Here is a 230686-nt window from a genome sequence, read left to right on the forward strand (position 1 = left end):
AACGGGACGATCAGCCGTGCCGCCACGATGATCAACATCTCGCAGCCGGCGATGAGCAAGCTGATCGCCCATCTGGAGGCCGATACCGGCCTGAAGCTGTTCGACCGGGTGAAGGGCCGTCTGGCGCCGACCGAACACGCCATGCGTCTCTATGAAAAGATCGACCGCATCTTTGCGGGCGTCCGGCAGGTTGAGAATGCCGTTGACGCCATCCGCCGCGAGGAGCAGGGGCGCCTGTCCATCGGTGTGATGCCCGCACTGGCCGGTTCCTTCATCCAGCGCGCGACCATGGGGTTCCTGAAGGATCGACGGAACCTCTTCTGTTCCGTCCAGGCGCTCACCTCGCAATGGATCGTGGATTGGCTGGTGACGCGCAAGCTCGATGTCGGGCTGGTGGAACCCGGTCTCGACAATCCCTATGCGATGTTTGAACCGCTGATGGAACATCCGCTGGTCTGCATCATGCCGCGCGACCATCCCCTTTCGGCCAAAACCCTGATCGAGCCGCCGGATCTGCACGGGGTTCCCTTCGTGTCCGTCAATCCGGACAGTTCCTTCGGGCACAGGGTCAACACCATGTTCGAGACCTACAAGGTCCGGCCGCAGGTCGCCATGATCGCCAATGTGGCCTCGACCTTATGCGAATTCGTGGCGGCCGGCCTGGGCGTGTCGCTGGCTCATCCGCTGGTGGCAAGCGGGCTGGAGGACCGGTTGGCGGTGCGCCGGTTCGAACCCGAAATCCCCTTCCATTTCCAGCTTTGCCGCAGCATCGACAGCAGGAACGCCCATCTGGTGAATGCCTTCGTGCAGGAAGTGCGGATGACGGCCGAGTTCATCTCGGCATCCGTGCTTCGCCAGCCCTGAACGCATCGCCGGACATAACCTCCGGGAATACACTGCGCCGATAATCGACTTGGACGAATATTGGTGGGCGATATACCACTGGGTTGAATTGCCAGGGAATAACGGGACCCGGACCGTGACGGCCGGCGGCCCCGTGCCTGCCGCCCCCACATATTCTTTCAGGAGAGACAGATGATCCGGGAAACAGCCTGCACAGCCGCGATGGCGCGCATCGTGGCGGCCGAACTGTTCGAGATCGAGGTCGCCTTCAGCAGGCCCTACAACCTGTCCAAATCATACGGAACACTGGCCGGCACACGGGCGGTTCTGCTCAAGCTGACCGACGCCGATGGTCTGGTGGGCTGGGGGGAGGCAAACCCGATGCAGCCCTTCACGGCGGAATCGCCGCGGGAAGCCGGTAACGTCCTGCATGATCTGCTGTTGCCCGCCATTCTGCGTGAAGCCCGGCCGGAACCGGGGCGTATCGAAGCCATTCTGGACAATCTGCAGGCCGGGCACCTCTGCGCGAAGGGGGCCGTCAGCATGGCGCTGCTCGACCTTCTGGGCAGAAGGCTGCGGGTGCCGGTGGCAACCCTGCTGGGGGGTGCGGTCCATGCCTGCCTGCCCGTGCTGTGGCCTCTGGGTGCCGGCACCGCCGACGATGACATGGCCATCATCGATGACAAGCTTGCCCAGGGCTTCCATACCTTCATGCTGAAGATGGGCGTCGCACCCGTGCGGGAGGAGATCCATCGGGTCGCCACGCTGGAGGCGCGGTACGGCCATCGGGTGAAGCTGATTGCCGATGCCAACCAGGGCTGGACGCGCGACGAGGCGCTGGAATTCCTGACGGGGGTTGCAGGATCGAGCCTGACCTTTGTGGAACAGCCGGTTGCCAAGGACGATCTGGAGGGGCTGGCCATGGTGGCACGGGCCAGCACCCTGCCGATCTCGGCGGATGAGGCGCTGACCGGCCTGACCGAGGCGGCACGCCTGGCCGCCCTGGGCGCCGCCAACGTCTTCAGCATCAAGAGCAGCAAGAATGGCGGGCCGCTCCGGGCGCAGCGGATTGCCACGATCGCAGAGGCGTTCGGCATCCGCTGCTATATGAACTCCATGCTTGAATTCGGGATCACTCAGGCCGCATCGCTGCATCATGCCGTCACCATGACCAATCTGGTGGATGCCGGACACGCTTTCATGTCGACCCTGCGGCTGGCCGAGGACCCGACCGACTTCGCTGCCTTCGTGCGCAACGGCGTGGTGCATTTGCCCGACAGGCCCGGATTGGGCGTGGAAGTTGACGAAGCCCATGTGCGCCATCTGGCCCTTTCCATCCGTCAGGTGCGCTGAGGCGGGAGGGGAAGGGGCCGCCGGCCCCCCACCAGGCCGCAGGCGGACAGAGGCGTCGCGCTCTCAACACTGCCGCCAACAAAACGGTCAGGCCTTCGCTCCAACCCGCCCGGACGCTGCGCCATTGGCCGGGGTGGCCGGGTCCGGCGCCCGGATGGAAAGGTTCCCCCCGATGGCCAATGTGGCCAGATCGGTCGAGGCGTCGACAGGCCTGCCGGCTTGTCGCCGCTCCGAATAACGATCCACCAGCGGGTCGGCAAGGGGGCGTATCAGCACGGTGAAACGGACCAGTTCCTCCATGACATCGACGATCCGGTCGTAATAGGCTGAAGGCTTCATCCGCCCGGCCGCGTCAAATTCCTGGAAGGCTTTGGCGACGCTGGACTGGTTGGGGATGGTGACCATCCGCATCCAGCGGCCCAGGATGCGCAAGCTGTTCACGGCGTTGAAACTTTGCGAGCCGCCGGACACCTGCATCACGGCCAGGGTGCGGCCCTGTGTGGGCCGGATGCCGCCCATGGCCAGGGGCAGATGGTCGATCTGCGCCTTCATGATGCCGCTGATCTGGCCATGGCGTTCGGGGCTGCACCAGACCTGGCCTTCCGACCAGATGGAATGCTCGCGCAAAGCATGTACGGCCGGATGATCGTCGCCCTTCACCTGGTCGGGCAAAGGCAGGTCGGATGGATCGAAGATCCGCGTCTCCGCCCCGAAATACTCCAGCAGGCGGGCCGCTTCCTCCACCGCCAGACGGGAGAAGGAACGTTCGCGCAGGGAGCCATAGAGCAGCAGAATGCGCGGCTTGTGATCCAGAGGCCCCATGCCAAGCCCCGGCCGCTGGTTGGCATAGGCAGGATCGAGCGCCGGCAGATGGGTGGGGTCGGATAGCGGGCGTAGACGGTTCATATGGTTCACTCCTTGGCCGGTGCGGTGGCGGGATACCAGTGTCGGCCCAGCCATAGGGCCAACTGGACCATCAGGATCAGCACCGGCACCTCCACCAGCGGGCCGATGACGGCAGCGAAGGCGACGGGGGAGGCCAGTCCGAAAGCGGCGATGGCGACCGCGATGGCCAACTCGAAATTATTGCCCGCCGCCGTGAAGGCGACGGCGGTGGCGCGGGGATAATCCGCCGCGATCATCCGGCCCATGAAGAAGCTGACCAGGAACATGATAAGGAAATAGAGGGTCAGCGGCAGGGCGATGGACAGCGCGTCCAGCGGCAGCCGGATCACGTCGCCACCCTTCAGGCTGAACATCGCGACGATGGTGAAGAGCAGGGCTGCCAGCGTGAGGGGGGAGATGCGCGGCAGAAACCGGTTCTCGTACCAGTTCTCTCCCTTGGCGCGAACCAGGACCTTGCGGGTCAGGAAGCCGGCCAGGAAGGGGATGCCCAGATAGATCAGCACGGCCTCTGCAATGGTTCTGAAAGAGACATCGATGACGCTGCCTTCCAGACCCAGCAGGGGCGGCATAAAGCCCAGGAAGAACCAGGCATAGACACTGAAGAACAGGACCTGGAAGATGGAGTTGAAGGCGACCAGCCCCGCCACATACTGGTTGGAACCGCAGGCCAACTGGTTCCAGACCAGCACCATGGCGATGCAGCGCGCCAGCCCGATCAGGATCAGGCCTGTCATGTAATCCGGCTGGTCGGCCAGGAAAATGACGGCCAGGGCAAACATCAATACCGGCCCGATGATCCAGTTCTGGACCAGCGACAGGGCCAGGATGCGCTTGTCGGCGAAGACCTGAGGCAACTCCTCATACCTGACCTTGGCCAGTGGGGGATACATCATCAGGATCAGGCCGATGGCGATGGGAATATTTGTCGAGCCCACCGACAACCGGTCCAGTGCCGCCGGCAATCCCTCCAGCAGGCTGCCCGCCACCACGCCCAGGACCATGGCGGCGAAAATCCACAAGGTCAGGTAACGGTCGAGAAAGGAGAGGCGGCGGGCGGGTGCGGCTTGGCTCACGATGGTGGACCTTTATACCTGACGGAAGGGGATCAACGCAGCCGATTGCCGTCGGCATCCACGACAGCTTCGCCATCTTCCTTGGCAAAGGCCGATTTCTGCCCGTCGGGCAGGATATCCAGCACCTTCTCCGATGGCCTGCACAGGCGCACGCCCAGCGGCGTGACGACGATCGGCCGGTTGATCAGGATCGGGTGCGCCATCATGGCATCCAGCAGGGTGTCGTCGGACAAGGATGGGTCGCCCAGCCCCAGGTCGGCATAGGGCGTGCCTTTCTCGCGCAGCACCGCGCGTACCGGCACATTCATGCGGGCGATCAGATCGGCCAGGGCCTGACGCGGGGGCGGGGTTTTCAGATACTCGATCACCGTCGGTTCCACGCCGCTGTTGCGGATCATGGCCAGCGTGTTGCGCGACGTGCCGCAGTCGGGATTGTGATAGATGGTGATACCGGTCACGGCTTGCACTCCGCCATGATGCTGCGGGCAGAGTTGCGGGTGCGGAAAAGGAATATGGTGAAGGCGCGCACGGACATGATGTCTCCTTCCATGGGGCGTCGGCGGGTCATTCCCCGCAATCGCCCGTACAGGCCGGCATCTGGATGCCGCCACAGATTTCCGGCCGGCCCTGGCAGCAATCCTCCATCATGAAGGCGACCAGCTTGCGCGTCCCCGCATAGTCGGCAGCATAGAAAATCTGCCGCTGTACCCGCCAGGATCGCAGCAGACCCGCCCGTTCCAGGATGCCCAGATGGTGGGAAAGCGTGGAGGCGGGAACGCCGACCCGGTTGGCGATCTCGCTGGCATGCAGACCGTCGGGCCCCATTCGCACCAGCAGGCGGAAGATGGAGAGCCGGGTATCCTGGGCGAGGGCCGCAAAGGCTTCGATGGCATTTTTTGATTCCATAATTCTATAATCATAGAATTATGGGAATGTGTCAAGCGTTGCCATTGAGCGGCAATGTGGCTGGTTATGAGAGGGTGGGGGCGTCGGGTTCGGGCCAGGCGCGAAGGGCCTGATCGGCGACGGCTTCCAGCATTCGACGGCTGTATCCGGCCTTGGCCTGAACGGCCATGCCGTGCAGGATGGCAGTCAGGAACGCGGCAAGGGTTTCGGGATCGGCGGTATCCGGCAGGTCCCCTTCGGCCTTCGCCTGTTCAAACCGCTCTTGAATCCGGGCCTGGCCGGCGGCGCGGGCATCGATCAGGGCCTGGCGCACGGGCTCGGCCTCATCCGATCCGGCCAGCACGCCGTTGATGCCGAGGCAGCCGGTATTCTCCGCATAGCGGGTCGTGAGTTCGGCTGCCTGATAAAGGATATGCCGGGCCACTTCCCGCGCCGTGGGGAGCGCCAGCGCTTCGGGTATATAGTCCAGATAGCGCTGGTAATAGCGGTCCAGGGCACGGCGGAACATCGCTTCCTTGTTGCCGAACGCGGCATAAAGCGCGGGCCGTTCCACCCCGGCGGCCTTGGTCAGGTCGGCATAGGACGCGCCTTCATAGCCCATGCGCCAGAAAACGCACAGCACGGCGTCCAGCGCCTTTTCCACATCGAATTCCCGATGGCGTCCCATCAGCTTCGCTTGGTTCGTAATTTCATAATGATCATTAGTAAACCGCTTGACCTCATCCTGTCAAATATCATACAGATCGTTACCATAATGATCGTTATGAAATCGGGCTGCCGGCATGAGGCCGTGCGGGTCCGTCGATCGAAGGAGGTTTTCCATGCAGAAGACACTGACTGGCAAGGTCGCGCTCGTTACCGGCGGGTCGCGGGGGCTGGGTGCGGCCATTGCCGAGACGCTGGCCGACAACGGGGCCGATGTCGCATTCAGCTATGTGGCATCCGACGAGAAGGCGGCCCAGGTCGCCGACAAGCTGCGGGCAAAGGGTGTGCGTGCCCTGGCAGTCAAAAGCGATCAGGCGGACCTGGCATCGGCACAGACGCTGGTCGATGCCGTCATTGCCCGGTTCGGCAAGCTCGATATCCTGGTGAACAATGCGGCCATTGCGGTCCAGGGGCAGCGGGTGGATGATCCCGCTCTGGATATGGCGGGACTGGACCGGCAATGGCAGGTCAATGTGCTGGGCGCCGTGGCCACAACGCGGGCCGCGGCCCGGGCGCTTTCCGATGATGGGCGGATCATCTTCATCGGGTCCGGGCTGGGCGGCCGTGTGGCGTTTCCCGGGGTGGCGGATTATGCGGGCACCAAGGCGGCCATCGTCGGATATGCCCGGGGTGTGGCGCGGGACCTTGGCCCCCGGAACATCACTGTGAATGTCGTGCAGCCCGGTATCATGCCCACCGACATGGCAGCGGCCGTCGCCGACAATCTGCCCGACGCGATGATGGACCTCCATGCCATCCGCCGGATCGCCAATGTGCAGGAGGTGGCGGCGGCCGTCTGCTTCCTGGCCGGCCCGGACGCCGGTTATATCAGCGGCGGCATCCTGGACGTGTCCGGCGGATACCAGATCTGATCCCGACCCTTCATGCTGCGGGGGGTATCCCCTGCAGCATGAAGGGTCGGTGCTCTAGCTGTGGGCCAGGATCACATCCAGGAAATAGGCACCGTACCGTTCCAGCTTGCGCGCGCCGACGCCCTGCAGGCTGCCCATCTCGTCCAGTTCGGTCGGCCGCTCCCGGATCATCTCCATCAGCGTGGCGTCATGGAAGATCACATAAGGGGGCACACCCTGTTCACGTGCCAGTTCCAGGCGCAGGGCCTTCAGCGCGTGCCACAGCGTGTCGTCGGCGGGTGACAGGTCGGCGGTGGAGGTCCTGGGCCGGGGGCTGCCGCCGCGTGTGGCGGACCGGCCGCGCCCTTCCGATGCCGGGTCGCGGCGCAGGCGGACGGCTTCCTGCCCCTTCAGCACGGACGTGGCCGTTTCCGCCAGGATCAGCCCGCCATGTCCTTCCGGGTCGGCGCAGAGATAGCCGTTGGCCACCAATTGCCGGAAGGCCGAATGCCATTCCTGTTTGGACAGGTCCGATCCGCAGCCGAAGGTCTTCAGCTTGTCATGGCCGCGTTCGACCACCTTGTCGGTGCTTGTACCGCGCAGCACATCGACCAGATGCCCCACGCCGAACCGCTGTCCCGTGCGATAGACGGCTGACAGCGCCTTTTGCGCCACCACGGTGCCGTCATAGGTTTCCACGGGCTGGAAACAGGTGTCACACTTGCCGCAAGGCTTGGGATATTCCTCCCCGAAATAGGTGAGCAGCGTCTGGCGGCGGCAGCGGGCCGTCTCGCAGAAGCCCAGCAAGGCCTCCAGCTTCTGCCGCTCTGTCCGTTTGAAGGCCGGTGGGCTGTCGGAGCTTTCCACCATCATGCGCATCTGCACCACGTCGGCGAAGCCGTAGAGCATCAGCGCTTCGGCCGGCAGCCCGTCGCGGCCGGCGCGGCCGGTCTCCTGGTAATAGGCTTCCAGCGAGCGCGGCGGGTCCATATGCACGACGAAACGGACATTGGGCTTGTCGATGCCCATGCCGAAGGCCACGGTGGCGACCATCACCACGCCCTCGCCCTTGATGAACCGGTCCTGGTTGGCCTGTCGCGTGGCCGGGTCCAGCCCCGCATGGTAGGGCAGGGCATCGATCCCCTGATCGGCCAGATATTGCGCGATGGCATCCACCTTGCCGCGCGACAGGCAATAGACGATGCCCGCATCTTCCGGCCGGCGGCGCAGGAAATCCAGCAATTGCCGGCGCTCCTGGTCCTTGGGCACGATGCGGTAGGCGATGTTGGGGCGGTCGAAGCTGGCCAGGAACAGGCGGGCATCGGTCAGGCCAAGCCGGTTGGCGATATCCGTGCGGGTCTGGGCGTCCGCCGTGGCCGTCAGGGCCACGCGCGGCACATCGGGGAATTTCTCGTGCAGGATGGAAAGCTGAAGATATTCCGGCCGGAAATCATGGCCCCACTGGCTGACGCAATGCGCCTCGTCCAGCGCGAACAGCGCGATGCGCGACCGTTCCAGCAATTCCAGGAAGCGCGGCGTCACCAGCCGTTCGGGCGCGACATAGAGCAGGTCCATCTCGCCCCGCTCGCAGGCCCGCTCCACCTCCATGGCCTCGCGCCAGTCCAGCGTGGAATTGAGATAGGCGGCGCGGACGCCCAGCTGGCGCAGCGCATCCACCTGATCGCGCATCAGCGCGATGAGGGGGGAGACCACGATTCCCACGCCCGGCCGCACCAGCGACGGGATCTGGTAGCAGAGCGATTTGCCCCCGCCTGTCGGCATCAGCACCAGCGCATCGCCGCCCGACGCCACATGCTCCACGATGTCCGCCTGCATGCCGCGGAACAACGGGTAGCCCCAGACGCGCCGCAGCACGTCCTGTGCCGCCGCAAGCGGCGTCAGGGGGGAGGGCTGTGAGAGGGCGTCGGGCATGGGCTGATGCTTGGGGCGTTGCTACGGCTTGGGGTCATGATGGCATGACGACCACCATATGAGGGAACGGCATCAGGTGTACGGCAGGTGCCGCGGCAGGTCCAGCCCTTTGGGGACCTGCCTGCCGCACCCGCCGGCCGCATCAAAGCTCCAGCAACTGTTCGCGCGTGATCCAGAACACCTCGCCGAAGGACAGTTCCGTTTCCAGCCACAGGAAATCGGCATCGGGATAGGCCTCCTCCAGGGCCGCGCGGCCGGTGCCGATCTCAACCAGCAGGCCGCCGCCGGGATTCAGGTGCTTGGGCGCGTCCTTCAGGATGCGGTGGACGATATCCATCCCGTCCTCGCCCCCGCCGGCCAGGGCCATGGCCGGTTCCGCCCGGTATTCCGGCGGCAGGTGTTTCATGGCATCGGCATCGACATAGGGCGGGTTGGTCAGGATCAGGTCGTATTTCCTGTTCTTCAGCGGCTTGAACAGGTCGCCCTGGTGAAGCTTCACCCGGTCTTCCAGACCATGGTCGGTGACATTGATCCGGGCCACCTCCAGCGCATCGGGCGACAGGTCCACGGCATCGACCTGGGCCAGCGGGAAGATGCCGGCGGCCAGGATGGCCAGGCAGCCGGATCCGGTACACAGGTCCAGCACCTTTTCCACCTCGGTCACGTCATCGACCAGCGTGAAATCCTGTTCCCCGCCGAACAAATCCCCGAACAGCAATTCTCCGATGAAGGAACGCGGTACGATGACCCGGTCGTCCACATAAAAGGGCACGCCCTGGATATAGGTGCGCTTGGTCAGATAGGCGGCCGGCTTGCGGGTGATGACACGCTGGTGGATGATTTCCGCCAGGGCCAGGCGCTCGGCCGGGATCAGCCTGGCATCCAGATAGGGTTCGAGCTGGTCCACGGGCAGCTTCAGCGTTTCCAGCACGATGAAGGCCGCCTCGTCATAGGCAGTGACGGCGCCATGGCCATGCACGAGCCCGGCCCGGTTGAAGCGGCTGACGGCATAGCGCAGGAAATCGCGCACCGTGGACAGTTCCGCCGCCACGGTGCTGGTGGCGGGCAGGGACGGGTCGGTCATCTGGGCATTCACTCCGGCTGGAACGAAACGGGCTGGCAGGATGGCAGCGGCGGATTATCCGCGCAACCAGGACGAGATCAGTTGCCGGGAGATGCTGTCACGGGGCGGCAGGCGGAATTCGTCGCCCGGCGGCGGGTTCAGGATGTAATCCCGGCTGAACCACCGCACATCCTCCAGTTCCTCCTGGTCGGGACGCACGTCGAAGCCCGTCGCCCGTGCGTGGAACCCCAGCATCAGGGAGGCGGGGAAGGGCCAGGGCTGGCTGGAATGATAGCGGATGTCGGTGACGGGAACGCCCGCCTCCTCCATGCATTCACGTGCAACCGTCTCCTCCAGGCTTTCGCCCGGTTCCACGAATCCGGCCAGGGTTGAATACATGCCGGGCGGGAATCGGGACTGGCGTCCCAGCAGGCAGCGGTCGCCGCCATCATGCACCAGCATGATCACGGCCGGGTCGTGGCGCGGGAAATGCGATATGCCGCAGGCGGGGCTGGTGCAGCGGCGGCTGTGCCCTGCGTCCGCCGCCTCGGTCGGCGACCCGCAGGCGCCGCAGAATTGGTGGCGGCCATGCCACAGCAGCAGGGCGCGGATATAGGCATAGATCCCGCCCAGGTGCCGGTCGATGCGCATGCCCAGCGATCGCAATTCCACCAGCCGGCCCAGCCGCGCTATTTCTCCATGGCTGCCGGCATCCTCCAGCGGCGACAGATCGACGGCGAAATAGCTGAAACCATTGATATCGCCCAGGTAAAGCGGCGGCATGTCCAGATGCGCGGTCCACCATGTGGCATCGGCCGGCAGGAAGGCCGGCTGCGGCGCTTCGTCCGGCCCTGTCACCAGATGCTGGCCGCGCCACCATGGGATGATGCGGCTGGCCGGGGCCTGACGCAGGCGGTCGGCCAGCCACTGCGCGTCTTTGCGCCGGTGCGCGGAGCGGTCCAGGCCGCTGCCGGTGTAGAAGTTCGGTGTCATCATGGTTTTGGACCGTGACATGGCCGGCGCAGGCCCGCCAATGCGTTGGCGTCAGACCGGCCCCGGCGGAATCCCCCTTGTCTTTGGCGCCCGTCTCGCCGATATAGGCGTCGGGAGGTTGGCAACGGGCGAGTCCCTCGCCAACCCGGTCAGGTCCGGAAGGAAGCAGCCGTAACGAGTTTCGGCTCGGGTCGTTCGTCCAGCCTCCCACCTTCAAATTCCTTTGAATTCATGATGTTGGCCCCGGTTTTGCCGGATCGGGCGCTAAATCATTGGCGTCGGCCGCGACCGGGCACTAAAGTGCGGCCATTCCTCCGCGCCTTGGGATCAAGCCCCGTGACCGACGAGACGACAGCGACCAGCCATTCCGCCGCCGGCGCCGCCTACCGTGTGCTGGCGCGCAAGTACCGGCCGCAGAATTTCGATGAGCTGGTGGGGCAGGATGCGCTGGTCCGCACGCTGCGCAACGCCATCCAGTCGGGCCGCATCCATCAGGCCTATATGCTGACGGGCGTGCGCGGGGTGGGCAAGACCACGACGGCCCGCATCATCGCCCGTGCCCTGAACTGCATCGGGCCGGACGGGCAGGGTGGCCCGACCATCAGCCCCTGCGGGGTGTGCGAGATGTGCGTGTCCATTGCCGCCGACCGCAATGTCGACGTGATCGAGATGGACGCCGCCAGCAATACCGGCGTCGACAATGTGCGGGAGATTATCGAGGGCGTGCGTTATGCTCCGTCCTCGGCGCGCTACAAGCTCTACATCATCGACGAAGTCCACATGCTGTCGAAAAGCGCCTTCAACGCCTTGCTGAAGACGCTGGAGGAGCCGCCGCCGCATGTGAAGTTCGTCTTCGCCACGACCGAGATCCGCAAGGTGCCGGTGACGGTCCTGTCGCGCTGCCAGCAATTCGACCTGCGGCGGGTGGACCATCAGACACTGTCGGGTCATTTCACCCGCGTGGCCGACAGGGAAGGCGTGCCGGTGGAAGCCGACGCCATTGCCCAGATCGCGCGGGCGGCCGATGGGTCGGTGCGTGACGGGCTGTCGCTGCTGGACCAGGCCATCGCGCTGGGCGGGGGCACGGTCACCCTGGCTCAGGTACGTGACATGCTGGGCCTGGCCGACCGCACCCGTGTCATCGACCTGTTCGAAGCGACGCTGACAGGCAGGCCGGCGGATGCGCTGGATATCCTGACCGACCTGCATCGTTGCGGGGCCGATCCGATCGTCGTCGCCCAGGATCTGCTGGATTTCACGCATTTCCTGACGCGCGCGCGTGTCGTGCCCGGTACGGCCGACGATGTGTCGATACCGGAGGATGAGCGCACGCGCGGCGTGGCCCTGGCGCAGAGGCTTGGCATGCCGTCCCTGGCCCGGGCCTGGCAGATCCTGCTGAAGGGGCTGGGGGAGATCCAGCACGCACCCGTGCCCATGCAGGCGCTGGAAATGGTTCTGATCCGGCTTTCCTATGCGTCGGACCTGCCCAGCCCGTCCGATCTGATCCGCAAGATCAATGAGGCCGGCGGGGTGGAAGCCGCGGCCCGTGCCCTGCACGCGGCCGCTGCGTCGCCAGCCGGTGGCGGTGGTGGCGCTGGCGGTGGATTCTCGGCCGGTCCCGGCCCCGCTGTTCATGCGGGGCCGACCCACGGGGCGCCGATGGCCATGGTGGCCGGCGGCCGTGCCTATGCCGGTGGTCCGGCAGCGCTGCCGGCACCCGTACCGGCGGAAAAAATTGAAACGGTGCCGGAACCAACCAGTTTCCAGGCCGTTGCCGACCTGTTCCTGGACAAGCGGGAAGGGGTGCTGGCCGGCCTGTTGCGGGCATCGGTCCATCTGGTCCGTTTTGAAAGCGGAATGATCGAGCTGCGGTTGCAGCCCGCCTGTCCCCAGAATTTGCCGGGCAAGGTCGGGCAATTGCTGACCGAATGGACGGGCCGGCGCTGGGTGGTTACCGTTTCCGGTGCCCAGGGCGCGCCCACCATCGCGGAGCAGGAAAGGCAGGCCGAGCAGCGCCAGCGGGCGGAAGCGGCCGAGCATCCGCTGGTCAAGGCCGTGCTGGCGGCTTTTCCCGGCGCCCGGATTGACAGGATCATCGACCAGTCGCAGGTGGCCTTGCCCCCGCCGCCGCAGGCCGAACCGGAGATTCCCGAGGCGCTGGACGCTTTTGGGGGTGACGAGATGCCCGACAACCCTTATTTCGATGCCCCGCCGCCCCTGGATGAGGGCGATTATGAAGGAGACTTCTGAGCCATGAAGAATATCGGCCAGATGATGAAGCAGGCCCAGCAGATGCAGGCCAAGATGCAGGAAATGCAGGCCAAGCTGGCCGAGCATGAGGCCACGGGCGTGTCCGGAGCCGGCATGGTGCAGGTCCGGCTGAACGGCAAGGGCGAACTGCGCGGGATCAAGATCGACAAGGCCGCCGTCGATCCGGAGGATGTGGAGGTTCTGGAGGACCTGATCACGGCCGCCTTCAACGATGCCAAGGCGAAGGTGGAAGCCTATATGGCCGAGCAGACCAACTCGCTGATGGGCGGGCTGAAGCTGCCGCCCGGCTTCAAGATGCCGTTCTGATCCGTTCCGGAGGGGCAACGGCCTTTCCATGTTGGCGCCGCCCCAGGTTCTGCGGGGCGGCCTTTTGACCCTGAGTGCGCCCGTGTGGAGGGTTAAGATGCTGGAAATGCGGCCGGGATGCGAATGCTGTGACCGGGACCTGCCGGCCGACAGTCCGGATGCCCTGATCTGTTCCTTCGAATGCACGTTCTGCCGGACGTGTGTGGAGGATGTGCTGAAGGGCCGCTGCCCCAATTGTGGGGGTGGATTCGCCGCGCGCCCCCCGCGATCGCGGGAGAAATGGGCAAAGTATCCGCCCGGCGTGGACCGCGTCGTGAAGCCGGGCGGCTGCGCCGTGGGGTTCTGATCCCCCGTGCCCGCCGCCCGCGGCATGCCCCGTCCGGCGGGTCCCGTTTTGCGCTGGAACATTCGGCGAACATCTTGTAGCGTCGCCGCATGATCGGACCTGAAATCGACCGCCTGATCCAGTTGCTTGCCAAGCTGCCCGGTCTTGGGCCGCGGTCGGCACGCCGTGTCGCGCTGCACCTGATCAAGCGCCGGGACAGCCTGATGCTGCCATTGGGGGAGGCGGTGACGGCCGCAGCGGCGGGTATCCGCACCTGTTCGGTCTGCGGCAACCTGGACAGCCGCGATCCCTGCCATATCTGCGCCGACGGCACGCGCGACGGCGCGCTGCTGTGCGTGGTGGAGGATGTGGGCGACCTGTGGGCCCTGGAACGGACCGGCGCCTATCGCGGCCGCTATCACGTGCTGGGTGGTACCTTGTCGGCGCTGGACGGGGTCGGGCCGGACGATCTGTCCATCCCCGCCCTGCTGGACCGTGCGGCACGGCCGGAGGTGGGGGAGGTCATCCTGGCGCTCAACGCCACCGTTGGTGGCCAGACCACGGCGCATTACCTGTCCGACCGGCTGGCCGGCTGTGGTGTCCGCCTGTCGCGGCTGGCGCATGGCGTGCCGGTCGGGGGCGAACTGGATTATCTGGACGATGGCACGCTGACCGCGGCCCTGCGATCCCGGCGCAGCCTGTGACATCCACCGGCGGGCCCGCGGGTGGCCCGGCACCGGGCGTCGCCAACCGTCCGGCAGGGCGGAATCCATTCGCATGTTTGAACCGGGATTCCAGCGGAATGCTTACACCGCGCGCGGTATCCGGGTATGTCTGCATTAATATTGCCCAATCAATGGGCAGGTGAGACCGGTGTCACACCGGCTTGCGACTTCCCGTCTCCTTCGGGAAGGTCTTAACTGTTTCGTTATTTATCTGTTGCAACATCTGTTTGAACGGATAGGCTATGCCGCGTGGCTGAGCCTCGTGAAAAAGGCTTAACGCGATTGGTTGGGTTGGGGACCCATCCGGATGGGTGGGCCGGGGTCGAAAGGGAATTGTCAGTGCTCTATCACCTGTACGATCTGCATCATGCCGCCTTGACGCCCCTGCGCCTGATGGCGGAAGCCACGCAGCAGACTTTCCAGAATCCGTTTCTGCCGGCCTCCTATACCCAGGTGGGGCGCGCCGTGGCGGCTGGTGCCGAACTGATTGAGCGCACGACCCGCCGCTGGGGCAAACCTGATTTCGGCCTGCCCACGACGCGCATCAATGGCCGTGACGTGGCGGTGACGGAACGTGTCGTGGTGGAACGGCCGTTCGGCAATCTGGTGCGGTTCGAGCGGGCGGCGCCGACCGATGATCCCAAGCTGCTGCTGGTGGCGCCCATGTCGGGCCATTACGCCACGCTGTTGCGCGGCACGGTCCAGGCGCTGATGCCCAATCACGATGTCTATATCACCGATTGGCACGATGCCAAGCTGATCCCGCTGTCGCGCGGCCGCTTCGATCTGGAAGATTACATCGACTATGTGATGGACTTCATCCGCCATCTGGGGCCGAACACGCATGTCATGGCTGTGTGTCAGCCGGCCGTGCCGACGCTGGCCGCCGTGGCGCTGATGGCCCAGTTGGACGATCCGTGCCAGCCATCTTCCATGACCCTGATGGGCGGCCCGCTGGATACGGCGGCGGCCCCCACCGTGGTGACCAAGCTGGCCGAGGACAAGGATATCGGCTGGTTCGAGCGCAATGTCATCACGACGGTGCCGTTCTACTATCCCGGCGCGCTGCGCCAGGTCTATCCGGGCTTCGTGCAGTTGACGGGCTTCATGTCCATGAACCTGGACCGCCATGTGGGCGAGCATCTGAAGCTGTTCCGCCATCTGGTGCAGGGCGACGGCGACAGTGCGGAGGCGCATCGGAAATTCTATGACGAATATCTGTCTGTCATGGACCTGACGGCGGAATTCTATCTGCAGACCGTCAATCAGGTGTTCCAGGAGCGCGCGCTGCCCACGGGCCGGATGAAGTGGCGCGGCATGACGGTCGATCCGTCAGCCATCGAGAAGACGGCCCTGATGACGGTCGAAGGCGAGTTGGACGACATCTCGGCCCCCGGCCAGACCATCGCGGCCCATACCATGTGTTCCAGCATTCCCGCGGCGAAGAAGCACAACCATCTTCAGAAGTCCGTCGGCCATTATGGTATTTTCAACGGCCGCAAATGGCGCGAAGATATCGAGCCGCGTGTGCGCCGTTTCATCCTGGAGAATGACGCGGTGCGCGCCGGGCGGAAAACCACCGCCGCGGCCTGAGGGCAGGGGGAAACCACGATAAAGGCAGGGGGCGCCGTTCCGTTGGGCCGGCGCCCCTTTTCATTGGTGCGCCCCTTTTCATTGACCCGGGGGCCCTTGAATTTCACGGTCCCGGCTTTCCGGCCGGGCTGTCACGTCCCGCGCCGCTTGGCCCGGGCCGTCGGTTCGGCGATCAGCGGATCGTCGGGCCAGTAATGCCGTGGATAGCGCCCGGCCAGTTCCTTCTTCACCTCACGGTAGGAGCCGGACCAGAATCCGGCCAGGTCGCGCGTCACCTGCACGGGCCGGTGGGCCGGCGACAGCAGATGCAGCAGCACGGGAATGCGGCCGCCGCCCAGGCGTGGGGTTTCCGCCAGCCCGAACAGTTCCTGCAGGCGCACGGCCAGCACCGGCTCCTGCCCGCTGTAATCGATGGGGATGCGGTTGCCGGTGGGCACGGTCAGGTGGGTGGGGATTTCCGCATCCATGGCCTGGCGCTGGTTCCAGTCCAGGAGGCCTGTCACGGCGGAATGCAGGTCGATCCGGTCCAGGTGGGACCGGCGCGTGACGCCGGACAGATAGGGTCCCAGCCAGGTCTCCAGCCCGTCCAGCAGCGCTTCATCGCCGATATCGGGCCACCGTTCCGGCGCGGCACGGTGCAGGAAGGCGACGCGGCGGCGCCAGCCCTCCAGTTCCTTCGTCCAGGGCAGGCAGCCCAGCCCCATGGACCGGATACCTTCCAGCATGGCCGGCAGCACGAGGTCGGCCGGCGGGGTGGCCAGTGCCTCGTCCTTCAGCGACAGTTCGAACAGCCGCCGCCGGCGACGGGCCTGCACCATCTGTTCCCGATGATCCCAGGCGACCTCCGTCCGGATGCGGATATCGTCGGCGAAGGCTTCTTCCAGTGCCGGCTGGCTGACGGGGGCGGCCAGGAAGATGCGGGCGTCGCGCCCCTGGCCGTCCAGATCGGCCACGGCCAGCAGGTCGCAGGCGGCCAGCGCGTCGGTGGGGTCCAGCATGGCACCCCGCCCGCCTGACAGACGGAATTGCCCGGCCGCTCCCGGCCGGCGCTGGCCGATACGGTCCGGATAGGCCAGGGCCAGCAGCAGCCCGGCATCGTCGTGATCGACGGAGCCGGGCGGGCCGCCGGCCTGCCGCTCCAACTGCCGCGCCTGATCCAAAACCTGGTGCAGCGCGGAGCGCTCCACCTCGCCCCACCGCCCGCGTTCGTCCAGATGTTCCAGCCTGGTGCGCAGGTCGGCATCGCGCCGCCCGCCGCCGCGCAGGATGTCGCGTTCCCCGATCAGGGCGGCCACGCGGCAGGCCAGGCGTGTGCGGCCCAGCGCGCGGCCCCGCAGCACCAGATGCGCCAGCCGGGGATGCACGCCCAGCCCGGCCATGGCCTTGCCGTGCGCCGTGATGCGCAACCCGTCATCCAGCGCGCCCAGTTGCTGGAGCAGGCGCCGCGCCTGGGCCAGGGCCGGGGCCGGCGGGGCATCCAGCCACGCCAGCTCGTCCGCATCCACGATGCCCCATTGCGCCAGTTCCAGGGCCAGCGGCGCCAGATCGGCGCGGGTGATCTCTGCCGTGGTGAAGGGCAGCAGCGCGCGGTCCGACGCTTCCGACCACAGGCGGTAGCAGATGCCGGCCGACAGGCGCCCGGCGCGGCCCCGCCGCTGGTCCGCCGATGCGCGGGAAGCGCGCAACGTCTCCAGCCGGCCCATGCCGCTGCGCGGGTCGAAGCGCTGAAGGCGCGACAGGCCGCTATCCACGACGATGCGGATGCCTTCGATGGTCAGACTGGTCTCCGCGATCGATGTGGCCAGCACCAGCTTGCGCTGGCCGGCCGGCGCGGGGCGGATGGCCCTGTCCTGCGCTTCCAGCGTCATGTCGCCGTAAAGCGGGGTGACCAGGGTACCAGCGGGCAGCGGCCCGCCGGCCAGCAGCCGTTCCACCCGCCGGATCTCGCCGCTGCCCGGCAGGAAGGCCAGCAGGCTGCCTTCCTCTTCCACCAGGGCGCGGCGGATGGTGCGGGCCATATGTTCGTCCGGCCGGTCGGTCGGACCGGGCTCGGCCCAGCGCGTTTCCACCGGATAGGCGCGGCCCTGCGAGCTGATCAGCGGCGCGTCGCCCAGCAGGGCCGCCACGGGACCGCCATCCAGCGTGGCCGACATCACGACCAGCCGCAGGTCGTCACGCAGCAGGGCCCGCGATTGCAGACAGAAGGCCAGCGCCAGATCGGCATCCAGGCTGCGTTCGTGGAATTCGTCGAACAGCACGGCGGCCACCCCGTCCAGCGACGGATCGGATTGCAGACGGCGCAGGAAGAGGCCTTCCGTCACCACCTCGATCCGGGTTGCCGCCGACACGCGGCTGTCCAGCCGCACGCGGTAACCGACGGTCTGCCCGACCTCCTCCCCCAGCATCGCGGCCATGCGCCGGGCGGCCCCCCTTGCCGCCAGCCGGCGGGGTTCCAGCATGATGATGCTGCCACCCCCCCGCCAGGGCTGGTCCAGCAGGGCCAGCGGCACGCGCGTCGTCTTGCCGGCGCCGGGCGGGGCCTGCAGGACGGCGGTCGTGCCGGTGTCGAGCGCCGACAGCAGCGCCGGCAGGGCATCATCGATGGGAAGGGCGGGCAGATCGTGCATGCCGATGCTATAGCCGCTGCCGGGCGGGGAGGCCAGTGGCATGGCGCGGGCGGATGCCGCATCCTGCGGGTCGCCGGGCATGGCCGGCCGGCCGCGGGATGGCTATCGGCCTGTGGAGCCCTTTGCCCGCATGGCGGCAGGGCAGGCTGTGGTCTGATTGGCATCAATTCCCGCTGAGCGGGAGTTGATGGGGTTCTGAAATTTGCCCGCCGCCGCTCTGCCGCCTATCGTCCGGCGTGGCGGAACGGCGTTCCCGCCTGAGGCAGCGAGGGAGGATGGCGTGGGCAAGGTGAAGGCCGCGATCATCGGGTCGGGGAATATCGGCACCGACCTGATGATCAAGATGGTGAAATATCCCCGGAACATGGAACTGGCGGCCGTGGTGGGCATCGATGCCGCTTCCGAAGGGCTGGCCCTGGCGCGCGAGCGCGGCGTGGCAACGACGCATGAGGGGCTGGACGGGCTGCGGGCCATGCCCTGCTATCCCGACATCGACATCGTGTTCGACGCCACGTCGGCCTATGCGCACAAGCTGCATGACGCGGCCCTGCGCGCCGACGGCAAGAAGGTCATCGACCTGACGCCGGCCGCCATCGGCCCGTTCGTGGTGCCGCCGGTGAACCTGGATGCGCACCTGAACCAGGGCAACATGAACATGGTGACCTGCGGCGGCCAGGCGACCATCCCCATGGTCGCGGCCGTTTCCAGCGTGGCCAAGGTTCATTATGCCGAGATCATCGCGTCGGTCGCCTCCCGCTCTGCCGGTCCGGGCACGCGCGCCAATATCGATGAATTCACGCGCACGACCGCAAGCGCCATCGAGAAGGTGGGCGGTGCCACCCGCGGCAAGGCCATCATCATCCTGAATCCGGCCGAGCCGCCGATGATCATGCGCGACACCGTCTTCACCCTGTCCGAGGGTGCCGACGAGGATGCCATTCGCGCCGCCGTGCATGCCATGGTGGCCAAGGTGCAGGCCTATGTTCCGGGCTACCGCCTGAAGCAGGAGGTGCAGTTCGAGCGGTTCGGCGACAATAACCGCCTGAAGATCCCCGGCCAGGGTGAATTTACCGGCATCAAGACTTCCATCTTCCTGGAGGTGGAAGGGGCCGGCGATTATCTGGCGACATATTCCGGCAATCTCGACATCATGACGGCGGCGGCCAAGGCCACGGGCGATATGCTGGCCCAGCGCATCGCCGCCGGGAGGAACGCGGCATGACCGGCTTCAACCCCGCCAGCGACAAGCTTTATATCCAGGATGTGACGTTGCGTGACGGCATGCACGCCATCCGCCACATGTACGGGCTGGACCATGTGAAGGCCATCGCCAGCGCGCTGGACCGTGCCGGCGTGGACGCGATCGAGGTGGCGCACGGCGACGGCCTGTCCGGCGCCAGCTTCAACTATGGCTTCGGCGCCCATACGGACTGGGAATGGCTGGAGGCCGTGGCATCCGTCCTGTCCCGCGCCGTCCTGACCACGCTGATCCTGCCGGGCGTCGGCACCGCCGATGAACTGCGCCGTGCCTATGAACTGGGCGTGCGGTCGGTGCGGGTGGCCACGCATTGCACCGAAGCCGACGTCTCCAAGCAGCATATCGGCATTGCCCGCGATCTGGGCATGGACGTGTCCGGCTTCCTGATGATGAGCCACATGATCGAGCCGGAACGGCTGGCGGAGCAGGCCAGGCTGATGGAAAGCTATGGCGCGCAGTGCGTCTATGTCACCGACAGCGGCGGGGCGCTGGACATGGATGGCGTGCGCGACCGGCTGCGGGCCTATGATCGGGTGCTGAAGCCGGAGACGCAGCGCGGCATCCACGCCCATCACAACCTGTCGCTGGGCGTGGCCAATTCCATCGTGGCGGCCCAGGAAGGGGCCGTGCGCATCGATGCCAGCCTGACGGGCATGGGCGCAGGTGCCGGCAACGCCCCGCTGGAGGTGTTCATCGCGGCGGCCGACCGCAAGGGCTGGAACCATGGCTGCGACGTGAACGCCCTGATGGACGCGGCAGAGGATCTGGTGCGCCCCTTGCAGGATCGTCCCGTGCGCGTGGACCGGGAAACGCTGGCGCTGGGCTATGCCGGCGTCTATTCCAGCTTCCTGCGCCATGCGGAAAAGGCATCGCAGGAATATGGCATCGACACCCGTGCCATCCTGGTGGAACTGGGCCGCCGCAAGATGGTCGGCGGGCAGGAGGACATGATCGTCGATGTGGCGCTGGACCTGCTGAAGGCCGGCGCCGGCAAGGCCGCGTGATTGGGGAAGGAAACAGGGAATGTCTGAACGGGACGATCGGAAGGAAGTGGTGCTGGCCGACATGGCCGCCCGCCTGCGCAACGCCTATCGCCAGGGCCCCGTGGCGCCGCTGCGCCATGAATTGCCGGAAGCGGACCTGGATACGGCCTATCGCATCCAGTCGCTGAACACGGCGCATTGGCTGGAACAGGGTCGGCGGCTGGTCGGCCGCAAGATCGGCCTGACCTCCGTTGCGGTGCAGAAGCAGCTTGGCGTCGACCAGCCCGATTACGGCATGCTGTTCGATGACATGGCCATCCTGGACGGTGGCAGCGTGCCGGCCGGCACGCTGCTGCAGCCCCGGATCGAGGCGGAGGTGGCCTTCGTCCTGAAACAGCCGCTGGACCGTGAAAAGCTGCTGCTGCCCGATGTCGTGAAGGCCATCGACTTCGCCCTGCCGGCGCTGGAAATCGTCGACAGCCGTATCGCCGGCTGGGATATCGGCATCGTCGACACCATCGCCGACAACGCTTCTTCCGGTCTGTTCGTGCTGGGTACCACGCCCGTGCCGATCGACCGGTTCGACCTGCGCCTGTGCGGCATGGTCATGGAACGCAATGGCGACCCGGTTTCGCTGGGCGTTGGTGCGGCCTGCCTGGGCAACCCGCTGAACGCGCTGATCTGGCTGGCCGAGCGGATGGCCGCCGTCGGCTATCCGCTGGGACCGGGCGACGTGGTCCTGTCCGGTGCGCTGGGTGCCATGGTTCCGGCCAAGCCTGGCGAGCGGTACGAGGCGTCGATCGGTGGCCTGGGATCGGTCCGCGTCAGCTTTGCCGCGGATTGATGTGGATGTTGCATAACCGGTCACGTATCTGCGGGACCGGTTTTCCTGGTCGATCAGGGCAGGTGCAGCCGGATATCGTCCGCCGCGATATGCTGGAAGGGTGACCGGTAAAGGTCCGGTTCGGCCCGGACCATGGCTTCAAGCTGGTCGCGGGCGGCCAGCAGGGCCGCCGGCAGGGCCAGTTCCCCGGGGCGCAGCACGGGCCCGTTGGCCGTGATCGCGGCCAGCGCGATACCGTCGCCCGCCCGGATGGGCAATGCGGCCGCCTGGAAGCCGGGGGCCAGCGCGATGGGCTGTGCCACGAAGCCATCCGCCACGGCGGCGGCCAGCCGGCTTTCCAGCGCGTCCCAGCCATCCGCTGGAACCCGGTCCGGATAATGCGCCGTGACGAACCGCCGGTAACCCGCCCTTTCCTCTGCCGGCAGGCCGGCCAGGATGGCGGGTGCTGCCAGCCCGTCATGCAGCAGGACCGCCTCGCCCAGCCGGTCGCGGTGATAGATGTCGTTGCTGCCATAGGCCCCGCCGATGCGCAGTCCGAACCATCCCAGCCGCACGGACAGCGACACGGTTTCCCCGATCGCATGGGCCAGCGTGCGCAGCACGGGCCGGCTGGCCTTGTGCAGGTGGAACCGGTTGAACAGCGCCCGGTTCAGCAATTGCGGCATCTGGCCGACTTCATATCGCGGCGTGTTCTGGTAGCGGCTGAGATAGCCCGCTTCCTCCAGCGTCACCAGCGCGCGATAGACGGTGGAGGCGGGCAGCGCCATCAGACGGCTGATCTCTGTCACGCCCATCGGCTCCTCGGCCTCCGCCACGAAACGCAGCACCTCGAACACGTGGGAGGCCGATGAATTGATGACGGCACGGCTGGACGGGGCGGGCATCAATTGATCTCCACATGCGCCGCGTCTGCGGCATAGAGCCGGGTGCGGCTGCACAACTCGTCGATCAGGCGTCGCAGTTCGGGCAGCAGCCTTTGCAGTTCGCCTTCCATCCGCTCCACGGGGCCGCCGACCGACAGGACGCCGTGCAGCCGGTTTTCCGCATCCACGATGGGAAAGCCCATGGCCAGCATGGGCAGCGGCCCTTCCCGCCGGACCATGGCATAGCCCTGACGGCGGATGGCCCGGATATCGGCCCAAAGCTGTTCGGCCGTCATGGCCCGGTTGGACGGGGGGATGGTCAGCGGGCTGTGGCGGGCGATATATTCCTCTATCTCCCGGTCAGTGCAGGATGCCAGCATCACCCGGCCCGATGCGGGCACGTGCAGGGGGCGCAGGCCCCCGATCTCCATTCGCCATGTGCCGGGCCGCTTGGTTTCAATGCCGTCGATGAAGACGGCATAATCCAGGCCCCGCACCATCAGGCTGACCGTTTCCCCGGTCAGGGCGTGGATTTTCTGCACATAGGGGGCGCACAGGCTGCGGAAATCCGGTTCCAGCGCCGTGCGGCTTTGCAGTTCCAGCACGCGGAAGCCAAGCTGATAGCGCGCGCCAGAGGCGTCGCGCACCAGATAGCCCTGATCCACCAGCGTGGTCAGCGCCCGGTAGATCATGTTCTTGGTCATGCCGAGCAGTTGTGACAGTTCCGTCACGCCATAGCCGGGCGCATCGGCCGCAAAGCAGGAAAGGACCTGCAGGGTGCGGGCCGTGGCCTTGTTCTGGCCCCGGTCGGAAGGATCGGCATGTTGCGTCAATGAGGTTTCCTGTTGCCTGGCACCGGTAAGGCCCGACGGCATGGCCGGGCCTGTTTCGCGGCAGAGCCTATCCTACCGTGGTCCCGGCGCCAATATCCGCCCCGCCCGCTGCTGCCCCGCCCGCTGCTGCCCCGCCCGTTGCCGCGCGCGCGAAAAGCTGGAACACATTGCCTTCGGGGTCGGCACAGGTGACGGTGCGGCCATGGCCGCCCATGTTACGCCGGTCCAGGATGCGCCCGCCGGCCTGCTCCACCGCGGCGGCCACGGCGTCGGGGTCATCTGCCTCGAAGGTCACGGTGGCGCCCTTGTCGCCGGCCCCGGCCTCTGCCGGGCTGGCCAGCGCGAAATTGCCCCCGCCCAGGCCGAACTGCGTCCAGGCGTCCCCGTCGCGGAACTTCAGCACGGCCCCCAGCGCCTGGCCATAGAAGCCGGCCATCCGCTCCATATCATGGGCCACCACATAGATGTTCTGAATCCTGCGGATCGGCATGTCCACCCTGTCCTTCCTGCTTGGTCTATATCATGGAATGTGATCTGATATCCATAACATGAAGCGACAATGGGGAAAGGCGCGGGGTGCATGAGTTTTCCGGCGCCGCCATTCCACGAAATCGCCTGAATGGCCGGCCCCGGTCACGTACCATCGGGGTTCAGGTCGTGAGAAACGGGCACAGACCCGGAGCCGGGGGGACGTTGGACATGTTGGCATTGCGCAAGACGGAAGCGGGGCAGGGACTGGCCCTGGTCGATCTGCCGCCGCCGCCGGAACCGGGGCCGGGACAGGTGCGCATCCGTGTCGCCGCCACCGGCATCTGCGGCACGGACCTGGCCATCGATCGCTGGACGCCATCCTATGCCGGCTTCATGGCATCGGTGCTGCCCGTGACGCTGGGGCATGAGACGGTGGGCCACATCGTTTCGGTGGGGGATGGCGTCGACGCGGGACGGGTCGGCCGGACCGTCGTGGTCAATCCGGCCGTGGCCTGTGGTGCCTGCGGCCCCTGCCGGGCCGGCGACCCCGTCGGCTGTGCGGCGCGCCAGCCTGTCGGGTTGGTCCGCGACGGGGCCTTTGCGCCCTTCCTGCTGGCGCCGGCCGATTATTGCTATGACCTGCCCGATAATGTGCCCGTGGAACTGGGCGCGCTGGCCGAGCCGCTGTCGGTCGGGGCGCATGCGCTGTCGGTCGGCGGCTTCCGGCCGGGCATGCGCGTCGTCGTGCTGGGGCCCGGTCCCATCGGGCAGGGCGTGGCGGCACTGGCCCGTCATCTGGGCGCGGCACAGGTGGCCATCGTCGGCCAGGATGACGGGCCGCGCCTGGAGGTGCTGCGCGGGATGGGGTTCCAGCATTGCGTCGACCGGGCATGCGACGGCGCCGATGCGGAACTGGCCCGGCTGGCCGGTGACGGTTTCGATCTGGCCGTGGAGGCGGCGGGCGTGGGGGCGGCCATCGATCAGGGTCTGGCGCTTTTGCGGTCGCGCGGGGTGCTGGTGGCGGCCGGCATGCCGGAACGGCCGGCGACGGTCGACATCATGCGGCTGGTGAAATACCGGCTGGAAATCCGGGGTGCCTCCCGCATCCCGCCATCGGCCTGGGGGGTGGTGCTGTCGGCGCTGGCCGCGGCGCCGTCGGCCTTGGCCCCGCTGATCACCCACCGTTTTCCCCTGGCCCAGGCCGATGCGGCGCTGCGCCTGTGTCATGGCCGCACACCGTCGAAGGTGCTGCTGCTGCCCTGACGGGGCCTCGCCGGACCCGGCCTCCTCCCTTCCGCTGGATGAATGGACAGAAGATGCAGACCGACGGAACCGCCGCCGCGCGGGTGTCGCGCTATTCCTGGTATGTGCTGGGGATGCTCTATGCGGTCTATGTGATGAACATGGCCGACCGCCAGATCCTGGGCATCCTGGCGGAGGATGTGAAGCGCGACCTGGGGCTCAGCGACGGGCAGATGGGCCTGCTGGCCGGTCCGGCCATCGCCTTCTTCTATGCGGTGCTGGGCATTCCCATGGCCTATGTGGCCGACCGGATCAACCGTGTGCGCTTCCTGGGCGTCTGCCTGACGGTGTGGAGCGTGATGACGGCGCTGGGCGGCCGGGCGGGCAACCTGCTGGAACTGGCCATGACCCGCATCGGTGTTTCGGTGGCGGAGGCGGGGTCGACTCCGGCCTCCATCTCCCTGATCGGCGATTATTTTCCACCGGCCCGCCGGGCGACGGCCATGGCGATCCTGTCATCGGGTTCCACCCTGGGCATCCTGATCAGCTTCGCGCTGGGCGGCTGGCTGAACGAATGGCTGGGCTGGCGCGCCACCTTCCTGGCGGCCGGGGTGCCGGGCGTGCTGCTGGCCGTGATGCTTGTCCTGACGGTGCGGGAACCGGTGCGCGGCGCGCGGGACGCAGCCGGCGCCGCCCCACCGCCCTCGCTGTCCATGCTGCGCACCATGGGGCATCTCTGGCGCATTCCCCTGTTCCGGCAGACGGTGGTGGCCGCCATCTTCTGCAATTTCTGCGTCTTCGCGGTGCTGGCCTGGGCGCCGGCCTATGCGGTGCGCAGCTTCGGGCTGGGCAGCGCGGAGGTCGGCCGCGTCATCGGGCTGGGCATCGCCGGGCTGAGCGGGGCCAGCATGATCCTGTCCGGCCTGGGTACCGACCATTTCGGCCGCCGGGGCATCTGGGTGCCGCTGAAGGCCGTGGCCCTGCTGCTGGCGCTGTCGGGCGTCTGCTTCGGGCTGTCGCTGCTGGCCGATGATTTTGTCACCTTCGCCGCCCTGTTCATCCTGGGCTATGCGCTGCTGGTGACCAATGCGCCGCTGGTGCTGGCCGTTCTGCAGATGAAGGCGCCGGCCAATATGCGGGCCATGGCGACGGCGCTGATGCTGCTGGCGGTGGCGCTGGGGGCCAGCGTGCCGGCCCCCATGCTGGTGGGCTATGGCAGCGACCTGCTGCGTCCCCTGGTGGGGGCCGGCAGCCTGCGCCTGGCGCTGCTGCTGGTGCCGCTGGCGGCACTGGCCGGCGCCTGGCAGTTGCGCCGTGTGGCCCGGACGGCCCAGGCCGAGGCGGCGGCGATTGCCGGGGCCGGTCAGCCGGCCTTGGGGCGATAGCCGGTATCGATGGTGGCCCGCCCGCCCGCGATGCGGGAGACACAGGCGCACATCCTGTCGCCCCGCTGTTTTTCCGCGTCCGACAGGAAGACGTCGCGATGGTCGATATCGCCATCATGGTCCAGCACGTCGACCACGCACAGGCCGCATTCGCCCCGCCGGCAATCGGACAGGGCATGGATGCCGGCATCGGCCAGCGCATCCAGCATCGACCGGTCCGACGCCACCGTCACCGTCCGGTCATAGCCGGCGACGCGCACGCTGAACGGCACCTCCCCGAACCGCCCGGTATCGCCGAACACTTCATAGCGCAGCCGGCCGGGCGCCCGCCCGGCCGCCGCCCAGGCCTGGCGGGCCGCGTCCAGCATGGGCAGCGGGCCGCAGATGTAAAGCTCCCCTGCCGGCGGCAGGGCCGCGATCTCCCGTCCCAGATCGATCATCTGTCCCTGGTCCTGCGGGTAAAGCGACAGGCGGTCACCCAGGGCCGCGCGCAGCGGGGCCTGGAAAGGCATGGCATCCAGGCCCGGCCCGCCATAGGCCAGCCGCAGGTGCGCACCGCGGGCCGCCAGGGCCAGCGCCATGCCATAGATCGGCGTGATGCCGATGCCGCCGGCCAGCAGCAGATAATCCGGCGTCCGCCAGGACAGTTCGAACCGGTTCTCCGGCGTTGTGATGCGCACCGCGTCGCCGGTGGACAGGGTGAACATGAAGCGCGATCCGCCGCGGCTGTGGGGATGCAGCTTGACGGCCACGGCGACATGGCCCGGCGCGGCATCCGGCAGGCAGCTATAGGTTCGGATGGCGTGCCCGCCGGCAATCGCCACGCGGATGGCAATATGCGATCCGGGATCGAAGGCGGGCAGCGGGGTAGCGGCGGCGAATTCGATCCGCCGCACGCCCGTGGCGATATCCTCGGCGCGCGTGACGGTGGCGTCCAGCCAGACGGCTTCGTTCTTCATCCTGTTCCTCCAGAAGGGATTTGTCAGCCGCCGACCAGGGCCAGCGCCGGAAAGCGGTGGCGCGCTTCGCTGCCGCGTTCCATGACCTGTTCCAGGTTACGCCGGGCCAGCCGCGCATGTTCGCGGGCCACGGCTTCGGCCCGGGCGCCCTCGCGCAGGCCGATGGCCTCCACTATGGCGCGGTGCTGGGCCTGGGCCAGGGCCAGCGAATGGGGCACCACGGCCGCGCCCGGTTTCTCCAGAAAGGCGCTGGGCGAGGCGAATGGCAGGCGGGTGATGCGCTCGATCTCGCGTTCGATCGTCTCGCTGCCCGAAAGGCCGGACAGCAGGTCGTGGAACTGGGCGTTCAGCGCGACATAATCCTCCAGCGGCGGGTTGGCCGGGTCGGGCTGCATCAGCGCGTCGATGCCGTCCAGCACGCGGTTGATGGCCAGCATGCGCCGGGGCTCCACGCCGCGTTCGGCCGCCAGCCGTGCGGCCGTGCCTTCCAGCACGCCGCGCAGCTCGATGGCGTCGATGGCCTCGGCCAGGGTGAAGCGCCGGGGCATATGGCCGCCGGCCGGCACCCGTTCCAGCAGCCCTTCCTGTTCCAGCCGGGCCAGCGCGGCGCGGATGGGGGTGCGGGAGATGCCAAGCCGTTCGGCCAGCACCGGCTCCGACAGCCTTTCCCCCGGCGCCACGGCACCACACAGGATCAGGTCGCGGATACCGGCCAGGGCACGCACGGTCTGCGCGGCGTCCTTGTTGTAGCTCATGGCGCTGCCTTTCTCCGACCCTGGTCCCCGATGCTCCTATTCCGCCGCCAGGGCGGGGCGCTGCTCGCGTTCCATCATGCGATCGATCAGGCGGCGGGCCCACATCGATCCGGCATCGATATTCAGATTGTAGAAGACATGGCCGGGATTGGCATCGATGGCCTTCTGCTGGGCTTCCAGGATCTGCTCATCCTCGCGAAAGATGCGGGCAACCCCTTCGCGGATCTGGTGGGTGCGGGCCTGGTTGTGGATGTCGAAATTGCGGGAAAAGGCCCAGAAGTAATGGCAGGTGCCATTGCTTTCCGGTGTCAGGCAGTTGATGACGCGGCCATCCACCCCCTGGCTGCGGTCACCTTCCGGCGCGCCCGTGCCCGTGGGGGCGATGCCCACCTCGATGATGATGGTGGAAGGGGCCGTGAAATTGATGATCTGCCAGCGGTCCACATGGTCTTTGCGGCCAAGCTGGGCGGCCCAGAAGGGCGGCGCCTCGATATCGATCATCCAGCGGGTGATGGTGGCCGTATCGTCGGAATGCGTCGCGGTGAACGGTGCCTCCGCGACGGCCCGGTTGCCGATGGACCCGTTATGCACGAAGGTTTCATGCGTCAGGTCCATCAGGTTGTCCAGGACCAGCCGATAGTCGCACCGGACATGGATGACCTTGCCGTCGGCGGCCCAGGCCGGATCGTTGTTCCAATGGATATCGGGGATCAACGCCGGATCGGCCAGGGCTGGGTCGCCAGGCCATATCCACAGGAAGCGGTGACGTTCCACCAGCGGATAGGATTTCACGCAGGCGGACGGGTTGATGGTGTGTTGCGACGGCATGTATACACATCGGCCCGTATCATCATAGGTCAGGCCGTGATAGCCGCAGACCACTTGGTCGCCCTCCAGGCTGCCCAGCGACAGGGGTAGCAGGCGATGCCAGCACGAATCGGCCAGCGCCACGGGTGTTCCGTCCAGTTTTCGGTACAAAACGACGTGTTTCTCGCAGATGGTCCGGGCCATAAGGCTGCGCCCGACTTCCACGTCATAAGCGGCGACATACCAGGCGTTCAGGGGGAAGGTCCCACCCATCGTCACTCTCCCTATCGCTTTGTTTCTTGTCTTGGAAAGCTGTATACAGCTTGTCGGAGCGCGAGTCCACAGGCGTCATGCCGCCCCGGGGGGTGATCTGGTGATTGTTCGCAGTGCCGCCTGGGCGGCGCGTCTCAACCCGTATCGCCGTCGCTGTCGCCGGTGAAATGGAAACCGTCCAGCAGGGCCAGCAGCGCCACGCGGCCCGCCGGGCCCAGCGAGGATGTCAGTTCCTGCTCATAGGCGTCGTGGCGTGTCTGGATGGCGCGCATCTGTTCCTGCCCGTGGTCGGTCAGGTGCAGGCAATAGGACCGCCGGTCGGCGGGGGAGGGGGAGCGGACCAGCAGCCCGCGCCCTTCCAGCCCGTCCAGCAGCGGCACGAGGTTGGCACGCTTCAGCCCCAGCGCATCGCTGACCTGGGACTGGCTGAGGCCGGGATTGTCGCGGATCACGGTCATGATGGCGAACTGCGTCGGCCTGATGTCAAATTCCGACATGAACTGCGTGAACAGCGTGAAGGCTGCGATCTGCACCCGCCGCAACCGATAGCCGACTGATGATTGCAAGGCGGAAAGATCGATCCCGCCCCGTTCCTGTTCGTCCATGCCGCGCGCTCCGCCTGTTTTTCATCCGCAGGCGCAAACTATCGCCTTGTTCCCCGGACTTCGAGTATTTCGTTATGTCGCATTTCGTTATGTGAAGGATACCGTCAATCTGACGCGGCCTGTTGGCGCAGCAGGTGTTTTTGCACCTTGCCCGATCCGGTGCGCGGCAGACCGTCGGTGATCACCACGCGCTGCGGCCGTTTGTAGCGGGCGATACGGCCATCCAGATGGGCCATGATCTGCTGTTCCGTGACGACCTGACCCGCAGCCGGCACGATATAGGCCCAGCCCACCTCGCCCCAGCGCGGATCGGGCATGCCGATGACGGCCGCTTCCGCGATGGCGGGCAGTTCCAGGATGGCCGCCTCCACCTCCGCGGGATAGACGTTTTCCCCGCCGGAAATGAACATGTCCTTCTTGCGATCCACCAGATAGTAGAAACCGTCGCCGTCGCGCCGCGCGGCATCGCCGGTGCGCAGCCAGCCACCCTGCTCGGCCAGCGTCGGCAGTTCCGGCCGGTTCCAATAGCCGGGGGACAGGTTGGGGCCGCTGATCCACAACTCGCCGACCGCGCCGTCCGGTACATCCTGCCCGTCATCATCGACCAGCCGCAGCCGTAGGGTCGGGCCGGGCAGGCCGGCCGAGCCGGCCTTGGCCAGGATGCGCGCCCGGTCACCGACCGGCATGCCCAGCACGGTTCCCGCCTCGCTCATCCCATAGCCGTCGGCGATGGTGATCTGCTCCTCGCTGAAACGCCCGATCAGGGCGGCGGGCATGGGGGCGCCGCCTGTACACAGGGCCGTCATCCGGCGCAGCGGCGCGGGATCGTAACCGGGGTGCTGGCGCAGCGTCTGCGCCATTTGCGGCACGCACATGTAGTGGGTGATGCCCAGGGCCGGATCGGCCAGCCTCGCCATGGTCAGCGCGGGATCGAACCCGCGCGACAGCAGCAGCGTGCCCCCCTGGGTCAGCGGCGTGCGCACCATGGTGACCAGCCCGACGACATGGAACAGCGGCATGTCGCACAACAGCACGGATGCCGCCGTCACATGGTTCATCAGGCTGAAATTCACGGTCGTGAAGAACAGGTTGCTTTCCGTCAGCAAGGCGCCCTTCGGCCGCCCCGATGTGCCGGAAGTGTAAAGCAGCGTGCTGGGCCGGTCGGCAGGCTGGGCGGGCGGGCGGGTGTCTTGCATCGTCAGCCATGCCGCCTCCGCCGCTGCCAGCGGCAGCACCGCCGTGCGCTCCCGGCCGTCGGCGGCGGCCTTTGCCGTGTCCAGGAACTCTTCTTGTGCCAGCAGAAGCGCGGGGTCCGCATCGGCCACCTGGAAGGCCAGTTCCGGCACCGTCAGGCGCCAGTTCAGGGGAACGAAGATGGCGCCCGACCGTGCCGCCGCCAGATGCAGGATCGGCATGGCCGCGTCATTGCGGCCCAGTACGGCGATGCGCTGGCCCACAATGGCATTGCCCAGACGTCCGGCCAGCCAGGTGGCGCAGCGGTTCACCGCGCGGTCCAGCTCTGCATAGCTGTAGCGTCTGCCGCTGGTGAGGTCGGCCAGGGCGATCTTGTCCGGCTGTGCCCCGGCCTGGAAGGCCAGCGGGTCCGGGGCCGGCAGGAAGGGGAAGGGCGCGTTCATTCGCGTCGGGCTTTCCTCAAAAGACGGCGGATGGCGGCAGACTGTCCGGGAAGGGCAAGGGCGCAGCCGCCGCCCCGCCTGTCCTTCCCGGTGGTTCTGCGTGGGGGCGCCGGGGACCGCTCACCCCCTGTTATAGGCGCCCAGGCCGGGCTTGTACGTCTTGTCGTCGATGAATTGCCGGATGCCTTCCTTGCGCCCGTCATTGTCGTAGGAATTGGCCGCCTCCTGCGCGCGGACCAGATAATCCTCGGCATTGTCGTAGGTCATTTCCTTCACGCGGCGCACGGCATCCTTGGCAGCCTTCAGGGCCACCGGGTTCTTTTCCAGCAGCACCCTGGCGATCTCTGTCACGCGGGCTTGCAACCGGTCCAGGGGCACGGCCTCGTTCACCAGGCGCCATTCGGCAGCCTTGCGGCCATCGATCATCTCGCCCGTCAGCGCATGGTACATGGCATCGCGCAGGGGCAGCAGGTCGACGACCACCTTGGTGGCCCCGCCGCCCGGCAGGATGCCCCAGTTGATCTCCGACAGGCCGAACTTCGCCTCTTCCGCCGCGATGGCCAGATCACAGGAATAAAGCGGGCCGTAACCGCCGCCGAAGCACCAGCCATTGACCATGGCGATGGTCGGCTTCTGGTACCAGCGCAGGCGGCGCCACCAGCCATAGGCCTCGCGCTGGGCCTGGCGTGTGGCGCCCAGGCCCTTCTCCTCGGTTTCGCGGAAATATTCCTTCAGGTCCATGCCCGCGGACCAGGCGGACCCTTCCCCCGACAGGACCAGGACACCGACATCGTCGCGGAATTCCAGCTCGTCCAGAACCTCCATCATGCGGCGGTTCAGGGTCGGGCTCATGCAATTGCGCTTGTCCGGCCGGTTGAAGCGGACCCAGGCGATGCCATCGGCGACATCGAATGCAACGGTATCGGTCGTCATGTTCTTGTTCCTGAAAGAAAGGGTCAAATCGGGAAATGGCCGGGCTTTGTTTCCAGCGTGATCCAGCGCAGTTCGGTGAAGGCGTCGATGCCGGCCCTGCCGCCGAACCGGCCATAGCCGCTGTCCTTGACGCCGCCGAACGGCATCTGCGCCTCGTCATGCACGGTGGCACCGTTGACATGGCAGATGCCGGACTGGATGCGCCGGGCCAGGCGCAGGCCGCGGGCGGCATCGCGGGTGAAGATGGCCGATGACAGGCCGTATTCGGTGTCGTTGGCCGTGCGTATGGCCGCGTCCTCGCCATCGACGCGGACAATGGTGGTGACGGGGCCGAAGCTCTCCTCGCCATAGATCCGCATGTCGGGGGTGACATGGTCAAGGATGGCGGCGGACATCAACGTGCCGCGGGTGGGGGTGGGCTGGTACAATCTGGCGCCCTTGGCGACGGCATCATCGATCAGGGCCTGCACGCTGGTCACGGCCTGCGGATCGACGACCGATCCCAGCGGCGTCTTGCCTTCCCGCGGGTCGCCGGCCACCAGCGTGGCGGCCTTGGCCGCGAATTTCGCCACGAAATCGTCGGCAACCGTGCTGTCCACCACGATGCGCTCGGTGGACATGCATATCTGGCCGGAATTGAAGAAGGCGCCGAAGGATGCCGCCTTCACCGCCTCGTCCAGGTCGGCGTCGTCCAGCACGATGAAGGGCGCCTTGCCGCCCAGTTCCAGCAGCACGGGCTTCAGGTTGCGGCCGGCCCGCTCGGCGATGATGCGGCCGACGCGGGTGGAGCCGGTGAAATTGATGCGGCGCACGGCGGGATGGTCGATCAGGGCGCCGACGATGTTTCCTGCATCTTCCGGCGCGTTCGTCACGACATTGACCACCCCGGCCGGGAAGCCGGCATCGGCCAGCGCCGATCCGATCAGCGCGTGTGTGCGCGGGCACAGTTCCGATGCCTTCAGGATGACGGCATTGCCGCAGGCCAGCGCCGTGGCCACGGCCCGCACGCCCAGGATGACGGGCGCATTCCAGGGCGCGATGCCCAGAATGACGCCGACGGGCTGGCGGACCGCCATGGCGATGCAGCCCGGCTTGTCCGACGGGATCACCTCCCCGTTGATCTGTGTGGTCAGCGACGCGGCCTCGCGCAGCATGGAGGCGGCCAGTGTCACATTGAACCCGGCCCAGCCGGATGTGGCCCCCGTTTCCGCCGCCATGGCGGCGATGAAGTCCGGCATGCGCGCCACCAGCGCATCCGCCGCCTTCAGCAGCAGGGCGCGGCGGGCGTTGGGGCCGGTTTCCGACCATGACGGGAAGGCGGCTGCCGCGGCATCGGCGGCGTCGTTTGCATCGGCCACGCCGCCGGCTGCGGCGCGGCTGGCAACTTCACCCGTCAGCGGGTTGCGCCGTTCAAAGGTGCGGCCATCACCGGCCGCCCGTTCCGTTCCGCCGATGAACAGGGGGGCATCCAGATCAATGCTCATGCGCCATTTCCTCCCGGTTTGCTGCCTGTGACCGTTTATTAGTTATGAGATATAACATATTCCCGAACTCTGCAAGCGCTTCGATGCGCGGATGGCAGGTGTTGCGGGCAGATCGGCCCCGGCGCACCCGCGCGGGATTGTGCAGTTCTATGTTTCGCTTATGCGAAAGCATCGTGCCGACAGCCTGTTAGATCACCTCCGTAAACCGATGTCCAATTTAATGATTATGTTTTATAACAAGAATGTCTATCGTGCCATGAATTGCGTAAGCCCCGATGAACGGGGCGCAAGACGGGAGGTTATTCAATGGGCGCATCGGCCCGGCAAGTGCCGCGGGGCGGCATCACCTTGCTGCTTTGCTTTTTCATCGCCCTTCTGGAAGGGTTCGACATCCAGGCCATCGGCGTGGCAGCTCCTTATCTGCTGCCCCAATTGGGATTGACGCCCGGACAGGCCGGCGTGGTGTTCGGTGCCGGCATGGCCGGGCTGGTCTGCGGCGCGGTGACGGGTGGCTGGCTGGCCGACCGCATGGGCCGCAAGGGGCTGCTGATGGCCTGCGTCGCCATCTTCGGCCTCTTCACGCTGGCCACGGTGGTGGCGACCGGCCCGGTGACGCTTGGCTTCTACCGGTTCCTGGCGGGTGCAGGCATGGGGGCGGCGATGCCCAGCCTGGTGGCCGTCGCCCTGGAAATCGCCGCGCCCGAGCGCCGGACCCGCACCATCACCTTAATGTTCTCCGGGATGCCGGCGGGGGGTGCCCTGGCTGCCCTGTTCGCCGCCGGCCTATTGGAAAGTCATGGCTGGCAATCGATCTTCGTGGTCGGGGGCGTACTGCCGCTGCTGCTGCTGCCGGCCATGGCGCGCCTGATGCCCGACAGCCGGGCCCCCGCCGCTGCGGTGGGGGAGCGGCCGGGCGCCGCACAGGCCTTGTTCGGCGGTGGCCGGGCGTTGATCACGCTGCTGGGCTGGTTCACCTTCGGCTTGACGCTGCTGGTGCTCTATCTGCTGCTGAACTGGCTTCCCTCGCTGGTGGCGGCCAAGGGGCTGGGCGGCACGGGCGGGGCGGGTGCCGCCTTTGCCTTCAATGCCGGTTCGGTCGTCGGGGCCTGGGGCATCGGCATCCTGGTCGACCGGCTGGGGCCGCGCATTCCCATCATCGCCGCCTATCCCTGCCTGGCCCTGGCCATGTTCGGCCTGGCTGGTGCCGAAAGCCTGGGGCCGGTGCTGCTGCTGGCCGGATTGGCGGGTTTCTTCCTGCTGGGCGCGCAATATTCACTCTATGGCGTGATGCCGCTTTATTATCCCGTGTCGGTACGGGGTCTGGCCACGGGGGCGGCCATCGCCGTCGGCCGGCTGGGCTCGATCGGCGGGCCGCTGGTGGCCGGTCACCTGCTGGGGCAGGGCTGGGGGCCGGCCGGTGTGGCCATGGCGATGGTGCCCGTCGCCCTGTCGGCCGGGGTCGCGGCGGCCATCATGACCATCCGGGGGCGTTACACTGACGCACCGAACTGAGGCGCGCCGGGGCGGGCGGGGGAACAGGGGGGCGGCATTACCCCGCCGCCCCCTGCCGGAACCGGCCTGGGGAGCAGCCAACGCGGCTTGTGAAGAAGCGGTTGAAATAAGCGGGATCGCCAAAGCCCAGTGCAAAGGCCACCTCCGCCACGCCCAGGTCACTGTAGAGCAGGGTACGCTTTGCCTCCGCCAGCAGCCGGTCATGCAGAAGATCGATGGGCGGATGCCCCGTCACGGCCATGCAGGCCGCGCGCAGCCGGCCCGGTGTCACCCCCAGTTCGTCGGCAAAGCGGGCCACGCCCCAGCCTTCGCGATAATGCGCCTCGATCAGGTCACGATAGCGGGTGACCAGGGCGGTCCGTGGTCCCCGCGCGGCACCGCCGCCGCCGGCCGTCAGCCTGGCGATGCGCCAGGCATGGACCAGCAGCGCCGTCAGGGCGGCTTCCACCAGCAGCGACCGGCCGACGCCACCGCCGCCCATCTCCGCTTCCAGCAAAGCGGCCAGTCGCAGGCAATCGGCCCCGTCGCGCCCCAGTGGCACGCAGGATGGCCGCGTGAACAACGCCCCCAGACCCGGTTCCCGGCGCGCCAGCCCGCGCAGCATCGGCTCCACGAAGGTGACCACATGGCCCTGGCTGTCGGCATGCCAGATGAAGCCATGCACCTCCCCGGCGGGGATCAGCAGCAGGCAGGGGGCCGTGAACGCCTCCCGCTCCCCGCCGGCCAGCAACTCCCCCCCGCCCGTGGCGATGACGAACATGTGGTTCAGGTCGGCATGGGCATGCGGCCGGATCTGCCAGCCGCTGGGCTGGCTGCGGCGTTCCAGTGTTTCGGCATGGATGAAATGTTCATCCGTCTTCGCCTCCGCCTCTCCGTATAGGAAGAAGCGAGGCACGGGATTGCTGGCTTTCCGGCTCATGTCACGCAGGATGACAAGGGGGCGATGAAAAATCCAATTTTTTCACGGATGCGTCTCCTGTGCCAATGGTTCGCCCAGGCTATCATCATCCCAACAGCGAGAGTGTGCCCGGTTCAGAGGGACAGATCTGAACCACGCAGCACACGGGGAAACCAATATATTCCATGGGAGGAGTTTGGTGATGCGCACACAGGTCGCCATCATCGGTGCCGGACCCGCCGGATTGCTTCTGGCCCATCTTTTGTACAAGTCGGGCGTGGAATGCGTGATCCTGGAGCGGCGTGACCGTGCCTATGTCGAAAGCCGCATCCGTGCCGGCATCCTGGAACAGGTGACGGTCGATCTCCTGCGTCAGGTCGGCGTGGATGACCGCATGGACCGGGAAGGGCTGCCGCATGAAGGGTTCGCGCTGTCCACCGACGGCGACAATACCCGCATCGACATGAAGGCGCTGACCGGCAAATCCGTCATGGTCTATGGCCAGACGGAGGTGACCCGCGACCTGATCGATGCCGCCATCCGCCGCGACATCCCGCTTCTGTTCGAAGCGGAGAATGTCGCCCTCCACGACATCGCCAGCGCGCGGCCCCGCGTGACATTCCGGCATCAGGGCATGGACAAGGCCTTGGAATGCGACTTCATCGCCGGCTGCGACGGGTTCCACGGCGTGGCACGGGCCAGTATCCCGGCCGATGTCCTGCGCACCTTCGAACGGGTCTATCCGTTCGGCTGGCTGGGCGTTCTGGCCGATGTGCCGCCCTGCGATCATGAACTGATCTATGCCAGCCATGAACGCGGTTTCGCGCTGGCCTCCATGCGCTCGCCCAGCCGCTCACGCTATTATGTGCAGGTGGCGAATACCGAGAGGGTGGAAGATTGGTCGGATGACCGGTTCTGGGACGAGCTGTGCCTGCGCCTGGGCGGCGAGGTGGCCCCGCGCGTTACGCGCGGTCCGTCGATTGAAAAGTCCATCGCCCCCCTGCGCAGCTTCGTGGCCGAACCGATGCGCCATGGCAACCTGTTCCTGGCCGGCGACGCCGCCCATATCGTGCCGCCCACCGGGGCCAAGGGGCTTAACCTCGCCGCCACGGACGTTGCCTATCTGGCCGAGGGGCTGGCCGATCATTACCGGGGCAACAGCGCCGGGATCGTTGCCTATTCGGCCCGCGCCCTGGCCCGGGTCTGGAAAGCCGAACGCTTCTCCTGGTGGTTCACCAGCCTGATGCATCGTTTCCCGGAAACGGATGCCTTTGGCCGCCGCATGCAGATTGCCGAGCTTGGTTATCTCCGCGGCTCCCACGCGGCGCAGCAATCGCTGGCGGAAAATTATGTGGGCCTGCCGCTGCACTGATTGGCCCCGGCACCTCATCCGAAACAGGAACCTATAGAAATGGCTGGCAAGATTTATTCCGACGCCAGGTCGGCGCTGGACGGTCTGCTGTTTGACGGCATGACCATCATGTCGGGCGGCTTCGGCCTGTCCGGCAACCCGGAAAACCTGATCCCCGCCATCAAAGAGGCCGGCGTCAAGGGACTGACCATCATTTCCAATAATTGCGGTGCTGATGGTTTCGGCCTCTGGCAATTGCTGAATAATGGCCAGATCAAGAAGATGATCAGTTCTTATGTGGGAGAGAACAAGCTGTTCGAACAGCTTTACATCTCCGGCCAACTGGAACTGGAACTGAACCCGCAGGGCACGCTGGCCGAACGCATCCGCGCTGGTGGTGCCGGCATCCCCGCCTTCTACACCGCCACCGGTGTCGGCACTGTCGTGTCGGAAGGAAAGCCGGTGGAGGAGTTCGAGGGCAAGCGCTATGTGCGTGAGACCTGGCTGCGGTCCGACCTGTCCATCGTCAAGGCCTGGAAGGCTGATACGGAAGGCAACCTGCTCTATCGGAAGACGGCGCGCAACTTCAACCCGGTGATGGCGACCGCCGGCAAAGTGACTGTGGCGGAAGTGGAGGAGATCGTGCCCGTCGGCAGCTTCGATCCCGATCATGTCCATACGCCCGGCATCTATGTTGATCGCGTCATCCAGGGCGCGGCCTATGCCAAGCTGATCGAGAAGCGCACCACGCGGCCGCGTCCGGCCGCCAGCAATGAGGTCTGACCCATGCCCTGGACCCGCGATGAAATGGCCGCCCGCGCGGCGCGTGAGCTGCGCGACGGCTTCTATGTGAATTTGGGCATCGGCATCCCGACGCTGGTCGCCAACTATATCCCCGACGGCATGCAGGTGATCTTGCAATCGGAAAACGGCATGCTGGGCATCGGGCCTTTCCCGTTTGAGGGGGAAGAGGATGCCGACCTGATCAATGCCGGCAAGCAGACCATCACCGAACTGCCCACCTCTTCCTATTTCAGCAGCGCCGACAGTTTCGCCATGATCCGCGGCGGCCATATCGACCTGACGGTGCTGGGCGCCATGCAGGTGGCCGGCAATGGCGATCTGGCCAACTGGACCATTCCCGGCAAGATGGTGAAGGGCATGGGTGGCGCCATGGACCTTGTGGCTGGCGTCCGGAAGGTCGTCGTGGTCATGGAACATCAGGACAAGAATGGCGGCTCCAAGCTGCTGCCCGCATGCACCCTGCCGCTGACCGGTGCGGGTGTCGTGGACATGGTCATCACGGATCTCGGCGTCTTCACCATCGACAAGGATGGGGATGGCGGTATGGCCCTGATCGAACTGGCCCCCGGCATTACGGTGGAACAGATCACGGCGGCCACGGGTGCTGCCTTCCGGGTGGAGGTGGCAGCATGAGCCACGCCTATATCTGCGACGGCATCCGCAGCCCCATCGGCCGCTTCGGCGGCGCGCTTTCCCGCTTGCGGCCCGACGATATGGCGGCCCAGGTGATCTCCGCCCTTCTGGCCCGTCATCCCGGCCTGGACCCGGCTGTGATTGAGGAAGTGTTCCTCGGTTGTGCCAATCAGGCCGGCGAGGATAACCGCAATGTGGCCCGTATGGCGGCGTTGCTGTCGGGGTTACCCGTGTCGGTCCCCGGCACTACCATCAACCGTCTGTGCGCATCCGGCGCCGATGCCGTGGGCACGGCAGCGCGCGCCATCAATGCCGGCGCGCTTGATCTTGTCATCGCCGGCGGCGTGGAAAGCATGACCCGCGCCCCCCTGGTGATGGGCAAGGCCGAAAGCGCCTTCCAGCGCAGCGCCCAGATCGAGGATACGACCATCGGCTGGCGCTTCATCAACAAGGCGATGAAGGAACGTTACGGTACCGATAGCATGCCGGAAACGGCAGAGAATGTGGCCGTCGAACATGGGGTCAGCCGCACCGATCAGGACGCCTTCGCCCTGTCCAGCCAGCAACGGACCGCCAAGGCCCAGGCCGAGGGTTATTTCGAAGACGAAATCACCCCGGTGACCGTTCTGGACGCCAAGGGCAAGCCGACCATCGTCAGTGTGGATGAACATCCCCGCGCCGATACGACGGCGGAAGCGCTCGCTAAGTTGAAACCCGTGGTCCGGCCCGGCGGCAGCGTCACCGCCGGCAATGCCAGCGGCGTTAATGACGGGGCGGTGGCTTTGCTGATCGCCTCGGAAACCGCCGTCAAAACCCATGGCCTGACCCCGCGTGGCCGCATCCTGGGGATGGCGACGGCCGGCGTGGAACCGCGTGTCATGGGCGTCGGCCCGGTGCCGGCCTCACAGAAGCTGATGGACAAGCTGGGCCTGACCATCGGTGATTTCGACCTGATCGAGTTGAACGAGGCCTTTGCCGCGCAGGTGATCGCATCCTTGCGCACGCTGGGCGTCGACCCGATGGCCCCTCATGTCAACCCGCATGGCGGCGCCATCGCGCTGGGTCATCCGTTGGGGGCAAGCGGCGCGCGGCTGGCTCTGACGGCGCTGCGGGGGCTGGAAAAGACGGGCGGCAAGCGCGCCCTGGTCACCATGTGCATCGGCGTCGGCCAGGGGCTGGCGCTGGCGATTGAAAAAATCTGAGGGAGGAACGAGAAATGACACTGATCCTGCCCTATCAAAGGGAGGAGGAGGGCGCGCATCCGGCCCTGCTGTCCCCCGATTACAAATCCACGGTGAAGCGGTCGCCGCACCAGCCCTTGATCCGCATTCCGCAGACCCTGACGGAAGTGACGGGTCCTGCCGGCCGCTGGGACCGGCTGATGGGTCCCGCCCTGGCCGACCTGACCAAGGTTGGCAAGGGGGAGGCCATCGGCCAGCGCATCGTCGTATCCGGTCGCGTGCTGGACGAGGATGGACGGCCCGTACCCAACACGATTGTCGAGGTCTGGCAGGCCAATGCCGCCGGCCGCTACATCCACAAAAAAGACCAGTGGAACGCGCCGCTGGACCCGAATTTCACCGGGTCGGGCCGGGTCATTACCGATGATCAGGGGCGCTACCGTTTCCTGACCGTCAGCCCTGGTGCCTACCCCTGGGGCAATCATTACAATGCCTGGCGCCCGGCTCATATCCACTTCTCGCTGATGGGGCCTGCCTTCGCCACACGGCTGGTGACGCAGATGTATTTCCCCGGTGATCCGCTGATCCCGCTGGACCCCATCGCCAATGCCGTGCCCGCCCATGCCCTGTCGCGCATGATCAGCCGGTTCGATATCGAAACGACGCACGAAGCCTTCGCGCTGTCCTTCATTTTCGATATCGTGCTGCGCGGCCGCGATGCCACGCCGATGGAGGATTGATCCATGAGCGGACAAACACCCTGGCAGACCGTCGGCCCCTTCTTCCACTATGCCCTGCCCTGGAAGGGTGGCGCCGATCTGGTGGAAGGCAAGGGCGATGCCGGCGCGCGGATGGATTTGCTGCCCGACGGCCATTACACGCTGAACCCGAACGACCAGCCGCGCGGGGCCGCGAAGGGCGCGGTGGTGACCATCACCGGCACCCTGTTTGATGGTGACGGCGTGCCCATCCCCGACGGGTTTGTGGAACTGTGGCAGGCCAACGCCGCCGGCCGCTATGACAGCCCTGATGATACCCGCGCGGAGGTGGCGCTGGACCCGGATTTCATTGGTTTCGGCCGCGCCGCGACCGATGCGGATGGCATCTTCACCATCCGCACGGTGAAACCCGGCCGCGTCCCCGGTCCCGGTAACAGCCTTCAGGCGCCGCATATCGCCATTTCCGTCATGGCACGCGGCATCATCAAGCGCATGGTCAGCCGCATCTATTTCGCGGATGAGCCCAGCAACGCTGAAGACCCGATCCTGGACCTCGTTCCGCCTGCCCGTCGCGCCACCTTGCTGGCTGTCCCGGCGGGGGAGGGGCATTACCGGTTCGATATCCGCCTGCAGGGCGACGGGGAGACGGTGTTCTTCGACATTTGATGTTTCCTCCCCCCTCATCCCGGCGATAGCCGGGATCCAGGAGCCACCCGGCGAAACCCGGAATCCAGGAGCCACAGGCCCGACCTTTCGGCTGCTTTGTTCAGATGATGTTGCGGTCTGATCCTGGGGCCCCTGGCTCCCGGCTTTCGCCGGGATGACGGAAGGGAGTAAGCTGCGGCTCTTCCATCATATGGTTATCGCATGATCTCCACCCTGTTCACGCCTTTGTTCCAGACGCCCGCCATGGCTTCCCTGTTCGATGACCGGGCGGTGCTGGGCGCCATGTTGCGGGTGGAAGCGGCTTTGGCGTCGGCCCAATCCAGTATTGGCATGGTGCCGGCATCCGCCTTGGCCCCGATCCATGCCGCCTGCAATCCCGATCTCTATGATATCGCGGAACTGGGCCGGGCCACGGCGCTGGCAGGTAATCCGGCCATTCCGCTGGTCAAGGCGCTGACCGCCAAGGTGGCGGCGACCGATCCAGCCGCTGCGCGTCATGTGCATCGCGGCGCCACCAGCCAGGATATTATTGATACCGGCTTCGTCCTGCGCGCCCGCGACGCCGTGGCGCTGCTGCTGACCGATCTGGACCGCGCCATCCACGCCCTGGCCGACCTGTCCCGGCGCCATGCCACGACCCCCATGGCCGGTCGTACCCTGTGGCAGCAGGCTTTGCCCATCACGTTCGGGCTGAAGGCTGCCGGATGGCTGTCCATGCTGCTGCGTGTGCGTACCCGCCTGAGTGATGCCGGCACGGCGGTGTCAGTCCTGCAATTTGGTGGGGCGGCCGGCACGCTGGCCAGCCAGGGCGGGCAGGGGCTGGCTGTCGCCAGAGCACTGGCCATTGAACTGTCACTGCCCCTGCCTGACACGCCCTGGCACAGCCAGCGCGACCGGATCGCCGATCTGGGTGCAGCCCTGGGCCTGCTCACCGGCAGCCTTGGCAAGATCGCGCGCGACATCGCCCATCTGATGTCGTCGGAGGTGGCGGAGGTGTTCGAGCCGGCCGCCGCCGGCAAGGGCGGGTCCTCCGCCATGCCGCACAAGCGCAACCCCGTCGGCACCACCATTGCCTTATCGGCAGCCAACCGTGCCCCCGGCCTGGTCGCTACCCTGTTGACAGCCATGGTGCAGGAACAGGAGCGCGGCGTCGGCGGCTGGCATGCCGAATGGCCAGTACTGGCAGAGCTGTTCGCCCTGACATCCGGTGCCATGGCCCATATGGCGGAGACCCTGTCCGGCCTTGAACTGGACCCGGATGCCATGCGCGCCAATCTGAACCTGACCGACGGGTTGATGATGGCGGAAGCCGTGACCCAGGCCCTGGCCGAGGCATCGGGCCGCCATGATGCGGGGAAGATTGTGGAGGCGGCGTGCAAGCGCGCCGTCGTCGCCGGCCATGGCTTGCTGGAAGAACTGGTTGCCGATGCCGCTATCACCCCCCACCTGCCGCCTGAACGGCTGGCGGCGTTGATGCAGCCGGAAAGTTATCTCGGATCGGCTGGGGAATTCGTGTCCCGCGTGCTGAAAACCTATGAGCGGGAGATGATGTAATGGCCCAGTTCGTGACCCTGGCCGATGGTACCCGCCTGCATTGGCGCCTGGATGGGCCGGAGGGCGCGCCCATCCTGCTGCTGTCCAACTCGCTGGGAACCAATATGGAGATGTGGGCGCCGCAGATGCCCGCCTTGACCCAGCATTTCCGCGTCCTGCGCTATGATAGTCGTGGTCACGGTCTGTCCGATGCGCCCGCCGGTCCTTACAGCATCGATCTGCTGGGCCGCGATGCTGTCGGCCTGCTGGATGCGCTGGGGATTGAGAAGGTCCGCTTCGTCGGCCTGTCCAAGGGGGGCATGGTGGGGCAATGGCTGGGAGCCAACGCACCCGACCGGCTGTCGCATCTGGTCTTGTGCAACACGGCCGCCGAAATGGCCCCGGCCGAGCCGTGGAACGCCCGGATCGCCTTGGTAAGGGCGCAGGGCATGGGTGCCATCGTCAATGGTGTGGTGGAACGCTGGTTCACCGAGCCATTCCGCACTGCCCATCCGGAAGCCATTGCCCCCATCGCCGCCATGCTGCATGCCACACCGGTGGAGGGGTATACGGCCTGCTGTGCCGCCGTGCGCGACATGGACCAGCGGGCCTCTTTGCCGCGTATTCCGATGCCCACCCTGGTCATTGGCGGCCGCCAGGATCCTGCCACCCCGCTTGCCAGGAGCCATGAGTTGGCGAGCGCCATCCCTGGCGCCCGGCTGGTGGAACTGGACGCGGCGCATTTATCGAATGTGGAGCAGGCAGAGGCTTTCACCGAAGCCCTGCTGTCTTTCCTGAAGGATTGAGATCATGGATGAAGCCGAGCGCAAGGCATTGGGCTTCACAGCCCGCCGTTCCGTCCTGGGCGATGCACATGTCGACCGCGCCATCGCCAACACCACCGACTTCACGGCTGAATTCCAGGACCTCATCACCCGCTATGCTTGGGGGGAGATTTGGACGCGGCCCGGCATCGACCACACCACCCGCCGGCTGATGGTGCTGTCCACCATGATCGCGCTCAACCGGGAAGAGGAATTCATGATGCATGTCCGCGCCGCCGTGACCCATGGCGTGTCGCGCGACCTGATCAAGGAGGTGATCCTCCAGGCCGCCATCTATTGCGGCGTGCCGGCGGCCAACAGCGCGTTCCATGCGGCAGGCCGTGTCTTCGCCCAGATCGACGGGGCGGCGGACTGAAAGCCGGCCGCGCGGGGAAACCGGCTGGGACATTGGGCAGGGGGGTGGAACCTCGCCCATATCCGGTTGTTCCCCTATGCGTGGGACGGGGGATGTGGGCGTAACCGGGTCGATCGGGTTCATGGCGTGAACCAGGGCGGCCCGCTGCACCATGGTCCAGCCGATGGAGGCCGACATGAAAGTAAGCGAAGCCATGACGCGCGATGTCCGCATCGCCAACCCGACGGAAACGATCGAAGAAGCCGCCAAGATGATGGCGGACCTGGATGTCGGGTCCCTGCCCGTGGGTGACAACGACCAGCTGGTCGGCATGATCACCGATCGCGACATCGCGGTGCGCGCCGTGGCATCGGGCCGGGGTCCAAGGACCAAGGTCCGCGACGTGATGAGCCAGAACGTCAAATATTGCTTCGATGATGACGAGGTCGACGAGGTCTCGCGCAACATGGGTTATATCCAGGTCCGCCGCCTGCCTGTCATCAACCATGACAAGCGGCTGGTGGGTATCCTGTCGCTGGGCGATGTTGCCGTGAACGCGGCCAATTCGGCGGCCCAGGCACTGGGCGGCATCTCCCGTCCGGCCGGGGCGCACAGCCAGCGCGGCTGATGCCTGCCCAGCCTTGCCATGGACGGGGAAACCCGCCTTCAATCCGCAGGAGGATCGGATCAATGCCCAGACAATTGAACGAGGATCAGAAGCAGGTCGTCGGCCGCGTCATGACCAAGTACAAGCATGGCGCGATCGAGAAGGTCGGCGGCGGCCGGGTCAAAAGCCGCAAGCAGGCCATCGCAGTGGCGCTCAGCAAGGCGGACGCCAGCGGGAGCGCGGCGGGCAAGGCCCGCCGCAGCAATGCCACCGGGCCGACCAAGTCCGAGCTTTACGAAGAGGCCAGGCGGCGCGACATTCCCGGTCGTTCCCGCATGCGCAAATCGGAACTGATGCGCGTGCTTGGCCATTGATGCCCGGCCGTGACGCCTGACGGGGGAGGAAACGCGGCGGATCGCCGCCGCGTTTCCAGTCCTTCCGGGAAAAGGCTTTTGCTGTCGCTGGCCTGTCCGTCGATCTTCCCGTTACAAGCGCCATTGTAAAAGGTCCCGGTGCGTACACCTCACCGGGACATTAATGCGCTGTGGAGCGGGATGCGCCGGGTGGCTGGGCCAGGTTGCTGTCCGGGAATTGCCGATCCTCTCCCTGATCACGCATCACGCCGGGCATCACAGGCCGAAGACCCGCTTGGGGATGTGGGTGATGCGGCAGGCCAGATCGGCTTCCCCCGAAGCGACGATAAAATGGTTGCCGCCATCGGCGATGCCGGTGGTGAAGACGACATCGCGGATGTAAAGCTGATCTTCGATCGGCCGTGTCAGGTCCGCGTCGGGCTCCAACAGGGGTGCCTCGCCTTCCGCCAGGATACGGCTGGGATCGTCGCGGTCCATCAGTGTCCAATAGGTGCGGTAGATACCCACGATCTCCTTCGGTTCCACCCCGTGCCACAGGCTGAGCCAGCCGCGCTCGGTCAGGATGGGCGGCGCACCGCCCCCCATCCGCGCCGTCGTCACGGTGCCCGACCGCGGTCGGATGCCGGGGTGGCGATGGGGTTTCCAATGCCGCCCGTCGGGGGAGGTCGCCAGATTGATGGACGGCCCCGCGCGCCAGGGACTGCCGGGCGGATAGGCGAAATAGAGATCGCCCAGCGGCCTTGTCTGGGCCCAGTACCGGCCGCCGATCAACCCTTCGAAGATCAGCATGTCCTTGTTCTGGTGATCCAGCACGACATCCTCGAACACCCAGTCCAGCCCGTTGCTGGAACTGTAAAGCGTCGTGGAATGCCGCTCGGGACTGACCGAGCAGGTGGTCATCAGATACTGGCCGCCAACGCGGCTGATGCGGGCATCCTCCAGACCATAGCATTGGAAGCTGGCTTGCGGCGCGATGGCCTTGTCGTAATGGATGGCAATCCGCTCCAACCCGTCGGCGCTGAATTCCACGGGCAGCAGCCAGGAAAGGGAGGTGAGCGCCATGATGCGCCAGCCGCCGCCATGGATCAGGAACTTGCGCGGGTCGGCCGTGTCGGCCAGTTCCAGCGGCCAGGCATCCAGGACATAGCCTTCGCTGTCCGCGTCCCATCGGATCGCATGGACATGCCCGTCCCGGATGGGGTCCCGCAATGCCTCCGCCACCCGGACCATCAGCAGCAGGTTGCCGTTCGGCAGCCGGGTCATGCCGGGGTTGAACGCGCCCAGCACATAGGTTTCGGCCTCAAGCTGTCCGGCCATGGGTGACCGGGACAGGTCGATATCGTCGGGGGTCAGGACAAGCCGGTCAATCGCAAAGGACATGGGCCCGCTCCTACGCCTTCAGCCGGGGAACGATGGTCAGTTGCTGCACCACCACCCGGCTGGGCTGCGTCAGCAGATAGCGCACGCCGACCGCGATATCCTGTGCCCGCAGCAATTTCTCCTCGCGGATCAGTTCGTCCTGCTTTTCGGCCGGCAGTTCGGGATAATGGAAATCGGCACTGGTGAAGCCCGGCTCGACCAGGGAGACCTTCACCCCCTTGCTGCCCAGTTCCTTGGTCAGCGCTTCGGAAAAGGCGGCGATGCCGGCCTTCATGCCGGCATAGACCGTGGAACCCGGTGACGGCGCATGCGCGCTGGTCGATCCGATCAGCACGATATGGCCGTTGCCGCCCATCAGCCGGCAGGCGGTATGGGCGCTGGTGATATAGGCGGTGAAGTCGGTGGCGATGGCATAGCGCAAATCCTGCGCATCCATTTCCGTCAGCCCGTCGGCTGGCACGGCGGCGTTGATAACGGCGATGTCCAACCCGCCCAGATATTTATGTGCCGCGGCGAAGAACCGGTCGACGCCGCCCTGTTCGGCCAGGTCCAGCGCGATGCCGCTGCCTTCCCCCACCTCGCGGATGCGCTCCAGGGCGTCATGCAGATGCTCTGGCGTGCGGCCGCAGATGAAGACGCGGACCCCATAGCTTGCCAGCAGGATGGCGATGGCCCGGCCGATGCCGGTCGTGCCGCCCGTGATGATGGCCCGCTTGCCGGAAAGGGAGGGTTCGTCGGTATCGGCGTCGTGGAGGTCGGCCATCGTCCGTCCCGACGGTTCCCCGCTGCCGCGCGCGGCTTCCCCCGCCTTTTCGGTTGCGTGCAGATGCGCCTGACAGGGGCGGCCCAGGGTGATCAAGGGCGGACGGGTCCGCCGTGGCAGACCCTGTCGTCCGCCGCGCACACCGGGCGCGGCCAGGCAGGACATCATCAGGGCGGGGGAAAAGTTGCGGCCCTGACGACCGGAAAGCATTACCGTTTCGATGGTCATGGCGGTTTCCTGTGGCTGGTTCTTGAATGGAAACAGCCGCACGCCGCCAGGAGTTCCTGATTCTTACGGTCTTCTGCCCTTCGGACACCGGCCCTATGCCGGTGGTCTGGCCGCCTATTCCGCCTATCCATGTCGGATCGGCGGAAATGGCGGGATCGTCGGATCAGGTGCCGCCGACATGCAGAATGATATAGGCCAGCACCATGGCGCCGATGGCGCCCGCGATACCCAGCCCCAGCACCCAGCGCATGGGTTTCACTTCCACCGCCTGCCGTTCGGGGGGAACGGAAGTCATGATGGGGCCATTGTCCTTCATCTCCAGATGCTGTTCGGAAACCTGGGGTTCCTGCTTGTCGGGGTTGCGGGGGATCTCTGCCATTGTCCATCTCCTTGGTTTTTCCAGGTCGGCTGTTCCATGTCGGCCCCGGATCGGCATGTTCAGGGTGCCGACAGGGTACCGATCTGCCGCGCCGGCCTGTGACTTATGCCGGCTACCACCCTTGCGTCCTTTCATCCCGCCATTTCCTGGCGTTCAATGGGATAACGGGCATGTGGCCTTCAAGGTTCCCCAGAAGGCCGCCTGCAGGCGTTTCCAATGTGGAGCATTCGCTGCTCCCCTGTGTTTTGGTGCCCCCAACGCTGACCTATACGGCAGCAGCCGGGGACAAGGCCGCTGCAGCGGCCAAAGGGGGGACCCGAAGGGGGGACCATGTCTGCAACCGACAATATCGTTTGCCATCTGCCTTATCTCCGCCGTCATGCGCGCGCGGTGACGGGTGCCCAGGCGTCCGGCGACGCCTATGTCCTGGCCGTTCTGGATATTCTGGAAACGGATGATAGCTGGCTTTCCGCCACGTCCAGTGATCGTGTCGGGCTTTTCCGTCTGTTCAGCCGCTACCATGCGGCCGTTGGCGGTGACTGGCGTGTCCGGACGCCCGACCCCGCCCTTTGCCCGCGCCGCATGCGCGAAGTGCTGCTGCTGGTCGCGCTGGAGGGGTTCACCCTGGCGGAGGTGGCGGAAATCATGGAGACACCGGAGACGGAGGTGCGGAGCTTGCTGGCAGCGGCCGTCCGCGCTTTGATGGCTTTCGATGCCGCCGATGTGATGATCATGGAAAGCGAACCGTTGATCGCCATGAATATCGAACAGGTGGTTCTGGCCCTGGGGCATCGCGTGGTGGGCACGGCACGCACCGTGGCGGCGGCGGTTTCGATGTTCGACCGGCGCCGGCCCGACCTGATCCTGGCCGATATCCAACTCGCCGACGGCGGGTCCGGTCTGGAAGCCATGCATCAGATTCAGGCGCGGTGCCGCGTGCCTGTGATCTTCATTTCCACCTATCCGGAGGAAATGTTGACGGGTGAGCGTCCCGAGCCGGTCTTCCTCGTGGCGAAGCCCTTCGATGTTTCCATGGTCCGGGCGTTGATCGGCCAGGCACTTTTCTTCGCCGGCGGGCAATTGTCCCATATCTGATGCCGGATGCGCGCCAATCCGGCCCGAGGCCTATGATGCCGCGCCATTATCGTACCGGGAACCCGCCCCCTGTTTCTGGTGTTTCCTTCACAAGGGGGCAAAGCCGCCCTGAACAGGCGGCGACCGGTCCGGGCATGACCCCGGTGCTGCACCCCCGGACGGCATTCTAACCAATCACCGCTGAACCCACAGGAGCTGACCCATGGGCTTGTTCACGCGCGACATCAAGACGTTGGATGATCTTTTCGTGCATACCCTGCGCGACATCTACTATGCCGAAAACCAGATCGCCAAGGCGCTGCCGAAGATGATCGGCAAGGCCACCAGTCCCGAACTGAAGCAGGGGTTTGAAACCCATCTGCTGGAAACACGCGGCCAGATCCAGAGGCTGGAACAGGTCTTCAAGTTGCATGGCGTCGATGTGAAGGGCGTTGATTGCCCTGCCATCGATGGCATCATCGAGGAAAGCAACGAGATCGCAGGCGAAGTGGCGGACGAGGACGTGCTGGACGCCGCCCTTGCCGCCGCTGCGCAGGCGGTGGAGCATTACGAGATCACCCGGTACGGCACCCTGGTGGCCTGGGCCAACCGGCTGGGCCGGTCCGACTGCGCCGGCCTGCTGAAGCAGAACTTGGACGAGGAGGTGGCAACCGACCGCAAGCTGACGGAACTGGCCGAACGCATGCTCAACCCGCAGGCCGCCGTTAGCTGACCGGCTGATACCGGCGGCAAGGAATGACGCCCCATGGTTCGGAATTGTTTTCAAAATGGAAACTATGCTGGATCACGGCGCATGCAGGGGCGCATGCAGGCGCCATTGCGTAAAGCCGCCGCGACCACCAGGCGCCATGCCGAAGCGTGTCATGGCGAAGTGCCGTGACATGAAAGGGGCGGGATACCATTGGCATCCCGCCCCGTTTGCGTCTGCCGGCCGGTTTTTCAGCACCTCATGTCCGCATGGCGGCGAACAGTTCATCCAGGTCCAGCGTGGCAAAGCCGGTGATCGTGTCGGCGATGCCATAGGGCACGACCAGCCGCTTCCCATGGACCAGCGCGCCGCAGGTATAGACGACATTGGGCACATACCCCGCGCGTTCCGATTGCTCGGGCCGCAGCAGCGGTTCGGTCAGCCGGCCGATGACCTTGCTCGGGTCATCCTTGTGCAGCAGCACCGCGCCGATGGAATAGCGCCGCACGGGTCCCACGCCGTGGGTCAGCAGCAGCCACCCCTCGTCCGTTTCGATGGGCGGGCCGCAATTGCCGATCTGCACGAACTCCCACGGCTGGGCCGGGCGCATGATGGGGGTACCGTCCTCCCAGTTCTGCAGGTCGTCGGAATAGATCAGATACAGGTTCTCGTTGTCCTGGCGGCCGATCATGGCATAGCGGCCATTGACCCGCCGGGGGAACAGGGCCATGCCCTTGTTGCGCACGGCGGGCCCGCGCATGGGCATCATGCGGAACCGGTCGAAGGTGCTGGTCTCGATCAGCTCGGTACGGATCGAATGGCCGCTATAGGCGGTATAGGTCGCATAGTAGGTCTTGTGCCGCCCGTCGGTGAACTCCACGAAGCGCGCATCCTCGATGCCGTTGGCCTGGCTGTCGGTGACGGGGAAGATGACACGCTCGCTGATGTCATCCTCGGGCCGGAAGATGATTTCCACCTCGTCCCCGTCGGGCCCCGGCCGGCGGTTGGCGACACGCGGGATGGAGGCGAGCTGTGACTTCGGGTCCATGAGGATACGCCCGTCGGGGCAGATCACGCCCGTCAGGAAGGTGAGTGAAGAAATATGCCCTTCGCCCACGGCCCGCAGGCTCAGGATGAAGCGCAGGCCGCCCTCGATGATCCCCGACTGGTCGGGATGGCGCACGATGGACGGGTTGAACAGGGCAGAGGCCTCGAACGAATATTCATGCAGGAAATAGGCGCCCAGCAACTGGCGCTGGGCCGGCGTGAACGCCTCATGGTCGTCCAGCGCTTCCTCCATCTCGTCCGCCCGCTGCTCGAAAATCTCCAGAAGCTGCCGGTGCCGGCCACGGAAATTCTCCAGCACATCGGCAAGCTGGCTGACGGTGGTGTCCGGGTCCAGGGACAGGACGCGCTCGGTGATCCGGTTGGCGCGGGATTTGTCCTTGGAGTTGAGGTCGCGCGGCTCCGTCGCCGGCTTGAACGGGCGGACGACGACACGCGACGGGTCGGGCCGCAATTGCAGGGGTTGCCGGGTCAGGCTGGGAATGGTGGACAAGTGTGGGCTCCTTTCTCCGCAGCCGGCGCCGGCCGCGATGTCAGGTCTGACGTCGGGTGGGCGATTATCAGGCGCGCAGGGCCTGTACCGTCGGTGTCTGGGCAAGGCTGACGGTGCGGGCGGCCGACATGCGCCGCATGTCGGTAATGGCCAGCAGGTAGGACAGCACCAACTCCCCGCCGCGGTTCTCGTTCAGCCCGTCTGCGCACAGACCGTCGCGGCAGGCACCGATCTCGTCGGCCATGGGCATGCCCTGGTCGTTCTCGCCGTGGAACCAGGCGAAGGCGCGCGTGGCCTCCTGCCACCAGAACGGGTCTTTTTCAACCTGGAAGGCGGCGGCGCAGGCGGCGACCATGGCGGCGGCTTCCAGCGGTTGCTGGTCGAACAGGCGGGGCGGTACGCGCAGGTCGCCGAAGCTTTGCGATCCGACGGGGCGGAAGAAGCCCGAGGGTGCCGTCTGCACCTCGGCCAGCCAGCGCAGCGACCGCAGGCCGGCATCCGTCATCTCCTGGCTGCCCGTGGCGCGGCCCGCAAGGATCAGCGCCTGACTGAGCCGGGCATTGTCATAGGACAGCCCGTCCTCGAACCAGCACCAATCCTGGGTGGCGTTGCTCTTGAACAGGGTGACCAGCCTTGCGGCCAGCCGGTCGCGCATGCGCGCCGCATCACGGTCCCGCGGCTGGGCCGCGCAATAGCCATCCAGCCCCAGAAGCGTGAAGGTCTGGGCGCGGGTCGCCATGAAGCCATCCACCGTGGGTAGGGCCAGGCGGAACAGGTCGCGGGCCCAGGCCTGCCGATCCGGATCGGCATCACAGCGCGCGCATTCGCCCAGCGCCCACAATGTGCGCCCGTGGCTGTCCTGCGAGCCGCGCGCTTCCAGCCATTCGCGGTTGAACCCCATGAAATTGCGGAAATGCCGCGTGTCGGGGTTCCAGGCATGCTGGATGAAGGCGGTGAAGCGCGACACGGTGAGGTCCGGTACCTCCTCCTTCTCCCCCGCCAGTGCGCAGGCCAGAAGCAGCGCACGGGCATTGTCGTCCACGCAATAGCCGTGCGAACGGTCGGGCACGCCGCGTACCGCATGCTGGTACAGGCCCGTATCGTCACACATGCGCAGGAAATAATGCAGGTTGACGGCGGGCAGGGTGGGGAAGGGCAGGGAGGGCCGGCCGTGCGGCATGGCTTCGCGCGGGCGCTGTTCGCGCCGGACTTGCGCAAATAGCGCGGCATAGCGCTGGCCCACCCGGCTCCACACCATGTCGCGTCCGCATTCGAAGGCGCGGCGGCGCATGGCATTGCGGGCGTCATGGTCGGTCAGCAGGCCGGCGATGGCCTTGCCCATGGCTTGCGGATCGTTGAAGGGCACCAGCGCGCCCCGCCCGTCGGCCAGCAGCTCGCGCGCATGCCAATAGGGTGTGGAAACCACGGCCTTGCCCATGCCGAAGCTGAAGGCCAGCGTCCCCGATGTCATCTGCGCCGCATCCAGATAGGGCGTGACATAGACATCCGACATGGCGATGTGATCGACCAGTGTCGGATGATCGACAAAGCGGTTGGCGAACACGACGCGGTCGGCGACGCCCAGCCCCCGCGCCCGCTCCATCAACTGCTCGCGGTAGCGCTCGCCTTCGGTGCGCAACAGGTGGGGGTGGGTGGCGCCCAGGATCACATAGGTGGCATCGGGCTGGTGCGCCAGGATCGATGGCATGGCATCGATCACCGTCTCCAGCCCCTTGTTGGGTGAAAGCAGGCCGAAGGTCAGGATCACCGACTGGCCAACGAAGCCCAGCTTGCGCTTGAACCCGTCCGGTTCCTGGAAATCCGTGGCCGGGATGCCGTGGGGGATGACCGCGATCTTCTCGTCCGGGATGCTGTAGATGGTGCGCAGCAGACGGCGGCCCATTTCCGCCATGACCACGACGCGGCTGGAAATGTCCACCACCTGGGTCAGTACCCGTCGTTGCTGGTCGGACGGATCGGTCAGGACCGTGTGCAGCGTGGTGACGACGGGAATGCGCAGCCGTTTCAGCAGCAACAGCAGATGGGCACCCGCCTCGCCGCCGAAGATGCCGAATTCGTGCTGGACGCAGACCAGATCGAAATCGCCGCTGTTCAGCGCGTCGGCCGCCCGGACATAATCATCCACCATGGCCTCCCGGATCTCCAGGCGCACGATGTCGGGATAATCATATTCCTGCCCCCTGTCGGTCATGGCGACGATGCCGACCTCAAGGTCCGGCGATGCGGCGCGCAAGGCGTCGTGCAGGTCGGTCGTGAAGGTGGCGATACCGCAACGGCGGGGCAGCGCGTTGCCGATGATGGCGATACGGATGGGTTTGGGCATGGGACCGATCCTCGGGATGTTCGCCTTGGAAACACGTGGTTTCCGAATTGGTTCCACCCTGTGGCCAATGGCTTGCATGCCGCCTGTCCGGCCGCCACGACCGGGAAGGGGAAAATCCCCTAATGGATATATCCCAAATTTCCTGTACCCTACCCTTATGGATGATTCACGATTGCAACGAATGGCGGATAGGTGCAACTTTTCATCATAAAATCCTACGCCTGTCGTCTACTCATAGAATAGCAAAGGTGTGAAGCATGCGCTTTCATCGTGCCGGCATCCTGGCCATGGGGTTTTCCATCGCATTCCTGTCCGGATGTGCGACGGGGGGTGGCGGCGGTCAGGCCAATCTGACGCCTGAACAGCAGGTGCTACGCGACTACACCAAGGATTACACGATGCAGGGCGCCATTGTGGGTGCGCTGGGCGGGTGCGCCATAGGGTGGTTGGCCAGCGGCAAGGCTGAAGGTTGCGCGGCTGGCGGTGTGGCGGGGGGCATTGCCGGAGGTACGGCTGGGTATTTCCTGGCCCAGAACCAGACCGCTGCCGGTTATCAGGCTTCCGGTATCGCTCTGGAGCGGGAACGGGTGGACAATTCCGTGGCGGATGCGCAGGCGGCCGCCGCGGCAGCGGCGAGCATCGCCGACCGGGCGGAGGCGGAGTTGCAGGAACTGCACACCAACGTGGCCGCCGGCGTCACGGAAAAGGCCGTCCTGGAACGGCGCCTGACCCAGGCCCGCAAGGATCAGGACACGCTGGTCAAGGCTGTGAAGAAACTGGATGACCATATCAAATCGGCCCACGCCGCGCTGGAGAACCCGCAACTGGACGGCTCGTCCAAGGCCTATCTGTTCACGCGGTTGCAGGAGCTTGAGGTTGCCCGCGCCAAGATCAAGCAGGATGAGGAGCGGGTGGCCGCCCTGATCCTGTCCGTGCCGATGACCTGATGGTGAGGTAACCGGACAGCCCGGGCCGGGGCGGACCTGGGGGGGATCTGGTACGGCGGCGACCGCCGCCGCGCCGCACATGCGGCGTCGCCAAGCCCAAGGATGTGGGCGCCGGCGATTGAGGCCTGTGATCGGTTGCGATCAACCGGGACTTGGGTTCAGAGGGCTGGGGATAGGTCAGGGGGATGGGGATGCGTGGATCGATCCGGATTCTGGGCGGGGCCGTGATGGTAGCCGTGTTGGGCGGCTGCGCCACCTCGGCGGCTGATTGCGACCCCAGCCGTGTGCGTAATGTGCTGGATGCCGGCTCCTGCACGGCCTTTGGTGGCTTTGAGGCCAATCTCGCCCAGGCCCGGTCTGATCTGGAGGCGCGGCGCCAGGAATTGCTGGTGCAGGAACAATCGGCCGCCGCCGCCCAGGCCCGTCAGGCCCGCCTTTCCACCGATCTGGATGCCCGCCGCCGGGACCTGGAAAACCAGCAGCAGGATCTGGATCGCCTGCAACTCACCCTTACCGGGGTTGAAACGCACAATGACCGTGATCGGGCACGGGTGACCGCCATGCAGGAACAGTTGCGTCTGGCCCGCGCGGAACTGGCCCGCCTCAACGACCCGGCCCTGACACCCCAGGCCATCGCGGAGGAGGAGGCACGCCTGAATGCGCGCCGCGCCGCGCTGGACGAGGCATTGAGGCTGCAGACCGAACGGGTCCTGCAGGAGTGATCGGGGAGGCGGGGCAGGGGGATGGCATTGGTGCGGGAGGTGCGTGGGGTGGATGATCGGCGCGACCGGATGCTGTTGCTGGCGGCATGTGCGCTGTTGCTGGTGCTGGCCGTCACCATCGGCTGGCTGGCCTTGCGCGCCTGCGGGCTGAGCCTGCCATGGCCGGGCGGTGGCCTGTCCTTCTGCCCGGCCTCCGCAATGGTGGAGGGCGTCGGGGCGGACGACCCGCAGGCCGCGCACCTGGCGGCGCAGATGGCCGAACTGGCGGCTCTGGAACGCCAGCTCGCCCTGGCCCCGGCATGCCCGACGCCACCTGAGCCCACACCCGAACCGCCGGTCGAGGCCACGCCACCGGCACCACCGCCGCCACCCGTGCCGCAGCAGCGTGCGGCGGCGGCTCCCCCGCCACCGGCGCGGCCCGCCTGCGCCATGCCCAGCAGCGACCGGGTCGTGCTGGTGCTGGACGTTTCCAGGAGCATGGAGGTTTCCCACCGGGTGGACGCCGCCCAGGAACGCCGCATGCTGCAACTGGATGGTATCCCGCCCCTGCTGCGGGCCCTGATGGGGACGGAACGGGAATATCAGGCTCTGTCGGCGGCGATCGACGCCACACCGGGAGAGTCGCGGATCAGCGTGGCCCAGGGGGCGTTAACGGAACTGACCCGGCTGGCGGAACCGGATGTGACCTTCGATCTGGTCAGTTTCGCCACCTGCGGGGCGCCGGAACATCATGGCAGTTTCGTCACGGCAGAGCGCGACCGGTTGCGGCAGTCGATCGCCGGCGTGACGTTGAAGCCTGCGACGGCATTGAGCGGTGCCTTGGAGGCCCTGCCCATCATCGCGCCGCCGCTGCCGGGGGGTGGTCCCATCAATGTGGTGCTGGTGTCCGACGGGTATGACACGTGCGGCGGCGATGCCTGCGCCACGGCGCATGCGCTTGCGCAGCGCCGGCCCGACCTGAAGGTCAGCGTCGTGGCCGTCAGCCAGCAGATCGACGAATTGCGGTGCATCGCCGGGGCGACCGGCGGCCATTACGTGGCGCCCGCCGACCTGCCCCGCCTGGCGGCCGCCGTGCGGGCCGCGGCCGGCCAGGCACGGGCGGAGGATTGTGAATGATGCCGGCAGGCGGGATGTCGTTCAGTGAGGGGAAACAGGCATGACAGCCGATGATCGCCAGAATGCCGCGGGCGGCGGGGACGATGCGGCCAGGACCCTGCTGTTGGTGGAACGCCGGCGGACCTGGCTGGCGCCGCTGGTTGCCCTGATCCTTGCCCTTGTGGTCCTGTTGATCCTGTTGATCCCGGGGGTGCTGGTCTATCCCGATCCGGGTGTGGCGGCACGTCCGGGGCCCGTCATGTCGCCCGATGCGGTGGCGGAAAGCAACCGGGCGCTGGCCGACCGCATCGCGGAATTGCGACGGCTGCTGGATGCGCGCGTCTGCGTGGCGGGGGAGGGGGAATATCAGCTTCCCGATGGCTCCACGGCGCCGGCCACGCCACCGCCGGCCTTGTCGGCCGTGCCCGATCAGGTGACGCCGGAAGGCGAACCCTTCGATGGCAGCCTGCTGGACCTGCTGGACCGTTCCACGGTGCTGGTGCTGCAGGTGGGGCCGGATGACAACCTTCTGGGCAACGGCACGGGCATGTATGTGGCGGACGGGGCCGTGCTGACCAATCAGCATGTGGTCGCCGGCCCGCCGGGCAGCCGCCTGATCGTGGTCGGCCGCACGGGCGGGGTCTCCGAAGCGACCGTGCGCGGCACGACGCGCGGCTCCGAGGCGGGGGAGCCCGATTTCGCCCTGCTGGCCGTGGCGCAGCCGGATCCGCAGGCCCTTTCGCTTGGATTTGCGCCGCCTGTCAGCCGGCTGGCCGGGGTGGTGGCCGCCGGGTTCCCCGGCCTCGTGATGGAAAGCGACGAGGATTTCCGCCGTCTTCTGTCGGGCGATGCCTCCAACCCGCCGGCACCGGCCGTCACCGAAGGGGTCGTCACGGCGATCCAGCCGCGCGACGGTGCCAGCCTGATCCTGCATACGGCCCAGATCACGCCGGGCAACAGCGGTGGTCCGCTGGTGGATCGCTGCGGCCGGCTGGTCGGGGTGAACACCTTCATCCGCGCGCAGGAGGTGGGGCGCATGAACTATGCCTTGTCCGCCGGTGACGCCGCCGCCTTCCTGCGTGCCCAGGGCGTCACCCCGCGGGTGCTGGACAATGCCTGCACACCGGCGCCCGTGGCGGAACCGGCGGCCCCCGCACCGGAAGCGGTCCCCGGGCCGGGCACGGCGCCGCCCCCCGCTCCCGACGCTCCGGCCCAAGGCGAATAGCATCATGGAACGGCGGCTTCTGTGCGAAACGACTTTGCAGGGGTTGCGCCCCGCCGGCACCGGCGGTGGGCGGGTGATCGAGACCTGGGAGCAGCTTGACCAGTATCTGCGCCGCGATCTGGGTGACGATGCGGCCGATCTGCTGGCCGAACCGGTGATGGGCAGCAATACCCGCATAAGCTGGCTGGGCCCGGCCGATGCTCCCGCCGCGGCGTTCCGGTCACTGGATGAGACGGCGCGGGCCGATCTGCTGGCCCGGCTGCAGGAAACGGTGGCGCAGATACGCGACCGGGCCGACCGGCTGTCCGCCGCCGGAAGCGGGCCGGCCCACGCCTTGGGAGATGCGCTGGCCAAGGCCCTGAAGCTGCCGCCGCCGGTGGAGGATCAGCTTTTCAGCGTCGGTGGCCGGCCCGTGCTGGTCAATTGGGGTATCGAGCTGGAGGGCCCGCCGCCCGAGCGTGAGCCGCTGGCCGAATTCCTGCGGGCCATTCCCCCGCCGGTCGTTCCGCCCGCCGTTGAGGCACCGCCTGTCGAGCCTCCGCCGCCTCCGCCGCCGGTCGAGCCTGCGGCCATCGTGGAGGAACAGCCGGTTCCCCCCCCGGTACACGCCCTGCCGCCGCGCGAAACGGTTCCCGTGCTGGTCGTGCAAAGCATGGGGTGGGGCTGGCTGTGGCTGCTGTTGCTGCCGCTGCTGGCCCTGATCTTCTATCTGCTGCTGGCCGGTTGCGCCCTGCGGCCCTGGCTGCCGGGCTATTGCCCCGTGCCGGTGTCGGCCGCGACGCAGCAGGAGGATCTGCTGGCGGAGTTGGCGCAGTTGGAACAGCGTCTGGCGCAGGCCCCCCGTTGTGCGCCGGAGGAACCGGCCCTTCCGCCGCCCGCAGCGCCCCAGGACCCGGCCTCGCCGGCGCCCGCCCCCCCGTCGCAGGCCCAGGATGAGGAGTTCGACCGCCGGATGGAGGCGGCCGGTGCGACGGAAGGCGACCTGACCATCACCCTGATCTGGGACACCCCGTCGGACCTGGATCTTTATGTCGTCTGCCCCGACGGGACGGAAATCCATTTCCGCCGCAAGACGGCCTGCGGTGGGCAATTGGACGTGGATGCCAATGTCCGCGACCCCGTGCCCAACCCGGTGGAGAATGTCTATTTCGCCGACGGGGCGTGGCAGCCCGGAAACTATGCCGTGCGTGTGGCCAATGCCAAGCGGCGCGGGCGCAGCACGGACCAGTTCGAGGTCCGTGTGAAGAAGGGGGCGGACGTTCAGATCTACCAGGGCACCGTCAACGACCAGCAGGTCGTGGATGTCACCGTGGTGACGATGCCATGACCCGGAATGGCGCCATGACCGGAAGGATGAGGAGTGCTGGCATCGCATGCTGAAGGATCTTTTCCGCTGGCCCCGCGGCAGCGTCGTCACCCTGATGCCGAATTCCGGCATCCAGTTCCTGGATTTCGGGATGACGGCGGCCTTCGCGTCCGGCATCAGGATGAGCTTCCACGCCGAGACCGTGCCGGGGGAAAAGGACCCCGACGGCCGCCCGCGGGAGGTGCTGCACCGTGTCGAGTATGACGAGGAGAAGCAGCCCCTGATCCGCGACCCGCGTACCGGCAGGATGCTGGCCGTGGACGAGGAGACGGTGTTCACTGTGCGCGGAGAGCAGGCATTGGCGCAACTGGCCGGACAATGGTATCCGGCACCGGTGCTGCGTCTGCGCGATACGGGGGAATTCGCGGACGGGCCGTTCAACTGGGCCCGTCTGCACATCACCCGGCTGGCGGAACCGGACAGGGACGGCAACGCCTGGCGCATCACCCTGGCGCTGGACACGCTGCTGGCCGACCGGCCCGGCGACGGTCGCTATGTCATGCCCGAACCGCGCGATGCGGAGGGGATCACCCTGTTCGGGCTGGCGACGGGCATGGAGGATGTGAACCAGTTCCTGCGCCTGGACTGGGTGCGCGGCTGGCTGCATGAGGGGTTCCTGGCTGCGGAAAGCGCGCGGCGCAACGGCGCGCCGGTGACGATGGACGACCTGCCCAATCCGACCCTTTGCCTGGCCCAGCATATCACGGTGCTGGCGGCGCTGGGTGCCGGGTCGGAACCGGGGCAGCGGGCGGATCAGCCGCAGGGTCCGGTCGTCCCCCGCCTGCGGTTCCTGAATGAACGCCCCTATCATCGCGACCTGAAGCCGATCCCCGTGAACCTGGTGATCGATATCGGCAACAGCCGGACCTGTGGCATCCTGATCGAGGAGGGGCAGGATTCCGGACAGCGCCTGGACATCAGCCAGGCCTACCGGCTGGAACTGCGCGACCTGTCCAACCCGGCCCATGTCTATGCCGACCCGTTTGAAAGCCGTGTGGAATTCCATCCCACCCATTTCAATCTGGGGGCCTATTCGCGCATGTCCGGCCGGCCCATGCGCGATGCCTTCTGGTGGCCCACGCCCGTGCGCGTGGGGCCGGAGGCGGTCTGGCTGTCATCGCTGACCGATGGCACGCATGGGCGCAGCGGCCTGTCCAGCCCCAAGCGCTATCTCTGGGACCGGCAGGAGCGGCCGGCCCCCTGGGTGAACAACCCGGCGCGCGTGCCCGTGGGGGAACGGCCGCCCCCCATCAAGGGGCCGATCCCCAGCCGCCTGACCCAGCGCGGCACACTGGTGCGCAACAATGACGTGCCGGGCATGAAACCTTCCTATTCGCGCAGCACGCTTTACATGCTGATGCTGACGGAGCTGCTGGCCCATGCCCTGTCGCAGATCAACGCGCCGGCCACCCGCGCCAACCTGCCCCGCAGCGACGAACCGCGGGAACTGAGCCGCATCATCCTGACCATTCCGTCGGCCACGCCCGTGGCCGAGCAGCGCATCCTGAAACGGCTGGTGCGCTCGGGCGTCGACCTGCTGTGGCAGGTGATGGGCTGGGACCGGAACGAGCCATTGCACCGCCGGCCAACGGTGAAGCAGGATTGGGACGAGGCGACGGCCACCCATCTGGTCTATCTGTTCAACGAGATCACGCAGAAGCTGCAGACCGCGCCGCGCGATTTCTTTCGCCTGATGTCGCGTGGTGGCGGGGACCCGGCGCGGCCGACCCTGCGCGTGGCCAGCATGGACATGGGCGGCGGCACCACCGACCTGATGATCATCCAGCACGAGGTGACGGACAATGACCGCACCATCCTGCCACGCCAGCTTTTCCGGGAAGGGTTCCGGCTGGCGGGAGAGGATGTGCTGAAGCAGATCATCGAGGATGAGATCCTGCCCTGCCTGGCGCGTGAGCTGACGGCGGCGGGCATGGGCCAGCCGGCGCATTTCCTGGCGGGCCGCTTCTCTGGTGACCGGGAGGGGATGGCCCAGCAGGAGCGCACGCTGCGCGCCCTGTTCGTGGGTCAGGTGCTGCGCCCGGCTGCGTTGGCCCTTCTGGCCGCCTATGAGGCGCAGGGCGGTGCCAAGGCGGACGAGGCGCTGGCCATCCCGCTGATGGGCGTCGCGGGCGGCGGGTGCCGCGCGGCTGTGCGCGATTATCTGGAACTGCCGGCCCGGCGCGGCGGTGCCGGTGGCTTCAGCCTGGACCAGGTGGTGATCCGCACCCGCCGCGATCATCTGGAGGGGACCATCGCAGGCGTGGTACGGCCCATGCTGACCGACCTTTGCGACGTGGTGCGGGCCTTCGACTGCGACGTGCTGCTGCTGTCGGGGCGGCCGTCGCGGCTGCCGGTCATCCGCGACATCGTCATCGGTCAGGTGCCCGTGCCGCCGGGCCGCGTGATCGGCATGGACAGTTTTGATGTGGGGAACTGGTATCCCTTCCATTCGCCGGGCTTCCGGATCGAGGACCCGAAGACCACGGCGGCCGTGGGCGCCATGCTGTGCCAGGTGTGCGAGGGGCAGGTGGAGGGGCTGCTGGTCCGGGCCAGCGAGATCCGCATCCGTTCCACCGCCAACCATATCGGCGTGCTGGAACGCAACGACATGCTGCCCAACCACAGGCTGGCCTTCCGGGATATCGACCTGGATGGCGGCGGGCGCAAGCTCAGCGACCCGTTCAGCCTGACGCCGCCATCCTTCATCGGCTATCGCCAGCTTCCCCTGGAGCGCTGGAAGACCACACCGCTGGCCTTCCTGGACCTGAAGAACCCGCAACAGGCGACGGGCCTGCGCATGCCCCTCCAGGTGCGCCTGCGTGTGCAGGACGAAAATGGCGCGGACGATGTCACCGACAGCGAGGAATTCGTGATCGAGGAGGCGCGCGACGGCAACGGGCAGGTGGTCACCGACCAACTGCGGCTGACCCTGCAGACCCTGCGGGTCGAGCGTGACCAGGAGGCCGGCTATTGGCTCGACAGCGGGGTTCTGGCCCTGCATTGGCGGGATTGAGGGGGAAAGCGGAATGCCGCGTGAAGAAGACCAGCAGCTCGCCCTGACCTGTCACACTCTGGCCGGGGCCGCCAGGGACGCCCTGGAATGGTCCGCGGCCAGCGTCCGGCGCCTGGGGCCCCAGCGCGCAGGGCTCGACCGCAGCCTGAAACGCCACCTGATGGAGGCGGACCGCCTGGCCCGCGCGGCCGAACGCCCCATGTCCGCCGCCGTGTTCGGCGCCAGCCAGGCGGGCAAGTCCTTCCTGATCGGCAAGTTCATCACCCCACCCCACCGCACCGCCCTGGCCCTGTTCGGCAACGGGGCGGAGCAGGAAAAGCTGGACTTCCTGACCCAGGTGAACCCGCAGGGCGGCAAGGAGACCACGGGTCTGGTCACCCGCTTCTCCCTGCGGTCCGAAGAGGTGCCGGCAGGCTTCCCCGTCGTGCTGCGGCTGGTGCGCGAGGTGGATCTGGTCAAGATCCTGGTCAACAGCTTCGTGTTCGACCTGTCGGCCCTGTCCGACGATCCGGCCCTGCTGAGCCCCGCCGCGATGGAGGCGCACCTGGCGCGGCTGGAGGGGATGGCGGGCGATGTGGCGCTGCCCGGCTTCCGGTTCGAGGATGTGCTGGACCTGCAGGATTACCTGCGCGGCTTCACCCCCACCCATCCCCTCTTGCAGAACCGCGAACTGGCCGACGGTTACTGGTCGGCGCTGGAAGGGGTGCTGCCGCGCCTGTCGGCCGCGGCGCGGCTGGAGGCCTTGTCGCCCCTGTGGGGCCGGCTGCCGGAATTCGACGAGCTTTTCCGGGAATTGCGCGGTGCGCTGGAGCTGTTGGGCCATGCCACGACGGTCTATGCGCCCCTGTCGGCCATCCGCGACACCAGCGCCGGCATCCTGCATGTCGACCGTATCTATGAACTGGCGGAAGTGACGGGGGCGGGGGCCCGCATGGTGGCCATCTGCACCACGCCGGGCCGCACCGTGATGCTGCGCCAGCCTGTGATCACGGCGCTGACGGCGGAACTGCGCATCACTCTGGACCGGGCGCCCTGGCCGTTCCTGGACCATACCGACCTGCTGGATTTTCCCGGCGCCCGCTCACGCGAAGGGTCCACACCCGACCGCTGCCTGCGCCGAGCAGCCGATCGGCCGGGGCAGGAGAAGCCGCCGCGCGAACTCTGTTTCCTGCGCGGCAAGGTGGCGGTCCTGTTCGACAATTACGTCACGGAACTTGACCTCAACACGATGATGCTGTGCGTTCCCGACGGCAATCTGGAAATCCGCAAGCTGCCGGAACTGGTGGAAGGCTGGATTGCGCGGACCCATGGCGACACGCCGCAGAAACGGGCAGGCCAGCCGACCAGCCTGTTGCTGTGCATGACGAAGTGTGACCGGATCTTCGACTTGTCGGCCGGCGGCAATCTGGAACAGCAGATCGAGAACCGCTTCCGCACCAATTTCGATGAATTTCCCGGCTGGACGACGGAATGGCATCCGGGTCGGGCCTTCACCAACACCTTCCTGCTGCGCAATCCCAAGGCGCTGGAACAGCACGGGCAGTTCCGCTATGGCGGTGTGGCGGCGGCCGGCACCGTCCGCGACGAGGAAGGCTTCACCCCGGATTTCCAGGCGCGCATCCTGCCGGCCTTCCGGCGCGCGATGGGGGAAAGCCCGCTGGTGCGCCGGCATGTGGCCAGCCCCGCGGCAGCCGTTGACGCCCTGCTGGGCCTGAATGACGGCGGCACGACTGCCCTGGCCGAAGCGCTGGCACCCGTCTGCCAGCCCGATCTGAAGTACCGCCAGATCCGTCCGCAGGCCCACGCCCTGGCCAAGGCGCTGCTGGAACTGCTGGAAACCTGGTACGAGCGGGAGGATGTGGAGGAACGGGTGCGCCAGCGTCACGAGCGGGCCATGGGTGCGGTCCGCACCTTTGCCGCGGCGGGCCGGGCTGTCGGCCTGCTGGTGCATGAACTGGGGGTGGAGGAGGCGCCGCTGCGCCGGGCCTATATGGAATTCCTGCGCCGTGACCGGCTGGCCGACGCCGGCGAAGTGTCGCCGCCCCCGTCCGGCGGCGGGGATTTCGGCCTGGACCTGGCGGAACTGGGTCTGGCACCGCCGCCGCCTGCCGGCACCCGGGCCACGGCCCCCGCCATACGCTTCGGGGAGCGTGCCGTGGCCCGATGGCTGGAACGGCTGGCGGACAAGACGGAGGATATGGCCGTCAGCGTGCGCACGGGCCTGCCCGGGCCCGCACTTCAGACCTTCGCGGAGGAACTGGGCATCGCCGCCCGGCGGCTGGGCCTGATGGAAGCCATCGATCGCCATACCGAAAAGGTGACCGCTTATCGCCAGCCGCCGGGACCGACGGCGGCGGCCGTCGCCCTGGGCTCGGCCATGCTGATCAATGATTTCGTGGCCGATTGCGGCCGGTCGCTGCTGGCATCCACCACTGCCGACCCTGCGCTGGCGGCCGACGCGCAGGCTGCCTTCACCCGGCCGCCGCGGGTGGAACCGGGCGGCCGGCCCGACCTGCCGGAGGCGGAGGATGATCTGAGCCAGATGCGCCGCCGCTATGGCACGCAATGGGCCCGCGCCTTTCTGGCCCTGACGCGGGAGAATGCGGGTTCCGCCGGCGGGCAGGTGGTCGATATCGCCCAGAACGCCAAGCTGGGCCGTATCCTGTCCAGCCTGCGGGTCTGAGGTGATGGCATGGTGATCCCCCTTGAAATCCGCAACGACCGGAACCAGCCGGGCAGCGGCATTGCCGAACTGGTGGTGCCGCGCGCGGCCGGGCGCGCCACCGGCATCCTGCGGCTCATCATCATGCAGGCCGACGAGGAGGAACCGTTCCTGGGGCCCGCCGGCTGGCAGACTGGGTCCTTCGTCTGGCGGTCGGGCCATGCCTTTTCGCGGGATGGTGATCTGCTGGTGCCCATCGGGCCGCTGGTCACGGCACTGATCGAGGATTATACGCCCCTGCTGGTCCGCCTGCCCGACCTTGACCTGGAAGGCCAGTTGATGTGGAGCGGGGTCACGCCGCCGCCCAGCATGAAGGCGGGCCGGGCCGATCCGGGGGCCGATGCCGCCAGTTCCTTTCCCGGTGGCGTCCCGCCGCCGGCCATTATACCGGTTCCGGCTGCCCCGCCGCCACCGCCACCGGAACCGGAACCGCCACCGCCGCCACCGGAACCGCCAGAACCGGAGCCGCCACCGGAACCCGATCCCCCGGAACCCACCCCGGTGGAGCCCGTGGCGCCGGATGTGCCATCCGTACCGGCGGAGCCCGCGCCCGCTGAGCCGCCTGCCGGGGACACGCCCGACCCGTTGCCTCCGGGCGAGGAGAAGCCACCCGCGCGGCGGGGCCTGATCTGGGGTCTGGTCGCTCTGGCGCTGGTCGCCGGTCTGGGGCTGGCCTATTGGTTCACTGCCGGCGGGACGGATACGGATATCGACAGTGTCGATATTGTCGATCCGGTGATGCCGCCCGGTCTGGCCGAGCGGCATGCCGCCGCCGTAGCCGCCGCGGAGGCCGGCCGTTTTGATGAGGCCAGCACCCTTTTCCATGCGCTGGAGCGGGAGGGATACGGCCCGAGCCTGCGCTACATGGCGGAAGCGAAGGACAGCCTGGATTTCACCCCCGGCCTGTTCAACGCACCCAGCGACGTCGACGCACTTGTCTTGTACGAGCGGGCCTGTGTGGCGCGCGAGACGGGGGTGTCCGCCGTGCTGGATCGGCTGGAGGCCGCGCTGAGGGCCCGGGAAGAGCAGGGCGACGTCGTGGCGCGACAATTGCTCAACCTGCGCCTGCCGGCCGTCCGGCAAAGCTGTGAATGAACGGGGAGGATGGCCGATGTCCCGATACCTGCGCTCCTTGCTGATCCTGCTGTTCCTGGTCTGGCCGTCCGTGCCGCCGGCCATCGCCGCCTATCAGCCCCTGACCGTCGACGGGGTGCCGGGCCTGTTGCAGCGGGTGTTGACCCGGCCGGATGCCAGGCTGCTGCCGGCCGCGGGCGGGACGGGTGGCACCGTTCAGGCTGTCTTCAGCCATTTCTATGTGTTCGAACGGCGGGATGTGGGGGGGCAGGTCTGGCTGCAGGTCGGCCCGGATGCGCGCCGGGCGCCCACGGGCTGGATCGCGGAGGCGGCGACGGTGCCCTGGAAGCAGGCCGTGGTCCTGGCCTTCAACCAGACTGTCCGGCGCCCGCCCGCCCTGTTCTTCCAGGATCGCGCGTCGCTGGACCGGGTGCTGGGTGACACCGCCCGGGCCGAGCGGGTCGCCAACCTGCTGTCACAGGCCCGTTCGGGCCGCATCGATCCGGGCACGGGACTGGCGGCGATGGAGCCGCAGGACCGCGTTCCCGATTTCGCCAGCAGTTTCTACATGCTGCCGATCCTGGACTGGCAGAATGTCACCGTCCCCAACGCTCCGCCCAGCCGGCGCGACCGCAAGGTGCTGGAGGTGGCCACCCTGGTCATGCCGGCCGATCCGGCCGCACCGCGCACCCCCGATCCGGATGCGTTGCGCAATATGCGCTATGGCGTGGTGTTCGTCATCGACACGACCAAGTCGATGCAGCCCTATATCGACCGGACGCGCCAGATGGTGCGGACCATCGTCGGCCAGTTGCGCAATTCCCCGGCCGGAGATCGTATCAGTTTCGGCCTTGTGGGCTACCGCGACAGCCTGCGTGACCGGCCGGGGCTGGACTATGTCAGCAAGGTGTTCCATCCGCTGGAACGCACCTTCAACGCCGGTGCCTTCCAGTCGGCCATCGACGGGATGAAGGAGGCGGGCGTCAGTTCCGTGGGCTTTGCGGAGGATGGCATTGCCGGTGTCAATACGGCGCTGGCTATGCCGGGATGGGAGGATTTCGGCGCGCGCTTCATCGTGCTGATCACCGATGCCCCCGTCCGCGGGGCTGGTGACGATCGCAGCCAGACGGGAATGGAGCCCGACCATGTCGCTGCCAAGGCCGGGGCACAGGACCGGCTGACCGCCATCTTCACCATTCTGCTGAAAACGCCGGAGGGGCGGGATCATCATGGCCGGGCGGAGGCGCAGTTGGACAAGCTGGCCCGGTTCAATCCCACGGGCCGCAGCTATTTCCATCCCGTGGCCGAGGGCGATGTCGACCGGTTCGGGGCCGTGATCGACGGGATCGGCCGCGATGTGCTGGCCATCGGTGAACTGGCGGCGGGGGGGCGGACGGCACAGGCCGACAGCACCCGGCAGGGGGGGCAACCCGTGGTCGAAGCAGGATATGCCATGCAGCTTGCCTGGCTGGCCAATCAGCGGAACCAGACGGCGCCGGAGATCCAGCGCGGCTGGACGGCCGATTTCGACATGGCCGATCCGCAGGCGCGCGGTGCCTTCGACATGCATGTGCTGCTGACGCGCGCGCAGTTGAACGAGCTTTACCAGGCGCTGGGCGCCATCGAGAAGGCGGCCACTGCCCGGCTGGACGCGCCGGGCGGGCGCGACAGCTTCTTCACCCTGCTGCGTCAGGTTCTGGCCACGGCACAGAGCGATCCGGCCAGCCTGGACAGTCTGGCCGGTGGCCTGTCGGCGCGGCTGCCCGGCGATGGCGAGTTGACCAGCATGAAGGATTTGATCAAGGGGATCGTGACGGCCCTTCCCTATAACAGCGCTATCCTGCGCCATACGCCGGAAACGCTGAACGCGCTCAGCCCCACGCATATCCACGATATGCTGAACAACATCCGGGGCCTGCGCAGCCTTTACCGGGAGTTCTTCCGGGATGAAGGCCGCTGGATCAGCCTGAATGCCGGAGGGGGTATCGATGAGCGGGTCTATCCGCTGCCTCTGGAACTGCTGCCGTGATTGCAGGTGCGGTGCTGGAGGTTCGGGAACTGACCGCGCGCCGGGCGGATGCGGAACGTCGTTTTGAACTGCATGTGCCCTCGCTGTCGCTGTCGGCGGGGCAAAGAGTGGCCCTGGTGGCACCCAGCGGCAGCGGTAAGTCGACCCTGCTTGACACCATCGCGTGTGCCCGTGCCCCCGACCATGCCGTCCGCTTCACGCTTTCGGCGCCTGACGGGGCTGCGTCAGACAATGTGGTGCCGGGGGGAACGGCAGCGGAGGGGATGGCGACAGAGGGGATGGTCGACGTGCTGGCGGCCTGGCGCCGCCGGTCGGAAAGCGGGTTGGCGCGGATACGGGCCCGCCTGCTGGGTTATGTCCATCAGCGCGGCGGGCTGCTGGGTTTTCTGACGGTCGCGGAGAATATCGGCCTGTCCCTGCGGCTGGCCGGTATCCAGGACCCCGACCGGGCCGGTGTTCTGGCCGGCCAGTTGGGTATCGCCGACCTGCTGGACGCGCTGCCCGCTGCGCTGTCGGTGGGGCAGCGCCAGCGGGTGGCCATCGCCCGCGCCCTGGCCCACCGGCCGCCCCTGGTCCTGGCGGATGAGCCGACGGCGGCCCTGGACCCCGATCGGGCGCGTGATGTCATGGCGGCGCTCTGCGACATGGCAGACCGGCACGGCACGGCCCTGCTGGTGGCCAGCCATGACCGGCCGCTGTTGGAACGGTTCGGCTTCAGCCTGCTGACCATCCGGGCGCAGGTGCCGGCCGGCACCCGCCTGCGGGCCCTGGTCACGCCCTTGTCGGGGGAGGGCGCGGCGTGATCGGCCCCGGCCTCAGCCTGCGCGACATGGCCCATGACCGTATCGACCTGCTGACGCGCGTCTTCGCGCTGGCGGCCGTGCTGTTGCCCTTGCTCGTGCTGTACAGCCTGCGCCACGGCGTCATTGCCACCATGGTGCAGGACATGTCGGCCGACCCGCGCAACCGTCAGATCCAGCTGCGGGAGGTCGCATCGCTGGACCCGTCTTTCCTGGATGGGCTGCGGGCCGATCCGCGCGTGGAATTCGTGGTGGGCACGGCCTCTCCCATCGCGGGAACGCTGGATTTTGAACAGGCGGGGGATGGCATCGTGCCACGGGCCAGTGCGCTGGCCATGGCCAGCGGTCCCGGTGACCCGCTTCTGGGGGCATTCCCCCCGCCCGGACGGGGGGAAGTGGTGCTGACCCGGTCGCTGGCGGCACGGCTGGGTGTCCGGGCGGGCGACCGGATTGAACTGAACCTGTTGCGACAGCCGCGCGATGGCGGGACCGACCTGCTGGAACTGCCCCTGACGGTCGCCACCGTACTGGACCGGGCTGCCTGGGCGGAAGACGGGGCGCTGCTGGACCAGTCCCTGATGTGGGGCCTGGAGCATTGGCAGGATTTCAACGCCGTGCCGGCATTCGGCTGGCCGGGGCGGACGGACGGGCCGCCCTTCGTGCTGCGGAATTTCCGGCTTTATGCGCGCGACATGCCGGCCCTGCGCGGGCTTCTGGCCGATCTGGAGGATGGGGGCCTGCATGTGGCGGCCGACCGGCTGGGCGATTACGAGCGGGTTCTGGCGCTTGACCGGGCCCTGGGGCTGGTCTTCCTGGTGGTGGCGGGCAGCACGGCGGCCGGCCTGATGGTGTCATTGTCGGCCACCTTGTGGGCGGGCGTGTTGCGCAAGCGGCGGACCTTGAGCCTGCTGCGTCTGCACGGGCTGCCGGCCGGCCAGGCCATGCTGTTTCCCGTCATCCAGGCCACGGGCGTGGCGGTGATGGGCTGGGCCCTGGCCGTCATGCTCTATGGCCTGGTGTCGGTCCTGCTCAATCTGGCCTTGCGCGACCGGCTGGCGGCGGGGGGGCAGGCCAGCCTGCTGACCGTCTGGCATCTGCTGGCGGCGCTGGGCCTGACCCTGGCCTTGGCCCTGGCGGCATCCGCCCTGGCCGCCTGGCGCGTGACCCGCATCGAACCGGGGGAGGGATTGCATGATCCATAGGATTGGGGGCGCTGTCGCGGCGCTGCTGCTGTTGGGAATGACCCCGCCGCCGGCCGCCGGGGCCGGCTGGCCCGCCGACCATGCCGATCCGCGGCCGGCGGCGGGGGATGTGGCGCTGCCCATGCCCTGTGGTGGGCGCATGATTTTCCGCCGGGTGGAAACGTTCGGTCCGGCCCATTGGCTGGCCGACCAGAAGGTACGGCTGGGTACCGGTGATCCCGACCTGGGATTTCGCGAGGATCTGCGCTTCGATCATGTCGTGGGCGGGCTCAGCACGGGGGGCAAGCCCGATCGGCGTCATTTCCTGATGGGCAAGTACGAGGTATCGGCCGCGCAATATGCCGCCGTGATGGCCGGGTGCGACGCGCTGCCGGCGCAGGGCGGCCTGCCGAAGGATGATGCCGGCTGGTTCGATGCCGTCGATTTCACCCGCCGTTACAGCGAATGGCTGCTGGCCAACCACAAGGACAAGCTGCCCATGGAAGACGGGGCCCCTGGCTTCGTCCGCCTGCCGACGGAGGTGGAGTGGGAGTTCGCGGCCCGCGGTGGCAACCGGGTCCAGCCCGCGCAGGAGGTGGCCCGCACCTTCCCCATGGATGGCCCGTTGACCGATTATGTCGCCCATGCCGATCCGCGTTCCTGTGATGGCATGACCCAGTTCATCGGTTCGCTGAAGCCGAACCCGCTGGGTCTGCACGATATGCTGGGCAATGTCGGGGAAATCGTCATGGATGCCTATCGCTCAACCGCGCAGGGGCGCCTGCATGGCCAGGTGGGCGGCTTTGTCGTGCGGGGTGGTTCCTGCCTGACCTCGGCCAATGATGTCCGCACGGCCGAACGGCACGAGGAACCGTTCTTCGCGGCTGATACGGGCGGGGTCAGACGCCCGCCCTTCACGGGCTTTCGCGTGGTGGTGGGCATGCAGGTCGCCACCAGCCAGTCCCGCATCGAGGCCTTGAAGGCCGATGCCCGCCGCGGCGTCCAGGCCGCCGCACCCGTGGCGGTGGCCGATCTGCCGGCCGCGGCCCGTGCCCTGGCGGTCCAGGCGCCCACCCCGGCCATGGCCGACAGCCTGAACCGGCTGGCGTCCGAGATCGGGGCTGAAATGCGCCGCCGGACGGAGGTCGAGGCCGATGGTGCCCGCATGGCCGTGCGCAGCGCCGCCATGCTGATGCGCGGCTATCGTGACGAGATGGTGCAGGTCGAGAAGCTGGATGAGCAACTGAAGCTGCTGGGCGCAGAACTCCGGGCGCGGGGGGAAAAGACGCGGGACGCCTATCTCAACCGTGCCCGGATCACGGGCGAGGCCTATCTGTCACACTTGGTCAGCGCCACGGAAACCTTCGGTGCCGAGGCGCTGCGCCGGCAATTGCCGCAGGTGGAGGCGGCGCTGGACTTCCCCGGGGCGGAGGGGCTGCGGGCCATGACGCGCCGCTTTGTGCAGCATGCGCAGACCTATCAGCAGAAGCGGCCCACCGACCTCTCCCCCCTGCTGGCCGATTGCCGCCGGCCGCTGGAATAATAACAAATTGCGATGCGTTGTAACGCTTGCGCACGCATGTGCGCGCGCTGACGTCGCCGGATGGCGGTCACGCTTCTTGAACGTCAGTGCCTGGCGGGGCCTGCCCGTTCATTGATACACGGTCCAACTGACCAGGATTGCCCCCGGGTCCGGGTCCCAATCGGAATCCAGGGCGCTGATGAGGGTGTCCAGATCGGTCCGGGCCGGCAGGCGCTGTGTCCTGGGCATGCCCGTCCTGGCCAGCAGGCCCAGCACCAGCGACCGGCCGGCCGGCAGTGCAGCGAAACGCTCCGGACCGATGACGGTTGCGGTGCGCAGATCATAGACGGCATTTTCGCTCAGCTTCCGGACCTCGCCATTGTCCAGTATGACGAACATATAGACAAAAAAATGCCCCGCTATCGGTTGCGTGTTCTGCATCGTGACGTCAAGACTGCCGCCGGCCGACAGCACAGCTTTTGTCGTCAGCCCGTGATTGTCGGCCTCCATCCAGCGTGGCCGGATCAACCGCAGCAGCGTGCAGACCGATGATGAGAAGGATTGGACATTATCATCCAGCCACGTGCCGTTTGCTTCGCCCTTCAAGCGGTCCAGCAGGGCCTGCCAGCCGGCCCCATCATCACCGACAAGCCCGTCGATCGCCAGATTGTTGGGACCGACTTCCCGGACCCGCAAGGCCTCGCAATCGGTACCAGCCGACGCGGCAAGTAGCTGCCGCGCCTTATCGAGTGTCAATGGCGGGGCAGGCACCGGGGGGGGCGGCGGGGGAGGGGGAGTTTCATCAGAGGGGCGGCTGGGTGGGAAGAATTTATCTTCTATATCTTTATAAAAATAGATAAGGACGACGATGGAAATTAATAATAATAAAACAACAATAATATTAATTATACTTTGCCCATTATTATTGGATTTTTTTAGATTATTTATTAAATCTCGCGCGCTTTGAGGTCTACTATTTATATTATTATTAACCATCCAACGGACGTGATTGTTCCAGGGGGTCGGTAGATCGTCTGGGTTCAATGTGCTTGGCTCGCGGTCCCCCAGGATATAAGCGAGAATCTTCCCCAAGCTATACAGGTCAGAAGCCGGGCAATAGGTGTTGGGGTTGCCATGCTCCGGCGAACGAAAGCTCGCAGTGCCGACAACGCCGTGACGTGGGGCATGGTCTGGAAACAGAGCTATATCGAAATCGATCAGCCACGGATCCTTCGGGTTCCCGTTGCGCAGAATGATGTTCGCTGGGCTCACATCGCGGTGGTAAACGTCCTTGGCATGCAGGGCCCCCAGGGTTTTTGTCACCTGGAAGGTGAATGGATATATCCATTCTGCATAATTTCTCTTTGATTCATATTTATTAATATAATTTTCAAGTGTAATTCCTTCAATATACTCATAAATGTAATAATATATACTGCTGTATTGGCTGGTTGTTCCGTTCATGATTTTTGTTTTTATTTCTTTCAGAGAGTCAAATGATCTCTTATATTTTTCATCAATTTTCTTTATGATGTAAGTTTTTCTGTTTCCCCTTTTTGTTGCCTTATAAACGCCATCTCCCAGGCAATCGCTGATTTCGTAATCCTGGCCGATTGCGCTGTTCTGAACAATGTCCAATTCTGTACCTGTTTCCGGCGCCGTGCCGCCCGCCACATCTTTTATGGTTGGTGTATGGGAAGGACTTGTAGCCCCGATCTGATTATCGGCATCCGGTTTGTCGGTTCGTATCGCACACATGTTCCATTCCTGTAAAATCTGGAGAAACACTGGCCGCCTTGGCGAAAAGCACGGTGCCGGTTGCTGGTCGGATGCCGGTCTCTGGTCACCAGGGGCCGGCCGGCTCGTCAGGAGCCGCGTTGGCGTTTGACCGCCTGAATTTCAGTACGCCGGTGCCTGCCATCCTTCGGGTCGGAAATATGCGGAAGTGGCTCATCCCAGCTTTTCCCGGACCAGGATAGGTTCTCTGGAGCAGGCTTGTAGTTGGTTCTGAAGTTCCTCAGGACGGCGTCATGTACTGCCTTTGCTCGGTTCTCCGATAATGTGAGATTTCGTTGATAGATGCCTGTTCTGTTGGCGTGGCCTGTTATTTCATATAATATACCGGGATTTCCCGCGACGACCCCATATATGTTTGTAATTATCTTTTTGAAGTTTTCCGTGACTTGATATGAATTGTTATTAAATTCTATACCAAGCAAAACCTTGCCATTTTCTGGCGGGGTATGTCGTATCCGTTCCTGTACGGGCACGTTGTGTGCGTACATATAAAATTGTGCCCCACTTCTTGTTCCGCTGGCGATGGCCAGTGTGGAATGTTCCTCATCCACACAAGCAGGTGGCAACCATTCGCTTAATTCTTTCCAAATGACGCAGGCGTCATTTGCTAGCTCTTCTTCCGTATGTTGGAGGGAACTTGAGTTTCCTTGAGCGAAAGATGGATCGATTGTTAAGGAGATAATGATCGCTGATGCTCCGATTATCTTGATGATTTTCATTTCCTTCTCCTTCGTTCTAGGGATTTTATGATGAACTTCTATGCAATTATGTATCTGGTGTATCGAGTGCAATGTTCGTCATAGAAATTACTTGCGTGACATTTCCTGTGGCGATAAATGGAGCCCAATAATAAGGGTGTATATAATTGGGGAGTAAATCCTTATTATCTCCATTATTGTTTATCATGTGAAGCTGTGCGTCCCTCAGGGCTTTTGCCGGGGATTTATTTTCTTTTCCGATGATGGTCATCATCTGAAGAATCAGGTGTTTTGTGGACTGATCATTGACAGCCCAGGCGGAAACCACCAGGCCGCGGGCATTGGCATAGAAGAAGGCCCGCGCCAGACCGGACAGCGCCTCTTGTGATTCAACGCTTCCTGCTCCCCCGCTGTCACATGCGGAAAGGACGACAAGATCGGCGTTGAGGGTCATGTGCTCGATCTCGCTCATTGTCAACATGCCGCTGCGCGCGTCCGCGGGCTCCGGATCAGGGAGATCTGCAGGGCTGGCTCGCGAATACATGTGTGTTGTGGCTGTGGCAGAACGGCATGGCTGGCAAAATGGAGGATGCGATATCCGGCCATGTCACGGTTCATCAATGTCTGCCGCCGGAAGGAGGTGCCTGTAAGCGAACTGGACGCGGGCAGGTTCAGTCTCTTGCGAACTTCATCGATTTCCTCCGGTGCGTGAGGCAGCGGTCCCAGATTTCGGATCCATCTGGCTTCTTCCGCACAACGAAGCTGATCGGAATCGAGAAGACCATCAGATGACATCCCGGAAGCCGGAGGGGCGGCGCCATATGCGAGCATGTCGAATTGAAGGTCGGATGCCTGATCCGGTGTGGAGAAACCGATATAATATTTCTCCGAAGGCGTTACGTCAGTCGCCAGTTCCCGCAGAAGAACAAGACTTTTCAGGCTGCTGGCATGGGCGACGGCGACGGTATCGATCAGCCAGCGCGTTTGCCGCAACTGGTTCAACTCGCTTTTGGTTTCCGTGTCATTTTCCGTATGCCGGGATATGTCGCCGGTGACCAGGGCACTGAAGGGCAACCGGGCAAGCACATTGTCGGCGACGATGGTCATCGTCTCCACCCCCTGCACCCTCTGCATATCCTGACCGAACAATCCGACGTAAAGGGAGTGTGCCTTCGTCACCGGATAGGGTCGGATTTTCGAGCCCGGGGGCACCGCCACCGAGGCGATGATGTCGTCGACCCATTGCGTGGCCTGTTCCAGGGTCAGGTCGGTGCGCCAGGCCTCCATGGTGCGGTCGCTGTTGACGCGCATGCCATAGGTGTGCCGGTGGCCGACGAAGAAGGTCACGATCGCCTCGTCGGGCTGCATCTGGTTGAAAAGTCGCTCGGGCTGGATGATCCCCTGGGTCAGCAGCGCGGCGCGCGGCAGGTCGTTCAGTTCGGCCTTGATCCGTTCGATATCGGCCAGCAACTGTTGATTGCTGGTGTCAAGCTCGGCGATGCGCGGTTGAGAGGTATCCGGCATGCTCAATGCCAACCGGGCGTGTTCGTCCCGTTGTCGCAGAAGCCGCGCTTCCGCATCCTGCTGTTGCCGCCGCAGCCGGTTGGCGCGGCGGTTCTCCCAATCGCGCAATTCCCTTTCCGCCTGCACAAGAGTTGTGCCGCTACGGGCCTGCCGTAATGTCTGGATGAGGGCGCGTTGCTCGCGGATATGCTAAATTTCCTCCTCTTCGGAGATGGTATCGGTTGGGCGGTTTTCGGCGCGGGTGGCGGCGGCGGCGATGGAACGGGCCGTGGCGCCGTCCCCCAGCAGTTGCTGTAGCACCAGCATGCGCTGCCGGAGACCGGCGGCGTCCGTACCCGCCCGCCCGCTCTGTTCGTAAAGGGTCGCGATATAGGGCTCCAGCATGTCGATGGTGGCAAACTGTTCATGCTTCAGCAGCAGGTCCGCTCCCTTCTCGAAATGCTCAAGCGCATCATCGGTCTTGCCCCGCAGCTTGTAGGCCTTTCCCAGGCGCAGATGCGCCACGGCCAGCGGCCGCTCCTGCATGTTCAGCTTGTTCAGGATGCGGATGACCTGGTTGAGGTCTTCAATGGCGGCACCGATGTCGTCGGGAGACGGTTCGGGCTCGTCCAGGGCCAGATAGGTCATCGACCGTGTCCGCAGCATGAAGGCGACGATGGCCTGTTCCGATGGCGTCTTGTCCATGCCATTCAGCATTTCCAGCGTCTGGCGAGCCCGGATGGCAGCGTCCTTCGGATTGCCCGCGGTTGGTTGTGCCTGCGCCTGGGCCTTTGGCGGGGAAGGGGGGCAGTCCGTCGGCATCGCCCGCGACCGCGTCGTGTTTTCCAGCCGTTCCCGGTATTGCAGTTCCGCCTTCAGATACAGCAGGGTCTTCAGAACCTCGTCGAACTGGGCCGGCGTCAATGTGGCCTGGGTGGGGGAAAGGGTGACCTGCACGTTCAGGGCGTCATGCCGCCGCCCGGTGCGCGCCGCGTCGGCGTTGGCCCGCGGATCGGTCGGGTCGGCGTCCTGCCATTCCAGCCGGCTCCGCAGCCAGGTTTCCAGCTTTGCCAGGGTGGAATGGGCGCTTGCGAAACAATGCATGTTGGCATGGTGCATGGCCAGGTGAACGCCGTGCGCAATCGATGGCTGGCCCCGGAACAGCGCGTCTGCGTCCCTGAAATATCGCTCCGCCTCCGGCATGCGGCCCTGGTTGGACAGGATCAGCGCCAGGGGCAGCAGAATCTCCGTGGCGCCGGGGCTGTTGGCGCCATTGACCTGCTGATGGATTTCCAGGGCCCGGCGGAAGGCATCCTCGCTTTTCACATATTGCTCGGCCGCCGCGTATACGCGGCCGTCATCCATGTATCGTTCATAAAGGATACGGCTGTCCCCGCGGGTGGGGGTGGATTGGGGGGCGGTCGCCAGACGGCCCGAGGCGACGCCGATCGCCTGGAGAAGGGCCGGCTGCGCCGACCCCTGGCCGATGGCATAATACTGGCGCTCGCCGATGGTGACGGTCAGCGCGACATAACCCCAACTGGCATTGACCGGGCTGCAGTGCCAGATGCGGCCTTGCGTGCCGGCGGCGGGGAAGGGCAGGGGTTCTTCCGGTCCGCAATTCAGCACGCGCTCACGATAGCGGTTCCACCCCGCGGCCACGGCCTCGTTCGTGGCCGATGCCACGAAAATCTGGTTGGGGGCCCGGTCCAGCCGTCCGCAGGCGACGCTGATGGCCTGGTCGGCGGGGATCTCCGGCGGTGTTTCGCGGGTGGCCCGCGCTGAGCATTCCCGGCCATCGGTGTCCTTCCCGACGGGGGACCACACACCCTCCCGCGGGGCGGCCGGTGTGTTTCCCACCGCCGCGGGGGGCAGCAGCAGGGCCAGGGCCAGCAGGCCGGCATATCGCCACCGGGCGGGGGCCGGTGCGGAAGGCTTCGGTCGGCTCACCATAGGTCTTCGTTCCCCCGTCCCAGGGTCAGCGGCAACTGGCTGTCCAGGCTGACCGGTTGCTGGAAGTTGATGCTGTAGGTCTGTTGCGGCACCGATAGCGCCGGAATGGGAATGACGATGCAGGTCGGGCTGCCCACGGCGCAGCCGTTCAGCCGCATGTCGTTGCTGCGCGGAATGTCCTTGCGCACGATCTGGGCCGCCACCGGATCGCTGATGCCGTTGATGATGCCTGTCATATCCATGCGCCCGCCAAAGCCGGAGATGGTCAGTCCGCCCAGGTTGATGTCGGGCCGTGTGCTGCCCGGCACGCCCTGGACGCTGCCCGTGCCGATCCACCAGGTGACCGCCGTGTCGGCACCCGACATATGGCTGAAGGACAGGTCGCCGCCGTGGGCCAGTGTCGTATTCCCGCCCGTGCTGGCGCCCGCATTGGTGGTGTCCAGGCGCACGGTGCGGGCCAGCAGCCGGACCTGACCGGTAAAGGTCTGATCCCCGGCATCCGCGCCTGCGGCGTTGCCGGCCGTGCGGACGATGATGCCGGCATCGGGCGACTGCCCCAGAACGATATCGGGTGCCGCCACGGTCAATGACCGCAGCGCCTGCGATGCCGCATCGCCGCTGCCGGCCTGACCGATATCGCCGCCGAACGTCACGGTGACGCTGCCCGTCACGCTGAGGGCGGCCGGACCGGTGCCCTGACCCCCATTGGCCGCCATTGCCGACAGGATGGGGCCCGCGAAACGGATATGGCTGCCGCGCAGGGCGGTGTCGCGGGCCAGGCGGACATCGCCCCGGTAATCCTGCGTGCCCGTGGTTTCCACGAGGGCGGCTGCGATGATGGCCGTGCCGGCAACGTCCAGCCGGGACAGGCCGATATCGCCGCCCAGGCGGGTTGTGCCGCTGCTTTCCAGGAAAAGCGCGTGCGTGCCCGTCAGGGTGCCGTTGAAGTCGGTGCCGCCATTGCCGGTGCGGACCACGCTGTCCCCGGCCAGGACCGTCGCCCCCGTGGTGATCAGGCCGCTGGCCGTGTAGCGGCCGTTCAGGGTGATGCCCGGCCCCTGGGCGGCGGATCCGGTCAGTCGCATCATTCCGGTGGTGGCGGCATCGGCCAGGGTGATCCTGCCCGCCGTTGCCGTCAGGCTGCCCGATGTCAGGCTACCCTGCAGGGTCAGGTCCTCCGCGGCCATGGCGGTCAGCGCCGCCTGCCCGCCGGATAGCGGCCCCGTGGCCGTGATATTGACGGCATAAAGCTCGGTGTTTCCGGTCAGGCTGGCGGCTCCCAGTGTCAGGCTGCCGCCATCGGCCCGCACCAGCCCGGCCAGGGACAGGTCGCGCCCTTCCATGCGCAGGTCGGTGTTCCCGGCGAAGGTGAAACCGCTGGTGATGGACAGCGCCCCGCGATGGGCCAGCGCCACGCGGCCGCTGCCGCCACCCGCCAGCGAGAGCGCGAAACGGCCCGTGCTGGCGACCGTCCCGGCCTGGACGGCCCCGGTGAAAATGGCGCTGCCGCCGGCCTTGTCCAGGGACAGGGTCGCCACGGTTTCCAGGTTGCCGATGCTGTCGGCGCCGGTGCCGGACAGGCTCAGGTCATGGCCATTGCCCGTGATGGTGCCGGCCTGCGTGCCGCCGCTGGTCACCTCGGTGCCGCCCGACAGGCCGGCATCACCGATATCCAGCCGGTGGGATGCCGCGTCGATCCGGCCGGCCAGCGTCAACTGGCGCCCGGCCCATGACAGATCGGTATCGCTGCCCAGTCCAAGTCCCGCCGTGATGGCCAGCCTGCCGCCATGGCCCAGTACGGCGCTGCCCACCTGGCCACCGGCTGCCAGGGTCAGGTCGAAATCCCCTGCCGTGCGGAGCAGGTCGGTTTCAACCCTGCCCGCCGTCAGGACGCTCCCGTCACGCTTGTCCAGCACCAGGGTGGAAATCCCGGCCAGGGCCGATGTGGTGACCATGCCGTTGCCGGTGATCGCCAGTTCGTGCCCTCCGCCGGTGATGGAGCCCGCGTCGATCGCCGCACCGTCGCTGACCAGCGCCGTATCGCGCAGCAGGACGGCATCGCCCAGGGTCAGCGTCTGTGCGGCGCCCGCACCGATCGTGCCGCCAAGCGCCAGGCTGCGCCCCGCTCCGGCCAGAACCCCACCTTGGGTGAAGGTGAAACCGTCGGTGATGGCCAGTGATCCCGCATGGCCCAGCGTCACGCTTCCCACCGTGCCGCCGCCGCCGATGACAAGCGCGAAGGTACCGGCTGTCACCAGCCCGTCCAGCGCCGCCGGTCCGACCAGGGTGACGCTGCCATCCGCCTTGTCCAGGATCAGCGTTCCGATCCCCTCCAGCGCACCGGCCCTGTCGGTGCCCGATCCGGTCAGGCCCAGATCATGCCCGGCCCCCTGGACAAGGCCCATGCGGCTGCCGCTGCTGTTCAGCGTCGTATCGCCGGACAGCAGCGCATCGCCCAGGGTCAGTTCACCGCCGGCCGTGATGGTGCCGCCCAGCGTCAGGCTGCGGTCCGGTTGCGTCAGGTCGGCGGTCCCGGCGAAGGCAAAGCCGTCGGTGACGGCCAGACTGCCCGTATGGGACAATGCAAGGTCCCCCACGCTGCCACCACCCGCCAGCACCAGGGCCAACCGCCCGTCGCTGCGCAGCAGGCCCGCTTCCAGCGGACCGGCCAGGCGGACGCCGCCATCCACCTTGTCGATGGACAGGGTCCCGATCCCGGCCGCACCGGCCAGCGTGATGTCGCCGGCACCTGTCAGATCCAGGTTGAAGCCGTTGCCGGCTATCCCCCCGGTCTCCAGGTTGCCCCCGGCCTCCAGCGCTGTGCCGTCCGCCAGCGTCACGGCGCCCAGCCGCGTTTCCCGCCCGAAGACCAGCCGCCCGTTCACCGTCACGTCACCCGTTTCCAGGATGTCGTCGCCGCTGGTGCTGTAAAGGCCGGCATGCAGGAACCGCGTGCCCGTTCCGGTCAGCGCCAGCCTGTCCAGGCCCGTGCTGCCATTCAGGACCAGGGCGCCGCTGCCCGTGTCGATGGCCAGCGTGGCTCCGGGCGCGCCCGTGATGGCGGTGGCGAAGCCGGCAGTCCCGCCGCCGGTGCGGATGGCCGTGGTGCCGGTCACCAGGATGCCGGCATCGGGCGCGATGGATGACAGGGTGAAATCCCCGCCGCCATCTCCGCCATTGCCGGTATCATAAAGCCCCCCCGACAGGGTCACGGACCGGTCGCGATAGGTCTGGTTGCCGGCCGTGATGACGCTGCCGCCCAGGACCAGCGTGCCATGGTCGCCGTCGGGCATGCCGCCGCTGTCGGTTTCCAGCGCGGCCAGCGCCACCCGCCGGCCGATATCGGCATCGAACCGGGTCAGGCCCCGGCTGTTTACCGTCAGCCGCCGCAGCGGCGCGCCGGCCGCGGAATTCACCGTCTGCGCGAAGATGGCGCCGCCGCTGCCGGTTGTGACCAAGGTGTCGGCGCCCAGGATGGTCTGCCCGCCGGTGCCCAGGATGGCGAACAGGTTGCCGTTGCTACCCCCGGCATGGGTGGCGTACTGCCCGCCCGCCAGCAGGACGGACCGGTCACGGTAGAGCTGGGTTCCCGTCGTGAACACGCTGCCCAGCAGTTGCAGGGCGCCATTGTCCAGTGCCGGGTCCCGGCCACTGTCGGTTTCGATCGCCCCCAGGGCGGCGCGGCCGCCGACATCGCCGCGGAAGATGGTGGTACCCAGGCTGTTGACCGTCAGGGTGCGGAGGTTCTGGACGCCGTCGGAATCCACCCGGCCGGTGAAGGTGACATTGCGGCTGCCCGCCTCGATCCGGGTGGAGGCACCCAGGATGCTGTCGGCGAAGCTGGTATCCTGGCCCAGCGTCAGCACGCCGGCCAGGGTGACATTGCCGAAGATCAGCGGCGTGCCACCGGCCAGGGCATAGGTGCCCGTCTGCAAGGTGACCGTCCCTGTCCCGGTCAGGTTCAGTGCCGCCACCCCGGCCACGCCGCTCAAGACCAGCGGCCCCGCCCCCCGCGCGATGGTCAGCACGGGGGCCGTCCCCGGTGCCGGCACAGCGGCGGCCTGGATGCCGGTGGAAAGCTGGATGCCGGCGGCGGCCCGCAGCATGGCGTTGCCGGCCAGATCCACGCCGCTGCCGGCCAGGACCGCCTGGAAGGAGATGCCGCCCGTGGCACCCGTCGTCTCGTAAAGGCTGCCCGCCAGCCTGACCCGCCGGTCCCGATAGATCTGGCCGTCCGTCGTCACGACATTGCCGCGCAGCTCAAGCGTACCGTTGTTCTGGGTGCCGGTGCGTCCCCTGTCGGTCTCCAGAAAGGCCAGGGCCGCATTCTCTCCCACGCCGACATCGGCCTCGAACAGGGTGGCTCCCAGGCTGTTGACGGTCAGTGACCGGACGGGATCGGTGCTGGCCGCATCGGCCATCACGGTCCCGGTGAAGGTCACGTCATGGGTACCCGCCTGGATGATGACGGGACCGGCGATCAGGCTGTCGCCGAACCGGGTCGCCTGCCCCAGGGTGATGATCCCGTCCAGCGTCACGGCCCCCAGGTCCAGCGGTGGTTCGGCCGTGGTGGCATAGGTGCCCGTGTTCAGAAGCCGTGTGCCCGTCCCGTCGAGCATCAGCGCCGACGCACCGGATACGCCGTTCAGGGTCAGGGCGCCGGCGCCATGATCCAGGGTCAGGGCATGTCCGCCCCCCGTCACGGCGGCCAGGCTGATGCCGCCGGGCGCCGGGGTGGCGGGGTCGATACTGGTGGCCGTGCTGGTGATGATGACATCGGCTTCCAGCGTCACCCGGCTGGAAAGCGTGGCCAGGCCGCCTGTGGTGATATCGGCGCCCAGCCCGATCCCGCCCCCGATCCCGCCCGTGCCGGCGGTCAGAAGGATGTCGCCCGTGCTGTCGGACCCCAGTGCTGCGGCCACCTGGATGCGTCCTTCGGCATTGTATCCCGCCCATTGCGGATCATGGGCGGCGTGGAAATTCAGGGCCGCACCGCTGCTTTCCACCGTGGCGTTGATATTGATGCTGTCGCCGGCCTGGAAGGTCACGCTGCTGGTGGCCGGGTCGGCGAAGTCCAGGGTGGCATCGATGGTCAGATTGCGCGACGCCTGCAGGACGACATTGCCCGTCAGGTTGCTGACCAAGCTGGCGGTCAGGGTGGCGTTGGTATCCTCGTCGATGGCGGAAAAGGCCAGCGTGGCGTCCAGCACCAGGCCATTGTCCGGCCCGGCATCCGCAATGATCAGGTCGCGCGGGTCCAGCAGGATGGTGCCTGCCCTGCCGCCGGCCTGTGTCCCCACATCGACGCGCCCCTGGAACACCAGATGCTCGCGCCCCGACACCTCGACAAAGCCGCCATCGCCACCCGCGGCCCCGCGTGCGCTGATCGTGCCGCCGAACCGCGTCACCTCTTCCGACCAGACGACGATGTCACCGCCATCGCCCCGGGCCATGGCATCGGCGCGTATGGTGGCGCCGGGGTCGACATAGGTGCGCTTCGCCGCGGGGGTGGTGCCGTCGCCGCCCCGGACCTCTCCGCCGATACGCACCTGTCCGCCGCCGGCCCTTCCCGACACGTCGATGCGGGCCTCGGCCATCAGGCCGACCATGCCGCCATCGATCCGCACCTGTCCGCCCTGTTCCCCGTCCCTGGTGCCCGTCGCCGCCAGCCGGCCGTGCAACTCGGCCCGGCCGCCATCGCCCGCGTAAAGGATGATGCTGCCATCCCGCACATCAACGCTGTTGGCTTCCACCCCGCCGGTGACGCGGATGATGCTGTCCAGAATGCCGCCGGCCTGTGCGGCGGTCATCAGCACGGTGCCGCCGTCGGCGCTGATCAGGCCACCGGCCTCGATGCTTCCGCCCGCTGCACCTTCGGCCACCTCGAACGAAACCAGCCCGTCGCCCTGGAAATCCACGGCGAAGCGCCGGCCCGTGGCCAGTGCCACGGTGCCCAGTCTCGCCGCGATCACGCCGCTATTCTCCACCGCCGGCGCCATCAGGGCGGCCAGCCCGGCCTCGGCCACGGTGATGGTGCCGGCATTGCTGATCCGGGCCCCATCCACGGGGCTGGCCCGGTCGAAACGATAGCGGCCCTCCAGGAAGTCGCGGTTGGCGATGTCGGCGGTGGAGACGACCAGCGTGTTCACATCCACGCTGGACCCGGCCGCGAAGACCACGCCGTGCGGATTGATCAGGAACAGCTTGCCGTTGGCCGTGACATGGCCCGCGATATGCGACAGGTCGTTGCCCACCACGCGGTTCAGTACCACGGCATTGGCGCCGGGCTGATGGAATTGCGCACGCTCGCCGGCCGCCAGGTCGAACCGGTCCCAATGGATGATGGCGCTGTTGCTGTCCTGCTGGATGGTGGTGACCCCGGGGGCCGTGGCCGTGATGCTGGCCTGGCCGGCCACCACCTGGCCGCCCGTCGGGCCGGCCCCTGCCGGCATGGCCATTGCGGCCAGCGCGACACCGATCGCCGATCCCGCCCGCAGCCGCGCCGGCAGGCCGCCATAGGGCCGCCGGTGGCGCACCGGGCGGGGGCAGGGCACGCCGGCCATGGCGGTGATGTGGGTGTGCATCCGTCCTCTCCTGTTCTTGGCCGGTTGTCCGGTGCCTAGAATTTGCCGGTCAGCTTGATGGAGACCTTGTCCTTGCCCAGCCGTTCGCCGATGGCGGCTGTGGGGTTGCGGGACAGCCGCCGTGCATATTCGGTCTCCAGCTCCGCGAAACGGCCCAGGCGCAGGCGCATGCCGCCGCCCAGCGAATGCAGGTGGCGCCGTGGCGGGTCGCTGTCGGCGATGTTCCAGACCGTGCCGTAATCGTAAAAGCCGTAAAGCCCGGTGGAGGAGCCGGCCAATGACCAGTCCAGCGACCGGGTTGCGACCAGTTCCAGCGAACCGCCTGCCATATGGTCGCCCGTCAACTGTCCGTAATAATAGCCGCGGCCGATCTCCATGCCGCCCAGTTGCGCCTTCTGGCTGGGGGGCAGCACGTCGAACGCATATTGGCCCACCAGGCTGGCCACCAGGTCGAGATCGACCGTCCCCCAGCTTTCAAGTGCCTGCCGGCGGGTGATCCGGGCCGACAGCTTGTCCATCTCCGGCGTGCTTTGCGGCCGCGCCGTCAGGGCGGCGTTGCGGGGCGTGGCGCCGAAGATATGCAGGCCGCGATCGAAGGCGGCGGACAATTGCGTGGCACCGCGCCAGCCATCCAGATAGGAAAGATCGGCTGACAGGCGCAGCACGCGCAGATGGCTTTCGCTCAGCCGCTGGCTGGTGGCATCGGGCGGGTTCAGGTCGATATCGGCATTGTTCACGGTGACGCCGGCGGCCAGCGTCAGGTTCGTGCGCCGGCTGCGGATCACGGGATGCGACAGCGTGGCGCCAGCCACCAGCACCGTGCTTTCAAACCCGGCCTGGCCCAGTGTGCCGCCGGGGCGGGAGGGGCCATAGCCGCCATGCACGCGCAAAAGCGTGCCATCCAGCCCGACCGGCAGGGTGACGGCCAGTTGGCCGTAAAGCTGTTCCTGACCACCGGCGGAGAACAGGTAGGCTTCCACCCGCTCGCCCAGGGATGTCATGGCGTTCAGGGACAGGCCGGCTCCGATCTGCCACGGACCGACGAAGGATGATCCGCGATTATCGATATTGGCGATCCCGGAATAGGCCGTGCGGGCCACCTCCAGCGTCAGGCGCACCTGGCCGTTCCGCCGGCTGTCCGGGGCGGCGCTGAACCGGGCGCGCACCGCGATGCCGGGAAGATCCTGGATCAGCAGCAGCAGCCGTTCCACATCCTGCATCCTGACGCCCGTCCGGTCTTTCAGCCGCCCGGCCATGGCCAGGATGCGCCCGCCCACGGGCCCCGCATCGCCTGCAAGCTCGATATCGGTGATCACGCCTTGCACGACATCCATGTACACGGTTTCGCCATCCTCGCCCGGCGACAGCGTCTGGGGCCTAAGGATGACGCGGGTCAGGAAATAGCCATGCTTGCGGTACTCGGCGGCCAGCCTGTTCCGGATGGTGAACAGGGTGCTGACCGTGATGGTCTTTCCCTTGTATTCCTCGTAGATCTTCGCCAATTGCCCCGGAGCCAGGAGAGGCGTGTCAGCGGGCGCCGTGTCGGTCAGTTCAATGTCCCGCAGCCTGAATGCCGGGTCCTGCGGCGAGAGATAGGGCAGGTCCTCATCCACTTCCGGCCAGTTGAAGGCGGCGGCAGGCCCCTGGGGGCGGTTCTGCTGCATCAGGTTCTGCGGCAGTTCCGGCTGCGTTTGGGGGAGCCCTGGCGGCTCTTGTGTCTGGGCCGATGCTGTCACCGGCCACCCCAGCGCCAGCGCCAGCCCCGTCATGCCTGGCCCCGGCAGGCGCCCCCTGCGGTGATGGTGTTGGGCGTAAGGAAGGGTGCATCGATTTATATGCAGAAATCTTATCATGATTATCCACTTATCAATGATTTCCGATGCTTTCCGCCCATCGCAGTCAGCCGTTCCGGGTGGTTCCGGCCAGGGATATGCATTAGGGGATTTGCAATTGTGGAAGAAGATGGATATTTCTAAAATTCATTGTGCATAACGGAAAGAAATTCAATCCAAATTATTAATCAAAATGAAAGAATAATAGAGAATTCGATTATAATTATAATCACAAAATAAATTTCTGCTGGATTGGGTTAATTTTGCAATTACTCTTCGTTGAAGGCTCATGTAGAAATGTGCCATCACCGTGCTGTCCGGTAAGCCATGTCCCTGTAAGGGGGCGGGCGGCCGGTACCCTTCCGGCACGGTGTTCCATGACAAGCGACAGTTTCGGGGCTCCATGCTGCGGATCGATCACGATCAGGTGAAGGTGCTGGAGGCGGCGGCCTGGCCCGTTTGGGTTGATCGTCATGCGGAGCAACTGGCCGTGCTGTTGCCGGAGGTGGCGGCGCTTTATCCCGGACAAGCTTTCCGGGATATGGTGGACGGATTGCTGCGGCGGGCGGATCTGCACGGCATGGTCACCATGGGGGAGGCGGTGGCCTACCTCTATGCTGCGCTGACGCTGGGCATCGGCTTCGAGACGCGGTCGCAACTCGCCTGGGTGCCCGCTGCCCTGGCCGCGACGGGAGAGAGCCGCGCGGCCTTGCTTTGGAAAGGGGTGGAACAGGAAGCCGGACGGGCGGAGGCCAGGACATGAGGGTCGCGACCAAACCGTTTAAGGCCAGCGCCGTTGCCGCCGCCAACGCCGAGACCGCGCGGAAATACAAGCCCACCCCTAACCCCGGTGATCCCGAATACGGTGCTTTCCAGCAGGATTGGATGGACCGCTACGTCGCCGAAGGGGGGGGATATACAACGCCCACGGCCGAGGCACGGCAAGAACGGGTCCGCCAGGACCGTGCCGTGGCGGAACAGAATGCCGGCACGCGGGGGACAATGGCCGCCTGTCCGGTCGGACCGCAATTATCGGCCCACCCCTCTGCGCCACCGCCCGTGGCCGACGATAAATGCCCCTGCAAGCTGTCTTCCTTTGATGTCCGATGTGGACATGGCCGGGCGGCGCGGGACAACCTGTTGATGGTGGTCGCGGATAGCGTTGCCGGTGACAAGGTCAGCGTTGCTGCCCTGGCCGCCGGCGACTGCGGCGACCGTTTCCGCCTGCGCGTGGACGGTACGGACATCGACCGCCGCGAGCCGGGGACGGCGGAATTCAAGATACGCGCACCGGCCGCCGCCGGCATCCTTCCGCACAGACTGCACAAGGTTTCCCCCACCATCCGCATGGTCAGCGTCCAGACATGCGGCGGGGTGGGGCGGACGGTGAAGGTGGCGGCATATCCGTCGGGTCAGGTGAAGTTCTCCGTCGATCTGCAGAATCTGCTGGATCGTTTGAAAAAGCTGTCGAAGGGCCTTCCCGTCGGGGAGGCGTTCAAGGTCCGTACCTTCCGCGGGCGGCGCGAGAAGAACTGGAAAATCAGGGAGGGCAAGGAAATATCCCTTACCGCGCAATGGGAAGAGGATGAGGGCAGCCATCTCGCCTATTGCTCTTTGAAGATGACAGGGTCGCTGGCGCCATTTCTGGGTACCGATGCTTCATATCGGATTCTGGCAATTCCAACACCGCCACTGATCAACAAATATTTGAAGGCCGGCTTCTTTCTCAATATTGCCTTGGGGGTGGATATCGAAGCGAATGGTATTCGCACATATTGGCCTCATAACGGAAGATACGAATCGAAATCAATTTCAATAAGAGTGATTGGTTCCGGAAGCGTAGAGCCTGCAATAGAGCTTTTAGTATTAAGTAAAGATATATTAAGGGCAAGTTTTTCTGGAATATCGAGTATCGAAGTAAATGGCGGTGTTTATGCTTTGGATGGTGAGAATCCAAAAATTAAAACAAATTTCGTATTTTCTCCTTTAAGGATCAACGTAGAATTTAAGATGGCTTGGGGTTTGATTAATTATGAAAGGGAGTGGAATATATTCAATGAAATAAAAGATGAAATTAGCGAAATAAATCTATGGTGAATAATATTAATTGAAGAAAAAATGTGCAATTTTTGCGAATTATTTTAATCAAAATCAATAGAAAATAAATAATAATTCGAAAAATGGAGGTCGGATGTGACTATAATGGTCCAGCTTCATGTCGACAGTCACGCGGGCTCTGTGCCGGCCCGGCTGACGATTTGGGTGAATGGCTTTCTGCTGGTCAATGACCTGACGGGAGAGCGCAGCAGCAGTCGGTTGGAACCCTATATCCGTGCCGGCGAGAACCTGTTGGAGGTGGAGATCACCGGCGCTGTGGATGACCGCGTCACCGTGGCTGTGCAGATAGTCGATCCCGATAACGGAGACCCCGGCCGTTCGCTGGTCTCGATCACCCTTCCCGCCGCTGGGGAAAACCCTTTCAAGGCGTCGGAAAGGTTCGACCTGGCAGGTCCCTGGCCGATCTGGTTGTGGACGACGTTTCCCTCTGTGATGCGTCCGGATGATCCGGATATTCTGCTCAGCGCCCGTGCCGTTGTGGCCAGGCTGGCAACATTGCTGGCCAGGGGGCCGGATACCGAACTGCTCGATATGCTGCGCCTGAAGCATGATGAGATCGGGCTCGCCTTGGATATCGGTGGTCCGCACATGGATGCGGGCCTGCGGGACGGGCTGGCGGCATTGCGCCGGCAGGACGGGTTCCGGGTGGAAATGGCCCGTTCCGCACAGTTCCGCTTGTCATGGTCGTCTGATCTTCGCCTTGCCCGTGCCCTGCGGGCTGACGGTACGGATGCCATCAGGATCGGTGCAGCCGGGCGGATGGACGGGTTCGAGGTGACGCTGGGCTGTCCCGACGGCACCTGGCAGGTTGTCCGATGAGGCAGCGCCGGGTGATGATATGAGGCAACGCCGGGTGATGGTACTGGGCCTGCTGATCGCGAGCATCGCCATCCTCGTCGGTGTCTTTCTTCTGCACCGTTTCCACGAACAGGCCGGCTGGCAACAGGTGGATGGCCGGGTGCTGGAAAGCAGTTTGAAGATCATCCGGTCGTATCAAAGCAGCGGTGGTTCCCTTTCTTCCCCCGTTTGGACCTTCACCATCCGCTATCGCTATCAGGTGGATGGCCGCACCTATGTCGGTGACCGCTACAGCGACGATAGCCAGACTGCCGATGCCAAGGGTGGGAAACCGCCGCCGGCTGATCTGCTGGAACGGGTGGCCCGGCACCCGCCGGGTGCGCCGGTCACGGTGCATGTGGCCCCGGGCCGGCCCGACCGGGCCGTGCTGCGCCCGATGCCGCTGATCTGGCAGCCTCTGGCCTTTGGGCTGGGGCTGCTGGCCTTGTGCATCGCGTGGGGACTGCGCGGCCGGTTCAGGGGATGATGCAGGTCGTCTGGCCGGGATACGTGATGCTGATCACCCCCAGCCACAGGCAATGGCAGCGGCTTCGACTGTTCAGCGCGGGGATGTGGCCGATGCCGACCGTCGGGCTGCCGGGCGTCCAGGGTGTGGATGTCGCCGGCACGCAGCGCTGTGGGGTCAGTACGCCCTGGGCCGCCGCCGTCGCGGCGGCGACGGCGGGGTTGGCCAGGCTGATGCACAGGCCGAAGGGCGGGATGTTCACCCGGGGACGGTGGTCGGTGATGCATGCCGGTGGTGCGCCCCCTGTCAGGCCGCCCGCTCCGGGCTGGACCGTCAGCCGGGCGGGTGCCGTGCCGTGCGTGCAGGCCATGATGGCGCCGGATATCACCTGCAATGGCATGGGATACCTCCTGTCCGCGTCGCTTTCGGGCGCCCCCTTCTCATGTGCCGGCCGCCATCAGGTCGATGGCCGATCGCAGCGGGGGCGCGTCCGGCACGGGCATGAAGCGCAGCATCTGCCGGCCGCCTTCGGCCTCGGTCATCAGTGATCGCAGCGGCCCGAACAGGCGGGTGGCGTCGGTCGGGGAACAGGTGGGCAGGAAGGCCTGCAGCACGCGGGGATCATAGAAGCGAAACCGCATGATCCGCCCATCGGCCAGCGTCACCATCAGGAAGCGGCGGAAATGGCGGCGCAGCAGGGGCAGTGACGCATCGGCCTGCGCGAAGATGCACCAGGCCCGTCCCCAGCCGCCCGACAGCAACCAGTCGGTGAACCCGTCCCCCGGTTCCAGGGCCACCAGATGGGGTGCGGCGGCGGCCACCTCGGGGTGCAGCCGTTCCAGATAGAGGCAGGCGTGCCGCGTGCCATGCCGGTCCAGCCGTTCCGCCAGATCGGGACAGGCGGCGCCATCCACGACCGCGAAGGTGGCGGCGGTGCCGGCAAACAATCCGGCCTTCACCCGGTCCAGCATGTCCGGCCGCATCATGATGTCTCCCCGCAGGGTTCGCAGAAGGCGGCGGCATCCAGATGCGCCTGGCGCAATTGCCGGGCCACGGGATGTGTGCCCGCCGGCCCGGCTGACCTGGGTGCGTCCCTTGCGGCAGCGGGGGCCGGTTCCCGGCCGCGTCCGCCCTGTGGCGGCCTGCGGGGCGGTTCGGCCGTGCCCGGTGTCGCCCCGCGCCCCTGGCCGGGGGCACCCCCGCTGTTCACCCGGACCATGGGGCCGGAGATCGTGACCCCCTCCGGACCGACCGTGATGAAGGACCCGCCGGCCTTGATGGTCACCTGCGCACCGGCTTCCAGCACGATGCTGGTGCCGGCCTTCAGATGGATTTGCGTACCCGCTTCCAGCGCGGCAAGCTGGCCCACGCGCTGATGCTGGTCCTCCCCCACGATCAGGCTGGCCGAGCCGTCCACCTGCCGGAAGCCGTCCCCTTCCACGATATGATGATCGTCGCCGCCCACCCGGATGCGCTGCTGGCCCGACACACCCAGATGCCGGTCGCCGCCGATGCCGGCCACGTCGTCGCGGCGCACATGGCGTTCCATGTCGCGCTCGGCCCGCAGGAACAGCCGCTCCCGCCCGGCCTTGTCCTCGAACAGCAGTTCGTTGCAGCCCTCGTTTCCCTTGCTGGATCGGCTGCGGAACCCCGACATCGTGCCCTGGCTTTCCGGATCGAAGGGGGGCAGGGCGTCGCCATTATACACGCGGCCGGTGATGATGGGCCGGTTGGGGTCGCCATCCAGGAAATCGACGATCACCTCCTGCCCCACGCGCGGCAGGAACTGGGCGCCCCATTCCCCCCCGGCCCAGGACTGCGACACCCGGATCCAGCAGGATGTGCGCTCCCCGCTGCGGCCGCTGCGGTCCCAGTGGAAGCGCACCTTCACCCGGCCATACCGGTCGGCCCAGATCTCCTCCCCGGCCTTTCCCGTGACGATGGCTGTCTGCGGCCCGTGCATGCGGGGCCAGGGCGTCAGGCTGGCCGGCCGGAAGACCGTATCGGACGGAACGCAGCGGAACCGGCATTGATAGGCGGGCACGGGCGCATCCGCCGGCTCGCCCTGGTCGAACGCATCGGATCGCAGTTCGATGCCGGTCTCCACCACCAGATACTCGCGGTTCTGGTCGGGCCGGGGGTGGTGGGTCAGCGTGAACAGGGTGCCCGCGGCCAGTTCGCGGACAAGGGTGCGCCCGTCGCACAGCACCCGCTGCGCCGCCACGGCCTGCATCCGCCGCCGGGCGATGGTGTCGCCGGCTTCCGCCCGGCGTCCGCGTGGGCGGTAGGTCATGCCGCCGGGATAATCGAACCGCTCCAGGTCCGACAGCGGATGGCTGCCTTGCATGCTGCTGGCATGGCGCAATGCCTTGCCCGGCTGTTCGAAATCGAAATCGCCGACGGCATGGCGGCCGCCCTGCAGGCTGCGCGTCGATTGCCATTCGCTGACCGACCGGGCCAGATCGTCCGGCTCCTGCCGGAACCGCAGGGCGGGTCCGGGGTCCAGCGGGTCGTGGGCGGCGCTGCTGTCGCACAGGACCAGGATGTGGCGGCCATTGGCGTGCCGGAAACGGTAATGGATGCCTTCATGCTCCAGCAGGCGGCTGATGAAGGCGAAATCGCTTTCCTGATACTGGACGCAATATTCCCATGGGTCATAGCTGTCGGTCAGCCGCGTCTCGACCGCTGCGAACGGGTAGGGGGCCAGCACCTCCCGCACGATGTCGGGCACGCTCCTGTTCTCGAAGATGCGGCTGTCGCGCGTATGGTCCAGGCACCCGAACCAGGGCCGCAGCGTGGCCCGGATCAGGTTATAGCGCTGGTGGGTTCCGGCCTGGGCGATGTCGGTGACGATACCGTTGACATGGCGCTCCTCCCCGTCCTGGCGGCGGATGCGCACCGTCATGTCGGTGCCGGGCAGCCCCTCCAGGTCCAGGCGGGACTGCGTGGTCAGCAGTTCCAGCCTGTATTCGAACGGCCGGCTCAGCGCCTCGGTGCCCGACAGGCGGTACAGCAGCAGCGTATCTTCCGGCAGTGCTGTTGCCACGGCAAAGGCGCGATTGGCCTGCGTCGGTGTCATCCGGCCTCCGCCTTCCCGTCGTCACCGGGTCCGACGGCTTCCTGCCCGAAATCGTAAAGGAAGCCGGTTGCCGGATCGGCCGATACATGCACCCGTGTCACCGGCGGCCCGCCCGTGCCGGCTTTCAGGACCGCGTGGGCCACCGTGGGCAGGATGCTGCCGGTCAGGATGGCGTCGATCATGCGCCCGCCGCTGTCGGTCTCCACGCATTGTTCCAGCACATGCGCGATGGTGCGGTCGTCATAGGTGAAGGGCAGCCGGCGCGTTGCGGCCACGCGGCGGGCGATGCGGTCCAGTTGCAGGCCGATGATGGCGCGCAGCTGCGCGGACCCCAGCGGATAATAGGGCAGCACCACCATCCGGCCCAGCAGCGCATCGGGAAAGACGGCCAGCAGCGGTTCCCGCAGCGCGGCGGCAATATCCTCCGGCCGGGGCGGGGTGCCGTGCCGGCACAGTTCGCGTGTCATGCCGCTGCCGACATTGGATGTCAGCAGGAAAAGCGTGTTGCGGAAATCGATGCGCCGGCCCTCGCCATCCTCCATGGCGCCCTTGTCGAAGACCTGGAAGAAAATCTCATGCACGTCCGGGTGGGCCTTCTCCACCTCGTCCAGCAGCACGACGCTGTGCGGGCGGCGGCGGACGGCTTCGGTCAGCACCCCACCCTCGCCATAGCCGACATAGCCCGGCGGCGCGCCTTTCAGGGTGGAGACGGTGTGCGCCTCCTGGAATTCGCTCATGTTGATGGTGATCAGGTTCTGCTCACCGCCGTAAAGCAGGTCGGCCAGGGCCAGGGCGGTTTCGGTCTTGCCCACGCCGCTGGGACCGCAGAGCAGGAAGACGCCGACGGGCTTGCCGGGGTCGTCCAGCCCGGCCCTGGCGGTCTGCACCCGCTGCGCAATCCTTTCCAGCGCATGGTCCTGACCGATGACGCGCTCCGCCAGCCTGTCGGCCAGCGCCAGCACGGTTTCGGACTGGTCGCGCAGCATGCGGCCGACGGGGATGCCGGTCCAGTCGCCGACCACCTCGGCCACGGCCTGGGCGCCGACGGCCGGCACCAGCAGCGGCGTCTCGCCCTGGCGTGCCTCCAGCTCGGCCCGCATGGCCGCCAGGCTCTCCAGCAGGGGACCCCGGTCCGGGAACCCGTTTTCACCGCGCAGCCGGGCCTGCGCGGCCAGGATGGCCGTCACGCGCGCCTTCTCGTCCGCCCAGCGTTGGTCCAGCAGGGTCTGGCGTTCGCGCAGGACGGACAGTTCCTCCCCGATCCGCGCGATCCGCTCCGCCGCGTCCAGCCCGATATCATGCTCGGCCCTCCGCGTCGTCTGCTCGGTTTCCAGGGCCGCGATGGCCCGGCGGCAATCCTGCAGGGCGGCGGGCACGGCATGGTGGCCGATGGCGACGCGGGCCGCGGCCGTGTCCAGCACGCTGACCGCCTTGTCGGGCAATTGCCGCGCGGGGATGTAACGCTGGGACAGCGTCACGGCGGCTTCCACGGCCTCGTCCAGGATCTGGACGCCGTGATGGGCGGCCAGCGGGCCGGCCACGCCGCGCAACATGTCGATGGCCGTCGCCGCCGACGGTTCCGGGATCTCCACGACCTGGAAGCGGCGGGTCAGCGCCGGATCCTTCTCGAAATACCGCTTGTACTCGCTCCAGGTGGTGGCGGCGACGGTGCGCAGCGTGCCGCGGGCCAGGGCGGGTTTCAGCAGGTTGGCGGCATCGCCGGCCCCGACCAGTGTGTGCGCCTCATCGATGAACAGGATCACGGGGGTGGCGGCGGCTTGCACCTCGTCGATCACCTGGCGCAGCCGCTGCTCGAACTCCCCGCGCATGCCCGCACCTGCCTGCAGCAGCCCCAGGTCCAGGCTGCGCAATTCCACCTGGCGCAGGGCGGGCGGCACGTCTCCGGCCGCGATGCGCAGGGCCAGCCCCTCCACGACCGCCGTCTTGCCGACGCCGGCCTCCCCGGTCAGGATCGGATTGTTCTGCCGCCGGCGCATCAGGATGTCGATGATCAGGCGCACTTCCGCGTCGCGGCCCGTGACGGGGTCGATCCGCCCCTCCCGCGCCCGCGCCGTCAGGTCGGTCGAGAAGCGGTTCAGCGCGTCGCGGCGGCCCATCAGGGCGGGGGCCGGCCTCTCCGGTGCGTCCGGACCGGCATCGTCGGTTGCCACGGCCGGTCCGGCACCTTCCGCCCCCACCTCCAGGCTCAGCGCCTCAAACCCGATCCGGGTGAATTGCAAGGACATGTCCGCCAGCACGCGCGCCAGCCCTTCATCCTCCAGCATGCCGATCAGCAGATGGCGCATGTCCACCATGCCGGCCCCCTGCAGCAGCGAGGCGACAACCCATCCCCGCTCCACGGCCTGCCACAGGGACAAGGCGAAATCCTCCGCCGGATAGGGATCACGCGGCAGGCGTTCCAGCGCGGCGCAGATATCCTGGTGCAGCCTTTCCACCACAATGCCGGACCGCGCCATGATGGCGCGCAGGGCCGGGTCATCGGCCAGCAGGCATTGGTGGAACAGGTGGACCGGCTCCACCAGCGCGTGCCCCTTGATCTGGCAATATTCCACGGCCGCAGCCATGGCGGCGTAAAGCGGGGGCGACAGCTTGTTCAGGGTGTTGTCCCGGCGGCTGATGCTCATGGTCCGTTCCTTTGCCAGGGGGTGCCGCCGGCCGGTGCGCACAGGGTCAGGTCGCCGGCCGGACCGGGGTCGGCGCGCCCGCCGATCCAGCCGCACAGGCCCAGGCGCAGCCCGTCCCCGGCCCGGGGTTCCGGCACGGCGTCAGCGGCCAGCAGCAGCGTTATGTCAAACTCGATCTCCCCGCCGGCATGGACATGCAGCAGGGCGCGCAGCCGCTCCAGCGTCTCGCCGCCCGGCAGGAAGCGCTGATACTCGTCCAGCGCCATGGGCCCCAGTACCAGGCGGGCCCGGTATTGAACGTCGGGCACCCGGTCGCCCAGGACGGCACCGTCGCCCAGCCGCGTGCCGCCATCCTGGCCCAGCCGCCACTGCATGCCGGGCGGCAATGGCAGCCATGCGGGCGTGAAGGGGATGATTGCGGCCTCTATGCCGAACAGGCCGCTGATCATCGCTTCCAGTCCGGCAATGCCCCGCACGGCCGATTGGGCTGTGGCCGCGTGGTGGCGCAGTGCGTCGGCCAGCCAGGGATCGGTCCGGCCGGTGCCGCCGTCCGGGCCGGTCGCCGGGGCGGCGGGGTCGATCCCCACCAGCGCGCCGATCAGGCCCGCGAAATGGTCGCCTTCGCCCGTGGGCCGGTCCAGGCCCACCACGGGTTCCGCCGCTGCCCAGGCACGGTACAGCAGGGTCAGGACCCTGTGATGGAAGATGTCGGTGAAGCAGCGGAACCCGTCCGGTCCGTCCTGGCGGCTTTCCGTCGCCAGCACGGCTTCGGTGAAATGCAGCGGCAGGACGCCGTTGGGACCGAACAGTCCGGGCGCCGTGATGCGCAGGGCGGGGGGGCCGTCCTCCATCATGTCCAGCCCTTCGATCTGCGTGGGCTGGAAGGCCAGGGTGACGGCCTGGACCAGGCGGACCGGTTCTTCCTCCAGCCGGCCGCCGAAAATCCCCAGGCGCGGGGCGTCGGGCGCTGACGCCTCGGCATGGCGCAGGGCGGCGAACAGTTCATAGGACGGGGCCGCAATGGCCAGCGGATGGTCCGGCCCTATGGCTGGTCGCGGCGACCGGTCCTGATCGGCCATCGCTTGACCTCCCCGCGCTCTTCGTCGAGCACGACCGTCTGGGTGAAACAATTGGTGGAGACATAGCGGGCGAAGAACTCGTCCAGCACCATGCCCAGCAGGAAGCCGGTACCCTCCGCCATGGCGCGCCGCGTCATGCCCAGGCTGATCTCCAGCCCCCGCATGTGGCAGATGGGGCCGGGACCTGGATGGCGTGCCACGATCGGGCGGATGGCGACGGACCGCAGCAGGTCGATCTGGTCCGGTACGGCCGGGTCCGCACTGTCGGCATGCAGGTGCAGCAGGTCGCGCAGCCTGGCGGCGGCGGCGGCCGGGTCGCGGTCCAGCAGGGACAGCAGGTTCAGGGATACAAGCGACACCAGCCGCCAGGCGATGCCGCCTTCCGCGGTCAGCCGACGGGGCGGTGTCAGGCGTGTCAGGCAATGCACGGCCTCCACCGGGGCGGGTTCCTCCGGATGCAGGTCCAGCATGCCCTGGCCGCGTGCCAGCCGGCGCGGCAGGTCGCCATTGCAGCACAGGGCGGTGATGCCCAGGAAGCGCAGCGCGTGCGGGACCGGGGCATTGTCGCGATCGACCAGCGCGATCGTCACCTCCTGCCCGGCATGGGGCATGCCGGGCGTGGGATCGGCGGCATGGCGTGCCCGGCGGGACAGTGTGTAATAGGCGCGGCCCGCCGGATCAGTCCGCCCGCCCTGGCCCGCGAACAGGGGCTGGAAATCATGTGTGTGCTGGTTGCCTGCCCCATATCCCTTCACCGACAGCAGGGAATGGATCTCATGGTCGTGCGGGTTGTGCGGGTCGGCGATGATGTCGACCCCCGTCTGCCGGTTGCCGACCGGGATGGCGCCCAGGCGCCGCTCGAACAGGTTTACGGCCGGCGTGCAGAACAGGGCGAAATTGCTGGCCGAAACCTGGCCGGCATGCAGGTGGGGGTGCGCCCTGTCGAACAGGATCACGATCTCGAACCCCGCCGTGGCACAGTCGCGCAGCGCCGGGCGCAGCCCTTTCAGGCGGACGAACAGGAACCGTTCGGGCAGGGCGGCATATTCCTGCAAGAGGCGGGTGCCGTCGAAATTGCGGGCCAGCACGGGCAGCATCGCTTCTTCCGGCCTGTGGCCCATGCGCTCCAGCGCGTCAGGCGGCAGAAGCCGGCCGTGACCGCCATTACCGGCGGGCCGTACCAGGATGGTGGCGGTCCCGGCCAGAAGATGTTCGTGCAGGGCCGCCGTCACGCCGGGCGCTCCCGTCAGGAACAGCGGCAATGCGTGCAGTTCCAGCCTGTCGGCCGTGATCCCCTGCCGGCAGGTAAAGGACAGGCGCAGCGCCGCGCCCGCTGCACTGCCGGGCGGCAGGCCCAGCGCATGGGCGGCGGCGGGCGTTCCGGCATAATCGGCCCGGGCCAGGGTGATGGGAAACAGCGTCACGTCATGGGCGGTCCGGAACAGGCAATGCTTTTCCGGCCAGGCCTCGTTGACGCCCCGCAACAGCGACCCGCGGGGCAGGCTGTGCCCCTCCGGCAGGCCGGCATCCCCGCCGCGGGGCTGGAACTGCACGATGGTCATCGATGGGACGGGGGCCAGATAATTGGGGTTCACCGCTTCCAGCATGTGCCCCGCCAGGCGCGGGAAGCGTGCATCCAGTTCCTGCTGCACCCGTGCCGTCAGGAACGCCACCCCCTCCAGCAGCCGTTCCACATCGGGGTCGTGGCAATGCTGGGGTGTCAGGCCCAGGCCGCGTGCCATCTGGGGGAATTGCCGGGCGAACAGCACGGCCCCCTCCCGCAGGTGGCGCAATTCATCCTCGTAATATCGGCTGAGGCCGGCATAGATCATCGATGTCTCTGGTCCTGTGGTATGTTCCCCACGGTGCCGGCGGTGAAATCAACGATAGTGTTCAAGGTGACCTGCAGGCGGGCCGGCACCGCCTCCACGGTGCATTCCACGGTGAAGGCCATCTGCCCTGCCGGCTGGTCGTTCGCGGGCCCGTCGAACCGGACCCGGATGGTGCCCGGCACGATCCGCGGCTCGAACGTTTCCAGGGCGGCCTGCAGGGCGCCCTGCACGGCCAGGATGGTATTGTCGGTCACCGCCATGCCGGCAAAGGCGGGCAGCCCGTAGCCCAGGACGGAACCTGCGGCCATCGATCCGGCCGGCACCGTCCCTCCGGCCGTGGTTTGCAGCAGGATGGCAAGGTCTGCGACCAGTTCCTGCCGCCATGCCTCCAGCGACCTTGCCCGTGCGGGCCGGTCGCGGCCCGACAGCCGGTGGCGCAACGAGGGCTGGTAGCCGTTGGGCGTGTCCCGCCACATCGCGATACCCCCCCGTTGCCGGCTGTCAGAGCTTGCAGTTCTCGGCCAGGTTCCAGCCCGCTTCCTTGAAGGAATCCAGGGCGCCGGCGGCACCCTGCGGCGCATAGGACATCTTGACCGAGGAGAAGACCAGCTTGACTTCCTCCAGTGGGTTCTTCTCCGTCTCCATCAGCAGTTCGAAGCTCTGCACCATCACGTCGGACATCAGGAATTTCAGATATTCCTGCTGCGTGCCGCCCGTTGCCTTGCGCACGATCAGCGTCGCCTGGCTCATATAGGCGCCGGTGGCGCAATTGATGAAAAGCTGGTGGGAACTGGCATCGGTGACCTTCTTCAGCCAGAGGCCGGGGATGTTCACCTTGCCGCCGCTATAGCCATGCTTGAAGGTCAGATCCTGGAAGGTGGCGAACCGGAAGGCTTCCACCGCGATCTTGCCCTTGTAGGCCGCATCGCGCGCCTCACCGGGAACGCCATCGATATCAAGGAAAATGTCACCCGCCATCATTCACTCCTGTCGGTGGGGGGAGGGGGTTGCCGGCCCGGCTCAATCCCGCTTGGAGGGGACCAGCGAGGTCAGCCGCATGGAAACGGCCATTTCCTCGATCTGGAAATGCGGCCGGAGATTGAAGATCGTGTTGTAATAGCCCGGCCGCTCGGGATCGGCCGTGACCTCCACCCTGGCGTCGGCCAGCGGCTTTTCCGCGCGCAGCTTCTCACCCGCCGTCTTGGGGTCGCCCAGGACATAGTTCTTGATCCACTGGTTCAGCCAGCGCTGCACCTCGTCGGCCGTGCTGAACTGGTCGGACCCGATCTTACGGTAGACGATGCGCATCAGGTAATGCGCGAAGCGGCTGGTGGTGAAGATATAGGGCAGCCGGGTGCCCAGCCGTTCCTCCGCCGTCTTCCCCGGCGCCCCTTCATAGGCCACGGGCCGCCGCAGGTTAGGGGCGTCGAAGAAGGTGGCCTGATTGGAATTGCGCTCGTGTACCAGCGCTGTCAGCCCCTGGGCCGACAGGGCCGTCTCTTTGCGGACGGGCAGGGCAATTTCCGTGGGGCAGGTCGCATCAAGCTGGCCGTCGGCGGCTGTGAAAAGATGCTGCGGCAGCCCTGTCACCTGGCCGCCGGCCTCTGCCCCGCGGATGCGGCTGACCCAGCCATATTCTGTGAAGGCGCGATTGATGTTGACGCCCATGGCATAGGCCGAATTGGCCCAGCACAGATGCTCTGGCGCGTCATTATCCACGCTTTCCTTGAAGCTGACATAGCCCTCGGCTTCATTGGCACCCGGCTTGTAGGGTGCCCGGACCAGGAAGCGCGGCATGCACAGCGACAGGTACCGGGCGTCGTCTTCATTCCGCAATTCCCGCCAGGCCGCATATTCGACCCCGTCGAACAGCCGGTCGAGGTCCGATACGGTCGGATAATCGCGCCAATTGTCGATATTGCACAGGGCGGGCGCTGCTGCCGCGATGAAGGGTGCATGCGCCGCCGCTGCAATGCGGCCCAGCCGCTTCAGCGTGTCCACATCCTGTTGCTGGTGATCGAACTGGTAATCACCGATCAGGCAGGCGAACGGGTCGCCATTATGGCTGCCGATGGCATCGTCATAGATATGCGTGAAAAGGATGCTGCGGTCCCATTTATCTTCCGCCTTGCTCCTTTTCAGAACGGCCTGTATCTCAGATTTGGAGATATTCAGGACCTTGATCTTCTGAAGGCTGCTGGTGGCCGTGTTGTCGACCAGATATTGCAGGCCCCGCCAGGCGCGTTCCAGTTCCTGGAAGTCGGGATGATGCAGGATGGCGTCGATCTGTTCGGCCAGGATATTGTCCAGCCGGCCGATGATGGCCTGGATGGTCTCCTCCACATCCTCGCCGATCAGCGTGGTGTCGCGCAAGGCCTCGGCGGCCAGCAACCCGATGGCCTTGTCCACCTGGCTGGCGGCCCTGTCGTTGCGGGGCCGGAATTCCTTGCGCACCAGACGGCGGAAATGGCTGGATGGGCTATTGTCGTCCGCCGTTTGCGTGCCGGTGGTTTCCGGCTGCGGCTGGGCGTGCGTCTGTGCGCTCATCGGCCTGTTCCTTCCTGTGCCGGTCCGTCCTCATCACCGCCCGGCCCGGTGGTATCGGCGCTTTCCTGTGCCAGGGCGCGCATCAGGTCGGGGTCGCTCAACAGCTTTTCCAGCACCGCGATGGCGCGCGACCGGCCGCCGACGGTAGCCAGCAGGTCGTCCAGCGCCTGACGGGCATGGAACAGCCGGGCCAGGGGCGGCACATTGCGGGCGATGGCCGCCGGCTCGAAATCGGCCATGCGGGTGAAGGCCAGATCGACGCCCAGCTTGCCCTTGCCGTCGATCCGGTTGGGGACCGTGATGGAAACCGACGGCTTGTAGATATTGAACTGATCGTCGAACGTCTCGCTGTTGACGTTCCGGAATTCCCGCGCTTCCACATCGGGCAGGTGAGCGCGATGCTTGCCGGTCAGGTCGGACATCACGCCGGTCACAAAGGGGATTTCGACCTTGCGTGTGGCGCCGCCATCATCGACGTCCAGGGTGATCAGGACGCGCGGATGGTCTTCTTTCCTGGCCAGGGCCCTTTGGCCACCTTTGTTCAATGCCATGGTTGCAGGCTCCCTTTGGACAGCCGCCATTGCGGGCGGTTCGGCTTGGGCTGGTCGGGCGACGGGTGGGCATGGGGCGGGAACTGTCGGTACAGGCGGAATGCCTGGCGGATGGTCCTGCCTACGCCTTGCGGTAGATGGATTGCTGACGAGATGCCACAGGTCTCTCACCAGCCCATTGAATGACCAAAGACGGGGTGAGCGCACATCGCGTAATTGCTCACGTGGCTGGCGGCGGGAGGTTTCAGGCGAGGGCGAAGTTGCCGTCGATGAGCGCGCGGATGGCGTTCCAGGGGGACTGGCCATGCAAGCGAGCGGTTCCGGTGACGGATCGGTAACCGGCATGAATGCCGGGCCCCCAGGTTGATCGGAAGCCGTTGGTGACCTTGCGGAAGATGACGGAAGGTCGGATTTCCCGTTCGCTGCCGTTGTTGGTTGGGGGGACGCGGCGGTCGTCGAGGAAGACAAAGAACTTGCCGCGCCACGCTTTGATCTGGCGTTGCAGGTCGCGGCCGGCGGGATGGGCGGCGGGAACGCCGAGCAGGGCATCGAGGCCGCGGTCGGCCCTGGCGGCGTAGGCTTTGAGCGTGCTATCCTTCAAGGTGGGGCGTCGCTTGCCGATGCGGATGGCCCAGCGCAGATGGTCACGGATTTTGGGGGCGGTGACGGTGTCGCCGCAGTCGATGGCGTACTGGACATCGCGCAGGACATGGGCGAGGCAGACCTGGTGGGCGCGGGCGAGTTCCTGCTGCCCGGCATAGCGATCCGACACCCAGACCTCGGGCCGATGATCGCCGAGAAGCTGGGCTGCCACGCTCCGGGCCCGGCTGGGGACAATGTCGTGCAGCACCGCCTTGTCGGAATGGAAGACCCATTGCCACTGGGTGACGCCGTTCACCCGCGTGGTGGTTTCATCGGACGCGATGACCGGCGCCGTCAGCAGCCTGGCCTTGATCGCCGCGCGAGCCGTGTCGAACGTTGCCCCCATCCGCCGGAAGCTGTTGGCGATGGCGCCTTCGGAGATGGTCAGCCCGAACAGTTCCTTCAGCATCCGCGACAGACGCTCGAAGCCGACGTGATGGCTGTGGTGAAGGTAGGCGAGCAGCGAGCGGATCCCCGGCCCGAACGGCGTGCCCGGCGGCATCATGGCCGGAGCTTCGGCCCGGTAGCGCCGCCCGCAGTCGCCGCAGCGCCCACCGAACAGTTCCACCCGCGTCACCACCGGGCGGATGACGGGAAGGTCGATGTGGTCGTAGCGGTGTCGGCAGCGCTGGGGCAGCCCTGAGGCCGCCATCCCGCAATGGGGGCAGATCGCGGCCAGGCACCGTTCCGTCTTGTCCGGCTCCTCGGCCAGCGGGCGCGATACGCCAGAACGGGACAGGCGCGGCTTGTGCCGGCGCTTGGCCACCGCCTTCGAGCCGGGGCGGCCGGGGCGGCCGGGGCGGCCGGGGCGGCCGGGGCGGCCGGGGCGGCCGGGACCGTCCTGCGACGGCGGAGTGTGGGAATTCAACGAATTCTTGCGCGGCTTGCCGACCAGCGCCTCCAGTTCCTTGATCCGCGCGGCCAAGCGCTCGATCAACGCCGCCTGCTCCAAAAGCAGGGCGTCCTTCTCGGCTTCACTCAGACGGTAGCGCGACCGCTCTTCCATCCGAACGTTGACTCATATCCAACGAGCGCGCGCAACTCATTTCGCCAGCCCCGTGAGCAGTTACCACATCGCATCCTCTTTTGCATGCCCCATTGTTTGCATACTGTATTGAATATAACCTTCTTGGTTTATTGATTTCGATATTTAGAACATCAATCAAATTTTGCGGCAATAGGGTAAATATATGGACGATCATGATTTATAGTGTATGTCGCGGTCCAAATATCAATCATCATTTTCTATTGAACATGAATTGAAACTTCCTTCATACTAAGAACAAATTTGGTTTGTTTCTACTTTTAATCACAAGGGCGATGATAATGGATGGGCCGCGCCGGCGGCGTCCGGCGCCATAGGCGATGCCCGCATGGAAGGTGCCGACAGGTCATGCCTGAACTCCGCATTGTCGAGGGGCCGAACAGGGGGGCCGTTTTCCGCTTTACCGACTTGCCGCTGACCGTGGGCCGTGACGAGGGGTACGACTGGAAATTGCTGGATATTCGAAGAAATCCCGTCATTTCACGTCAGCATTTCCGGATCGACATGCGGGATGGTCTGTATCTGATCACCGATCTTTCCCTGAACGGCGTTTTCATCGATGGCCGGCCGGAACCGCTTCCGAAAGGGCGGCCGCAGCCGCTGGTCGACGGTCAGCAACTCCTGATCGCCGACTATGTGCTGGAATTCCGCGTCCGGGCGCCGGTGGTTCCGGCCTCGCCGGTCCGGCCGCCGGCCGTGGCCGCACCGGTTCCGGCGCCTGCCCCGGTTCCCGATCCTGGCATCGATGATTTGGGGGATTGGGATGATCTGCCGGCCGATGACGCCCCGCGCGGCCACATGCCCGCGCCGTCCGTGGCCGCCCCCGACAGTTTGCTGGCCCGCTTTCTGGAAGGGGCGGATCTTCCGGCGGCCAGGCTGCGGCCGGACGTGATGCCGGGTGACATCCTGTTCATGGCCGGCCGGCTCTGCCGGGAAAACCTGGAGGGTCTGCATTCGCTTCTGGAAGGGGCCGAAGCGGCACAGCGTGGTTTTCCGGCCGCCGGCATGTCGTTCGGGCCGGGCGCGCGCCACCCGCTCCTGAAAACCACCGACATGTCCCGCCTTCTTGCCGACCTGTTGGCCCCGCCGCGTCATGCCGGGCAGCCCGCCGATCAGGTGACCCGGCTGGCTTACCATGATCTCGTCCGCTGGCAATCGGCCCTTTCCCGGCTTTGTGAACGGGCGCTGGACACCGTGATCGACAGCCTGAACCCGGAGAGCATTCGGCGGGAATACATGTACCAGAGAAGTGGGATAAGAAAAATAATAGACAAGGTGATGGTGATATTGAGTGTAAATGGCAAATTTCATTTCTTCTGGAACAGGTATAATGCAAAATGGAACAGATTGAATTACGATAAATTAGAAGAATATGATGAAATAATGCGACGTGTATTTGATGATATATTTGCTGAAATGGACAATATCGACGAAGCGATAAGTAAAAATGATGTCAGGAATGGCGTTCGATCGAAATAAATGATTTTGGGGGTGGGGCATGGAAAACCGTGTGGTTTGGTCGCAGGGCCTGTTTATCAGGCCACAGCATTTCCAGCAGATGGAAAGGCATATCGAATGGCAGGTTCAGCGCCATGCAGGCGCGCTTGGCGCCTATGGCTGGGGCGTGACGGATCTGTCCATCGATCTGTCGCGGTTGCGGATGGGGGAATTCGCGCTGGCGCGCTGTGCCGGCATTTTTCCCGACGGCACGCCCTTCCAGGTGCCGGAAACGGGCTTGCTGCCGCCATCCCTGACCCTGCCGTCGGGTTACGTGGGGCTGGTCTATCTTGCCTTGCCGCAGGACCGTCCCGGACAGGGTGCGATCTCTGACGGGGTCGCGACGCGCTACGGGACGTTCGTTGCCCTGGTGCGTGACACGGGCGACGGGCCTGACGGCGAAGCGGTGGAGATGCGGCTGGCGCGCCTGAACCTGTCGCTGCATCTGGAAGGGGATGTGCCGCCCGACCGCGCCTGCATCGCCGTGGCGCGTGTGCAGGATGTCGCGGCCAGCCGTCAGGCCGTCCTGGACGACGGGCATATCCCTTCCTGCCTGACCATCGGCACGTCACCGGTATTGCGGGGCTTCGTGGCGGAGGTCCGGGGGCTGGTGGCCCAGCGCCGCCATGGGGTTCCGTCGGGGCCGGATGCGGGGGTGGAGGATTGGCTGCTGCTGACGGCCCTGGGGCGGGCCCAGCCCCTGCTGGCCCACATGGATACTGATGGCACCTCACATCCCGAGGCGCTTTACCGCTTCTTTCTGTCGCTGGCTGGTGAATTGTCCAGCTTCACCGAACTGCGCCATGTATCTGAACTGCCGCCATACCGGCATGATGATCTGCGGGCCTGTTTCGGCCCGCTGATGTGGGAATTGCGCCGTTTCCTGTCGGCGCGCGGCGCGCAGGTCGTGAAGCTGGGGTTCGAGCCCTGCACCATCCGCCAGGAGACCTGGTTCGCCGTCGTTCCCGACGCCGACTGGATCGACAGCGCGGATTTCGTCCTGTCGGTCAAGACCATCCTGACGCCGGAGGACACGGTAAACAAGGTCCATGCCAAACGTCTGAAGATCTATCTGGGGAACGAAGTGGAGAGCCTGCGCAAGCAGGGCATCAATGGCTTTGGCCTGCAGCCCCTTGAACGGCAGGTGCGCCATCTGCCGGCCGTGACGGGCCGTGCCTATTTCCGGTTGGAGAAGAACCATGTGAATTGGCGTGACCTGCATGCATCGGGCCGATTTGGGCTGATGGCCCTGCCGGATGTGACCAAGCAGGAATTTGAAATCCTGATGTGGGTCTTTCCGGGCGGCATGCCATGACGGCACGCGACGGTTACGGCTCATCGGGGGCCGGGATGCGGCCCGTGCCGGGGGGACGGCATGCCTTTCCCCCTCGCGGGGGGCGGCGGCGTTCCGACAGAAGCTGGTCCGGCGGGGATGCACGTTCCCGGAGCGATGCCGGGCGATTGGGCACGGCCGACCCTGCCACCTCGCTGGTGCTGGCGGCCCAGCCGTTGCTCCAGCAGGCCTCGCGTATCAATGAGACCATGGAACAGCCGGACCTGCGGGCGCTTCATTCCTGGTTCGTCGAGGGGGTAGGGGCGTTCACGGCTGTCACCACTTCCCTGTTGCGGGACGGCAACGATATCCGGATCGCCGAATTTCTGGTCTGCGCCACGATTGATGACCTGATCGAGAACAGCGACTGGTGTCAGAACAACGAATGGATGGGGATCTCCATGATCACCACCTTCAAGTTCGATGATACCCGCGGCGAGGTATTCTTCGACCTGCTGGAAGACCTGCTGGAACGCCTCCGGCATGATAAACCGGCTGCCGGGGCGTTGGCCTTCCTGGCCCTGACCTGTCTGTCCGTGGGTTTCCGTGGTCCCTTGCGGGCGGGGCCGGAAGGCAAGGTCAGGGTCCAGGCCTACATGGGTGCCCTTGCCAGGGAACTGAAACATCTCTGGCCCGACGCCGATGGCCGGCTTTCGCCGAACTGGCGGGGAGAGGATGTGCCGCGTCCCCCGCTGTGGTCCAGCCTGTCGTGCCTGTTGCCGGTTCTGTTCGCCGTGCTGGTGGTGGCGGCTTTCTATGGCTTGTTCTGGTACGGCCTGACCGATCCGACGGATCGGGTGCTCGACCGCTATGCGACCCTGCCGCAGCCACCACCGCCCCCGCAATTCCCCCCGCCCGCCCCGCCCCCGGCCCCTCCGCCAGCGCCCGTGTCGGTGGCGCCGGTCTCCGGCGTCCGCATTGCGGAGACGGTCGGGGCGGTCAGCTTCGATCTCGGCGGTCTCAACCTGTTCTCATCGGCCAGTGCGACCGTGTCGGACGAAGCCCGTCCCGTCCTGCGTGAGGTGGCGCGCCGGCTGGCCGGTCTGCGGGGCCGCATTGTCGTGGAAGGCCATACCGACAGCCGGCAAAGCCGCGATCCACACTTTCCGAACAACGAACTTCTGTCGCTGATGCGGGCGCAGGCGGTGGAGAGCGTGCTGCGCGCGGAATTGGGTGGGCGCGCCATGGATGTCCGCGGCAAGGGAGCGAGCGAGCCGGTGGCAGAGAATACGACGGAGGAGGGGCGCCAACGCAACCGCCGCGTGACCGTCACCCTCTGGCGGGAGATGATGCCATGAGACGGCGCATGCTGCTGCGAACCAGGGGTCTGGAAGAGGCGGTCTATGCCGGCTTCCTGCTGGCCTCGGGTCTGGCGGCCTGGTATCTGGCACCCAAGACCTCGCTTCCGGTCTTCCTGCCGCCGCCGGCCCATCAGGCCCGGGGCGTGACGGTGGCGGTCGTGCTGCTGCTGGGCGCTGTCGTTCCTGTGCTGTACCGTTTGGTCAACCGGTGGCGCCAGCGGCGGTTGCTGGAGGGCATGACCGATACATCCTCTGCCGAACTGTCGGAGGATGAGACCGTCCGCCGGGAGGTTGAACAGCAAAGACGGAACCTGAAGGAAGGGCTGCAAGCCCTTGAACAACAATCGGCGAACGGGGAAGAAGACGGCCGGCTGAGGCGCGACAGGGTCTACAGGAATCCCTGGTATCTCATGATCGGTGTTTCCGCGTCTGGCAAGTCCACGGTGCTTGAAAATGCCGGTCCGTTGAAGTTCAAGACCCATGGCGGTGTCGGGGGGACCCTCGATTGCCGATGGCTGCTCAGCAAGGACGCTGTGCTGCTGGATACGGCTGGCCGCTATTCGGGCGGGAAGGAACGGGCCAACAAGGATCACCGGGCCTGGCTGGGCTTCCTGAAACTGCTGGTGCGCACCCGGCCCCTGCAGCCGGTCAACGGGATCATCGTCGCCATCGCTGTCGATGATCTGGTCGGCGAGAAGGCGGACGAGGCGGAACGCACCATGCAGGCCGATGCCATCCGTGCGCGCCTGGTTGAACTGTATCAACAGTTCAGTTGCCGCCTGCCGGTCTATGTGATGTTCACGAAGATCGATCTGCTGCGCGGTTTCCAGGAATATTTCGACGATTTCGACCGGGATGACCGTCTGCAGGTCTGGGGCGCGACGCTGCCCTTGCCGTCGGGGCGCGATGGCCCCGACCTGTCGCATCTGGCCCATGAATATGATCTGCTGGTCGATCGTCTGTACCAGCGTCTGCCCAGGTTGCTCGGCGCTCGCCCGGGGGCGGATCCAGCTCGCATCCTGGATTTTCCGGCACATTTCGCCAGCCTGCGCGGGGTCTGCACCTCCTTCCTGGAAAACCTGTTCGATCCGGGGAAAAGCGACAGCCCGCTTCTGTTGCGCGGTTTCTATTTCAGCAGCGGTATACAGGATCATCGCCAGATTGATCTGATGACCGACCGTGCCGCGGCGATCCATTATCAGGCCGGGTTGACCAATGTTTTCCCCGGTCAGGCGTTGCGGCAGGGACTGACCCGCATCCTGGAATTGCAGCCGGCCGTGGAGCGCAAGGGCAGCAAGGGTTTGAGCTACTTCATCGTGGATCTGGTGAAAGACGTGCTGATCGGCGAGGCCGGGTTGGTCGGGATCAGCACCCGGGCATGGCGGCGGCACCGGTGGCGGATGCGTCTCGCCTGGATGCTGGCAGCGGTGATCCTGCTTGGCGGGTTGGCGGGCCTGGGCATCAGCTTCCAGCAGAACCGGGCCATGCTGGCCGATAATGCTGTGCAGCTCGATCGTTTTGAAAGGACCCTGGCCGACCTGCTGCAGGAAAAGCCGGCGCCTCGGGTCACCGATCTGCTGCCCTTACTCGACACGATGGGCGACCGGGTGGCGGCGGCCGACGGGCCTGTCCCGGTCTGGCAACGTTTCGGCCTGTCCCGGCATCAGGATGTGGCGACCGCGGCGCGGAACATGTACGAGCGTACCTTGCAGGTACATATGTTGCCGGCCCTGCTGCGCACACTGGAAGACCAGTTGCGGCGCGACCTGTCCCCGGCCCAGCGGTTCGAGGGGTTGGCCGCCTATATGATGCTTGGCATGCCGGACCAGCGCGACCCGGTCCAGCTTCTGGCGGTCCTGCCGGCCATCCTCCCCCCCTTCGCCCCGAACGGCCAGGCGGCCGCGATGCAGCACCTGGAAAGTCTGATTACGGCCTCGCCGACAGCCGCCGCCGCACCATGGCTGGATGGCAATCTGGTCGGGATAACGCAGGATCTGCTGTCCAGCATGTCCCTGCCGGCGATCGGCTATCAACGGCTGGAATGGATGCTGAAGGCGAAGCATCTGCCTGTGTCCACCCTGTCATCAATGGCCGGGCCGAACGCTGCGGTTTTCGTCCGGCGGTCCGGCGGGGCAGGGCCGGGGGATGGGGTGCCGGGACATTTCACGCCCGAGGCGTTCCGCGACCATGTCTTGCCGGGCATTGCGCTGGTGGCGCGGCAACTGGGGCGGCAGGGCTGGATTCTGGACCCGGCCGGCGCGCCCGCCAGCCCGGTGCCGGATACGGTCCTGGCCCAGCATATTCTCGGTGAATATGAAAGCCGGTACCGGGCCGAATGGGATGGACTGCTGGATGATGTCCGCCTGGCACCGATGGAGGATCAGGCGCGGGCCAGCCAGGTGCTGGGCCACCTGACGGCCGGGGATGCGGGCTCGCCCCTGCAGGCACTGATGGATGTGATCGTGTTCCGGACCCGCCCTGCGGCCTTCCTGGAACAACAGGGGGCCGGTGGCGGTGGGGCAACACCGGCCATGCCGGTCCTTCCGGCCGGCGGCACGATGCCGGGCCGTGCCATCGACCGGCATTTCCAACCCCTGCATGCCTTCGTGACGGGCACCGGCGGGGGACGGTCATTATCCCAGCTTCTGGAAGCGATGCGTGAGGTGAGAAGCCAGATCAGCCACCATGATGCGGGGGTGCCCGTGGACCCGGCGGTCATCCGGCGCCTGAACAATGCCGTCGATGACCGGTCGCCGCTGGTGCGGGCTGTTGCCAGTGATATCGGCCGGGTGGCGTCCAGCGCGGTGGTCGCAGGGCAGCGCGATGCGCTGGTCCAGGCATGGGCGCAGGTTCGCGACCTGTGCCGTGCCGTGGACGGGCGTTATCCGTTCAGCCGTGATGCTCCTCGTGAAATCTCCGGTGCCGATTTCGATGCGCTGTTCGCGCCCGGCGGCCTGATCCCGGATTTCTTCGACAAGCACTTGCGGGCCCATGTCGACAGGGGGCAGGCGACCTGGGTCTGGCGGCCGGCCAATGGTGTCGATCTGGGCCTGTCACCGGACGTTCTGCGTCAGTTCGAGCGCGCTGATGCCATCAGCCGTAGCTGGTTCCAGAATCGCGGATCGCGGCGGAACATCAGCTTCAACCTGCGTCTGGTCAGCGTGAGCGGTGGTATCCAGTCCACCCGATTGCAGGTCGGGGCTGCGGCCCACGTCTTCAATCAGGTGCCGTCGGATAATGAGCGTGTGACATGGCCCCCCGATGGCGATTTGCGGGTGGAACTGACGGCTGCTCCCTATGGGCGTCTGTCGGTGCCGGCCGGTGACTGGTCGCTGTTCCGGCTGTTGGATCAGGCGGCTTGGTCTACCGGCGGCAACGGCACCTACCTTCTTGAGTTCAGGTTGGATGGCGGTGTGGTCCGTTACCAGCTCGACCCGTTGCATCTGACCCATCCGTTCGACCGGCGCGAGGTGGAGGGGTTCTCATGCCCGGTGATCCAGTAATGGAGACGGCCGCCCCCTGGCGCTGGAGCGGCCTGTTCGGCAAGCTGCCCTTGTTCGGTGATTTCATCAGCCGCAACGTGCCGGCGGCCCTGGTGGAACGTCTGAACGGCTGGGTGCAGGCCGGCATGCTGCGCAGCCGTGCCGACCTGGGGGATGAGTGGCTGTCCTACTATCTTTGTGCGCCCATCTGGCATTTCGCGCTGGCGCCGGGCCTGTGCGGACCCTGGGCGGTGGCCGGGGTCATGATCCCCAGCGTCGACAAGGCCAGCCGCCATTTCCCCCTGCTGGCGCTGGCCGGTCGGGCGGGTGACCTGCCGGCCCTGCTGGCCGGGGCCGGCGGCTGGTATGCCCAGGCCGAATCCCTGCTCCTCACGGCCCTGGCCGATGATCTGGATTGGGACGCCCTGCTGGCTGCTGTGACGGGCCTGGCGGCCGGCGACGCGGACACCCCCCGCCCTGTCGCCTTGCCGGGGGAGGGGGGCACAGGCGACAGCCTCTGGTGGACGCAAGGCAATGATACATTGCCGCCGCTGCTGCTGTCGCTGCCGGGCCTGCCGGACCCGGCCGGTTTCGCGATGCTGCTGGGCCGGCCATCACCGCCGCCGGAGCCGGCACAACCGCCTTGATCCATGCAATTTCCCTGTATGGATATTGTATGGAGTGATATATCCATACAATTAATATGCGCTTGTCTGTTGCATTACCGATTTCAGGAAAGTGTAGCCGTCCAGCCCTTCCGCCCCGCCTTCCCGGCCATATCCGCTATCCTTCACGCCGCCGAACGGCATGTCGGGATAGGTGGAGTTATAGTGGTTGATGGCCAGGCTGCCGCTTTCGATCTCGTCCGCCAGACGGGCGGCGACCCCGGCCCGGTCGGTGAAGGCATAGGCCGCCAGCCCGAATTCCAGCGCATTGGCCCCGGCTATGGCCTCGTCCAGGCTTTCCACCCGGCTGACCAGGGCCAGGGGGCCGAACGGTTCCTCCACCATGGCGCGCGCGTCGGCGGGTACATCGGCCAATATGGTCGGCGCGAACAGAAAGCCCTGGTCGCCCAGCCTTTCCCCGCCGCACACCAGCCGTGCGCCGCGTTGCAGCGCATCGGCCGTCAGCGCCTGCATGGCGGCCAGCCGGCGCTGGTTGGCCAGGGGTCCCATCTCCAGCGCCGGGTCCGGGCCGGTTCCGACCTTCAGCGCCGCCGTCGCCGCCGCGAAACTGTCCAGGAACCGGTCATGGACACTGGCATGCACGAAGAACCGCGTCGGGGCGACGCAGACCTGTCCGGCATTGCGGGTCTTGCCTCGCGCCGACAATGCCCCCGCAGCGTCGGCATCGGCATCGTCCCAGACGATCACGGGTGAACTGCCCCCCAGTTCCATGATTGCGGGTTTCATGTGCTGGCCGCACAGGGCCGCCAGATGCTTGCCGACCGGCACCGAGCCCGTGAAGGTCACCAGCCGCACGGCCGGCTGCGCGATCAGGTGGGCGGAGATGTCGGCCGGCTTGCCGAACACCAGATTGACCACCCCGTCCGGCACGCCTGCCTCCTGGAAGGCGCGGACCAGTGCCACCGCCCCGGATGGCGTTTCCTCCGCCGCCTTCAGGATGATGGAACAGCCCGCCGCCAGCGCCCCCGCCACCTTGCGGGTGGGGGAGGCGAGCGGGTAGTTCCAGGGAGAGAAGGCGGCCACGACGCCCAGCGGATGGCGCGTCACCATCTTGCGCATGCCGGGTCCGGCCGGCACGATCCGGCCATATAGCCGCCGCGCCTCCCCCGCATCCCACAGGATGCGGTCATGGGCCACCCGCACCTCGTTGCGGGCTTCCCTTATGGTCTTTCCCTGGTCCAGCACCAGCCCGGCTGCGATCTCCTCCCGCCGGTCCATCAGGTTGGCAGCGGCGCGAACCAGTATGCGCTCGCGTTCGTCGGGATCGGTGGCGCGCCAGACGCGGAAGCCCTTTTCCGCCGCCGCCAGCGCCTCGTCCAGGTCGGTCCTTTCCGCATGGGGCACGGTGGCCAGCACGCTGCCATCGGCCGGGTTCACGACCGGCCCGCCCCGGGCCGTCTTGCGCCAGCGGCCGCCAATGAACAGGGTCGGTTCGGGATAGGACATGGGTGGGCCTCCTCCGGGCATTGCGCTGTCGGCCGGGCGTGGCCGTCCGGTCCGTGCCGTCTGACGAATAGGCGCGTCCCCATCCAGCCCGCAAGTCCCGGCCCGCCAGCTTCCCGATCAGCATGATATTTCTTCAAGCCATTGAGATTGAATGAATATTTATGTCCTTTCCGGTGCGGCGATGACCGCCCCTCATCGCCGCATTCCAAAAAATAGCACCCCGCCGGGGATGAGCCTTCGTCATGCTGGCTTCGGAAAACTGGCTTGCTGCCGGGCGGCGATCGCCCAAGCTCAGGCGCTGTGATGCCAGCGGATGTGAGGCCCGATGAATTTCGAATTCAGCGATGATGTGACGGCCATGCGGCAGGAGGTACGCCGGTTCCTGGCGGACCGGCTGCCCCCCGGCACGGTGCGCCAGCAGATGGAGCAGGGACCCGTCATTGACCGCCCGCTATGGTCGGAAATGGCCGCCATGGGCTGGCTGGGCCTGACCATTCCGGAACAGCATGGCGGGTCAGGCCTGGGACATGAAGCCCTGTGCATGCTGGCGGAGGAGATGGGGGCCTTCCTGCCGCCGGTCCCCTTCGCTTCGACCCTTTACCTGGTGGCAGAGGCGGTACTGGCGTTCGGCAGCCCGGCGCAACAGGCTGAATGGCTGCCGAAGCTGGCCGACGGCAGCGTCGCCGGCACCTTCGCGCTGGCCGAGGGGGCGGGGGAACCGGCAGCCGGCACCATCCGGGCGCGCGTGGCCGCCGGCCGGCTGTCGGGTATGAAGGTGCCGGTGCATGACGCCGCAGCCGCCGGGCTGCTGCTGGTGGCGGCGCGGGATGTGGAGGGGGAGGTGGGGCTTTTCCTGGTGGCCGGCGATGCGCCCGGCATCCGGCGCACACCGTTGCGCACGCTGGACATCGCCCGCGATGCCGCCCGGCTGGATTTCCAGGATGTGCCGGCCGAGCCGCTGCCCGGTGCCGCCGGCTGGCCGGCCATCGCCCGGCTTCTGGACCGGGCGGCCGTGCCGCTGGCCTTCGAGCAGGTGGGCGGCGCCCGGGCGGCGCTGGAGATGGCTGTTGCCTACGCCATGGACCGGTTCGCCTTTGGCCGGCCGATCGCGTCCCTGCAGGCTATCAAGCACAAGCTGGCCGATATCTATGTGGCCGTGGAACTGGCCCGTTCCAACGCCTATTTCGGCGCCTGGGCGCTGGACCGCGATGCGCCGGAGCTGCCGCGCGCCGCAGCGGCGGCCCGGCTGGCGGCCATCGATGCCTACCAACTGGCCGCGCGGGAGAACATCCAGACCCATGGCGGCATGGGCTTTACCTGGGAGGCCGATTGTCACCTGCATTACCGTCGTGCGGCCCTGCTGTCCGGCATCATCGGCGGGGCGCGCCATTGGCGCGACCGCCTGTTCGACCAGCTCGCCCTTCAGCATTGAGGCTTCCCATGGATTTCAGCGACACCCCGGAGGAAGCGGCATTCAGGGCCGAGGTGCGGGCCTTCCTGACCGCGCATGCCCCGCGCCGTACCGCCGGCAGCCGCACCTATCGCAGCCGGCAATTGACGGCGGCGGATGTGCGCCTGTCCCAGCAATGGCAGGCGACCAAGGCCGCCGCCGGCTTTGCCGGCATCCATTGGCCCCGCCGCTATGGCGGGCGCGACGGCACGCAGATGCAGGCCGCCATCTTCGCCGCGGAGGAGGAGGCGTTCGACGTGCCGCCCGGCGTCTTCAACCAGAGTGTCGGCATGGCCCTGCCCACCATCATGGCGCATGGAACCGAGGCCCTGATCGACCGTTATGCCCGCCCCGCCCTTTATGGGGAGGAGATCTGGTGCCAGCTTTTCTCCGAGCCGGCGGCCGGGTCCGATCTGGCGGGTCTGCGCACCCGCGCCATGCGCGACGGGGAAGATTGGGTCGTGAACGGCCAGAAAGTCTGGACCTCCAACGCCCATTTCTCGCAGTTCGGCATGCTGGTGGCCCGCACTGATCCCACAGTGGCCAAGCATGCGGGCCTGACCTTTTTCATCCTGGACATGTCGGCGCCCGGTGTGGAGGTCCGGCGGCTGAAGCAGATATCCGGCACGGCCAATTTCTGCGAAGTGTTCCTGACCGATGTGCGCATCCCCGACCATCACCGGCTGGGTGCCGTCGGTGAAGGCTGGAAGGTGGCGCTGACCATGCTGGCCAATGAGCGCTTCACCGTGGGCAAGACGGAGGGACCGGATGTGGATGACATCCTGGCCCTGGTCCGGACCCTGACCATCGACGGACGGCCCGCCATCCAGGATCCCGCCGTGCGGGAGAAGATTGCCCGCTGGTATGTGCAGTCGGAGGGGCTGAAATATACCCGCCTGCGTACCCAGACCGCCTTTTCCCGCGGCCGCGCACCGGGGCCGGAAAATTCCATCGGCAAGCTGGTCAGCGCCACCAAATTGCAGGAGATCGCCGCCTACGGGATCGAACTGCTGGGACAGGCCGGGGCCGTGATGGACCCCGATTTCGCCCCCATGAATGCCTGGTTCCAGGAAGCGCTGCTTTATGCCCCCGGCAAGCGCATCGCCGGCGGCACGGATGAGATTCTGCGCAATATCATCGCCGAGCGTGTCCTGAAGATGCCGGGCGAGATGCGGGCCGACAAGGACGTGCCGTTCAACCAGATCCCGACGAGCCGGCGGTGAGCGAGCGTCCTTTTCGCCTTCCCGGCGAAAGTCCGTGCTGTGCGGGTTTCATCAATCTCCACCGTCACCCCGGCCTTCGCCGGCGTGACGGTGGAGAGAGTGGCAATGCATTTCGGTCAAGCAGAATTCAGGGAGAACCCCTTGTCCCGTCCCGTTTATACCCATGCCGAGCTGCGCCGCCTGATCGATCCCGCGTCGGTGGCCATTGTCGGCCTGTCGCGTAACGAAAAGTCCTTCGGTGCGCGTACCGCCGCCAACCTGTCGGGCTTCACGGGCCGCACCTGGGGTGTCAATCCGAATGCGGCTGAGCTCTATGGCATTCCCTGCTTTTCCGGCCTGTCGGCGCTGCCGGGGGTGCCTGACTGCGCCGTTCTGGCTGTGCCGGTCGATGCCGTTCTGCCGCTGGTGGAGGAATGTGCCGCGCTGGGCGTGGGCGGCTGTGTGATCTATGCCTCCGGCTTTGCCGAGACGGGGCTGGCCGACCGTATCGATTTGCAGAACCGGCTGGCGGCCATCGCGCGCGGATCGCAATTGCGCATCGTCGGGCCCAACTGCATCGGCCTGATCAACAATATCAGCCGGGCCGGCCTTTCCTTCGCCTCCGGTTATGGCGCCCGCCGTCCCGCCACCGGACCGGTCGCCATCGTCAGCCAGTCGGGCGGGCTGGGCCAGGCCCTGGCGCAGGTGGCGGAACGCGGCGGCTCCTACAGCCATTTCATGGCGGCGGGGAACAGTTGCGACGTCGATGTCTGTGACTATGTCTCCTATCTGGCGGACGATCCCGGCTGCACTGTCATCACCTGCATCGCCGAGGGGCTGAAGGACGGGGAGCGGCTGCTGCAGGCGGGCGAGCGTGCGCTGGCGGCCGGCAAGCCCGTCGTCATGTACAAGATCGCCACCGGCACGGCCGCCGCCAAGGCCGCCCTGTCACACACCGGTACGCTGGCCGGTGCGAATGCCGCCTATGAGGCCGCCTGGCGCCGCCTGGGTATCATCCAGGTCGACAATATCGAGGATGTGTATGAGACCGCCGCCTTCCTGGCCAAGGCCGGGCGGCCCAGGGCGACGGGCGTGGCGGCGGTGGCGGCCTCGGGCGGGGCCTGCGTCATCACCCTGGACAAGGCGGAGGCGGCCGGCGTGCCAATGCCGAAGCCGGCCCCCGCGACACTGGCCGTGCTGGACGCCAATGTCCCCGATTTCGGCAACCCGTCCAATCCCTGCGATATCACGGCCCAGGTGGCGACCAATCCCGGCTCCTATGGTGCCTGTCTGGAGGCGATGCTGGCCGATCCCGGCTATGCCGCCGTGCTGGTCATGGCGCCCAGCATCAGTGACCCTGGCACGCCCAGCAACGTGGCCCTGTTCTCCGGTCTGGCGGCGAAGGCCGGCAAGCCGCTCTGCCTGTCCTGGATGTCGGAATGGAAGCACGGGCCGGGGGCGGCAGCGGCGGAGGCCGATCCGCATGTGGCGCTGTTCCGTTCTACCGCCGGTGCCTATCGCACGCTTGCCGCCTGGCTGGAACGGGAACGTCGCATCACCGGCCCGGCACCGCGCCCGCGGGGCGGCAGTCCCAATCCGGCCGCTGCCCACGCGCGGGCCCTGCTGGCGGCGGCCGGGGAACGGCTGACAGAGCGGGAGGCCAAGGCGGTTCTTGCCGCCTACGGCATTCCCGTGGCGACGGACCATGTCGTGCAGGATGCGGATGCGGCCGTTACGGCGGCGGATCGGCTGGGCTATCCGGTCGTGCTGAAGCTGGAAACACCGGACATCGCGCACAAGACGGAGGCGGGTGTTGTCCGCCTGGATCTGCATGACGCGACGGCCGTGCGCGGGGCGTTCGCCGCCATCATGGATGCCGCCGGCCGGGTGGAACCCGCCCCGCGCATCGCCGGCGTCCTTGTGCAGCCGATGATCGCGGCGGGGCTTGAGATCGTGGTGGGCAGCCAGTTGGACCCGACCTTCGGTCCCATGGTGGTGGTGGGGCTGGGCGGTGTGATGGTGGAGCTGCTGCACGACAGTGCCGCCGAACTGGCCCCCGTCAATCAGCAGCAGGCACGCGACATGCTGGACCGGCTGAAAGGGGCGGCGCTGCTGCGCGGCTTCCGGGGACAGGCGGGGGCCGATATCGACCGGCTGGCGGGTATCATTGTCGCCCTATCGGAACTGGCCGCCGACCTGTCGGACCTGATCGCGGAAATCGACGTCAACCCCATCATCTGCGGCCCTGGCCGCGCCATCGCCGTGGACGCGCTGATCGTGCGGCGGTCGTGACAAAAGACACAGGAGGAAAAATCATGGCTAAATGGCTGAAGACCCAGGAATTCCTGACTTTCGAGGTCCGTGACCGCATTGCCTATGTGACGCTGAACCGGCCCGGCAAGCGCAACGCCCTGTCGCCGGACCTGATCAAGGAAATCCACGACGCCATGCTGGAGGCCGATGACCGCACCGATGTGCATGTCATCGTGCTGGCCGGGGCGGGGGATGATTTCTGCGCCGGGTATGATCTGGGCTATGGCTATAATCCCGACAATCAGCAGGATGCCACGGCCACCTATCGCAGCCGCATGGGCAGCTTTGATGATGATGTCTGGACCATGACCCGCAAGATGGGCCAGATGCATATCATTCCCGACATCCACAAGCCGGTCATCGCCAAGATCCAGGGCCGCGCCCTGGCCGGTGGGGCGGAACTGGCGCTGGCCTGCGACCTGATCATTGCCGCCGACGATGCCCGCATCGGCCATCCCGGCACGCGCGGCCTGGGGTCGCCGCCCGTCAACTACTGGTTCTACCATGTCGGTCCGCAATGGGCGAAACGCCTGCTGCTGACGGGTGACAGCATCGCCGGCATCGATGCCGCCCATATCGGCATGGTGCTCGACAGCGTACCGGCGTCGGAACTGGATGCGGAAGTGGACGCGCTGGCCCGGCGCATCGCCCTGATCGATCCGGAGATCGCGGCGGCGCAGAAGCGCATCGTCAACACCGCCATGGACCTGTCCGGTGCCCGTGTCCTGCGCCAGTTCGCCATCGAGGCCGATGCCAAGGCGCATCTGTCGCAGGGGCCGGGCCGCAGGACCTGGCGCGAGAATGTGAAGGCCCATGGCGTGCGCCAGGCCATCCGCATGCGCGACGCCACCTATGGCAGTGACCCGGTGCGCATCCGGTCGAAGGAGCCGCGTTAAGCGACCAGCGCCCGCGCCACGTCCCGGACGGCGGCGCGGGCCAATTCCGCATGCGCCGTCATCTGCAGGAAGCCGTGTGTGGCACCATGCCAGGTGACGGTTTCCACATTCACGCCCGCCGCCTGCATCCGCGCCACCATCATCCGGTTTTCATCTGCCAGCACGTCGCATTCGGCGATGCCGATGAAGCAGGGGGGCAACCCGCGCAGGTCGGCATCCAGGGGTGCCGCCAGCACCGGCGGCGCATCGGCCAGGGCACCCAGATACTGCCGCCAGTACCATTGCATGCGCGCGGTGGACAGGCCGTAGCTGCCATCACCGAAACGGTGTTGCGAGCCCGTGTCCAGCCCTGGGGCATAGCATCCATAGGCCAGCGCCGCGATGGGGGGCATGTCGTCGCGGCCCGCATCGCGCAGCGACAGCATCAGCGCCAGCGCCAGATTGGCGCCGGCACTGTCCCCGGCCAGGGCCGGCACGCCCATGCCTAGCCCCAGGGCCCAATCCCAGATCGCAGTTGTGTCGTCCATCGCGGCCGGAAACGGATGTTCGGGTGCCAGCCGGTAATCGAAACCGATCACCACCCGCCCGCTTTCCAGCGCCAGCCGGCGCATGACCGGGTCATGGGTATCGATGTCGCAGGCGAACCAGCCGCCGCCATGCACGAACAGGATGGCGCCGGGTGCCGGCCCCGGTGCGGGATGGTAGAGCCGCACGCGGATCGGGCCGCCGGGACCGGGCACGGTTCGCGTCTCCACCCGGTCCAGCCCGGCGCCGGGATCGGTGAAGACCATGGCCAGCCGGTTCATGCCCGCCCTTGCTTCTGCCGGAGCCATGCGGGTGATGTCGAAGCCGGGCGGGGCCTGTGCTGCCTGCAACTGCCGGGCGGCCTGGATTTCCGGATCGACGCTCATTGCTGCCTCGGCTGGGGCTCCTGCTGGTTCAGTATCCTCCGCTCCCCCGCCCTTGGCCCGCGAAATATTCTCCGGCCCGATACGCAAATCTCCATTCCGGCCGCGGCGCTGCCGGGGCCTTATGAGATCCGTACCGTAACGGAGCAACCCGTATGGCCATCCTGTCCGGCCTGAGCATCGTCGAATGCGCCGCCTTCATCGCCGGTCCCTTCGCCACGGGCGCCCTGGCCCGGCTGGGGGCCGACATCATCCGCATCGACCCGATCGAAGGCGGTATCGATCAGCACCGCTGGCCCGTCACGGCCGCGGGCCGCAGCCTTTACTGGGCCGGCCTGAACAAGGGCAAGAAATCCGTGCGCATCGATATCCGCCGGCCCGAAGGGCGGGAACTGGCCCAGGCCCTGATCACGGCCCCGGGGGAGGGGCGGGGCCTGTTCATCACCAACTTTCCCGCCGTCGGCTGGCTGGATTATGATGCGCTGTGCCGCCGGCGGGCCGATCTGGTCATGGTGAACATCCTGGGCAACCGCGACGGGTCGACGGCCCTGGACTATACCGTCAATTGCGCGGTCGGCTTTCCGCTGGCCACAGGGCCCTTGGGGGACGACAGGCCCGTCAACCATGTGCTGCCGGCCTGGGATTTCATCTGCGGTCAGACGGCCGCCACGGCCCTTCTGGCGGCCGAGCGGTTCAGGCGCCTGCATGGCAGGGGACAGCGGCTGCGCATCGCGCTGTCCGATGTGGCCCTGGCCGTCGTCGCCGACATGGGGCTGCTGGCAGAGGTGGAGATCAACGGCGCGGAACGGGAACGCCATGGAAACCATATCTATGGCGCCTTCGGCTGCGATTTTGCCACGTCGGACGGGCGGCGCCTGATGGTCGCCGCCGTCAGCACCGGACAATGGCAGGCGCTGGTCCGCGCCACGGGACAGGAGGGGCCGCTGTCGGCCCTGGCGTCGGCGCGGGGGCTGGACCTGTCGCGCGAAGGCGACCGCCACGGGGCCCGCGACGCCATCGCCGCCCTGCTGGCCCCCTGGTTCGCGGCCCGCACGCTGTCCGACGCCGGCCGGGCGCTGGATGCCGCGCGTGCCTGCTGGGGACCCTATCAGCGTTTCGAACAGTTGCTGGCCGAGGATCCGCGCTGTTCCCCGGCCAATCCGCTTTTCGCCCGGGTTGATCATCCCGGCATCGGAACCATGCTGACCGCCGGCAGCCCCATCGATTGTTCCGCCTGCCCGCCCGTGCCGCCCGCGGCCGGACCCGTGCCCGGACAGGATACCGATGCGGTGCTGGCCGACCTGCTGGGCCTGGGGACGGCGCAACTGGCTGGCCTGCATGATCGCGGCATCATTGCCGGTCCCGCCGCATGAAAGCTGGTCATGTACCCGAAAATAAAATCCGGCATGATGCGTTCTATCCGGCTTTTGTTTTGATGGACGGGATGAATTCCATATTCTAGCTTTTAGGACAAGGCGGTGGCCCCGATGAAGGCGGCTGTCGGCATGGGAGGAATGGAATGTCGAAGACAAGCCTGCGCCATGGGGTATTCCTGGCGCCGCTGCATCCGGTGGACGAGGATGCGCACGCCCTGATGCATCGCGATCTGGAACTGATGGAATGGCTGGACAGGCTGGGCTATCACGAGGCCTGGATCGGCGAGCATCATTCCGGCGGGTTCGAGACCATCGCCTCGCCCGAACTGTTCATCGCCGCCGCGGTCGAGCGCACCCGCCATATCCGGTTCGGGACGGGTGTGATCTCGCTGCCCTATCACAACCCGCTGATGGTGGCGAACCGCATCATCCAGTTGGACCATCAGTCCCGCGGGCGGGTGATGTTCGGTTTCGGTCCCGGCCTTCTGGTATCGGATGCCCGCATGCTGGGCATCGACCCCAAGACCCAGCGCGACCGCATGGCCCAGGCGCTGGATGTCGTCCTGCGCCTGCTGGACGGGCAGACGGTGACGGAGACGACCGACTGGTACGTGCTGCGGGAGGCTCGCGCCCATCTGCTGCCCTATACCCACCCGCGGCCGGAAATCGCCGTGGCCAGCGCGGCGACGCCGTCGGGCGGACGGCTGGCCGGCAGGTACGATCTGGCCATGCTGTGCGTGGCGGCCACCGACGCGACGGGCGGTTTCAACGTGCTGGACGTCAACTGGAAGCACGCCTGCGACGTGGCGGCCGAGCATGGCCGCAGCATGGATCGCGCGCGGCTGCGCCTGATGGGCCCCATGCACATTGCCGAAACCCGGGAAAAGGCGCGTGAGAATGTGCGCCACGGCCTGGAAAAATACCTGGACTATGCCCGCACCGTGACGCCGGGCCGCTTCGGCAACCTGGTCGGCCGTGACCCGGTCGACGTACTGCTGGAAGCCGGCCATATCGTCATCGGCACCCCCGATGATGCCGTGGACGTGCTGAAGAAGCTGCAGGCCAAGCAGGGGGATTTCGGTGTCTTCCTGCATCAGGCCCATGATTGGGCAGACTGGAACGAAACCAAGCGGTCCTATGAACTCTACAGCCGCTTCGTCGTGCCGCATTTCACCGGTTCCAACCGCGCGCGCGTGGAATCCTTCGACAATTGGAAGGCCCATTCGCTGGATTACAGCAGCCAGTCCCACGCGGCGGCCAAGGCGACGTTCGAGAAATATGGCGCCGGCGGGGCGCTGGAAAGTGCCGCCAAGACGGGGATGATCGGGGCCAGGGACTGAAATCGCGCTCCATCCGGTTCGCCGCCGGGTCACCTGTGCAGGCGGGCGGTTCCCGTCTCCCGGTCGATCGCCCGCGCGTTCCGGCACGGGCCCGACTGCTGATGCTCAGCCCGCCACGATCTCCCGCAGGATCGTGGCGGCCAGGTTCTTGGCCTGTAGGCGAATATCCGGCACGGCCGTGATTTCCCACGACGTTCCCTTCATGATGGGGCCGACGGCGTACAGGCCGGGAACGGTCGCGCCACCGGCAGTGCGCAACCGGCCCACTTCGTCGGTGTCCAGGCCGAGGCGCAACGGGTCCGGCACCACCAAACCCTGTTCCAGCAGGTTGCGCAACAGGGGGTCCCGCGTGCGGGCGATATCGCCACCCGGACCCACACAATTGATGGCATGGGCATAATCCGCCGTCTCACCGGTGGTTTGCCCGCGCCGTCTGAACCGCAGACGCAAGGTCGATGCGTCGGCATCCAGTGAGAGTATGCGCCCCGCCACGACGGTCAGGCGGCCTTCATCCATCATTTCCCGGATACGACAGGCGATGGTCGGTGCCAGCCGATGCCGGTGGACATCCCACCAGGGGCGCAGATGCCGGATGAACCGCAACCGCGCCTTTATGGGCAGGTTCTGCCAATAGCCGGCCGTGGCACCCCGCAGACTGTCGATCACCTCGTGCCAGCCGCCGCCACGGGCCTGTGCCGCCCCGACGGCCGCCCGCACGGATCGGAGCGAGCCGGCCAGGGACGGGGTGAGTGTGGGGATGACCGGTGGTGCCGGATGACCGGGGTCGGCATGCCGGCGCGGCAACAACCCCCGGCGCGACAAGGCCATGATCGGTCCCCGATGGCCGCGATCCGTCAGGGATATCGCCACGTCCACCATGGTCAGGCTGGTTCCCAGCAGCAGGACCGGTTCATCGGGCTTTACATGGTCCAGGGTGCCCGTCGCCCAGGGATCGGTATGGAAACGGGGGGATTGCAGAAGCGTCTGGGCCACGCCTGGTGGCGGGTCCGGCGGAAAATTACCGACGGCGAGGACGGCCGCGTCGATCCTGTAGGACCGGCCGACACCGGTCACCAGCGAGAGGCCCGCGCCATCTTCCGTCCGAGCCAGGGAAACGGCATCGTCAGCGACCAGGACCAGCCGGCCCAGGGCGCCATGCCCCTTCGCGGCCTGTCCCAGCAATTCCTGAAGATAGCGGCCATAATCCGCGCGGGAGACAAATCCGTTGCCGTCGCCAGGGTACATCGCCACCTGGTTTTCCCGGACCCAGTCGATGAAATGGCCCGGCTGGTCCGGAAACGCGCTCATGTTGCCGGCACGTACATTCAGCAGATGCGCGCCATGCCGCGTGCTGTAGGCTACCCCCTTGCCAAACCCGCGCGCCTTTTCGACCAGCAGGATACGCGCGGCACCATCACTGCCGGCCAGCAGGTGGAGTGCGGTCAGCGCCCCGCTGAGCCCGGCGCCGATGATGGCGATCGTTGGCCTTTTCCGGGCCGCCGCGACCATCAGCGACACCCGTGGCACGCCGGCCGGACGGGCCCGCCGCAATGCGCATCGCGGTGCCGGACAATATGGTCCCGGTCGGCGGAGGGCAGAGGAAAACCATCATACGGGGCCATCATGCTCTCCTTTCGTGCCGATCATGGTTAAGCTCATATAATATTCCTATAACGTCAATAGGGAATATTGCTCCACAGAGGATGGCAGCAAAGGCCGCAGCGGCCGGTGGGTTGACCCGGTGAACCGTTGTGGTCAAAAGAGGCGCACGGAGATGGGGGCGCCCGGAAGCAGGATGTTCGGCATGCGGCGATAGGCCGGCATGCTGCTGTTCTGTACCCTTTTGCTGTGCGGGATGATCCCCGGCAGCTATATGCCGAATTTCGGTGCGGTCGAGGGACAGGGTTCCCTGGACATCTGCTCGGGCATCGGGAAACGGCTGCTGCCGGTCGATGGCGATGCCGCCACACCGGTGGATATACCCATAGGATGGGCTGTACGCCTTTGCCATGCTGGGCGGGCTGGCCCTTTTCCTGGCGTGCCACTCGCAGGTCGGCGCCGCGTCCGGCCCAGGCGCGCGCCAGAGAGGCCAGATAGGGATGTGCCAATATCCGTCTTGACAGTATTATTTTACGTCAAGGCTTTGCACGATTTGACTCTGGAACGCCATTGGAAGGGCAGGTGCGGCTGTCCCAACACACTCCCTTTGTTCGGGTTGCGGCTGGTGCGGGTGCGTGACGGTGCCGGCCATTGCCGAGGCGCTGGGGCAATGCCGGGATCGCGCCGGCTTTGCCATCGCCCTGCCGGTCCAGTCCTGTTGACATCGGATATTCGAGCCCAAAGGCGGGCGCGAAGCGTGATGAAACCGCATCATCGGGCGGCTTGCCCGGCCGTTCCCACCCTCCGCGGCTGTTGCTTGACCTTGGGGGTGGGGGGCAGCCATTCGCGTCAGCGACGGCGCGGCGGTGCCGGACGGCGGGCAACGCCCGCAGTGGACGGCCGTTCGTCCTTGTGGCGATAGGTGATCCGGCCCTTGGTCAGGTCATAGGGCGTCATTTCCACGGTCACCCGGTCACCGGCCAGTGACCGGATGCGGCTCTTACGCATGCGGCCGGCCGTGTAGGCGATGATCTCGTGTCCGTTTTCCAGCTTCACGCGGAAACGGCCATCGGGCAGGGCTTCTTCGACGATACCGTCGAACTCGATAAATTCTTCCTTGGCCACGCGCGGGCTCCCCCTGAATGTGAAAAGGGCGGCGGCATGGACCCCCATGCCGCCGCCCCAAACCTGAAACCGAACCGGATCAGGCCACGCGCAGGTTTTCAGCCGCCGTCTTGCCCTTGCGCGGATCGCGGACCGCGTCGAAGGAGACCTTCTGGCCTTCGTTCAGGGTGCTGAGGCCAGCACGCTCAACGGCGGAGATGTGAACGAAAACGTCGGCGGAGCCATCCTCGGGCTGGATGAAGCCAAAGCCCTTGGTGCTGTTGAACCACTTGACGGTACCGGTGGTGGACATGAATGCCTCCTGGGATCTTTCCCGTTCGGAGCTGCCCGGCGCGGGAGTGCGGACGGGCGCCAAAGTCACGACAGGGAAGGACCAGCGGTAGCCGGAAGATAGCCCAGTAGCAAAGTCGACCCGCCAAAGGTGGTCCATGGCACGCCGAATGGCAAGCATCTGGTTGTGACATATCAGGCATGGCTGGAATGTGCTGACGTTTTTTGCTTTTCGCCAAGCTTGTGATGACAGGGGATGGACCTGAAGGAAGGAGCGCGGCGGAAGGCTCTGTGACGGACCATCGGGTCGGGTTCCACCCACAGAACGGGCTCGGCCGGGAACATTTCTGCTCCCCCGCTGTTCTTCCTGATTGCGATCCCCCCTGCCATCCCCCCAATGCCCGGAGGCCCCGACCCTTGTCCAAGCGCCGACGAAAGCAATGTGCCGCCGTGCCATTCCGGATCGCGGCGAAGGGTACCCAGGTCATGCTCGTCACGTCGCGTGAGACGCGGCGCTGGATTCTGCCGAAAGGCTGGATCAAGAAGAAGCTGACCCCGGACGCCATGGCCGCCAGGGAAGCGTTCGAGGAGGCCGGCGTTCTTGGCCGGATCGCTTCCTGCCCCATCGGTGATTATCATTATCTGAAGCGCATGCCTGATGGTGCTGCCATCGAATGCGATGTGGCTGTCTATCTGCTGGAAGTGACGCGCGTGCTGGATACCTGGCCGGAGATGGACCAGCGGGAGCGGCGCTGGATGCGCATCGATGATGCGGCTGCGCTGATCAGCGACGGCGAACTGGTGCCGCTGCTGCGCCGGCTGGCACAGGTGCCCTATCCGGCTGCCCTGTAAAACAAGGGAGCCTGTAAAACAAGGGAGGTCGTATCCGGCCGGCTCCCGGCGCTGCGGCGGGATGATTTTCGATCACCGGGGTCAAACCTATCCCATCGCCGCCTTTCCATCGTCGGTGACGGCGATGGCGACGCCGGTCAGTGTGCCGGCCGGGGCCTCGGTCACGATCAGGGACAGCACCTCCACCCCGGCGGCACGCAGGATGACGGCGCCCGCCATTGGCGTGACATCAAGGGTCAGGGGTGTGTTCCAGTCCCGGCCCGCCTTTTTTATCGCTTCCCGGCCCATCCAGACCCGCGTTGCTGCAACCTCCAGCGCTTCGTCCCTTTCATGGGCGATTTGCCGGGCCAGGTCGAAGCCCTGATGTCCCAGCAGGTCGCGCCACATGGCGGGTTCCCGGACGGATACCGTCTGAACATCGCATCCGACGGGGACCCGGCCGGACACCGCCATCCGCCATGGTCCGTCATGGGCGATCGAAAGGTGCCTGTCGGGCTGCAAGGGCTCCGGCCGCCCGTCAGGCCGGCGCCCGATGGCGCCCGCCGTTACAGCATCTGGTGCCCCGGCGCCGGCCGTGATCCGGGCCGACAGGAAGGCATCGGGCCGGCGCTCGGCCGCCAGACGCTCCAGCAGCGCCACGGCGAGCGGCAGGGCAGCCAGGTCGGACGTTTCCACCGCACTGATCGCCTTGTAGGAAAGGCGGGACCATCGCTCGACCGGCTGGCCATGGGCATCGGTGATCACCAGATCGAAGACGCAGACATCGCCGATCGTCTGGATTTCCTGTGCCCACAGGCTCCAGGGGCCGCTGCCCGGTTTGAGAACACCGATATCGATGCGTTCCACCATCACGGGGATCATGATCCTGTGGGGGATGCAGGCCTGTACGGCATGCAGTGCGGCGTCACGGACGCCCGGGTCCCCGATCAGGCCGCCCGGCGGCACCCGGTCCGAAAACCACGATCCCACGGGAATATCGGCCAGAAGACACCGGCAGTGACGCGCGTTGACGGCGTGATAGGCGGCGATACGGCGAAACCGCCCCGTCTGGAACAGCAGATGATCATACATCGCCGCCTCGGTCCGGCCCGGCAGGATAGCGGCAGCGACGGGAGGAGGGGGAGCTTCGTCATCGGCCGGCCGGGCGTCCAGCCGGCACCGCGCCTCCACATGGTTGATCTGGTAGCGGGTGGTCGAGCAGCGGACGGCAAGGGTGACGGTGCCGGCCCCGTCGGCCAGCCCGACCAGCCGAAGGGTCAGGGGATTGTCGGCCGCCGGCACGATGATGGCCTTGTTGAAGCGCACGGCCTCGAAAACCAGCCGGGCGTCGGCGCGATCCATCAGGGTGGTGGCCGTCTCGGCCAGGGCCTCCAGGATCATGACGGCCGGCAGGACGCGCTCTCCCGATATACGGTGATCTTCCAGATAGGGGTCGGTATCGATGGTCAGGTCGCTGTCCGCAACGATCTCCACCTTGGGGTAGAAGACCCGGACCCTTTCCAGGAACCGTCGCTGCCGCCCCGATGCCGGCGTCGGTGTCCGGCCATATCGGCCGGCGATGACGAGACGGACCGGCAGGTCCGCCATCTCCACCGACTGCATGAACGCCTTGATGCCGGCATCGATGGTGATCGGCGTGATACCCTGGCTGGTCAGCGCCTCCACCCGGCCGAGACGCTGGCCCATGCCCGTTCCCGACCAGAGCGACCATTCCAGTGCCCGGCAACGGCAGCCCGGCAGCGCGCGCTGCTGATCTTCGGTCATGCGGCTCAGCCATTCATTGGCGAAGGCGTAATCCGCCTCGCCATGCAGGCCGATCCGGCCGATGATCGAACTGAAGGTGACCAGCAGCTTCAGTGCGTGCCGGTCGACCTGCGCGAGGAGATGTCGCAGGCCGGCGATCTTGGGTGCCAGTGTCGCGGCCATATGCTCGTCGCTCAATCCTTCCACCGAACGGGGCGCGTTCTGTCCGGCGCCATGGATGATGCCGGTTACCGGCGCCCCGAGTTCCCCCGTGCCCCCGGCGATGGCGGCGGCGACGGCAGCCGGATCGGTGACATCGGCCACCTGATAGGAGACGCGGATTCCGGCGCCGCGGATGCGGGCCAGGTTGGCGGCGAGCTCGGCCGACCCATCCACCGTCGACCGGCCAAGCAGCAGCAGCCCGCAGCCGGTGTCACGCGCCAGTTGGTATCCGCATTCCGCGCTGATGCCCTTGCCGCCGCCGGAGACCAGAAGCACGTCGGCCGGCCCCAGGGGCGGCGACCGGCCGGCCGTTTCTGGCTGGATGATTTCCAGCGCCTCCATTTCCCGATGGCCGGCCCGGTCGATGAAGATTTCGCGGAAACCGTCTCCCATCTCCATGACGTCGCGGATGATCAGTTCGGCCAGCCGGCCCGCCCCCGCATCCGCCGCCGTGATGACCAGGGTGGGGATATGGGGGTTCTCCGCATGGAACGAACGGGCGAATCCGCCGCCGGACGGACCATCCTGGACGACGACCAGCATGGCGGGGTGCTTCGCGTTGCGCGTTTGCCGGGCACAGCGATGGGCCGCCGTCAAGAGAAGCGGGCCGGCCGTCTCCTCCTCTGCGCCCGCCAGCCAGACGACAACCCCGTTTCCGCCCGCCGTTTCCGAGAGCCGGCCGGTCAGGTCGGCCAGCCCGCTGGGAACGGTCCCGACAAGGCTCCAGGTGCCGGGCGGGCGGGCGGGAGCGCCGGCCGGGTCCGGTGCCGGATGCCGGACAGGCTTGAAGAAACGGACCCAGTCATCCAGCCCGGCCGGGACGGTGTCCCCGTCCTCTGCGCCGGGGTTCCCGTCCCGGGCCGACAGCGTTTCGACGAACGCGACGATCTCATCCAGGCTGGAATTGACGAAGCGGGTCGGATCGGCGGTGGCCGGAAGGCCGAGGGAGGCCGTGAAATGTGCGAGGATTTCCCCCACCTTGATGGAATTGAGATGCAGATCCGACAGAAGCCGGCTCGTGCCCTGAATCGTCCAGACCGGCAGCCCGGCCGAGGTGGAAACGATCTGCCGCAACCGATCCAAGGTCCCTCCCGATGATGGGCCATCCAAGGCGGGTGCGGGGGCTGCCGTACCATCCGGGGCATCATCGTCCGGCCCGGATGGCGCCATGTCCTGGGTCAAGACCTCCTCGCAGGGGTTCTTCAGCAGGTCGGGGACCCAGTACCAGTTGATCCGGCGGTGGAACCGGTCGGCGGCCAGCTTCCCCACCTCCCTGGCCCGATCAAGGACAAAGGCCGCGCCGACCGCACCCAGGAAGGGCGCGATCAATTCACCGCCCACATCCAGGGACAATACCGGAATATCCGTGGTCGCCCGGCCCAGGGCGGCGAAGACATCGCCCGGCCCCACCTCGATCAGCAAATCGACGCGGTCCGCCACCTGCTGCACGGCGGCGGCGAACGCCACGGGCTGAACGATCTGCGCCTGGAGATGCGCGGCGATGTCCGTGTCGGCCGGCAGCAGGCCGGCGGTGACCGTGGAGATGACGGGGCGCAGCAGGGGAATTTGCGGCAGTGCGGCCAGCTCCGGCCGCAGCCGTTCCGCCACCCCCGCCATCGCCGGCGTATGAAAGGCCTGGCGCAGGCGCAGACGCTTTGCCGGCACGCCGGCATGCGCCAGCCGGTCGGCCAGCGCCTCCACCGCCGGTCCTTTGCCGGCAATCACGGTTTGCGCGGGGGTGTTGATGTTGGAGATATGCAGTCCGGGTTCGCCCGCCAGCAGGGCCGCCACCCTGTCGTGACCGGCGGCGATGGCCAGCATCGCCCCGTCGGCGCCGGGATCGGTCGCCATCAGACGCCCACGGGTCCGGGCGAGCCGCAGCAGCGCATCCGCGTCCATCCCGTCCGCCCAATGCAGGGCGACCAGCTCGCCAAGGCTGTGCCCGACGGCGACATCCCCGTCGATCCCCAGCCAGCGCAGCAGACGCAGGCCGGCCAGGGAAGCGGTGACGATCGCCGGCTGGGCGAAGTCCGTGTCGGTTCCGGCCGGCAGGGCCGCCAGGTCCGACCGGGCATAGGTCTGGCGTACAGCCTCGAACCGATGCCATTGCGCGTCATAGCCGCGCCGGGCCGGCGCCGCCTGCCCGGAGAAGATCAGGCCGATCCGGCCCGTGACATTCTGGCCGGCGGCGAAAATGCCCTCGCGCGGGTCGATGACCCTGCCGTCATCGTCCCACTGTGTCAGCTTGTCATGAAGCAGGCGCAACTTGCGCGCCATTTCGGCCGGTGTGCCGGCGACAATCGCGGCTTTCCAGGGGGCCCAGGACGTGCGCGTGGCGCGCCGGATGGTTTCAATGCCAAGATCGGTCAGTTCGGCACGGGAGAGGTTGCCGGCCATCTCGGCCAGGTGATTGACGGTCCAGGCGAGATCGCGCAGCCGGAAGGCCGCGAACAGGAACAGTTCTGCATCCTGGGCGCCGTTGAACCGTTCCAGGTCGGTTTCGCCCAGCGGCGGCGTGCCCGTTGCCGCCGCCGGCATGTCCGATGACGGCAGTGCCTCCTCCAGGGTGATGTGGGTGTTGATCCCCCCGAACCCCATGGCGCTGACGCTTGCCCGCCGGGGCGTGGCGGTCCCGTACCACGGGACCGGATGCCGGATCACCCGCAGGCCTGCCGCCGCGCCATCGAGCAATGGATGCGGCCGCTGGCAGGCAGTCAGAGGCGGTAGGACCCGTTCGGAAAGGCATGCCACCGCGCGCAGCAATCCCGCCAGGCCGGCGGCGGCCTTGGTATGGCCGATATTCGCCTTGACCGAGCTGATCACCGCCGGAACCGGGGTGGCACCGGATCGAAGGCGGGTGTCAATGATCGCCTGAAGCTCGGCTGCGTCGCCCACCTTCGTGCCTGTGCCATGACCCTCGAAATAGCCGACCGACGCCGCATCATATCCGGCGCGGGTATAACAGCGCTCCAGCGCCAGGGCCTGGCCCGCGGATTCCGGGCGGGTGAGGCCACCCTTGCCGTCGGAGGAAACGCCCCAGCCCCGGATCACGGCATGAACCCGATCGCACAGGCCCATGGCGTCATCCAGGCGCATGAGCGCCACGAAGCCGCAGCCCTCCCCCGGCCAGAAACCTTCCGACCTTTCCTCATAGACCCGCATTTCCGTCCGGGCCAGGGCGGCCGTCCGGGAGAAGCCGATCAATTCGAACGGATCGATGCTGAGATCGACGCCGCCGGCCAGGACCATGTCGGCATCCCCGGCCGCCAGGGCGGAACAGGCATCCGCCACGGCCAGCAGGGACGAGGCGCAGGCCCCATCGACCGTATAGCCGCCGCCATGGAAATCGAAATAGTTGCATATGCGGCCGGCGATGGTGTTGGCCAGGCCGCCGGCCAGGGAATCCTCGTTGGGGACGGGGAAGGATTGCTTGTAATCGGCCTCTATCTCCCGCAGAAGCTGGCGGCGCGCCGCCTCGTCCCCGTCCGGGACCAGCCGGTCCAGATGACGGGCCAGCACGCCCCGCACATAGGGCCAGCGCAACCGCATCAGTCCGGCGCGGGAGAATTCACCCGTCAGGGTGTTGCCGACGATGACGCGGACACGATCCCCGGAAAGTCCGGGTGCCCCCTCGCGGAAGGAGATGCCGGTCAGCGTTTCCTGCGCGACGGTCAGCGCCAGCCAATGGGTGAGGTCCGTGACCTCATAACTTGACCGGGGAACCTTGAAACGGTCCCGGTCGAACCGGAACCCCCGCAGCAGCGATGCCTGACGGGTATAGGCCTTGTCCCGTGACCGGCCCGTTTCGTCGAAATACCAGGATGAAAGCCGCGTTCCCGGAATGGCGCGGAAGGACCGTCGCTGTGCCAGGGAATTTTCAAGGAACTGTGCAACATTGTTCGCATCCGGATAGCGGCATGCCATCCCGACCACCGCGATTGAGCAGCTCATGTTCCCGGCCGTTCTCGCTTCAACGGAAATGCTGTGGCAGATGGCGGGATGGCCGCGCCCCGAAGAGGCGGCCATCCCGCCGGTCAGCCGGTGATCAGGATGAAATCATGTTCACGCTGACCGGGTTCGACGGTGCGTTGCCCACCGGGCTGCTGGTGGAGACCATGATCGGCGAAAGCGCCTTGGCCGGAGCGGAAACCCAGGAGTAGGACTGGTTCTGGGCATTGAACGCCATCTGACGCGACATCAGCGTTCCCTGATAGAAGAACGCCTTCTGCCCGGCCGGGCAGTTGCAGGTGATGGAGGTGGTTGTCGTCGTCGTCCATTGCTCGGTGATGGACAGGGCGAAGGAAAAGGTCGTCTTCTCCGTGACGATCTCGGCATTCACACCGACTTCCTCGGAGATGCTGAAGGTCTCATTGGCGCTGAAGGTGAAGCCCGTGGAGACCGACAGGGAATAAGAGCTGTCCGCCTTCGAGTTGGAATTGTCCATCGTGGTCAGAAGCGACAGGTTCGGGGCGAACAGAATGACCGAGATGGCCTGGTTGTTCGCCGCGATCCCCTGGATGCCGGAGTTGAACGTATCGACATTCAACGGCGGCATGGTTTCGAAGATCGTCAGCGTTGTGGAGGGCGGGCCGAAAGGCATCTTGAAACTCCTGTTAACGATGGTGGTGAATGCCAAAGCTGCAACGGGCCGGATCAGTTCGGCGGGCAGGTCATGGGCGTCAGCCCGAACTGGGTGCAGACGGCGTTGTAGTCGCGGCAGAGGATGGAGCCGTCCTCATAGGTGACGCTCCAGGATTCCACCGTCAGCGTGGTCGGGTGCGTATCGCCGCCATCCTTCGATTTCCGCTTGTAATCGGAGATCGTCAGCGTCCAGCCGACATAGAGCACGCCGATCGCATCGGCATAGCCCGTCGACGTATTGTAGTTCTCCACCAGCATGATGGTGCGGCTGGCGGTGTTGTTGTAATCGGACAGCTGGGCATCGTTGAGCGGCTGGATGACATTCGTCAGGATGGCCTTCATCGTCGTCTGATCAAGGCCGTTGATCAGGGTGGCCGAGGCGGTCGTGCAGACATTGACGAACAGATCCTGGATCGCCTGGGCGTTCGGATAGTTGCCGCTGGTCGCCTGCGGCGCCTGATAGACGCCCGTGAACTGGTTCTGGGGGACGCCGCTGAGCAGCCACTTGAAGTGGTCGGGATAGGCGATGACTTCCAGATAGTTATTGAAGCCTTCCGCCTGCGTGCCCGGCTCCCAGTTCGCGGTGGCAGCCTGGACCAGGGCGGAGTTGTTCGACCCCGCCAGGGCCTTCAACGCCATCCCGGACGACGCGGTCAGATCGGACGATTTGGCGAGGATGCCGAAGGACTGGACACTGCCATTGGGCAGTTGGGAATCCACATTCGCCACATAACCGGCGAGGTTCGCGTCGGTCAATTGCTGGCAGCTCAGGCCGACATTCTGAAGCTGTCCCTTGAGCACCTGCGGGGTGAACTGCGAGGGCGATGTCTGCGCCAAGCTGACCTTGACTCCTTTGGGCGGTCCAAACGGCATGATGCTCTCCTCAAGGCAATGGGGTGGAACAGTCCGGCTCCGAACGGGGCGTGGGAGCGACCCTGATTGGGTGGCATTAAAATTGATGAAATCACTTAATAAGGCAATAGGTCATATAACTTTAACTTATAAAAAGAATCGTATTTCAATGAATGAAACTTCATGGGATGATTTTGTTCGGACAAAATCCCAATAAGATATTTTAGGCTAATTTAAACAATTAAATTAGCGTCGACCCGAGGAAAGGCCGAACGGTGTCGGGGGGAATGGTGGGTGCCAGATGAACCGTTCCCGCGCCGGAGTGGCGGGGGGCGAAGGTTCGTTTGGCGGCGGGTCAGGCATCTATCCCTGCACGCTCCGACGTCCGGCCGAAGACAGGCATCAGGCTTGCGCTGACAAGGGTGGTGATGGCGGCGCAGAGGATCACACCGCCGACGGTGGCCCCATGGCGATGGCCGCTTGCAAAATCGAGGACAGCAGTGCCCCGGGACTTTCGGCATGGTCGGGTGGCGGCCCACGGCGGTGCCGGCATTGTTCACCCGGGCAAGACAATGGTCTTGGTCAATTTCGTGGCGCAGATGTTCAAGGCCGACGCCGATGCCCGGCTTATTGCCGGCATCCGGGCCTGTCTCACTCCAGTGCCGCCGCGACGGCCAGCACGATGGCGGCATCGCGGCCGATCACCTGGACAGACAGGGGCAGCCCTTCGGGTGAAAGACCGGCTGGCACGGCGATGGCCGGGCAGCCGATGAAATCGGCCAGTGCCGTGAAATCGGCTTGATTGGCCGGCACCGGGTCGGTGAAGGGAAAGGCCGTCTGGGGGGCCGTGGGCAGCAGCACGGCATCGACCCGATCCAGCCAGGCCAATCCGCCCAGCTTGATCTCGTCCAACCCCTGATAGGCGGCGGCCACTCTGGTGGCCGGCTGCTTCCCACCCCAGCGCAGCAGGCTCAGGAACCCGGCGGAGAAACCTTCCTCGCTTTCAGCCAGTTGGGCGGCGTGGGCATTCAGCCCCTCCACCTCCGACACGAGCAGACCCATGCGGCGGGCCTGGCCGGGCTGATAGGATTGCATGTCGGCGTCGCTGGAGACCATACCCAGGTCGAGCAAGGCGGCAGCGGCATTGTCCCGTGCTGCCCAGATAGGGGCCGGGGCCTCCACGCGGGCGCGCCAGTCCGGAACCGCGAGCGTCAGGCCCGCCAGCGAAGCGACCGGCTCCACCGGTCCCGCGCCGGCATGGGTGGCGACAAGGGCACAATCTGCAACGCTGTGCCCATGCACCCCCACATGGTCCAGCGTGGTGGAAAGCGGGATCACCCCCTCCAGGCTGATGGCGCGGCGGGCGGGCTTGTAGCCGGCCAGGCCGCAATAAGCGCTGGGGATGCGCACCGATCCCATCGTGTCGGACCCCAATGCCGCCGCAGCCAGTCCGGCCGCCACGGCTGCCGCCGACCCGCCGCTGGACCCGCCGGCGGTATAGCCGGCTTTCAACGGATTTTCGGTGCGGCCGAACCAGACATTGTCCGTCGTTGCCCCCAGCGCGCCCTCATGCATGTTGACCGTGCCCAGGATGATGGCCCCGGCCGCACGCAGGCGGGCCACGCAGTCGGCATCCGTTACCGCCACCCGGTCACGATAGGCACCGATACCGGCATGCCAGAAGGCCCCGCCGATGGCGATGTTGGCCTTCACGGCAATGGGAACACCATCCATGGCCGACAGGGGCCGCCCCGCCGCCCAGCGCGCCGCCGAGGCCGCCGCCGCCGCCAGCGCCGGTTCGGCCAGTACCTGGGTATAGGCGCGGACCCGCCCGTCCAGCGCCGCGATACGGTCCAGGTAGAGGCGGGTGACGGCGACCGGATCGGTTGTACCGTCACGGTAAAGGGCGGCCAGACCAGCGGCACCGGCGGAATGAAGCATGTGGGCGTCGGTCATGGCTCTGGCTTTCGCGGGGGGAGGCACTCTGGTGAAGGCGCCAGCCTGACGGCCATGTCTGCGGCGGGGAGACCGTCGGGCATGGCCGGGCGTCGTCCTACTTCTTGAACCGCTCGTCGATCAGGCGGATCGGCTTCTGCCGCACGTCGATCTGGGTCAGGCCGGCCGTGGCGCGATGATCCACCAGTTCCACACCCACCTCGATCCCGATCTTCTGCTTCAGCACGGCGCGGCAGCGCTCCGCCACGCTCTGGCGGTCGCCGGCACCGGCGTTGGTTTCGGCCACGACGATGAACTCGTCACGCCCGGCGGCGTCGCGCACGGCCTTGCAGATATATTCGCCGGCGACACCTTCCACGCCGTTCAGCATCGGGCCGATGGCCTGGGGGAAAATGTTGATGCCGCGGATCTTGACCATATTGTCCGACCGGCCAAGGAAGCCCTCGATCCGCTTGAACTCCACCCCGATGCCGGACTTGCCGGGGCGGACCTGGGTCACGTCATGGGTGTTGAAGCGGATGATGGGGTGGATATCGTCCTTGTAGATACAGGTGACGATCATGTCGCCGAGCCCGCCATCGGGGACCGGCGCGCCGGTATCGATATCGCAGACTTCCAGATACTGGGCGTCTTCCATCACATAAAGACCGTCGCGGTCCGGGCCTTCACCGGCGATGCAGCCGGTATCACCCACGCCATACCAGTCGAAACATTCCGCCCCGCCCCAGGCGGCAGACAGGCCCGCCTTGTCCTCCTTGCCCAGATGGCCGGAGATCATGCGGATGTTCAGGTCGCGGACGGGATCGATCCCGTTCTCCCGCGCCACCTCGGCCAGCTTCTTGATGTAGTCGGAGAAGCCGACGATGACCGTCGCGCCGAACTCCTTCATCAACTGCACCTGCTGGATGGAGCGGGTTTCCACGCCCGTGCCGGCCGACATGAAGATCGACGAGGTCCAGTGCAGCACGCTTTCGCGCACGTAATGGCCTCCATTGATCATGCCATGGCCATAGACGGAATGGACCACATCATCCGGGCGCAGCCCCTGGAACCGGTAGAGGCGGCCCAGCAGCAGGTTCTGGGCCTCGCGCCCCTTGGCGCCGAACAGCAGAACCTGCGGCTTGCCCGTGGTGCCGCTGGTGGTATGGAACACGACAGGCGGCCGCTCCCCGGCCGGGTAGCTGGAAAAGGCGGAGAAATCGCCAAAGGGCGGCGCCAGTTCCAGGCTGGCCATGATGTCCGACTTGTCGAAAGCCGGCAGGCGGGGCAGGTCGGCGATGGAGCGGATATCGCCCTTTTCGATCCCGGCCTTGCCCCACAGGCGCTGATAGAAGGGCGTGGCCCAGGCGCGGGCAACACAGCGCATGAACAGGCGGTTCTGATGCGCCGTCAGCTCATCCCGGCTGGTCTTCGTGGCGAAGCGCACGAAATCGTCACCGATCGGGTGGTCCTTCTGCAAGGCATCCCAATCCACGGCATTGAAATAGGTCTTGTGCCCGTCCATAGGGTCCCTGTCTCCCTGTTGTGCTCAGCCCGGCAGGCCGCCGGCACGGCGCAGCAACGCCGCCATGTCGTCCTGGCTGTCGAGCGTGTCAATGGCCTGGATCAGCGGGTCGGCCAGATGGCACATCCCGGCGAAATCCAGGCAGGCGCGGAATTTCCGCAGATGCTGTTCACGGGTCAGCGGCGTGACCGGGCTGCCCAACTGGCTGTCGACGCGCGCCACCACGCGGCGACCGTCGGACAGGACCGCTTCGGCCAGGGCCGGGGTGAAGGCGGCGGGGTCGGGATTGTTGTCGGCAACCACCCTGATCCTGCCGCCCAGCGCATGCAGCACCGGGTCGGACAGCCGGCCGGACGTGAAATCCGCCAGGCTCACGGTGCCGCGCGTCAGCACCACGGCGCCCAGCCAGGCGAAGCAGAGCCGGGCATAGTTCGCCGTCATGGCCGCCGGATAGGCCGGCAGCGGCCGCCCCACCAGCCGGTGGATCAATGGCGGGGCCGTATAGGTCAGGCTTTCCAGGTTGGCGGGCGACACACCATGGTCGCGCATCAGGGCCTGGGTGGCGACGATGGCGCCATGGGCGGCGCGGCCCGTGGGGAAAGGCTTGTGGCTGACCTCCGCGATGCGCCAATCCTGCCCCAGCCGGTCCAGCAGCGGCGCCAGCGCGCTGCCCGTCTCGAACAGGGACAGATAACCGAAGGGGCCATCGATGCTGCCCTGTGTGCCGGGAACGCCGGCCATGGCAAGGTCCAGCGCCATCAGGCTGGCCTGCGCGGCATGCGCCACCTGAAGGGGCAGGCCGGGCTTGCCTTCCACATGGGCCTGCATGGTGCCGGACGCAAAGGCCAGCGCATGGCCGAAGGCGCTGACCGTCGTGGCCAGGTCCAGCCGGCGCAGCCGCGCCATGGCCGCCACGCAGCCGAAGATGCCGGCCGTGGCGGGACGGAAGAATTTCAGCGGTGTCGTGGCCGCCAGGCCCAGCGTGGCGGCGATATCGACGCCGGCGGCCATCGCCGCCCCGAATTCCGCGCCATTCACACGTGCGGTATGCCGCGCCGTATCGGCCATCAGGGCCGACAGAATGGTGGCCAGCGGATGCACGACCGCCGCTTCATGCACACAGTCGAATTCCTGCGCATGGATCTGGAAGCCGTTGATGAAGGCGGCCTGCGGACCGGAACAGCGAATGGCGCGGCCCAGGATGGGGGCCGGTCCGGTACTGCCCCAGCCCAGCGCCGCTGCCGTCGTCTCTTCGGCAAAGGGTGCCCTGGCCCCGGCGATGCCCACGCCCAGCGTATCCAGCAGGAAGATGCGGGCCGCCTCGCGGGCCGGCTCCGGCAATGTCACCCACTCAACAGACAGCGCATGCTGCGCCAGCCTTTCCGAAGCCGTCATCTCAAACCTTCCCCGGCATGATCCGCGTCGGCCAGGACCGCGGGATCGTTCCGCCATCGGCCAGCGCCAGACATTCTTCCACCAACCGCTCCACCGCCATCGCATCCATGCCGGCGGCGTGCATCAGGCTGCGCGCCTTGCCGACGGCACGGTCGTGCGGCAGCGGGTTTTCCGGATCGCCCAGCGCGTCGGGCTGTTCGCGGACCAGAAGGGTGCCGTCGGACAGCGTGATGGACAGGCGGGCGCCGAAATGGTCCGGATACGCGCCGGCGTAGGGTTCCGCCGTCACAACCTTCACCCGCGACCGCAGGGCGGTCACCTCCGCATCGGCAATCATGGCCGGGTCGAAGGCGGACAGGGGCGGGGGGCCACCCAGCAGGGTGACGGCAACCGCATGCTGCAGGGAGAATTTGGCCTCGATCACGCTTTTCGGCGCCGGCCGGTCGCAAAAGCGCAGGGCGTCGGCATAGGTCTCGATGGCCACGCCCTTCACTTCCGCCACCTCCAGCCGGTCGCGGTCCACCTGGTCCAGCAGGGCCAGGGCCGCGTCGATCACGGGATGGGCATGGCGACAGGCGGGCCAGGGTTTCAGGCTGACATCGGCCAGACACCAGGTCTCCGGGGCCGCGCCAGCCAGCAGGGCCGAAGGGTCGGCCCCGGCGGCCGTGGCTGCGAACAATCCCTCGCCCCCTTCAAGGATGCGGGCCGGACCCCGCAGCCCGGCCTGAGCCAGCCTTGCCGCCAGCAGGCCATCACCGGCGGCCTGGGCGTTGTGGACTTGCTTGGCATTGGACAGTGGATCATTGCGGGTTTCCCACAGCCCACCGGTCCGGGTGACGGCCAGCGCCATGGCCTGGGCCAGCGCGTCGCCCCGCAGGTCGAGGATGGAGGCGGCCGCCACCGCGGCCCCCATCGTGCCGCAACTGGCTGTCGTGTGCCAGACGCTGTAATGGGCATCGCCCAGCGCACGGCCCAGCCGGATCATCGCCTCGTACCCGCGGACGATGGCGTCCAGCAGCCGGTCACCGTCCGCCCCCTCCGCCTGGGCCAGTGCCAGGGCGGCGGGAATGACGACGGGACCGGGATGCAGGCGCGCCCGCTTGTCCACATCGTCCATCTCATAAATATTGCCCAGCGCGCCATTGTACCGCGCCGCCGCTTCCGCCCCGACGGTGCCGGCATGGCCGATCGCGGTGCAGCCGCCCGACCCGTCCGACAGGAAGACATGTGCCAGCGCCTGTGCCACGGGCGTGGCGACGCCGATCACGGCGCATCCCGCCCAATCCAGCAGGTGCAACGCCGCCTGACGGCGCATACCCGCCGTCACGGGGCGGGAAAGATGGTCAGCCAATTGTGCGACGAGGGGCATGGCACTTCCATTTGTCCGGACATAATGTTTGTACCATGGTGTTTTTCCGGGGGGAAGGGTGCTGAACGATGCGCCGCAAAAAAACACCGCAATTCGGATAAATCCGGCAGCGGGCTTGACGGGCATGGCCACCCCATGGCCTTGATCCGCCATGCCCGCCCCGGAACGGGCGGAAAAGAAAGGACAGGGCGGACTTGGCTATCGGCACGGCACCCCGTTATCAACAGATCGCCCAGATGCTTCGGGCGGCCATTGCAAACGGCACCTACAAGGTGGGCGACCTGCTGCCGACCGAACAGGAATTGTGCGAGATTCACGGGATTTCCCGCCATACGGCCCGCGATGCCTTGCGCCTGCTGTCCGATGCGGGTCTGGTCACGCGCAAGCGGCGGGCCGGCACCATCGTGGCGGCCCCGGCGGAACCGGTGCTGTTTGTGCAGCCCCTGGGTGGCTTCCAGGACCTGCTGCAATATGCCCGCGACGCCCGCTTGACCATCATGTCCTATGGCCCTGCGCCGGAGAACGGGCTTGCCCATGAACTGGGGTTGAAGCCGGCCGACTGGTGGGAACTGCGCGGCCAACGCGGCACGGGCACCAAGACGGTCGGGCTGACCCGCGTTCTGGTCCGGGCCGACTGCGCGCCGTCCAAGGCGGAGATCGAGGCAAGGCCCACCATCGCCGATGCCATCGAGGCGCGGTATGGGATCGCCGCCGCCCGGATCGATCAGCAGATCAGTGCCATGGTACTGGACGCGATGCTGGCCCCTTTGCTGGGCAGTGAGGCCGGGGTCGCCGCCTTGCGCACCCGTCGCCTTTACCATGATGCCAAAGGTGTTCTGTTCCTGGCCAGCGAAAGTGCCCATCCCGCCGACCGTTTCGTCTATTCGCAAAGCTTCACGCGCGAACGGGCGGAGTGAGCAAAGGCCCGCCCCGCCCCCGTCATCAATGTTCGACGCGGCGTTCCAGGGTCCAGTCCCAACGCGGCGCCGGCATCTGTTCGACCGGATCGGGCGCGATCCCGCCCTTCCAGTCTGCGTAGGCGCCGCCGATCTCCCGCGCGGTCTGCTTCAGGTCGGGAAGATAGCGGTCGGCGAAGACCTGTTCCGTCACCGCCTTGTCCATGAACCGCATGCCGACGACGCCCAACAGGTTCGTTCCGCTATAGACCGGAACGGCTGCACTCGAACTCGCCCCGGTACTGGCGGATCGTGATGGCGTAGCCGGCCTTGCGGATATTGGTCAGGATCTTCTCGATCATGTCGCGCTGGCGGCCCGCCCCCTCCATCTCCCCACCGGAGCCGAGGGCGATGTCCAGCAGGGCCGCACGCTGCGGAGCGGGGCTGTAGGCAAGATAGGTGCGGCCCGCGGCACTGTTCAGCAGCGGCACGCGCACGCCGGCATTGTAGCGCTCCAGCGCCAGGGGGCTGGTCTTGTCCGTCGTGTGGCGCACCAGCATATGGTTGCCCTGATTGGTGCAGATCGACACCGGCCAGACCAGCTTCTGGCCAAGCTGGGCCAGAAGCGGCTGCGCCACCTCGCCGATCCAGGCCTCGTCGTCATAGCCGTCCGACAGGCCGCGCACCAGCACCGTCAGCCGGTAGCGGTCGTCCGATCCGTCGCGCACGGCATAGCCGGCCGAACAAAGGGTCTCCAATACCCGATAGGCCGTCGTCCGCGGCAGGTCGATGGCGTTGGCGACATCCGTCACCGTCACGCCGTTGCGGCTGTTCAGCACCTGCAGAACATCCAGCACGCGGAGCATTGCCCTGACGGGCTTCACCTTGTCCATCCCGAACCTCCAGACACGACAACCATGCGCCAACCGCATGGATCATGACAATAATCTGTAACTCTAACCGCAGAATATGCGCGTATGTCCACCTGTCGGATAGAAGGGGTGGATGGCGGTGCCGTCGCACCCCCGCTTCGGGGTCCTTTTGACCGATCCCGCGAAATATTATGACCGCCAGACGGATAGATCGGCGGTAAATGCCTACTGGATATACATTTTGCCTGTTTGCGGGTCCGTCCGCCATGTGGACAGAGGACAGCCGCCGCCTATGCCGCGGGCATTTCCGCACGGCCTAATCAGAGCGACGCCGATAGCAGGTCGGCCTTATGCGAATCTGAAGGCTTCAGCGCCCATGAGCAAAGCAAGAATAACCATCGTCGGTGGGGGCATCGGCGGTTTCACGGCCGCCATCGCGCTGCTGGCCCGCGGTTTTCCGGTAACCCTGCTGGAGGCGGCGCCCGCCTTCGGTGAGGTGGGGGCGGGTGTCACCCTGTCGCCAAACGCCATGCTGGGCTATGTCTATCTGGGGCTGGCGGAAAAGATCGCGGCGGCGGGTGTCGAGCCCGTGCGCCAGCGTATCCAGCATTGGGCCGACGGCCGCACGCTGCGGGTCATGGAACGGGCCGACATGCGCCAGCGCCACGGCGCGCCTTATGTCTATATCCATCGTGCCGACCTGCACGCCATCCTGGTTGCGGCAGCAGCAGCGGGCGGCGGTGTCCTGCTGACGGGGGCCGCCGCCGTGGCGGTGGAAGGCAGCGATGTCATCCTGGCCGATGGCCGCCGTATCGAAGGTGATCTCGTGGTCGGCGCCGACGGCCTGAAATCTGTCGTGCGCCAACGGTTCGAGGAGGACAAGGCGCATTTCACGGGCCATGTCGTCTGGCGCGCCCTGGCACCTGTGGAAGGACCGCTGGTCGATCTGGCGCATTTCCCCGGCATGCATATCGGCCCCGGACGCATGGTGGTGCGTTATCCGGTGCGCGGGTCCAAGGTTCTCAACATGGTGTTCTTCGCCCGGCAGCCGGGCTGGGAGCAGGATGGATGGACCATCCCCGCGGCGCGCAGTGACCTGGAACAGACCTTCGCCGGCTGGGCGCCGGAGGTGCAGGCCATGATTGCCGCAGCACCGGAGGGCCAGCTTTACAAATGGGCCATCAATGCCCGCAAGCCGCTGGCCGACTGGGCGCTGGAAGACAAGGTCGTCCTGCTGGGCGATGCCGCGCACGCCATGACGCCTTTCATGGGCCAGGGTGCGGCCTGCGCGATTGAGGATGCCATCGTGCTGTCGCGCGCCCTGTCGGTGGCGGGCAGCATCGGCGAGGGGCTGCGCCGCTATGTTGCCGCCCGCCATGAACGGGCCACCTTCATCCAGGGGGAATCGAACGCCAATGCCGATCGCCTGCAGGCTGCCGATACCGAGCTGTTCGGCCTGGAAGAGCTTCGCAACGAGGATTCGCTGGGCCTGCTGGATTATGATTGCCGTACCGTCCCCGTCTGAGAACAGAGCCGTTCGACATGCCGATTGATGTTCCGCCCTTTGAAGGCCATCCCATCTCCGACGCCACCGCCGCGTTCCTGGCCCGCACACATGGGATGCTGATCGATGGGCAGTGGCGGCCGGGCCTGGGGGGAGAAAGCCTGATCACCTGCGATCCCGCCACGGGATGGTCGCTTGCCACCGTGGCGGCCGGTGGGGCGGGGGATATCGACGTGGCCGTGGCCGCGGCGCACCGGGCCTTCAACGGCCCCTGGTCGCGCCTGGCGGCGCGGGCCCGCGCCGGGCTGATCAACCGGCTTGCCCGCCTGCTGGAACGCGACGCCGAGATGTTCACGGAACTGGAGATCCTGGACAATGGCATGCCGCGCTTCATCGCGGGGCTGACGGTCGGCAATTGTGTCGAGATGCTGGACTATTACGCCGGATGCATCCTGGGGATCGAAGGTGTCACCACCACCCCGCCGCCACACGTGACGGCCGATGCCGAGGCCCTGACCTATACATTGCGGGAGCCTGTGGGGGTGGTGGGCCTGATCGTCCCCTGGAACGTGCCCTTGTCGACCCTGGTGCTGAAACTGGCCCCGGCATTGGCGGCGGGATGCACGGTCGTCGTGAAGCCGGCGGAGGAAACGCCGCTGTCGGCCCTGGCCCTGGGGGCGCTGGTCGTGGAGGCGGGATTTCCGCCCGGCGTGGTCAATATCGTCAACGGTCCGGGGGAGACGGCGGGGGCCGCCCTGTCAGCCCACCGGCTGGTCGACAAGATCAGTTTCACGGGATCGACGGAGGTCGGGCGCAAGATCGTGCAGGCGGCCGCTGGCAACCTGAAGAAGGTATCGCTGGAACTGGGCGGGAAGTCGCCCGTCATCGTCATGCCCGATGCCGACCTGGATCTGGCCGGGCCCGGCGTGGCCATGGCGACCTTCTTCCTGCAGGGCCAGAACTGCATGGCCGGCACCCGCATCTTTGCCCATGCCGATATCCATGATGCCCTGGTGGCGCGGATATCGGCCTTCTGCGCATCCTTCAAGCTGGGACACGGGCTGGACCCGGCGGTCAATTTCGGGCCGCTGATCAGTGCCGGCCATGCGGCCCGTGTCGTGGGCCATATCGACCGGGCCGTGGCCGATGGCGCGCATCTGGCATTGGGCGGCGGCAAGCTGGACCGGCCCGGCCATTTCGTGCCCCCCACCATCCTGACCGGGGTGACCCCCGACATGGCCATCTTCCGGCAGGAGGTTTTCGGCCCCGTGATGGCCGTCCACCGGCTGGAGACGGCGGATGTGGACGCCATCGCCGCCCTGGCCAATGAAAGCGACTATGGCCTGTCGGGCAGTGTGTGGACACGCAGCCTGTCCACGGCGCACAAGCTGGCGGCCCGCATCCGGTCGGGACAGGTTTCCATCAATTGCCATGGTGCCATCGCCACGAACATCCCGTTCGGCGGCTACAAGCAGTCCGGCTGGGGCCGGGAATTCGGCCGCGAGGCGCTGGACGCCTATCTGGAAACCAAGGCCGTGACGGCAAGGCTGTAGCACCGCCAGGTCACCTCCGAACGCTCACCCGTCTTTCCACCCGCGCCGCCGGCCCTTTTTACCGCCCGCGGCGCGGGGCAGCTTCCCACCTTCTTTGAATTGCTGCGTCGGCGCATTCGCTGGGATATTGAACCGGTTGCTGTAAGCGGGCCGGGACCGGATGGCCACGCGAATGACAAGAAGAGGAGTGAGGTGATGGATATCAAGGGCGTTTCCGCGATCGTGTCGGGCGGTGGTTCGGGTCTTGGCGCCGCGACGGCCCGGGCGCTGGCCGCTGGCGGGGCTCGGGTGGCACTGCTGGACGTGAACCTGGAAGCGGCGCAGGCCGTGGCCCAGGAAGTCGGCGGCGTGGCGATCCGCTGTGACGTGACCAGCGCGGACAGTGCGTCCGCGGCGATTGCGCAGGCCGCCGCGGCCCATGGCCCGGCCCGCATCGCAGTGAATTGCGCCGGGATTGCGCCGCCGGCGAAGATCCTGGGCAAGAACGGCCCGCATGATCTGGAGCTTTTCCGCAAGGTGATCGAGGTCAACCTGATCGGCACCTTCAATATCCTGCGTCTGGCGGCCGATGGCATGGCAGGGCTGGAGCCGGTGACGGCGGATGGCGAACGCGGCGTGATCATCAACACGGCGTCTGTGGCAGCATTCGAGGGGCAGATCGGCCAGGCGGCCTATGGCGCGTCGAAGGGGGGCGTTCACGCGCTGACCATGCCGGCCGCCCGCGAACTGGCCCGCAGCGGCATCCGGGTGGTGACCATCGCGCCCGGCATCTTCATGACCCCCATGCTTCTGGGCCTGCCGCAGGATGCGCAGGACAGCCTGGGCAAGCAGGTGCCGTTCCCCTCCCGCCTCGGCCGGCCTGAGGAATATGCCGCCCTGGCCATGCATATCGTGGCCAACAGCATGATCAATGGCGAGACGATCCGTCTGGACGGCGCCATCCGCATGGCGCCGAAGTAACAGCAGGCCGGGCATCGGAATTGCCCCTTGGCGCTGCTCCGGCGGCAGGGGGCATCGCCTGTGGCGGGTCCTTGATCCGGGGACCCGCCATTTTCATGTCCGGAGATACGCTCCGGCTTTCTGGTTCCCCACGTTTCGCCGTCGCAGGCCGTAATGTTTGCATCCCATTCGATTTTACAAATTGTTTTCATTGGCGAATATTTCAAAGATGAATGAAATATAAATCCAAATGCCCGATTTTTTCGGAAATAAAATTTTTAAAGAACCAATTTTGAAAATAATATTTTGTTATAAATTGCTATGTAATTGCAAAATTGAAATGAATAGTGTCGGAAATGGCACGCCTTTTTGTTATCGAACGAGCGTTTTTCTTTATCGTTTGATCCGTGATGCCTGTCGGTGTCTCAATCGCGTCACAAAGCGGCCGCGGCTGATATCGGGCAGATGCCGGGGCATAACGAGAAGAGGTTCGTAATGACGAAGGGTAAGAAGGCCATTGCCGGCCTGCGGGGTATGCTTTTGGTTGGTGCTGCGGTCGGCATGGCGGGTGCTGCGGCTGCACAGGATGCCAACCTTGCGCAGTTGGAAGAAATTGTTGTTACAGGGTCGCGTATTGCGCGTAGCAACCTCAATTCCTCGGTGCCGCTGAATGTGGTCACCGAAACCGAGATCCGCTTCGCCGGTTTCACGAACCTGGCCGATGCCGTGTCCACCGCCCCGCAGATGGCCCCGTCGCTGAACGGGCAGAGCTCGGGCGGCTTCCTGTTCGTGGGCGGCCAGAGCCGCGTCGATCTGCGGGGCCTGGGCACCAACCGCACGCTGGTTCTGGTGGACGGCAAGCGCCACGTCACCGGCGCGCTGGACAGCCCGGCGGTCGATCTGAACACGATCCCGTCCAGCATGGTCCAGCGCACGGAAATCATCACCGGCGGCGCTTCCGCCGTGTACGGCTCCGAAGCCGTGGCCGGTGTGGTGAACATCCTGCTGCGCAAGGACCTGGAAGGTGCCGAGTTTGATGCCAGCTACGGCATCAGCGAATATGGCGACGGCCAGGAGATGCAGTATAGCGGTGTGTTCGGCAGCAAGTTCCATGACGGCAAGGGCTATGTCATGGCCGGCATCGAATATACCAAGGTCGACAGCGTCCTGGCGAAGGACCGCAAGTGGGCCAGCCCTGGCATCACCTTCAACACCCTTGTGTCCCCGAACACCGTGGTGCCGAACCCGATGAGCCGCACGGGCCGCGGCGGCGTGTTCCGCACGCTCGTCGCCAATCCGGGCAGCGGGCCGCTGGCCGCCAACGCGCCGGCCGGCGTGTCGATCGATTTCGAAAGCCGTTCGGTGCAGGGGCTGGACGCGACCTGTCTGACGCCGCGCAACAACCCGACGGCTGCGACGCCGTTCTGTAACGACCCGTCGCTGGACTACACGTCAATCTACACGACGCTTCAGGGCGAGAGCGAGCGTCTGCTGGGCCGCGCCTACGGTTCCTATGAACTGAACGATTTCGTGAAGATCACGGCCGAAATCGGTGCGGCCAGCGTGGACAGCAAGAACCCGCTCGCCCAGCCCGCCTTCACCGGTTCCGCCTCCTTCCGTCACATGGTGCGGCGTGACAACGCCTTCCTGAACGGCAATACGGCGAATGCGGTCGAACTGCGCCGCATCTTCGATGCCAACGGCCTGACGAGCCCGTCCTCTTCCGCCGAGCTGTACCGCTTCACCGAGGAATTCGGCCAGCGCGTCATCGAGCAGCAGCGCGACATGATCCGCACGGCCATCGGCCTGGAGGGTGATTTCGAGTTGGGTGACCGCAAGGTCAAGTGGGATACCTACTACCAGTACGGCCAGTTGGACGGCAAGTCGATCAACCGCGGCCAGTTCCACAAGGAACGCTACACCCGCCAGCTTGATTCGGTGATCGATCCGGCCACTGGCCAGCCGATCTGCCGTGACCTGCTGTCCTCCGACGCAGGCGTGCGCGCCAATGCCGCCGGCTGTATTCCGTTCGACTGGCTGAACGGCGCCAGCCAGGCCGCCATCGACTATTCCAAGGCGACGTCGGTCACCGTCGGCCAGGCTTCGCAGCAGGTTGCCGCCGTCAATCTGACGACCGACCTGTTCGAGCTGCCCGCCGGCAATGTCGGTATCGCCGTGGGTGCGGAATACCGCGAGGAGAAGTCGGACCAGGAAACCGACAGCGCCACAGCACAGGGCCTGCTGTTCACGAACGCCATTCCGCGCCGCAAGGGTGCCTATGACGTGAAGGAATTCTATGCCGAAATGCTGGTGCCCCTGCTGAAGGACATGTTCCTGGTCAAGGAACTGACCCTGGACGGCGCCTATCGCTGGGCTGATTACAGCACGGTTGGCGGCGTGGATCAGTGGAAGGTCGGTCTGGACTTCACCCCGATCGATGATATCCGCTTCCGCGGTACCTATTCGGAGTCGGTGCGTGCGCCGAACATCATCGAGCTTTATGCGCCGACGGGTGAGAACTTCACGACTGCCCAGCAGGACCCCTGCGACCGGTCGCGCGTTGCCACCCTGACCGGCGACGCCCGCAGCACCCGCGTCGCCAATTGCTCGCGGGATATCGCCGGCTATGATCCGCTGGCGTTTGAAAGCAACATCGGCACGGGCCGTTCGTCCCTGCGTCTGCTCCAGGGCGGCAACGCCAACCTGCGCGAGGAACTGGCCAAGACCTACACGTTGGGCGCGGTGATCCAGCCGACCTTCCTGGAAGGCTTTGCGGCCACGGTCGATTATTACGACATCAACATCAAGGACGCGATCAACCTGCCGGCGCTGTCGGGCGTGTTCCAGGCCTGCTATGACACGGTCGGCGGCTCTGCGCTCTGCTCGCTGATCACCCGTGATGCGACCGGTGCGCGGACCAACGTCGTCGGTGGCGTCGATGTCGTGCAGTTGACACAGGCGAACATCGCCAGCTTCAAGAACCGGGGTATCGACTTCTCCGTCGCCTATGGCTTCGATCTGACCGATATCTCCGAAAGCCTGGGCGAAGGCCGCCGTCTGGACCTGAGCCTGCAGGGCACGCACCTGCTGAAGTACGATTTCGTGTCGCAGGCCGGCCAGGCGCCGCGCCGCTATGCCGGTACGTCCGGGACCCCGTCCTGGAAGCTTCAGGGCACCGCGACCTATTCCGACGACGCGCTGACCTTCTCCTGGACGACGCGGTTCGAGGACAACATGGTCGCCGACGAGGCGCTGCTGCCCATCGCCGATGGCCAGCCGCTGCCGCGCATCCCGTTCTACACGGGTGATTACTGGGCCCATGATGTCCGCGTGCTGTACAAGGTCACGGACGACCTCGTCCTGCGCGCCGGTGTCCAGAACGTCACCAATGAGCGTCCGCCGAACCATCCGACCGTCTATACCGGTACGGGTAACGGCACCTCCGCCAACTGGGACAACCGTGGCCGCTATTTCTACGGCGGCGTGAATGTGAAGTTCTGATCCGTATCCTTCGCCTGAAGGGTAAACTTCCGGGGCCGTGGTCTTATCGACCACGGCCCCATTTTTTTAACAGCTGCGCGGTTGCGCCCCGTGCCGGACATGTCGGGCGGATCAGGCCACGACGCCGCGCAGGATCAGGTCGCGGTGCAGGGTGACAAGCTGCTCGGCCGATTTGCGGCCGCCCGGCTGATACCAGGAACAGATGCCTGTCAGCATGGACAGGATGGCATAGGCCGCGATCGTCGCCTCGTCCACGCGCAGGCTGCCATCCTGGCCGCCACGGCGCAGGATGTCGATCAGCACGCCTTCATAGCGTTTGCGCAGGCCCACGATCACGGCGTGATTACCCGCTTCCAGGCTGCGCAACTCCGAATTCGCGATGAACACCTGCTCGCGCCGGGTGATATGATAGGTGACGTGGAAGGTGATGAACCTTTCCAGTTGCGCCAGCGGCGTGGCCCCCGCCGGCACCGCCTGTTCCACTTCCGCCAGCAGCGTGGTCATATGGTCATGGACCAGATCGAACAGAATATCCTGCTTGTTGCGGACATGGTTGTAGAGCGAACCCGGCTGGATGCCCACGGCATCGGCCAACTGGCGCAGCGTGATGGCCTCGTACCCCTTGCGGTAGATCAGAGCCAAAGCCGCCTTGCGGATCGCTTCCATGGTTTTCGGCCCATGGCTGCCGGCCGTTCGGGCCATCTATGGCCTCACTTCCCGGTAATCGATGCAAGGCGCCAAGCTGCGGTGGGCAGGGGGGTGCCGTCAACTGGAAATCACGCATGCCATGCGGAGGCCAGGCCGCGGAATTCCTTGTTGAAACGGCCAATAAAAAAACGTATGACCGTTTCTATAAATGCCATCGGAGGAGACGCCCCATGCTGCGCAACAGCCTGCCCATGTTCGATTTCGGCCTTGGTGAGACGGCCGATGCGCTGCGCGATGCCGTGGCTGGCTTCGCGGCCGACGAGATTGCGCCCCGCGCGGCCGAGATCGACCGCACCGACCAGTTCCCCATGGACCTTTGGAAGAAGATGGGCGACCTGGGCGTGCTGGGCGTCACGGTGGACGAGGAATATGGCGGCGCCGGCATGGGCTATGTCGAGCACATGGTGGCGATGGAGGAAATCTCCCGCGCCTCGGCCTCCGTCGGCCTGTCCTATGGCGCGCATTCCAATCTCTGCGTCAACCAGATCCGCCTGAACGGCAACACGGACCAGAAGGGGCGCTATCTGCCCAAGCTGATCAGCGGCGATTTCGTCGGAGCGCTCGCCATGAGCGAGCCGGGTGCCGGTTCGGATGTGGTGTCCATGCGCCTGCGTGCCGACAAGCGGGGTGACCGCTATGTCCTGAACGGCACCAAGATGTGGATCACCAACGGTCCCGACGCCGATGTACTTGTTGTTTATGCCAAGACCGAGCCCGAGGCCGGGCCGCGCGGCATCACGGCCTTCCTGGTGGAGAAGGGGTTCAAGGGCTTCTCCTGCGCGCAGAAACTGGACAAGCTGGGCATGCGCGGCAGCCACACCGGCGAACTGGTGTTCGAGGATTGCGAGATCCCGGAAGAGAACGTGCTGGGCCAGGTGAATGGTGGCGTGCGCGTGCTGATGTCGGGGCTGGATTACGAACGCGCCGTCCTGGCCGCCGGCCCCCTGGGCATCATGCAGGCGGCCATGGACATCGTGGTTCCGTATATCCATGAGCGCAAGCAGTTCGGGCAGTCGATCGGTGAGTTCCAACTGATCCAGGGCAAGGTCGCCGACATGTATGTCGCGCTGAATTCCTGCCGCGCCTATGTCTATGCCGTCGGCCGCGCCGCCGACGCCAAGCGCATCACCCGCAAGGATGCCGCCGGCGCCATCCTGCTGGCGGCGGAAAAGGCGACGCAGCTGGCGCTGGATGCCATCCAGATCCTGGGCGGCAACGGTTATATCAACGAATACCCCACGGGCCGCCTGTTGCGCGACGCCAAGCTGTACGAGATCGGCGCCGGGACCAGCGAGATCCGCCGCATGCTGATCGGGCGGGAGCTGTTCAAGGAAACGGCGTAAGCGTCGATACAGTCCCAGTCTCTTCAACCGTCACCCCGGCGAAGGCTGGGGGCCAGTTCACTGGCGCCTCATTCCACGATGCTGGACCCCGGCCTTCCCCGGGGTGACGGTTGAGGGAGTGATCATGGTGCCGCAACGAAGAGGGCCACCGCCCATGCCCGTCCTTCCCACCAATATCGATACGCGCAGCCCGGCCTTTACCGAGAATGCGGCAGCCATGAAGGCGCAGGTGGAAGACCTGCGCGCCACCGTCGGCCGGATCAGCCTGGGCGGCGGCGACAAGGCCATGGCCAAGCATCTGGCCCGCGGCAAGCTGAGCCCGCGCGAGCGGGTCCGCACCCTGCTGGACCCCGGCACGCCCTTCCTGGAATTCAGCCAGTTGGCGGCCTATGGCGTCTATGCCGACGATGTGCCAGCGGCCGGCATCATCACGGGCATCGGGCGCATCGCCGGGCAGGAATGCGTCGTGGTGGCCAATGACGCGACGGTGAAGGGCGGCACCTATTATCCGCTGACCGTGAAGAAGCATCTGCGCGCCCAGGACATCGCGCGGGAGAATAACCTGCCCTGCGTCTATCTGGTGGACAGCGGCGGGGCCAATCTGCCGAACCAGGACGAGGTGTTTCCCGACCGCGACCATTTCGGCCGCATCTTCTATAATCAGGCGACATTGTCGGCCAACGGCGTGCCGCAGATTGCCGTGGTGATGGGGTCCTGCACGGCGGGCGGTGCCTATGTGCCGGCCATGGCGGATGAAAGCATCATCGTGAAGAACCAGGGCACGATCTTCCTGGGCGGGCCGCCGCTGGTCAAGGCGGCGACGGGGGAGATCGTGTCGGCGGAGGATCTGGGCGGCGGGGAGGTTCATACCCGCATTTCCGGCGTGGCCGACCATCTGGCCCAGGATGATGGCCATGCGCTGGGCATCGCGCGGCGCATCGTGGGCAACCTGAACCGGGTGAAGCGGCCGGACATCGCCATCCGGCCCGTGGTCGAGCCGCTGCACGGCGCCGACGAGATTTACGGCATCATCCCGACCGACACACGCAAGCCCTATGATGTGCGGGAGATCATCGCCCGCATCGTGGACGGATCGGAACTGGACGAGTTCAAGGCCAATTACGGTACGACGCTGGTCTGCGGCTTCGCCCATCTGTGGGGCATGCCGGTGGGGATCATTGCCAACAATGGCATCCTGTTCAGCGAAAGCGCCGTAAAGGGGGCGCATTTCATCGAACTGTGCTGCCAGCGCAAGATCCCGCTGCTGTTCCTGCAGAACATCACGGGCTTCATGGTGGGCCGCAAGTACGAGAATGCCGGCATCGCCAAGGACGGTGCCAAGCTGGTGACGGCTGTCGCCTGTGCCAATGTGCCGAAGATCACGCTGATCATCGGCGGGTCGTTCGGGGCCGGCAATTATGGCATGTGCGGTCGGGCCTACAGCCCCCGCTTCCTTTACATGTGGCCCAACGCCCGTATCAGCGTCATGGGCGGGGAGCAGGCGGCCACCGTGCTGGCCACGGTCCGCCGCGACGGGCTGGAGGCCGCCGGCAAGGAATGGAGCGCGGAGGACGAAGCCGCGTTCAAGGCCCCCATCCGCGAGCAGTATGAACGCCAGGGCCATCCTTACTATGCCTCGGCCCGGCTGTGGGATGATGGCGTGATCGACCCGGCCGATACGCGCAATGTGCTGGGCCTGTCGCTGTCGGCGGCGCTGAACGCGCCGATCCCACCGGCGAAGTTTGGCGTGTTCCGGATGTGACGGAGAGCGACAGATGAGCGATATCCTGACCGGCATCGACGCGCGGGGGGTGGCCACCGTCACCTTGAACCGTCCGGAGTTGCACAATGCTTTCAACGATTCTGTCATCGCCGAACTGACGGCCATCTTCCACCGCCTGGGGGAAGACCCGGCCGTGCGGGTTGTCTTGCTGCGCGGCAATGGCAAAAGCTTTTCGGCCGGCGGCGACCTGAACTGGATGCGTCGCATGGCCAGCTATGATTTTGCGCAGAACCAGGCGGATGCCATGGGGCTGGCCGGCATGCTGCGCACCCTGAACGATCTGCCCAAGCCGACGCTGGCCGTCGTGCATGGCAATTGCTTCGCCGGGGCCGTGGGGCTGGTATCCGCGTGCGACATCGCAATCGCGGCCGAAGGCGTACAGTTCGCCCTGACCGAGGTGCGGCTGGGCCTGATCCCGGCCACCATCGCCCCTTACGTCGTGGCCGCGATGGGCGCGCGGGCCTGCCGCCGTTACTTCCTGACGGCCGAGCGGTTCGGGGTGGATGAGGCGTATCGGCTGGGCCTTGTGCATGAGGTGGCGGCGGCAGAGGCGCTGGAGGCCCTGGCCGGGACGTTGACCGGCCAGCTTCTGGCCGGTGGGCCACAGGCCGTGACGGCAGCCAAAGCCCTGATCCCGCTGGTGGACCGCCCCATCGATGACGCGCTGGTGGCGGAGACGGCCACCCGCATCGCCCAGGCCCGCGCCGGGGTAGAGGCGCGGGAGGGGCTCGCCAGTTTCTTCGACAAACGCAAGCCGGGATGGGCGCCATGAGCAAGATCACTTCCGTCCTCATCGCCAATCGCGGCGAGATCGCCTGCCGGGTCATCCGCACGGCCCGTCGCATGGGTTTGGCCACTGTCGCCGTTTATTCGGATGCCGACGCAAATGCCCTGCATGTGGCCCTGGCGGACCAGGCCGTGCATATCGGCCCGGCCCCGGCCCGCGAGAGTTATCTGGTGATCGACCGGATCATTGCGGCGGCCAGGGCGGCCGGGGCCGATGCCATCCATCCGGGCTATGGGTTCCTGTCGGAGAATGCGGCCTTCGCCGATGCCGTCGCAGCCGCGGGGCTGGTCTTCATCGGTCCGCCGGCCGGTGCCATCCGCGCCATGGGCGGTAAGTCGGAGGCCAAGGCCCTGATGGAAAAGGCCGGCGTCCCGCTGGTGCCGGGATATCACGGCGAGGACCAGGGGGATGAATTGCTGGCCGCCCAGGCGGCACGCATCGGTTTCCCCGTCCTGATCAAGGCTTCGGCCGGCGGTGGCGGCAAGGGCATGAAGGTCGCGGCCAGCGCCGACGAGTTCCCCGCCGCCCTGGCTTCGGCCAAGCGGGAGGCGAAGGCCAGCTTCGGCGACGACCGGGTGCTGGTCGAGAAATATCTGGCCCGTCCGCGGCATGTGGAAATCCAGGTGTTCGCCGACAGCCATGGTGACTGCGTCTATCTGTTCGAGCGGGACTGTTCCATCCAGCGCCGGCATCAGAAAGTGGTGGAGGAGGCCCCCGCCCCCGGCATGGACCCTGCCGTCCGCGTTCGCATGGGCGAAGCGGCCGTGGCCGCCGCCAAGGCCATCGGCTATGTCGGCGCCGGCACGGTGGAATTCCTGCTCGATACAGATAATTCCTTTTATTTCATGGAGATGAATACTCGTCTTCAAGTGGAGCATCCGGTAACTGAGAAGATCACGGGCCAGGATCTGGTTGAATGGCAATTGCGGGTGGCGGCCGGGGAACGGTTGCCGTTGCGCCAGGAGGAACTGGCCATCCAGGGGCACGCCATCGAGGTCCGGCTCTATGCGGAAGACCCGGCCAAGGGGTTCCTGCCGCAGACCGGCACGCTGGCGCATCTGCGCTTCCCCGAACAGGGGGAGCATGTCCGGGTGGATACGGGCGTGCGCACTGGCGACGCCATCTCGATCTTCTATGATCCCATGATCGCCAAGCTGATCGTTTGGGATCGCGACCGGGATAGCGCGGTACAGCGGCTGCGCGGCGCCCTGGCCGCGACGGAGATCGCGGGCCTGAACGCCAATGTGCCCTTCCTGTCGGCCGTGGCCGCCCATCCGGGTTTTGCCGCCGCTGACCTGGATACCCGCTTCATCGAGCGGTATGAGGCCGATCTGCTGCCCGCCGCCGCGGAACCGGCGGCCCCGGTGCTGGCCCTGGCCTCTTTGGGGCAGCTGCTGTCGCGCCGTGTGGCCACGGGCACCGATCCGTGGGACGCGGTGGGTGGTTTCCTGATGAACCTGCCGGCCGTGGACAGGATGGAATGGGTTGTTCCGGGCGAGGGGGGCAGCCGCCACAAGGTGGATGTGACCTGGACCGGCACCGGCTTCACCATCGCCACGGACGGACGGACACTGACCGTATCGGGTCGGCTGGGGCCCGACGGCACGCTGTCGGCCACGCTGGACGGGGTACGGGTGTCGGCCCGCTGGGTGCAGTGGGGCGAGCATGTCACGCTGTTTCATGCCGGCGGCACGCACAGCCTTGTCCTGGCCGATCCCCATGCCGGCGCGCATGCCGACCAGGGCGGCCATGGCCGCCTGACGGCCCCGATGCCCGGCAAGGTCATCGCCATCCTGGTGGAGGAGGGGGCGGCGGTGACCAAGGGCCAGCCCGTCATCGTGCTGGAAGCCATGAAGATGGAACATACGCTGAAGGCCCCGGCGGATGGAAAGGTCACGCACCTGCGTTACGCCGTGGGTGACCAGGTGGGTGAAGGGGTGGAACTGGTCGGGTTCGAGGCCGCCTGAGAATCGGTGGCGGGTCCGGCGCGGCCCGCCACTTGAAACTGTCATCCGGCCTCGTCTCCACGCTTGTTTTCCTCAAGGAATTTCTGGGCTACACTTCATGCTGACGTCGGGAACGATGGGGCATCGCCATGTTCTCTCGCAGGGGCTTCCTGGGGGGGCTGACCGTCGCCACGGCGCTGTCCTGGCGCCCGGCGCAGGCGCGTCCTGCAATCTTCCGCATGGTGTATTTCAGGGATTTCGTCCCCTTCTCGCAGGTGGACGATGCGGGTCGCGTGCATGGCATGTTCGTGGATGCGGCCCAGAGCGTGCTGCACGACCGGCTGGGGCAGACGGTGGAGCATCAGGCCTTTCCCTGGGCCCGCGCGCAGGCCATGGTACGCGGCGGGGAGGCCGATGGTTTCCTGACCGTGCCCACGCCCGAACGCATGGCCTATGTCCTGGCCAGCGCCACGCCCGTGTTCCGCTTTCCCATGAGCATCGTGGCCGCGCGCGACAATCCGCGGCTGGATGCCCTGCGACGGGTCCGGTCGCTGGCCGATCTGGCGCCGTTCCGCGTCGGCCATTATATCGGTTCGGGCTGGGCGGAAGCGCATTTGCGCCCTCTGGGACTGGATATCCATTGGGCCACCGATCTGGCCGGTGCCCTTCGGCTGGTGGCCAATGGCCGTGTCGATGCCGTTGTGGACAATGCCGTCTCGTTGCGCCACCGTCTGGCGGACCCGGAATTTGCGGGCCGGCTGTCCGAACTGCCACACACATTGGCACAGCAGCCCTATCACCTGTGCATCGGCCGGTCGTCGCCCTTCGCCCCGCTGATGGCCCAGGTGGATATGGTGCTGTCCGGCCATGGACCGGCACCCTTGCCCGCCAGCAAGGCAAGCTGAGCCTTTTTGATCTTCCCGCCCCACAACCCCGGACATGAACATGCACGACATCCGTCTTGTCGAGGTGGGCCCGCGCGACGGCCTGCAGAATGAAAAGACCCTGGTTCCCCTGGCCACCAAGGTGGAACTGGTCAACCGCCTGTCCGCTACGGGCCTGTCGGTGGTGGAGGCGGGCGCCTTCGTCAGCCCGAAATGGGTGCCGCAGATGGCCGACAGTGCCGAATTGATGCGGGCCATCGACCGACGGCCGGGCATCACCTATCCCGTGCTGGTGCCAAACGAGAAGGGGCTGGAAGCGGCGCTGGCCGTCGGCGTCACCGAGGTGGCGGTGTTCGGCGCCGCATCGGAAGGGTTCAGCCGCAAGAACATCAATTGCACCGTTGCGGAAAGCCTGGACCGGTTCCGGCCCGTGGTGGATCGGGCGCGGGCCGCCGGGGTGCGGGTGCGGGGCTATGTCTCCTGCGTGCTGGGCTGTCCCTATGATGGCGCCGTCGACCCGGCCAGGGTTGCGGAGGTGGCGGCAAGCCTGATGGCGATGGGCTGCTATGAGGTCAGCCTGGGCGACACGATCGGCGTCGGCACGCCGGGGGCGGCACGCGCCATGCTGCGCCGCGTGGCGGAGGATGTGCCTATGGGCCGCATCGCCCTGCATTTCCACGATACCTATGGCCAGGCGCTGGCCAATATCCTGGCCTGTATCGAGCTGGGGGCCCGCGTTTTGGACGGGGCCGTGGCGGGCCTGGGCGGCTGCCCCTATGCGAAGGGCGCATCGGGCAATGTCGCGACAGAGGATGTGCTGTACATGCTGAACGGCATGGGCCTGTCCACGGGCGTCGACCTGGACAGGCTGGCCGCGATCGGGGAATGGATCAGCGCGGAACTGGCCCGGCCCAATGGCAGCAAGGTCGGCCGGGCGCTGGCTGGCCGCGCCGGCTGATACCCCCACCGATGGCAGATGCCGCCGCCCTTCCTGCATCGGAAAGGCGGCAGCTTGGCGGGCCGGCGGTCAGCCCTGCGCCTTCAGGGCGCGGCGGTGATGGTGCAGCAAGGGCTCCGTATAACCGCTGGGCTGTTCCACGCCTTTGAACACCAGATCGCAGGCGGCCTGGAAGGCAATGGAGCGGTCGAAATCCGCCGCCATGGGGCGATAGAGCGGGTCGCCCTCGTTCTGCTTGTCCACAACGGCGGCCATCCGCTTCATCACCGCCAGCACCTGCGCCTGCGTGCAGACCCCGTGCAGCAGCCAGTTGGCGATGTGCTGGCTGGAAATGCGCAGCGTGGCCCGGTCTTCCATCAGGCCCACATTGTGGATGTCCGGCACCTTGGAACAGCCGATGCCCTGGTCGATCCACCGCACGACATAGCCCAGGATGCCCTGGGCGTTGTTCTCCAGCTCTTCGTTGATCTCCGCCTCGGACCAGTTGATGCCGCGTGCCAGGGGGATGGTCAGGATGTCGCGCAGGCTGGCGCGCGGGCGGCTGGCCAGTTCGGCCTGCCGGGCGGCCACATCGACCTGATGGTAGTGAAGCGCGTGCAGCGTGGCCGCGGTGGGCGAGGGGACCCAGGCTGTGGTGGCACCCGCCATCGGATGGCCGATCTTGGCCTTCAGCATCTCCGCCATCCGGTCGGGCATGGCCCACATGCCCTTGCCGATCTGGGCATGGGAACGGAAGCCGGTGGCCAGGCCGTTATCGACGTTCCAGTTCTCATAGGCCCCGATCCAGGCGGCGGCCTTCATGTCCGCCTTGCGGATCATGGGGCCGGCCTGCATGGAGGTGTGCATCTCGTCGCCGGTACGGTCCAGGAAGCCGGTATTGATGAAGCAGACCCGGTCCTTGGCGGCGCGGATGCATTCCTTGAGGTTGACCGTGGTCCGCCGCTCCTCGTCCATGATGCCGACCTTCAGCGTGTGGCGGGCCATGCCCAGCACATCCTCGATCCGGTCGAACAGGTGGTTGGCGAAGGCCACTTCCTCCGGTCCATGCATCTTGGGCTTGACGATATAGACAGAGCCGGCCCGGCTGTTGGACAGGCCGCCGGTGCGGCGCAGGTCGTGCAGGGCAATCAGGCTGGTGACGATGCCGTCCAGGATGCCTTCGGGCACCCAGGACCCATCCTCCAGCGTGACGGCGTCGATCGTCATCAGGTGGCCGACATTGCGGATGAACAGCAGGGAGCGGCCGTGCAGGGTCACGTTGCCGGTGCCATCTGCGCTCTTGTAGGTGCGGTCGGGGTTCAGGGCGCGGTCCATGGTGCGGCCGCCCTTTTCGAACGTCGCCGTCAGGTCACCCTTCATCAGCCCCAGCCAGTTGCGATAGACCGTGACCTTGTCGGCGGCATCGACGGCGGCGATGCTGTCCTCGCAATCCATGATGGCCGTCAGCGCCGATTCCAGCACGATGTCGGCGACGCCGGCCGCATCGGACTTGCCGATCGAATGGCCGCGGTCGATGACGATGTCCAGATGCAGTCCATGATGGACGAGCAGGATGTTGGACGGTGCGGCGGCATCGCCGTCATAGCCCTTGAACTGTCCGGCATCGGCCAGACCGGTTACCGACCCGTCGGCCAGCGTCACGGCCAGGGCGCCGTCGGCAACGCGATAGCCCTTGGCGTCCTTGTGGCTGCCCGTGGCCAGAGGCGCCGCCTGGTCCAGCACCTCCCGCCCCTTGGCGATGACGGCGGCACCGCGCACCGGATCGTAGCCCCGGGCGCCGGGCGTGCCGACATCACCCAGTGCATCGGTGCCGTATAGTGCATCGTAAAGGCTGCCCCAGCGGGCATTGGCGGCGTTGAGCGCGAAGCGCGTGTTCATGACGGGCACGACAAGCTGCGGCCCGGCAACCTGGCTGACCTCCGGATCGGTATTGGCCGTCGTGATGGTGAAGTCCGGTCCCTCCGGCACCAGATAGCCGATATCGCGCAGGAAGGCCTCGTAGGTGTCCGCATCGATATCCTGGCCGCGCCGGGCGATGTGCCAGCCGTCGATCTTGGCCTGCAGCGCGTCGCGGCGGTCCAGCAGGCGACGGTTTACGGGCGACAGGTCGCGGAACAGGGCCGCGAATCCCTGCCAGTAGGCGGCCGGGTCCACGCCGGTGCCGGGCAGGGCTTCGGTCTCGATGAAGCGGTGCAGTTCGGCATCGACCTTCAGGCCATGGACATCGACGGTGGCGGACATGATCGCTCTTCCCCTGGTGGCGGGCTGTTATGGCTGGCACAAGGCGTAGCAGCGGGCCGGGTGCGACGCAACTGATCATGGAACTCTTTCCACAATGTGGAAATTGATGGGTTCCGGTGCTATCTATTGCTGCCCCGGGCGGCGATATTCCAGAACAGGGACCGACAGCAATGGCCAGATCCGGCACCGACAGCAGCGGCAATGTCCAGGTCCTGGGCCGCGCCATTGCCATCCTGAACCATCTGGCCCAGGCCGATGGCGGGGCCAGCCTGACGGAAGTGGCGACGGGTGTTGGTCTGGCTGCATCCACGGCGCACCGGCTGCTGACATCGCTGGAGTCGGAACGGTATGTGCGCTTCGATGCCGAAACCAGACTATGGTCCGTGGGTGTGCAGGCCTTCATCGCCGGCAATGGCTTCCTGCGCACCCGCGACGTGGTGCGCATGGCCCGCCCCCATATGCGTGCCTTGATGGAAGCCAGCGGGGAGACGGTCAATCTGGCAATCGAGGATCAGGGGGCGGCCGTTTATCTGGCGCAGGTGGAATGCCGGGAGATGATGCGCACCTTCGCCCGGCTGGGCGCGCGGGTACCGATGCATTGCTCGGGCGTGGGCAAGGCGCTGTTGTCCGCACTGGCCCCGGCCGGCCTGGACCGGCATGCCGCCCGGCACGGGCTGGCCCGGATGACGGCGCGCACCGTGACGGGGCTGGCCGATCTTCACGCGGACTTGGCGGCGAGCCGCGCCCGCGGCTATGCCATCGATGACGAGGAACATGCCGTGGGACTGCGCTGCGTGGCCGCCACGGTCTTCAACGAACATGGTGATCCGGTCTGTGCGGTGTCCCTGTCCGGGCCCATGGCGCGCATCACGGATGGCCGCATCGCCACGCTGGGCGGCCTGGCGCGGGAGGCAGCCTTGCGCATCACGGCGGAGATTGGCGGCCGCCCCCCGGCAGATTTGGGTCCGGCCGGATGATGGCCGGATGATGTACGTGCCTTCGGCCTTGATAGGCCATTCGGAATAAAGCACAACGCTTAGCGTCAAGTCCCGGTTCAGGGGGTAGTATAAGGCTCCGGAATCGTTTTTGTTGATGGCAGGACAGGGTGAGTATGAGGAGTGACCAGCGGATACTGGTTGTCGAGGATGAATTTCTGATCGCCATTCATGTCGCCGACATCATGGCCGATCTGGGGTTCATCGTTGCCGGTCCCGTGGGCAGCGTCGGACAGGCCCTGACGCTGGCCGACCAGGACCGCATCGACGGGGCCGTCCTGGACGTCAACCTTTCCGGACAGTTGGTGTTTCCGCTGGCCGCGGCACTGGCTGAACGGGATATCCCCTTCATCCTGACCAGCGGATACGATGCCGGTGGCCTGCCGCCCGAATGGCGGTCACGACCCCACCTGCGTAAGCCGGTGGAGGAGCGGGAACTGGCCCGGTTGGCGCTGGCGACCTTCTGTCCGCAGATGCATGAGACGCTGTCCGACGCCTGACGGGCGCGATGGACGGGGAAGGGTGATGAAGTGCCGCGTATCCTGTTGGTGGAGGATAGTCCGACCCAGGCCCTGCGCCTGCGTCTCCTGCTGGAGGACGAAGGGTACGGCGTGGAACAGGTGGACAGTGCGGAAGCGGCCCTGCCGGTTCTGAACCGCACATTGCCGCACCTGCTGATCGTGGATCACCACCTGCCCGGCCTGCAGGGGGCGGATTTGTGCCGGCTGATCCGCCTGCATGTGGCCACCCTTTCCATGCCGATCCTGATGCTGACCGCGGACGAGACGCCGCAGCGTCAGCGGGAGGGGCTGGAAAGCGGGGCCGACGATTTCCTGCCGAAATCGACCGACCCGTCGCTGCTGCTGCTGCGGGTGGCGCAATTGCTGCGGCATGCGCGGCGCGACGCGGATGTCGATGTTCTGCCCCAAACCCATTTCCGCCAGCCCCAGGCCCTGATGGTGGGGTTCGACCCCGGCCCGGCAGAGGACCTGCGCGGCCTGCTGCTGGAGGAAGGTTGCCATATCCAGACCGTGCGGGAAGGTGCCACGGCGCTGCCCATGCTGGCCCACGGCGCCTTCGACGTGGCCTTGATCGCGGAAGTGCTGCCCGATATGGACGGGCTGGCGCTCTGCCGGCGCTACCACCGGGCCGACGATGCGCAGACAGCAATGATCCTGGCCCATCGCGGCGACCTGGATCAGCATTCGGTGCGCGACATCCTGGCCACGGGCGCCGACGACCTGTTCACCGAGGATGCACTGCCGCCGCTGCGGGCCCGGCTGCGGGCCATTCTGCGCCGCCGGTATCTGGAAGAGCAGAACCGCCGCCTGCTGGCCGATTTCCGCGAACGCGAGGGACGGGCCCTGCAATTGGAGGCGGAGCGCAACGCCGCCCGCACCCGCGCCCTGCTGGCCGATCAGTTGGCGGCAGCCAACCGGCGGCTGGCCGATCAGGCATTGATCACCACCACGATCACGCGCAACGTGCCGTCGGGACTGGTGCTGACCGACGCCGACGGCGTTGCCACCTATCTCAATCCGCCGGCCATGGAATTGCTGGGCGATGACGTGCCCAGTGCCGATCTTTTCGGTCGGCTGGGCCTGCTGCGCAAACCCGGTGCCGCCATCCCCGCCGTGGCGGAAGAAGCGGCATCGCTGGTTGCACCGGATGGGCGGGTGGTGCCCGTGCTGTTCTCCATCACGCCGCTGGACGGGGATCCGGGCCCGTCCGGGGCCGTTGTCCAGATCATCGATGTGACCGAACGCCGGCAGGCGGAGGAACGCCAGGCCCTGCTGATGGCGGAATTGTCGCACCGGGTGAAGAACACGCTGGCCACCGTCCTGTCCATCGGCAGCCAGACGCGCCGCCGGCACGCCACGACGGACGATTTCTGGCGCTCGTTCGAAGGGCGGCTGCGCGCCCTGTCGGAGACGCATAACCTTCTGGCCGACCATTTCTGGGAATGGGTGCGCCTGGACGAGGTGGTCCGGCACGAGGTCAATCCCTATGCCCAGGAACCCCAGGATGTCGATCTGGACGGACCCGTGGTGGAGTTGCGTCCCAAGGCAGCGCTGGCCCTGGCCCTGATCTTCCACGAACTGTCGACCAACGCCGCCAAGTACGGGGCCTTCTCACAGCCCGGCGGGCATGTCTGCGTGCGGTGGGCCCTGCCCGATGAACAGCCGGGCGATGCCGGGCCGCGCATCGTGCTGGATTGGAAGGAAACAGGTGGGCCACCCGCCAACCGGCCGGGACCGGCCGGTTTCGGGTCCACACTGATCCAGCGATCCATCGCCTATGAGCTTCAGGGCTCCTCCTCGCTGCTGTTCGAGGAGGATGGCATACGCTGCCATCTGGAATTCCCGATGGGGGACGTCATCCGCCGCCGGGCCGGGCGGGAGGGCGGCTGACCGCAGCGGCGCTGTCAGGCCGGTCGCGCAGGCAGATCAGCGTCTGCTGGCCGACCGCCACCATGCTGCGGCTGTCGGCAGTGCAGCCGAACACCTCCAACTGGCAGACGGTCAGGGTGCGCCCGGCCTTCACCACGCGGCCCACGGCTTCCAGATAGTCGCCCTGGCCGGGGTTCAGGAGGTTCAGCTTGAACTCCACGGTCAGGACCGAGCTGTCGGCTGGAAAGAGCGTGAAGCCCGCATAGCCGCCCGCGCTGTCCGCGATGGCCGAACTGCCGCCCGCATGAAAATAGCCATGCTGCTGTGTCAGTTCCGGTCGATAGGGCATTTGGATGATGGCCAGGCCATGGCCCAGCCGGTGCAGGCGCGCCCCCAGATGCGCCATCAGCCCCTGTCGGGCGAAACTGTCGCGCACCCTCTGTTCCACATCCGCCGTCAGTGGCGCCCCGATTTCCGCCATGCTTTCGGTCCTCCCGGCCTGGTTTGCAGTTCGAACCGATCCTATCGGCCGCAGATCGGGTTCAGGCATGAGAAAATCTGAACCAGGCGTGAAGGCGATTTCATCCTTGCCGGTATTGCCGATGCTGTCGGCCGCTCATGCTTGCCATCTGGCGACATGGTCCCGCACGAAAGCGATCCTTGCCGCCACGGGGGCAAGCGGCAAGGCGATCGGGCTGTAGCCATGGGCGCGATAGGCGTCCTCCATGGCGCGGCAGGTCGCCGCCGCTTCGTCCGCATCCTGGCGTCTCTCCGCGTCCTGTACATAGATCGCGGGCCAGGGCGGGGCCACGAAGACAAAGGGATGATAACGGAACAGAGATGCCGCCCGCGCGGCATGCCCCGGCACTGGCAGCCCGCAATGGCGCAGATAGCCGATGACGTCGATGATGCCGCGGTCGAAAACCACAGGCGCCTTGCCGTGGCGGCCGGCCTCATGATGGGACCGCATCTCCCAGCCCAGCATCTGTTCGGCAAACGACGCGCGATCGGCCCATGGCAACGCCGTGCCGGCAATGGCCATCTGGTCCCGGATGATGGCGCGTCCCGCTTCCGGCATGCATATCATGCCTTGGGCCTGCAGGGCTTCGGCCAGGGTGGTCTTACCTGATCCAGGGCCGCCGGTGATAACAAAATAGTTTTTCATTCAATATCTTATTGATGTTTGCTGAAGTGATCTGAAAGCGGATTCGGCTTGCCTCTCGGCGGATGCCGCCGGATGGCCGGGTGCCCAGGCCGGGATCTGCCCGGACAGCAGCCAGGCAAGCGCCACGGGCCACAGGCTATCCTTGAACCGGTCATGGAAGAAGGCGAAATGACCGATGGCCTTCTGGCCGATCTCACGCGGGGCGATACGCCAATGGGTCCGGTGGCTGTTCGTGAAATAGTCCAGCAGCCGGTCGATGGCCGTCACGGTGCCATGCGGATCATCTTCCAGCCCGATGGCCAGTGTGGGTGCCGTCACCTGACGGAAGCGCAGCGCCAGATGGTCGCCCTCCCGCTGGCCGTCATGCATGCGGCCGGGGCGGACCGTATCCTCGAACCGGGCGCGCATCCGGCTCCAGTCACGGACCACGCCGGCGGGCAGATCCTCCATCCAGCCCAGCCGCCGGGCCGGAAGATACCCCAGAAGGGCCGTCAGGGCGGGCATGACGAGATGCCATTTCACGACCATGCGCCAGCGCCGGTCGCCTGCATAGTCGCGCCAGTAAGCATATTGCGCGCCGACCGTCAGGATGCGCCGCACCACACCGTTGGACGGAGCCAGCCCGATGGCGAAGCCGCCGATGGAATGACCGACCACCTGCAATGGCTGGCCGGGAAAGGCGGCCTGGGCGTAGCGCAGCAGGGCCTCCAGGTCCTTCTCGCCCCAATCGGCCCAATCGGCCCTCAATCCGCGCAGGGACGATGGGCGCGACTCGCCGATGCCACGATAATCATAGGTCAGCACGTCGAAGCCATTGGCGTGGAGATAGGCCGCAAAGCGTGCGTAATAGCGGCAGCGCACGGCGGTTGCGGCCGTGATGACGACAAGCGGCCGGCCCGGGCGGCTTTCCCCATGGCTCCAGATGAAGCCGCCCAGCGGCATGCCATCGCCTGCCATGACGCGGAAGGGAACGCCGGTCCGGTCCTGCCGTGCCAGCGCGGGCGGGGCGATATCCGGCATGCTGTCCCTCCGTTTCCCGTCATCGCGTGATCGGGTACAGGATCGGGCCGGCCGGCGCCGCTGTCGAATGAACAAGTCCGGTTCGTGGCTGAGGCTTGTTCACCCGTGCCCGCAAGGGGTCAGGAGCGCTCCACCGCGCCGGGGAAACGGTCCACCTTGCGCAGGGCCGGGAACAGCACGCACCAGAGCGCCACGATGGCCAGCGTGCCCATGCCGCCGACAATGACCGAGATGCTGGCGCCCCACCAATGGGCTGTGACGCCGGATTCGAACTCCCCCAACTGGTTGGACGCACCGATGAACAGGCTGCTGACGGCGCTGACGCGGCCGCGCATGTCGTCGGGCGTTTCCAGTTGCACCAGTGATTGCCGGATGAAGACGCTGATCATGTCCACCGCCCCCATGACGACCAGGGCACCGCCGGCCACCAGTGCCGACGCGGTGGAACCGAAGATGATGGTGCAGATGCCGAACACGGCCACACTGACATAAAGCGTCAGGCCCACGCGCCGGCGCACGGGCCGGAAGGCCAGGAGCAGGCCCGTGGCCAGCGCCCCGACCGAGGGGCTGGCCCGCAGCAGGCCGACCATTTCCGGTCCGGCATGGAACTGGTCCTTGGCCAGTACCGGCAGCAGTGCTGTCGCCCCGCCCAGCAGCACGGCGAACAGGTCCATGGAGATGGCGCCCAGCACGATGGGCTTGCCCCAGATGAAGCGGAAGCCCGCGAACAGCGTTTCCAGGCTGATCTTCTTCACCGCCTCGGGCCGGACCCTGGGGGCCAGCCTGATGAAGCAGACCAGGGTGAAGGCCACGGCGAACAGGCCGGCGCTGACCGCGAAGACCCAATGGCCGATCAGGCCATAGATCAGCCCGCCAAGGGCCGGGCCCACGATGGCCGCCCCCTGCCATGCTGTTGAATTCAGGGCCACGGCGCGCGGGAAGATGGCGCGCGGCACAAGGTTGGGGACCAGGGATGCGGCCGCCGGCATTTCGAATGCCCGGGCGGTGCCCAGGATGATGACGGCAATGAAGGCTGGCCAGATGGCGCTGTTGTCGTCCCACAGGGCGAACCACAGAACCAGCATGGCCGTCACTTCCAGCCCCTGGCAGAAATTGATGACCCGGCGCCGGTCGAACCGGTCCGCCACATGGCCCGTGACCAGCACCAGCAGGATGGATGGCAGGAATTCCGCCAGCCCGACGAAGCCCAGCGCCATGACACTGCCCGACACGTCATAGATGCGCCAGCCCGTGGCCACGATCTGCATCTGCAAGGCCAGGATCGAACAGATGCGGGCGAACCAGTAAAGCCGATAGGGCACATAGGCGAAGGGACTGGTCGGCTGATCGACCGGAGAAGCGTCGGACATGGAACCGGGACCGGGTGGCGGGCGGGCGGGCGGGCGGGCGGGCGGGAACTATGCGCCGCGCCCTTGCGGTGCGATAAGGGCGCATCCTGCAAGGCAGGGCCGCGCGGGACCGTTGGCATGGGGGAAGGGAGCGGCGGGGATTCTGGCGGCAATCATGTGTTCCGTCATGTTTTTTCAACCGCTTGCGCATGCTGAAATCGGTTCGGTACGGCGTTCGCAGGCCCTATGATGGGATTCGCTTTCAGGGGGACCGGATGTCGATCAAGGATGATGTGGTTGTGCGCGTGGCCCAGCGCCGGGACGTGCCGGAGATGGTGGCCTTGCTGGGCGATGACATGCTGGGCCGCACCCGTGAGCAGGATGGCGACCTGGAACCCTATTACGAGGCCTGGGACGAGATCATGCTGGACCCCAGCGCGGAAATCCTGGTGCTGGACCTGGACGGGCGCGTCATCGGCATGGCGCAGTTGAATTATGCCCGCGGCCTGGGTCGCCGCGGCATGCGCCGCTGCACCATCGAGGCGGTGCGCGTCGCTTCGTCCTTCCGGTCGAAGGGGCTGGGCGCCGTCCTGATCGAGAATTGCCTTGATATGGCACGGGCACGCGGCTGCGGGCTGGTGCAGCTTGCCACCGACAAGCGACGGACCGATGCGCACAGGTTCTACCAGCGCCTTGGCTTTGATGCTTCGCATGAGGGCATGAAGCTGTATTTGTAACGGACGGTAGCCAGAATGACGGCTCCCATCCGTTGACCAGGAGATTGCAGTACATGTCCAGCGCTTCCACCCCCGTCCGCGTCGCCATCCTTGGCGCTTCCGGCTATACGGGTGCCGAGCTGATGCGATTGCTGCTGCGCCATCCCCATGTGCGCATCACCGCCCTGACGGGGGAGCGGGCGGCCGGCAAGCCGGTGGCCGAGGTGTTCCCCCACCTGGCCCCCTACGACCTGCCGGCCCTGACACGGATCGCCGATGTGGATTGGACGGGGGTTGATTTCGTCTTCTGCGGTCTGCCGCACGGCACCACGCAGGAAGTGATCGCCGCATTGCCGGCCCATGTCCGGATCTGCGACCTGTCGGCTGATTTCCGCCTGTTCGATGTCGCCACCTATGCCGAATGGTATGGCCATGCCCACAAGGCCCCGGTCTTGCAGGAAACCGCCGTCTATGGCCTGGCCGAGATGGCGCGTGACCAGGTGGCCGGGGCGCGGCTGGTGGCCAATCCCGGCTGCTATCCGACCGCATCGCTGCTGCCGCTGCTGCCGCTGCTGCGCCAGGGACTGATCGCCGGTGATGACATCATCATCGATGCCAAGTCCGGCGTGTCGGGTGCCGGCCGCGATGCCAAGCAGGGCAGCCTCTATTGCGAGGTCGCCGAGGGCATGCATGCCTATGGCATCGCATCCCACCGCCACGCGCCGGAGATCGAGCAGAGCCTGGGCTGGGCCGCGGGCCGCACCGATCTGCGGGTTGCCTTCACCCCGCATCTGATCCCCATGAACCGGGGCATGATGGCCACCACCTATGTCCGCCTGAAGGACGGGGCAACGGCCGCCGACCTGCGCGCGACCCTGGAACAGACCTATGCGGGGGAGGCATTCGTCAAGGTCCTTTCCCCCGGCGTCGGCCCGCAGACCCGTCACGTGACCGGGTCCAACCTGGCTTTGATCAATGTCTTCCCCGACCGCATCCCCGGCCGTGCCATCCTGGTATCGGTCATCGACAACCTGATGAAGGGCGCTTCCGGTCAGGCCGTGCAGAATTTCAACATCATGCACGGCTTCGACGAAACGCTCGGCCTCGACGTTATACCGGTGTTCCCATGATCCAGACCCGTGCCATCCCGACCGTCCTGCCTTACCAGGGCAAGGTTCCCGTCATCGATCCGACGGCGTTCCTGTCCAACGCCGTCGTCATCGGTGACGTTGAGATCGGTGCCGGCAGCAATATCTGGTTCAACGTGACCATCCGGGGCGACGTGCATTCCATCCGCATCGGAAAGAACACGAACATCCAGGATGGCAGCGTCGTGCATTGCACCAAGAACCGGTTCAGCACGACGATCGGCGACAATGTCACCATCGGTCACCTGGCCCTGCTGCATGGCTGCGTGGTGGAGGATGGGGCCTTCATCGGCATGAAGGCCTGTGTCATGGACGGGGTCGTCGTGGAGTCGGGCGCCATGGTCGCGGCGGGGGCGCTGGTCACGCCGGGCAAGCGGGTGAAGTCCGGGGAATTGTGGGGCGGCAGCCCGGCCCGCTTCCTGCGCGCCCTGACGGAAGAGGACCTGCGGATACAGATGTCCATCGCCCCGCATTACGCGGAAATGGCGCAGACCTATCTGGAGGAGGTCGGCGGCGGCGTCGAATGACGCGGCCGCATGCCGTCCGTCAGAATGCCATGGCCGGGGGGCGGTCAGCGTCCCCGGCGGCTGACAATGTAATAGACCGCCCCCACCACGCCCCAGGCCGACAGCATGGCATAGGGGCGCCAGTCCGCCTCGAACCCCACGACAATCAGCACCAGTGACGACAAGGTTCCCAGGCCTGCTACCAGCAGCATCTGGGGCTTGGGCAGCTTGAAGCCGGCACGGTCATACAGATCGGGATGGTCCCGGGTGACGCGGGCCGCCGCCAGACAGATGGTGCCATATTTGACCAGATTGGGAATGTTCACCGCCAGGAACAGGAATGTGAGTTCCATGGGCAGGAACAGGCCCACGCAGCCCAGCGCGAAAACGGCCAGCAATGCCATGTAGGGCGTCTGCCAGGTCGGATGCACACGGGCCAGCGCTGCCGGCAGCACGCCCGCCCTGGCCATGGCGAACAGGCTGCGGCTGAACAGCATGAAAAGGCCGTTCAGGGACTTGCCAATGGAAGCGGTGGCGGCCAGCACGATCAGCGGAATGGCGGCCGGGCCCATGAAGCGCTGCGCCGCCTCCAGGATCGGTGCCTCGCTGGCGCCCAGGTCACCGGCCCCCAGTACGCCCAGCGCCACGAAGGCGACGCCCAGATAGAGCAGTGTCGCCGACCCGATCGACAGGGCGATGCCCAGCGGGATGTTGCGGCGGCTGTTCTTCACTTCGCTGCCGGCCTCCGTCGCCGCCTCGATCCCGGCAAACAGGCCGGTCAGGATGGGGGCGGCGGCGATCACGGCCATCCAGCCGTGCGGTGTGAAAGGCGTCAGGTGCGACAGGTCGACTGCCGTGCCGGCACCCCAGACGATGAATATCGCGAACAGCACCACCACCAGGGCCATCAGCACCTTCTGCGCCCGGGCCGCGATATGCACCCCGAACAGATTGGCCAGCAGGGCCATCACGAACAGGGCGAACATGGTGGGTTTGGTTGGCAAGGGCACGATCATGGAGAGATAGCGCACCAGCACCAGGGCCAGCACGACCATGGCCCCCATATTGGCCACCAGCCGCAGCCAGGTGATGAAGAAGGCCACCTTGGGATGAACGAACCGCGCCGGCCATTCATAGGATGCGCCGGAAACGGGCAGGGTGGAGCCCAGGAAGGCATAGCTGACGGCGATCAGGAAGATCGGCAGCGCACCGACCAGAACCGATAGCAGCATGGCCGGCCCCGCCAGCCCCGCCGCCGGCGCCATGGCCGAGAAGATGGCCACCCCCACGGCCGATCCCAGGCCCAGCGCCACCACGCCCCCCAGATCGATACCCTGCCGCAATTCCGGTGCATCGGGGATAGGCTTGGCATCTGTCATCACGGGGCGTTCCTGGTTCTGGCTGCTTCATGCGCGGTTCATGCGGCTCTGCCGCTGTTCTGGCAGGATAGGGTATGCGGGTGGGGAAGTTTTTCCGGGTTTGGGCCGGTTGTGGAAGTTTCTATGCCCCTTGGATGCCGGCAGCACCCCTGGATGGAATGGGGTCTGTTATCCGGGTATGCCATCCGGGTATGCCTGTTACGGCGCTGGCGGTCTGCGGCCGATCGATATTATCCTCGGTATGATCTGTTTCCGGAAAGTTGATACCGGATAATGCCCGATCATTGGATAATGATATTGGGAATATCCCCAAGCCGGGATCAGCATGCCGGACGGGTGAGATTACAGGGAGCCAGGGGAAATCCATGTCCGAGGAACTATCCGCCGCAGATATCCGCATTCTGGAGCAGTTGCAGAAGGATGCGTCTCTCTCCACCGGCGAACTGGCGGATAAGGTCGGCCTGTCCCAGTCGCCCTGCTGGCGCCGCCTGCAGCGGTTGAAGGAGGAAGGCTATATCAAGGGGCAGGTGGCCCTGCTCAACCGGGAAAAGCTGGGCCCGGGCATGGTGATCTTCGCCGTCATCAAGATGACGACGCTGACGGACGAACAGCGCGCGCAGTTCATACGAACCATCGAGCTGACGCCACAAATCCTTGAATGCTATACAATTTTTGGGGAAATGGACATCATGCTGAAGGTCGATGCCATGTCCATGCCCTGGTATCAGGAATTCATCTTCAATGTGCTTCTGAAGCTGCCGGGCGTGGTGGATGTGCAATCCACCGTGACCTTGAAGGAGATGAAATACACCACGGCCCTGCCGCTGCGCGGCGGCAAGGCCTTGTAGCCCGCCTATCGCCGCTTCGGTCCGATAAGGGACCAGTAGCGGGAGGGAAACAGGCGCTGGAACAGTTCGGCCATGCGGGCATCCCGGCCCACCAGCACGCGGTCACGGCGCTGTTCGATGGCTCTGACGATGATCTCCCCGGCTTCGGCCGGCGGCATCTTCAGCATGCGCCCCGCCAGAGCCTTCTGCTCCGCCCGCATTTCCGGCGTCATGTCCTTGTGCTGGCGCGCGCTGGCGGCGATGGCGGTGGCGACCCCGCCCGGATGCACGACCGTTACGCCGATCCGGCTGCCGGCCAGTTCATGGCGCAGGGCTTCGCTGAAGCCGCGCACGGCGAACTTGCTGGCGGCATAGGCGGCCTGTCCCGGCGGCGCGATGATGCCGAAGATGCTGGACAGGTTCACCAGCCTGGCATCGTCGCTGTCCGACAATAGCGGCAGGAAGGCGCGGGTCATGCGCACGACACCCTGGAAATTGATATTCATCAGCCAGTCGAAATCCGCCGCCGACACCTGCCGGAATGTACCGCTTAACGCCACGCCGGCATTGTTGACCAGGATGTCGGCGCCGCCATGTTCGGCCGTCACCAGGGCCGGGAAGGCCGCGATGGCGGCAGCGTCGCCGACATCCAGCGCATAGGCACTGGCAGGGACGCCATGATCACCGGCGGCGGTCAGGGCGGTGGCCTTTGCCGCGTCGGGGTCGATATCAGTCAGTACCAGCCCGCAGCCGCGCCGGGCCAGGGACATGGCAATGGCGCGGCCGATGCCGCCGCCGGCGCCGGTGATCACGGCCGTGCGGCCTTGCAGTCGCATGGGTCGGGTCATGGTGTGTCCCCATCGGGTCGGGTCCGGCCCGGGCCATGGAAGGCCAGGGTGCCGTCGGCGGGGCCGGACAGGTGGAAGGAGGCGAGATCGGCCAGATAATTCTGATGCACGCGCCAGGGCGGATTTTCCCCCTGGGCCGGCAGATGCGGGGCTGCGCGCAGGACATAACCGGAATTGAAGCCCAGCAGAGGTTCCCGGCCCGGCCCGGCCGTTGCCGACCGGGGCACGCAGACCGTCAGCCCCTGCCGGTCCATATGGTTCAGCAGGCGGCAGACCTGCCGCGCCGTCAGATCGCATTTCAAGGTCCAGGAGGCGTTCACATAGCCGAAGGCCAGGGCGAGGTTCGGCACATCGCCCAGCATCATGCCCCGGTAGACCAGACGGTCGGCCAGATCGACGGGCACGCCGTCAACCCGCAATTCCGCCCCGCCCAGCAGACGCATCTCCAGGCCTGTGGCCGTGACGATGATGTCCGCCGGCAGTTCCTCCCCCGTTTCCAGCCGGATGCCATCGGACGTGAAACCGGTGATGCGACCTGTGACGATGCCCGCGCGGCCCGTCTTGAGTGCCGCGAACAGGTCTCCGTCGGGGACCAGGCAGACACGCTGGTCCCAGGGGGCATAGGCCGGTGTGAAATGCCGGTCGACATCGATGCCGCTGCCAAGCGCCGCGCGGATGGCCTCGATGATGTGCCGCTTCACCTGCTCCGGCCGCCTTTTGGCCAGCCGGTAGGTCAGCAGGCTCCACCCGATATATTTCCAGCGCACCAGGGCGGAGGCCGGACCGTCCGGCAGCCAGCGGTAAAGGCGGTCGGCCAGACCATCATGCCGCGGCCGGGAGACAATATAGGTGGGGGAGCGCTGCAGCATCGTCACCTGAGCGCCCCGTTCCGCCAGGGCCGGCACCAGGGTCACGGCCGTGGCCCCGCTGCCGATGACGATGACGCGGCGGCCGGCCAGGGGCAGGTCCTGCGGCCAGTGCTGGGGATGGACGATGCGGCCCCCGAAACTGTCGGCCCCCGGAAAATCCGGTGCGAAGCCGCGGTCATAGCGATAATAGCCGCTGCACAGATAAAGAAACGCGCAACGGACCCGCCGGTCCCCGTCCGGCGTGGACAGCGTCACGGTCCACGCCTGTTCGTCGCTGGACCAGTTGGCCGCCGTGACCCGGCAGTTGAAGCGGATATGGGACATCAGCCCATAGGCCCGGGCCGTATCCTCGATATAGTCGCGGATGGCGGGCCCATCGGCGATGGCCGCCTTTCCCTTCCAGGGACGGAAGGGAAAGCCCAGCGTATGCATGTCGCTGTCGGACCGGATGCCGGGATAGCGGAAAAGGTCCCACGTGCCGCCGATCCGGTCGCGCGCTTCCACGATGGCCCATTTCTTCTGCGGGCAATGCATGGTCAGGCGGCAGGCGGCATCGATGCCGGACAGGCCGGCCCCGACGATCAGCACATCCAGCTTCTCGATCGGGTCCTGGTCGGCATAGGGGGGGGATTGGGTATCGGGGGGCATCGATGCCTCCTATTATTTACATTAATGTAAATATCATGGGTGGTCGGTCAGGCAAAGCACTTTCCGTAGGGGAAAGTGGACCGTTTGCGATCCCTTGACGGCTGCTGAAACCCTCGACCGGCGGCGGATGCCGTCCTATGGTGGCCACCATGCCGACAGAGAATCCGCCCCCAACCCGGCGCCCGCGCCGTACACCCGAGGAAGTCCGCCGTCTGGCGCTGGAGGCAGCGCGCGCCTGCCTGCTGGAGGCCGGCCCCGGTGCCTTGACGTTGCAGGAGGTGGGACGGCGGATCGGCATGACGCATGTCAACCTGATCCACCATTTCGGATCGGCGGCGGGTCTTCAGGCGGCGCTGATGGGCAGCATGCTGGAAGATCTGAACGACGCGCTCGGCAAGGCCGTCGCCAAGATCCTGTCGGAGGAGCCGGCGGCCCAGCGGGAAATGATCGACCTTGTGTTCGATGCCTTCGACCAGGGCGGCGCTGCGAAACTGGCGGCCTGGATCACATTGAGTGGTGAGACGGACCGGTTCCAGCCCATCCGCATGGCGGTTCAGTCGCTGGTGGATGATATCGGGCGCCGTCTGCCGCCGGACAGCGAGGTCACCATCGGGCGTATCAAGTCCAGCATCCTGTTCATCGCGCATAATGCCTTTGCTGATGCCCTGATCGGGGGTTTCATGCGGGACACGCTGGACCGGGAACCCGATGCGGCCCGCAAGATGGTCGCCCGGCTGCTGCCTTCCTTTTATTGACGGGCTGTTTATTGTCGGGTTCCGGTTCTGTCCGGAGGCCCCGTACCCCTGCCGTCCGGGGTGGCGGGAGGGGTACGGGGGAAGGGATCACCGTCGCGGGTCAGGGTAGCGTGGCGGCACCGCCGCTGACCCTCAGGCGGCCCTGCTGGCGGATATCGCCGGCGGAACTGCCGACCAGCAGCGTGTAGTCGCCGGGCTTCACCCGCCATTGCCCCGTTTCCTCATCCCAGGCCGCAAAGGCGCGCGGATCAAGGGTGAGGCTGACCTGCCGGCGCTCACCGGGCTGCAAGGCGACCTTGGTGAAGGCGCGTAACTGCCGGAGAGGCTCCGCCGCATCCCGGCTGGCCGGGGCGACATAGAGCTGCACCACCTCCTGCCCCGCCGGGCCGGCACTGTTGCGCAGGTCCAGCGTGACCGTCACCGGTTGCCCGCCGCGGATGCGCGATGGGGCCTTCAGCCTGCCATAGCTGAAGGTGGAGTAGGAAAGCCCGTGCCCGAAGGGATAGAGCGGCGTCACGCCCCGGGCCTCCAGCCCGCGATAACCCACCAGCAGCCCTTCGGCATAATCGCTGTCCAGGGCGGCCAGATCCATGGGGATATCGCCGTCCGCCGCCGGAAAGCTGACGGGCAGCCTGCCCGACGGATTGGCCTTGCCGAACAGCAGGTCGGCCAGGGCGCGCGACCCTTCCTGTCCCGGCAGCCAGAGCTGCAGGATGGCCCCGGCCTCGTCCTTCCAGGGCATGGTGACGGCGGCGCCGCTGTTCACCACCACGACGGTGCGCCCGTTCGCGGCAGCCACGGCCCTGACCAGCCTGTCCTGCTCACCCGGCAGGGCCAGCGTCGTGCGGTCATAGCCTTCCCCTTCGGTCATGGAGGAGGAACCGACCAGCACGATCGCGGCATCCGCTTCCCGCGCGGCAGCGACCGCTGCTTCGAACGCCGGAAGCGGCTGCCGGATGCCCAGGACCAGCGCTTCGTATGGTGTCTGGCCCGTCGCATAGTCGAGCTGGAGCCGGTAACCGCGCCCGGCTTCCAGGTCCAGGGCAACGGTGCGGCGCAGGACGGGAAAGCCGATCACGTCACGTGGATCGGGTTGTCCCTTCACCGACCGGTCCAGGATCGTCTGGCCATCCAGCGACAGCACCGCACGGCCCGTCCCGCGCACGCTGAATTCGTGCCGTCCGCTGCGCTCCGGCCAGAACCAGCCCGACCAGCGCAGACCGGCATAGCCGATCGTCTTGGCATCGGGCACATTGCCGGCGATCCGCTTGACGAAGGTCGTTGCCTCCTCGCTGCGCAGCGGCGGGCCGGCCAGATCGGCCGTGGCGAAATAGTCCGCCTGCAACCCCCTGCGGCTGCGGGCCTCATCGGGGCTCAGCATGGCGGCATCGGCGGCGGGCGGCGTTTCCTCGTTATCCACGCCTTGGGCATGGATGATGCGGGTGCCGGGCAATGCCTCCCGCAGGGCAGCCAGCGGAGTGGGGATGGAGGCAAAGGGCACCACGGCCGAACTGCCGCCGCCCTGGACGCGGATGACATCGGCATTCGGGCCGATGACGGCCAGTGTGCGGATATCGGACGGCAGCGGCAGCAGGTCCTTGTTCTTCAGCAGCACGATCGCTTCACGCGCGGCGGTGCGGGCCAGTTCGGCATGGGCGGACTTCATGTCGGCCGGGATGGTGCCGTCGCCGCCTTCCCTGACCGTGGATCGCAGGATCAGGCGCAGCACGCGGCCGGCATTCTCGTCGATCTGGTCCAGGCCGACCTCGCCCTTTTCGACGGCCTGACGCAGCTTGTCTCCGAAATGGGCGGGCGGTCCCGGCATTTCCAGGTCCAGGCCCGCATTTGCGGCCGCCGCCGTGGCGTGGGTGGCGCCCCAGTCGGAAACGACCATGCCCGGATAGCCCCATTCCTTCTTCAGCAGGTCGGTCAGCAGCCAGCGGTTCTGCGTGGCATAGGTGCCGTTCAGCTTGTTGTAGGAGGCCATGACCGACCAGGGGTCGGCCTGCTTGACCACCGTTTCGAAGGCCGGCAGGTAGATTTCCCGCAGCGCGCGGGCCGACAGCCTGGCATTCACGAAGAAACGGTTGGTTTCCTGGTTGTTGGCGGCGAAATGCTTCAGGGAGACGCCGATCCCCTTCGCCTGCACACCCTGGACATAGCCCAGGCCCATCTGTGCCGAAAGGTGCGGGTCTTCCGAATAGGTTTCGAAATTTCGGCCCCATAGCGGGGTGCGCACGATGTTCACCGTGGGGGCCAGCAGTACCGACGCGCCGTGGGCCCGCGCCTCGTCCGCGATGGCCCCGCCGACCCGGCCGGCCAGTTCCGGATTCCAGGTTGCCGCCACGGCCACACCCACCGGGAACACGGTGGCCGGTATGTCATCGTGCGAGCGTACCCCGGTCGGCCCGTCGGTCATCTTGATCGAGGGCACGCCCAGCCGGGGCACGCCATTCAGTTCCATGATGCCGGCCCCGGCGAGAAGATCGATCTTCTCGTCCAGGGTCATCTGCCGGATCAACTCATCGACCTTCACGGTCAGTGCGGCGTGGGTCTGGCCGGCTGCCGCGGGGGCGGCATCGCCGGCCAGGGCGGGGGCCGGAAGATGACAGGTCATGGCCAGCGCGATGCCGGCCACCGCCAACCGGCCCAGCAAAGGCCTTCTCATTGGACCTCCGCCAGGGCGGCTTCGGTCTTGGCGAGCAATTCGTCGGTCAGGTGCCCCCCGGAATAGGGCTGAAGCTGGCGCAGGGAAAGGCCCTTCACCATCTCGTATTGCGGGATTTCCAGCAGGCCGGGCAGTGTGCTGGTCAGCGCCGCCTTGGCGCCTTCATGCGCGGCCAGTTCCTCGATCGGCGTATCGAGCGAAAATTTCGCTTCGGCCGCTGACGTCTGCGCGGCGGCCGTCTGGGCGGCCACGACGGGCACGGGCAGAAGGATCGCCATGGCGGTGAGAAGGGGGAGCAGGGTCTTCATTGGTCGCGTCTCCTGGATATGGCCGTTCCGTTTGACGGCTGCTTGTCGGGATGGGGTGCCTTGGCCGGGATGTCGCCCCTTCTGCATCAAGGCTGTTGCGGATCGGTGCAGATGAAATTGGTGGCGTCGTCGGTGGACCCGCTTCCCGTCCAGCGTGCCACCTGCGGATAGGCACAGAGCGGACGGGTACGCAGCGGCTTTGCCGGCAGGCCGAGATAGCCGAACATGTCGTTGTCATATTTTGTGGCGACGATACGGTCCGGGGCCGGGCCGCCCTGGCGCCACTGGTCCAGCGCTGCCAGCCCGTCGAAGACATTGGGGCCGGGGCCGGCCAGGCAGTGGGACATGCCGGGCGCCATGAACAGCCGCACCGAACCGGCGGCCTTTGCGCCGCTGGCCTCCAGCACGTCACGGTAAAAGTTCACCGTGTTCTGCGGCGGTATCGCGGCGTCGCCATAGCCGTGATAGAGGATCAGTTTGCCTCCGGCGGCGAAGAAGCGGCCCAGGTCGGGGCCGCCGGGCGTGATATCCGCCTGGATGGCCTGCGCCAAGGGATAGTCGGTCTCCAGGTTGAAATCCGCGGTCGTCCATTGCGGATTGCCATGCACGAAATAACGATAGAACTCGGTCGCGAACCGGCCCTGCTGTGCGCCCGGTCCTGTCAGCCAGAGATCCCAGGCGCCGGGCGTGGCCTCCGCCCCGGGCATGAAGCCGGGGAAGAAGGGACGGCCCTGCCCATCATGCGGTCCACGGTAAAGGGCGCGGGCCGATTGAACCTGCGCGGCCGTCAGGCAATCCGCGGCGTCACCCTGGCGGCAGGTCAACACGCCGGGGTCGAAGGCGCAGCGGCGCGGATCGTCGATCACACCGTCCACCACGCCATCATCCGCATCGCACCGGGCCAGCGCGGCTTTCTGCAGTAGTGGCAGCTTCGCGTTGGGAATGGCGCCGCCCGGCCGCCCGAACACGGCCCGGTCGTTCATCGCCTTGGCTGTGGCCAGCCGTGCCCAGGGCATGGCGGGCGCCCCCGCCAGGATGGCGTCATAATCGTCGGGGAAGCGCGAGGCTTCCATCAGCGCCTGACGCCCGCCATCCGAACAGCCATGGAAATAGCTGGCGGACAGGCGGCTATCATAGTAGGCGGCGATGACCCGCTTGGCCGTGGCCGCCGCCAGGTGATTGGCCCGCCAGCCATAATCGCGGATCCGTTCCGGCTGGCCCTGTGCCCAGGTGGCGTCGACATCGCTTTTGGCATGATGCCCCATGTCGCTGCCCACAGACGCATAGCCCCTGGCCACGCCGCCGCGCATCAGCAGTGACGGCACCATCATGTTGCTGCCGAAGCCGCCATTGCCCGCCCCCAGCAGCTTGCCGTTCCAGGCGGCCGCCTCCGGCAGCCAGACCTCGACCCGGATGGAAGAGGCCGGCGTCGGTGTCAGGCGCACCTGGACGCGGCAGAAGGCGGCGGGGGCCGGCAGGCCGATCGCGCCCTTGTCCGGCGTGACAGTGGCACCGGCCGTCACGGATGTCGCGGCTTCGACCGTGCCGTCCACCAGGGGCAGACCGGTCAACTCCTCGCACTGCGCGATGCGCGGGATGGCGGGAGGCGGTTCGACGGGGGTTCGGGCACAGCCGGCCAGAAGGGCGGCGATCGCCCCCATGGTCAGCAGCCCGGAATGGAAAAGGTTGTTTTTCATTTGGACAACAGTCCCCTGCTATCGAGCCAGGCCGCCAGGCGTGCCGTCCATTCGTCCGTAGGCTTGCCCTGCGGCTTCATGCCGAAGCCATGTCCGCCCGTCGGATAGGTGGTCAGGGCCACATCGCGGCCCGCGGCGCGCCAGGCATCGGCCAGGCGGGTCGTTTCCTTGTTGGATATGTTGTCATCCTCTGCCACCAGCGCGAAAAGGGGCGGGACCCCGGCAGGAACCGACAGCGGGTCGGGCAAAAGGCCGGGATATATCGCCATGGCGAAGTCGGGCCGGCTTGCCGGCTCCCCCGCCAGGATGGTCCAGACGGCAACGGCCCCGCCCGCGGAAAAGCCCATCAGGCCGATCCGGTCCGGCTTCACGCCATAGCGCGCCGCCTCCGCCCGCACATGGCGGACGGCCTGCTGGCCATCGGCCGTGGCCAAGGGACGCAGCGGGGCGAGTGCCGCCTCCATTTCTGCCGGCTTGGAAATGCGCTGGAACAGTTTCAGCGCCACATCCTCGCCCGTCGGGATCAGGCGGTAGCGCAGCACGAAGGCCGTGATCCCCATCCCGTTCAGCCATTTGGCGACGGCGATACCTTCGTTCTCGATCGACAGCATATGGAACCCGCCACCCGGTGCCACGATGACGGATGTGCCATTGGCCTTGCCGGGGTCGGGCTGGAAAACCAGCAGCGACGGGTTGGAGACGTTGCGCGCGATGGTGCCGAAGGGCATTCGGTCCTCCGTCACCTCCGGCCGCGTACCGGCGATGGTGCCTGGCGCCCCCTGGGGCCAGAGCGGGATGGCAGTGCCCTCCGACAGGGTCACGGCCCTGGCACAGCCGGCCAGCATCATGCCTAGGCTGCCGATGGTGAAAAGACGTCGGGAAAGGGACATCATGGCGTGGCCTCCCGTGCGGCGGTGATGGCGGTGATGACCGGTTCTGCGGCGGAAACGGCCTTTGTCTCCACACCGATGGACAGCATCTGCGGCCGGGCCGCGTCATAGCGTGGCCAGGCGGGCAGATCGCCGCCATTGGGGTCGCCCGTTTTCGCGAAGCGGGCCCACAGGTCGGCCATCAGGCGTGCGGTCGCCCGGTCGGCCGGCGCCGGTTCGTCACCGGCATGGCCGAGTGTTTCGAAATGATAGGGCATGTCGGTGGCATGGCCGGCACCGCTATCCTTTTCCCGCTTGGCTTCGGCAACATAGCCGAAGCGGTAAAGCCAGGTGGGGGCACCCGCCGCCGCATGGCGGCGGGCCAGCGCCACCGATGGTTCAACAAAGACAACATCGCTGGCGATGGAACGCCGCATGGCACCGGCGGAACCATAGGCGGCCTGCACGGCATCCTTGTTGATCTCCACAGCCTTCAGGTGGGGACCATTCAGGAACATGCGGAACAGGCCGGGCACAAAGCTGAATTCATCATCATTGGCCCCGACGATAAGGGGAACCGCCGGCTGTGCGCCGGCTGCGAACCGGGCCATCAACTCGCCATCGATGATCCGCCCGTCGGTGATGGGGCCGGAATAGGTCTTTTCCTCCTTGTCCAGCAGGGTGATGCCGCCGCGCACCTTGTCCGCCGGCAATGCCCGCAGGCCCGCCACTCCGTCGGCGGCACCGGCGGCCTTGGCGAAGGCGACACCACGGGCCTCCGCCGCCGCCAGACCGGGCCAGGCATCCCGCCCGCCGCCGGAAATGACCGCCGCCTTCTGGAACAGGCCGCGTGCCGAAGATGAGGCCATCAGGCGCGCCACGGACTCCCCGCCCGCCGATTCCCCGATGAAGGTGATGTTCGCCGGGTCGCCGCCGAAGGCCGCGATATTGCGCTGGACCCAGTGCAAGGCCGCGATCTGGTCCATGAATCCCCAATTGCCCGTCGGCCCGTCACCGCTTTCGGCCGTCAGGTCCGGATGGGCGAAGAAGCCGAAGCGTCCGAGCCGGTAATTGAAGGTGACGACGACAAGACCCCGGCCGGCCAGGCCGGCCCCGTCCATGACGGGGTTTGCGGCGCTGTCGGTGACGAAGCCGCCGCCCGGCACCCAGACCAGGACGGGCAGGGGCCTGCCGTCGGCACCGGCCGTATCGGGGGCCCAGACATTCAGATAAAGGCAATCCTCGGCCGGTGGCTGTGCCGGCTTGGCGCCGGGAAGGGGGTTCTGCATGCAGTCCGGGCCGAACCTGTCGGCCTTGCGCACCCCGTCCCAGGTGGCCGGCGGGGCCGGTGGCCGCCAACGCAGGCCGCCAACCGGCGGGGCGGCATAGGGAATGCCCCTGAAGGCGTTCACACCACCGGCTTGAACGCCTTCAATGCGCCCGCCCTCCACCGCCACGTGCGTGCCGGCCGCTGCCGGCGCGGTGGTCAGAAGCAGGGCCGTGACCAGGGCGATGATAGTCGAGCCTTTCATCGGGCGCCCTCCGTGGTGAAGCGGTGCGTGCCCGGTTCCACCGAATAGATGGTGAAGCGATCATTCCCGCCGGTGCGCCTTGCACCCTTGGGCACCGCGCGCACCGGGCCGAACCGCCGGGGCACCCATATGTCGCCCACACTGTTCGCCGGCACCTGCACCGTCAGGGTCAGCGCACCGTTCTCCACACGCCAGGCACTGGCGGCACGGCCGTGGACGGTCTGCATCGTGGCTTCCGCCCAGGCCAGCCCGTCGGGGATCTCCGGCCGGACAAGAACGCGCTTGTAGCCGGCATCACCGGGTCGCAGCCCCGCCAGGCGGGTGCGCATCCAATCGCCGATGGACGAGAAATAATGGTGGTTGCGGGACCGGCTGTTCAGGCTCCAGGTCTCGAACATGGTCTGGTGGCCGTTTTCGATCCACCAGCCCCAGCCCGGCTCGTCCGTGCGGGTGGCGATCCGGTAAGCCAGATCGGCATGGCCATGGTCGCTCAATACCTCCAGCAGATATCGCGTGCCGAACACGCCGGTGCGCAGCCCGTTCTTCTCCGCATCGGCGGCGATGGCGGCGGCCACCGACGCTTCCTGCCCGTCCGGCACCATGCCGAAGGCCAGCGGCAGGACATTTTAAATCTGCGTGGGCGGCCCCGCCACGCCCTTGCCGTCCATGGTGCGGTACCAGCCATTGCCGGCGTCCCAGTAACGGGCGTTGTAGGCCGCGCGGATGGCATTGGCCAGGGCACGGTAGCGGGCCGCATCCCCGTCGGCGCCGATCACCGCCGAACTGCGGGCCAGCAGATCGGCTTCCAGGAAGAAATAGGCGCTGGTCACCGCATCGATGCCACCACCGCGGGCATTCAGGATGTCCAGCGGCCCCGGCGGGCTCCATTCGCTGAGGCCCAACCGGCCGCGATAGTCCGGCGCCTTGAAGATGGTGGCGGTGTAATCGACCAGCCGCCGCTGCATCGCGTGGTTTTCCGCCAGGACGCGGGTGTCGCCATAGGTGGTGTAAAGTTCCCATGGCAGGATCAGTGCGGCGACATCCCAGGGCGGGGTGGGGCCCCAGACCAGGTTCCAGCCCGGCGTGTCCTGATAGCCGTAGAAGGGCGTGGTGGGGATCACCTCCGGCACCTCGCCGCTGTCGGCCTGGGCGTCCCGGAAATCGGCCAGCCATTTGGTGAAGACCCGCGCCACGTCCAGGCTGCGCACGGCCATGCCGGCCGATGCCTGCGCGTCGCCCGTCCAGCCGTTTTTCTCATAGGTCGGCGTGTCGGTCAGGAAGCCGTGCAGGTTGTTGAGGATGCTGGCGCGAGCGGCCGCGTCGATCCGGTCCAGCAGCGGGTTGGCGCTGGCGAAGCTGCCCGTGTCGGCCACGGCGGAATGCACGATCTCGGCTGTCAGCATGTCGTGTGCGGGCGGGCCGGTCAGCCCTTCGACCTGGATATAGCGGAAGCCGGCATAGCCGAAGCGCGGGGACCAGCGTTCCGTGCCCGTGCCCGCCAAAATGTAGCGGTAGGTCTGGAGCTGGGCGTTGATCAGTCCGGAGGCAGGGGCCACCAGCCCGGCATCGTCCAGCTTTTCCGCCGCCACCAGGGAGATGGTGGTGCCGCGCGGTCCATTGGCCTTCAGCACGGGCAGGCCGGAGATGATACGCCCGAAATCATAGACCCAGATGCCGGGCTGCACCTCGCGCATTTCCACGGGCTGGATCGTGGCGACAGGGGCGATGGGCTCGACATTGGCGAAATCGATGGTGCCGGCGGGGCCGGGGACGCGGCGGGCCGGCACCCAGCCCGTATCATCGAACCCCGCCTGTTTCCAGCCGTCGGGCGTCAGCCGCGCGTCATGGCGTTCCCCGCGATAGACACTGTCGGACAGGGTGGGGCCGGATTGGCTGCGCCAATCCCCGTCGCTGGTCACGACCTGTCGGGTTCCGTCGGCGAAATCGATCTCAAGCCGGGCCAGAAGGGCGGGATCGGCATGCCAGGGCGCGCGGTGGAAATACCATTCGTTGGGATCGGTGACCCCGTACCAGCCGCGTCCCAGTTCCGCCGCGACGACATTGTCACCCGGCCGCAGCCTGTCGGTCACATCCTCCACATAGGCCAGGACGCGCTTGTCATAAGCGGTGAAGCCGGCACCCAGCGATGTGGCGCCGACCATGCTGCCATTCAGCAGCAGCCGCGGCATGCCGGCCCCGGCCCAATAGAGGCGGGCGCGGGCCACGGGTTTGTCCGGCAGCGCGAAGGTTCGGCGCAGCAGCGGGGCCGGCGCCCCCAAAGGCAGCACGATGTCGACCGACGGCACACCAGCCGCAACCCGCAACCCGTCGGCACCGACATTGCCACCTGTGAAGGGGTTGTCGTTGCCGGCGAAGATGGTCTTTACCTCCGGCGACCCGGTACCGCCCACCCGCACCCCGTGGATTACGGCGGCATCGGCCTGGCGGGCCGTGAAGCCGACCGTGCCGTGCGTCTGGGTGGGGTCGGTCAGCCGGGCCACCTGCACCCCGTCCAGGATGGTGGTGATCTCCTGCCCCCTGGCCCGGACGGACAGGTTCAGGCGGCGATCCTTCAGCGGGCCGCCGGGCAGGCGGGCACGGGCCAGTTCCGTGGTCCGCATGCCGCCCGACTTGCCCCCGCCATAACGCCGGACGGACTGGACCAGGGTGGGGCCGTCCTTGGTGTCGGTCAGGGTCCAGACATAGGCTTCGCCGAACTTCTTCCCTTCGCCCCGGGCACGGAACAGGATGTCCAGTGCTGTGCCCTTCAGGGTCAGGTCGATATCCAGTTCCAGATCGGACCAGTCATGGACCGTCTGATCCGGTCCCGAAATCCACCCGGCCTGCCACTGGTCCGCATCCAGCAGGCCCATTTCCCACCAATCCGGCGGGCTCCAGGCGCCGGGGCGACCGTTGGCGTCCCAGACCATGACCTGCCACCAATAGCGTGTACCGGCGGCAAGCCGGTGGCCGGCATAAGGGATATGGACATTGTCGCCCGAAGCGACCTTGCCGCTGTCCCAGGCCAGCGGCCCCGTTTCCAGGGCCGCCGGGTCCTGTGCCACCCGGATGCGGTAGGCGGACTGGCGGGCGACCGGCGAAAGCCAGGCCAGACGCGGGGCCTGTTCGTCCAGGCCGATCGGGGTCACGGCATATTCCACCCGCAGACCCTGCGGCGGACCGTTTCCCGGTGTGCCGCAACCGGCCAGCACCAGCACCGCCGTGCAGGCTGCCCACTGCAACCGTCCCTTCAAGGCCTGCCGCCGTCCTTCGCCCCGCCGATCGTCCCGCATCGCCATCCTCAGAAGCTCGTCCGCAGTCCCACGGACACCAGACGGCCCAGGGTGCTGCCATTCGTGTAGCCGGGAACGGCATTGTAGAAGGGCGGGTCCTTGTCGAACAGATTGTCGACATTCAAAGTGATGCTGGTGCCTTCCGCCAGACTGGCCAGGTTGTAGCTGGCGAACAGATCGATGGTGTTGAAGGCGCCGACCCGGTCCTGGCTTGGCACGCCCAGGATGGGATAGCTGTCGCGATGGTTCCAGGAAATGCGGCCCGACCAATTGTCGACATTGGCCCCCAGGCTGGCCACCAGGGCCAGCCGGCCCGTGCCGTTCTTCAGATTGTCGCTGAAGGCGCCACCCTGCACGGCCTGGGTCTTGCGGTTCAGGGTGTAGGTGCCCGATACCCGCGCGCTGATGATGCCGAAATCCATGCGATGCCGGTAATCAACCTCGAAATCGATGCCATCGGTATGGATGGCGCCCAGGTTGTTGCGCCGCGCATCGAACAGCACATAGGGGCTGGAAAAGGCGTACAGGGCGGGCAGGCTGGGCACACCATCGACCCGCATCGAACCGGCCAGGGCCATGGCCTGTTCCAGGGTCGGGTTCAGGACGAAATAGCCGGCAAAGTTCGGATCGGAATAGATCTGCGGCTCCAGGACAGGGGCAAGGCCGATCGCATCCTTGAACTTCACATTGAAATAGGTCGCGGACAGGCGCAGCCCGTCAATGGCGTCGGGCGTGAAGTCGAAGCCCAGTGACCATGTGTCGGCCGTTTCGGGCCGCAGGTCCGGGTTGCCGCCGGCCAGCACGATGGTGGGACGCAGCAGGTCGGTAAAGGGGCTGCCCGGCAGGCGGTTGGGCGAGAACAGCACCACCTGGACGCGGGAATCCACCGAATTGCCCATGTCGGCCAGGCTGGGCGCATGGAAGGAGGTGCCGTAATTGGCGCGCAGCGTCAGGTCCGACACCGGCCGGTAATTCATGGCGATCTTGGAATTGGTTGTGCCGCCGACATCGTTGTAATCGTCATGGCGGACGGAACCGGACAGTTCCAGACCATAAATCCCCGCGACCCGGTTGGCCGCACCCACCAGCGGCACATGCAGTTCCCCGAAGATCGACTTCACGTTCCGGTCGGCCTTTGCCCGCTGCAGGCTGGTCGGCGCGCCCGCCGGGCCGGAACCGATGCTGCTGTCGATATCCTCGTAATGATATTCAACGACCGCCGCGGCCCGGACGTCCCCGCCGGGAATGGAGAAGATCGGCCCGTCGACCACGGCGCGGAATTCGGCCAGTTGCTGCGTGGCCCGGCCGACATTCCAGTAATCATTGATCCGGGCCAGCAGGCCTGCGTCGCTGGCTCCGATATTGTAGGGATTGAGGGCCGTGGCCGCCGTCGTGCCGTTCAGGGCGCCGGTCGCCAGGGTGGTGTCGATCAGATCCTCGTTCGTCTCGTTGTAGGACCGGCCCAGATTGCCGATCAGACGGAGCTGCCAGGTGTCGCTCAATTCCACATGCAGTTCCGGCGTGACGCCGTAGGATTCAAAATAACCGTCGCTGACATTGCTGCGCCCGAATACCTCGTCGAACGCGATGGCGACATCATGCTGCACTTCCGTGCCGATGGGCCGGAAATAGGGGTTCAAGGCTGAAACCGTACCGCTCAGCGATGATTGCGCGGTGCGGGTCACGGTGTCGCGCGCCGACCAGTAACCCGTGGCATTGAAGGTGACGCCCTCGCCCAGATCCTGCACCAGCCGGCCGAACACGCTGTGGCGTTCCTCCTTCGGATAAAGGTCGGCATAGTCGGTCTGGTCGCACTGGTTCAGCGTGCCGGGCAGCCGCGTCTGCATGGCGAACGGGATGCCGCCCAGCAGGATATTGCCGGGCGAACAGGCCGTGCCGCGGAAATCGGAGCCGCCCCGCCCCGTCAGATCGGCCGTGGCATGGTCGCGATCGATGCCCAGCAGATTGTCATGCCAGGCAAAGGAGTAGGAGAGCCAGGCCGCGCCGGAGCCCCAGTCCCGCCCGCCGATCAGGCTGGCTTCCGTGCTCTTGAAATCCGCCGCGCGGCCATAGCGCACATTGGCGGATACACCGTCGTAGCGGTCACGGGTGATGAAGTTGATCACGCCGCCGATGGCATCGGAACCATAGATGGAGGAGCCGCCGTCGGGGATCACTTCCACCCGCTCGATGGCGTCGGGCGGGATGATGGAAGGATCGACGCTGGTCTGCAGGATGCCGGCACCCACCAGCCGGTTGCCGTTCAGCAGCACCAGCGTGCTGGCACCGCCGGAGGCGGCCAGATTGCGGATGTTGGGCCGCACGATGGGCAGGCCGTAATTGCCCTGGGCACGGGGGACGGTGCCGAAATTGCCGACCTGGGGTATCTGCGCCAGCAGGTCGTTGGCCGAGGCCGCGCCGGAGGCCACCACATCCTCGCGCTGCATGGCGATGGCATTCGTGCCGATGGGACCGACATTGCGGATCATCGTGCCCGTGACGATGATCTCCTCCAGCAGCACGTTCTGCGCGCCGGCCGCCGATCCTCCGGGGGAGACTTCCTGGGCCTGCGCGGCCGTGGCGGTGCCGATGGCCAGGACGGAGACGCCAAGCGCCAGCCGCCGCAGCCTGGACGATGTGCGGCGCCAGATCGGATCAAAACTGCTCATCAATTTCCTCCCCGAAGCCGAGCCATGCGGTATGGCCGCGGCTGAATCCTTTTTGGTTCGGTGGGGGGCCCTCACCCCCCGGGGGCGGATGCAGCGAGGCAACCGTCACCCTGTAAGAATGATCATTATTTATCTTAATCGATCACGTCAATAATCAATTTCAATCAAAACGGCCGTCTCCGCATGAATTGCGTCAACGCCCCGCTCTGACCACGCCCTGCCGGGGCATGTCGGCCACCATCAGCCTGATACCGGCGCCTTCCAGCATTCCGGCCTGCGCATCGGTGATGCCGGGATCGGTGATGACGGTATCGATTTCCGACAAGGCGCAGACGACATGGCCCGACGGACCACTGAACTTCGAACTGTCGACAAGAACGATGACCTCGTCGGCGCGCTCGATCAGGCGGCGCTCGGAAACCACCAGGATGATGTCGGCCTGCATCAGGCCCGCCGGCCCGATCGAGGCAGCCCCCATGAACAGCTTTGGCGCATGGAAATGCGGCATGCTGTCCTCGCCCGACGGCGACAGGATGACGTTCTGTTCGCGGAAGACCTGTCCGGATGGCAGCAGTATTCGTGTGGCGGGCTGCGGCAACAGGGCGCTGACGATATGCAGGGACGTGGTCAGCACCTGCAGACCCAGCGGGGCCAGATGCGGACACATCTGCAAGGTTGTCGACCCGCCGTCGATCATCACGCCCTCGCCGGGCACGCACAGCTTTGCGGCTGCGCGGCCGATGGCTTCCTTGGCGGCGCGGTTGCGCCCTATATTCTCGTGGAACGGCACACCCAGAAGCCCGCCCGGCGGGCTGGGCTGGGCGGTGGCGGGTGCCGGCTTGTCACCGCCCGCGCTGCGGGCGCCGCCACGCACACGCTCGATCCGTCCCTGTTCGACCAGACGGTCGAGGTCACGGCGGATGGTTGCGGGGGAGGCGGTGATCCTGGCCTCAAGGTCGCGGAAGGAGATGAAACCGCTATCTTCGAGGCTTTCCAGTATGATGCGTTCACGTTCGGCGGCGTGCATTGCGTACCTGCTTGTTTTCGCAGAATTTTGACGCGATGCGCGCGATTTTGCAATGATTGGCTTTGTCATGGCTGCCGCTCCAGACGGAAAGGGCCGGAGCGGCAATCGCATGGCGGGCCCGCAACGGCCTGGTCAGACGATGCCGGCGGTACTGCCGGCAGGCCGGCGCCGGGCCGCCATGGCCGTGCGCCAGCCGCTGGCGCGGTAGGTTGCAATCGGGTCGGCGGCCCCGCCCGCGCCGACACGCGCCATGGCCAGGATGGGGCTGACATCCGTGCGATAGGCTGTGCGCAGCGCCTGGAAGGCGGCCATGACGTCGTTTTCTTCCTGCGCCGTCTTCAACATGTCGCGGTCGACCAGCAGCGCCTTGGCGAAGGCCGTCGCGATGGCTTCCGCCGACGACAGCAGGCTTTCGATCGGATCGGTCACATTGTGCGACTGATCGATCATATAGGCCGGATCGAATCCGTCGCGCGGGTTGCGCTCCGCCTCCAGCAATTCGTTGAAGACCAGGAAAAGGCGATGCGGATTGACCGATCCGCTGTCCAGATCGTCGTCCCCATAGGAACTGTCGTTGAAATGGAAGCCCCCCAGCTTGCCGAACCGGTGCAGGCGGGCCACGATCTGTTCGATATTGACGTTGGGAGCATGGTGGCCGAGATCGACCAGGCAACGCGCCTTCGGGCCCAGATGCTGGGCGGCCAGGATTGAACTGCCCCAATCGGCGATCACCGTGGAATAGAAGGCCGGCTCGAACATCTTGTGTTCGATCAGCATCCGCCAGCCGTCGGGCAGGGCGGCATAGATTTGCGCGGCCGAATCCAGGTAACGGTCGAAGGAGCGGCCCAGGTCCTGCTGACCGGGAAAGTTGGTGCCATCCCCGATCCATACCGTCAGATCGCGGACACCCAGCGCGCGGCCGATGTCGATACATTCGATATTGTGTGCCACGGCCTGTTCGCGCACGGCTGGATCGGTGGAAGTCAGGGAACCCGTGGCATAGGAGTGTTTCTGGCCCGGCTGATCCTGGAACGTGTTGGAATTGACGGCATCGAAGCCAAGGCCGAGTGATGCGGCCACTTCCCGCAGCCCGGCATAATCCGACACCTTGTCCCAGGGGAAATGCGGGCTGACGCGCGGGGTGATGCGGCAAAGCTGCTGCACCACGGCGCAATCTTCAAGCTTTTCAAGAATGCCGGTCGGCTCTCCCGCCAGGGGAAAGCGGGCAAAGCGCGTGCCGCCGCGCCCCGTACCCCAACTGGGCACGGCGACGGAGAAGGCAGCAACGCGGCTGCGGATGGTCTCGACATCGATGCCCCGCCGGGCCAACTGACGGCCCAGGCTGGCATAATCATCCTCCAGCGCGCCCAGCGCCCCTTCATTCAGCCGTTCGATCAGTTGGCCGTCGATCGGAAACCCATTGGCCATGCTCTTAACTCCTCCCCCCATGCGCGCCGGCGGTCCGTCACCGGTTCTAACGGATTTATACCCAGTCCCGGTGATCGCATCCGATCATCGGCCTCAGCGTGTGAAGGCCTGTGCGTTCCCGGCATCGACATTGATCATGTTGCCGGTCGATTTGGCCGACAGATCGCTGGCGAAGAAATGGACGGCCTGTGCCACATCCTCGGGCAGGACTTCCCGCTTCAGCATGGAGCGGTCGCGGTAGTGCGCTTCCAGCCCGGCCCCGTCGTCGATGCCGTGGGCACCGGCCCGCTCGCGCCGCCAGGCGCCGTCCCAGATGTGTGAGCCCTTGATGACCGCGTCGGGGTTGACGGTATTGACGCGGATGCCGAACGGCGCGCCTTCCAGCGCCAGGCAGCGGGCCAGATGGAGGGAGGCGGCCTTCGCGGAGGCGTAGGCCGCGGCATTGGTGGCCGCCGCCACCCCGTTCTTGGACCCGATGAAGACGATGGAGCCGCCGTTGCCCCGCTTCATCAGCGTGAAGGCCGCCCGTGCCGTCAGGAAATAGCCTTCCGCCAGAACGGCGAAATTCTGGCGCCAGAGATCGGTCGTCGTGGCTTCCAGTGCAGCGGAAGACGCGATCCCGGCATTGGCGACCAGGATGTCCAGCCCGCCGAATTCCCGCGCGCAGGCGGTGAAGGCAGCCTCGATTTCCGCCTCGCGCGTCACGTCGGCCACGGCCATGCGCACGCGGTCCGCCCCGGCCTGCTTCTCCAGGCGCTCCGCCGCCTCGCGCAGGCGGTCCGCATCGCGGTCGACCAGCATGATGCAGGCCCCGTCCTCTGCCAGTCGCGCCGCCGTCGCCGCGCCGATGCCGCCGGCTCCGCCCGTGACCAGGGCGATCTTGCCGACCAGCGGGCGCGGTGCCGGCATGCGGCGCAGCTTCGCCTCTTCCAGCGCCCAATATTCGATACGGAAGGCCTCCCGCTCGTCCAGCCCGACATAGCCGCCGATCACTTCCGCCCCGCGCATCACATTGATGGCGTTGGCATAGAACTCCCCGGCGATGCGCGCCGTGCTCTTGTCCGCGGCCAGGGTGAGGCGGCCGATGCCCGGCACCAGCACGACGACCGGGTTCGCATCGCGCATCGGCGGATCGTCCGGTCCGGCGCAGCGCTGGTAATAGCCGGCATAGGCGCTGCGGTAATCTCCCGTCATGGCGGCCAGATAGCTGTCATCGTCAAGGCGCGCCGGGTCCAGCACCATGGGAACGATCTTGGTGCGCAGGAAATGATCGGGGCAGGACGTGCCGATGGCGGCCAGCCGGTCCAGGCCGCGGCTGCCCACGAATTCCAATGTTTCCGCGTCGTCGGCGAAGTGGCCGATCTTGCCGCGCGCACCCTGCATCAGGCCACGCAGTTTCGGCAGCAGCCGGGCGGCGGCGGCCGACCGTTCCGACGCCGGCCGGGCCGGCAGGGCAACCCCGCCGAACGCCGGACCATGGGCCAGACGCTCGTTCAGGTAATGCGCGGCATCGGCGATCAGGGCGATCGTGTTCTCATAGCAGGATCGCGCCGTATCCCCCCAGCAGATGATGCCGTGGCCGGCCAGCATGACGCCGCGCAGGCCCGGGTTCCTGGCGACATGGTCGCGCAACCGCAGCCCCAGCGCGAAGCCCGGTCGCTGCCAGGACAGCCAGCCCACGGCACCGCCCCAGACTTCCCGCGTCACCGCCTCGCCGTCGCGGGCCGCGGCCAGGGCGATGATGGCATCGGGATGCACATGATCGACATGGGTGAACGGCAGGTAGGCGTGCAGCGGCGTGTCGATGGAGGCAGCCCGCGGATTGAGATCGAAGGTGCAGTGGGGCAGGTAGCCCACCATTTCGTCCTCATGCTCCTGACCACGATAAAGCGCTTCCAGGGACAGCAGCTTGCGCTGTTCCAGCGTCGCGAACCCGTCCAGCTTCATCGAGCCCAGGTCACCGCCTGACCCCTTCACCCACAACACCTCGATATCGGCACCCGTCAGCGGGTCGCGGCTGATCAGCTTCGCCGAGGTATTGCCGCCGCCATAGTTGGTCACCGACAGATCGGCCCCCAACAGGTTGGAGCGCAGCAAAAGGGCCTGGGGCCCTTCCAGCCGGTCCATATGGCTTTCCCAACGGGAGCATGGGACAAGAAACGGGGTGGCTTTGGTGGCAATCGGCGCTTTGGCCTGGATATCTGACATGGAAGTCACTCGCACGATCAGTGTTGAGCGGTTATGTATCGAATCTTCTGGCCATAAACAATCATATTCGATAGGTTTCAATCAAACACTATCTTCGGAGTTGGCCGGTGAAGGATAGGGCCGTCGTCGTCCTGGATATCGGGAAGTCCCTTACGAAATTGAGCCTCTGGAGCGATGGCGGCCGGTGCCTGGCCCGGCGCAGCCGGCCCAGTGGCGCGAAGGAAAGCAGCGGGCGCGCCACGCTCGACACCAAGGGGGTGGAGCAGTGGCTGGAGGCTGTGCTTGGCGAGTTTGCGACGCTTGCCAGGGTCGGTACAATCGTTCCCGTGGGACATGGCGCGGCGGCGGCCATCCTGCGGGGCGACGGTCTGGCGTGCCCGCCGCTGGATTACGAGGTGCCGGTTCCGGCCGGGGTGCGGGCGCGGTACGATGCCATGCGCGACCCGTTCCGGGAGACGGGGTCGCCCGCACTGCCCCTGGGGCTGAATCTGGGGGCTCAGCTTTTCTGGCTGGAAGAGGAGGAGCCGGCGTTACGGGACGGCACAACGATCCTGCCCTGGCCGCAATATTGGGCCTGGGTGCTGACCGGCATCGCCGCGTCGGAGGTCAGCAGCCTCGGCTGTCACACCGACCTGTGGCAGCCCGCCGCCGGCCGGCCATCTGCCCTGGCCGAGGCGCGCGGCTGGGCCGGGCGGCTGGCACCGCGCGTCTTTGCGGGCGATGTGCTGGGCACCATCACGCGCGGCTGGGCGGCCCGGACCGGCCTGCCGGCCGATGTGACGGTCCGCTGCGGCTTGCATGATTCCAATGCGGCACTGCTGGCAGCGCGGGGTTTCGGTGAAATCGCCGGGGGCGAGGCGACGGTGCTGTCGACGGGGACCTGGTTCGTGGCCATGCGCACGCCGGCCGCCGGGACCTGTTTCCCCATCGAAAACCTGCCGGAGGGGCGGGATTGCCTGGCCAATGTCGATGTGCATGGCACCCTGATCCCGTCGGGCCGTTTCATGGGCGGGCGGGAGATCGAGCGGCTGCTGGGGCCTGCCCCGGATGTCACCGGACCGGCCGTCAACGAGGCGGCCCTGGCAGCGTCGATGGCGGAAGGGGCCGTGGTGCTGCCCGGCTTTGCCGAGGGGGTCGGGCCCTTTCCCTCCGGCCGGGGCTGCTGGCTGGCCCAGCCATCGACCCCGGCCGGACGGCAGGCGGCCGTGGCATTCTATGCGGCGCTGATGGCCGATACCGTGCTGGACCTGGTCGGTGCGCAATCCCGCCTGCTGGTGGAGGGACGCTTCGCCGAATCACGCCTGCTGACAGGGGCGCTGGCCGCGTTGCGGCCGGAGATGACGGTCTATACCAGCCATATCGACAGCGACGTTTCCTATGGCGCGCTGCGGCTGGTGAATCCGGCGCTGGCGCCGGCGGCGACACTGCGGCCCGTGGCGCCGCTGGCGCTGGACCTGACCGAATGGCGCCGCCGCTGGCGCATCGCCGCAGGAGAATGTTGAGCCGGCCTGTGCCGGCTGGCAGAACGGGTCACAAACCAAGACCGGGCCGGAAACCCGGCTGGACAGGGGGAAGGAAACGGGAATGGATGCCAATCCGCTGGCAGGGGTTTTGTTCCATTGGCTGGGTGGCCTGTCGTCGGCCAGCTTCTATGTGCCTTATAAAAAGATCAGGCGCTGGTCCTGGGAGATATTCTGGATAACGGGCGGCGTCTTTTCCTGGCTGTTGGCGCCGTGGCTCTTTGCGTTTCTGCAGACGGAGGATCTGCTGGGTGTCCTGGCCGGGGCGCCTCCCGCCACCCTGGCCTGGTGTGCCTTCTGGGGCGCCATGTGGGGCATGGGCGGGCTGACCTTCGGCCTCACCATGCGCTATCTGGGCCTGTCGCTGGGCATGGCTGTGGCGCTGGGTCTGACGACGGTGGTGGGGACGTTGGGACCACCCCTCTTCCATGGCACGCTGCCGGCCTTCGCGGCCACGCTGAGCGGCCAGTTGGTGCTGCTGGGCATCCTGATCACGCTGGCCGGCATCGCCACCGTGGCCCGCGCCGGGCACCGGCGGGATCGGATGCAGGCCGGTGCCGGCGGGGGAGAAGACACGGAAGGCTTCGATCTGCGGCGCGGCATCCTGATCGCGCTGTTCTCCGGCATCATGTCGGGCTGTTTCGCCTGGGGCCTGGATGCGGGGCAGCCCATCCGCGATGCCACGCTGTCGGCCGGCACAGACCCTATATGGCAGGGACTGCCTGTGCTTTGTGTCGTGCTGCTGGGCGGGCTTGCCACCAATCTGGTCTGGTGCGGCTGGCTGATCCGCCGCAACGGCACGGCGGGGGAATTCCTGGGCCGTCCCGGTCGGGGTAGTCCCGCCGCCGACGGGCCGATGCCCTTGCGCGCCAACTACCTTCTGGCCGCCCTGGGCGGCACGCTCTGGTATTTCCAGTTCTTCTTCTACACGATCGGCGAGAGCCAGATGGGGGCCTATGGCTTTTCGTCCTGGACCCTGCACATGGCCAGCATCATTCTGTTTTCAACGCTCTGGGGTTTTGCGCTGAAGGAATGGCGCGGGACGGACAGGCGCACGCGGGGGCTGGTCTGGCTGGGCATCGGACTGCTGGTCTTCGCCACCGCCGTCATCGGCCTGGGCAACCGGCTGGCCGTGAACGGATGATCAGGGGAAAGGGTCCGGCGCAAAGGACAAGTAGGGGAGCACGGGCAAGATGATGGGTGCATTCGCCGCTGTTACGGCCGTGCTGGCCGGTGGGGTCCTGGGCGGGCTGGCCCTGTTCACGGGCCTGACGGCCCGCCGGGTGGAAAGGGCCCTGCCGCCGCGCGGCCGTTTCCTGGAGGTCGAAGGCCACCGACTGCACTACCGCGACGAGGGCACCGGACCCGCCATCGTCATGATCCACGGGCTGGGCGGACAGATGGCCCATTTCAGCCATTCGCTTCTGCCGCGCCTGACCGACCGGTTCCGCGTCATCCTGGTCGACAGGCCCGGATCGGGCTATTCGACCCGGCCGGCGGGGGCCGGTGCCAACCTGCGGGCGCAGGCGGCCATTATCGCCGGCTTCATCCGGGCCCTGGGGCTGGAGCGGCCGCTGCTGGTGGGCCATTCGCTGGGCGGCGCCGTGGCGCTGGCCGTGGCGCTGGAACATCCCGACTGCGCCGGCGGGCTGGCCCTGATCGCCCCCCTGACGCGGCGCCAGCCGCAGGTACCCGATTGTTTCAGGGGGTTGGTGATCAAGTCGCCCCTTGCCCGCTGGTTTCTGTCCTGGACGCTGGCCACGCCCATGGCCATCCGGCAGTCAGAACGGATCATGGATACCGTGTTCGGCCCGGACAAGGTGCCGGCCGATTTCGCCACGGCCGGTGGCGGCTTGCTGGGGTTGCGGCCGGGGGCGTTCCAGTCGGCCTCCGCCGACCTGATGGCATCCAATGCCGACCTGAAATGGATGGCGGAACGCTATGGCGGCCTGACCCTGCCCGTCGCCATGCTTTATGGGCGGGACGACCGGGTGCTGGACTGGCGGCTGCATGGCGACGGGTTGCGCGCGTTGCTGCCCGCCATGGAACTGACCCTGGTGGAAGGTGGGCACATGCTGCCGCTCACCGCTCCCGACAGCACGGTCGCCTGGCTGTCCACCGTTGCGGGGCGGCGGGCGGATTGACGCCGTTGCCAACTGCATTATGCTCCGCGCCGGCCCCAACCCCGCAGGCGGACGATCATGGCGCTGGATGCATTCGACGTAAAACTTCTGCTGGCCGTCCAGGAGAAGGGCGATATCACGCAAGGCGAGTTGGCCGAGATCGTCTGCCTGTCCCCCTCGCAATGTTCGCGCCGGCTGCAAAGGCTGCGGGACGAGGGGTATATCGCGCGGGTCACGGCATTGTTGTCGCCGGCCAAGCTGGGCTTCACCCTGAAATCCTACATCGTCGTCACCCTGCGTTCCCATACGACGGAACATACGGCGGAATTTTCCGAATTCGTGCGCACCGCACCGCAGATCCTGGAATGCTGCATGCTGACCGGTGACAGCGACTATCTGCTGAAGGTCATGGCCACAGACCTGAAAAGCTTCGATCTTTTCGTCCAGGAACTGCTGCGGCTGCCCAGCATCGCCACCGTCCGTTCCTCCCTTGTGCTGCGTGATCTGAAGGAGACGACGAGCCTGCCGATCCCCGGCTGAGCATACCGGATGCCACAGATGCGCGTTTCGTGCGTTTGGGGCCATTTGGGGCCTGTGCTTCGCAAAGTTTCCCCATCCGATAGTGGCTATAATTTACAGATCGACCGGACGGTCATCTAATTCCAGCCCCTGGGGAACCCCATGATCGCACAGACCCGTCGCGCCGTGGACGAAGTGCCGCGCAACACGCCCGATCCGTCCTATGACTGGCGCCGTGTTGCCCACCTGCTGCATATCTCGCGCACGCTGGACGAGTTGGAGGAGAAGGTTCTGGTGCCGGAGCGCAAGGTGCTCTACCAGTTCTCCGCCCGCGGACATGACATGGCGCAGATCCTGCTGGGTTCCCGCCTGACCGACAGACACGACGCGGCGTGCGGTTATTACCGCTCGCGTCCCATGCTGCTGTCGCTGGGTGTCGATATCGAGGATGCGCTGGGATCGTCCATGGGGCGTTCGGGCGGGTATTCCGACGGCCGGGACATCGGTGTCGTCTTCAATTATCCCAACCCGCACGGCGCCCAGGCCCTGCCCATGTGCGGCGGGGTGGGGGCGCAATACACGCCGACGGCTGGCTGGGCGCAGGCCATCGACTATTATGCCCGCGTGCTGAAGCAGCCAGAGTATGATCAGGCCCTGGCCGTGGTGCTGGGGGGTGACGGGTCGGTTGCATCCAACGGGTTCTGGGCGGCGCTGACCATCGCGACGACCCAGCAATTGCCGATGCTGTTCTATATCGAGGACAATGGCTACGGCATCTCCGTCCCGTCGATCATGCAGACGCCGGGTGGCAACATCGCCGCCAACCTGGCCAGTTTCAAGGGGCTGACGATCCTGGCCGGCGACGGGGCCGAACCGGCAGAGGCCGCCCGCCTGGTGTCGCAGGCCGTGGCGCATGTCCGCGACCGCAAGGGTCCCTGCCTGCTGCGCCTGACGGTGCCACGCCTGCAGGGCCATTCCTTTCAGGACACGCAGACCTACAAATCGCCGGATTTCGTGGCGTCGGAATGGGCGCGCGACCCGCTACCGCGCCTGAAGGAATACCTCGTGCCGGCCCTGCTGGAGGAGGAGGAGTGGGAGGCCATCGCCGCCAATGCCAGGGCAGAGGTGGAGGCCGCGCGCCGGAGGGCCGAGGCCCGTCCCGTGGCCGATCCCGAAGGCGTGGTCCGCCATGTCTTCGCCGAGGAGGGGGAAATCCAGTCCCAGGGCGGACAATGGTCGCACGGCTATGTGCCGCCGCGATCAACGGCGGACCCCCGGCCGGAGGGGCAGCGCCTGAACATGGTGACCGCCATCCGCCGCACGCTGGATCAGGAAATGACGCTGAACCCCCGCGTCGTGCTGTTCGGGGAGGATATCGGGCCGAAGGGCGGCGTGCATGCCGTGACGCTGGGCCTGCAGGAAAAGTACGGCACGACCCGCGTATTCGATACCAGCCTGTCGGAGGAAGGGATCGTCGGCCGGGCCGTGGGCATGGCGCTGGCCGGGCTGGTGCCCGTACCGGAAATCCAGTTCCGCAAATATGCCGAGCCGGCCATGGAGCAGATCAACGATTGCGGCACGATGCGCTGGCGCACCAACAACCGCTTCGCCTCGCCCATGGTGCTGCGCGTGCCCGGCGGCTTCTTCAAGTGCGGCGACCCCTGGCACAGCCAGACCAACGAGGTGCAGTTCTGCCACGCGCCCGGCTGGAAGGTGGCCGTGCCGTCCAATGCGGAGGACGCCGTCGGGCTGCTGCGCGCGGCCCTGCGCGGCAACGACCCGGTGCTGTTCTTCGAGCATCGCGCCATGCTGGACGATGCCTGGGCCCGTCGTGCCTGGCCGGGTGACGATTACGTGCTGGAATTCGGCAAGTCCAGATCCCTGGCCGAGGGCGACGACCTGACCATCGTTACCTGGGGCGCCATGGCACCGCGCTGCCAGGCGGCGGCCGAGGGGCGGTCGGTGCATGTCATCGACCTGCGGACCCTGATGCCGTGGGACGAGGCGGCCGTGCTGGCATCGGTGAGCCGCACGCGGCGCTGCCTGATCGTGCATGAGGACATCCAGACGGCCGGCTTCGGGGCGGAGATCGCGGCCGTGGTGGCCGACAAGGTGTTCCTGGACCTGGATGCCCCCGTCGCCCGCCTGACCATGCCCGACATTCCCAGCCCGCATAACCCGGTATTGCTGGACTGGGCCGTGCCGTCGGTGGATCGCATCCGCGCCAAGATCGACGCACTGATCGCCTTCTGATGATGGTCAGCGGGCCGGGTCCCGACCCCGCCACCCGGCCCCGCGACCCCGACATTCCCCCGATAAGGAACCAAACCGTGATCGACATTCTGGCACCCAGGGAGCAGGAGGGGACCAAGGCCACCGTGCGCGCCTGGCTGAAGAAAGTGGGCGACACCGTGGCGCTGGACGAACCGCTGGTCGAACTGGAAACCGACAAGGTGACCCAGGAGGTGCCGGCGCCCGCGGCTGGCATCCTGACCGAGATCCTGTTGACCAGCGACAATGAGGCGGCACCCGGCGCGCTGCTGGGCCGCCTGCGTCCCGCCGGGCAAGCGGCGGTCGAAGCAGCCGCTGCATCGGCGTCCGTCCCCGCCACAACCAGCGTGGCGCCGGCGGCCGTGGCCACTGCCCCCACAGGGGGCGAAACCCGTCTTTCGCCATCGGCCAAGCGTGCGGCCAAGGAATTCGGCATCGACCCTGCCGGCGTGAAGGGCAGCGGCCATGCCGGCCGGGTCACCCGTGCCGATATCGAACGCGCGGCCGCCGAGCAGGCGGCCCGGCCGGCCGCGCCCTTGGCGGCCCCTGTCGCGGCCCCGCCGGCCCCTGTCGCGGCCTCGCCGGCCATGACTGACACCCCGTCGGCGGGCGTCCGGTCCCATACGGTTCCGCATGACAGCATGCGCCGGCGCATCGCCGAGCATATGTCGCATTCGCTTTCCGTTGCCCCGCATGTCACGGCCGTATTCGAGGCGGATTTCAGCGCCATCATGGCCCATCGCCGTGCCAACAAGGCGTCGTTCGAGAAGGCCGGCATCAACCTGACCTTCACCGCCTATTTCATCGCCGCCTGTGTGGAGGCCATGAAGGTGGCCCCGTCCATCAACAGCCGCTGGCATGATGACCATCTGGAGATCTTCGACGATGTGAATATCGGCATCGGTACGGCGCTGGGTGACAAGGGTCTGGTCGTGCCCGTGGTGCGGGGGGCGCAGGACCTTTCCCTGAAGGGCATCGCCTCTCGCCTGCAGGACCTGACCGACCGGGCGCGCGGGGGCAGGCTGAACCCGGCGGACATGCGCGGTGGCACCTTCACCATTTCCAACCACGGGGTTTCCGGCTCCCTGGTCGCCACGCCCATCATCATCAACCAGCCGCAATCGGCCATTCTGGGCATCGGCAAGCTGGAAAAGCGTGTCGTGGTGCGCGAGGTGGGCGGCGTGGACACGATCCAGATCCGGCCCATGGCCTTCGTGTCCCTGACCATCGACCATCGCGTCGTCGATGGACACCAGACCAATGGCTGGTTGTCGCGCTTCGTAGAGGTCCTGGAAAACTGGCCGCAGGGGAACGGTTGATGCGCTACGATCTCGTCGTCATCGGCGCCGGGCCCGGCGGCTATGTCGCCGCCATCCGTGCCGCGCAGAACGGGCTGCGCGTCGCCTGCGTGGAGAAACGTGCGACGCTGGGCGGCACCTGTCTGAATGTCGGCTGCATTCCGTCCAAGTCGCTGCTGCATGCCTCCCACCTCTACGCCCAGGCGCGGGGCGGCCACATGGCGCGCTTCGGCATCCGGTTGCCGGAGGTCGGGCTCGACCTGGACGCGATGCGGGCGGAGAAGGACAAGGCCGTGTCGGAGCTGACCGGCGGCATCCAGGGCCTTTTCCGGAAGAACAAGGTGGAGCGGGTGGAGGGTACGGGCCGCATCCCCGGCCCCGGCCGCGTGGCCGTCGCGCTGGCCGATGGCGGTGAACGGGTGCTGGAGACGGCGGAAATCCTGATCGCCACGGGATCGGAGGTCATGCCCCTGCCGGGTGTCGCGGTGGATGGCGACCGCATCGTGACATCAACCGAAGCGCTGGACCTGCCCTCCGTTCCCGGCCGGCTGGTGGTGCTGGGAGCGGGCTTCATCGGGCTGGAGATGGGGTCCATCTACAGCCGGCTGGGCAGTGCGGTCACCGTGCTGGATATGGCCGACCGCATCGCACCCGGCCTGGACGGGGAGGTGGCGGACGCCGCCCATCGGCTGCTGGTCCGCCAGGGACTGGCCATCCGCACCGGCACCCGGCTGGTCTCGGTTGAGACACCGGCGGCCGGCGGCGTGGTACTGACCGTTGCACCCGTGGCGGGCGGGGCCACGGAACGGATCGAGGCCGACCGCCTGCTTCTGGCGGCGGGACGCCGTCCCCTCACAGCCGGGCTGGGGCTGGAGGATGTGGGTATCGCGCTGGACGCGCGGGGCCGCATTCCCGTTGATGGCGAATTCCGGACGAAGGTGCCGGGCATCCGGGCCATCGGTGATGTGGTGGAAGGCCCGATGCTGGCCCACAAGGCGGAGGAGGAGGCCATCGCCTGTGCCGATGCCATTGCCGGCCGCACCGGCTTCGTCGATCACGCCCTGATCCCGTCGGTCATGTACACCGATCCGGAAGTGGCCAGCATCGGCCAGACGGAGGAGGCATTGAAGCAGGCCGGCACCCGCTATACGGCCGGCAGGTTCCCCTTCGCCGCGAACAGCCGGGCCAAGGCCAACAGGGAAACCGATGGTTTCGTGAAGGTGCTGGCGGGTGACGATGGCCGGGTGCTGGGCGTGCATATCATCGGTGCCTTGGCAGGCACCATGATCGCCCAGGCGACCCAGGCCATGGCGTTCGGCGCCACGGCGGAGGATATCGCCCTGACCTGCCACGCCCATCCCACCCATGCCGAGGCCTTGAAGGAAGCCGCCATGGCCGCCATCGGCAAGCCGATCCATATGTGAGGAACAGCAGGATGCGGGAAAGCAGGGGGCCTCGGCCGGTGCGCCCCCTGCCGGACAAACTCTAATTCTATTTTGCGGTGACCAGAACCTATTGGTTCTGGTCACCGCCCTCAATCGCCGGCGCCAACATTCGTTGGCTTGGCTGCGCCGCACGAGCGGTGCTGTGGCAGTCGCCGCCGGACCAACTTGCGATGAGTTCTACTCATCGCAAGTTGGTATAAGAGGTTGCGGCGCGCGCAAACAGGTTTCAGATGCCGCCGATGCCGTTCAGCACCATGCCGGTAGCCATGTCGGCGATTTCGTCGGCACCCAGCGGGCCGGCGGGTTTCATCCAGGTGTGGGTCCAGTTGATCATGCCGAAGAACAGCATCGCGGCCGTGCGGCGATGCGCGGCATCATCGGCCAGGGAAGGGCGCAGGTCGGCCAGGATGTCTTCCACCATGGCCACCAGGGCGCGCTGCCCCGTCACGATTTCTGCCCGGCGTTCGGCCGGCAGGTGCGCCAGATCGTTTAGCAGCACCTTCTGCCGCGCCGCCGCCCCGACATAAAGCCGCATGAAGCGCCGCGACAATTGCCGCAGCCTTTCCGCCGCCGGCAGCTTCATGCCGGCTACTTCCCCCGCAGCCATCGACAATTGTTCCACATGCGACGCCATGACGGCGTGAAGGATATCCTCCTTCGACGGATAATAGTGGTATATCAGCGACTTCGACGTGCTGCACGCTTCGGCCAGGTCGGCGACGGAACTGCCCAGGAACCCCTTGGCGGCGAAAAGCGCCGCCGCCCGGTCGATGATTGCCTCGCGGCGCTGTTCATAGTCCGCTGCCTGCTTGCGTGCCATGCCTGTTCCGGTTCTGCAAAGCTTGTCCGCCGACGGCGGTGATGGACCATAAGTCACCACCGGGCAACAAGAAATCAATGAAAGGATTGCCTTCATGCCCTGTTATCGCTTCGACGGGCTGGTGCCTGTGGTGGACCCCACGGCCTTCGTCCATCCCACGGCCAGCCTGATCGGCGACGTGATTATCGGGCCCCGCTGCTATATCGGCCCCGGTGCCGCCCTGCGGGGCGATTTCGGCCGGCTGGTCGTGGAGAACGGTGCAAATGTTCAGGATAACTGCGTCATGCACAGTTTCCCCGGCGCCGATTGTGTTGTGGAGCAGGATGGCCATGTCGGCCATGGTGCCGTCCTTCACGGCTGCCGGGTCGGCCGCAACGCGCTGGTCGGCATGAATGCGGTGGTGATGGATGGGGCCGTCATCGGGGCTGAAAGCCTGGTGGCGGCCATGTCCTTCGTGAAGGCGGGGATGGTGGTGCCGGCCCGCACCCTGGTCGCCGGCTCTCCGGCCCGCGTCATGCGCGACCTGACGGAGAAGGAGATCGCCTGGAAGTCCCACGGGACGGCCGAGTACCAGGAACTGGCCCGCCGCTGCCATGAAACGCTGGCCGAGGTGGAACCGCTGCGCGAAATGGAAAAGGACCGCCCGCGGTTCGCGGGCGGCCATGTCACCCTGGACAAAGCAAGGTAAGTTTGAGGGGAAAGCGATAGGAATGGCGGACGTCAATCCACGTCCGCCACCAGCAACGTCACGATATCACGGGCAAAACCCATCAGATCCTTGCCCGCCGCCCGGTTTTCCGGAGACTTCATGGCGGCGTCGAAGCTGTCCTGATCGGCGAAATGCATTTCCGCGATCATGAAATAGGCCGGTTCTCCGCCCATCGGCGCCGACGTGACGCGGTTGATGACGGTGCGCAGCAGGCCCGGTGTCCGGGCCACCAGCGGCAGATGGACCTCATTGTAATGCTTCAGGAAGGCCTCAACATCGTCGGGTTTCCGGTAAAGCGCGATCAGCTTCTTCATGGGTCCTCCTGTTGTTACCGTCCCTGCCAGACGGGCTTGCGTTTCTCAAGAAAGGCGGCAACGCCTTCCTGCTTGTCCCCGGTGCCCAGCAGCGACAGGAAACGCCGCCGCTCGAACAGCAGGTGATCACCGTGGGGCAGGTCGAAGGCGGCCCTGACGCTGGCCTTTGCCATCCGCAACGCCACCGGTGCCCGTCCGGCGATGGTGCGCGCCAAATCCAGGGCGCGATCCAGCGCCTGGCCGGCGGGCACGGCCTCGCCGACCAGCCCGGCCTCCACGGCGCGGGCCGTGTCGATCATCTCGCCGGTCAGTACCATGCGCATGGCAAGCTGGCGGCCGACCAGACGGGGCAGCGTCGCTGTTCCGCCGGCGCCAGGCATGATGCCCAGGCTGCTTTCCGGCTGGCCGAACCTGGCACCTTCGCCCGCAACCGACAGGTCGCAGCACATCAGAAGCTCACACCCGGCCCCCAGGCACCAACCCTCCACGGCGGCGATCAGTGGCTTGGGGCAGTCACGGATGCGGTCCCAGGCCTCCTGCCGGGGACCATGGGGCGCATCGTCGGGACCCGATGCGGCCAGTTCGCGGATATCCGCCCCGGCCGCGAAGACCGTCCCGTCCCCGGTGAGGACCACGACACGGATGGTTTCATCCAGCGCCGCTTCTTCCAGCGCCCTGGCAAGACGGGACAACAGCGGTGTCGCCAGGGCATTGCGCCGGTCGGGCCGATTCAGCCGCAGCAGGCGCACGCCATCGGACGGCGTTTCGATCAGCAGATGGTCCTTAGCCGTCATAATCGACCACGACATCCGATCCGACGGGCACCGACTGGCAGGTCAGGATATAGCCTGCCGCGACCTCGGCTTCCGACAGGCCGTAATTGGCGCCCATCTCCACCTTGCCGCTGACCAGCTTGGCCCGGCAGGTGGCGCAAACCCCGGCCTTGCAGGCATAGGGGGCCGGCATTCCCGCGGCACGGGCATTTTCCAGGATGTTGCCGAGGGTCGGATCGAAGCTGACATGGCGGCGGCGTCCGTCCAGGATCAGGGTGACCCGTGACCCTGCCGCCTCGGCGGCGCGGGCGGCATTGGCAGCCAGCCGGGCCGCGTCGGGCCGGTCCACGGTGAACCGCTCCAGCAACACCTTTTCCCGCGCCACGCCGCGTTCCAGCAGGCTCGCCTCCACCGCGTCCATCATGGGGCCGGGGCCGCAGATGAAAAAGGCGGCCACATCCGCGACAGGAATGACATGTTCCAGAAGCTCGGCGCACTTGGCCGCATCCAGCCGGCCATTGAACAGGTCGATCTCCTCCTCCTCATCCTCCAGGAAATGCAGGATGTTGAGGCGACCCATGAACCGGTCCTTCAGGCCGGCCAGTTCCTCCAGGAAGATGATGGAGGCGGTGTCGCGGTTGCCGTAAAGCAGGGTGAAGCGGCTTTCCGGCTCGCTCAGCAATGCTGCCTTCAGCAAGGACAGCACGGGCGTGATGCCTGACCCGCCGGCGAAGCCGACATAATGGTTGCGGGCCGATGGATCGAAGGTCCAGGTGAAGGCCCCCAATGGCGGCATCACTTCCACCACCATGCCGGGTTCCAGTTTCGCGTTGGCGAAGCTGGAGAACTGGCCGCCGGTCACCCGCTTGATGGCGACCCGCAATTCACCATCCTGCGGGGCGACGCAGACGGAATAGTTGCGGCGCACATCCTGCCCGTCCAGATCGGCGCGCAGCGTCAGATGCTGGCCAGGCTTGAAGGCAAACAGCGGCTTCAGCGCGTCGGGCACGTCGAAGCGGATGGAAACGGCGTCGGCGGTTTCGCGCCGCACCTCCGCGATGGTCAGGGGATGGAAGCCGGTGGACATGGGTTCTTGGCCCCTCAATGGCATTTGAAACGGTCGAACGGTTCCAGGCAATCCTCGCAGCGCCACAGCGCCTTGCAGGGTGTGGAACCGAAGCGGCTGACCTCCACTGTGCGGGTGGAACCGCAGCGGGGGCAGGGGGTGGGCATGGGCTGGCCGCGCAGGTTGGTGGCAGCCGATCCCTTGGGCGGCGGGGCGATGCCGTAGGCACGCAGCTTCTCCCGGCCCGCATCGCTGATCCAGTCTGTGGTCCAGGGCGGCGACAGCACGGTTTCCACCGCCAGATGACCCAGCCCATGGGCCGCCAGGGTGCTGCGCACCGCCATCTCGATGGCCAGCGTTGCCGGGCACCCGGTATAGGTCGGCGTCAGCAGCACGGAGCCGCGTCCGGCATCCACCCCCCGCACGATACCCAGATCGACAATGGACACGACCGGGATTTCCGGGTCCGGCACGGTGGCCAGCACATCCATGACCTGGCCGGGATCGACGGGGGTGGTCATGGTGTCACCAGGTCGCGTTGGGATAGGAGCGCTGCAGGTGCTGCATCGGGGCCAGCAGATGGCCCAGATGCTCGGTATGGTGGCCCCGGCGCCCGCCGGTCACGGGGCGGTGGGCCGGCAGCGGCGGCAGCGTGGCCTGTTCCAGCACGGCGGTTACCGCGGCATCGAAGGCCGGGCGCAGGGCCGTGCGATCGACGGCGATGCCGCGCGCCACCAGATCGGTTTCCACCGCATCGGTCATGAACAATTCATCCACGAAGCGGACCATCCATTCCAGCCCGTCGATCATGCGCTGGCGGCTTTCCGCCGTGCCGTCGCCCAGGCGCACCACCCAGCCGGCGGCCAGGTCGGCGTGATAGGCCACTTCCTTGACGGATTTGGCGGCGATGGCGGCCAGATGGCTGTCGGTGGACCGCGTCAGCCCGTCGAACAGCAGGCGCTGATAGGTGGAGAACAGGAATTGCCGCGCGATGGTCTGCGCAAAATCGCCATTGGGCTGTTCCACGAGCAGGCAATTGCGGAAATCCAGCGCATCGCGATGGAAGGCCAGACGATCGGCGTCACGGCCCTGTCCTTCCACCGTACCGGCATGGCCCAGCAGATAGGTGGCCTGCCCGATCAGGTCGAGCGCCACATTGGCCAGCGACAGGTCGATTTCCAGCGTCGGCGCGTGCCCGCACCATTCCCCCAGCCGCTGGCCCAGGACCAGGCTGTCATCGCCAAGGCGCAGGAGATAGTCGAAACAGGTGGTGTCGGACATGGGATGACCCTTGATGGTGAACGGTGCCGGACATGTCGGCGGCAGTCTGGGCGGGACGGTGGCCCGCCGTCCGCCGTCAGATATGCTTGATATGGTCCGGCACGGTGTAGAAGGTCGGATGGCGGTAAACCTTGTCGGCTGCCGGCTCGAACAGCGGACCCGACTGGGCCGGATCGGATGCCGTGATCTGGGCCGACGGCACCACCCACAGGCTGACGCCTTCCATCCGGCGGGTATAGGTGTCGCGGGCGTGGCGGATCGCCATGTCCGGATCGGCGGCATGGACAGACCCGACATGCCGGTGCGACAGGCCGTTCTTGGTACGGATGAAGACTTCCCAGAGGGGCCATTGCATGGACATCAGTTAAATTCCTTATCGTTGGGCCTTGTTGCCGGCGATGCGGGAAAGGGCTCAGGCGGCGTGGCGTGCCCGTTGCTTTTCGGCATGCGCCGTCGCGGCCTCGCGGACCCAGGCGCCATCGTCCCAGGCCTTGCGGCGGGCCTGCATGCGTTCGCGCGCCACAGGTCCCTCACCGCGCACCACGGCGTAGAATTCTTCCCAGTCGATGGCGCCGAAATCGTAATGCCCACGCGCCGCATCCCATTTCAGGTCGGCATCCGGCACGGTCAGGCCGATGGCTTCGGCCTGTGGAACGGTGACATCGACGAATTTCTGGCGAAGCTGGTCGTTCGTGTCACGCTTGATCCGCCAGCGCATGGACTGCGCCGAATTGGGCGAATTGTCATCCGGCGGGCCGAACATCATCAGCGACGGCCACCACCAGCGGTTCAGCGCATCCTGCGCCATGCGCTTCTGGTCCGGCGTGCCGGCGGCCAGCGCCATCATGATCTCGTAGCCCTGGCGCTGGTGGAAGCTCTCTTCCTTGCAGATGCGCACCATCGCGCGGGCATAGGGACCGTAGGAAGTGCGCTGCAGGGGCACCTGGTTCATGATGGCGGCACCATCCACCAGCCAGCCGATGGCGCCGATATCGGCCCAGGTCAGGGTCGGATAGTTGAAGATCGTGGAATATTTGGCCCGGCCGCTATGCAGCGCGTCGATCATCTCCTCCCGCGAGGTGCCAAGCGTCTCCGTCGCGGAATAGAGATAGAGCGCATGCCCGCCCTCGTCCTGGACCTTGGCCAACAGCACGGCCTTGCGGCGCAACGAGGGGGCGCGGGTGATCCAGTTGCCTTCGGGCAGCATGCCGACCACTTCGGAATGCGCATGTTGCGACATCTGCCGCACAAGCGTCCGGCGATAGGCCTCGGGCATCCAGTCCTTGGGCTCGATGAAATCGTCGGCGGCCACCCGCGCCTCGAACGCGGCCAGAAGTTCCGCCGGTTCGGCCGTGGCGACGGCTGCCTGCTTTTGAAACTCGGTCGTATACATCGGGTGGCCCCTTCGCTGTTCTCTGGGGTCACCATAAAATAGTCCGACCAGACGGTCAATTAATTTAGTGCAAGAATACGCATGCCAATCGCGGGCTGGACGAAGGATGTCCGGCGGGGCAAAAAGCGTCCCCTAGGCAGGGGTCAGTGCAGGACGCCGTCCAGCAGTTGGGCCGGCGAGGACAGGCCCAGGCGGGCGCAGGCCCGCCGGCGGTAGGTCAGCACGCTGTTGGCGCTGATGCCCAGGCTTTCACCGGCCTGATCGGCTGTCGCACCGGCCAGCAGCAGGGCGCAGACCCGGCGTTCGCGTGCCGTCAGGGTGGGATGGGCCTGGGCCAGCCGGGCTTCCAGCCGGTCGGGCAGGGGGCTTCCCGCCGCCGTCACCTGACGGGCATGGCGCAGCAGGATGCCCATGCACAGGCTGCCGAATGCCGGCAGGGATGCCATGTCCGCCGGTGCCGGTTCCGTCAGGTAGAAGCTGAGGACATAGTCCTGTGGTCCGTCGCGCCAGCCGAAGCAGATTTTTTCCGCAAAGCCGGGCTTCTCGAAACATTGCCAGCGATAGTCGCCGCGGCTGATCTGACCGCTGCGGACCCGGGTGACGAAGCTGCCACCCGGTGGCGTGGTGGCGCGCGTGTCGCGCACCGGGTCGGCAATGTGGAAATGGCTGGCGAAGGAACGGGCCCGGCGTTCGGACTGACCGTCCAGCCCATGGCTGAGAAGGGGTTGCGGGGTAGCCCCCTCGGCCCCCGCATAGGCGAACAGTTCCACCACGGGCAGCCGCAGCCGCGCCACCGCCAGCATGCGCGTGGCCAGATGCGGGGTGCCGATGGCATCCAGCAGGCCGGCGATCCTGTCAGGGGTGAGGTCCAGCATGGCGCAAGGGCTCCGGAGCCGCGGGGTCACCCTTTATGCGTAACGCCATCCGGTCGGCCTGTCATCAATTCCGATGACAAACCGATCGGCCGCCGCCGTCTATCCTGGCGCCAAGGCGAGCCCGGAACCGTATGGAAGAAACCAGACAGATGAGCAAGGCATTCGCATCCTCCGCCGATCTGGCGGAAAAGCAGGAGACGCTGGAGATCGTGTCCGACGGGGTCTATGCCCTGACGGCGGAAGGGGACCCCAATGTCGGGGCGGTGGAGGGCGAGGATTTCCTGGTCTGCATCGACGCGCGTGCCACGCCGTCATCGGCGCGCGACTGGCTGGCCAAACTGCGCCAGCATACCGACAAGCCCGTGCGCTATCTGGTGCTGACCCATTATCACGCGGTGCGCGCCTTGGGGGCGGGGGCCTTCGGCGCCGACACGGTGCTGGCCAGTGCCCCGACGCGCAGGCTGATCCACGAGCGCGGGCAAGCGGATTGGGACAGCGAACAGGGGCGCATGCCGCGCCTGTTCAAGGGGGCGGAAGAAATCCCCGGCCTGACCTTCCCCGACCTGTCATTCGACAATGGTCTGGAGATCGAACTGGGCGGGTCGCGTGGAACCCTGGAACTGCGCTTCTGCGGGCGCGGGCACACGGCCGGCGACATCGTGGCCTGGCACGGCAAGACGAAAAGTCTGTTCGCCGGTGATCTGGTGGAGGCGGAGGCCGCCCTTTACACCGGCGACGCCTTCCATATGGATTGGTCCGCCGGCACGCTGGATCGTATCCGGGCGTTCGGGGCGGAACAGCTTGTCGGCGGCCGCGGTGCCGTGGCGCGCGGGCCGGCGGCCGTGGAGGCCGCGATCGAACAGACGCGCGGCTTCCTGACCGGGATGATCACCCAGGTCGGCCCCGTGCATGCGGCCGGCGGCAGCCTGAAGGAAGCATTTGAGGCGACGCACCGGGCATTGGCCCCCACCTTTGGCCATTGGCCCATCTTTGAACATTGCCTGCCGTTCAACGTTCAGCGTCTTTGGGATGAGATGGATGGCATCGACTGGCCCCGGGTCTGGACCATGGAGCGCGACCGCGAGGTTTGGGCACTGTTGCAGGGGTGAGGGCCATGAACGGAACGGCCAGTCAAGGACACATTCCCGTCTGGCACCATATCGGTGCCAGCCCGCCACCGGTTGCCGGCGTCGATGATGCCGGCAACTCCGCGGTTCCGGTCGTCATCGTCGGGGCCGGGCCGGTCGGCCTTGCCATGGCACTGGACCTGGGGCGGCGGGGTCACCGGGTCGTGGTGCTGAACCGGCTGGATTTCATTCCCGCCGGCTCAAAGGCCATCTGCTTTTCAAAACGCTCGCTGGATATTTTCGACCGGCTGGGCGTGGGTGACGCCATCACGGAGAAGGGCGTCGTGTGGAATGTCGGCAAGGTCTTCCGCGGCGCGGAGACCGAGCCCGTGTTCCAGTTCGACATGCTGCCCGTGAAGGGGCAGAAGCGGCCGGGATTCGTCAATATCCAGCAATATCATGTTGAGGAATATCTCTGGCGGGCCGTGGCGGGCCTGTCCAATGTGGAACTCCGCTGGGGGCATGCCGTCACGGGCGTGCGGCCCGATGCCGATGGGGTGGAACTGTCGGTCGATGCAGGTGGCGACCCCTATCGGTTGCGGGCCGGCTGGGTGGTGGCCTGCGATGGCAGCCGGTCGGCCGTGCGTTCCCTGATGGGCCTGGATTTCGACGGACGGGTGTTCGAGGATCATTTCCTGATCGCCGATATCGCCATGAAGGGGGACCGGCCGGCGGAACGCTGGTTCTGGTTCGATCCGCCCTTCAATCCCGGACAGTCAGCGCTGCTGCACCGGCAGCCGGACGATGTCTGGCGGCTGGATTTTCAGCTTGGCTGGAACATCGATCGGGAAAAGGCGCTGGACCCGGCCAATGTCACCCGCCTGGTGCGCGCCATGCTGGGTGACGATGTCGTGTTCGAGCCCGTCTGGACCAGCCTCTATACCTTCCAATGCCGGCGCATGCGGCGGTTCCTGCATGGTCGCGTGATCTTCGCGGGCGACAGTGCGCACCTCGTCTCCCCGTTCGGGGCGCGGGGATGCAATGGGGGAGTGGCCGATATCGACAATCTGGGCTGGAAGCTGGATCTGGTGTTGAAGGGGCTGGCCGGTCCCGACCTGCTGGAAAGCTATGATCATGAAGCCGTCGTGACGGCAGATGAGAATATCCTGAACTCCAGCCGGTCCACCGATTTCCTGACGCCGAAATCGGCGGTCAGCACGCTGTTCCGTGATGCCGTGCTGGAACTGGCGGGCCGGCAACCGTTCGCGCGGCCCATGGTCAATTCCGGCCGTCTGTCCACGCCCGTCAGCTATCCCCACAGCCCGCTGAACAGCCCCGACATGCAGGACTGGCACGGGGCCGGCGTGGCGCCGGGCAGCCCGGCCGTTGACATGGCGCTGGAGGATGGCTGGCTGCTGGAAAGGCTGGGGGACGGGTTCGTCCTGATGGCCGATGGCTGGGAAGGCCCGGTGCCGGACGATGTGCGCCTGCTGCCCGTCGAAGCAGCGGGTGCGGCGGCACAGCGCTATGGGCTGATGCCGGGTGCTGCCTATCTGTTCCGGCCGGACCAGTATGTCGCGGCGCGGTGGCACCGTCCCGATGCCGGCGTCGTTGCCCATGCCTGCCGCAAAGCCCGGGGGTTTAAGTCATGACCGCATTGATCCTGACACCCAACATCCCGGACCCGGACGGGTTCTATGCCGAACTGCTGGCCCTGCACCAGGGGCGCACCGATGCGGACAGCCTGGCTGTCAACGCGCGTCTGATCCTTGTCCTGGCCAACCATATCGGCGACAGGGACGTGCTGCGTCAGGCCTTGCAGGCGGCGGGATAGGCGGCGTGCATCCCCGTGTCCGCCGTGGCGGGCCATTCCATTGTGACCCGCCACGGTTCCCGTCAAAGCTGGACGCGCTTGGTATAACCGCCATCGACGACAAGATTGATGCCGGTGACCCAGCCGGCGGCATCGCTGGCCAGGAAAGTCAGGCATGTCGCCACCTCCGCCGGCGTGCCCAGGCGGTTGCTGGGCTGCACGGCGACATTCTGGGCATAGACCTCCGGCCGGTTCTCCTTGATCCGGTCCCAGGACCCGCCTTCGATGAAGATGGGGCCGGGGGAAACGACGTTGACGCGGATGTTCTTCGCCATCAGCACCTGCGACAATTGCTTGGCATAGATGATCAGGGAGCCTTTCAGGGCGTTGTAGGCCATGGGAGCCATGAAGGTTTCCACGGCTGCCGTCGTGCTCATGAAGATGATGGAGCCGCCGCCGGCCTTTTCCATGAAGGGCATCACGGCCTCGCAACCGCGGAAGGCGCCCATCACATCGCCTTCGAAACAGCGATACCAGCTTGCTTCCCCATCCATGCCGGCGCCGCCGGACACATTATGGATGAAGATATCGACGCCGCCCAACTGTTCGCCCATGTCGGCGATCCATTGGCGATAGGCGGGGCCATCGCTGACATCGACGGGGGCACCCACCGCCGTGCCGCCGGCCGCCTGGATGGCGGCCACCGTTTCGGCCACCGCGTCGGCGTTGCGTGAACCGATGGCGACGGCACAGCCTTCGGCCGCCAGCAGTTCCACCGTCTGCCGGCCGATGCCGCGGGTCGATCCTGTCACGATGGCCTTCTTGCCGGCCAGTCCGAGATCCATGGTGTCTATCCTGTTCGTAACGTTCTGGAAGGGTACCGCGTCAGCCGGCGCGGCGCTGGGCGTCACGGATGGCGGCGTCGCGCTGCTTGGGGGTGGGGTTGGCGCGCAGGGTCAGACCGCCATTCACCTGCAAATTCTCACCCGTCATGAAGCATTCGTCCGATGCGAGCCAGACGGTGGCGGCGGCGATGTCGTCCGACGTGCCGATGCGGCCCAGCGGATAGCAGTCCACAAAGGCATCGACCACGGCCGGCAGCTTGAACACGCCCTGGGTCATCGGCGTTTCCGTCAGGCCGGGGGAGATGGAATTGACGCGGATGCCCTTGTCCCCGAACTCGTTCGCCACGGCCCGGACGACATGGTCGATGCCGGCCTTGGTGCCCATATAGGCCGCATAATTGTAGGTCATGATGGTGGCCGTGGCGGAACTGATCTGGATGATCGACCCGCCGGTCGGCTGCATGGCCCCCACCATCACCTGCAGGAACTGGAAGGCGCCCTTGAACTGAATATCCATGATGGTGCGCAGCGCGTCTTCCGGCATGTCCAGGAAGGGGGAGGCATAGCCCCACCCGGCCGCATTGACGGCGATATCCACGCGGCCCGACTGCGATAGCGCGGCGTCGGCCAGTTTCTGGATATCGGCCTTGTCGGTAATGTCGCAGGCAACGGCGATGGCACCGCTGGCGGCGGCGTAACGGTCCAGTTCGGCCGCGTCGCGCCCGCCGACAATGACGGTCGCCCCTTCCTTCAGAAGCCGGTCGGCGATGACCTGGCCCATATTGTCGCGCTTGCTGGCGCCCAGCACGATGGCGGTCTTGCCCTTAAATGTGGTCATGGTGTTTTCCCCCTTGTTCTGGTTGTCGTTCGCGGGTGCCTGTGGTGCGGCATCAGCCGGCAGCGGGTGCAAGCCTTTCCAGGGCGAACGGATGGTCCGGATCCGTTTCCTGGATCTCGACGATGTTGCCGTCCGGGTCCTTGCCATAGACGGCGCGCAGATTGCCGAAATCGCAGGGCTCCTCATGGGCGAAGCGCATGCCGGCGGACGAAAGCCGGGCGTATTCCGCCTGAATATCCGTCACATCCAGGCAGAAATGCGTATAGCCATGGTCGCAGGGGCGCAGCGGCTCGCCGGAACGGGCGGCCGGCGCCGAATATTCGAACAATTCCAGGTAGCAGTTGCCGGCCCGCAGCATGACGGTGCGCGCGGCCGACCCTTTCAGCCCGACCGCCCTGTCCGCCAGTTCGGCATCGGCCCACCGCACCTGGTCGATGGCGGGCACGAAGCCCAGCACATCGCGGTAGAAGACCAGCATCCGGTCAAAATTCGGCGTGTTCAGCGCGATATGATGGATGCCGCGGATCATGACGGTTCCTTTCCCAGAACATACCTGTCGATGGTCTGCTGGAAATGCCGGACGCGCACCTCCTGGTAGTTGGTCAGGGTCTGGCCCTGCTTGTGGGCGGCCTTCATGCCTTCCTGCTGGTCGCGCAGATTGTTGGTATCCTGGTCATAGACATGGCCGAACGCTGGGTCGATGCCCTGAGCCTTGGTGTAGCTGTCGCGCTCTCCCAGCCGCTGCGGCACCGCGGGTTCCGGCCGGTCGCCATTGTCGGGCACGGGGCGCAGGAAGATCAGTTCGAACAGACAGCGGTCGGGGTCCATCCCGATCGGCCGGAACCGGTAGACCATGGGCAGCGACAGGCCGGGAAACAGCACCATGTTGGGGAACAGCGAATATTCCACCACGTCCAGCATTTCGGTGTCGGTATAGCGGGACATGTCCGCCTTGTAGGTTTCGCCCAGCACCTTGCGCAGCACGCGCGCCATGACGATGCGGGCCGTCTCCCCTTCACCCAGCGTCAATTCGTCCTTCAACAGGGTGCGGTCGCCGACCAGCATCGTGTTGATCAGTTCCTCCTCGCTCAGTGCCTTGGGCAGATGCGGGCTGGAAACGCCGTTGGTGGCGTAAAAGCGGGAGACATTGTCGGTGAAGATGTCGTACTGCGTATTCTCGTCGCCGTTGCCATAGAGCAACTGGGGGTGCGTTTCCTGAGTATGGTAATTTTCCATGAACGCTTCCTGGGCCGTCTTCCAGTTGGCGAACAGTTCCTTTTCGATATGCAGGTCGATATAGCGGTTGGCGATGTCCCAGTTTTTGAAATGGTCCTGCATGGGGGCCATGTAATCTTCCAGGGACGGCGCATTCTCATCCATGTTGATGAAGACGAAGCCCCCCCACAGGCCGACGCGCACCTGTGGCAGACGGTGGCTTTCCGCCGTGACATGCGGCAGGTCCCAGGGGCAGGGGACACGCTTCAGTTCCCCATCCAGGTCCCAGGTCCAGCCATGGAAGGGGCAGCGCAGTTCCGTGGCATTGCCCTCGCCGCCCGTGGGACGCAGCTTGGTGCCGCGATGCAGGCAGGAATTGTGATAGGCCTTGATGGTGCCGTCCTGCGTGCGGACCACCAGGATGGAATAAGGACCGATCTCATAAACGTGATAATCGCCGGGCTCGGGTATATGTTCCTCCCGGCAGGCCCATTGCCAGACTTTCGGCCACAGGTTCTTCATCTCCATCGCGAAGAATTCCGGTGAGATGTAGCGGTCGAAGGCGATATCCTCGTCGCCCAGGAACCTGTAGCTCTCCATGGCCAGAACGGGTGGCACGGGCCGGCCGTCGCGATGGACGATCTCCTGCGTGCTGGGCCCGCGCGGGCAGCGCGCCTCTCCCGGCTTGGGGGTGGGGATCATCGTATCCATTCTTCATTTCCTCCCTGTCATATTCTTGGGGTTGCCTGTCCGGTCAGAAGCCGGACCCGCCCTCCGGCATGACACCGGCCGCCCAGTCCAGTCCCCGGCGCAGCAGCGTATGGAACACCGGATTGTCCCAGGACCCGCGTTCCACGCGAGGATAGAAATCCGTCAGCGGCTGCATGTCGTAATGGCCGCGGCAATGGCCCAGCGTCAGGTACAGGATGGTGCCCGACCCGATACGCCGCAGATAAAGCACGGGATGGTCCTGCTGTTCCCATTGCGAGGTCGTGAACCGGTCCGTCCTGCCCGCGAAGCCCGCCGCCAGCAGCACCTCGATCTCCGCCAGGATGGTCGACAGGTACAATTCATCCACCGTTTCGAACGGTTCGATGTCGGCCGTCAGCGGGTGGTCCCGGCCCGCCGCCGTCTTGTGTACCTGGTAGGGGCCGATGGGCGGATGCCCCTGGAACATCGTGCCCAGCGTTTCCATGAAATGCGGTGCCAGATTCGGGGTGTCGACCAGCCCCTCGGCCGTGAAACGCAGGATGGAATTGGTGCCGTGCAGCGCATACCAGCGCCCGCCACCCGCGATGTAGCGCCGCAGCGCCTCCTGCTCGGGCAGCGACGGCGTGACGTCGCAGGTGTAGGAGACGATGAAGTCGGCAGCCATGATCGCCTCGATCCGGCTGTAATCCTCGAACACGCGGGTACGGATACAGGGATTGCCGCCCAGTATCTTCAAAATCTCCAGCCGGGCATGGTCGATATCATGATAGCGGCCACTGGCGATCAATACGGCGTTGATCGGCCTGGAGGGGGGTGATGGGGCTTCGCCATTCAGCATGTGGGGCCATTTTTCGTGAAATGGTACGGCTGCTCCGCGTCGGATGGGCCGGCGGAGGGGGGCCAAAATCGCCAAGCGGTGCTGCTTGCAGTCAATTACGCTGATAACATGACAACGTGACGGTTTCAAGGCGCCAATATGCTTGTGTTCCACCTTCAGCCAGCGTATCTAATGCGGGTGACCCCCAGTCGCATTGCCCGGGGACCGCTCCCCTTATTTTACCGAGATTTCGGATGGACGAATCCACTAGCAACCTGACAGACCTGGAACCGGAGGGCTTCGCGCGACCGGACGCCGGGCTGCAGCAGCGGCGCAGCGCGGAAACGCGCATCGCCATCCTGGAAGCCACCATCGATTGCCTGGCCGAATTCGGCTATGCCCGCACCACCACGCTTCTGGTCGCCAGCAAGGCCCGCGCTTCACGCGGGGCCATGCTGCATCACTACCCGACCAAGCAGGCGCTGATCGAGGCGACGATCGAATACGCCTTCTATCAGCGCATGAAGAATTTCATGAAGAAGGTGACCAGCCTGACGGATGAGCAGCGTGTCTATGACAATGCCGCCATCCAGTTGAGCTGGCAGCAGTATCAGAGCCGGGAATACAAGGCCTATCTGGAACTGCATGTCGCGGCCCGCACCGATCCCGAACTGCGCGAGATGTTCCTGCCGCGGGCCCGTCTATATGACCGCATCTGGCGGGACGAGGTGTGCCGCGCCTTCCCGGAATGGAACCACGATATCGAATTGCTGCACCGCGCCTCGGAATTCACGCGCGCGGCCCTGGAAGGGCTGATGCTGAACGTGGATATCTGGGACGATCCGGACGCTGAGAAGTTCGTGGTGGAACTGGTTTCCACCACGCTGCTGATGCTGCGTGACGGGCGCATTCCTTTCAAGAAGCCGGTCGAAGCCCCGCCGCCGCCAGCCCGCAAGCCGCGCAAGGCAGCGGCCAAGCCGGCGGCGAAGAAAGCCTGACGGGGCGATAGCCACTATCGATATTTGCAGGAAGGCCGGCATGGGGTCCCCCCATGCCGGCCTTCCTGCTTTGTATTCCTTGGGTTTTTCCGGTCCGCCGGGCGGGCAAAGGCGCACCTGCGCGTCACTGTCAATACGCAAGCAGGCTGACATAAAACAATCAGGATTGCTTTTCTTATGACCGGATGTTAGCGTCCTTCTGAATACGGGAGGAACAAGAATGACAAAGGAAACCGCTTCGCCGGCCGGCTGCGGCGCACGCAGCCCGGGCCCGAGCTGGAACGATTATGCCGAGCGGGATACCAACCCCGTTCCCGATTTCCTGATCGCCGACAGCAGCCCGGACCTTGGGTCCGCCCCCATTGCCGCCAGCCGCTATACCAGCCCCGATTTCTTCCGCCAGGAATGCGAGAAGATGTGGCCCGCTGTCTGGCAGTTCGCCGCGCGGGAAGAGGAACTGCCCGAGCCCGGTGATTATGTGCTGTACGAGAATGCCGGCCGCTCCTATCTGGTCACCCGTCAGCCGGACGGATCCGTCCGTGCCTTCCACAATGTCTGCCTGCATCGGGGACGCAAATTGCGCACCGAAAGCGGCTGGGCAGAGACTTTCCAGTGCCCTTTCCACGCCTTCACCTGGAATATCGACGGGTCCCTGAACCAGATACCCTGCCGGTGGGATTTCCCGCACCTGGCGGACGCGGAAATGAAGCTGCCGGAGGCGGCCGTTGCCCGCTGGCAGGGATATATCTTCGTGCGCGAAAGCCACGAAGGCCCGTCGATCGAGGAATTCCTGGCCCCGCTGCCGGATCATTTCCAGCGCTGGCGGCATGATGAATGCGTCACCAGCGTCTGGGTGGCCAAGGTGGTCAAGGCCAACTGGAAGGTGACGGCTGAAGCCTTCATGGAGGCGTATCATTCCATCGCCACCCACCCGCAGATCCTGCCGTTTGCCGGTGATTCCAACACAAAGTACAGCGTCTATGGCGACAATGTGAACCTGGCGATCACGCCGTTTGCCGTCACCTCGCCGCACCTGCTGGACCAGGAATTATCGGAACAATGGATCATCGATCAGATGATCAAGTATAATGGCCGATCCGCGCAGGCAAATCTCAACATCACCGTTCCGATGGACAGTACGGCGCGTCGTGAACTGGCCGCGGTCAACCGCCAGCGGCTGGGACAGGATGCGGGCCGGGATTTCAGCGCGATCAGCGATGCGGAGATGATTGACGCCTTCACCTACAATGTGTTTCCCAATTTTTCTCCCTGGGGCGGCTTTCCGCCCAATGTCGTCTATCGCTGGCGCCCCTGGCCGGACCAGGATCATACCTTGATGGAAGTGCGGCGGATCACCCGTGTTGCCCCTGGTGCGCCCCGGCCGCCTTGCCCGCCCATGCGCCTGCTGGCCGAGGACGAGGCCTGGGGATCGGTGCCTGAACTGGGGGCGCTGGGGGCGGTCTTCGACCAGGATTGGGCGAACCTGCCCTATGTTCAGGAAGGGTTGAAAGCGTCGAAGAACGATCGCGTCAACCTGGGCAATTATCAGGAAAGCCGTATCCGCCAGTTCGCCCAGACACTGGACAAGTATCTGGCGCGCTGAGCGCCAGTTTTGCCTTGAAGTGGCCATCCCTTCTTTGGGGTGGCCCTCCTTCAGGGGCTCCTTCCAAAAAAACTTCGGCCGCCGTTCCGGGATTTGGGAACGGCGGCCTTTTCTTTGCGGGATGTCGGATTGCGGATCCGTCATACCGTGAGGAAAGGGGCGGGCGCCTTGGTCAGGAAGGCCGTGCGTGCCCGCGCGTAATCGGCGCCGGTAAGAAGCAGGGCCTGCGCCTGCGCCTCGAAATCCAGCAGCGGGTTGAGGCCCTGCGGCCCCCGCGCCAGGGCGGTCTTGGTCAGGGCGATGGCCTCCGGCGCCGCACTGGCCAGGCGGCGCGCCTTTTCCTTCGCCAATGCCAAGGCGCCATCGGGCGATATGTGATCGACAAGGCCGGCGGCATGCGCCTGGCCCGCATCCAGCACCTCGCACAGCATCATGAATTCCCGTGCCGCACCGGCGCCCAGGCGCTGTGGCAGGGTCCAGAGCAGGCCAAGATCGGGGATCAGGCCTACACGGCCGAAGGCGGCACAGAACCGGGCTGCCGGACCGGCGATGACGATGTCGCAGGCCAGGGCAATGGACAATCCTGCCCCGAAGGCCGCGCCATCCACGGCTGCCACCGTCGCCTTGCGGCCTGCCGCCAGGGCGCGGATGATCCGGTGCAGATCGCGCATGGTGGCCAGCATGCGCATGGGGTCGTCACCGTCCAGCCCGGACAGGTCACCGCCGGCACAAAAGGCTCTGCCATCCCCGGCCAGCAGGATGGACCGGCAGGCAGCATCGCCCTGCAATGCCTCCAGCGTGGCGATCAGCGGAACGGCCAGTTCCGGCACCAGGGCGTTGCGCTTTTCAGGCAGGCTCAACGTGACAAGGGCAACGCCGTCCGCCAGCGTGCAGGAAACGGTTTCGGACATTCATTCTCTCCAGGGTGGGCGGGCCGCAGGCTGGAGCGTATTCGCGTTGACGGGAAACACGAGCTCCAGCTTTCAGTTTCCAAAGCGCCGACGCCGCATCCGCGGCACGGACCGCACGGTGGCAGTCGCCGCCGGAGCGGTTTTCCAGTCAAAGGACAACCGCTCTAACCGTTGCCGGCGGCGGCCACGGCCCGGCGCATGGCGCCAAGACCGCTGGTGAACAAAAGTGATGCTGACAGCATCAACAGGATGCCGGCGCAGGCGATGGCCGGACCCAGCCGGGTCTCGTCACCAAAGACATAATCCGTCATGGCGGCCACGATGAACGGGCCGCCCGCAGCGCCGACCAGGCCGGTGGCCAGCACATAAAGCGCCGATGCCCGCCCCCGCAATGGCCGGGGCGTGGCGATCTGCAGCGCGGCCGGACCGATGCTGGCGCAGGAAATGGTCAGGAAATAGACCAGACCGAAGCCCAGGATGGTCATCCAGCCCGCCGGCGCCAGATAGGCGGCCGCCAGCAAGGGGGCGGCACAGAGGCTCAACACCCGGAACCAGCGCAGATGCGCGTCGAGTATCCCGCGGCGGAACATCCGGTCGACGATCCAGCCATGGGTCATCAGGCCCAGCAGCGGGGCCACGATCTGCGCCACGCCCAGCCACAATCCCGCATCCTTCAACGACCAGCCGTGAATGCGCGAAAGGAAGGTGGGGGTCCACATCTGAATGGCGACGATACCCGCCTGGACCAGTGCGAACCCGAGATTATGCGCCAGGTAGAAGCGAGCGTGCGGGCGCATGTGGCGGAACAGGGCGCCAAATCCCGGCTCGGTCATGTCCGTTGCGGACAATGGCAGCGATCGCGTCCGCGTTTCCGGCAGCAGAAAGACCAGAAAGGCCAGCAGCATTCCCGGTACGCCGGTTATGATGAAGACCAGTTGCCATGCCTTGACCTCCCCCAGCAGCGGAAGGGTCCGGGCGCCGGCATCCAGCAGCATGCCCACCAGGGGCCCGCCCACCAGAAAGGCCAGGCCGGTACCGACGGTGCCGCCGATGACGAAGACCGACAGGGCCGTCGACAGCCGCGACGGTGGAAAGAGATCGGCCATGATGGCGAAGGTGGCCGGGGTCAGCGACGCCTCGCCGGCACCGACCCCGGCCCTGGCCGCGAACAATTGCCAGAAGGATTGCGCCAGCCCGCAGCAGGTGGCGGCGATGCTCCAGAAAGTGACACCCACCCAGATGATCATCCGCCGGCTGTACCGGTCCACGGCCCAGCCGATGGGAATGGCGGCCAGCACATAGAACAGGGCAAAGGCCACGCCCTGCAGAAGGCTGACCTGCACATCGGTCAGCCCCAGGTCTGCCTTGATGGGTGGGATCAGCAGCGCCAGGATCTGCCGGTCCAGCATCGCCACGAAATAGAGCATGCCGAGGATGACGACGGACAGCCAGCGCCCGGATGAGGAGAGTTCTTTTCCACTATCCGTCGTCCCGCCGCTTCCCGCGGTCCCGGTCGCCGAAATCATTGCCCGATTTCCTTCCACCGATACCATCCCGGCGACCATGGCCGGTCACCGGGATGAGGTTGCCGGCACAGGCCGACCCCGCCCTGTCAGTTGCGTGGTGCGCCCGCCGCGATCCAGGCCTGGATACGGGCGATTTCAGCCCCGTTCAACGGCGGGCCATCCATCGGCATGCGCACACCCACACCGCCGGCTTCCACATGCGTGCCCTTCAGCTTGTGCAGAAGATAGCTGCCGGCCGGATCGCCGGGCTGCACGCGCTTCAATGCCACTTCTTCCGACGGCATACCGACCAGGCTGGCATAGGCGCCGCCCGGATGCAGGGCCATGCCGCCTGGTTCCTCCCCCGTCAGGTGGCAGGCGGCACAGCGGTTCTTCAGCAGCGGCACGATATCCCGCTGGAAGCTGGGCGCATCGGCGGCCGCAGCGGGACCGGCAACAACCAGCCCCCCCAACAGCATCAGCGCTGCGATCCGGATCGAACGCGGGCGGGTCATCATCCCTCCTTGCCGCCGTCTGTGGCGTGCATGGCAGCGATATAGGCATAAGTCATGGCCGGGCCGATGGTGCCGCCCGCCCCGAAATAGGCACCGCGGGTCGGCGATGCCACGCAATTGCCGGCCCCGTAGAGGCCGGGGATGGGCTGGTTGCCCATCGCCAGGACCTGTCCCTTCTCGTTGGTCAGGGGGCCGCCGCTGGTGTCGAGCGCGCCGGGCGCCAGGATGATGGCGTAATAGGGCCCCTTGTCCTGGAACGGATACATGGTCGGGTTGGGCATGCCGCCTGTCCTGGCCTTGCTGCCGGGCCGCAGGATGGAGAAATAGCCCTGCCATTCCCGGTCATAGCCATGCAGACCACGGTCGAAATCCGGGTCGCGGCCGTCGCGGGCATAGCGGTTGAACCGGTCGATCGTCTGCCGGGTCCGGGCCAAGAAATCCCTCGCCAACGTCACTCCGCCGGTCCGACCGGCCAGCGATTGCAGGCGTGCGGCGATGTTTTCCGCCAGTTGATCCAGGCTGTCCCCCTTGATCAGATAGGAGGCCGCATCGGGATTTTCCGGCAGCGGATAGTTGCCGCCATAGGCGTCCAGGGCCCGATGGTCGAACAGCATGAACAGCAACTGGTTGGGGTAGTCGGCATTCACCGGGTCATAGACGTAATGGACCTTGGTCCGGTCATTGTAGTTGCGCTTTTCATTGACGACACGGTGGCCATATTTGTTGACCAGGACCATGGAATCCGATGGTACGAAGAACACGCCGACACCCATGACGCGGTTCTCCAGCGCCTGGTCCAGCACCACCTGCGTGTACCAGGCGGTGGACAGCGTGCCGGGCACAGCACCGGCGGACGCCGCCATGCCGATGAAATCACCCTGCGACTGCGGCACGGCGCAGGACCCGTACAGCATGGTCTGGTGCAGTTGCAGCAGGTCGGTATTGTGGGCGAAGCCACCCGTGGCGAAGATCACCCCCTTGCGCGCGCCGATGGTGACGGTGCGCTCACCCGTGCGCGCCTCCAGCCCGATCACGCGGCCTTCCTCCAGCACCAGCTTCGTGGCGCGATGGCCCGTCAGGATGGGCGCGCCGCGCGATGTCAGCCAGGTCTCACAAGCGTCCGTGATGCGCCCGCCATGGCCCACGGTGCCGGCCAGGGTCTCGCCATTCTCGTCCTTCGGTGCCAGGGCGCGGCCCACCGGGACCTTGTTCTCGGGCAGATGGTCGGCATAGTCGGGGGACGGCTTCTTGTCCGTGCCTACCGTGAAAAGGCCGAATTCGACGGCCCCCAGCGCCTTCATCTTGTCGACCATGGGGGCGCCATTGTCGTAGAAGGCTTCCAGCAGCTTGTAGGACCGTTCATCCAGACCAAGGGTCGGATGGTCGGCATTATAGTCGTTGGGGAACGCATAGCGGCACATGTAGCGCATGGCATCCGGCTTGGGGTCGGTCAGCCCCAGTTCGGACAAGAGCGGGTGATTGGGCACCCAGGCCACGCCACCGGATTTGCGCGTCGTGCCGCCCAGCATGGGGGAGGCTTCCAGCAGCACGACCCTGGCGCCGCGATCGGCGGCGATGACAGCCGCCGTGCAGCCCGCGGCCCCACCGCCGACCACGACGATATCGGCCTCGACATCCCATGTACGGGCGGTCTTGCCATCATCCGCCTGGGCACAGCCGGCCAGCAGGGCGGATCCGGCGGCCATCCCGGCACCGGCACCTGTCAATATCCTGCGCCGGCTGAGGCCTGGCTGTTCATGTTGCGTCATGATCGTTTCCTCACCCTGTATCGTCAGTTTTGTGTCTTGGGGGCCAGGGCCCCGGTATAGACAGGATCGCCGACGCCGCGCCGGCCGACCATGTCGGGACCCATCAGGCCGAAATGGCGCTCGTCGGCAGCACGCCAGCTTTCCCAATCATGCAGACCGGTCCGGTGCGCGATGCGCCAGACGCCATCACGCCGCTGGAAACGGTCGATATAGCGGCCACCGATCCAGACATCCTCGTCCAGGGACATGTCATGGCGTTCAAAAACGCCTGTGCAGGCCCGCCCCTTGGGAAGACGGTGATAGGCCAGGAAATAGGATTCCACATGCGCCGCGTCGCCCGACAACTCGATCAGCACATTGCCCAGATGGTGCTGTGTGCGGTCCAGTTCGGCCAGCACGGCCATGGCATAGGTGCAGAACAGGGTCGAAGAACCCTCGTATCCGCCATGGCTGTGGGTGGCATCGGGATGGAAGACGGAACGCAGCAGCGCCTCATCCATCCGATCCAGTGCCCGGCAGTAGCGGTGGCACTGGTCGGTGATTGCCTGCCGGTCGGCCAGTGCCCGCAGCAATGCGCCATCCATCCCTGGCTGGCCGGGATCGTTCATCATCGTCATCATGTCTCACCCGACCTTGCGCAGCGGGTCGCCGCCATCCCAGTCGCGTGCGGCGTTGCGCATGCTGGTGAACAGGTCCAGCAAGGCCGGCGGGGCCTGCAGCACCTCCACCATGGTGCCGGGACCGCCATGGGTGTCGGCATAAAGGAACGCCCCATCATCCAGGCGGCCTTCCTGGATGATGTCGGCACCGGCCGCGGCCAGCTTGCGACGTGCGTCGCCCATATCGGATGTCAGCAGGCAGACATGGTGCAGCCCGCCAGCACCGTCCCGCTGGCCATCACGATAGACCGATGGCGCCTCATTATGCTGCACCACCAGTTCAATCTGCATGTCGTGCCAGTAGCCCAGCGCCACGGAGAAATCGACCTGCACCTCCTGACCGCGATAGGACATCCACGGCACGGCCACATGTTCCATCAGGAAGAAGGGGCCGGCCCCCATGCTGCCGGCCCAGAAGCGTACCGCCTCTTCCAGGTCCTGCACGATATAGGAAAGCTGCATCACGGGGCCGATGGCGGCGGTGAGCTGGCGGGGCGGCAGGGGCATCGGGCATCTCCGGTCTTGTACGATTTCCGGTGGCTTCAGCACATAGGCGTGCGGCCGGGCGGGCCGGGTGTTCAGCGGCGGGGCGGCAGTCCCTGGTCATACGGGTCGTCGGGAAAGCGTGCGCCGCGGGTCAGCAGCATGTCGTAGATGCCGCCTTCCCAGCGGGCGGTCGACGGCTCGTTGCGGTTCCAGTCCATGACATAAAGCCGGTCGATGATCCGCCATTCGCCATCGCGGCGTTCATAGCGGTCCAGATACCGGCCGGCGACGATCAGGTCGTTGACCTGGTCGCCATCGGCCACATGCATGAAGCCGACGACATAGGTCTCGCCGCGTGCGTGATCGCCATCGGGGTCGATCTGTATCCAGGCATTGCCAATCTTCTGCATGGACCGCAGCATGCCGCTGCGCATTGATGCCGTCATGTGATCGGCGAATTCCCAGGCATTGCCGTTGAAGGTGCCATGGGTTTCCGTGGCATCAGGCCAATAGGCCGATTTCAGCGTGTCCGCATCACAGCGGTCGATCCCATGGCAATAGCGGCACAGCAGGTCGTAGATGGCCTGCCTGGCCAGCATGTCATCAATCGCCCTTTCACGGGCAGACGCGGCGGGGACGGGCGACACGAGCGTTTTTCCTTTTTGAAAACAAAAGAGGGGGCGACCGGCCTCGGAAGGACCGGCAAAGGGTCAGCGCCGGCCCTCCAGATAATCGTTCAGAACCTCGTGGAAGCGGCGCACACGGGCTTCCTGTTCACTGAGGTAGGCATCGTCATAGCCGCGCGACCGCAGACCCTTCTGCTGCTGCACCGCCACGGACAGGTCCTGGTCGATGAAATCGCCGACATCGTCGCGGCCATAGACCAGATGTTCCAGTTCCGCCTCACGCAGGGGGCGCGGGCCGCAGACGGTGTTGACGCTCTCCACCCCTTCGATCCGCGGGACCAGGCCCCAATATTCGAAGGTGCATTTGTTGGGGTCGCTGATATGCGGCTCGGTCCGGAAGATGTGGACGGAACCGTCCACGGGCGTGCCGGTGATGGTGATGTTCGGGAACAGGGTGTGGTGGAAATAGTCGGTCAGTTCCGCATCGCTCAGCTTTTCAAGATAGGTGTGGCCGCGGCTGGCCCCCACCTCGCGCTTGCGCTGCTGCAAGGCCTGGCGACCGTCGCGCGACCGTCCCTTGAAATCAGCCGGGTCCAGGTCCCAGGCCCGCAGCATCATTTCCCAGATCGGCTCCACCTCGTTGGGATGTTCGGCCCGCATGGAGGGCTGGCCCAACTCGATCATGCGGTTGTGGCCGCTGGGATACATTTCGAAGATGGTGGCCTTGTAATCCTCATCGATCATCTGGACCATCTGCGGATGGACGGTCGGCAGATGATAGCTTTCATTGAAATTGTCGGATGCGAACTTCCAGTTCGTCTCCACCTCCACCTTGCGCCAGACGACGCGGACCATCTTCTCCATCTCACGGTTTGCCAGCAGGGCCGGCAGCGGGTCGAGATAGTCCAGCAGAGGCTTGGCGTCGGGATCCATGCTGTACCAGACGAAGCCGCCCCAGGTGGCACACGGCACCTCCTTCAGCCGCAGCTTGCCGCAGGGATTGCCCTTGGCGAAATTCTCCGGGTCCTGTGCCGCCTGCAGCACGCCGTCCAGACCCCAGCGCCAGCCGTGATAGGCGCAGGTGAAGGCCGGGACGGAACCTGCCTCGCTGACCACAAGCCGGTTCCCGCGATGGCGGCAGACATTGTAGAAGGCACGTATGGACCCGTCTTCCTGCCGGACCAGCACCACGGCCTCGTGCCGGAACCGGTGGACCACGAAGTCGCCGGGTTCCTCCAGCTCCGCCTCACGCGCGCCGATATGCCAGATACGGGTCCACATATGGTCCCATTCGGCCTCCATGAAGGCGGGGGACCAGTAGCGGTCACCGGTGATCGGGTCGCCGCGCAACTGTGCGCTGGTGCCGCCATCCATCACGTCGGGATGAAGAATTGTGTCCATGTCCGGCCCTCCCTGGGGTGTTTATTCTTATATAATGGTCAGTGATGATTAAAGCAGACAGAACTGCTTCTTTCAAGGCAAATGCCCCTGCTCATGGTCCCGTGAGGGCCCGCGCGATCAGACCTAATTGCACCTCCGCAGCACCACCGAAGATGGTAGCGGCACGGCTGTTCAGGTAATCGCCGGGGATGGCCTCGCCGGGAACAGTCGGGCGGGGTGTCCAGCGCAGGGCGCGGGCCGACAGGATCTCTACCCCGATCTCGCCCACGGCCTGTTTCAGCCGGCTGGCCCGCAGTTTCAGGACGGAGGCGACGGAGCCGGGGCTTTCGCCGGGTCGCAGGCCGCCCAGGGTCTTCAATTCCAGCATTTCGAAGCAGTCGATATCGATCGCCACCTCTGCCAGGCGCGCCATCAGGCCGCGGTCACGACGGGGGTCGTCGCCTTCGGCGGCCATGGCGTCCATCGCCCGCTCTATCCGGCCAAGCCCGGCGCGGAGCCGGCTGCTGAACAGCCCGGCTCCGCGTTCGAACTCAAGCAGGTATTTGGCGTAGGTCCAGCCCTTGTTCTCTTCCCCGATGCGGTTGGCGCGGGGAACGCGCACATCGGTCAGGAATACCTGGTTCAGGTCATGCTCCCCCCCGATGGAGATGATGGGCCGCACCTCCACGCCGGGGCTGTCCATATCGATGACCAGGAAGCTGATCCCGTCCTGCTTGCGCCCGTCGGTCCCGGTGCGGACCAGGGTGAACATGCGGTTGGCATGATGGGCGTGAGTGGTCCAGATCTTGGACCCGTTCACGATGTAATCCTCGCCATCCGCCACCGCGCGGGTGGTCAGAGAAGCCAGGTCCGATCCGGCGCCGGGCTCGGAGAAGCCCTGGCACCAGTAATCCTCCCCAGACAGGATGCGCGGCAGGTATCGCTGCTTCTGCGCGTCCGATCCGAAGGCGATGATCACGGGACCGGCCAGCCGGACGCCAAGCGGATAGATCAGCGGGGCACCCGCCGCCGCGCATTCGCATTCGAATATGAAGCGCTGGATGGCGGTCCAGCCGGTCCCGCCATGCGCGCGCGGCCATAAGGGGGCGACCCAGCCGCGCGCGGCCAGCCGGCGGTGCCAGGGCAATGAGACTTCCGGTTCCGGAAAGACGCCGGTGGTCAGCCGCTGGCCCTGGCGCATCTCCGCCGTCAGATTGTCGGCAATGAAGGCGCGGACTTCTGCGCGGAACGCCTGTTCCGTGGTTGTCAGGTCCAGGTTCATGCTGTCACTCCCTGGTCCGGCGGCGGTAATACGGCGCTATGCATGTGCCCGCCCCCCGGCAGGATGGCGGCGGCATAGGCTTCATTGGCAGCGGCGGTCCCGCCATGGGACAGATCGAAGGCCAGCAGCTTGCGGAAATAGCTGGCGATGGGCAGTTCCTCCGATACACCCATGCCGCCATGCAGTTGCACCGCCTCCTTCGCCACCAGTCGGGCACAGCGTCCCACCTTGGCCTTCGCGGCCATGCCGGCCCGCGATCCGGCGGGCCCGCCGGATCGCAGGGAAGCCAGGATGGTGATGGCCTCCGCCTCCTCGCAGCAGACGGACATTTCGGCCAGCTTGTGCTGGACAGCCTGGAAGGCGGCGATGGGCCGTCCGAATTGCTGGCGCTGCTTCACATAATCCACGGTCTGTTCCAGCGCCGCGCGCATGGCGCCCACCGTTTCCCAGCAGGCGGCCAGCCGCACAGCATCCAGGTCGAGGGACAGCAACGTGGTATCGTCGGACGCACGGCCCAGAAGCACACCGGCCGCCGCCGGGGTGCTGTCCAGCGTGATGTCGGCGGCGTGGGTTCCGTCCAGGCAGGCAGCGGCACAGATCGTCAGGCCCGGCGCCGTGGCCGGCAGCAGGAACAGACCGCGCCCGCCATCGGGCAAGCAGGCGGTGATCAGCAATCGCCCTGCCGTGGCGGCACCGGCGGCCAGCGGCTTCCGCCCCGTCAGGCGCCATCCGCCCTGGTCGTCGGCATCGGCCTTCACCGGGGCTGCGGCCGGTTCCTGGAAGGCGAGGGCGGTCCGTTCGCCCCCCTCCATCATCGTCGTCAGGGCCGCCACGGCATCGGCATGATGGGCGTGACGGGCCAGCACGCCGCCGGCCAGGATGATGCAGGGCAGGAACGGTTCCACGACCAGATGCCGGCCCATGGCACGAGCCAGAAGGCCCGTTTCCAGCGCGCCACCGCCGAAACCGCCGGCATCTTCCGGGAATGGCAGGGCCAACCAGCCCATGTCAGCGAAATGGGCCCAGATTTCGGGCCGGCAGCCACCCGGCGACGCCAGACTGTGGTGCCTGTCCTCGAAGCCGTAGAATTTGCCAAGGAACCGCACGGCGCTGTCCTCAAGCAGCCTTTGTTCCTCGGTAAGGTCCAGTTGCATGGGCGTGCCATCCAGTCTTCAACGATCGACAAGCAAGCGGCTCGGCCGATAGCCGGAATGGGGTTCAAACAGGAAAGACCCGGCCATTCAGAAAATGGCCGGGTTCCGGTGGAAGGCCGTCAGAACTTGTATCCGACCTGCAACAGCACCTCACGCGGGCGGGCCAGCACGCCATTGGTGTCGCCAAGGCCACCCGGACGGTCCTGGCCGGAGACCAGCACCTTCTCGTTCGTCAGGTTCCGGCCGATCAGGCCCAGTTCCCAGCGCTCATCAGACGGGAACAGGCGCAGGCTGGCGCTCAGACGAGCGAAGCTGTCCTGCAGCGCTGCCGGCGACTGGGTCTGGATATAGTAGTAGTCGTCGGAATATTGCACGTCGCTGCTGACACTGAAGAACAGGTCCTCGGTGACATTCTGGGTGAAGGTGAAGCCAAGGCCCGCGACCCAGTCCGGCGCGTTCAGCGTCGGCCGGCCCGACAAATCCTGATAGGCGCCGCCGATGCAGCCCTGGGCCTGCGTCTGGCCGGAATAGCATTGGGCGTTCAGGTAGGAACGGTAGCGGCTGTGATTGTAGGCGAGCGAGCCGCGCAGCGTCAGGTCGCTGGTGGCCGCATAGGTGCCTTCCAGCTCGATGCCTTGCTGCCGCACCCGCGCCGCGTTGGCCGTGAAATAGGAACTGCTGACCGGGTCCCAGGAACTGACCTGCAGGTCCTTGAAATTATAGCGATAGGCCGTGACGTTATATTGCAGGCGGCGGTCGAGCGCCTGATGCTTCATCCCGGCTTCGAATCCCTCCACCGTTTCCGGCCCGTATTCGACCTGGCTGGCCAGCAGCCCCGCATTCACCAGCGAGGAAAGGCCAGCACCACCGGACTTGTAGCCCGTCTTGTAGGCGCCATAGATCATCAGATCGCTGTTGGGGCGCCAGGCCAGCGTTGCCTCGGGCGAGATATCGTCGTCCTTGAAATCCAGGTTGATGCGCCGGACCGGGAAGGCGGCGGCCACAGCGGCATTCGACCAGCCCACGCCGACGAAGGATTTCTTTTCCTCCCGTGTCCAGCGCGCACCACCGGACAGTTCCAGTTCCGGCGTGATGTCCCAGTTCAACTGGCCGAACATCGACCAGGTCTTGCCCGATGTCGCCGCCTCGCGGTTGATGGTGTGATACCAGCCGGTCAGCGGATCACGCGGGATGTCGTCCAGCTTGGTGCTGCCGCCGAAATCAAGCTGGCTGTCCTGGTAATAGGCCCCCAGCATGAAATTCAGATTGCCATCATATTCGCTGTAGAGCCGCAGTTCCTGGGTGACCTGCTCATACTTTTCCGCCTCCGTGGCGGAGATGGAGGCGAACGACGTCCAGTCGTTGTTCATCAGGTACTTGCTGTTATGGGTGTAGAACCCGGTGGAGGAGGCAAGCACCAGATTGTTGGCGAAGGCATAGCTGAGCGACAGGACGCTGACCAGTGAATCCTGGTCGCTATACTGTTCGCCGTCGCGGCCATGCAGATAATATTGCGCCACTTCCTGCGGAATGTCGGTGCTGGCGATGCGCCAGTCGGCCTTGCAGTCACCCTGCGGGTCGACGATGGTGCCACCGAAGATCCGGCGCAGCACGACCTGGTTGCTGCCGGAGCAATCCACGATCTCCATCTGCGAAACGGCACCGTCATCCTTGTACTGGGTGCCGGTCACCTTCAGCGTGGCCGTCAGCGGTCCGCCATCATCATAGGTCAGCGTCAGGCGGCCGTTCAGTTCCTTCTCGCCCAGCCGCTTGTCGCGCGCACCAGGCAGGATGGGCGGCTGCGTCGGGCTGGGATTGGCCTGCGCCACCGCGTCGTTGCGCATCCAGCCCTGCATCTCCCGCGCCCGCACCGCCAGACGCAGTCCCCAGGCGTCGTTCAGCGGGCCGCCGATCGCCGCCTCGCCGATCAGTTCGTCGGCGTTGAATTCATAGCCGATCCGGCCCGTCGCCTCGAAGTCGCGTGTCGGCCCCTTGGTCACGATGGAAACGACACCGGCGGGGCTGTTCTTGCCGAAGAACAGGGCCTGCGGCCCCTTCAGCACTTCCACCTGCTGAATGTCGAAATAGCTCTGCCACAGGGCGCGGCCGCGGCTGACCTGCACGCCGTCGATATTGATCGACACGGCCTGTTCAAAGCCGACATTCGCCCCTTCGGTGCCGATGCCGCGGATCGTGATGCCGGCACCGGCACCGCCCGCCGTGCGTGAGGCGACGTTCAGGTTTGGCGTCATCTGGGCGATATCGCCGATATTGTTGGAGCTGTACCGCTCGATATCCTCCGCCCCCATGGCGGAAACGGCCACGGGCACATCGGCCAAGCGTTCGGCGCGACGGCGTGCCGTCACGACGATTTCTTCCATGGCCAGTGCGTTGCCGGCCTGCGGCGAGGCCGTTTCCTGGGCCAGAACGGATGGCACGACGGTCAGCGGCAACAGCGCCGTGCTGGACAGCAGCACGAGGCGGGCGGCGAGCTTCTT

General features: G+C 66.2%; 189 protein-coding genes, 1 other RNA gene and 1 pseudogene (2 of these 191 only partly in view). 89 read left to right on the top strand and 102 right to left on the bottom strand.

The features are described from left to right. Positions 1–864 carry the 3' portion of a LysR substrate-binding domain-containing protein gene (locus ABC728_RS06125; RefSeq protein ID WP_416619144.1) on the top strand. Its footprint begins 54 nt before the window's first position, so 864 of the gene's 918 nt are visible here — the last part of the coding sequence; its start codon lies beyond the left edge, outside the window; its stop codon occupies positions 862–864. A 171-nt stretch (positions 865–1035) separates the two neighbouring features. Further along, the gene (locus ABC728_RS06130; protein ID WP_416619143.1) at positions 1036–2196 is read left to right on the top strand and encodes an enolase C-terminal domain-like protein; all 1161 of its coding nucleotides are present in this window, start codon (positions 1036–1038) and stop codon (positions 2194–2196) included. Between the two features lie 87 nt (positions 2197–2283). Here ABC728_RS06130 and arsH read toward each other — a convergent pair whose 3' ends face one another. The 5 genes from arsH to ABC728_RS06155 form a co-directional block, all read right to left on the bottom strand. Further along, positions 2284–3102, bottom strand: a complete 819-nt coding sequence (gene arsH, locus ABC728_RS06135) for an arsenical resistance protein ArsH (protein ID WP_416619142.1) — start codon at positions 3100–3102, stop codon at positions 2284–2286. A 5-nt stretch (positions 3103–3107) separates the two neighbouring features. Continuing rightward, on the bottom strand, positions 3108–4175 hold the full coding sequence (arsB, locus tag ABC728_RS06140; protein ID WP_416619141.1) for an ACR3 family arsenite efflux transporter: 1068 nt from the start codon (positions 4173–4175) through the stop codon (positions 3108–3110). A gap of 32 nt (positions 4176–4207) precedes the next feature. Continuing rightward, positions 4208–4633 carry an arsenate reductase (glutaredoxin) gene (arsC, locus tag ABC728_RS06145; protein ID WP_416619140.1) on the bottom strand — a complete coding sequence of 142 codons (426 nt, stop codon included), beginning with the start codon at positions 4631–4633 and terminating at the stop codon, positions 4208–4210. A 106-nt stretch (positions 4634–4739) separates the two neighbouring features. Further along, a complete protein-coding gene (locus ABC728_RS06150; protein WP_416619139.1) occupies positions 4740–5081 on the bottom strand; it encodes an ArsR/SmtB family transcription factor in 342 nt (113 codons plus the stop codon). Between the two features lie 64 nt (positions 5082–5145). Further along, entirely contained in the window at positions 5146–5748 is a 603-nt protein-coding gene (locus ABC728_RS06155) for a TetR/AcrR family transcriptional regulator (RefSeq protein WP_416619138.1), read from the bottom strand. A 154-nt stretch (positions 5749–5902) separates the two neighbouring features. On the opposite strand from ABC728_RS06155, the gene ABC728_RS06160 reads away from it, so the two are divergent. Next, complete coding sequence (locus ABC728_RS06160) at positions 5903–6658, top strand: SDR family NAD(P)-dependent oxidoreductase (protein WP_416619137.1); 756 nt, start codon at positions 5903–5905, stop codon at positions 6656–6658. Positions 6659–6712: 54 nt separating this feature from the next. Here the strand turns inward: ABC728_RS06160 and recQ are convergent, their stop codons facing one another. From recQ to nudC, 3 genes are all read right to left on the bottom strand, one after another. Beyond that, the gene (gene recQ / locus ABC728_RS06165) at positions 6713–8569 is read right to left on the bottom strand and encodes a DNA helicase RecQ (RefSeq protein ID WP_416619136.1); all 1857 of its coding nucleotides are present in this window, start codon (positions 8567–8569) and stop codon (positions 6713–6715) included. Between the two features lie 142 nt (positions 8570–8711). Continuing rightward, entirely contained in the window at positions 8712–9653 is a 942-nt protein-coding gene (prmB, locus tag ABC728_RS06170; RefSeq protein ID WP_416619135.1) for a 50S ribosomal protein L3 N(5)-glutamine methyltransferase, read from the bottom strand. Positions 9654–9707: 54 nt separating this feature from the next. Beyond that, on the bottom strand, positions 9708–10628 hold the full coding sequence (nudC, locus tag ABC728_RS06175) for an NAD(+) diphosphatase (RefSeq protein WP_445376380.1): 921 nt from the start codon (positions 10626–10628) through the stop codon (positions 9708–9710). A 110-nt stretch (positions 10629–10738) separates the two neighbouring features. Here nudC and ffs point away from each other — a divergent pair. The 6 genes from ffs (at position 10739) to ABC728_RS06205 (ending at position 15845) form a co-directional block, all read left to right on the top strand. Further along, positions 10739–10836, top strand: an RNA gene (gene ffs, locus ABC728_RS06180) — signal recognition particle sRNA small type. Positions 10837–10961: 125 nt separating this feature from the next. Continuing rightward, the gene (locus ABC728_RS06185; protein WP_445376381.1) at positions 10962–12875 is read left to right on the top strand and encodes a DNA polymerase III subunit gamma/tau; all 1914 of its coding nucleotides are present in this window, start codon (positions 10962–10964) and stop codon (positions 12873–12875) included. Between the two features lie 3 nt (positions 12876–12878). Continuing rightward, positions 12879–13202, top strand: coding sequence for a YbaB/EbfC family nucleoid-associated protein (locus tag ABC728_RS06190; protein ID WP_416619132.1), 324 nt, complete (start codon positions 12879–12881; stop codon positions 13200–13202). Positions 13203–13299: 97 nt separating this feature from the next. Further along, positions 13300–13548, top strand: a complete 249-nt coding sequence (locus ABC728_RS06195) for a DUF1272 domain-containing protein (RefSeq protein WP_416619131.1) — start codon at positions 13300–13302, stop codon at positions 13546–13548. A gap of 89 nt (positions 13549–13637) precedes the next feature. Beyond that, positions 13638–14231, top strand: coding sequence for a recombination mediator RecR (gene recR / locus ABC728_RS06200; protein WP_416619130.1), 594 nt, complete (start codon positions 13638–13640; stop codon positions 14229–14231). A 360-nt stretch (positions 14232–14591) separates the two neighbouring features. Further along, positions 14592–15845: a polyhydroxyalkanoate depolymerase gene (locus ABC728_RS06205; RefSeq protein WP_416619129.1), complete on the top strand. Its 1254-nt coding sequence runs from the start codon at positions 14592–14594 to the stop codon at positions 15843–15845. A gap of 131 nt (positions 15846–15976) precedes the next feature. Here the strand turns inward: ABC728_RS06205 and hrpB are convergent, their stop codons facing one another. Beyond that, positions 15977–18472, bottom strand: coding sequence for an ATP-dependent helicase HrpB (gene hrpB, locus ABC728_RS06210; protein ID WP_416619273.1), 2496 nt, complete (start codon positions 18470–18472; stop codon positions 15977–15979). Between the two features lie 280 nt (positions 18473–18752). On the opposite strand from hrpB, the gene ABC728_RS06215 reads away from it, so the two are divergent. The 3 genes from ABC728_RS06215 to ABC728_RS06225 are packed head-to-tail and all read left to right on the top strand — an operon-like array spanning position 18753 to position 21557. After that, the gene (locus ABC728_RS06215; RefSeq protein ID WP_416619128.1) at positions 18753–19694 is read left to right on the top strand and encodes an acetaldehyde dehydrogenase (acetylating); all 942 of its coding nucleotides are present in this window, start codon (positions 18753–18755) and stop codon (positions 19692–19694) included. Further along, positions 19691–20734 carry a 4-hydroxy-2-oxovalerate aldolase gene (gene dmpG / locus ABC728_RS06220; protein WP_416619127.1) on the top strand — a complete coding sequence of 348 codons (1044 nt, stop codon included), beginning with the start codon at positions 19691–19693 and terminating at the stop codon, positions 20732–20734. Before ABC728_RS06215 ends, dmpG begins: the two co-directional genes overlap by 4 nt. Before the next feature lie 19 nt (positions 20735–20753). Continuing rightward, a complete protein-coding gene (locus ABC728_RS06225) occupies positions 20754–21557 on the top strand; it encodes a 2-keto-4-pentenoate hydratase (protein WP_416619126.1) in 804 nt (267 codons plus the stop codon). Between the two features lie 53 nt (positions 21558–21610). Here the strand turns inward: ABC728_RS06225 and ABC728_RS06230 are convergent, their stop codons facing one another. The 3 genes from ABC728_RS06230 to ABC728_RS06240 form a co-directional block, all read right to left on the bottom strand. After that, entirely contained in the window at positions 21611–22441 is an 831-nt protein-coding gene (locus ABC728_RS06230; RefSeq protein ID WP_416619125.1) for an IclR family transcriptional regulator, read from the bottom strand. Beyond that, a complete protein-coding gene (locus ABC728_RS06235; protein WP_416619124.1) occupies positions 22441–23253 on the bottom strand; it encodes an IclR family transcriptional regulator in 813 nt (270 codons plus the stop codon). Before ABC728_RS06235 ends, ABC728_RS06230 begins: the two co-directional genes overlap by 1 nt. A gap of 67 nt (positions 23254–23320) precedes the next feature. Next, positions 23321–23743 (bottom strand): VOC family protein, encoded by a 423-nt coding sequence (locus ABC728_RS06240; RefSeq protein ID WP_416619123.1) that lies wholly within the window; start codon positions 23741–23743, stop codon positions 23321–23323. 209 nt (positions 23744–23952) lie between these two features. On the opposite strand from ABC728_RS06240, the gene ABC728_RS06245 reads away from it, so the two are divergent. Beyond that, positions 23953–24987, top strand: coding sequence for a zinc-dependent alcohol dehydrogenase (locus ABC728_RS06245; RefSeq protein WP_416619122.1), 1035 nt, complete (start codon positions 23953–23955; stop codon positions 24985–24987). Positions 24988–25040: 53 nt separating this feature from the next. Continuing rightward, on the top strand, positions 25041–26351 hold the full coding sequence (locus ABC728_RS06250) for an MFS transporter (protein ID WP_416619121.1): 1311 nt from the start codon (positions 25041–25043) through the stop codon (positions 26349–26351). Here ABC728_RS06250 and ABC728_RS06255 read toward each other — a convergent pair. From ABC728_RS06255 to ABC728_RS06285, 7 genes are all read right to left on the bottom strand, one after another. Continuing rightward, entirely contained in the window at positions 26330–27310 is a 981-nt protein-coding gene (locus ABC728_RS06255; RefSeq protein WP_416619120.1) for a PDR/VanB family oxidoreductase, read from the bottom strand. The two genes, ABC728_RS06250 and ABC728_RS06255, sit on opposite strands and share 22 nt — an antisense overlap. 23 nt (positions 27311–27333) lie before the next feature. Continuing rightward, positions 27334–28065 (bottom strand): GntR family transcriptional regulator, encoded by a 732-nt coding sequence (locus tag ABC728_RS06260; protein WP_416619119.1) that lies wholly within the window; start codon positions 28063–28065, stop codon positions 27334–27336. Positions 28066–28101: 36 nt separating this feature from the next. Further along, on the bottom strand, positions 28102–29145 hold the full coding sequence (locus tag ABC728_RS06265; protein WP_416619118.1) for an aromatic ring-hydroxylating dioxygenase subunit alpha: 1044 nt from the start codon (positions 29143–29145) through the stop codon (positions 28102–28104). 134 nt (positions 29146–29279) lie between these two features. Further along, a complete protein-coding gene (locus ABC728_RS06270; RefSeq protein WP_416619117.1) occupies positions 29280–29750 on the bottom strand; it encodes a MarR family winged helix-turn-helix transcriptional regulator in 471 nt (156 codons plus the stop codon). A gap of 104 nt (positions 29751–29854) precedes the next feature. Beyond that, the gene (locus ABC728_RS06275; RefSeq protein WP_416619116.1) at positions 29855–31387 is read right to left on the bottom strand and encodes an AMP-binding protein; all 1533 of its coding nucleotides are present in this window, start codon (positions 31385–31387) and stop codon (positions 29855–29857) included. Between the two features lie 120 nt (positions 31388–31507). Continuing rightward, a complete protein-coding gene (locus tag ABC728_RS06280; protein ID WP_416619115.1) occupies positions 31508–32320 on the bottom strand; it encodes a p-hydroxycinnamoyl CoA hydratase/lyase in 813 nt (270 codons plus the stop codon). Positions 32321–32343: 23 nt separating this feature from the next. Then, positions 32344–33804, bottom strand: coding sequence for an aldehyde dehydrogenase (locus ABC728_RS06285; protein ID WP_416619114.1), 1461 nt, complete (start codon positions 33802–33804; stop codon positions 32344–32346). Between the two features lie 306 nt (positions 33805–34110). Here ABC728_RS06285 and ABC728_RS06290 point away from each other — a divergent pair, with 306 nt between their 5' ends. Then, complete coding sequence (locus ABC728_RS06290) at positions 34111–35316, top strand: MFS transporter (protein WP_416619113.1); 1206 nt, start codon at positions 34111–34113, stop codon at positions 35314–35316. 37 nt (positions 35317–35353) lie between these two features. Here ABC728_RS06290 and ABC728_RS06295 read toward each other — a convergent pair whose 3' ends face one another. Continuing rightward, positions 35354–36211, bottom strand: a complete 858-nt coding sequence (locus ABC728_RS06295; RefSeq protein ID WP_416619112.1) for a helix-turn-helix domain-containing protein — start codon at positions 36209–36211, stop codon at positions 35354–35356. Between the two features lie 205 nt (positions 36212–36416). On the opposite strand from ABC728_RS06295, the gene pobA reads away from it, so the two are divergent. From pobA to ABC728_RS06350, 11 genes are all read left to right on the top strand, one after another. Further along, entirely contained in the window at positions 36417–37586 is a 1170-nt protein-coding gene (pobA, locus tag ABC728_RS06300) for a 4-hydroxybenzoate 3-monooxygenase (RefSeq protein WP_416619111.1), read from the top strand. Positions 37587–37625: 39 nt separating this feature from the next. After that, positions 37626–38348, top strand: coding sequence for a CoA transferase subunit A (locus ABC728_RS06305; protein ID WP_416619110.1), 723 nt, complete (start codon positions 37626–37628; stop codon positions 38346–38348). A gap of 3 nt (positions 38349–38351) precedes the next feature. Next, on the top strand, positions 38352–39002 hold the full coding sequence (locus tag ABC728_RS06310; RefSeq protein ID WP_416619109.1) for a 3-oxoacid CoA-transferase subunit B: 651 nt from the start codon (positions 38352–38354) through the stop codon (positions 39000–39002). Beyond that, positions 38999–40204 (top strand): 3-oxoadipyl-CoA thiolase, encoded by a 1206-nt coding sequence (gene pcaF, locus ABC728_RS06315; RefSeq protein ID WP_416619108.1) that lies wholly within the window; start codon positions 38999–39001, stop codon positions 40202–40204. The genes ABC728_RS06310 and pcaF overlap by 4 nt, the downstream gene beginning before the upstream one ends. 14 nt (positions 40205–40218) lie before the next feature. Continuing rightward, on the top strand, positions 40219–40923 hold the full coding sequence (pcaH, locus tag ABC728_RS06320; protein ID WP_416619107.1) for a protocatechuate 3,4-dioxygenase subunit beta: 705 nt from the start codon (positions 40219–40221) through the stop codon (positions 40921–40923). Positions 40924–40926: 3 nt separating this feature from the next. After that, positions 40927–41568, top strand: a complete 642-nt coding sequence (gene pcaG / locus ABC728_RS06325) for a protocatechuate 3,4-dioxygenase subunit alpha (RefSeq protein ID WP_416619106.1) — start codon at positions 40927–40929, stop codon at positions 41566–41568. Between the two features lie 201 nt (positions 41569–41769). Next, positions 41770–43122 carry a 3-carboxy-cis,cis-muconate cycloisomerase gene (gene pcaB, locus ABC728_RS06330; RefSeq protein WP_416619105.1) on the top strand — a complete coding sequence of 451 codons (1353 nt, stop codon included), beginning with the start codon at positions 41770–41772 and terminating at the stop codon, positions 43120–43122. Next, positions 43122–43907 carry a 3-oxoadipate enol-lactonase gene (gene pcaD / locus ABC728_RS06335; RefSeq protein ID WP_416619104.1) on the top strand — a complete coding sequence of 262 codons (786 nt, stop codon included), beginning with the start codon at positions 43122–43124 and terminating at the stop codon, positions 43905–43907. Before pcaB ends, pcaD begins: the two co-directional genes overlap by 1 nt. A gap of 4 nt (positions 43908–43911) precedes the next feature. Beyond that, positions 43912–44301, top strand: a complete 390-nt coding sequence (pcaC, locus tag ABC728_RS06340; RefSeq protein ID WP_416619103.1) for a 4-carboxymuconolactone decarboxylase — start codon at positions 43912–43914, stop codon at positions 44299–44301. Between the two features lie 175 nt (positions 44302–44476). Beyond that, the gene (locus tag ABC728_RS06345) at positions 44477–44908 is read left to right on the top strand and encodes a CBS domain-containing protein (RefSeq protein WP_416619102.1); all 432 of its coding nucleotides are present in this window, start codon (positions 44477–44479) and stop codon (positions 44906–44908) included. 62 nt (positions 44909–44970) lie between these two features. Next, a complete protein-coding gene (locus ABC728_RS06350; RefSeq protein ID WP_416619101.1) occupies positions 44971–45261 on the top strand; it encodes a DUF6496 domain-containing protein in 291 nt (96 codons plus the stop codon). A gap of 255 nt (positions 45262–45516) precedes the next feature. Here the strand turns inward: ABC728_RS06350 and ABC728_RS06355 are convergent, their stop codons facing one another. The 3 genes from ABC728_RS06355 to ABC728_RS06365 form a co-directional block, all read right to left on the bottom strand. Continuing rightward, the gene (locus tag ABC728_RS06355; protein ID WP_416619100.1) at positions 45517–46641 is read right to left on the bottom strand and encodes a glycoside hydrolase family 130 protein; all 1125 of its coding nucleotides are present in this window, start codon (positions 46639–46641) and stop codon (positions 45517–45519) included. A gap of 10 nt (positions 46642–46651) precedes the next feature. After that, positions 46652–47632, bottom strand: coding sequence for an SDR family oxidoreductase (locus tag ABC728_RS06360; protein ID WP_416619099.1), 981 nt, complete (start codon positions 47630–47632; stop codon positions 46652–46654). A gap of 163 nt (positions 47633–47795) precedes the next feature. Next, the gene (locus tag ABC728_RS06365; protein ID WP_416619098.1) at positions 47796–48011 is read right to left on the bottom strand and encodes a hypothetical protein; all 216 of its coding nucleotides are present in this window, start codon (positions 48009–48011) and stop codon (positions 47796–47798) included. Positions 48012–48341: 330 nt separating this feature from the next. Between ABC728_RS06365 and ABC728_RS06370 the strand changes: the two genes are divergently transcribed. Together ABC728_RS06370 and ABC728_RS06375 are read left to right on the top strand one after the other, a co-directional pair. After that, positions 48342–49106, top strand: coding sequence for a response regulator (locus ABC728_RS06370; protein ID WP_416619097.1), 765 nt, complete (start codon positions 48342–48344; stop codon positions 49104–49106). Between the two features lie 202 nt (positions 49107–49308). Beyond that, positions 49309–49818: a YciE/YciF ferroxidase family protein gene (locus ABC728_RS06375; RefSeq protein ID WP_416619096.1), complete on the top strand. Its 510-nt coding sequence runs from the start codon at positions 49309–49311 to the stop codon at positions 49816–49818. 235 nt (positions 49819–50053) lie between these two features. On the opposite strand, the gene ABC728_RS06380 is transcribed toward ABC728_RS06375, so the two are convergent. Together ABC728_RS06380 and ABC728_RS06385 are read right to left on the bottom strand one after the other, a co-directional pair. After that, positions 50054–51352 (bottom strand): glycoside hydrolase family 130 protein, encoded by a 1299-nt coding sequence (locus ABC728_RS06380; RefSeq protein WP_416619095.1) that lies wholly within the window; start codon positions 51350–51352, stop codon positions 50054–50056. 67 nt (positions 51353–51419) lie between these two features. Beyond that, positions 51420–53696 carry a glycosyltransferase family 4 protein gene (locus ABC728_RS06385; RefSeq protein WP_445376382.1) on the bottom strand — a complete coding sequence of 759 codons (2277 nt, stop codon included), beginning with the start codon at positions 53694–53696 and terminating at the stop codon, positions 51420–51422. Positions 53697–53953: 257 nt separating this feature from the next. On the opposite strand from ABC728_RS06385, the gene ABC728_RS06390 reads away from it, so the two are divergent. From ABC728_RS06390 to ABC728_RS06445, 12 genes are all read left to right on the top strand, one after another. Further along, on the top strand, positions 53954–54643 hold the full coding sequence (locus tag ABC728_RS06390) for a hypothetical protein (RefSeq protein WP_416619093.1): 690 nt from the start codon (positions 53954–53956) through the stop codon (positions 54641–54643). A 191-nt stretch (positions 54644–54834) separates the two neighbouring features. Continuing rightward, positions 54835–55365, top strand: a complete 531-nt coding sequence (locus ABC728_RS06395; protein ID WP_416619092.1) for a hypothetical protein — start codon at positions 54835–54837, stop codon at positions 55363–55365. Positions 55366–55386: 21 nt separating this feature from the next. Beyond that, on the top strand, positions 55387–56481 hold the full coding sequence (locus tag ABC728_RS06400; RefSeq protein ID WP_416619091.1) for a vWA domain-containing protein: 1095 nt from the start codon (positions 55387–55389) through the stop codon (positions 56479–56481). A 40-nt stretch (positions 56482–56521) separates the two neighbouring features. Next, positions 56522–57685, top strand: coding sequence for a trypsin-like peptidase domain-containing protein (locus tag ABC728_RS06405; protein WP_416619090.1), 1164 nt, complete (start codon positions 56522–56524; stop codon positions 57683–57685). A 4-nt stretch (positions 57686–57689) separates the two neighbouring features. Beyond that, positions 57690–59012 (top strand): hypothetical protein, encoded by a 1323-nt coding sequence (locus ABC728_RS06410; protein WP_416619089.1) that lies wholly within the window; start codon positions 57690–57692, stop codon positions 59010–59012. Between the two features lie 46 nt (positions 59013–59058). Further along, positions 59059–62064: a virulence factor SrfB gene (locus tag ABC728_RS06415; protein ID WP_416619088.1), complete on the top strand. Its 3006-nt coding sequence runs from the start codon at positions 59059–59061 to the stop codon at positions 62062–62064. A 13-nt stretch (positions 62065–62077) separates the two neighbouring features. Further along, positions 62078–64747 (top strand): virulence factor SrfC family protein, encoded by a 2670-nt coding sequence (locus ABC728_RS06420; protein ID WP_416619087.1) that lies wholly within the window; start codon positions 62078–62080, stop codon positions 64745–64747. A 9-nt stretch (positions 64748–64756) separates the two neighbouring features. Beyond that, a complete protein-coding gene (locus ABC728_RS06425; protein WP_416619086.1) occupies positions 64757–65881 on the top strand; it encodes a hypothetical protein in 1125 nt (374 codons plus the stop codon). Positions 65882–65897: 16 nt separating this feature from the next. Next, a complete protein-coding gene (locus ABC728_RS06430; RefSeq protein ID WP_416619085.1) occupies positions 65898–67889 on the top strand; it encodes a VWA domain-containing protein in 1992 nt (663 codons plus the stop codon). Beyond that, entirely contained in the window at positions 67886–68692 is an 807-nt protein-coding gene (locus ABC728_RS06435) for an ABC transporter ATP-binding protein (RefSeq protein WP_416619084.1), read from the top strand. Before ABC728_RS06430 ends, ABC728_RS06435 begins: the two co-directional genes overlap by 4 nt. Continuing rightward, complete coding sequence (locus ABC728_RS06440; protein ID WP_416619083.1) at positions 68689–69891, top strand: hypothetical protein; 1203 nt, start codon at positions 68689–68691, stop codon at positions 69889–69891. Before ABC728_RS06435 ends, ABC728_RS06440 begins: the two co-directional genes overlap by 4 nt. Then, entirely contained in the window at positions 69881–71413 is a 1533-nt protein-coding gene (locus tag ABC728_RS06445) for a formylglycine-generating enzyme family protein (protein ID WP_416619082.1), read from the top strand. Before ABC728_RS06440 ends, ABC728_RS06445 begins: the two co-directional genes overlap by 11 nt. 108 nt (positions 71414–71521) lie before the next feature. On the opposite strand, the gene ABC728_RS06450 is transcribed toward ABC728_RS06445, so the two are convergent. The 7 genes from ABC728_RS06450 to ABC728_RS06480 all read right to left on the bottom strand — a co-directional run bounded on the left by ABC728_RS06450 (position 71522) and on the right by ABC728_RS06480 (position 85696). Then, positions 71522–73150 (bottom strand): protein kinase domain-containing protein, encoded by a 1629-nt coding sequence (locus tag ABC728_RS06450; RefSeq protein WP_416619081.1) that lies wholly within the window; start codon positions 73148–73150, stop codon positions 71522–71524. 107 nt (positions 73151–73257) lie between these two features. Next, positions 73258–73908: an OmpA family protein gene (locus ABC728_RS06455; RefSeq protein ID WP_416619080.1), complete on the bottom strand. Its 651-nt coding sequence runs from the start codon at positions 73906–73908 to the stop codon at positions 73258–73260. A 46-nt stretch (positions 73909–73954) separates the two neighbouring features. Then, complete coding sequence (locus ABC728_RS06460; protein ID WP_445376383.1) at positions 73955–74359, bottom strand: CHAT domain-containing protein; 405 nt, start codon at positions 74357–74359, stop codon at positions 73955–73957. Positions 74360–74361: 2 nt separating this feature from the next. Then, complete coding sequence (locus tag ABC728_RS06465; RefSeq protein WP_445376384.1) at positions 74362–75519, bottom strand: CHAT domain-containing protein; 1158 nt, start codon at positions 75517–75519, stop codon at positions 74362–74364. Between the two features lie 81 nt (positions 75520–75600). After that, positions 75601–77343 (bottom strand): tetratricopeptide repeat protein, encoded by a 1743-nt coding sequence (locus tag ABC728_RS06470; protein ID WP_416619078.1) that lies wholly within the window; start codon positions 77341–77343, stop codon positions 75601–75603. Next, positions 77337–83927, bottom strand: coding sequence for a two-partner secretion domain-containing protein (locus tag ABC728_RS06475; protein WP_416619077.1), 6591 nt, complete (start codon positions 83925–83927; stop codon positions 77337–77339). The genes ABC728_RS06470 and ABC728_RS06475 overlap by 7 nt, the downstream gene beginning before the upstream one ends. Positions 83928–83962: 35 nt before the next feature. Next, positions 83963–85696 (bottom strand): ShlB/FhaC/HecB family hemolysin secretion/activation protein, encoded by a 1734-nt coding sequence (locus ABC728_RS06480; RefSeq protein WP_416619076.1) that lies wholly within the window; start codon positions 85694–85696, stop codon positions 83963–83965. A 466-nt stretch (positions 85697–86162) separates the two neighbouring features. Here ABC728_RS06480 and ABC728_RS06485 point away from each other — a divergent pair, with 466 nt between their 5' ends. The 4 genes from ABC728_RS06485 to ABC728_RS06500 all read left to right on the top strand — a co-directional run bounded on the left by ABC728_RS06485 (position 86163) and on the right by ABC728_RS06500 (position 89201). Beyond that, entirely contained in the window at positions 86163–86522 is a 360-nt protein-coding gene (locus ABC728_RS06485; protein WP_416619075.1) for a hypothetical protein, read from the top strand. Beyond that, positions 86519–87856 (top strand): hypothetical protein, encoded by a 1338-nt coding sequence (locus tag ABC728_RS06490; RefSeq protein WP_416619074.1) that lies wholly within the window; start codon positions 86519–86521, stop codon positions 87854–87856. The genes ABC728_RS06485 and ABC728_RS06490 overlap by 4 nt, the downstream gene beginning before the upstream one ends. 105 nt (positions 87857–87961) lie before the next feature. Continuing rightward, complete coding sequence (locus ABC728_RS06495; protein WP_416619073.1) at positions 87962–88696, top strand: hypothetical protein; 735 nt, start codon at positions 87962–87964, stop codon at positions 88694–88696. 19 nt (positions 88697–88715) lie between these two features. Further along, entirely contained in the window at positions 88716–89201 is a 486-nt protein-coding gene (locus tag ABC728_RS06500) for a DUF3592 domain-containing protein (RefSeq protein ID WP_416619072.1), read from the top strand. On the opposite strand, the gene ABC728_RS06505 is transcribed toward ABC728_RS06500, so the two are convergent. The 11 genes from ABC728_RS06505 to tnpC form a co-directional block, all read right to left on the bottom strand. Next, positions 89191–89580, bottom strand: a complete 390-nt coding sequence (locus ABC728_RS06505; protein WP_416619071.1) for a DUF4280 domain-containing protein — start codon at positions 89578–89580, stop codon at positions 89191–89193. The two genes, ABC728_RS06500 and ABC728_RS06505, sit on opposite strands and share 11 nt — an antisense overlap. Before the next feature lie 40 nt (positions 89581–89620). Beyond that, positions 89621–90166, bottom strand: a complete 546-nt coding sequence (locus ABC728_RS06510; protein ID WP_416619070.1) for a DUF4123 domain-containing protein — start codon at positions 90164–90166, stop codon at positions 89621–89623. Beyond that, the gene (locus ABC728_RS06515) at positions 90163–92259 is read right to left on the bottom strand and encodes a type VI secretion system Vgr family protein (RefSeq protein WP_416619069.1); all 2097 of its coding nucleotides are present in this window, start codon (positions 92257–92259) and stop codon (positions 90163–90165) included. The genes ABC728_RS06510 and ABC728_RS06515 overlap by 4 nt, the downstream gene beginning before the upstream one ends. Beyond that, a complete protein-coding gene (tssH, locus tag ABC728_RS06520; RefSeq protein WP_416619068.1) occupies positions 92256–94904 on the bottom strand; it encodes a type VI secretion system ATPase TssH in 2649 nt (882 codons plus the stop codon). The genes ABC728_RS06515 and tssH overlap by 4 nt, the downstream gene beginning before the upstream one ends. After that, a complete protein-coding gene (gene tssG, locus ABC728_RS06525; protein WP_416619067.1) occupies positions 94901–95983 on the bottom strand; it encodes a type VI secretion system baseplate subunit TssG in 1083 nt (360 codons plus the stop codon). Before tssG ends, tssH begins: the two co-directional genes overlap by 4 nt. Beyond that, positions 95947–97815, bottom strand: coding sequence for a type VI secretion system baseplate subunit TssF (gene tssF / locus ABC728_RS06530; RefSeq protein WP_416619066.1), 1869 nt, complete (start codon positions 97813–97815; stop codon positions 95947–95949). The genes tssG and tssF overlap by 37 nt, the downstream gene beginning before the upstream one ends. Continuing rightward, positions 97812–98291: a type VI secretion system baseplate subunit TssE gene (locus ABC728_RS06535; RefSeq protein WP_416619065.1), complete on the bottom strand. Its 480-nt coding sequence runs from the start codon at positions 98289–98291 to the stop codon at positions 97812–97814. Before ABC728_RS06535 ends, tssF begins: the two co-directional genes overlap by 4 nt. A gap of 25 nt (positions 98292–98316) precedes the next feature. Continuing rightward, positions 98317–98793: an Hcp family type VI secretion system effector gene (locus tag ABC728_RS06540; protein WP_416619064.1), complete on the bottom strand. Its 477-nt coding sequence runs from the start codon at positions 98791–98793 to the stop codon at positions 98317–98319. A 42-nt stretch (positions 98794–98835) separates the two neighbouring features. Next, positions 98836–100362, bottom strand: a complete 1527-nt coding sequence (gene tssC / locus ABC728_RS06545) for a type VI secretion system contractile sheath large subunit (RefSeq protein ID WP_416619063.1) — start codon at positions 100360–100362, stop codon at positions 98836–98838. Beyond that, the gene (gene tssB, locus ABC728_RS06550; protein ID WP_416619062.1) at positions 100359–100913 is read right to left on the bottom strand and encodes a type VI secretion system contractile sheath small subunit; all 555 of its coding nucleotides are present in this window, start codon (positions 100911–100913) and stop codon (positions 100359–100361) included. The genes tssC and tssB overlap by 4 nt, the downstream gene beginning before the upstream one ends. 244 nt (positions 100914–101157) lie before the next feature. Next, positions 101158–102561: an IS66 family transposase gene (gene tnpC, locus ABC728_RS06555; protein WP_445376385.1), complete on the bottom strand. Its 1404-nt coding sequence runs from the start codon at positions 102559–102561 to the stop codon at positions 101158–101160. 447 nt (positions 102562–103008) lie between these two features. Between tnpC and ABC728_RS06560 the strand changes: the two genes are divergently transcribed. From ABC728_RS06560 to tagF, 5 genes are read left to right on the top strand one after another with little or no spacing between them, the layout of a single operon-like run. Further along, positions 103009–104079, top strand: a complete 1071-nt coding sequence (locus tag ABC728_RS06560; RefSeq protein ID WP_445376386.1) for a type VI secretion system-associated FHA domain protein — start codon at positions 103009–103011, stop codon at positions 104077–104079. A gap of 19 nt (positions 104080–104098) precedes the next feature. Next, positions 104099–105412: a type VI secretion system baseplate subunit TssK gene (gene tssK, locus ABC728_RS06565; protein ID WP_416617643.1), complete on the top strand. Its 1314-nt coding sequence runs from the start codon at positions 104099–104101 to the stop codon at positions 105410–105412. After that, positions 105409–106728 carry a type IVB secretion system protein IcmH/DotU gene (icmH, locus tag ABC728_RS06570; RefSeq protein WP_445376387.1) on the top strand — a complete coding sequence of 440 codons (1320 nt, stop codon included), beginning with the start codon at positions 105409–105411 and terminating at the stop codon, positions 106726–106728. The genes tssK and icmH overlap by 4 nt, the downstream gene beginning before the upstream one ends. Before the next feature lie 8 nt (positions 106729–106736). Next, a complete protein-coding gene (gene tssM, locus ABC728_RS06575) occupies positions 106737–110234 on the top strand; it encodes a type VI secretion system membrane subunit TssM (RefSeq protein ID WP_445376388.1) in 3498 nt (1165 codons plus the stop codon). Next, positions 110216–110860 (top strand): type VI secretion system-associated protein TagF, encoded by a 645-nt coding sequence (tagF, locus tag ABC728_RS06580; RefSeq protein ID WP_416617646.1) that lies wholly within the window; start codon positions 110216–110218, stop codon positions 110858–110860. Before tssM ends, tagF begins: the two co-directional genes overlap by 19 nt. A gap of 51 nt (positions 110861–110911) precedes the next feature. On the opposite strand, the gene ABC728_RS06585 is transcribed toward tagF, so the two are convergent. Continuing rightward, positions 110912–112345 carry an NAD-dependent succinate-semialdehyde dehydrogenase gene (locus ABC728_RS06585; RefSeq protein ID WP_416617647.1) on the bottom strand — a complete coding sequence of 478 codons (1434 nt, stop codon included), beginning with the start codon at positions 112343–112345 and terminating at the stop codon, positions 110912–110914. 151 nt (positions 112346–112496) lie between these two features. On the opposite strand from ABC728_RS06585, the gene ABC728_RS06590 reads away from it, so the two are divergent. The 5 genes from ABC728_RS06590 to ABC728_RS06610 all read left to right on the top strand — a co-directional run bounded on the left by ABC728_RS06590 (position 112497) and on the right by ABC728_RS06610 (position 118206). Further along, positions 112497–112649 (top strand): hypothetical protein, encoded by a 153-nt coding sequence (locus ABC728_RS06590; protein ID WP_416617648.1) that lies wholly within the window; start codon positions 112497–112499, stop codon positions 112647–112649. A 21-nt stretch (positions 112650–112670) separates the two neighbouring features. Continuing rightward, positions 112671–113777, top strand: a complete 1107-nt coding sequence (locus ABC728_RS06595; RefSeq protein ID WP_416617649.1) for an acyl-CoA dehydrogenase family protein — start codon at positions 112671–112673, stop codon at positions 113775–113777. Positions 113778–113785: 8 nt separating this feature from the next. Beyond that, a complete protein-coding gene (locus tag ABC728_RS06600; protein ID WP_416617650.1) occupies positions 113786–115018 on the top strand; it encodes an acyl-CoA dehydrogenase family protein in 1233 nt (410 codons plus the stop codon). Positions 115019–115159: 141 nt separating this feature from the next. After that, complete coding sequence (locus ABC728_RS06605) at positions 115160–117289, top strand: acetate--CoA ligase family protein (RefSeq protein ID WP_416617651.1); 2130 nt, start codon at positions 115160–115162, stop codon at positions 117287–117289. Between the two features lie 23 nt (positions 117290–117312). Further along, positions 117313–118206 (top strand): crotonase/enoyl-CoA hydratase family protein, encoded by an 894-nt coding sequence (locus ABC728_RS06610; RefSeq protein WP_416617652.1) that lies wholly within the window; start codon positions 117313–117315, stop codon positions 118204–118206. Here the strand turns inward: ABC728_RS06610 and ABC728_RS06615 are convergent. Beyond that, the gene (locus ABC728_RS06615) at positions 118203–119117 is read right to left on the bottom strand and encodes an alpha/beta hydrolase (RefSeq protein ID WP_416617653.1); all 915 of its coding nucleotides are present in this window, start codon (positions 119115–119117) and stop codon (positions 118203–118205) included. The two genes, ABC728_RS06610 and ABC728_RS06615, sit on opposite strands and share 4 nt — an antisense overlap. Before the next feature lie 152 nt (positions 119118–119269). On the opposite strand from ABC728_RS06615, the gene ABC728_RS06620 reads away from it, so the two are divergent. After that, complete coding sequence (locus tag ABC728_RS06620; RefSeq protein ID WP_416617654.1) at positions 119270–120487, top strand: CoA transferase; 1218 nt, start codon at positions 119270–119272, stop codon at positions 120485–120487. Positions 120488–120633: 146 nt separating this feature from the next. Next, positions 120634–121830, top strand: coding sequence for an LLM class flavin-dependent oxidoreductase (locus tag ABC728_RS06625; protein ID WP_416617655.1), 1197 nt, complete (start codon positions 120634–120636; stop codon positions 121828–121830). 105 nt (positions 121831–121935) lie between these two features. Here ABC728_RS06625 and ABC728_RS06630 read toward each other — a convergent pair whose 3' ends face one another. From ABC728_RS06630 to ABC728_RS06640, 3 genes are all read right to left on the bottom strand, one after another. Continuing rightward, positions 121936–123381, bottom strand: coding sequence for an FAD/NAD(P)-binding protein (locus tag ABC728_RS06630; protein WP_416617656.1), 1446 nt, complete (start codon positions 123379–123381; stop codon positions 121936–121938). An 897-nt stretch (positions 123382–124278) separates the two neighbouring features. Continuing rightward, a complete protein-coding gene (gene infA, locus ABC728_RS06635; protein WP_445376389.1) occupies positions 124279–124554 on the bottom strand; it encodes a translation initiation factor IF-1 in 276 nt (91 codons plus the stop codon). Between the two features lie 79 nt (positions 124555–124633). Beyond that, entirely contained in the window at positions 124634–124846 is a 213-nt protein-coding gene (locus tag ABC728_RS06640) for a cold-shock protein (protein ID WP_416617657.1), read from the bottom strand. A 464-nt stretch (positions 124847–125310) separates the two neighbouring features. Between ABC728_RS06640 and ABC728_RS06645 the strand changes: the two genes are divergently transcribed. Next, a complete protein-coding gene (locus tag ABC728_RS06645; protein ID WP_445376390.1) occupies positions 125311–125676 on the top strand; it encodes an NUDIX hydrolase in 366 nt (121 codons plus the stop codon). Positions 125677–125763: 87 nt separating this feature from the next. Here the strand turns inward: ABC728_RS06645 and ABC728_RS06650 are convergent, their stop codons facing one another. From ABC728_RS06650 to ABC728_RS06680, 7 genes are all read right to left on the bottom strand, one after another. Continuing rightward, positions 125764–131592 (bottom strand): SDR family NAD(P)-dependent oxidoreductase, encoded by a 5829-nt coding sequence (locus ABC728_RS06650; RefSeq protein WP_445376391.1) that lies wholly within the window; start codon positions 131590–131592, stop codon positions 125764–125766. A gap of 94 nt (positions 131593–131686) precedes the next feature. Further along, entirely contained in the window at positions 131687–132241 is a 555-nt protein-coding gene (locus ABC728_RS06655; RefSeq protein ID WP_416617659.1) for a hypothetical protein, read from the bottom strand. A gap of 53 nt (positions 132242–132294) precedes the next feature. Beyond that, on the bottom strand, positions 132295–133119 hold the full coding sequence (locus ABC728_RS06660) for a hypothetical protein (protein ID WP_416617660.1): 825 nt from the start codon (positions 133117–133119) through the stop codon (positions 132295–132297). A 666-nt stretch (positions 133120–133785) separates the two neighbouring features. Next, complete coding sequence (locus tag ABC728_RS06665) at positions 133786–135090, bottom strand: amidase (protein ID WP_416617661.1); 1305 nt, start codon at positions 135088–135090, stop codon at positions 133786–133788. A 97-nt stretch (positions 135091–135187) separates the two neighbouring features. Continuing rightward, entirely contained in the window at positions 135188–136594 is a 1407-nt protein-coding gene (locus tag ABC728_RS06670) for a phenylacetate--CoA ligase family protein (RefSeq protein WP_416617662.1), read from the bottom strand. Positions 136595–136618: 24 nt separating this feature from the next. Continuing rightward, entirely contained in the window at positions 136619–137989 is a 1371-nt protein-coding gene (locus tag ABC728_RS06675) for an MmgE/PrpD family protein (RefSeq protein WP_416617663.1), read from the bottom strand. A gap of 1 nt (position 137990) precedes the next feature. After that, a complete protein-coding gene (locus ABC728_RS06680) occupies positions 137991–139358 on the bottom strand; it encodes an MmgE/PrpD family protein (RefSeq protein ID WP_416617664.1) in 1368 nt (455 codons plus the stop codon). 194 nt (positions 139359–139552) lie between these two features. Here ABC728_RS06680 and ABC728_RS06685 point away from each other — a divergent pair, with 194 nt between their 5' ends. After that, on the top strand, positions 139553–140275 hold the full coding sequence (locus tag ABC728_RS06685; protein WP_416617665.1) for a GntR family transcriptional regulator: 723 nt from the start codon (positions 139553–139555) through the stop codon (positions 140273–140275). A gap of 25 nt (positions 140276–140300) precedes the next feature. Here the strand turns inward: ABC728_RS06685 and ABC728_RS06690 are convergent, their stop codons facing one another. Together ABC728_RS06690 and ABC728_RS06695 are read right to left on the bottom strand one after the other, a co-directional pair. Continuing rightward, positions 140301–140504, bottom strand: coding sequence for a hypothetical protein (locus ABC728_RS06690; protein ID WP_445376392.1), 204 nt, complete (start codon positions 140502–140504; stop codon positions 140301–140303). 13 nt (positions 140505–140517) lie between these two features. Next, complete coding sequence (locus tag ABC728_RS06695; protein ID WP_445376393.1) at positions 140518–141147, bottom strand: helix-turn-helix domain-containing protein; 630 nt, start codon at positions 141145–141147, stop codon at positions 140518–140520. Between the two features lie 355 nt (positions 141148–141502). Here ABC728_RS06695 and ABC728_RS06700 point away from each other — a divergent pair, with 355 nt between their 5' ends. The 4 genes from ABC728_RS06700 (at position 141503) to ABC728_RS06715 (ending at position 148623) form a co-directional block, all read left to right on the top strand. Continuing rightward, positions 141503–142651 carry an FAD-dependent monooxygenase gene (locus ABC728_RS06700; RefSeq protein WP_416617667.1) on the top strand — a complete coding sequence of 383 codons (1149 nt, stop codon included), beginning with the start codon at positions 141503–141505 and terminating at the stop codon, positions 142649–142651. A gap of 17 nt (positions 142652–142668) precedes the next feature. Continuing rightward, entirely contained in the window at positions 142669–144183 is a 1515-nt protein-coding gene (locus tag ABC728_RS06705; RefSeq protein WP_416617668.1) for an aldehyde dehydrogenase family protein, read from the top strand. 195 nt (positions 144184–144378) lie between these two features. Further along, positions 144379–145143, top strand: coding sequence for an SDR family NAD(P)-dependent oxidoreductase (locus ABC728_RS06710; RefSeq protein ID WP_416617669.1), 765 nt, complete (start codon positions 144379–144381; stop codon positions 145141–145143). 474 nt (positions 145144–145617) lie between these two features. Continuing rightward, positions 145618–148623 carry a TonB-dependent receptor plug domain-containing protein gene (locus tag ABC728_RS06715; protein WP_416617670.1) on the top strand — a complete coding sequence of 1002 codons (3006 nt, stop codon included), beginning with the start codon at positions 145618–145620 and terminating at the stop codon, positions 148621–148623. 111 nt (positions 148624–148734) lie between these two features. Here ABC728_RS06715 and ABC728_RS06720 read toward each other — a convergent pair whose 3' ends face one another. After that, entirely contained in the window at positions 148735–149325 is a 591-nt protein-coding gene (locus ABC728_RS06720; protein WP_416617671.1) for a TetR/AcrR family transcriptional regulator, read from the bottom strand. Between the two features lie 176 nt (positions 149326–149501). On the opposite strand from ABC728_RS06720, the gene ABC728_RS06725 reads away from it, so the two are divergent. The 6 genes from ABC728_RS06725 to ABC728_RS06750 all read left to right on the top strand — a co-directional run bounded on the left by ABC728_RS06725 (position 149502) and on the right by ABC728_RS06750 (position 157032). Then, the gene (locus ABC728_RS06725; protein WP_416617672.1) at positions 149502–150674 is read left to right on the top strand and encodes an isovaleryl-CoA dehydrogenase; all 1173 of its coding nucleotides are present in this window, start codon (positions 149502–149504) and stop codon (positions 150672–150674) included. A 154-nt stretch (positions 150675–150828) separates the two neighbouring features. Next, a complete protein-coding gene (locus ABC728_RS06730; protein WP_416617673.1) occupies positions 150829–152436 on the top strand; it encodes a carboxyl transferase domain-containing protein in 1608 nt (535 codons plus the stop codon). Positions 152437–152449: 13 nt separating this feature from the next. Continuing rightward, positions 152450–153229: an enoyl-CoA hydratase/isomerase family protein gene (locus tag ABC728_RS06735; RefSeq protein WP_416617674.1), complete on the top strand. Its 780-nt coding sequence runs from the start codon at positions 152450–152452 to the stop codon at positions 153227–153229. Then, complete coding sequence (locus tag ABC728_RS06740) at positions 153226–155211, top strand: acetyl-CoA carboxylase biotin carboxylase subunit (RefSeq protein WP_416617675.1); 1986 nt, start codon at positions 153226–153228, stop codon at positions 155209–155211. The genes ABC728_RS06735 and ABC728_RS06740 overlap by 4 nt, the downstream gene beginning before the upstream one ends. A 128-nt stretch (positions 155212–155339) precedes the next feature. Next, entirely contained in the window at positions 155340–156095 is a 756-nt protein-coding gene (locus tag ABC728_RS06745; protein ID WP_416617676.1) for a substrate-binding periplasmic protein, read from the top strand. 40 nt (positions 156096–156135) lie between these two features. After that, on the top strand, positions 156136–157032 hold the full coding sequence (locus ABC728_RS06750; RefSeq protein ID WP_416617677.1) for a hydroxymethylglutaryl-CoA lyase: 897 nt from the start codon (positions 156136–156138) through the stop codon (positions 157030–157032). A gap of 69 nt (positions 157033–157101) precedes the next feature. On the opposite strand, the gene ABC728_RS06755 is transcribed toward ABC728_RS06750, so the two are convergent. Beyond that, positions 157102–159273 (bottom strand): malate synthase G, encoded by a 2172-nt coding sequence (locus tag ABC728_RS06755; protein WP_416617678.1) that lies wholly within the window; start codon positions 159271–159273, stop codon positions 157102–157104. 170 nt (positions 159274–159443) lie between these two features. Here ABC728_RS06755 and ABC728_RS06760 point away from each other — a divergent pair, with 170 nt between their 5' ends. From ABC728_RS06760 to ABC728_RS06770, 3 genes are all read left to right on the top strand, one after another. After that, on the top strand, positions 159444–160250 hold the full coding sequence (locus ABC728_RS06760) for an IclR family transcriptional regulator (RefSeq protein ID WP_416617679.1): 807 nt from the start codon (positions 159444–159446) through the stop codon (positions 160248–160250). Positions 160251–160384: 134 nt separating this feature from the next. Then, entirely contained in the window at positions 160385–160768 is a 384-nt protein-coding gene (locus ABC728_RS06765) for a response regulator (protein ID WP_416617680.1), read from the top strand. Between the two features lie 30 nt (positions 160769–160798). Further along, a complete protein-coding gene (locus tag ABC728_RS06770; RefSeq protein WP_416617681.1) occupies positions 160799–162679 on the top strand; it encodes a response regulator in 1881 nt (626 codons plus the stop codon). On the opposite strand, the gene ABC728_RS06775 is transcribed toward ABC728_RS06770, so the two are convergent. The 4 genes from ABC728_RS06775 to ABC728_RS06790 all read right to left on the bottom strand — a co-directional run bounded on the left by ABC728_RS06775 (position 162645) and on the right by ABC728_RS06790 (position 166213). Then, entirely contained in the window at positions 162645–163139 is a 495-nt protein-coding gene (locus tag ABC728_RS06775) for a PaaI family thioesterase (RefSeq protein WP_416617682.1), read from the bottom strand. The genes ABC728_RS06770 and ABC728_RS06775 overlap by 35 nt on opposite strands. Positions 163140–163274: 135 nt before the next feature. After that, entirely contained in the window at positions 163275–163823 is a 549-nt protein-coding gene (locus tag ABC728_RS06780) for an AAA family ATPase (protein ID WP_416617683.1), read from the bottom strand. Continuing rightward, on the bottom strand, positions 163824–164843 hold the full coding sequence (locus ABC728_RS06785; RefSeq protein WP_416617684.1) for an alpha/beta hydrolase family protein: 1020 nt from the start codon (positions 164841–164843) through the stop codon (positions 163824–163826). Positions 164844–164962: 119 nt separating this feature from the next. Further along, positions 164963–166213, bottom strand: a complete 1251-nt coding sequence (locus ABC728_RS06790; RefSeq protein WP_416617685.1) for an MFS transporter — start codon at positions 166211–166213, stop codon at positions 164963–164965. A gap of 254 nt (positions 166214–166467) precedes the next feature. On the opposite strand from ABC728_RS06790, the gene ABC728_RS06795 reads away from it, so the two are divergent. Genes ABC728_RS06795 through ABC728_RS06805 form a run of 3 tightly spaced genes read left to right on the top strand, consistent with a single transcriptional unit; the run spans position 166468 to position 168583 of the window. Next, positions 166468–166929, top strand: a complete 462-nt coding sequence (locus ABC728_RS06795; RefSeq protein WP_416617686.1) for a GNAT family N-acetyltransferase — start codon at positions 166468–166470, stop codon at positions 166927–166929. Positions 166930–166982: 53 nt separating this feature from the next. Then, the gene (gene argC / locus ABC728_RS06800) at positions 166983–168038 is read left to right on the top strand and encodes an N-acetyl-gamma-glutamyl-phosphate reductase (RefSeq protein WP_416617687.1); all 1056 of its coding nucleotides are present in this window, start codon (positions 166983–166985) and stop codon (positions 168036–168038) included. Continuing rightward, positions 168035–168583 (top strand): gamma carbonic anhydrase family protein, encoded by a 549-nt coding sequence (locus ABC728_RS06805; protein WP_416617688.1) that lies wholly within the window; start codon positions 168035–168037, stop codon positions 168581–168583. Before argC ends, ABC728_RS06805 begins: the two co-directional genes overlap by 4 nt. Before the next feature lie 44 nt (positions 168584–168627). Here the strand turns inward: ABC728_RS06805 and ABC728_RS06810 are convergent, their stop codons facing one another. After that, entirely contained in the window at positions 168628–169941 is a 1314-nt protein-coding gene (locus tag ABC728_RS06810; protein ID WP_416617689.1) for an APC family permease, read from the bottom strand. 365 nt (positions 169942–170306) lie between these two features. On the opposite strand from ABC728_RS06810, the gene ABC728_RS06815 reads away from it, so the two are divergent. Continuing rightward, entirely contained in the window at positions 170307–170789 is a 483-nt protein-coding gene (locus ABC728_RS06815) for an Lrp/AsnC family transcriptional regulator (RefSeq protein WP_416617690.1), read from the top strand. A gap of 5 nt (positions 170790–170794) precedes the next feature. Here the strand turns inward: ABC728_RS06815 and ABC728_RS06820 are convergent, their stop codons facing one another. Further along, positions 170795–171616, bottom strand: a complete 822-nt coding sequence (locus ABC728_RS06820; protein WP_416617691.1) for an SDR family NAD(P)-dependent oxidoreductase — start codon at positions 171614–171616, stop codon at positions 170795–170797. After that, complete coding sequence (locus ABC728_RS06825; RefSeq protein WP_416617692.1) at positions 171613–173133, bottom strand: flavin-containing monooxygenase; 1521 nt, start codon at positions 173131–173133, stop codon at positions 171613–171615. The genes ABC728_RS06820 and ABC728_RS06825 overlap by 4 nt, the downstream gene beginning before the upstream one ends. Positions 173134–173282: 149 nt before the next feature. On the opposite strand from ABC728_RS06825, the gene ABC728_RS06830 reads away from it, so the two are divergent. Further along, a complete protein-coding gene (locus tag ABC728_RS06830) occupies positions 173283–173888 on the top strand; it encodes a TetR/AcrR family transcriptional regulator (protein ID WP_416617693.1) in 606 nt (201 codons plus the stop codon). Between the two features lie 100 nt (positions 173889–173988). Here ABC728_RS06830 and ABC728_RS06835 read toward each other — a convergent pair whose 3' ends face one another. The 11 genes and pseudogenes from ABC728_RS06835 to ABC728_RS06885 all read right to left on the bottom strand — a co-directional run bounded on the left by ABC728_RS06835 (position 173989) and on the right by ABC728_RS06885 (position 191587). Beyond that, positions 173989–176556, bottom strand: coding sequence for a beta-glucosidase (locus ABC728_RS06835; protein WP_416617694.1), 2568 nt, complete (start codon positions 176554–176556; stop codon positions 173989–173991). Further along, entirely contained in the window at positions 176553–176864 is a 312-nt protein-coding gene (locus ABC728_RS06840; RefSeq protein ID WP_416617695.1) for a hypothetical protein, read from the bottom strand. The genes ABC728_RS06835 and ABC728_RS06840 overlap by 4 nt, the downstream gene beginning before the upstream one ends. An 86-nt stretch (positions 176865–176950) precedes the next feature. Next, on the bottom strand, positions 176951–178561 hold the full coding sequence (locus tag ABC728_RS06845) for a tannase/feruloyl esterase family alpha/beta hydrolase (RefSeq protein WP_416617696.1): 1611 nt from the start codon (positions 178559–178561) through the stop codon (positions 176951–176953). Next, positions 178558–179454 carry an alpha/beta hydrolase gene (locus tag ABC728_RS06850; RefSeq protein ID WP_416617697.1) on the bottom strand — a complete coding sequence of 299 codons (897 nt, stop codon included), beginning with the start codon at positions 179452–179454 and terminating at the stop codon, positions 178558–178560. The genes ABC728_RS06845 and ABC728_RS06850 overlap by 4 nt, the downstream gene beginning before the upstream one ends. Then, entirely contained in the window at positions 179451–180962 is a 1512-nt protein-coding gene (locus tag ABC728_RS06855) for a carboxylesterase/lipase family protein (RefSeq protein WP_416617698.1), read from the bottom strand. The genes ABC728_RS06850 and ABC728_RS06855 overlap by 4 nt, the downstream gene beginning before the upstream one ends. After that, positions 180959–181291 carry an alpha-L-rhamnosidase C-terminal domain-containing protein gene (locus ABC728_RS06860; protein WP_445376394.1) on the bottom strand — a complete coding sequence of 111 codons (333 nt, stop codon included), beginning with the start codon at positions 181289–181291 and terminating at the stop codon, positions 180959–180961. Before ABC728_RS06860 ends, ABC728_RS06855 begins: the two co-directional genes overlap by 4 nt. Positions 181292–181294: 3 nt before the next feature. Next, positions 181295–184261 (bottom strand): annotated as a pseudogene (locus ABC728_RS06865) (family 78 glycoside hydrolase catalytic domain); the annotation flags it as partial. A 2-nt stretch (positions 184262–184263) separates the two neighbouring features. Beyond that, positions 184264–186924 (bottom strand): TonB-dependent receptor domain-containing protein, encoded by a 2661-nt coding sequence (locus ABC728_RS06870; RefSeq protein ID WP_416617700.1) that lies wholly within the window; start codon positions 186922–186924, stop codon positions 184264–184266. 193 nt (positions 186925–187117) lie between these two features. Then, positions 187118–187951 (bottom strand): DeoR/GlpR family DNA-binding transcription regulator, encoded by an 834-nt coding sequence (locus ABC728_RS06875; protein WP_416617701.1) that lies wholly within the window; start codon positions 187949–187951, stop codon positions 187118–187120. A gap of 132 nt (positions 187952–188083) precedes the next feature. Then, the gene (rhaI, locus tag ABC728_RS06880; RefSeq protein WP_416617702.1) at positions 188084–189379 is read right to left on the bottom strand and encodes an L-rhamnose catabolism isomerase; all 1296 of its coding nucleotides are present in this window, start codon (positions 189377–189379) and stop codon (positions 188084–188086) included. A 93-nt stretch (positions 189380–189472) separates the two neighbouring features. After that, positions 189473–191587, bottom strand: a complete 2115-nt coding sequence (locus tag ABC728_RS06885; protein ID WP_416617703.1) for a bifunctional rhamnulose-1-phosphate aldolase/short-chain dehydrogenase — start codon at positions 191585–191587, stop codon at positions 189473–189475. 107 nt (positions 191588–191694) lie between these two features. Here ABC728_RS06885 and ABC728_RS06890 point away from each other — a divergent pair, with 107 nt between their 5' ends. From ABC728_RS06890 to lpdA, 7 genes are all read left to right on the top strand, one after another. Next, complete coding sequence (locus ABC728_RS06890; protein ID WP_416617704.1) at positions 191695–193089, top strand: FGGY-family carbohydrate kinase; 1395 nt, start codon at positions 191695–191697, stop codon at positions 193087–193089. Between the two features lie 82 nt (positions 193090–193171). Continuing rightward, positions 193172–194251: an L-rhamnose/proton symporter RhaT gene (rhaT, locus tag ABC728_RS06895; RefSeq protein WP_416617705.1), complete on the top strand. Its 1080-nt coding sequence runs from the start codon at positions 193172–193174 to the stop codon at positions 194249–194251. A 52-nt stretch (positions 194252–194303) separates the two neighbouring features. Further along, positions 194304–195251, top strand: a complete 948-nt coding sequence (locus ABC728_RS06900; RefSeq protein WP_445376395.1) for an alpha/beta fold hydrolase — start codon at positions 194304–194306, stop codon at positions 195249–195251. A 57-nt stretch (positions 195252–195308) separates the two neighbouring features. Beyond that, entirely contained in the window at positions 195309–195770 is a 462-nt protein-coding gene (locus ABC728_RS06905) for an Lrp/AsnC family transcriptional regulator (protein WP_416617707.1), read from the top strand. Between the two features lie 141 nt (positions 195771–195911). Beyond that, the gene (locus ABC728_RS06910) at positions 195912–198002 is read left to right on the top strand and encodes a thiamine pyrophosphate-dependent enzyme (protein ID WP_416617708.1); all 2091 of its coding nucleotides are present in this window, start codon (positions 195912–195914) and stop codon (positions 198000–198002) included. A 77-nt stretch (positions 198003–198079) separates the two neighbouring features. Then, positions 198080–199339: a dihydrolipoamide acetyltransferase family protein gene (locus ABC728_RS06915; RefSeq protein ID WP_416617709.1), complete on the top strand. Its 1260-nt coding sequence runs from the start codon at positions 198080–198082 to the stop codon at positions 199337–199339. Further along, positions 199339–200742, top strand: coding sequence for a dihydrolipoyl dehydrogenase (gene lpdA / locus ABC728_RS06920; protein WP_416617710.1), 1404 nt, complete (start codon positions 199339–199341; stop codon positions 200740–200742). Before ABC728_RS06915 ends, lpdA begins: the two co-directional genes overlap by 1 nt. Before the next feature lie 247 nt (positions 200743–200989). On the opposite strand, the gene ABC728_RS06925 is transcribed toward lpdA, so the two are convergent. Further along, positions 200990–201583, bottom strand: coding sequence for a TetR/AcrR family transcriptional regulator (locus ABC728_RS06925; protein WP_416617711.1), 594 nt, complete (start codon positions 201581–201583; stop codon positions 200990–200992). Positions 201584–201677: 94 nt separating this feature from the next. Between ABC728_RS06925 and paaY the strand changes: the two genes are divergently transcribed. Continuing rightward, entirely contained in the window at positions 201678–202271 is a 594-nt protein-coding gene (paaY, locus tag ABC728_RS06930) for a phenylacetic acid degradation protein PaaY (RefSeq protein WP_416617712.1), read from the top strand. Positions 202272–202303: 32 nt separating this feature from the next. Here the strand turns inward: paaY and ABC728_RS06935 are convergent, their stop codons facing one another. From ABC728_RS06935 to ABC728_RS06970, 8 genes are all read right to left on the bottom strand, one after another. Next, on the bottom strand, positions 202304–202606 hold the full coding sequence (locus tag ABC728_RS06935; protein WP_416617713.1) for an EthD family reductase: 303 nt from the start codon (positions 202604–202606) through the stop codon (positions 202304–202306). A 14-nt stretch (positions 202607–202620) separates the two neighbouring features. Beyond that, positions 202621–203400 (bottom strand): enoyl-CoA hydratase-related protein, encoded by a 780-nt coding sequence (locus tag ABC728_RS06940; RefSeq protein WP_416617714.1) that lies wholly within the window; start codon positions 203398–203400, stop codon positions 202621–202623. Then, entirely contained in the window at positions 203390–204466 is a 1077-nt protein-coding gene (paaE, locus tag ABC728_RS06945) for a 1,2-phenylacetyl-CoA epoxidase subunit PaaE (protein WP_416617715.1), read from the bottom strand. The genes ABC728_RS06940 and paaE overlap by 11 nt, the downstream gene beginning before the upstream one ends. 14 nt (positions 204467–204480) lie before the next feature. After that, positions 204481–204966, bottom strand: coding sequence for a 1,2-phenylacetyl-CoA epoxidase subunit PaaD (gene paaD / locus ABC728_RS06950; RefSeq protein ID WP_416617716.1), 486 nt, complete (start codon positions 204964–204966; stop codon positions 204481–204483). Between the two features lie 4 nt (positions 204967–204970). Next, complete coding sequence (gene paaC / locus ABC728_RS06955; protein WP_416617717.1) at positions 204971–205726, bottom strand: 1,2-phenylacetyl-CoA epoxidase subunit PaaC; 756 nt, start codon at positions 205724–205726, stop codon at positions 204971–204973. A gap of 76 nt (positions 205727–205802) precedes the next feature. Beyond that, positions 205803–206087: a 1,2-phenylacetyl-CoA epoxidase subunit PaaB gene (gene paaB / locus ABC728_RS06960; RefSeq protein ID WP_416617718.1), complete on the bottom strand. Its 285-nt coding sequence runs from the start codon at positions 206085–206087 to the stop codon at positions 205803–205805. A 51-nt stretch (positions 206088–206138) separates the two neighbouring features. Continuing rightward, positions 206139–207119 carry a 1,2-phenylacetyl-CoA epoxidase subunit PaaA gene (gene paaA / locus ABC728_RS06965; protein WP_416617719.1) on the bottom strand — a complete coding sequence of 327 codons (981 nt, stop codon included), beginning with the start codon at positions 207117–207119 and terminating at the stop codon, positions 206139–206141. 143 nt (positions 207120–207262) lie between these two features. Further along, complete coding sequence (locus ABC728_RS06970; RefSeq protein WP_416617720.1) at positions 207263–207994, bottom strand: helix-turn-helix transcriptional regulator; 732 nt, start codon at positions 207992–207994, stop codon at positions 207263–207265. A 149-nt stretch (positions 207995–208143) separates the two neighbouring features. Here ABC728_RS06970 and ABC728_RS06975 point away from each other — a divergent pair, with 149 nt between their 5' ends. The 3 genes from ABC728_RS06975 to ABC728_RS06985 are packed head-to-tail and all read left to right on the top strand — an operon-like array spanning position 208144 to position 210895. Beyond that, positions 208144–209103, top strand: a complete 960-nt coding sequence (locus tag ABC728_RS06975; RefSeq protein WP_416617721.1) for an MBL fold metallo-hydrolase — start codon at positions 208144–208146, stop codon at positions 209101–209103. 5 nt (positions 209104–209108) lie between these two features. Continuing rightward, a complete protein-coding gene (locus ABC728_RS06980) occupies positions 209109–210713 on the top strand; it encodes an FAD-dependent oxidoreductase (protein WP_416617722.1) in 1605 nt (534 codons plus the stop codon). Further along, positions 210710–210895 (top strand): DUF2783 domain-containing protein, encoded by a 186-nt coding sequence (locus ABC728_RS06985; protein ID WP_416617723.1) that lies wholly within the window; start codon positions 210710–210712, stop codon positions 210893–210895. The genes ABC728_RS06980 and ABC728_RS06985 overlap by 4 nt, the downstream gene beginning before the upstream one ends. 62 nt (positions 210896–210957) lie before the next feature. Here ABC728_RS06985 and ABC728_RS06990 read toward each other — a convergent pair whose 3' ends face one another. The 5 genes from ABC728_RS06990 to ABC728_RS07010 are packed head-to-tail and all read right to left on the bottom strand — an operon-like array spanning position 210958 to position 215321. Continuing rightward, positions 210958–211719: an SDR family NAD(P)-dependent oxidoreductase gene (locus ABC728_RS06990; RefSeq protein ID WP_416617724.1), complete on the bottom strand. Its 762-nt coding sequence runs from the start codon at positions 211717–211719 to the stop codon at positions 210958–210960. 40 nt (positions 211720–211759) lie between these two features. Further along, positions 211760–212557, bottom strand: coding sequence for an SDR family NAD(P)-dependent oxidoreductase (locus ABC728_RS06995; protein WP_416617725.1), 798 nt, complete (start codon positions 212555–212557; stop codon positions 211760–211762). A gap of 52 nt (positions 212558–212609) precedes the next feature. Next, the gene (locus ABC728_RS07000; protein ID WP_416617726.1) at positions 212610–213086 is read right to left on the bottom strand and encodes a VOC family protein; all 477 of its coding nucleotides are present in this window, start codon (positions 213084–213086) and stop codon (positions 212610–212612) included. Further along, complete coding sequence (locus ABC728_RS07005; RefSeq protein WP_416617727.1) at positions 213083–214483, bottom strand: aromatic ring-hydroxylating oxygenase subunit alpha; 1401 nt, start codon at positions 214481–214483, stop codon at positions 213083–213085. The genes ABC728_RS07000 and ABC728_RS07005 overlap by 4 nt, the downstream gene beginning before the upstream one ends. A gap of 43 nt (positions 214484–214526) precedes the next feature. Continuing rightward, positions 214527–215321 carry a ThuA domain-containing protein gene (locus tag ABC728_RS07010; RefSeq protein ID WP_416617728.1) on the bottom strand — a complete coding sequence of 265 codons (795 nt, stop codon included), beginning with the start codon at positions 215319–215321 and terminating at the stop codon, positions 214527–214529. A 233-nt stretch (positions 215322–215554) separates the two neighbouring features. On the opposite strand from ABC728_RS07010, the gene ABC728_RS07015 reads away from it, so the two are divergent. Next, complete coding sequence (locus ABC728_RS07015) at positions 215555–216298, top strand: TetR/AcrR family transcriptional regulator (protein ID WP_416617729.1); 744 nt, start codon at positions 215555–215557, stop codon at positions 216296–216298. Between the two features lie 220 nt (positions 216299–216518). Beyond that, complete coding sequence (locus ABC728_RS07020; protein ID WP_416617730.1) at positions 216519–217901, top strand: aromatic ring-hydroxylating oxygenase subunit alpha; 1383 nt, start codon at positions 216519–216521, stop codon at positions 217899–217901. A 140-nt stretch (positions 217902–218041) separates the two neighbouring features. Here the strand turns inward: ABC728_RS07020 and ABC728_RS07025 are convergent, their stop codons facing one another. The 11 genes from ABC728_RS07025 to ABC728_RS07075 all read right to left on the bottom strand — a co-directional run. Next, positions 218042–218812, bottom strand: coding sequence for an enoyl-CoA hydratase/isomerase family protein (locus ABC728_RS07025; protein ID WP_416617731.1), 771 nt, complete (start codon positions 218810–218812; stop codon positions 218042–218044). 164 nt (positions 218813–218976) lie between these two features. Next, positions 218977–220338: an MFS transporter gene (locus tag ABC728_RS07030; RefSeq protein WP_416617732.1), complete on the bottom strand. Its 1362-nt coding sequence runs from the start codon at positions 220336–220338 to the stop codon at positions 218977–218979. Positions 220339–220424: 86 nt separating this feature from the next. Continuing rightward, positions 220425–220832: a hypothetical protein gene (locus ABC728_RS07035; protein ID WP_416617733.1), complete on the bottom strand. Its 408-nt coding sequence runs from the start codon at positions 220830–220832 to the stop codon at positions 220425–220427. Then, positions 220832–222601, bottom strand: a complete 1770-nt coding sequence (locus ABC728_RS07040) for an FAD-dependent oxidoreductase (protein ID WP_416617734.1) — start codon at positions 222599–222601, stop codon at positions 220832–220834. The genes ABC728_RS07035 and ABC728_RS07040 overlap by 1 nt, the downstream gene beginning before the upstream one ends. A 23-nt stretch (positions 222602–222624) precedes the next feature. Continuing rightward, a complete protein-coding gene (locus ABC728_RS07045; protein WP_416617735.1) occupies positions 222625–223221 on the bottom strand; it encodes a nuclear transport factor 2 family protein in 597 nt (198 codons plus the stop codon). Positions 223222–223224: 3 nt separating this feature from the next. After that, positions 223225–223767 carry a VOC family protein gene (locus ABC728_RS07050; protein ID WP_416617736.1) on the bottom strand — a complete coding sequence of 181 codons (543 nt, stop codon included), beginning with the start codon at positions 223765–223767 and terminating at the stop codon, positions 223225–223227. 71 nt (positions 223768–223838) lie between these two features. Beyond that, on the bottom strand, positions 223839–224393 hold the full coding sequence (locus tag ABC728_RS07055; RefSeq protein ID WP_416617737.1) for a nuclear transport factor 2 family protein: 555 nt from the start codon (positions 224391–224393) through the stop codon (positions 223839–223841). Positions 224394–224456: 63 nt separating this feature from the next. Continuing rightward, on the bottom strand, positions 224457–225773 hold the full coding sequence (locus ABC728_RS07060; RefSeq protein WP_416617738.1) for an aromatic ring-hydroxylating oxygenase subunit alpha: 1317 nt from the start codon (positions 225771–225773) through the stop codon (positions 224457–224459). Between the two features lie 91 nt (positions 225774–225864). After that, positions 225865–227034: an acyl-CoA dehydrogenase family protein gene (locus ABC728_RS07065; protein WP_416617739.1), complete on the bottom strand. Its 1170-nt coding sequence runs from the start codon at positions 227032–227034 to the stop codon at positions 225865–225867. Further along, entirely contained in the window at positions 227031–228188 is a 1158-nt protein-coding gene (locus tag ABC728_RS07070) for an acyl-CoA dehydrogenase family protein (protein WP_416617740.1), read from the bottom strand. The genes ABC728_RS07065 and ABC728_RS07070 overlap by 4 nt, the downstream gene beginning before the upstream one ends. 119 nt (positions 228189–228307) lie before the next feature. Next, a protein-coding gene (locus ABC728_RS07075) for a TonB-dependent receptor (RefSeq protein ID WP_416617741.1) crosses the window boundary here: on the bottom strand, positions 228308–230686 show its 3' portion. 69 nt of this gene lie beyond the right edge of the window; 2379 of the gene's 2448 nt are visible here — the last part of the coding sequence; its start codon lies beyond the right edge, outside the window — the gene reads right to left on this strand; it ends in the stop codon at positions 228308–228310.

This window comes from Niveispirillum fermenti (assembly GCF_052474395.1).

Excerpts from the sequence above, each read along its gene's own strand:
- ABC728_RS06425 (WP_416619086.1), top strand. The coding sequence starts at position 64,757 with ATGGTGATCCCCCTTGAAATCCGCAACGACCGGAACCAGCCGGGCAGC.
- ABC728_RS06310 (WP_416619109.1), top strand. The coding sequence starts at position 38,352 with ATGCCCTGGACCCGCGATGAAATGGCCGCCCGCGCGGCGCGTGAGCTG.
- ABC728_RS06515 (WP_416619069.1), bottom strand. The coding sequence starts at position 92,259 with ATGACACCGACGCAGGCCAATCGCGCCTTTGCCGTGGCAACAGCACTG.
- ABC728_RS06860 (WP_445376394.1), bottom strand. The coding sequence starts at position 181,291 with ATGCGCACCCGCCTGGCGGGGCTGCGACCCGGTGATGCCGGCTACAAG.
- ABC728_RS06625 (WP_416617655.1), top strand. The coding sequence starts at position 120,634 with ATGTCGAAGACAAGCCTGCGCCATGGGGTATTCCTGGCGCCGCTGCAT.
- ABC728_RS06155 (WP_416619138.1), bottom strand. The coding sequence starts at position 5,748 with ATGGGACGCCATCGGGAATTCGATGTGGAAAAGGCGCTGGACGCCGTG.
- ABC728_RS06385 (WP_445376382.1), bottom strand. The coding sequence starts at position 53,696 with ATGCCCAAACCCATCCGTATCGCCATCATCGGCAACGCGCTGCCCCGC.
- ABC728_RS06535 (WP_416619065.1), bottom strand. The coding sequence starts at position 98,291 with ATGTGGCGGGACACGCCCAACGGCTACCAGCCCTCGTTGCGCCACCGG.
- ABC728_RS06400 (WP_416619091.1), top strand. The coding sequence starts at position 55,387 with ATGGCATTGGTGCGGGAGGTGCGTGGGGTGGATGATCGGCGCGACCGG.
- ABC728_RS06365 (WP_416619098.1), bottom strand. The coding sequence starts at position 48,011 with ATGGCAGAGATCCCCCGCAACCCCGACAAGCAGGAACCCCAGGTTTCC.
- ABC728_RS06715 (WP_416617670.1), top strand. The coding sequence starts at position 145,618 with ATGACGAAGGGTAAGAAGGCCATTGCCGGCCTGCGGGGTATGCTTTTG.
- tssC (WP_416619063.1), bottom strand. The coding sequence starts at position 100,362 with ATGAGCGCACAGACGCACGCCCAGCCGCAGCCGGAAACCACCGGCACG.
- dmpG (WP_416619127.1), top strand. The coding sequence starts at position 19,691 with ATGACCGGCTTCAACCCCGCCAGCGACAAGCTTTATATCCAGGATGTG.
- ABC728_RS07070 (WP_416617740.1), bottom strand. The coding sequence starts at position 228,188 with ATGCAACTGGACCTTACCGAGGAACAAAGGCTGCTTGAGGACAGCGCC.
- ABC728_RS06415 (WP_416619088.1), top strand. The coding sequence starts at position 59,059 with ATGCTGAAGGATCTTTTCCGCTGGCCCCGCGGCAGCGTCGTCACCCTG.
- ABC728_RS06750 (WP_416617677.1), top strand. The coding sequence starts at position 156,136 with ATGCACGACATCCGTCTTGTCGAGGTGGGCCCGCGCGACGGCCTGCAG.
- ABC728_RS06505 (WP_416619071.1), bottom strand. The coding sequence starts at position 89,580 with ATGCCATTGCAGGTGATATCCGGCGCCATCATGGCCTGCACGCACGGC.
- paaE (WP_416617715.1), bottom strand. The coding sequence starts at position 204,466 with ATGTCCACCGGCTTCCATCCCCTGACCATCGCGGAGGTGCGGCGCGAA.
- ABC728_RS06905 (WP_416617707.1), top strand. The coding sequence starts at position 195,309 with ATGGCGCTGGATGCATTCGACGTAAAACTTCTGCTGGCCGTCCAGGAG.
- ABC728_RS06900 (WP_445376395.1), top strand. The coding sequence starts at position 194,304 with ATGGGTGCATTCGCCGCTGTTACGGCCGTGCTGGCCGGTGGGGTCCTG.
- ABC728_RS06130 (WP_416619143.1), top strand. The coding sequence starts at position 1,036 with ATGATCCGGGAAACAGCCTGCACAGCCGCGATGGCGCGCATCGTGGCG.
- ABC728_RS06705 (WP_416617668.1), top strand. The coding sequence starts at position 142,669 with ATGCCGATTGATGTTCCGCCCTTTGAAGGCCATCCCATCTCCGACGCC.
- ABC728_RS06695 (WP_445376393.1), bottom strand. The coding sequence starts at position 141,147 with ATGGACAAGGTGAAGCCCGTCAGGGCAATGCTCCGCGTGCTGGATGTT.
- recR (WP_416619130.1), top strand. The coding sequence starts at position 13,638 with ATGATCGGACCTGAAATCGACCGCCTGATCCAGTTGCTTGCCAAGCTG.
- ABC728_RS07025 (WP_416617731.1), bottom strand. The coding sequence starts at position 218,812 with ATGTCCGAAACCGTTTCCTGCACGCTGGCGGACGGCGTTGCCCTTGTC.
- icmH (WP_445376387.1), top strand. The coding sequence starts at position 105,409 with ATGACGGCACGCGACGGTTACGGCTCATCGGGGGCCGGGATGCGGCCC.
- tssB (WP_416619062.1), bottom strand. The coding sequence starts at position 100,913 with ATGGCATTGAACAAAGGTGGCCAAAGGGCCCTGGCCAGGAAAGAAGAC.
- ABC728_RS06850 (WP_416617697.1), bottom strand. The coding sequence starts at position 179,454 with ATGATGTCCCTTTCCCGACGTCTTTTCACCATCGGCAGCCTAGGCATG.
- ABC728_RS06815 (WP_416617690.1), top strand. The coding sequence starts at position 170,307 with ATGTCCGAGGAACTATCCGCCGCAGATATCCGCATTCTGGAGCAGTTG.
- ABC728_RS06805 (WP_416617688.1), top strand. The coding sequence starts at position 168,035 with ATGATCCAGACCCGTGCCATCCCGACCGTCCTGCCTTACCAGGGCAAG.
- ABC728_RS06450 (WP_416619081.1), bottom strand. The coding sequence starts at position 73,150 with ATGTGTGCGATACGAACCGACAAACCGGATGCCGATAATCAGATCGGG.
- nudC (WP_445376380.1), bottom strand. The coding sequence starts at position 10,628 with ATGATGACACCGAACTTCTACACCGGCAGCGGCCTGGACCGCTCCGCG.
- ABC728_RS06260 (WP_416619119.1), bottom strand. The coding sequence starts at position 28,065 with ATGAGCTACAACAAGGACGCCGCGCAGACCGTGCGTGCCCTGGCCGGT.
- paaD (WP_416617716.1), bottom strand. The coding sequence starts at position 204,966 with ATGACCACCCCCGTCGATCCCGGCCAGGTCATGGATGTGCTGGCCACC.
- ABC728_RS06650 (WP_445376391.1), bottom strand. The coding sequence starts at position 131,592 with ATGAGCTGCTCAATCGCGGTGGTCGGGATGGCATGCCGCTATCCGGAT.
- ABC728_RS06150 (WP_416619139.1), bottom strand. The coding sequence starts at position 5,081 with ATGGAATCAAAAAATGCCATCGAAGCCTTTGCGGCCCTCGCCCAGGAT.
- ABC728_RS06740 (WP_416617675.1), top strand. The coding sequence starts at position 153,226 with ATGAGCAAGATCACTTCCGTCCTCATCGCCAATCGCGGCGAGATCGCC.
- hrpB (WP_416619273.1), bottom strand. The coding sequence starts at position 18,472 with ATGCACGATCTGCCCGCCCTTCCCATCGATGATGCCCTGCCGGCGCTG.
- ABC728_RS06665 (WP_416617661.1), bottom strand. The coding sequence starts at position 135,090 with ATGACCGACGCCCACATGCTTCATTCCGCCGGTGCCGCTGGTCTGGCC.
- ABC728_RS06830 (WP_416617693.1), top strand. The coding sequence starts at position 173,283 with ATGCCGACAGAGAATCCGCCCCCAACCCGGCGCCCGCGCCGTACACCC.
- ABC728_RS07005 (WP_416617727.1), bottom strand. The coding sequence starts at position 214,483 with ATGGATACGATGATCCCCACCCCCAAGCCGGGAGAGGCGCGCTGCCCG.
- ABC728_RS07020 (WP_416617730.1), top strand. The coding sequence starts at position 216,519 with ATGACAAAGGAAACCGCTTCGCCGGCCGGCTGCGGCGCACGCAGCCCG.
- ABC728_RS06980 (WP_416617722.1), top strand. The coding sequence starts at position 209,109 with ATGAACGGAACGGCCAGTCAAGGACACATTCCCGTCTGGCACCATATC.
- ABC728_RS06935 (WP_416617713.1), bottom strand. The coding sequence starts at position 202,606 with ATGAAGAAGCTGATCGCGCTTTACCGGAAACCCGACGATGTTGAGGCC.
- ABC728_RS06700 (WP_416617667.1), top strand. The coding sequence starts at position 141,503 with ATGAGCAAAGCAAGAATAACCATCGTCGGTGGGGGCATCGGCGGTTTC.
- ABC728_RS07000 (WP_416617726.1), bottom strand. The coding sequence starts at position 213,086 with ATGATCCGCGGCATCCATCATATCGCGCTGAACACGCCGAATTTTGAC.
- ABC728_RS07060 (WP_416617738.1), bottom strand. The coding sequence starts at position 225,773 with ATGGACACAATTCTTCATCCCGACGTGATGGATGGCGGCACCAGCGCA.
- ABC728_RS06285 (WP_416619114.1), bottom strand. The coding sequence starts at position 33,804 with ATGAGCATTGATCTGGATGCCCCCCTGTTCATCGGCGGAACGGAACGG.
- ABC728_RS06430 (WP_416619085.1), top strand. The coding sequence starts at position 65,898 with ATGTCCCGATACCTGCGCTCCTTGCTGATCCTGCTGTTCCTGGTCTGG.
- ABC728_RS06245 (WP_416619122.1), top strand. The coding sequence starts at position 23,953 with ATGTTGGCATTGCGCAAGACGGAAGCGGGGCAGGGACTGGCCCTGGTC.
- paaC (WP_416617717.1), bottom strand. The coding sequence starts at position 205,726 with ATGTCCGACACCACCTGTTTCGACTATCTCCTGCGCCTTGGCGATGAC.
- ABC728_RS06495 (WP_416619073.1), top strand. The coding sequence starts at position 87,962 with ATGGTCCAGCTTCATGTCGACAGTCACGCGGGCTCTGTGCCGGCCCGG.
- ABC728_RS06620 (WP_416617654.1), top strand. The coding sequence starts at position 119,270 with ATGGCCATCCTGTCCGGCCTGAGCATCGTCGAATGCGCCGCCTTCATC.
- argC (WP_416617687.1), top strand. The coding sequence starts at position 166,983 with ATGTCCAGCGCTTCCACCCCCGTCCGCGTCGCCATCCTTGGCGCTTCC.
- ABC728_RS06510 (WP_416619070.1), bottom strand. The coding sequence starts at position 90,166 with ATGATGCGGCCGGACATGCTGGACCGGGTGAAGGCCGGATTGTTTGCC.
- ABC728_RS06160 (WP_416619137.1), top strand. The coding sequence starts at position 5,903 with ATGCAGAAGACACTGACTGGCAAGGTCGCGCTCGTTACCGGCGGGTCG.
- pobA (WP_416619111.1), top strand. The coding sequence starts at position 36,417 with ATGCGCACACAGGTCGCCATCATCGGTGCCGGACCCGCCGGATTGCTT.
- pcaF (WP_416619108.1), top strand. The coding sequence starts at position 38,999 with ATGAGCCACGCCTATATCTGCGACGGCATCCGCAGCCCCATCGGCCGC.
- ABC728_RS06720 (WP_416617671.1), bottom strand. The coding sequence starts at position 149,325 with ATGGCCCGAACGGCCGGCAGCCATGGGCCGAAAACCATGGAAGCGATC.
- ABC728_RS06410 (WP_416619089.1), top strand. The coding sequence starts at position 57,690 with ATGGAACGGCGGCTTCTGTGCGAAACGACTTTGCAGGGGTTGCGCCCC.
- ABC728_RS06405 (WP_416619090.1), top strand. The coding sequence starts at position 56,522 with ATGACAGCCGATGATCGCCAGAATGCCGCGGGCGGCGGGGACGATGCG.
- pcaB (WP_416619105.1), top strand. The coding sequence starts at position 41,770 with ATGATCTCCACCCTGTTCACGCCTTTGTTCCAGACGCCCGCCATGGCT.
- ABC728_RS06925 (WP_416617711.1), bottom strand. The coding sequence starts at position 201,583 with ATGGCACGCAAGCAGGCAGCGGACTATGAACAGCGCCGCGAGGCAATC.
- tssM (WP_445376388.1), top strand. The coding sequence starts at position 106,737 with ATGCTGCTGCGAACCAGGGGTCTGGAAGAGGCGGTCTATGCCGGCTTC.
- ABC728_RS06730 (WP_416617673.1), top strand. The coding sequence starts at position 150,829 with ATGCCCGTCCTTCCCACCAATATCGATACGCGCAGCCCGGCCTTTACC.
- ABC728_RS06280 (WP_416619115.1), bottom strand. The coding sequence starts at position 32,320 with ATGACGACCGATACCGTTGCATTCGATGTCGCCGATGGCATCGCCTGG.
- pcaD (WP_416619104.1), top strand. The coding sequence starts at position 43,122 with ATGGCCCAGTTCGTGACCCTGGCCGATGGTACCCGCCTGCATTGGCGC.
- pcaG (WP_416619106.1), top strand. The coding sequence starts at position 40,927 with ATGAGCGGACAAACACCCTGGCAGACCGTCGGCCCCTTCTTCCACTAT.
- ABC728_RS06870 (WP_416617700.1), bottom strand. The coding sequence starts at position 186,924 with ATGAGCAGTTTTGATCCGATCTGGCGCCGCACATCGTCCAGGCTGCGG.
- ABC728_RS06670 (WP_416617662.1), bottom strand. The coding sequence starts at position 136,594 with ATGGACGGGCACAAGACCTATTTCAATGCCGTGGATTGGGATGCCTTG.
- ABC728_RS06345 (WP_416619102.1), top strand. The coding sequence starts at position 44,477 with ATGAAAGTAAGCGAAGCCATGACGCGCGATGTCCGCATCGCCAACCCG.
- ABC728_RS06420 (WP_416619087.1), top strand. The coding sequence starts at position 62,078 with ATGCCGCGTGAAGAAGACCAGCAGCTCGCCCTGACCTGTCACACTCTG.
- ABC728_RS06610 (WP_416617652.1), top strand. The coding sequence starts at position 117,313 with ATGGCTAAATGGCTGAAGACCCAGGAATTCCTGACTTTCGAGGTCCGT.
- tagF (WP_416617646.1), top strand. The coding sequence starts at position 110,216 with ATGCCCGGTGATCCAGTAATGGAGACGGCCGCCCCCTGGCGCTGGAGC.
- ABC728_RS06735 (WP_416617674.1), top strand. The coding sequence starts at position 152,450 with ATGAGCGATATCCTGACCGGCATCGACGCGCGGGGGGTGGCCACCGTC.
- ABC728_RS06370 (WP_416619097.1), top strand. The coding sequence starts at position 48,342 with ATGTCTGCAACCGACAATATCGTTTGCCATCTGCCTTATCTCCGCCGT.
- rhaI (WP_416617702.1), bottom strand. The coding sequence starts at position 189,379 with ATGGCCAATGGGTTTCCGATCGACGGCCAACTGATCGAACGGCTGAAT.
- tssH (WP_416619068.1), bottom strand. The coding sequence starts at position 94,904 with ATGAGCATCAGCCGCCGGGACAACACCCTGAACAAGCTGTCGCCCCCG.
- prmB (WP_416619135.1), bottom strand. The coding sequence starts at position 9,653 with ATGACCGACCCGTCCCTGCCCGCCACCAGCACCGTGGCGGCGGAACTG.
- ABC728_RS06760 (WP_416617679.1), top strand. The coding sequence starts at position 159,444 with ATGGCCAGATCCGGCACCGACAGCAGCGGCAATGTCCAGGTCCTGGGC.
- ABC728_RS06490 (WP_416619074.1), top strand. The coding sequence starts at position 86,519 with ATGAGGGTCGCGACCAAACCGTTTAAGGCCAGCGCCGTTGCCGCCGCC.
- tssG (WP_416619067.1), bottom strand. The coding sequence starts at position 95,983 with ATGGCCGATCAGGACCGGTCGCCGCGACCAGCCATAGGGCCGGACCAT.
- ABC728_RS06910 (WP_416617708.1), top strand. The coding sequence starts at position 195,912 with ATGATCGCACAGACCCGTCGCGCCGTGGACGAAGTGCCGCGCAACACG.
- rhaT (WP_416617705.1), top strand. The coding sequence starts at position 193,172 with ATGGATGCCAATCCGCTGGCAGGGGTTTTGTTCCATTGGCTGGGTGGC.
- ABC728_RS06470 (WP_416619078.1), bottom strand. The coding sequence starts at position 77,343 with ATGGTGAGCCGACCGAAGCCTTCCGCACCGGCCCCCGCCCGGTGGCGA.
- ABC728_RS06985 (WP_416617723.1), top strand. The coding sequence starts at position 210,710 with ATGACCGCATTGATCCTGACACCCAACATCCCGGACCCGGACGGGTTC.
- ABC728_RS06460 (WP_445376383.1), bottom strand. The coding sequence starts at position 74,359 with ATGAGCGAGATCGAGCACATGACCCTCAACGCCGATCTTGTCGTCCTT.
- ABC728_RS06710 (WP_416617669.1), top strand. The coding sequence starts at position 144,379 with ATGGATATCAAGGGCGTTTCCGCGATCGTGTCGGGCGGTGGTTCGGGT.
- paaY (WP_416617712.1), top strand. The coding sequence starts at position 201,678 with ATGCCCTGTTATCGCTTCGACGGGCTGGTGCCTGTGGTGGACCCCACG.
- ABC728_RS06250 (WP_416619121.1), top strand. The coding sequence starts at position 25,041 with ATGCAGACCGACGGAACCGCCGCCGCGCGGGTGTCGCGCTATTCCTGG.
- ABC728_RS07045 (WP_416617735.1), bottom strand. The coding sequence starts at position 223,221 with ATGATGACGATGATGAACGATCCCGGCCAGCCAGGGATGGATGGCGCA.
- ABC728_RS06355 (WP_416619100.1), bottom strand. The coding sequence starts at position 46,641 with ATGTCCTTTGCGATTGACCGGCTTGTCCTGACCCCCGACGATATCGAC.
- ABC728_RS06755 (WP_416617678.1), bottom strand. The coding sequence starts at position 159,273 with ATGTCCGCCACCGTCGATGTCCATGGCCTGAAGGTCGATGCCGAACTG.
- ABC728_RS06820 (WP_416617691.1), bottom strand. The coding sequence starts at position 171,616 with ATGACCCGACCCATGCGACTGCAAGGCCGCACGGCCGTGATCACCGGC.
- ABC728_RS06835 (WP_416617694.1), bottom strand. The coding sequence starts at position 176,556 with ATGAGAAGGCCTTTGCTGGGCCGGTTGGCGGTGGCCGGCATCGCGCTG.
- ABC728_RS06350 (WP_416619101.1), top strand. The coding sequence starts at position 44,971 with ATGCCCAGACAATTGAACGAGGATCAGAAGCAGGTCGTCGGCCGCGTC.
- ABC728_RS06445 (WP_416619082.1), top strand. The coding sequence starts at position 69,881 with ATGATCCATAGGATTGGGGGCGCTGTCGCGGCGCTGCTGCTGTTGGGA.
- ABC728_RS06590 (WP_416617648.1), top strand. The coding sequence starts at position 112,497 with ATGAATATTTATGTCCTTTCCGGTGCGGCGATGACCGCCCCTCATCGC.
- ABC728_RS06240 (WP_416619123.1), bottom strand. The coding sequence starts at position 23,743 with ATGCCGATCCGCAGGATTCAGAACATCTATGTGGTGGCCCATGATATG.
- ABC728_RS06390 (WP_416619093.1), top strand. The coding sequence starts at position 53,954 with ATGCGCTTTCATCGTGCCGGCATCCTGGCCATGGGGTTTTCCATCGCA.
- ABC728_RS06990 (WP_416617724.1), bottom strand. The coding sequence starts at position 211,719 with ATGGATCTCGGACTGGCCGGCAAGAAGGCCATCGTGACAGGATCGACC.
- ABC728_RS06595 (WP_416617649.1), top strand. The coding sequence starts at position 112,671 with ATGAATTTCGAATTCAGCGATGATGTGACGGCCATGCGGCAGGAGGTA.
- ABC728_RS06190 (WP_416619132.1), top strand. The coding sequence starts at position 12,879 with ATGAAGAATATCGGCCAGATGATGAAGCAGGCCCAGCAGATGCAGGCC.
- ABC728_RS06475 (WP_416619077.1), bottom strand. The coding sequence starts at position 83,927 with ATGCACACCCACATCACCGCCATGGCCGGCGTGCCCTGCCCCCGCCCG.
- ABC728_RS06455 (WP_416619080.1), bottom strand. The coding sequence starts at position 73,908 with ATGAAAATCATCAAGATAATCGGAGCATCAGCGATCATTATCTCCTTA.
- ABC728_RS06790 (WP_416617685.1), bottom strand. The coding sequence starts at position 166,213 with ATGTCCGACGCTTCTCCGGTCGATCAGCCGACCAGTCCCTTCGCCTAT.
- ABC728_RS06845 (WP_416617696.1), bottom strand. The coding sequence starts at position 178,561 with ATGAAAAACAACCTTTTCCATTCCGGGCTGCTGACCATGGGGGCGATC.
- ABC728_RS06585 (WP_416617647.1), bottom strand. The coding sequence starts at position 112,345 with ATGTCCTATCCCGAACCGACCCTGTTCATTGGCGGCCGCTGGCGCAAG.
- ABC728_RS06290 (WP_416619113.1), top strand. The coding sequence starts at position 34,111 with ATGGGCGCATCGGCCCGGCAAGTGCCGCGGGGCGGCATCACCTTGCTG.
- ABC728_RS06655 (WP_416617659.1), bottom strand. The coding sequence starts at position 132,241 with ATGCCTTTCGGCCCGCCCTCCACAACGCTGACGATCTTCGAAACCATG.
- ABC728_RS06745 (WP_416617676.1), top strand. The coding sequence starts at position 155,340 with ATGTTCTCTCGCAGGGGCTTCCTGGGGGGGCTGACCGTCGCCACGGCG.
- ABC728_RS06265 (WP_416619118.1), bottom strand. The coding sequence starts at position 29,145 with ATGGGTGGGACCTTCCCCCTGAACGCCTGGTATGTCGCCGCTTATGAC.
- ABC728_RS06765 (WP_416617680.1), top strand. The coding sequence starts at position 160,385 with ATGAGGAGTGACCAGCGGATACTGGTTGTCGAGGATGAATTTCTGATC.
- tssF (WP_416619066.1), bottom strand. The coding sequence starts at position 97,815 with ATGATCTATGCCGGCCTCAGCCGATATTACGAGGATGAATTGCGCCAC.
- paaA (WP_416617719.1), bottom strand. The coding sequence starts at position 207,119 with ATGTATACGACCGAGTTTCAAAAGCAGGCAGCCGTCGCCACGGCCGAA.
- ABC728_RS06395 (WP_416619092.1), top strand. The coding sequence starts at position 54,835 with ATGCGTGGATCGATCCGGATTCTGGGCGGGGCCGTGATGGTAGCCGTG.
- tssK (WP_416617643.1), top strand. The coding sequence starts at position 104,099 with ATGGAAAACCGTGTGGTTTGGTCGCAGGGCCTGTTTATCAGGCCACAG.
- ABC728_RS06225 (WP_416619126.1), top strand. The coding sequence starts at position 20,754 with ATGTCTGAACGGGACGATCGGAAGGAAGTGGTGCTGGCCGACATGGCC.
- ABC728_RS06645 (WP_445376390.1), top strand. The coding sequence starts at position 125,311 with ATGCTCGTCACGTCGCGTGAGACGCGGCGCTGGATTCTGCCGAAAGGC.
- ABC728_RS06775 (WP_416617682.1), bottom strand. The coding sequence starts at position 163,139 with ATGGCGGAAATCGGGGCGCCACTGACGGCGGATGTGGAACAGAGGGTG.
- tnpC (WP_445376385.1), bottom strand. The coding sequence starts at position 102,561 with ATGGAAGAGCGGTCGCGCTACCGTCTGAGTGAAGCCGAGAAGGACGCC.
- ABC728_RS06375 (WP_416619096.1), top strand. The coding sequence starts at position 49,309 with ATGGGCTTGTTCACGCGCGACATCAAGACGTTGGATGATCTTTTCGTG.
- ABC728_RS06810 (WP_416617689.1), bottom strand. The coding sequence starts at position 169,941 with ATGACAGATGCCAAGCCTATCCCCGATGCACCGGAATTGCGGCAGGGT.
- ABC728_RS06875 (WP_416617701.1), bottom strand. The coding sequence starts at position 187,951 with ATGCACGCCGCCGAACGTGAACGCATCATACTGGAAAGCCTCGAAGAT.
- arsH (WP_416619142.1), bottom strand. The coding sequence starts at position 3,102 with ATGAACCGTCTACGCCCGCTATCCGACCCCACCCATCTGCCGGCGCTC.
- ABC728_RS06975 (WP_416617721.1), top strand. The coding sequence starts at position 208,144 with ATGAGCAAGGCATTCGCATCCTCCGCCGATCTGGCGGAAAAGCAGGAG.
- ABC728_RS06360 (WP_416619099.1), bottom strand. The coding sequence starts at position 47,632 with ATGACCATCGAAACGGTAATGCTTTCCGGTCGTCAGGGCCGCAACTTT.
- ABC728_RS07065 (WP_416617739.1), bottom strand. The coding sequence starts at position 227,034 with ATGAACCTGGACCTGACAACCACGGAACAGGCGTTCCGCGCAGAAGTC.
- ABC728_RS06885 (WP_416617703.1), bottom strand. The coding sequence starts at position 191,587 with ATGTCAGATATCCAGGCCAAAGCGCCGATTGCCACCAAAGCCACCCCG.
- ABC728_RS06275 (WP_416619116.1), bottom strand. The coding sequence starts at position 31,387 with ATGAACGCGCCCTTCCCCTTCCTGCCGGCCCCGGACCCGCTGGCCTTC.
- ABC728_RS06780 (WP_416617683.1), bottom strand. The coding sequence starts at position 163,823 with ATGAAAAACTATTTTGTTATCACCGGCGGCCCTGGATCAGGTAAGACC.
- ABC728_RS06675 (WP_416617663.1), bottom strand. The coding sequence starts at position 137,989 with ATGACGGCTTCGGAAAGGCTGGCGCAGCATGCGCTGTCTGTTGAGTGG.
- lpdA (WP_416617710.1), top strand. The coding sequence starts at position 199,339 with ATGCGCTACGATCTCGTCGTCATCGGCGCCGGGCCCGGCGGCTATGTC.
- ABC728_RS06305 (WP_416619110.1), top strand. The coding sequence starts at position 37,626 with ATGGCTGGCAAGATTTATTCCGACGCCAGGTCGGCGCTGGACGGTCTG.
- ABC728_RS06230 (WP_416619125.1), bottom strand. The coding sequence starts at position 22,441 with ATGCCCGCCCCGTCCAGCCGTGCCGTCATCAATTCATCGGCCTCCCAC.
- ABC728_RS06680 (WP_416617664.1), bottom strand. The coding sequence starts at position 139,358 with ATGCCCCTCGTCGCACAATTGGCTGACCATCTTTCCCGCCCCGTGACG.
- ABC728_RS06825 (WP_416617692.1), bottom strand. The coding sequence starts at position 173,133 with ATGCCCCCCGATACCCAATCCCCCCCCTATGCCGACCAGGACCCGATC.
- ABC728_RS06940 (WP_416617714.1), bottom strand. The coding sequence starts at position 203,400 with ATGACGGCTAAGGACCATCTGCTGATCGAAACGCCGTCCGATGGCGTG.
- ABC728_RS07030 (WP_416617732.1), bottom strand. The coding sequence starts at position 220,338 with ATGATTTCGGCGACCGGGACCGCGGGAAGCGGCGGGACGACGGATAGT.
- ABC728_RS06480 (WP_416619076.1), bottom strand. The coding sequence starts at position 85,696 with ATGACGGGGCTGGCGCTGGCGCTGGGGTGGCCGGTGACAGCATCGGCC.
- ABC728_RS06785 (WP_416617684.1), bottom strand. The coding sequence starts at position 164,843 with ATGCCGGATATCGCCCCGCCCGCGCTGGCACGGCAGGACCGGACCGGC.
- ABC728_RS07015 (WP_416617729.1), top strand. The coding sequence starts at position 215,555 with ATGGACGAATCCACTAGCAACCTGACAGACCTGGAACCGGAGGGCTTC.
- ABC728_RS06540 (WP_416619064.1), bottom strand. The coding sequence starts at position 98,793 with ATGGCGGGTGACATTTTCCTTGATATCGATGGCGTTCCCGGTGAGGCG.
- recQ (WP_416619136.1), bottom strand. The coding sequence starts at position 8,569 with ATGCCCGACGCCCTCTCACAGCCCTCCCCCCTGACGCCGCTTGCGGCG.
- ABC728_RS06500 (WP_416619072.1), top strand. The coding sequence starts at position 88,716 with ATGAGGCAACGCCGGGTGATGGTACTGGGCCTGCTGATCGCGAGCATC.
- ABC728_RS06725 (WP_416617672.1), top strand. The coding sequence starts at position 149,502 with ATGCTGCGCAACAGCCTGCCCATGTTCGATTTCGGCCTTGGTGAGACG.
- ABC728_RS07050 (WP_416617736.1), bottom strand. The coding sequence starts at position 223,767 with ATGCCCCTGCCGCCCCGCCAGCTCACCGCCGCCATCGGCCCCGTGATG.
- ABC728_RS07040 (WP_416617734.1), bottom strand. The coding sequence starts at position 222,601 with ATGACGCAACATGAACAGCCAGGCCTCAGCCGGCGCAGGATATTGACA.
- pcaH (WP_416619107.1), top strand. The coding sequence starts at position 40,219 with ATGACACTGATCCTGCCCTATCAAAGGGAGGAGGAGGGCGCGCATCCG.
- ABC728_RS06795 (WP_416617686.1), top strand. The coding sequence starts at position 166,468 with ATGTCGATCAAGGATGATGTGGTTGTGCGCGTGGCCCAGCGCCGGGAC.
- pcaC (WP_416619103.1), top strand. The coding sequence starts at position 43,912 with ATGGATGAAGCCGAGCGCAAGGCATTGGGCTTCACAGCCCGCCGTTCC.
- ABC728_RS06270 (WP_416619117.1), bottom strand. The coding sequence starts at position 29,750 with ATGGACGAACAGGAACGGGGCGGGATCGATCTTTCCGCCTTGCAATCA.
- ABC728_RS06855 (WP_416617698.1), bottom strand. The coding sequence starts at position 180,962 with ATGAAAGGCTCGACTATCATCGCCCTGGTCACGGCCCTGCTTCTGACC.
- ABC728_RS07010 (WP_416617728.1), bottom strand. The coding sequence starts at position 215,321 with ATGCTGAATGGCGAAGCCCCATCACCCCCCTCCAGGCCGATCAACGCC.
- ABC728_RS06995 (WP_416617725.1), bottom strand. The coding sequence starts at position 212,557 with ATGACCACATTTAAGGGCAAGACCGCCATCGTGCTGGGCGCCAGCAAG.
- ABC728_RS06195 (WP_416619131.1), top strand. The coding sequence starts at position 13,300 with ATGCTGGAAATGCGGCCGGGATGCGAATGCTGTGACCGGGACCTGCCG.
- ABC728_RS06615 (WP_416617653.1), bottom strand. The coding sequence starts at position 119,117 with ATGAGCGTCGATCCGGAAATCCAGGCCGCCCGGCAGTTGCAGGCAGCA.
- ABC728_RS06485 (WP_416619075.1), top strand. The coding sequence starts at position 86,163 with ATGCTGCGGATCGATCACGATCAGGTGAAGGTGCTGGAGGCGGCGGCC.
- ABC728_RS07035 (WP_416617733.1), bottom strand. The coding sequence starts at position 220,832 with ATGACCCGCCCGCGTTCGATCCGGATCGCAGCGCTGATGCTGTTGGGG.
- ABC728_RS06600 (WP_416617650.1), top strand. The coding sequence starts at position 113,786 with ATGGATTTCAGCGACACCCCGGAGGAAGCGGCATTCAGGGCCGAGGTG.
- ABC728_RS06255 (WP_416619120.1), bottom strand. The coding sequence starts at position 27,310 with ATGAAGAACGAAGCCGTCTGGCTGGACGCCACCGTCACGCGCGCCGAG.
- ABC728_RS06840 (WP_416617695.1), bottom strand. The coding sequence starts at position 176,864 with ATGAAGACCCTGCTCCCCCTTCTCACCGCCATGGCGATCCTTCTGCCC.
- paaB (WP_416617718.1), bottom strand. The coding sequence starts at position 206,087 with ATGTCCATGCAATGGCCCCTCTGGGAAGTCTTCATCCGTACCAAGAAC.
- ABC728_RS06970 (WP_416617720.1), bottom strand. The coding sequence starts at position 207,994 with ATGCTGGACCTCACCCCTGACAGGATCGCCGGCCTGCTGGATGCCATC.
- ABC728_RS06640 (WP_416617657.1), bottom strand. The coding sequence starts at position 124,846 with ATGTCCACCACCGGTACCGTCAAGTGGTTCAACAGCACCAAGGGCTTT.